This is a genomic window from Cytobacillus sp. FSL R5-0377 (assembly GCF_038004385.1).
In the GTDB taxonomy this organism is placed as follows: domain Bacteria; phylum Bacillota; class Bacilli; order Bacillales; family Cytobacillaceae; genus Cytobacillus.
This window is the reverse complement of sequence record NZ_JBBORA010000001.1, coordinates 4,435,069-4,665,754: the sequence shown is the minus strand read 5'-3', so window position 1 is coordinate 4,665,754 and position 230,686 is coordinate 4,435,069. Positions and strand designations below refer to the sequence as shown.

Here is a 230,686-nt window from a genome sequence, read left to right as displayed (position 1 = left end):
GACTCTAACAATAAAGTTAAGAATCTATTTTTCAATTTTCCAAACTCCCGTTGATAAGTGAATTTCTCCATTGCTTTTCCATCTCTGTTGGAGAAGAGAGCGTTGCTACCATCGGTAGGTTTATATTTTTCAATATGCGTCTTATATAGAAGTTGTAATAACTCGCCATTAAAAGGGAAAATACCTTGTCTTCTTCGTTTTTTTACGGTTCCTTTTCCCTTGATATCCTTTAGTTCGGGTCTGAAATTACGATTTTTTATTATTACTTGAAATCCATATAATCCGAATTCTCCTGATGGAGTAATACCAGTCCTAGCGATATTTACAACCTCGCCAGCACGTAAGCCCCCGAAACACTGAAATGCCACACCAAGAGCTATTCTAGGTGTATATGTATATGCAGTTTGTATGAAGGGGATAATTAACTCGCGAGGAAGGTCATGGATAAGAAATGTTTCTTCCTCATCATTTGGATAGTTCACGTTGATAAAAGGGCTTTCTGGCTTCCTTTTGACTTCTAAATCTTCATACGTGTATTCTTTGAAATCGAAATCATTTATTGTTATATGATTTAAAATATTTTTTTTGGCTAGGAAGTAGTATAAACGAGTAAGATTCCATTCACATCTTTTGACTGTTTCTTTTTTCACTGGAGCGTTATTTCGTCCCATTAATCCATAAACGTTCAAATAGTCCTCTCCCTGTTCAAAAAGAAGGTCTTTTACGCTTGATAACTTATACTTTGCGTGATTTTCTATAAACACAAAATTTAGGAAGTTCACAATAGAGTTAGCAATTTGTTCTTGTGTTTTAATACTAGGGATACCGCCTTTTTTTAATGGCAGATGAATAAATTCTGAAATAGGGTGGACAACACTTACTGCATATCCGTTTTTCTTCTGCTCCAACATAATCATCATCTTATCGACAGTATGATTTTTACCGTTAGGTAAAGTTTCTGTTGCTGATACTCTTTTACAGTAGTACCTATAAACCCCCAATCTTTTGTTTATTCCCACAACATTGCTATGGTTTTGACTGTTTGAAGCTTTATTCATTTATCTTCCCACCTGTAATATATTTTCTCCCATATCATTAAAGCTGTTCTCTTTATTTCGTATTGTTCTAAGTTGTTTAAAAACTTCATACGCCTTCTAAAACATGACCTGCTACAAAGTCTATATCCTCCTAAAAACAACTTAAAACTACTAACTTGAGTTTAATTGCTATTCGCCTACATAACCGTCTCCATCACGATCATCCATATATTGATATAACCAATGATCTTTTGTTATTGGCATTTTGAAGCCAGCTGCTTTAGCTTCTTTAATTGTTACCTGTCCATCACCATTTGTATCAATGCTAGAAATATCTTTATCGTCATTAGAAACATTAGAATTATTTGAGTTCGTTGATTTACTTTCAGTTAAACCTAGAGATTTATTGGTTTCATCAGGATTGCCATTGTCAAACTCATCAACAATCTTATTACCTTTTATAGTGTAAGTGTACTTATAATGAGAGGGAATTTGAGTTTCAGTATTTGGATATGTGATGGTTGCCTCAAAATCAGTAGCTCCACCAGCTTTACGAATAGCATCTTCCATGTAAGCTTGGTCGCCGTGTCTATTTAATGTACTATCTTGAGCTGTGATATTATAAGCATTGGATACACCGCCCATGCTGTCTGCGATAACATGCCCTTCATCTAAGTCACTTCTTTCTACTCCAGGCACTTTTGCTTCATCTTTGCAGTATCTTCCCGATGATGTGACCTGTTCAGTACGGTCATCTTGTAAAATAATTTTATCAGCAATAACTTTAACTAGTTGACCGTACTCGTTCGTAAATGCCCAATATTCTCGTACACCATAACCAATGTCTACCACAACATTAGCTTCACGATGTCCCGATAAATCACAAGCATCCACTTCGATTAATTTGTAGCCTTTGAACAGTTCATCTTTTGATTGAGTTGATGTATCTTCTACTACTGGTTCATCAACAGTTGCATTAACTGTTGTTACTTCTTGTGAATCTGTTTTTTTCTCAGTATTCGAAACATCTTCTATGTTTGTACAACCAACCATAAAGATGATCATTAAAGGGACGATTAAATAATTCATTTTCTTTTTCATTTTAAGACTCCTATAATAATTATTTTAAATTGTAGTAACCTAATAATAACATAGTATATTATAGTTTTGTTCACCATCTACTATTTTTGAACAAAAAAATAACCCCCCACAATCATTGATGTGAAAGGTTTTCAGATAATATATAGTAAGATTTTTATGTTTTGTTCAAAAAGTATCCTATCCCCTCCAAGAGAATCGGCAATAATATGTCCTTCATCTAATGTTTCGCTCTCAACACCTGGAACCTTTGCCTCATCGCGATAGTATCTGCCTGATGATAATACAGGTTCGCTGCTGTCATCTTGCAGGATGATTTCCTCAGCAATGACACGTACCAGCTGCCCGTATTCATTAGTAAATGCCCAATATTCACGGTCCCCGTACCCAATGTCGACGACAACATTAGGTTCACGATGTCCAGAAAGATCACCGCCATCAACTTCAATAAGTTTGTATCCTGAGAACAGGTCATTATTTGGCTGGGCTGCTGTTTCTTCCGGTGCCGTGGTGACAGTTTCTTCTTTTGCATTATTTTTATTTTCTTCGACAGCTGCTTCCTTATGTGACTCTGTTTCTGCGACCGTATTGGATGTATCTTCTGCGCTGGTACAGCCAGCCATAAGTGTTAATGTTAAAAGTAAGAATAAAATGTTCATATTCTTTTTCATTTTAGTATTCTCCTATCCTCAGTTAAGCTGTCTCAATAGTTGATGACAGCAAATCTGGCATTTACTCGTTCAATATTTATTATCCAATATAAATTGCTATGTAAAAAACGAAGAAAAAGACTAAGAACCCATTAAAAAACAAGAAAAATGACGTGTACCAGCATACACGTCATTTTTTATGCCATCTAAACTTATTAACGTAACCGGGTTATAACTTGCCGCATGATGCTTCCCTTTTTACAAATCAAAAATAATCCCCATAATCGAGTAAATAATCACCGTCGAAAATAGAACGGTCATATGGACAAGTGAAAAGATGAACAGAGACTTTGCCCACTTTTCAGGATCCATTCGTTTATAGCCATAGACACTGAGCGCAAGCCAGGCAATTCCGAGGAGCAGTGCCACAAGCATAAGACCCGTGCTTAAGGAGCCTAACAGGAAGCTGATCCCGATCAGAATAACTAAATAAACATTCGTCTGGATGTATGTCCTTTTGACGCCTTTAACAACAGGTAGCATTGGAACATTGGCCGCTTTATATTCATCATGCTTCCGGATGGCAATCGCATAAAAGTGAGGCATTTGCCAGATGATGGTGATGATGAACAGGCCAAGAATAGCAGGATGCGTGACATCCGGATGGATGGCAGCCCAGCCGATAAGCGGCGGCATCGCACCTGAAATACTTCCAACCTCTGTGTTATAAATCGTTCTTCTCTTGGTCCACATTGTGTAAGGGACCACATAAAAAAACAGCCCCAAAAATCCAAGTAAACCCGCTAACGGAGTTGTGAGGGCAAGAGCGAGGACTCCAAGCACAGACATGAAGGTTGCAAGCCATAGTACCTGCTTTGGCTTGATTTCCCCTGTGACAGTTGGTCTGCTTTGGGTCCGCTTCATGATCGAATCAATATCACGGTCATATAAATTATTAAAAGCCCCGGCTGCGCCCATTACAAGGCTTGAGCCAATAAAGGCAAGTATTATCTCGGGCAGCTTCTCCAGAAGGCCGAAGTCATACGTATATAAGGCCAGTGTTAATCCTGCAAACATCGGGATCAGGTTGGATTTAATAATCCCTGTTTTAACTGTCAGTGCGAGGATCTTTGATAAAGGCCGTCCCTGCATTTTCAGGGTCTCTTCCTCTTTCATGATCGTTTCTTCCCCTTTAAATTATTCTCTCTTTCCCATAAAGACAATTCTTATTATACACTTATTATAACAGGAGTTGATGCACAATGATTTCTGAAAAATCCCATGGCTGTCAGACTCCCTGCAAAACGAAAAGAGAACCATGCCTGACGCTTAGTCCTCCTTGTTGATTCTAACATTATTTGCATGGTAATGGGACTTACAATCGTGACATCTTTGTTTCAAATCGATTAGAAAATGCTTCTCCCAGGGGCTGACCCAATTTCCTCGCGTTCAGCCTTCTGGATATAGGATACTTTTTCAAAGGTATGGATGTACCGGTTTCACTTGTAATAGTCTATATCATTAACCGTATAGAAATGATTGTCGCATTTCCGTTTTGATTGAAGAGATACTACTCTTTTTTTCTTTCAATAATATAATTCCGCTTTCCTTTATTAACCGAGTATGTATCGGTGGTTCTTTCCATAATAAAGCTGAAGGTATTTACCTTTCTCCTGGCTATTCTTGATTCCAGCTTTTCTGCGCGATCATATCTCATTGAAACATCCTTTTCAGAAGCATTCAGTTTAAAACAAAGACCTCCACTCACATAAACGTTTGAGGTATTTGGGCCATCAGGCATGATAGCATCTATATGATGCAGCGCAAACCACACACAATCTTCATGCAATGGTGATGTATGAGGAAACCAATACATTTCCATTCCACCCGGAATTCGTACTGGTGCTGGTCTGCAGGGACCCAGTATGGATTTCGAACCGCTCGTTGCACCATTTAGATCAAAGCCATAATAATTTATGCTTTCGTCAATAATCTCAATCGGTTTCATCATTACCATAAACGTATAATCCCCTTCCAAAACCAAACTGCAGTAATCGCCATCATCGTTATAATGGGATCTGATTGATTTCGTTTCCGGAACGATTATATACTTCTTTACTATTAATGAATTCATTGTACTAATATCCTCCCTTTAACTTAACTATTTAAAAATTGTAAATTAAGGAGTATACTAGCTTATGAGCTGGGATACTCCATCTCACTGAGACTCTCAGGCTATCGTCCACCAAGACCCGCCTGAGGGTTTTTTATGCTTTCACATCGTGCTCACCTCCTTGAGTCTCCATCCGCTCAGCCAAGCTTATTACTCTTTGATTCCTCATGAGCGGAAATCTCGCCAGCATGGTTTCCTGATAGTTTCCAATTCTTTTAGAAGAATCAAAGGCAAAGAGTTTATCAAACCAGGTACTACGATATCCATATAGGCTCCATCCTTCCATTCGTCCTGTCTGCTTAATAGCATTCCTGCCAGAAAAGTGGCCACAAGCAAGCGCAGCTGTGAAATTGAGAGGAACTTTTAGTTAGCTTGCCGAGAAATAACCTTTATTCAAGTATAGGTCATATTTCCTGCCCGAAAATTATTATAGGCATGTTATCTGATTATTGTAAAATCTTATTTCATCCGCATACCGTACTATTTCTATATAGGACTTATTTTAGTATTAATGTCCGTTTTCTTACTATTGACAGTCACAGGTTCAGACACTATAATATGGCGGCATAATTTCAAAACCTATTTCAAGGCCCATATTTGTGATTCATGTCACAAAACATCCTTTGAAGATGCTTCATATTGATTATTGACAAAAAATTCAAACTACAAGGAAATTGATATTTTTTAAATTTCGAACATTTTGTGACAAATCTAAATAATGACTAACAACAATATAAAGTCCACATAAAAAAGGGTTGGAATTGGTATTATCCCCAATAGGTAGACTTGAAAAAAAGAGGACATGATATGATGTTCTTAATAGTCTACCAGGAGGGGATTTTTCTATGGCCAAAAAAGGACAAACATTTACTTCGTATACTGAGGAATTAAAGCGTGAAGTAGTTCGTTTGAAATTGGAGGAGGGCTGGTCCTACAGTCAGCTTCGTGAACGCTTTGGAATTAAAAGTGATGCCCAAATAGCGAATTGGGTAAAAAAAGTAAATAATAATGAATCCTTCGAAGATCAACGTGGACTTTGGAACAAAAAGAATTTTAACAGCTTAGAAGAAGAGAATGCATATTTGAAAGCGCAGGTCGAATACCTAAAAAAGCGCAATCCAAATCTACACGGGAAGGAGTGGTCTTGAAATCCGAAAGGTTTCAAATTATTGATGAAATAAGAAGAAAGTATCCACTTGCGTGGCTATTTAAGATTGGGGAAGTATCTAAAGCTGGATATTATAAATGGCGTGGAACCCGTTCAACGCGTACTTTACGTATGGAAGAAGATATTTTACTTAAAGAACATATATTAGCCATTCATAAACTACACCCTTACTTTGGATATAAGCGAGTGACGCGGGCTTTATCTAGAGAAGGAATTGTAATAAATCATAAGCGCGTTCGACGTTTAATGCGGGAATTAGGCATAAAATCAGTTATTCGGAAGAAAAGACCTTTCTATGGGCATAGAGGTTCAATTGTATTTCCAAATGTATTGAACAGGGAATTTTCAGCCGAGAATCGGTTTGAAAAACTCGTAACAGATATAACATACGTACGAATTGGAGAGGATTTCGCATATCTTTCTGCAGTTTTGGATTTATATAATAATGAGATTGTAGCTTGGAAATTATCTAAAAGAAATGACCTTGAATTAGTGTTAAATACATTAAAGCAATTAGAAGGCAAACCATTAAAAGAACAAGCACTAATACATTCCGATCAAGGATTTCAATACACAACTAAAGTGTATGAAAATCACCTAAAGAAGTTGAATATTCAAGGAAGTCATTCCAGAAGAGGAAATTGTCATGATAATGCATGTATTGAGTGTTTTTTCTCCCATTTAAAAACAGAGAAGTTATATTTAGTGCGTCCTAAAACGATTGAGCAAGCTTACTTAGCGATTGAGGAATATATTAATTTTTACAATAATGAACGATTCCAAGAAAAGTTTAACGGCCTTTCCCCAATTGAATATCGTGAAAAGGCCGCAGCTTAGTATACTCTTTTTTCATTGTCTACTTGACAGGGTTATGTGCAAATATTTTCGTTCCAAACCCTTTTTTCTTTCCTTTTCTGCAAAATTGAACAGGATATTGCTGTTAATTCACACTGCTTTAAATAAGTGAAAATAACTGCGTCAAAGCCCAAAAACGACGAAATTGAAATGAAGCTAATTCAGATTTTAAGAATTGGTATGCTGCTTAATCGGATATCCATGTGGTTGATAATGAAGCGGAACCTTTATCCACCCTCGTTTTAGCATATATGTCTTTAGAGTTCCACCGGACATAGCCCACTCAAGAAAGAATTCAATCAGCATTTTGCCTGCATGATGACGTACCTTAACTGCCTGTCTCTTTGCACCAAGCCGGGAGTATGTATTGAGATTAAATGCGAGTCCATTTGTTATTTCATCGTCTGATGATACAGCTCCTGAAAGAACAGTGTTAGACTTGGATTTCAGTTTAGAAGAAGTTATATTTGGCATGGAATTCCCTCCTCTTTTTTTAAAATATTCCTCATTATCGTTAGAAAAATGTATCGTCTTTACTTTCAGGCTGGATTGCACCGCAAATGTATAAAACTCACCAAAAAAGCACACCTTATGGTTGCTCTTATTCAATCGTGGGGTGGAAAATCATGGAGTGGTTTAGCCGCAGTCAGTCTGTCCAATTTAACATGTTCTCTGTAAATCACATTGCTGTTTTAAGCATCTTTGTGCTTGTTGCTGCAGCTATATTTCTAAACCGAAAGAAATTAAATAATCAAAAATGGAGAAGGTTTGAGATTGGGGCAGCTTTATCATTGATCCTGGTTGAAGGCTTGAATCAGGTATGGATGTACCTCAATGGAGTATGGAGCTTCGACCGCTCCCTGCCTTTGGAATTGTGTAACATTGCTCTTATTTTATGTATTTTTTTACTGATAACACGAAGAAGAATCTTCTATGAATTGATGTTCTTTATAGCTGTTTTGGGTGCTACACAAGCGATTATCACCCCAGCCCTGACATATGATTTTCCGCACTTCCGTTACTTCCGCTTCTTTTATGAGCATTTAATGGTAGTATGGGCTGCTTTATATTTTACCTGGGCAAAAGGCTATTATCCGTCATTCCGGTCGCTATGGAAGCTATTGATCTTTATTAATCTCCTTGTGCCAGTCATATTTTTCGTAAATAATCAGGCCGGCGGAAATTACTGGTTCCTGCGGCACAAGCCGAAAAGCCCGAGTTTATTTGACTTACTGGGTCCTTACCCGTGGTATATCTTTACTTTGGAATGTTTATTGATAGCCCTTAGCTCTATTACCTGGTTCGTTTTGCGAAAATGGGTGAAAAACGGGGAACACTCTCACCTGAATATCAGTCTTACTAAACAGGAAGATTAAATTTTAAAAAATGAAATGGGTGTTAAAGATGAGAACTTTCCTCCCTGTATATGCTCACGTCCTAACCGCATTTCTTACTGCATTTCCAGGAAGAAGATTAGAAAAAACAAGACCGGAAGCTTTTTATCGCCTTAATGGTCGGCGGTTTTATAAGGTCCCAGCTGCAAACGGAATATCTATATGAGAATAAATAAGAATCTGATTAGAATACCGATTGTTATTTAAATGATTAACTGCCTTAGCACATTCCCTTCACAGTAAAAAACCGCCCTTTTACAGACGGCAGAAAACAATCTTTAATCCTTATTCAGCTGCGTAAAAAGGGCTGGCACCTTACACTGCTGCACTTCAATTTTCTCCCAAACCTTTCCGGTTACATAAGGTTCTTCTTTAAGCCATTGGTTTAATTCTTCTCTTGATGGATACTCCACCACCATCATGGAGCCAATCATTTTTTCCTCTTCATCCAGGATGGCTGCAGCATATAAATGCTCCCCATCTTTACTTCTCTGCTCTACACCTTTTAAATGTTCCTCCCTTGCCTGTAATCTTCGTTCCAGGGCCTTTTCATCCTTGCCGTCATAAGCCGTAATAATAAATTGCATTTGTTTATCCCCCTTTAAATCGATATTGGAGCACCTTTTACTCTAGGTTTTCATATCCCAATACGGTGACTCTTGAAATGTATTGGAACAGCATGCGCTAAACGCTTCTGATAGGAAAGGTGACGCATACATTCATACGCAAAGCTCATATTAAAAATAATGGATAGGTAATGTTAATTCTACAGAAAGTTTCTGAAAAAGGAGAGGAAATCATGAAAAATGTTGCTGAAAATGTACATATTGGAGAATTAATAGCTGTTTCCAGCGTGTTTAAATTAAATACTTTTCAAATGATTAACTTAATGGAAGATGGCTTAGTGGAAGTATTCGACAGCAAGGAAGATTTTTTCGATAAATATGGAAATAAGGAAACATATGACGGGTTAGATTGGTGCGAGCTGAATAATGGGAGAATCTTTACTATGGATATAAGGCCTGAATAAATCCTTCCAACAGATTTCAGGAATGAATGCGCCGGATCCAGCATTCAATAGATGATAAGCCTGTGAATGATATTTAGTAACGATTACCAATTCAAAAAGAATTCTGTTTCCTCAGTGCAGGACGAGAATTCTTCCAAAAGGAAAAAAACGCCTATATGCGCAGGATAGATACCTCTTATCCTGCAAAAAGGGAATCAAGTTGTCTCAATCCCCAGCATAACTCGAACAAAAGAACTGTTTCATCTTCCCCCAGCCTCTTCTTTGCCTTCAAGAAAAGTATTTACATAATTAAACAAACCCAAGTTCAAACTATGTGAAAAGATATTATAGAATTCAAAGGTGATCGAATGAATCAAAGAGTAATTCAATCCGTGCACATATATATTCTGCAAATTATTTCTACAGGATTCCTGGTGCATGTGCTCATTCTGCCCATCCTGCTTTCCACAGCGAAACGGGATTCCTGGCTGAGCGTGCTTTTTAGTATCGTGCCTGTCGTTCTTTGGTGCTTAATTATTTTTTATATCTATAAGAAAATGAAGCCTCAAAATGACCTGATCACTTTAATGAAAAGAAAGCGATCACCTGCATGGATGTATTCTGTTATTTCATTTTTGTTCGGGATCTATTTCTTGTTTTCAGCCTTCATCACCCTAAAGTTCACTTTTATCTGGGCCAAAACAAATTACTCTTTTGAAGTCCCGAATTTTGTTATTGTTCTTCTGTTTTCCCTTGTCTGTTTTTATGCATCTGCCAAAGGAATTCGGACGATAAGCGCCATTGCCTTGATTATCCTGCCGTTTGTTTCTTTTTTTGGTTTCTTTGTCGGAGCAGGGAATATGCCAAATAAAAATTACGAGCTGCTCTTTCCGCTTTATGAGAATGGCATAGATGGTTTATTCAAAGGGATATTTTATTCTTGTGCAGGACTGTTTGACATCATAGCCATTTTATTTTTGACACCCTTTCTTAAAGATAAACTTAAGGTAAAGTGGATGATATTGGTTGGAGTCATCCTTGCCCTGTTAACATTTGGCCCGCTAATAGGGGCCATTTCGGAATTTGGTGTAGAGGAAGCGGCCAAAATGCGAAATCCGGCATATGAGCAATGGAGGCTATTACAGATTGGAGACCAATTTACCCGTCTTGATTTCCTGTCCATCTTTCAATGGCTTTCCGGTGCATTTGTCCGGGTCAGCCTGACACTATTTATTGCAAATAAATTATTATCATTCAAATTGAAAAGCAGATGGATCCTCCCAATCCTTTATCTGATCTTAATCGTAAGCGCTTCTGTTAATTGGGACGCAACCTCCTTTTATTATTTTTTACAGCAATATTTCTTCCCTATTAGCCTAATATTTCAGGTTTGCGCACTCCTGTTTGTCCTAATTCTAGTTAAGATAAGTGGTGATAAACATGAAAAAAATTCAGCCTAAAATAGCGGACCAATTAAGAGAATGGTTTAAGGATTCATCCGATTTGGTGATTAAGGAAAAAGCCTATGCGGATAGTCAGGGTGTACAATCCCTTGTTTTTCTGTACTGTTCCAATTTAGTGGATATAAAATATATGAATGATGTGATATTCCCGGCGATAAAAAATATCATGCTGGAGAACGGACAGCTGAACAAGCATGACTTGTTAAATGAATTAGAGGTAACCCAGCCCGAAGAGCAGGGCCAATTGAAAACCGAGGCCGAGCAAAAGCTCTTTTCAGGTGAACTGCTGATCCTTAATCCGGAGAATAATGAAATCTTCTTTTCATCCGTTTCCAATATTCCCAAAAGAAGTCCAGAGGAATCCAATATTGAGACCTCGATTAGAGGCCCAAGAGACGGATTGGTTGAAAGCCTTTCAAATAATATGGCGTTAATCAGGCAAAGGCTGAAATCATCCTCTCTTAAAAGTATTGAGTACTCGATAGGCGAAGTCAGCAGGACCAAAATGACCTTACTTTATATGGAGAATAAAATAGATTCTTGTGTACTTGAGGAAGCCAAAAAAAGACTGGGCAGCATCAAGCTGGACATAGTGGCAAGCAACTCCGAAATTGAAGAATTGTTATATGATAAAACATTTTCCCTGTTTCCCTTAATGGACAGCTCCGGCAGACCTGACTTTGCCGTGAATGCCTTAACACAAGGGAGTTTTGTCATTTTAGTGGACGGCAATCCGACGTGTCTGGTGGGCCCCATTACGTTTAGTCATTTGCTCTATTCTGCAGAAGATCTTCACGATAGTTTTTTTTATATAAGCATTATAAGGCTGTTAAGAATGGGGGCCTTCTTAACGACGATCTTTTTACCTGGTTTTTATATCGCATTGATCACTTTTCAGCTGGATCAAATTCCTTATCCTCTAATTGCAACCATATCTGTATCGAGAATAGGGCTGCCATTATCGGCACCTGTTGAGACGGTTATCATGCTTATTTTATTTGAGTTATTTAAAGAAGCTGGCGTACGTCTTCCAAAAGCAGTGGGACAGACTGTAGCAGTGCTGGGAGGATTATTTATAGGCGATGCGGCAATTCGGGCAGGATTGACCTCTCCTTCCTGTCTGGTCATTATCGCCATAACCGTCATTTCAGGCTATACGCTTATTAATCAAAACATTTCGGGCAATATTGTGATCCTCCGCTATTTCGTTTTAATCATCTCGTCCATTTTTGGAATGTATGGCTTTTTTATTTCCCTGTTTCTGATCCTGACATCGGTGGTATCCCTCGAGAGCTTTGGGCAGTCTTATGTATCATACTTGATCAAACCTAATTTAGGTGATCGAATCAGGTCTGCCATCAAACAGCCTTTCCAGCTTCTGACCAGAAAAAACCGGACCCATACTCTTCTCGGCAATGACAGGCAAAAGGAGTAAGGTATGAAGAAGATATTGTTGATGATTATGATCATTGGATTGCTTTTGGGATTGACAGGATGCTGGGGGAAGAAAGAAATACAGAGTCAGGTTTATGTAACAGGCATCGGCATCGATTTCGCCGATGATGAATTCACTGTTTATATCCAGGCGATGAATTTTGCCAATATAGCCAAGCAGGAAGGTGCTTCGTCTTTACAGGAATCAGTCCCCAATATCATTGGCGAGGCAAAAGGAAAAACCATACAATCAGCCATTAGCAAGTTTGAACAAAAAGCAGCTTATCCGCTCTATTTCGGCCATGTTGAAACCTTTGTACTAAGTGAAAATGCGATTAAGGAACAAATAAAAGCGGTTGTCGAGTTTATAGGACAGGATCATTTCCTGAGGTATACTTCAAATTTTTTTGGAACAAATCAATCCATAAAGGATCTTTTCAATAGTGACAGCTTTTTTAACTATCCATCGTTATATACGATCCTCCACAGCCCGGAGGAAGTGACGAAAAATAACTTTATCATCCCTGTTCAAAAGTACAATAAGTTCATCTCCACTTATTATGAGCCCATTGGAACCTTTATCGTTCCGGGAATAACTCTAAATGACTCACATTTTTCAGAAAAAGAGAAAAAAAAGCAAATTTCAACTATAATGGGTGGTTTTGTCATCTCCAGCCAGGAATATAAAGGATTGGCTACTAAAGGTGATTTGGCCGGCGTTAAATGGACCTCCAATCAGGCTGCAAGGATTCCTCTTTCTTTTTTTGACGAGAAAGTGAGCGTCGTGGTCAATAAACCTAAAAGGTTTGTTAAAGTTTTGGAAGGAAACAGACCCACTTATGAATTAATGATAAGAGGGAAAGCAGAATTGATTCAAAATGAGGATAATATTAGCATGGATAAAATTGAAGAAGAAATTAACAAAAAGGTAAAACGGGATATCCAGAAAACGCTGGAAAAAGGCGATGAACTGAATGCGGATTTGCTGAATATCAGTGAAGCTGCCTACCGGTATCATATGAAAACCTGGAAACCTTCTGAAATCCAATCGTTTGATCTTAATTCTGTTGAAAAGATTGAAGTTGACATCAAGATTGAGAAAAGTGTTAATTATAAGCGATAGGAATACTGTTGGCCTGCCTATAGGAATAGGCAGGCATTTATATTAATGAGTGTCCCATATCACTTTTTCTGACATATAATCATCGAGAATGTAAAAGGAGGCTTCGTTTCATCATCCTTATGCGGCTCCACCATTTCTGAGATTTCGATCAGGCCATATTCTCCAAATTCCTGTTTAATTGAATCGGAATCGTAGAAAAACATCTTTACTCCGTCCATGATTTCAAAATAGTCTTTGCCCAATCTCTTCCCCTTTCCATACATGGGGGCTTCCTTTGAAATCGATGTAAAAATCATATATCCGTTAGGCTTTAACTGATTATAGCAAGATTGAATGAACTTCTCTCTCTCACGCTCATTCAATAAGTGAATAAGGGCATAAGAAAAGATCCCATCATAAAGCTTGTCATCAAAAGGCATATCGGCTACGGACCCATGATAGATTGGCATTGTAAGTCCATTATCTCTTGCCAGCCCAATAGCTGTTTTGGAAATCTCAATTCCTGTAACATCTATACCATGGTCAATAAAAACCTTCGCATTTCTGCCATAACCAAAACCAGGAATTAAAATATCCTTCACATTCTTTTCAAGGAAAAAATCCTTTGTCAAAATGGCTGAGTCTGAAGGTTCAAATCCCCACATCGTCTGCTTCTCTATGAAACTTGATTCCCAGAATTCTGTCATCCTTTTGTCTCCTTCTGCAGGGTTTCTTTCTTAAGATATATAAGGCTTTGCTATTTCGTTCTTACGAAGCAAAGATATTAATCGTAATTATTACGATTTATAAATCATTTAATCACATATTCTTCATTCATGCAAGAACAGAAAACACAGGGACTGTCCAGCGTATCAAGGTGAATCGCCAGAACCATCCCTGTGTTTATGAAGCTTTCCCGGCACTAAGCCGTACCAGAAGCGGTTTCGAACCTTTTAGTACAATGAGCTTGATTTATATTAATCTAGATTTGTTTACGTATTAATTACAGTTGCATTATTGCACGGTCTTGAAGGAGCTATCATTTAGCATCTGCAACTATAATAAGGCTTTAACTATACGTTCCAGGTGCTGGAGCCTCAAGCCTTACCAAAGAAGTGTTTGTAAATTCTCTAATTTTTCATTTGAAGAATGTTCAAGACCAAAGCAATATTTCTCTTTGTAAGTTAATACTAAGGAATGCGAATGTCTCATCTACACTTTCCCTTCGGAATATCAATGGCAGCTGCTAAAGCCTCAAATTTAACAACTTTCCCAGCTGCTAGGGTTCTTGGAGGCAGTGACAATAGGCCAATTTAAAACACCAAAAATATTTTACCAGCTTCAGTCTTGAAAAATTCTCAAAAAGTTCCGCCCCAAAATCTTTTCTATATCTTCCGTCTTGTACCCTCTATCTGCCAATCCCTTAATCAATTGACCCAGGTTTCCATGCCCGTCAATCACGTCGAACGGTTTTCGCGGCATGCTGGCTAGATCCTCTGCAGACACATATTTGAAGAAATCATCACATAAATCGAGACCTAATCCAACATGATCAATGCCAGCCAGCTCAACCATATAATCAAGATGTTTAATCAACTGGTCCAGATTGCTGTTTTCGTCTTCTGCCGCAACAATGATGCTGACCGCGTTTATTCCGATAACACCGCCTTTGGAGGCAATAGCTTTTATTTGGTGATCCGTTAAATTGCGCATCGTATTTGTAAGAGCCCTTGCATTTGAATGGGAAGCCATAATAGGTTTTTTTGAAATTTCAATGACATCCCAAAAACCTTCATCATTCAAATGCGAAACATCAATCGTCATACCCAGTTGTTCGGCTTCTTCAATTAACTGGACACCAAAAGAGGATACGCCTCCTTTCCTGCCTTCCCGTATCGGGCTGAAATGGCTTCCATCACCGACTGCATTTCTTCTGCTCCACACCAAGCCCATGTTACGGACACCCAATTCATAGAATATCCTTAACAGGCTTAAGTCTGTCCCAATTGGCTCTGCACCCTCAAGAGAAAGCAGGAAACCGATTTTGCCTGATTTCTGGGCAAGCAGCATGTCTTCACTATTTTTGCAGATCATTAACTTATCTGGGGATTCCTGTACTTCTTCCAACAAAGCACTTACTTGATTCAAGGCTTTCCGCAGGGCCATTTCCGGCAAAAAACCGCTATCTATAAAAATAGCTGCAATAATGATATTCACACCGCCCTGCTTAAAGCGCGGCCAATAATCGGTTTCAATCACCTTCTTTTTTCCTCGTTCTCTTTGAATTGCCACGTCCATCAATAAGTCGAAGTGACCATCAATAATTAGACTGTGTTTTTTAATCTGATCTATATATGCTGCTGTTTCCATTCACTAGGCCTCCAAATATAAAATTACGGTCCAATCTGTCAATCATGAGTAAAAAGCTCTAGCAAGATTACTAGAGCTTTTACCATGTCAGCCAATCCTACACTAACTCATTCACTTCCATGCGGGCTAAATCTCCTGCCGCTTTTACGCGAATACGGGTTGCATTGCCAGGCATGTAGGCAAGCGGAACATCTTCTATATCTACAATGACCAGGCTATCAGGATCAGCACCAGCATTGATTGCTTCAGACATAGCCTTTTCTTTAGCAAGTTGAAGTGCCTTTTCTCTTCCGATTTCGGCAAGGGCATATACCTTTTCAATTTGTCCGCTGACTTGGGAGATGGCTGCTCCGATGGCATTTGCTACTCCTGAATGTTCAGGACGAATGACCTCTGATGCACCTTTCAATTCTTCCGGCAGCAAGATGCTTCCTCCGCCAACAAGGATTACCGGTACGGGTGCGGCACTTGTTTTCATTTTATCAATAGCTTCTTCCACAAGCTCGACCATCCTATCATAGACCTTATTCAATATTGTTTGATCAAGATGTGCTACCTTTGAAGAATCTCCAAGATTTACTTTGCCGAGTGCTACTGCAACATCAGTGGCGGTTAACGTGTCCCCTCCAAAAATAAGGCTTTTTTCCGGCAGCCGATATCCAACGCTATCAGGTCCCACTGTAAAGCTGCCATTTTCTTGAATTCGGATAATCGTTCCGCCGCCAAGTCCAATAGAGATCAGATCCGGCATCCGGAAATTCGTGCGGGCTCCTCCAATTTCAACAGCCAGGGAGGATTCCCTAGGGAAAGACTGAACCAGAACCCCGACATCAGACGTTGTACCGCCAACATCCACTACGATAGCATCCGAGGAATCACTTAAATACGATGCACCGCGCAGTGAATTCGTTGGGCCGCAAGCGATTGTGAAGATCGGATATTTCACCGCATACTCAACGGACATGAGGGTACCATCATTTTGTCCGAAAAAGACTTTAGCCTCAATGCCTTCATTTTTTAAAGCATCGATAAATCCGTCCGCTGCTGTTTTGGCAACATTGACAACGGCCGCATTCAGAATGGTTGCATTTTCCCTTTCAAGCAATCCTACTGATCCAATTTCTGATGATAAGGAAATGGAAATATCATCTCCCAGCACTTCTTTTAAGATTTCACTTGCCCTATGCTCATGGGCTTGCGAAACTGGAGAGAAGACAGAAGTGATCGCAATAGAATCGACTTTCCCTTTGATTTCCTCAGCGATTTGATATAAATGCTCTTCATCTAAAGAAACGATTTCGCGTCCATCAAATTCATGTCCTCCCCGGATCAGGTAAACATATTTTCCTAGTGCAGCACGAAGGTCATCAGGCACTCCAATCAGCGGCTTAACCGCGAGAGTTGCAGGAGCTCCAATTCGGATTGCAGCAATTTTATTCAGTCTTTTTCTCTCAACAATCGCGTTTGTGCAGTGTGTGGTTCCGAGCATCGCATATTTGATTTCTTCCCGCGGGACATTCGCATCCTTAATAATTTTTTTCATAGCTGTATAAATGCCTGTTGCCACATCTTCGGTTGTTGGTGATTTTGTTTCCGAAATGACATTATTATCCTGATCTAAAAGCACTGCATCTGTATGGGTTCCCCCGACGTCAATTCCAATGCGATAAACACCCATTATACCGTCACTCCTTTTTTGGCTAGTTCTTCAACAGGGACATATTCTACATCATATCCAAAATACTTTGGACCAACTGTTTCAATCCCCTTCTTAGTTCGCCACTTTGGATGGCAAGGCATTCCGATAATGACACATCTCGCACCGTATCTAATCCCCTCTGTTGTGATAGGTAATCCAGTTTCCGCATCAAGTACCGCAATCAGGTCAGGTGTGACACAAAGCAGGCGCTGATCCGTCTGGGCAAGAAGATGTTCATTCTGGAATCGAACCTCCAGAGTCTCGCCTTTATACTCATTGATTCCTTCGAAGGCTGCCACCCCTCTTGCAAAACCTGTTTCTGTCTTCCTATTAATATCGCTGACCTTGCCGCGGAACAGTTCAAACCCTTTCGCCTTTTTCAGGACTTCGCGTATAGGGTCTGCATTATTTTCCTTAGCAAGCCGGATCGCTTTGCCAATTTCCTCTTCCAGTTTTAAGATATTGCTAATTCCGCTTTCCTTAATATCTTTGCCGGTCATTGGATAGATGGCAATCATGGAAGAACCGCCCATTTCAATCGTTGCCGCCCGGGCTATCCTTTCTGTCCAGACATTATTGATTGTCGACAATAGCGTTGTGTTGCCTTTTTCATCTGCGATCACCATTGGAGTAGCAGAGATTCCATCCAAGTAGAATGTAACCATTTGCAGTTCAGGGAACGCTCGTCCCATCCCATCCACATCTACAACCGGAAGGCCAAGTTTGGCAGCAAGGGCCAAGGGCAGCATGGAATTTAAACCGCCTGCTTCAATGGGCATAGTTGCATAAATCTCTTGCCCTAAATACGATTCAAGGTTTTTGAATGCTGCAGCTGCCTCCTCACCGCTTGGGGCCTTCTCAAGCATAACGGTTGGCGCCCCCATCATGGCGGATGGAACAATTAATGCATCATCCGGCACCTCATCCGGATCTAAAAGTGTAATTTCCCCATATTCTTCAATCGCCTGCAGTGCCATGAGCTTTCCAATGTAAGGGTCTCCCCCTCCTCCTGTTCCAAGTAAGGCGGCACCTACTGCTATATCTTCAATCTCCTGCTTGCCTAATTTTCTCATTTTTTTAAACCTCCCAATATTCCAAAAATTTATGACGCAATATGTTCTTTAACCTCTTTATTGCCGGATATGGTTTTCACCGCTATTACACCGAGGTAATAGATGATAGCGCTTATTAACAGCGAATTAATGGATGGTATTCCAAGCGTTATAAAATAGCCGCCTGCAAATCCTGCAGCCCAGGCAAATAAAGTCACTGGATTTAATTTCTCCGGCTCTGATGGCAAGATGCCTTTTTCCCTGCTTTCATCAAGTGCTTTACGATAGGTTTTTAACACGAAGTAATCCACCACCATAATACCGGCTATAGGAGGAATCATGATTCCAAGAAGAACGAGGAAATCCACAAATCTGTCCAGGATGCCGAGAATGGATAATAGTGTTCCAATCGCACCAATGATAAGGGTAATGAGCCCGCGATTTACTTTTACCTTGAAGACGGAATCAATGATATTGGTAAATCCCAGTGAAGAAGAATATAGATTTAAGTTATTAATTTTCACGGTTGAAAAAACAACCACTGCAGCTCCAAGCCAGCCCGATGTTTGAAGCATAATGCTGACTACATCACTTGTTTTTGCTGCGTGGGCCATAAGAACCGCTATCATTCCGACACCAAGCTCGCCCACAAGGGTTCCGATTGTGGTCATCCAAAATACATCCTTGCCATTTCGGGCAAATCTGCTGAAGTCAGGTGTGATGACTGCACCAATCATGAAGCCTCCCGCAACCATTGTTGCACCTACCCCTATGGAAAGTCCTTCTCCGGGAGGAGGAGTACTCATAAGGTTAAAAATGGAGTGGTCATTTAATACCTGGTAGATTCCAACCCCTACTACCAATAGGAAAGCTGGTACGGCAATTTTCGCAGTCATGCTCAAAAGCTTAAATCCGAAAATAACCAATACGGTTACGCCTAATCCAGTAATTGCTGCTGCGGCAGCCAGGCTTAATTTGCCTTCTGTGGCCTGAACCAGGCCATTGGCAAAAACAGAGTTCTGCACACCAAACCAGCCAATTGTACAAATAGCGATAACAGCTCCAATTATGGTCGAACCGTATCTGCCGAATCCTGTCCAGCGGGATAATAGACTCGTAGATAGTCCTTCACGCGCCCCCGCATAGCCGATTAGAAAGCTTACGACCTGCAATATAACACTTCCGAGCATCATGGCCCAGAACGCCTGCCAAAAAGTCATTCCATATCCCAAAGCAGCACCAAGCATAAATTGAGAGAGTGTCGCCAGAGCACCAACACGGACAAGCATGATATCCCACATTGGCAAACGTGCTGACTTGGGGACTCTGGACAGAGAGTAATCGTCTCCTAACTTTGAATGATCTTCCATGAATTTCTACCTCCTGTTACATTTTTCACTCTTCTGCCTTGGCATTTAAGTAAAAAGCTTTGGGGACAAGTAAACTGTGAAATAATTAAGCTTTTACTTTTATGAGCTTTTAACACGCTCTTTAGATGGCGGTGTCATGTAAGTCAGGCGGCTTTGTTTAACGCCCATGACAATCAGATTTTCAAGTAGTCTCGTGGCAGCAAACACCGGATCGATGACCGGTACGTCATAGCCGTTCTTTTTTAAGCGTGCCTGCAGTTCGGCGGCAACACCCATAAAGCCTGTACAGCCTAAAATAAGTGCGTGTGCATAATCTTGCTCGATTGCTTTGATCATTTCCTCGTATAATTCTCTTTTTAGCCTATCTTTATCGTGAACTTCCAAAACCGGAATATTTACATAACGTACTGAAGCCAAATTTCCGTTTACACCTAAAGTCTTGCTGATATTCTCAATCATTGGGACAACATTTGGAAGCACGGTCACAACTGAAAAGGATTTTGCAAGAGAGCTTGCGAACAGCATAGAGGCTTCACATGCACCCACAACTGGAATATCCAAGATCTCTCTGGCAGGCTTGACGCCCGGATCTCCGAAGCAGTCGCTAATAACGCCTTGATAGCCTTCCTCTTCTGCCTCTTTTGCTTTTTCTAAGAAATTAGGCACGCATAAGGCCTCATCATATTCGCTTTCAACAGAGGCAGGCCCATAATCCAGACTTGTAACGCCCACTTGGGTTGTATCGGATGCATAGTATTTAACTTCCTCTTTAATTTCCTCATTAAAGATATCCGATGTAATAGGCATGATCACTTTGATCTTCATTCTTATACACTTCCTTTTTTAAAATTTTTCATTGTATTTATTATGGAAAGAGCGCAATCCTGTCAGGCCAATTCTCCTAAAGCCTTTACCCGAACTCTTAACACTTCTCCTTCCAGATAATCAAATGGGAATTCTTCCAATGAGACAAGCTCGATGCTCTCTTTTTTTGCACCCTTTTGCAGAAGCTGCTGAAAAAGCTGATCTTTTGCCTGTTCAATGACTTCCTGTTTAGTTATGCCATTTAACCAGAAAACTTTATCTAATTCTGCAGATAGAGGAGCAAAACATGCTCCAACAGCGTTGCAAATATGGTAGCCAGCCGGATGCAAAACCTTCTTATATCTGCCAAATAACCGATTAGCGAGAAGCGGACTTCCCCCTCCAACAAGAATGACAGGCAGATCCTCGACACTTGGCTGGAGCCGTGAGATGGTCTCCTTAATATCTTTTGTTACCACTTGAATAACTTTTCTGCAGTCTTCTTTTGATAAAAGGTCCAATCCTTTCAGCTGTAAAGTTTCATCCTGAAAAGAATCGGGAAATAGTTTAAGAAAGGAGTCGGTTAACGTCCATGTACGTCCTCCCCATGCCATCCCCTGCTGTTCGATATCATTAGCAATTGTATCCTTGATTTCCGCTAATTCGTTTTCAATTGTGATAAGACTTCCGCCTCCATATGGTAAAGAATGAATTTGCGGAACACGGACATTAACTTGAATATCAAAAATAGAAGAAGAACCTACAGAAACTTCGGGCTGTCCATTTATTATTTTTCCAATATCAATAGTACTTCCACCAACATCCACAACAATGCAGCTCTTTAAACCGCTTAAGATACTGGCGCCTCTAATACTATTGCTCACACCGGAACCAATCGTCAGGATGGGATATTCAAGAGCTTCATGTATTTCCATAAGTGATCCGTCATTCTGTGTCAGCCAATAGGGGCAATTTAATGACAGATTCTTAAATATCTTTGATAAGTCAGTCATGGCCTGCCTTAAGACTTTTGATAAAATGGCATTTAATAAGGCTGCATTTTCCCTTTCTATAAAACCGGTGCTTCCGATTTCATGTGACATCGTCACCGGTATTTCAGGATAATGTTCCTTTATGATTTTCCGTATTTCCTGTTCTTCCGTTTCATATAAAGGAGAATAAGCCCCCACAATACAAATGGATTCAAAGTTGTATTTTTCAATATCGCTGAGCAGCTTGTTTATTTGGCCAGAATTCGGATTTAATAAATCTTCCTTATTCCCCTTGTAATCACACAAACTCTTAAAGTCATACACTCCCCCTATATACTTCTTAAGATTCGAGGGCCATTGGATGGCAGGTCCAATTAAAGAAGGTATCCTGGTCATGCGGATCAGCGCGGTTTTTGCCAGATTGTTAGGGTAGTATAAGGCATTGAGCACATGAGTAGTCCCCAGGAATACACCCTCAATTTTGTCTGGCGGAATATTCGCTTCCTGTAAAGCTTCGCCTGCTGCTAATTCAATGCCGGTAATGATATTCTTTGTTGTTAACTGTTTCGACCAGGAAAGAAGCTTGCCGCCGTTCGTTATGATTACTGCATCTGTATTTGTACCGCCCACATCAATTCCAAGTTTCATAGCCTGAATCCTCCTGAAATGGTTTATAGGCACAGGCTAATCCGTAGCTGCTCGGACCAACTAACTCCAGCATGTCTTTTGTACGAAGAATATTAGGCGCAGGGACAGCGACTATGGTAATAGAAAGACCTGATTGAACTTCAGAAACATTGTAAGGAATTAAATTCTCCTGATTTAATACCAGGATAAGATCTGGTGCTGTACAAATGTATTGGCCATTTTTTATGGATATAAATTCATTCTTGAATTCTATTTCAATCCGTTGATCCGAAAATGCAGTTCGCCCTTCAACAATGAACTTTCCTACAAGCGAGCCTTTTTCAAACCAGCGGCTCACCTCTGTTACTGCTCCGCTAATGATTTGCTGAGGCTTCCCATAAATGGAGTTTTCAAACACATGTATCAAATTATCCATTTTAAGACCTGCTGATGATTCACTTTTAAGGACATTCCCCAGCCTGAATATTAAATTTAATGTTCCGGGAATCATAGACGTCTTCATTTTCCGACCTTTAGCTCCATATCCAATTAAATGGGCATGGCCACCATTTTTTACGGTGAACACCTTTGCCGTTTCTGCTGTGTAATGAGCATTATCCGCGTCATAAATAACCCTATTCGTGACGTGGGTTTGTAAAACCATCGGTGATAACGGAATCCCCGATAAATGGAAGGCAGTCATAAATAACTCCGGAAAGGCTCTTCCCATTCCATCCCCGTCAATGACGGGCAAATTCGCTTGGATTGCTATTACTAAAGGTATTAAAGAATTAACACCGCCTATTTCGATTGAAATAAGGGCTCCTACATTCTTGTTTATGACGGATTCATAAAGCTTTAAAGCCTGGACCCCTTCATGTCCGCCTGGAATATCCTCATTAAATAAAACAATGGATCCCATAATACCTGCTGCAGCCACCCATTCATCCCCAAGATCTGAAATGGTTTTGACCGCAATGACATCATCTTCTCTCATAATGGACATCAACAGATTTTCAGCTGTTTTTGTATCACCGCCCCCTCCGCAGGATAATAGCTTTGCCCCTAATGCTAAAATGGGAATATCATTCTTTCTAATCTGCCAAGACATATGATGTGCTGCCCCTTTCAAATTTTATTAATGCAAGAACTGTGCCAGAAAAGAGAAAACCCCTCAGGCTTGAGGAGCATAGGATTGTTAAGCTTTATGATTTTTTCGAGTGCAAAACTATTGAGAATGAGAAAGAAATAAAATCTAAAAATCATGATGATTTAAACGTTTTTCTCAAACTTTCTCATTTTTTCTCAGTTTTTTGATTTTTTATCATATTTTAAACCTTTTATTTCTGCTGAAGACTCATTTAATTTTCATCTTGTTAATCCTTCTATACAATGTAGGAAGGCTTATGTTCAACTGTTCAGCTACTTTCTTTTTGCCTGTTGTATCTCTGCCAAATTGATCTAATAGCTTTAGAATTTGCTCCTTTTCATCTGAATGTTTCTGTCTTCTGCCTGAAGCTACAGCCGGTATTTGCTTAAGAGCATTTTTGTTTACCTGGCCTTTATATAGTTCACTTAAATAGACAGGCAAGCTTTTAATCGTGACCAAATCACCGATCTCCAGCTGCATAAAGTGATGGACAACATTTTGGAGTTCCCGTATATTACCTGCCCAATGATATTGCAGCAGAATTTCAATGACATCTTTAGATAATCGCTTTGGTGATCGGAAGAGCTTTTGAGAAAATGATTTCAAGAAGTATTCGACAAGAATAGGAATATCTTCTTTTCTTTCTCTTAGGGGAGGTATGGTAATTGGAATTACATTTAGCCTGTAATATAAATCCTCCCTGAATTGCCCTTCGGAAACTAATTCTTCCAGATTTCGGTGAGTAGCTGTGATGATGCGTACATTTATTCCAGTAGTTTTCGTATCCCCTACCCGTTCTATTTTTCTTTCCTGAATCACTCTTAACAATTTAGCCTGGAGATGAAGAGATAAGTCGCCTATCTCATCCAGAAATATCGTTCCGCCATTGGCCATTTCAAATCTCCCTGGTTTATCTGCATTTGAACCTGTAAAAGCCCCTTTTACATGTCCGAAAAGCTCACTTTCCAGCAGCGATTCAGGTATGGCTGCACAATTAATGGCGATGAATGGGCCGTCTTTTCGATTGCTCGCCTGATGTATGGACTGGGCAAATACTTCCTTCCCAGTACCGCTCTCACCTCTAAGTAAAACGGAAGAATCACTTGGAGCTACTCTTTTTGCTATTTCAACCACTCTTTGAATGGCCTCGCTTGTCCCTTTAACATCATGAAAGGAGTACAGAAATTTTTTTTCTTCTTTTTTCATTGTTTTTAAAATCGGATTCAACTGGATAAGAATTGATTCTATTTGTCCAGCTGATAAAATAGGCTTTAATCGGGCCAGAAAGGGCTCTGACTTTCGTACGATCTTACTTGTATAGAGAGAGACATTCATTTCCTGCTGATTGGCTATTTTGGTTAACTTCAGCCAATCCGGAACCGAAATGATTTCTGAAATATGTTCACCTATTAATTCTGCCTGTGTTTTATTTAGCATGCTGCAAAGGCTATTACTGATGTTATGAATGGTTCCGTCCCTGCCAGCTATCAATATAGGCTCATGGATAAAATGAAAAATTCCATTTATCTCTCCTAAAAACTGATTATTCTCCTTTTTCATTTCATGATTTTCTAGTTTCGCACCTGCCCATTCACTGCATAAATCAAGCTGAAGCTCTAGAAAATCCCAATTATTTAAAAACCACTCCCTCTGTTCTTTTATGGGAGTAATTACTATTATTCCTGCTACTCTTTTTTGGATGAAAATGGGAGAAAATGCAGCAGTTTCAATTGAACAAAGATCTTTCGCAGAACAAGACATACATGTACTATGATCAGATTTCTGCTTTACTATCGTAGTGATTCCGGTCTTCATGATCTTAGAGGCAATCTGACATTTTAGATGCAAATCCTTCCATTCTCCTCCTGCCAGCAATACATCTGCGCTAACAGGGTATGACTGAAAAAACTTAGCGGCACCTGACTTTATTTCTGTCATTAATTCTTCCAGCATAGCTATCACCCCCAACTATCAAATAATTTATAATTCTATCATAACAAAGGCAATATTCTGATTTTAAAATATTCCCGGTATCAACAAAATTCCTTCCTTTCCCAATTCCCTGCTTTAGAGCTTCCATTTCAATCGTAACAATCTCGCTGTAATCAAATCACTTTTTGACAGTTCGCCAAAAGCAGTCGAATATCACTATGGATATTTTATAGTCATACAAAAAATAAAAGCATGAGCCCTTTAGAATACCGACTCAAGCCCAAATGCCAAATTAGATAGCTGTCTAACTTTTTGGGGTACTTCAGAATCTTCCATTTTGAAAAACTCTTATACTCAAACACACCATATAAATGTTAATAGAATCATTTACCCATCAGAGCCGATTTTTTTGTATAGGAAGAAAGAAATACACCCGCAAATACAAGGCCTCCCCCAATCATTTGAGAAACGGTAATGACTTCTCCCAGAAAAAAATAAGCCGCAATTGCTCCAAATACTGGTATCAAATTTAAAAAAATTGATGACTTGGAAGGTCCTATTAACACAACTGCACGATTCCATAACAAAAAGGAACACACGGAGGGGAAAATCCCTAGATAAAAGAGCGCAGCCCATTCTGCAGAATTAATTTTATCCACTGAAAGCAGCGGCAATTCTATTGCAGCAGCAGGGATCATCAGAATGAAGCCAATACTGAGACTATAGCCGAATATGGCAAAATCCCTGTAGCTGCTACCACAATCACCATAGGAGCAGAAACAATACCAGCTTGTACTGCGGCATCCCCAATTACAAGCGCTTCCACAATACTTACAGCAGAACCGATTGTTTTTGGAAGGCGAACCCCTGCTTCCCGCAATGCTTCGAACATCAACTCCATCATCAAAGCTTCCAGCACTGCTGGAAATGGAACATTCTCTCTTGCGGAGGCTATACTGATTAACAAATTTGCAGGAATTAACTGTGGATGATAGGTTGTCACAGCAACATATAAGGAGGGAAGCAACAGTGAAATATTAAATAAAAAATAGCGAATCCAGCGAATAAAAGTTACATATATAAACCGTTCATAATAATCCTCAGCAGCCTGCAATCCCGACCAGAAGGTCATAGGTACGATGAGAACAAATGGAGTATTGTCGACTAGAATTGCTACTTTTCCCTCTAATAAACTTCCGCAAACGATAAATCAGGGCGCTCGGTGTTTTGAATTTGAGGAAATGGAGAAAAGGGTAAATCTTCAATAAACTCCTCAATATACCCAGTTTCCATAACTCCATCAATTTTAATTGAACCCACTCTTTTTCGAACTTCCTCTATTACAGCTTCACTTGCAATTTTGTCAATATACGCAACTGCTACATCAGTTTTTGAATACTCTCCAATGGTAAAAGACTCTATTTTCAATTTTGGACTTCGAATTCGTCTTCTAAGCAAACTTGTATTTACCCGCAATGTTTCAGTAAACCCATCTCTAGGACCGCGTATAACCGTTTCAGAAGAAGGCTCTTCAATGGATCGTTTTTCAAATCCTTTTAAATCTGCAAGTAACCCTGTAGACTCCCCATCAACCAAAATAGCGACGTTTGCCTCTAAAATACCTGCAATTAACTCATTTACATTCATGGTAAATTTTATTTGTGCTACAGCAGCAAGCTGTTTTTGTATGGTTTTTTCAAATGTTAATCTTTCTTCATTTTCAGACAGGATGAAGCAATTTGACATTATCTCATCAAGAATTTTGGTGTCACATAAACCATCTACATAAACATATAGAACATTAACATTATTTTTAATAGGGACAACACGAAACACAATATCAGAACATTGTTGAGCCCCCTTTGCAAGGCATTATGATTTATTAATAAGATATTTTAGTGGGAAGTGTTAATGTGTTTAATTTCTATTTTATTTGGTGGGGTGAGTAATTAAGAAACTAATGAAAAAAGATTGGTTGATTTAAATCCAATGATGAAGAATTAAGTTATAAGGAGGATCTTTTAACCATTGAAGTGTCTGAAGAAAACAATCTTCCGGCATAGCCGCCTAAGATCGATGTTAGAATTAGTCTCTTTATACCATTTGGGTCTGCCCCAAAACCACTGATACAGCAGCTAAAACCACATATGCCATATCGGTTTATAACCCTGGGCAGAATATTCTCTTTATGTTTCTTGTTTTTTAATGTATGAGCCTCTTAGCCTGAGACAACACACCTATCACTAAACAATCCATACCGCTATTTGTATCTTTGTTATCATACAATACCTCAACCCTTTCGTTTTTTGTCTTGAAAATTTGACAAAAAAAACGGCCTCGGGGCGATAGAAAACAAATAAAGTAATATTCCATCGACCACAATGGCCGTATCTTTTATGCGTTCCCGCTACCTTCAATAGACTGCAAAAAAAATTAATAGAAAAAAAGAATTAAAGAATTACTGTAAAAGCTTAATTGCTTAGCAATTGACGCTCTATTTAACTAAATCCCTCCACTTTCTTTACTGCATAACAAGGCCGCCGTCTACATAAAGTGTCTGCCCTGTCATAAATCCGCTCCAATCTGAAGCTAAAAATAAGACCGGCCCCTCAATATCACTTGGTGAAGCAAGCCTTCTTAATGGTGTTTGGGAAATAATCATCTCCTTTACTTCCTCTTTTGTATCACGACTTGCATCTGTAGGATAGACTAATCCAGGCGCTACACAGTTGACTCTAATTCCAAAGGACCCAAGTTCCGCAGCCAAATTTCTACTATAACCCACAAGCGCACTTTTAGCAGTTGTATAGTCAGGGTATGGTACAATCGGCCGTTCTACTAAATTACTAACCATATTGATAATGCTTCCTTGAACTCGTTTTTTCATAGCTGGAATAACAGCCTGGCATAGGTAATGAGTAGAACGAAGTGTACCATCCATTTGCTCCTGATAATCCTCCCAAGTGAGTTGCCAAGCTAATTTTCGCTGATCTGGATTAAACGTATATGGTCTAAAAGCGTTATTTACGACTACATCAATTTTTCCTGCTTCTAATAAGATTTCATCAACCATATCCTTTACAGCTTGCTCCTGTGTTACATCAGCTTGTATGGCCCAGGAATCTCCACTAAGTTCAATACAAGCTGAAACAACCTCTTCAGCTGCTGTTTGGTTTTTTAAATAATTAATGACAACAGTAGCACCTTCTTTGGCAAAACCTTTTGCCAGGGATGCCCCGATTCCACGACTTGACCCTGTAACAAGCACAACTTTGTTTTGAAATTTCATTCCATATCTCCTATTATTTTTTCGGAATAAGCTCCTCTGTTACAATATTCTTCATGTTCAGTGGGTTTTCAACCAATCCTAATCTTCTATACGTATCTGCTGCCACTTGGAACATTTCCATGTCAAAAGTACCTAAGCCGCGTTCCTCAGTTGTTGTCGAAACACTTGATTTGTTCCGAAGCTTAATAATTTCCAGGTTGCTGGTTTCATTTTTCCCATCAATCGCATAGGCCGCCGCTAAAGAAGCTGCTTCATCCGGATTATGTATCATCCATTCCGCACTATTTCTATAACCAATGATAAAGCTTTTTAAAAGTTCCTTTTTCTTCTGATATGTTTCCTCTGTTACAACGAATACATCACTTGGAAAGTTTAGATAGTTCTTCACCTCCATGACATTCACTTCACCAAGGTCCTTCTACTGGCCTATAAATAAACCAGTATCTGTAGCAGCTGTTGCGTCCACTTGTCCTTGCATTAAAGGAGCAAAGTTTAAGATGCCTGTTTCAACAATCTTCACGTCTTCTTCTGTTAAGCCTGCTTCGTGTAATAAAACTAATAAATTTTGTCTTGTCCCACTTGACAGGCTGTAAACACCAATCGTTTTCCCTTTTAAGTCTTCCGGCTTCGTAATGTTTTTATCTTTTAATGAAACTATATTGAACACATTCTGAGGATAGATATTATATATAACTCTTGTTTTTATCTTTTAATGAAACTATATTGAACACATTCTGAGGATAGATATTATATATAACTCTTAGTTTTTCCCCTTTGTCTAAGGCAAAAAATAATGAGCCTGGATCAGTAAAAGCAATGTCGGCTTTTCCTGTTAAAATATTTTTAATGGCATCTCCCCCTCCTGCACCAGGAATAAAGGTCATGTTTAATCCTTGTTCTTTGAAAAACCCTTTCTTCTCCTCTACAAGCAGGTTTGTTTGTTCTGTAATCGGTTTGCTCCAGCTTGCTACTCGAATTGATTCCAGCGTTGCTTTCTCTTGTGTTGTACTAGTTGAATCTTGGTTACATGCTGTTAAGATTGTTAAAATTGCTATAATAAATGCCTTCATCATGGTCTTCATTTTCTATTCATTTTCTCCTTCTTTTTGGGCTTTATAAGCCATTTCTCTACCAGTCGCACACCTTCATAAAAAAACATCCCCAGCAGGGTGAGTAATATAAGGACAGCGAACATTAGGGGTGTATCCATCATCCCTTGTGATGCAATAATCATGGCTCCTAATCCTTCACTGCCTCCAATGAACTCCCCAACAACGGCTCCAACAACCGCTAATACTACCGCGACACGAAATCCAGCCAAAATACTAGGCAGCCCGGAGGGAAGTTTTAGATGAAGTAATGTCTGCCATCTTGTAGCATTTAAAACTCGAAATAATTCTTTTTTATTTGAATCAGTCTGCTGAATTGCCACGATAGTGTTTTCCAGCAGCGGAAAGAAGCAAATAAGTGCAGTTATGACTACTTTTGATGTCATCCCAAAGCCAAACCACAAGATAAATAACGGGGCAAGTGCAAGCTTTGGCACAGCCTGACTGGCAATGACATAGGGAAGAATGATTCTTCTTAAGAAATCAATTTCTCCCAAGATCATACCCGCTATTAAACCTATTAGACTTCCAAAGAAAAGTCCTAAAATAACTTCTAAGGATGTCCTATAAAGATGCGGCAAGAGATACCCGGACACCATTCCATCCCAAAGTACAGATAAGACGACTGAAGGAGCAGGTAAAATAAGCTCTGACATCGTACCTGCGATAAGCTCCCATAGGATCATTAGCAAGAGGAACAGTACGAATGAATAAAGTCTGTAGTTTTTCATCCTTCCCACCCATTCATGGCAGTCCGAATCTTTAAGCAATGCTCATTAAACGAGGAACTGTACCGATCAGAAGCTTGACGCGGCTTCGGCAGTGGTACGGTTAATTCTAAAATAATTTCTCCGTTCTTCATGACTGCAACCCGATCCGATAAATACACTGCCTCAGTTATATCATGAGTAATAAATAATACTGTCATTTTTTGATCATGACACAGTGATAATAAATCATCCTGCAGCTCTTCTCTTGTAATGGCATCAAGTGCAGCAAAAGGCTCGTCCAAAAATAACATTGAAGGATGATTAATCAAGGCTCGTGCTATAGCGACACGGCTTTGCTGGCCACCTGATAGTTCAGATGGATAATGGCCGTCATAATCCGTTAGCTTCATCATCCTTAATAATGTCTTGGCTCTCTCGCAATCTTCCGCTGTTGGCTTTCTTTTTAATGAAATGGGCAAAAGAATATTTTCAAGGACCGTCTTCCACTCCAGTAGTGTAGGTGCCTGAAAAACAAAGCCGATGTCAGATGAAGGTCCGGTTATTTTCTTATTTCCTAACGCAACAGCCCCCGTAGTGGGCTCAAGAAGTCCTGCTGCTACTTTCAATAAAGTTGTCTTCCCGCAGCCGCTTCGTCCTAATAGGCTGTGAAATTCTCCCTTTTTAATCTCCCACGATGTATCATTTATTATATTTTTTTCTCCATCATAACTATAGGTTACGTTGTCAATGATTAAAAAACTCATAGTATTATCTCCTAATCTACATAAGAGGCAAGATTTTCTGAATATTCCTCCGCAAGGTGTTCAATATCCACCATATTTACTAAGTCCAGTAAATTAAAACGTCCATCATGATGCCATGCTGCTTCTGGGGCTGTCATATTTCCCAGCCTTGTTATACGTGTTACTCCCACTCTTCCTAATAGCTCTGCGATTTCAAAGAGTTCTTTTGGTGACGCTGCAATTCCGGCCGTTTGCAGATACGATCTTGAGTTCTCGATATATGACGGGATATCAACTAACTCGTCCACTTCAACAACTCTGATGACTCGATTTAAACAGCTTGGTGTTAACTCATTTTCAGCTTTATCAAAAACGACCACCCAGGAATTATTTTGTTCACCAAGGATTTCTTTTTCTTGGTTAGTAAATAAACTGAACTCTTCCTTTTGTCTCCATTCAACAAGTTTTGCTGCTTCTTCTAATGAAAGACTTCTGCGAGGGTACCTCTTTTCAAAGCTTTCTAATTCATGGGCTAAATATCTGGCAAACTCTCTCGGTTCAATATTCCCGCCATTTTGCACATAAAAAACATGCGGAGAGTAACAGCCTTGTTGATCATACCGAATTACATCATATGCAGCATCCCGGACTGTTTTCCATACCTTACGAGAGTCAAGGCTAACCCTTGAAACAATACCAAAACTAATTTTATGACCAAATGGAAGGAAGCGGGTGGTAATTGGAACACGGCTTTTTATTGAATCCAGTGCTTGATTGCCGCCATAAGCAAGAACAATATCCGCATGCTGATATACACGCTTCTCCTTTTCTTCGTCACCGCCCTTCCACCAAATGACGGCTAAACAATCTGCAAGTTTTGGCTCAGCCTCGGCAATCATCTTTGCAAACCAGCCTGCAAATAAGGGTTCCGCCCTCGGCAGCTTGCCAATGGTGCCTGATTTTACGATTAAACTTGATATGAGGCTCCAAAGTGGAAGAGCAGGAACATTCCCAGACCAGACTTGAACCGTAATATTTGCTCCTACAGCCTTAGAAAATCCTTTTTTGACTCTTGGCTGAAAGTCGTCTAATAGCAAAGGGTTGCCAAAATCCTCCGCAATAAAACGCTGCAGATTTTGCTTGCGAAAGGTTTTTAGATAATTTGTTAACCCAAGCCTAATTATTTCCTCGTTATAACCTGTTACAATTGGCAATAATTCTTCTGCCTTTTGCCGATAGGGGTTAGATCGATCCAGCAATTGCTCAATAACTCTATCAATGATTTCAATAATTTCTGTCACAGACAAGGATTTAAGTACCGAGGCAGCTGAAGCTTTTACCACATTAATAACCTGATCAAGCTGCTGTTGTGATAATAGTGGAACTTGTACGTCTAGCTTCCTGTCATTTCCTTCAAAGGTTAAGGTTTTATATTCTGGCTCCCCCTTGAGAGTGCTTGGAAGATAGCCTGCGATTTCCATCATTGAAATGACCCCTTTGCTGCCTGTATGAATTCATCTACAGCCATTGAGCATCCTTTTGCCTCTGCTCCTTGTGCCCGCCCTAATAATATAAATCCTTCCTCTTTCTCTGCACCGAGGTCCTCCGTTAAAATCGTTGTGACTGAATTAAAGTTTGCTAGATCACAATGAACCAGCACTCCTTTTTCTCCCTTCACAACCTCTTCCCCTGTTAATGGGTTTATCAGCCTTGTTCGTATCCAATGTGGACCTGATTTTACTGATGGTACTGTACTATTCCCATGATCATAAAATTGCGTACTCAATTCAGTCATTCCATACATATTGATACATTCCGACTTATCAACCCCTAACAATGTCGAAAGCTGGGTATAAAACGTCTCTAAATCCAGCTCCTTTGATTTATTCTTAAAGCCACCAGTATCTAGAATTCTACTTCCAGCTGGAAGGCGGAAGTATCTCCCCTTTGCTTGCAGCTCATCAAACAAGTGAACAAAACTAAAGGATGCACCAAGAAGCGCTATTGGCTGACCCAATTCCTCAGCTTGCTCTAAGGCGAGCAATAAGGAATCAACCTTCAAGCCCTGTTCATCGACAAAATATTGGCTGTCATGTGTCCCATATTCCTTATATGCCAATGCTAGATAATGTGACAGAGAAGAATTGGGCATATTCTTTTCAGTGGGAAACAGGATACCCATTTTTATTTGTTTATGCTCCTTCATAAAACGAGCTTTAAAGTTTTTTAACATGGATTGATTGTATACCTCTAATGTTGGGTGGTAATGCTTCCCTCTAACCCCTTTCGTTGTTCCGCTTGTCATAAACACATCCTCTGCAAATTCCGTATCCTCACAGCTTAGGGTGAGCTCCTTGAATGCATTTATGGGCACCGCAGGGATATCCTTCCAACTTTTGACCATCCTAGGTGTTTTCCCTTTCTGACGACAATACATTTGAAAAGGTTTGTTATTCGAATATTGGTACCGAAATATATTTAATGCCAGGTCATTAAAGGCTTCATCAGAAAAATCTTCACTTCTCATAAAATGAAGAACACGGTCTACGATTTCATTTCTCATTTCGTCACCCTCTTTTTTGAAATTATGTAAAGCTGAACTAAGAGCTTACTATATTTATTTGCTGGCCCTTTACTTTAGGAAAACAAAAAGAGCACTCTGCAGGCGCAAAGTGCTCATAGTTCCCCTAATCACATTCCCTACGCTGGCATTATCCAACAGGTTATCACGGTCAGCAACGGAATAGTTGCAATCTCAGCCAGTTTCCACCAGCCCCCGATATGTATTCAAATATTTTTAACCACGTTTCTCACAAGAGATAATTATTTACCTTATCATTGGTCAAGATGTTATTCAAACTTATTAAACAAGTAGCATGATTTAATAAGAATAAATATTTTTCTTAAACGATGGATATTTTTCAGTATAGCATTGTTGAACAACATAAACCAATATGTTAGTATCCCGCCTTACTTATCTACCTAATTATATATATATCAATAATCATTGAATCATTCAACTAACATTATATAAAAAGGCACCAAGCAGGCATATTCTTATTCACTATTCACTTAATTTATACTGAAAAAATTAAGTAAAAAGACATGTTCCATTTTATTCTAAATTTTACAATAATAATAAGGGAAGAATTTCCTTTAGACGAAGACCTGTAATTTGAAAGGAGAGTATATGAAAAATAATTTATTTACAAAATTATTTCTTGGAACTGTCTTACTATTCATGACTGCCTGTACTTCTGCTACGCAAACTTCACCTGAGAAAAAGAATTCGGATAAAAGTGAGACTCATTGGTCTTACAATGGAGATACCGGTCCGGAACATTGGGGGAAAATCGATGCATTTTCTGCGTGCGCAGATGGTACAGAACAGTCACCAATCGACATTGAACAAACTAATGAACAGACCGATCAAGCATTAAGTGAAATTAAAATAAACTATAGCCCTACAGCTTTTACACTTATGAACAATGGCCATACTATACAAGCTAATGATACATCTGGCAGAAATAACATAATAGTAAATGATGAAGAGTATACACTGAAGCAAATGCACTTTCATAATCCCAGTGAACACCAGCTTAACGGAAATAAGTTTGAAATGGAGGGACATTTAGTTCATCAAAACAAAGAAGGACAGTTGGCTGTTCTTGGATTTCTTATTCATGCTGGAAATGAAAATAAAGTACTTGAAGAAGTCTGGGCCGCACTTCCAAAAGAGAAAACGGAAAAGGATGTTATTTTGGACAAGACTATAAACCTTGAAAACTTATTGCCAAAAGAGAGAAAACTCTTCAGCTATAGCGGGTCATTAACGACACCGCCTTGTTCTGAGGGAGTAAAATGGTTCGTCTTAGAGCAGCCGATTGAGCTGTCAAAAGAACAAATTAATGCATTTGGTTCTATTTTCCCTCATAATAGCAGGCCAATTCAGCCTCTCAATGAAAGAACAGTTTCTGAATTAGAGTGAAAAATTCACCTTGCACCAGTTAAAAACCAGTAACATAAAATTTCCTCAAATACTCCTCAGTCTGCCCATCGGACGAGAATTTTTGAATAATGGTGTTTTCGATAAAGCTAGTTGGCAGCTCCAGTCAATCCATCATTAAAAGAAAGGTGTTATAATATCAAAAAAGGCCATTATTTTATGAAAAGGATTGTTTCAATTGGATTGGATACCTGACAGAAAGTCGAGAACACCTATTTATAAGCAGCTTGCTTTTTATATTGAAAATGGGATTGCAGATGGCACTTTTCCCCCGGATAAGCCGCTTCCCTCTGAAAGAGGATTGGCCAAACAGTTTAACATCAACAGAAGCACGGTTGTTGCGGCATATGATGAACTGGAGTCCAATGGAATCATCGAACGGAATCAGGGAAGCGGTACAACGATCAGCAAGGATATTTGGGGGATGACAAAGAGAAGGATTCCAAGCTGGAACAGATACATTGAAGCGGGCTCCTTTTTGCCTAATTTCCCTGTTACAAAAAGAATCCATAGGGAACTAACTGGGACCAAGCTGATTAACTTAGCCAGCGGGGAACTGTCTCAAGACCTTTTTCCCTTATCGTCCCTAAGAGAAATTACATCCAGCAGATCCTTTATTGGCCCTTTGGGATATGACCATCCCCAAGGGAATGAAATTCTTAGAGAAACTCTTGCTGCCCATGTAAAAACATTTCGGGACATTGAGGCTGAATCTTCTTCTATCCTGATTACGTCAGGGGCACAGCAAGCCTTGCATCTTGTCATTCAATGTCTCCTGAAACCGGGTGATGCTGTAGCGATCCAGGATCCTTCTTATCACTATAGCCTCCCCATCTTTAAATCTGCCGGCATCAAAACCTATTACTTAAAAACAGATAAGGATGGAATTGATCCGGACGATATCACGGCATTATATAAAAAACACCAAATTAAAATGATCTTTTTAAATCCTATATACCAAAATCCAACGGGTACATTATTACCTGAAAACCAACGAAGAAAAGTCCTGGAACTCTCTTCTCAATATGGCATTCCCATTGTGGAGGATGATCCATATAGCTTAACCTCTTTCAAAGGTGAAAAAATGAAAACTCTTAAATCCCTTGATCAAAATGGAAATGTTCTATATATTAGCTCTCTGACAAAAATTGTTGCTTCAGGCCTAAGAATAGGCTGGATTATTGGGCCGAAACCGGTAATTGAAAGATTGTCAGATGCAAAACAGCAGGTCGATTTTGGACATGGAAGCTATTCTCAATGGATTGCCAATGATTTTATTGAATCCAGCAAATTTGAATCCCATATTAAGCATTTAGTGAAGCAATTAGATCATCGAAGCAAGCAGATTGATACAAGTCTGCAGACCTTTCTTCATGATCAAGTTGAATATAACGTCCCTGAAGGCGGTATACATCTATGGTGCAGAATCAAGAAGGATTTTAATGAAATTCAATTACTCGAAGAATCTATTAAGAGAGGCGTCATCTACGTTCCTGGCAACTCAATGGGAACTGAGAAAGGATTTGTCCGTTTTACATTTGCCAGGGAAAAAGAAGAAAACATTCATGAAGGAATTAAACGATTTGCTGAAGCCCTTGCATTCATATAGCAGCAATCAATTTTAAGGATGTCAGTCAGTTTATCGGCGGTTTAATACTGCAAAGACAAATCACGCATGGATTTTTTTACCCATGCGTGATTCTTTCTGGCCAATATTCAGCTGTATTTTTATTCATTTTTGTCTCTAAACTATCTCCCCTATACAGCCAAACGACTATGCTGGAGCTCCTCGGAAATCAGGCTATAGGCAACAACTTTTTTTCTGTATTGTTTTACCACATCAATTCGATCACTATAACTGTATACAATAATCCTGAGGTTTGTTTCCCCCCGCTTTACATCCATTATTACGGGCGTGCCGGCTTTCGGCGGCGATAAAAAATTTTGTTCGTTCCCAGGATGGATATAGTGCTTCTTGATAAAAATTCCTTCGTTAAATTGATCAATAAATTTTATTTTTTCCTTGCCTTCGAGAATCTTATCTCCAAAGGTAACGGTGACGTCCTCCTCTTTAAGCTTGGAATGTGTTTCAAATTTGCTGAGGAGCCAATTGACAGTACCCGTTGGCAGGCAGGTTATGACTATTTTTAATAAACTAACGAGTATAATTGGAATTAAAACAGCCCATGTCACTTCTCATCATCTCCCTTAGCTAATTAAGCCCGCCAAATATAGATTCCAAGTGAAGTGAGAGCAATAAATATAACCACCACATATATTAAAGTTAAATTTGCTGTATTTCTCTTAGCCGAATTTCCGTAGTCCTCGTCTGATTTGCCTGTCAGCACCAACGTAGAAACAACAGCAAGAATTAAGATCAATACCACTAAACCTAACATCACTTTCATTCAGCTCACCTCTTCTTACTTCTGGATCGTTATTTTACTTAACTAAATGATAACTTACTAAAAGTATAAAACAACCATCCACTACAGCATAATTTTCCCCATCCACTTTACCCCATCGTTAAATGAATGAGTTTGAAAACCAGCCATCTTGCAAGTAAGGAGCTATATGATTACCCCCAATCCTAAATCTAAAGGAAGCCGCTAAAGACACATACAAGAAAAAGGACAAGATATTCACATAGCAATATTGCTGCACCTAGTAGATTTCTGAAGGATCCTTATACCCGTCTGGCTAATGCAGTGGACGCTCTACCGGGATTCTACGTAAATTTCAGTAGTTTTTTCTAACTAGATCGTGGATGTAATCTACCCTGCTTTTTTAAAAGGCTAGAAAATTGACGTTAGTCTTTTCTAGCCTTTTTATTTATTAACTTATTCTTAATACCATTTTCCCATAAATTTTTTCCAAATACAATTTCGGCTTCAGCTATTTCTTCTAATGGATATATTAATAGTCTTTTTCCCAATTACCTTCACTCTGCATTCTGCTCTGATCTCAGAGGATTTCATTTTGAATAACTTTAATTGAAAGGGAAAAAGACATCATTATCGTCAAGAATTTTTCAATTTGCAGATTTCCGGTAAGTGGCTAAATTCTGTAAATCTTTATACAGAAACATTCTCGGCATATACAGGTTCCCGCCTTAACACTTGACCAGCGGTTACCCCTAAGTACTTCCCATTTTCTGCAGCCAGCTGTCCGTTAACAATTACATAGTTAATACCTGAGGGCTCTTGTAACGGATCCTCATAAGTAGCATTGTCACGAATGGTTAGTGGATCAAAAATAACAATATCAGCCGCAAATCCTTCTTTTAATAACCCTCTTTTCTTTAGGATAAAAAAGATGAAAGACATTGAAAGAATAGAAATAAAAGCATGGAAAGACAAATATCCTTTACTGAATAAGCTCATATCGACAGAAGAGGTTTTTTGGATCAATCCTAATCTGGAAAAGTTTCAAACTGGAATTAAAAAATCTCCCCTTACTCTAGAAACGGAAGCAATGAGCAAGGCTACACATATTGTGTGGGCGACGGGCGGAAGCATGGTTCCTGAAAAAATGATGGCACAATATTATCAAAAAGGGCTGGAATTAGCATCGGGGAAATAGAAGTAGATAACTTGACTATAATATAGGAAAACACCCCTTAGTCTGAAATCAAGCTAAGGGGTTAACTAATTAGTTTTAAAATAAAAAGGTCCTGCTTTACTGTTAATGCATCATCATCCTTTCAAAATAGGCATCACTTTATCAATTGCTTTTTGCAGTTTTTCACTATTTTCACTATACATCTGCCTAGCTTCTTTTACTTCGGTTCCAAGAGCAAACAGCTCTAAGTCTGCTTGGCATTTTTTCAGGGTCGAAAGAATTAGGGCTCTATCCTGAGGTGATGGGACTTGTAATTGATCGTCAAACAGGTCTACTGTTAACTCTCCATAAGAGTTAACTTGTCCCAGAAACACATTTTCGACCGTTACACCAAGCTTATCTAATTCAGTGTATAACCAGGCCCGGCTTCGTCCGATCGTGGCAAGCGGTTCATCCATTATAACACCATCCATAATGACAGTCTGAGGCTCTTTGATTGGAGCAATCGCCAAGTTTAGATCCTTTGGTGTTAATGGCTGATTTTCTTTCTTTAGCATGACGGACAAATCTCCAGTCGGCTCTAATACGGCGAATTCTACATCCGCCACTTGATAAACATCCTTCCTGCGAAGCAGCTCCAGTAACTCATCTGTCGTGTATCTTTCCTTTTTCATGTTATCTTCCATGATTTTTCCGTCTTTTATAAAGATAGTTCCTGTACCTTCTACAAAATCACGAAACTTTTTACTTTTTAAGGAAATTACACCAGAGATAAAGGGTATCGCTGCAAAGATAATAACTCCGATGATCCCGTGAAAAATGCTCCGTTCAAGCCCCATAGCAACCTCAGCACCTATACTCCCAATAGAAATACCAGTGACATATTCAAAGAAAGATAACTCTGATATTTGTTTCTTTCCTAACCATTTCGTAATAAAGAATAAAATTACAACAAATAAAATTGACCGTACGGCAATATCTAACCATGCAGGCACTGATTAACACCCCCAGCAAAAATAATATCTCTTAAAAACCTTTATACTGAAATTCTTCCCGTTCCATTTCACCTATTCGCTTTTTTAAATCCGTTACTACCTCATGGACACTCATCATGGTTTCATGGAGTGTACGCTTTGATTCAAAGTCTTGAGTCCTAAGTGCTAAGCTGGATAAATCGGCTTCTGCACCTTTAAGGCTGGCAAGAGTCTGCTTTACATTTGATGCAATCGTCATTTAACATCCTCCTTATCCTTTTGGCTTAAAAATAAGGGCTCCCAGCATTCCAAAAATAATGGCAGCTGAAATACCTGAACTGGTTACTTCAAACATTCCCGTGAGTACACCAACTATCCCGTGTTTTTCTGCTTCCTGCATAGCCCCATGCACAAGGGAATTGCCAAAGCTTGTAATAGGTACAGTAGCGCCTGCACCAGCAAAATCAATCAAGGGTTCATATAATCCAAATCCATCTAAAATAGCCCCTGCTACGACAAGAGAACTTAATGTATGTCCGGGTGTCAATTTAAACACATCAAACATAATCTGCCCAATGACACAAATCAAACCGCCTACGGTAAAAGCCCAAAAATAGGTCATATGGATGATTGCCCCCCATATTCAATGGATACTGCATGGGCGATACAAGGGATCGATTCGCTTTGCTGAAAAGAAAGTGGAGATAATAAGGCACCTGTGGCCACGACTAACATTCTTTTAAATTCTCCTTTCTTCATGCGATTTAATAAATGCCCATAAACGACGGTTGCTGAACAACCTGGACCACTTGCACCTGCCAGGACTGGCTGACCCTCCCGATAAATCATAAGACCGCAATCCTGGTATTGCTCTTCACTGATGGAAATTCCATGCTTTTTAAATAAATCAAGGGAAACTTCACGCCCTATTTGGCCAAGATCCCCGGTGACGATTAAATCATAATAAGATGGATCAATGTTTCTTTCCGTTAAATGCGCCTCAATGGTATCTACCGCAGCAGGAGCCATGGCCCCTCCCATATTAAATGGATCTGTTAAGCCCATATCAATTACACGGCCAATTGTTGCAGATGTAACACTTGGTCCTTCACCAGAATCACTTAAAAGGGCCGCGCCAGCACCTGTGACTGTCCATTGGGCAGTAGGAGGCTTTTGTCCGCCATATTCAGTTGGATAACGAAATTGCTTTTCAACTGCTGTATCATGACTGGAGGCTCCAGTCAGTATATATTTAGCTCCATTGGTATTAACGATATAAGCAGCTAATGCAAGCCCCTCCATTGAAGTAGAACAGGCACCAAACAAACCAAAATACGGTGCTCCAATTGTCCGGCTAGCGAAACTGGTTGGCGTTATTTGATTAATTAAATCACCGGCAAAGATAAATTGTACTTGATCCTTTTGGATTCCGCCTTTTTCCATCGCTTTCTGACAAGCTTCTTCAAAAAGGACTTTATGTGCTTTTTCATAGGAATCTTGTCCAAGCCATAAATCAGCATGAAGAGTATCAAAGTCATCCGGTATAGCTCCATTGGCTTCAAAGGGTCCCCCAATAGTTCCAGTCGAAATAATGACGGGCTTTTGTTCGAATATCCATGTACGATGGCCTGCAAGCATTATAAACCACCCCATCTGATTAAAATTGTCTTAATTAAGGCAATGACAAAGGCAGAAAAAACACCGAATAAAATAACCGAACCCGCCAATTTAAATATATTACCGCCTACGCCCAAGACAAATCCTTCGGTTCGATGTTCCATGGCAGGTGATATGACTGCATTGCCAAAACCAGTTACGGGTACCGCTGTCCCAGCTCCCCCAAATTGGGCAATTCGGTCATATACACCAAAACCAGTAAAAAGCATTGTAATAAAAATTAACGTTCCAACCGTCGGGTTGCCGGCCGTTTGCTCTGTAAAATCAAAATAATAAATGTAAAAATCCTGAATAAACTGGCCAATAAGACAGATGAGACCGCCTATTAGAAAGGCTTTTATACAATTTTTCACAACCGGCCTTTTGATTTCGCGCTGTTTTTGCAGTTCCTGGTATTCCTGCTGGACTGGTGAAAGCTGTTTCTTTTGATTATTTGACATGGCTTCATCCCCCACTTTACGTCTGTTCCTTAATAAGACTTTTAAGTTTTTTCAAATCCTTTTTTAAGTTTTTCTTATTCGTTTTGTTTTTTTGCAGTCTTTCTTCAATTTTTTGGAGTTCCCATAACATTTTTTTATCGGACGAAACGACAACCATGTGATTCGGATACATTTTTTCCAAGTCGGATGTTACGGTCTTCTCGATACTTTTTAAGCGAAAACGGTCGAAATTTTCTACCTTTATCGCCGCTAGAAGCTCCTTATCTGTATTCACAGCCCTAACATCCGTAATTTCGTCCTTAGTTATAATCTTTTCTTTAGCGTGGTTAGCGATAGATTGATCGATTGGCTTCCCTGTATGCACTTGCGAAACACTAGACTTTTTATTGTTATTATCCAATTGATTTTCATTACATCCAGAGCTTAGTCCGATAATGATTAGCAATAATATAAGAATTTTAAAATTAGCTATGTTGACTTTCATGAAAATCACCTCATTTTATCCATTCAAAATCGGGAAAAAGGTTGGCCGATATCCAACCAACCTTTTGTATCGTGTTAATGATTATTGTTTGTATTGAGGTTCTTCTTGTTCGATTTGCTGAACACGCGGTGAAATACTGTCCACTAAGGCTTGAGTTTGTTTAGCGGCATCTTGATACAGCTGCTTCGCTTGTTCATTATCTGTACTAAGAGCAAATGTTTCAAAGCTCGCCTGAGCACTTTTTAGTCCTGCCAGAGCTGTTTTAACGTCATTGATGACTGTCATGAATGGCACCTCCTTTGTTTTTTTAGGACCTTTTTAGAATGCTTTAAAAAACGATTTTTATGCTTAAAATTTTCCGGATAAAACCTACTTTGGCTAACCAAGCGAGAATTTATGTCAATTCTTTATTAGGGGTACTTTCCTACGCAAAATCGATACGTTTTGTAAGAGATCCACTTTTCACCCTTATGCATTCTTGATGAGATACTATGTCATAGCGATTTTTGTAAACCAATGCCATTCATTCTTCCTATTACTCTTGAAAGGGAGAGAATATAAATTCTCTCCCTTGTCTTGGTCTTAGCTGGCCATTTCTTTTTTCAATTTAAATCCCTGCTTTATCCTAACAAAATTTATTTAGGACTTATGTGTATGCCGTCACTCTCTCGCCAATCTGCGTATAGGATACGCTTTACACTATCATATCCATTGGCAGTTAATTGGTTATCTAACCACTGTTGATCAAACCCGAGTTCATGTAAATTATCCCATAGAATTTCCCCATCTATAATTAACGATGTTGGGAGGTCTGCTGGACTTTCCGGGAGATTGAAATCTTGTTTTTCTGGTTTTTGATACTTGGATTTTAATAATAAACTTATTTGTCCATTAGCTTCCAATATACCGTATTTGACTTCGCGAATTGAAAAGACATGATTTTGACGAAGTATACTCAATACTTGATTTACATCCAGTTTGTTCTTTTTAAGTAACTTTCTGTCCATAACACCATCTCGAATGATGATGTTAGGATTGCCTAATAAGAGAGAACGTGCCGATTTATTTTTTAGAGTCATAAACTCTATTCCCAGCATAAGAAACGTCCACAATCCGATTGCATATAAAAAATGTAAGACCCCTACCTGATCTTGATAAATGGTATTTCCTAATAAATCTCCAAGTACTAACACAAAAACTAAGTGAAACGGGGTTAACTGATTTATGGATGTTCTGCCTGTTATGATAATGATAAAAAATAAAGTTGCAAAACCAACGATGACTTTAATCGTCAGTAAACCAATATGAATTTCTTCCAAAGTTTTTCCTCCAGTTTACATTTTACTTAGCTGTATCTTGAGGTTTCGATAAAGAGGCTAGAGAACTGGCTGCCGATACCGCTGAATATCATACGGAAAGGTCCGAGGATCTAAAGGCAGGTATGCAGTTCTAATAAACGTATTTCCTTATGATATACATTTGTCATTTATATTTATTTAAAAAGCAATTCAAACTCTTTGAACTACCTGTTTTGTATTACCGTTTTTAGTAAATGAACCATCGAAACCCGTGTTCAGAGTTCTTAAACATGGGTTTTCGATTTTTCAAAGAACAAAAAACAGGATACATCAACTTATAATAATGGAGAAAGCAGGCGGGCACCCTGTTCAACAAACCGCATGGTCAGGGATCGCTGCATTAAGTCTTCAATTCTTAATGGTATAGAATCAGAAAGATCCCTCTCGAACTGCTCTGTAAGTTCCCTTGCCACATCAGCACTGTACACGACTTGACACACTTCATAATTCAGGCGAAAGCTTCTCATATCATAGTTTGCTGCGCCTACTTCTGCAATTTCTCCATCAATGATCATCAGTTTTGCATGTAACATTCCTTTATCGTACTGATAGATTTGGACCCCAGCTTCTATAAGCTCTCCGTAATAGGTTTGACTTGCAAAACCCACGATTTTTTTATCAATATGGCGGGGAACCAGTAATCTTACGCGTACACCACGAGCCACAGCTGTCTTTAATGCCATAATAATATCTGTTTCTGGTATAAAGTAAGGCGTTGATATATCAATGGTTTTGCTCGCTTGTGTTATCAATATAAAGAAAGCTTGGCGAATAAATGGTGTGGGAATTCCAGGGTTTCCTTCCAGCGTATGGATGTATGCCATATGCAATTCTCCTGTCTTTGATTGGGTATTGTCTGTTTTACCTTCTATAGGCCATAACTCAGATCCTAATTCGGCAGACCATCTTGAAAGATCTATGCTGCTGGCTGGATTGATTTCCTTTGATTTATATTTTTGGGTTTTGGTACTCTTTTTCGTTGCATCAGATTTCGCTTTTGACTTTATCCGTTCTGGTACAGCGATATTCCAATGAACGTCGAAGATAGCCTGCAAGTCTCCAGCTGCTTCGCCTTTAATTTGCAAATGAGTGTCCCTCCAGAATCCAACGTCCGGCCTTAATCCTGTATATTCATACCCAATGTTCATACCGCCAGCAAAGGATTCCTTACTGTCAATAGTGACAATCTTACAATGATCCCGATAATTCCAATTGGACAAAACCCAGGGAAATTTCAAAGGGAAAATTGTCCGGCATTCGATCCCTGCTTCCACCATCTGAAGAATTTTTTGTCGCGGAAATTTTTTACTCCCCCAAGCATCTCTAATAAAACGAACCCGCACTCCATTTACTGCTTTTTCTATCAGCAGTTCTGTAATACGATTACCAATTTGGTCGTTACGATAGATGAAATATTCCAGATCAATGGTTTTTTGGGCTTTTTGAAGGGATTCGATAAGCTGATCATATTTTGCGATTCCATTGTTTAGTACTTGGACTTTGCCGATTCGAAGCCCGCCTACAGAAAAATACCTTAAAGCATTGGCGATGATCGATGCAGAATCACTATATGTCTCAGGCAACTTATCAGACTTATTATCAGAAAAGGTCAATCTTTTACGATGAATAAGATTGGGATTTGATATGCTAAGATATAATAAGAAACCAATGACAGGCAAAACAAGGGCGATTACTATCCAATTCAAAGCTTTGGAAGGCCGCCGAACTTCCCAAATGGCTATGAATAAGATAAAGACCGTATTTAACAGGTATAGAAAGTAAATCCATTCCAACTAAAATTCCTCCTTAGTTTTTCCATTAACATGTACAAACCATGCAGCAAGTATACGTTTGGAATATGGAGGAATTGGTTAGGCAGATTTTTACACATAGTGGTGAGACATCCTAATAAAAATTTTTGTATTTTTTTGTCACAGGAAAATTAATTGTTAGAGATCATTACTTCCATCTAACTAAAATCTTAGATTACTCAGCTGCTGCCAACTCTTTTACTGTAATCATAAAAGATCCCCCCATTGGAAAAATACTTATCTTAGAATTTCTTATCTGCATCCAAGAGTTTGTTTATATACTTTATTGCATGCTGGAGAAAGCTAATTTTTTATTGTTCTATTAGAGATGGGTACTTTTTATTAGTTGGTAAGCAAACATCTAACAGGCCGGTTCTCAAAAAAGAGGGTTAGAGAGAAATAGCTATCATAATCAGTAAGTTTTATGTTGGTGGAGGCATAGCAGATATTTTTTCCTCCTCGAGCATAAACATCAGTATAGAGCAACAGGAAAGAGGGATAGCCATGTCCTTTATCGGATTTGAACTGATAGCCAAAAGAGCATGGACGATTTTGCCTGGCCACACTTTTTCGATGTCGATTTTATGGAACAAAAAAAAGATCCCTTCCTCCATCGGAAGAGATCTCTATCATGAACCTGGACTGATCCTCCCTGATAAAAGAATTGCAGCTACCGGGAGGATCCATCATCTGTCTGATCATACAATAAATCACTATGAACCCTTACAAACAGCACCTTGTAAGCTTATTTGCCGTCCTGATTTTCCCCTGGACGATCTTAAGATTGAACTTCTTGCACCGAAGAAAGGGATTAGGGAACCCATTCATCAAACGGCCGTTCTTTTCTTTTGGAGAAAGGAAAACAATCTGTTAAGAAAAACAGAGCTTCACCTGGATCCCCAATCAATTGAAAATAACCCTCCAGATCAATATTTTATCGACCTTTCTTTTTTACGAGGCAAAATATAGTTCTTAGCAATTTTTTCACCTTCGCTCCGAGCACTAAACTAATATCGGTGTTAAGAAATAAACAATTAAAAAGGCTGTCAATATCCGCATAATGATTCCCAATACAGCCGCTCCCATTGCCTCCTTTTCACTAAGGTCAGAATTAGCTGCCCATATAACCGGAACCTGACCAAAGATAGTTGACAAAGGCAAACCGGATGAAGCTAAAACAAATGATCCGATGACCAATCGCGGATCCAAAGAACCAGCAACTTCCGATAACTGAGCCATAGCCAGCGTCGGGCTAGCCAATATGGAGAGAATTCCGGTCTCAGGATGAATATTTAGAGTTAACAAAACGGCTGATAAGCCAGATTCGAATTTTGACCAAACACCAATATAGTCCAGAACACCTATAGCAGCGAACACGACAGCTGCTGCCGGAATAATCAAAAGGAATAAAAGCTCTGCTCCCTCCCTGGCTGCATTAAACAGAGTGGGTAAAAAGCCAGTCTTTGGCGTAAATTGAGGCAGTTTTGCAATTTGGACAGCTTTCGTATCCCTATAAATGGTTTTAGATAGCAGGAACGGGACAATAATGACAGGCATGAAAACAGCCAGCACAACTACGACAAAGGCATTGGCCCCTACTGCCGTTAAAGCAACCATGCCTAACATAAATGTAGCAAAGGACTGCTGGGATTGAACCATGGTGGCTACCGCTATCTTCTGCTCTGCTTTTGTTGCTCCCGAACGGATTAAAATTGGTCCGGCAATTTTTCCGGCAGCATTAATATCACCAAGAATATTATATATACTTGGAATGATAACAGCCGAATTCACTTTCATCAGCTTTGTAACAGGAATGAATATCCGAATTAGTGCATCTGTAAATCCCAGTCTCTCCAGTACCCGGCCTATAATGACACTGACAATAATGGAAACCCCTACCGTGCCGGTTAAGAATATCTCTACGATGACCGGGAAAACCTGGTCGACAATGGAAGTAAATAACCCGGCTAATGTACCTGGAGTGATTAACAAAACCAGCAGTGAGATAATGACTAAACCCAGACCTACCACTTCGATTTTTGTCCATTTTCGAGTTAAAGGAATCGGGACACTTTTCTCTTCTATTTCAAGATTCTTTTGTACTAAGGATTTAACTTCGCTCATCTACCTGCACTCCTTTTTTATACTGTATGGACAGCCGTTTTTTTCAATAGATAACCCGCAGCCATTTCTTCCGCATATTTCTTTAGATGAGGAGATCCCATTTCATTTAGGGATATGCTTGTCACACGTTCCCGAAAAACCACGACTTCAACATCAGGCAGCAGTCTGTCTAAGGCATAAGCTAAAGGTAAACCATTTTCAAGTATTTCTAACACATGGCAATTTCCGATCATAAAATTCACTCCTAACTCTTTAGCTGTTTCAATAAGTGGATGTCCATCATAAACCCGGCTAATGGAAGCGAGAACAGTGTCAGCCTCCGGGTGTTCCTGAATGGCTTGACGCAAATGGTCAGGGGAAAATCCTGTATGCGGGAAAATGTGTATAATATTGTTCACGGGACTTGTTTCTTCTCCATGAACAATTCTCCCGCGTGTCACTATACTTGTTTCTGACAGAGATGAACTATTTCGTATTTCCTTTTCCGTATGTAACAATTCCTCTTCATCTCTCAGACCCATAAAATTGTCCAGCCTTGTTAAGATTTCTCCCAGCGTTTTCACCTCAGGAAGTACTTTCCCCGCATAAAAAATATTTCCGTGTACTCCTCCATAAGAAACCTCTGTCCGGTATACCTGATGGCCGTGCAAAAAAGGAATGCCGGGATGCAGCCCATGGAAAGCTTCATGCAATTCAAATGCAGCGACATTATACAAATCCAGATAGTTTTTCAAGATTACTCCACCCGAATTAGCTGCTTCTGCTATCGGATGATGAGCAACAATGGCATCGACACCAGTAGCGCCGGCAAGTTCGATACATCCTTCTGTCATGGTCATAGCAACTGCTACTTTTTTCACTTCTTTTTTCATATCGCCATAAACGAGACCAGGCGTTTCAATGATCTCTTTTCCGGGAATGTTGGAAGATTTCATGATGACAAAAGGATGCTCACCTCTCGTAATGTCATTTAGAGATTTAATCACTCTTCCTCCTGTCAGCTCATCCAGCGCAATCAATACATCTTCTACTGTTTTCATAATGTTGCTGCCTCCTCTATTTTTTTATAAAAAAAACCGTCAGCACGAAACAAACAGACACTAGTCTGAAAGCTTGTACTGACGGTTTTTATGCACTCGTAAGAGTTCAATGGACCAGTCACCAGTATTTAGTTACCTGGAAATATAGGCATTTGTATCCCGATCCAGGGTAATGATCGTTCCTGAGAGTTCTGTAACGGGATCATAATCCTTTAATATGGAAAGTACCTTCATTCCATATTTTTCTTCCAGGACATTCCTTAAATGTTCCTTATAACTATCTATGATGGCAATGTCAGTCATTCGGGTTACAAAGCGATTAATCTCGTCCAAATGTTTAAGAGATGGAATTCTCTTATGATAGGCGAAAATTAATATCTTATCCCCCAAAAACTCGACTCTTTGACTTTTGACACCAATGTTAAACAAAAGAAGATTGATATTGTTATAGTCCTTGATAAGCTCCTGTTTAAATGGGCCAGCCGTCCAACTTATTCACTCACACCATCTTTTTGAAATTTCAGAATCCTTCGATAAATAGAATTTATCATAGTTAATTATATCTGTAAAGTGTTTATATTGAAATTATTTTACTAGTAATATCAACCTTCAGACACTAGTGCCTGAAGACAGTTTATTTCTCTCTGCTAATCAAGGTTTTTATTGTTATGCTTCATAAGCAGCTTCTCCCCTGATTACAACCATCTTTATACTTTCTAAATTACTCAGGCACTCCAGAGGATTTCCTTTAAGCAAAATCAGATTTGCGCTGTATCCCTCTTTAATTTGCCCAACGTCTCGTCCTAGAATTTTTCCGGCATTAACTGTGGCTGTTTTTAGCACCTTTTTCGCATCTGAAACAATCTCATTCATGGTGTACAATTCATCCAGCAGCGCCCCGTGAGGAGTGCATGGTGAACCCGCATCTGAACCGGCCCCAATTAAAATATTCCGGTTAAAATAGGTTTCAAATGCATTCCGGTGAACGCTGACGATTTCCTCTGCTTTATCTCGTGCATAAGATGGAATCCCTTCCTGTGTTGCAATTTGCTTATAGACGAACAAGGTTGGAATCCAGGCAGTATTCCGTGCTTCCATTAAGGCAGCCAGTTCATCATCCATGTAATGACCATGCTCAATTGTATCCACACCAGCAAGAATTGAATTAAGTATGCCATCACGTCCAATCGCATGGGACGCCACTTTGAGTCCAAAACGATGTGCCTCTTTACAGATGACTTCCTGCTCTTCCAGACTTAGCTCCGCATTGCCGACCTGTTCTCCTTCTATTCTTCCATAGACCCCGCCAGTTGCACTTACTTTAATGACTTCAGCACCCTTAAAAATTTGTTCGCGTACACCCTTTAAAGCCTCATCCTTCCCATCGACAAACCTTGCCCAGAACGGATCATGCCCGCCTGTCATGGTTAAGGTTTTTCCGCTCGCAATCACATCTGGACCTGAAATCAGCCCCCTCTTGATCCCTTTTGCTACATGCAGAGCAATGTCATCAATGGAACCAATATCCCTGACAGTCGTTATACCGTGCTTGAGATATGTTTGACAATTGGCAACAGCCCTTATAAGCATCTGCTCATAGCCTTCTGTTTCAGAGGTTTGAACTGGATTTAATGAGCCGTCCCACATCATGTGAATATGTAAATCTATTAAGCCTGGAGCTAGAAACCCTTCTTTTCCATCAATGACCTTTACGCCGGCTGGCAGTTTAGATTCACGAATAATTTCCTTGATCAAACCATCTTTTATCCAAAGTGCTAACCCCTTTTTACAATCCAATTCTTCCCCACACAATAGCTGCACATTCGATATCACAAACTCCATCACATGTTCCTCCTATCATTTTAAGGAAGAAGTGTGACACTTCTCCCTTTCAAGTTTGATATATATGTTAATAAAGCAGGGACTCCATATCACGCGGATATTCTGTGATTAATCGGCATCCATCAGATGTGATAAGAACAGTATCAGAGTGTCTGAAACCGCCAACTTCCGGTATATAAATCCCCGGTTCAATCGAGAATGCCATTCCTTCTTCAACCACATCATGATGGTCATAACGCAAAAAGGGCTGCTCATGTGCTGATACACCTATTCCATGTCCGGTACGGTGAATCGCATATTTTTCAAGTCCCGCCCTTTCAAACACTTCACGGGCAACTCCATCTACCTCTGAATATTTCACACCTGGCTTAATAAAATCAATCGCACGCTGCTGTGCTTCTATAGCAGCTTGAAATGCCTTTTCCTGTTCTGATGTTGGCTTCCCGACAATGATGGTTCTCTCTAATTCAGCACGATATCCATTTAGGCCAACCTGCCTGCTGTGAATAATGACATCTCCTGCTTCAATTTTTCTTGTGTTGGAAAAGACATGCGGCATAATGCTTCGTTTTAACCCGGAAGGCGACATCACTACAATATCAATAACCGAATCCGGATACTGTGCAGCAGTTGCTTTAAACAGTGCTGCATTTCCCGCTGCATCAATTTCCATTTCTGTTATAACCGCTCGAATTTGCGCTAATGACTTGCTTACTGCCAGGTTCACTAACTGTCCAGCCTGCTCCAGCATGTGAATTTCTTCTTCATCTTTAATAAATCGCATTTGATAAATGAATTGTCCGACATCAACTACCTGATAGCCTGATTCCTGAAGATAAACGAGAACCTCACCTGGAATGAAGGCTAGATCTACACCGATTTTTGAAGAGTCAGGACTTTGTTTTAGCAATGCACGTATATGCTCCATATGCGATGTCTCAGCCCTGCCAGCACAAGGATGTTCATAATAGACTAGGACATTATCTGCCTGTGAATGTTCCAGTGCATGTGTTTCTTCAAGACCAGGAACAATCATAGCTGTCTTGTCCCTTAAATGAAAGATAATGGGACGTGAATAAATTAAAGCCTTAAAATTCGTTAAATAAAATTGATGGTCAGGATTAAATACCAATACGGAAGATATTGCCTGTTCTTTCATATACTCTTTTAATCGATTGATTCGTTTCGTTGAATCCACGTTTACCAACTCCTTTTAAGTCCTATTAGCTTGTATGATCAGTAGTGATGTCTGTTGTGACGTTTTTATTTCTCGTTGCCAAACTGACTATAATGAGTGTTAAGACTGATAAAGGAAGGGCAAATAGGACACTATTCCAATCTAAAGGACGGTCAAGCCCTATTTCCCAAATCATCGTTGCAGAACCCCCTGCAATCATGGAGCTGATGACACCTGCTTTTGTCGCATTCTTCCATAATACAGTTGCAAGAATGGCCGGTGTTAAGGACGCTCCATACATCGTATAGGAATACATTTGGATGGCCAGTACGCTTGGGAAGAATTGCCCTAATACATATGCAAGGACCCCTAATACCACGACAATGGCACGGTTGTACCATAGAAGTTTACTTTCTGACAGCTTGCTTTTACTGGAGCGTTGGATTAAATCACTGACAATATTTCCTGATGCTGATAAAAGATAAGAGGTAGCTGTTGTGATAATGAAGGCAACGGCTGAACAAAGAATAAGCAATCCGATAATAAGGGGTACACCATCTATCGCAAGTGATAAAATGGCTGTATCAGGCTTGATTTCTGGAAAGAGTACGATTGAGGTAGTTGCTAAGATGATGGTTAAACTAATAACAAAAACACTGCCAACAAAAAAGCCGATAGTGGATTTCCGGGCTACGTTCGGATCTTTTGCTGCAGAGAATCGCTGATACATGTTCTGATCCCCCAGAACAAGTAAAAACAATGGCAGGAAGAAACCGAGAAGCTGAGGAAATGATAAGCCGCCATTCCAGGTTTTATTAATTTCAGGCAAAGATAGAGCTAATCCTTCAAATCCCCCAACAGCATTCAATGCAAAAGGAACCCCGAAAAGAAAGCCAATAATAATTAAAATGGCACTTAGTGCGTCAGTATAAGCAACTGAAAATAGCCCTCCGCTTACAGTTAAGAAGATAACTAATGCACACATAATGATGGCTCCTGTTTCCAGTGGAATGCCTGTAGTTAATTGCAGCACATATGCTCCACCTGTAAACTGGTAGGCTGTTATTCCGACAAAGGCAAAGATGATTATAATGGATGATATATAAAGAGCTGCTTTTCCAAAACGCCTTTCCAAAAGATCTGGAACTGTATAGATTTCAATCTTTCGAATCTTGGAAGCTATAAAATACAAGATGATAGTCCCAAAAATTCCCCCTGACAGATTAAAAATAGCGGCAAACGGTCCGTATTGGTATATAAAGCTCGCTCCGCCAACAACAGTTCCAGATCCAACAAACGTTGCCAGAAGGGTTCCCATGACGACGAATAGAGGCAGACTTCGGCCTGCGACCATAAAGTCATCGCTGTTTTTCACCGACTTTTTTGCGAAATACACACCAATCAACGCCATGAAAACAAGATAAATCACAACTGCAACTAAATAAATGTTCAATAAGCTCACTCCCTTTTCCTATTTTTATATAAGGCTGTGTGGCAGCTTAATGCAGATTTAAAATTGGAACAGTAATCTATGTCTCCTAATTAAAATTGGTATACAAGGGAGACTCAGCAACCGCAGAGCCCCGTTACAGTTAACAGAATCATGACGTTTGAATTGTGAAAGTTAACTGACCAAAACACCATTTTTCATCACAAGCTTATCACCCCGCAAACTATTTAAATCATTCAGAGGATCGCTGTCTGAAATCAGCAAATCTGCGAACTTTCCAGGTGAAATACTGCCTCGCTGAGCTTCGATTCCAAGACATTCAGCCGCAACACTCGTTGATGCTTTTATGACTTCCATTTCTGACATTCCGGCTTCATGCATAATCGCTAATTCATCATAATAATAGCGGGGCGGGGTTAATGGAGAGCCGCAATCAGTTCCCGTTGCAATCTTCACTCCGATTTGAACAGCTTCCTGCAGCATCGAGAAATGCGGCCCCACTACTTGCTTAGCTTTTTCAAGAGCATATGCAGGAATGTCCGGACTGCTTATAAGCTGTCTCATGACAGCCATTGTCGGCACTAAAAAGGTTCCCTGATTTTTCATGATTTCAAGAGCCTGCCGATCTGCGTAAATTCCATGCTCGATTGTGTCAATCCCAACCTCTAAACAATTCATGATCCCTTCAATTCCATCTGCATGGGCAGAAACCTTCTTGTTTTTCTTTAATGCCTCTTCTTTTGCTGCACTCAGTTCTTCTATTGTTAATTGAACTGAGCCGGGTTCTTCCCCTTTTGTATAAATACCGCCCGTTGCCATTACTTTCACGAGGTCTGCCCCTTCTTTCAGCACCCTTCTGGTATTCTTTCGAACTTCATCAGGCCCGTCCGATTCATAGCCTAAATAATAGACATGTCCCCCTGTCATACAGATAGGTGCACCAGATGCAATAATGGTAGGCCCTGAAAGCAAGCCGGAATCAATGACATTTCTTACATGCAATACAGTTCGATCCGGTGCACCCAAATCTCTTACAGTAGTGACGCCTAATTTCAGGGTATCCAATGCATGTTTATAGGCTTCCAAAGCGATTCTGTCATTTTCTTCATTTTTTATGACCGATTGCGGGTCTGCGCTGCCATTCCAGACGAGGTGCACATGGCAGTCGATCAGTCCGGGAAGTATATATTTTCCGGTACAATCAATGACTTCAAACCCTTCTGTATCATCTGGCTCCCCTTGCTGGACCTCCGTTATTCTTCCGTTTTCAACCTTGATATACGAATTTTCCATCACCTCATCATTTTGTCCGTCAATAATGCTGCCGCCTTTTAATATCCAATTCGTGTCTGTTGGCATTTTGAAGTCCTCCTATTGTTTGATTATTCAAAATCATAACAATAGAAAGATTATTTATCATTGTAACCTGCAAACAAAAAAGAGACAGCAATTTGTCCCTTAATAACAATTCTATTGGAATTGATTGGCTTTTTGTTTAATTCTGTATATGGAAAAGGCAAGCATCAGCATTGAATAATTGGACGGGTTTTGAATATCCATCTGCATTAATTCGGTTATTTTCTGCAATCTGTACTTTACCGTATTAGGATGCACGAATAATTCACTGCTTGATTTTTGCAGATTAAAAAAGTGTTTTAAATATGTATATAATGTTTCGGTAAAGGACGCATTCTTTTCCAGATCATAGGCAATCAATGGACCCAGTAATTCTTCATCAAAGTTTTGAAATAAATGATGGGATTGTAAATTATAAGCGATTTTTTCGATCCCCATCTCATCCCAAAACACTAATGGTGAATCATGAATCTGACCATGCAGCAGCCCCATTGATGATTGATCAAACATAGCCTTCAATTGGCTGCAATGCTTCACTTCTTCTATCGCACTTACGCCGATGAATATTCCTGGGGAGTCTCTCAGAATAGCCGCTAACCACTCTCTGTCTAATATTGAATCCATCACCCCGACAATTCTTCTGTTATAAATCCATAATCGGGAATTTGTTTCATCCTCTACTAAACTCTCTGAAAGCCTTTGAAGTTTTGACTGAAGTGCTTCAGGAGATGAGGACCGCACCTGGAAAGTACATCTTATTTTCTTTAGGTCCATATAAAAATCTGATAGATTTTTTTCGCCAGATTCTCCTTGAAAAATACTCTCCAGCATTTCTATATCCTTGCTTTTTTGATAGTGGAGCATTGTATTTTTATTATAGGCTGCTAAGCTTAAGGCACGTATTCCGTTCTTAATGACCTCTTCTGAAAACTTATCCGCTGTTCCATCTTGACAAATGATCAGGTAGCCAAGAAAGTTCATCTTAGAAAACAGCGGGGCTACCTTGAAATCCTGGCAAGAACCAGAATGGATTTTCACCGCTATATTTGATTCACGATTGGTAAATCGGGCCTTTAATACGTTCTCTTTATGCTGATTTATGATTAAATTAATCAAATGCTTTATCTCATCTCTGGTTTGCTTTTTCGTTTTCCAAAAAGCAATCAAGTCGAAATACGGGTCTAACACGCACACAACATTGTTTATATATTCTCCTATCACTTTTACAATGGAATTCAAATCCTTTTCCAGGAGAACAATTTCCATCAGCTTTTCATTTAACCTATGTAATTTCGAAGCCTGTTCATTTTCTTTCTTATTTACCAGCTGATTATATTTCTCGTGTATGATATAGTATGGGACCTCTTGGGGGATTTCAAAAAGCGGGAAAGAATGGGCATTGGAGTAGTCAATAAGTTCTTTTGGTATTGCTTTCAAAGCGGCTGTATGAAAACCAATAGCACTTATTCCGATTTCCTGCATCCATTCTAGATGGCTAACCATTTGATTCACATCTTTAAAAGCGTGAAATGTAGTCATAACAAAGCCTTTTTCTTTCATGCGGGAAGTTTTTTCAGTAAGCTCCATGCTTGTTAAGTAGGCAATCTCTTTATTCATATTTTGCCTGCCGCCGCCCACCAGCAAAATATTTTCCCCTTCTAACACATCTGCAAACTCGTTGACTGTAATCATTAAGAATCCCCCCTTTGAAAAAAAACTTATCTATCAATTTCTTATATGTATCCAATAGTTTGCTTATATTATAAAGGCAACTTCTGTTAAATAAAATGAATAAAACTAATGATTTAAACAAGTATGGGGTACATATTGGCTGTACCCCATTATTAAGACATTTACCGAATAAAATACCCCACAAGAACTGACCCGGCACTATACACCAAGAGCAAAGCCATTATGACATTAAACTGATTTCGATACTTCACCAGGAAGGATTGAAAAATAGAACCAAAAACACTCCAGCAAAAGGTACTTAGAAAACCTACAAAAGCAAGGAGGATGGAAAAGAAAATCAGGCTCGCATGGGAAGTGTGATACGGGAGGATGAAGGTGGATATAACGGTAACCCCATATAAAATCCCTTTTGGATTAATAAATTGCAAAAGCATCCCGATTAAAAAGCCGTTATGCTTCCCATCATTATGGTTTGGATCATCCGATTTACTGGTCATGATTTTAAATGCCAAAAACAGCATATACATAACTCCAATGATGGTCATGACCAATTCAACCTTTGGAATGTATTGATGCAGAAATAGATTAAAATAGCTGCAAAGGATCATAATGACAAAGAACCCTGCACCGACCCCTAAACAAAATTGGATCGTATTTCTTAAACCGAACCGGTTGGCGAATAGCATGGCCATAATATTGTTTGGGCCTGGTGTAAAGCTGGTCACAAACACATATAAGAAAAATGATAATAAAGACACAGCTGTTTTCCTCCTCCTCATGTATGCTATAATGTACAGAAAAGACAATATAGCGATTTACTACATATTGTATATTACGGACGTTATATTGTACAGATGAAAGGAATGCAGCAATGGAGGAAATTCATTTAATTCTTGCAAAAAATCTAAAAGCATATCGGGAAAATAAAAAATTAAGTTTAGAGAAGGTCGCCGAATTAACGGGAGTTAGCAAAACGATGATAGGCCAAATTGAACGGGGTGAATCAAGCCCTACCATTACAACGATCTGGAAGATTGCGAACGGTCTTAAGATCTCTTTTACCTCACTGATCAATAATCCCCAGCCGGAGACGCAGCTTGTTTTAAAGAAGGACATTCAGACATTATCAGAAGATTATGGCAGGTATCGGGTATATCCTTACTTTCCTTTCGAAAACGAGAAGCGATTTGAAGTGTATACTGTCGAAATTGACAAAGGAGGTTACCTTAGCGCTGAACCGCATATCGAGGGAACCGAAGAATTGATCGTGGTTTTTGATGGGGAAATAACCATCCGGGTTAATAACGATGAATTTACGTTAAAAAGCGGTGACTCCATCAGATTTAAAGCTGATCGGCCCCATACCTATCATAATTCAGGGAAATCAATGGCACGTGTCAGCATGATTTTATATTATCCGGCAGAATGATTGGCATTGCTATGATTGGTTGCGGTGAACTTGATTACATGCCCAAATTAACAATGACATTATAATTGTCGAATGTAAGGTCCAGCCATATTTCAAACTAAACCTCCGCTGTAAAATAAAAGAAATCAATAATCAATTTTTCAGTCCATTGACTCTCCTTATTTTTCTGGAATTTTGGTATATTAACAGATGAGAATATTTGGAAGGGGAGAAAAGAATGAATGAACTAGTGTTTAAACAGTTTGAGAAGACAAGAGGTTATTTTATTAATAAGATCGAGTCAATATCAAAGGATGTAGCAAGTATCCAGCCAGACGGGTTTAACAACACGATCCATTGGCATATTGGCCATGTATTAACGGTCTGTGAACAGTTTATGTTTGGCTTTCCCCGCAAAACGACCCATATCCCTGCAAACTACATTGAACTATTTGGGAACGGGACAAAGCCGGCTGATTGGAAAGGTGATATTCCTGAAGCAGATGAGATCATTATTCAGCTGAAGGATCAATTGGTCCGAATACAGCAAATTCCGGCAGAACGGTTAAATGAAAAGCTGGATAAACCATTTTTGGGACTTGAAACCTTTGGAGAATTAGCAGAATTTGCGTTGTTTCATGAGGCAAACCATTTGGGGCATATTCAAGCGATGGAACGGGTTATTCATCATACAGGAGTAAAGAACTAAAATAGGAAGATCAACTTTATTTAGTCTTAATAAAGGATGCCCATCGATACTACGAACAGTACCATTGGGCATCCTTACATATCTATATCTTGTCTCTCCTCCCGGAACATCTGTATTTTTCAACGACGAATATCATCTGTATATTATCATTAATAATTCAGTTTTATTTTTCAGTGGTAGAATACAACAGAAATAGAGCATGAGATCCACTCCCATGCTCATCTCTGCCTCAGGCACTCTTACCACCTGGCTGGCTGTGACCTCCAATTGTTTCAGGGTGATGATTGCAGCGTCCTGTGTCCTGCACTCCGTCTGGATGGAGAAAACAGCTTCAAGATATTCGTACATTTCTTTTAATTCAGTATCGAGTCTTCCACCAAGGCCAATAATCTTTTTATTGTGAGCCTGGCGTATGTGGCTGCTGTAACCGGGCCTACAGAAATTGCTTCATCTGTTCCTTCTCCGCCAACAGTCTTCGGGCAAACTTGACTGAAGCATCGGGTCTTCCATTAAGGCCCTTTTTAATTACCACACCTGCCTATATTGAGGAAACATAAACACAACACCTTATTTGAGAATCCAAACAAATTCATATGGCTGTAAAGTGACTTCACTATCCGTTTGTTCACCTGTAAGCAGGTTAGTGCCTATTAGGTCACATGAAAGTTTCACCGGTTCCGCTTTGACATTAACGGCAAACAGTATTTCTTCACCCGTTTCTTTATTGAAGCGTTTCAGTGCAAAGAGATCAGATCCCATGTCAACTACTTCCTGTTCGGCAAACGGTGAGAAGGCGGAATGTGCCTGGCGAATCTCAATCATGTTCTTCAGTCCGCCAAAAATGGATTGTCTGCGCGGACTAGTAGTCAATTCACGTGAAATAGTATTGAAATCGAATTTTTCCCTGTTAATCCGGCGATTGATTCCGGACTCCTCCACTCCGCGCTGGTCATTTTGCGATCCAAGCAGAGAATGATAATAGATCGCAGGGACGCCTATGAAGGAAAGGAGAATGGAATGTGCCGCAAGCATTTTCTGCACCTTCAGTTCATCCGTGAGATCTTCGCCTTTATTCACGAGTGCATCACTATAGTTAATATTTAATTCATAGACTGATTGACTGCCATCGCTATTATTTTTATAGGAGACACGGCCCCCATTTTCAACAACCTTATCGACCAGCAGCTGTTTCTCTTCTTCAGTCAGAATCCCTTCAGTCGGACGCATTCCGATTCCATCATGACTCGCCAGGAAATTAAAGTAGGTAGCTGTGTCGGTAACCTTTCCAATCGTCTTTGCCCATTCTGTCAGCTTGCCGGAATCATGTGTAGTCAACGTATACAGAACAAGCGGCGGCAATGAAAACTGGTAGACCATTTGAGCTTCATCTGTACCATCGCCAAAGTAGCTGATATTTTCCTTGTGCGGCACATTTGTCTCGGTAATAATCTGCGTTCCCGGCTTGAAATGATCCAGCAGTGTACGCCACATTTGGATAATTGTATGGGTCTGCGGCAGGTGCATGCAGCTTGTGCCGGATTCCTTCCATAAGAACCCAATGGCATCAAGGCGGATGCTTGTACCGCCTTTATATGCATACGTGAGCAGGATGTCCGTCATTTCCAGCAGCAGCGGGAAGTATGCGACATTCACATCCACCTGGTCTTCACTGAAGGTGGTCCAGGCTGTTTTTGTTCCATTCTTCCCCTCATATTCATGAAATAAAGGAGAAGTTCTCGGCCTTACGACACTCTTTGTATCGAACTCGGAATCAGAAGGAATGAAATATTGATTATATTCAGGGTCATCCTGAAGGTAGCGCTGGAACCATTCACTTGACTTAGAAATATGGTTCGCCACAAAATCGAACATCAGGCGATAATCCTTTGACAGACTTTCTATGTTGCTCCAATCCCCCAGCTCCGGATGGATTTTCCGGTAGTCGGTTACGGAGAAACCATCATCAGAGGTATAGGGGAACATTGGCAGCAAATGCACATCCGTAATAATCCCCTTAATGTATTCATTTAAAAATCGGTGCAGTGTATCAAGGGTTGGCTGCCCTTTTTCATAGATGCTGTCACCATAGGTGATCAAATAAACATTTTTTTCGGAGATAAGGTCATTTTGCTGCCAAGCAGCTTCAGACCACTTCCGGATAAGCTCTTTGGTCATCTCCATGTATCGTTCTTCATACTTATTACCGTAAATTTGTTTCAATTGGTGCTGAATTGTTTCAAAGAGAACGGCCGTCATCCTTATTCCCCCATTAATTTTAATGTCATATACCCTTTTGCCGGAACGGTGATTGAATGCAGATTAGTATCCAATCCTTCTTTTTCATACAGATCTGTTTCCACTGCTCGTGTAAAATGATCACTTGCGATTGAGCAGGTTTCATCCCTATCGGAAGGATTGAACATTCTGATTAACAAGCTATTATCCTCATACGCCCTCTTGCAGGTGCTGACAAAGATCCCATCATGATCCAGTTCAAACAAGGAAAAAACTTCTGGAGCCTCTTCAATCGGCTGAGGCAGCTCGAAACGCTCGAGTCTTTCCTCAAATGTGTTGTAGGATTGCAGCTGGTATGTGGCATAACGTCCACGATAGTTCTCGACTTCCTCAAACAATACCTTCTCAGAAAAAGCTTCATCAAGGAATACAATTCCATATTCAAACTCCATTTTCAGCTGCATTTGCGCATCAGGAGTATAGACTGTCTTGTTGTTAATCCCAGATGCACGCCCCGGACGCCAAGCCAGATTGTCACGGCCCAGCAGGCCAACACTCCTAAAAAGCGTCAAAGCCAGAGTTCCGGATTTTTTGATCAGTTCATACTCTTTGATTCCCTTCGTGAGTACGGCAAAAGTCGTTTCTTCGTCAGCAGCGACTGCAAAGTTTTCAATTGGATAGTAAGGAACCGGCGCCTCTGCAAAGCCACGTTCTTTCCAATGGGCCAGGTGGGCGTTCTCGGTCGGACGCTCCAGTACGCTGAACGCTTGATCCCCATAGGAAACCGCCGGATTTGCGACAGGTGTATCCAAAAGAACTCGCACACGATGGTCAGATACATGATTATCGATTTCATGGGTCACTCTGACCGTTTTCTCGCCTTTTCGAAGTTCAAAGGCACTGATAATCTTCAGAGCTGTGGTGGCCTTGCCCGTTTGTCTTTCCTCCAGATTTCCTGGAATGAGTGCTTCATGAACCACCATCATCTTTTCCGCCATTTCCGCTTTTTCAACACCAAGAAGGGATGCGTTGTCAATGATATGCTGCTCATCACCCTCGAATGGCGAAAAGTCATAAGAATCACCGGCATCGGCGACATTCTCGAACTTTAGAAAGTCTTTTAGTGCCATGCCTGATTCTTTATTCAGCAATTCAAGCCTGCCGTCATTCAAACGCAATGAATAGAATCCATTTTCAATCTGAGCATCTTGAGAAGGACTCATTCCCGGACTGCCACTTAGCCCTTCTTCAATCAATAAGGTTTTGTATCCCATTGGAGGGACGCCTTCCAGGTCAATTAATACAGCATTGCGGTAATATCCAGGCTGTTCTACTTCCTTCTCACCCTCAGCAGTGACAACAATCATCTTCCCGCCGCTGATGTATTCCTGCTCAGCCACAGAAACGAGAAGTTTATCGCCGTCTAAATCAGTAACAGCAAATTCCTTTTCTTTCGTGAAAATAACACTTTCTACTGGACCGGCATATGGCTTTGCCTGTGTATTAAAGACAATGTTCAGGTTATCTTTCCCAAGCTTTTTACTGATTGCCCGGGTCAGCTTCTTTTTCAAAATATTGATCAGTCCATCCGCAATTCGGCCAACCTTTGTAAGGCGCTGCATGATGTCTGAATTGGTATCATCCGAGTTGCAGCCGCCGATGCTGTCATGAGCATGAACATCAAATAGCTGCTTCCACATTTGATCTAGCCATCTCTGAGGATACTTCAAGCCAAGCGTCAGTCCGATCATGGCGAGCGGTTCAAGCGTGTGAAGGATTTTTTGTTCAACCTCATCATTTAGCTTTTTAATGTCATATCGCTGGGAGCGGATGGTATTATGAATGCGTGATTTTTGCGGTGCGATAAGCTCCCCTTCAATCACATTTTCGAAGCTCCCGTTTTCCCAGGCAGCCTTCATGAAACTTTCAAAATCAGAAAGAATGAACTCGTGTACCGGATCCATTTCATTCAGCTTTTCAATCGTTTTCGGGAAATGTTCCCTCACCAGCACCTGGTCCCCTCCTGCAGGCAGCAGCAAATGTCCGGTATTCCCATTCAGATCAGCCAATTTTTCAAGCATAGGCTGCAGGCGTTCTTCGTAATAGCTTTCATCCGCTGCAAGGAATTTTCCAGGGCCATAGCCGAAATACATATTATTCGCTTTGACCGTTTTCCCGTCCGGTGACTTCCAGGTGAAATTCAAGTCTTCTCCCAGCTGATCAGTATAAATCCCTCTCTGCAAAATACTGTTTTCTATTCCGAATCCGGTAAAAATGGAAGGCAAATACGCATTTTGCCCAAAGATGTCAGGCAGATAGCCTACCTCCATACTGTGTCCAAATTCATTGGCAATGCGCGTTCCATATAAAAGGTTGCGGATCATGGATTCCTTATGGACCAATAATGAATCGGTCTGCGTGTACCATGGTCCGATGAATAATCTTTTAGCCGTAACTAGCCTTAGAATCCTCTCTTTGTCTTCCGGATTGATTTGTAAATATTCCTCAATAACTGAAACCTGAGCATCAAATACATAGCCATGATAATCTTCATCATTTTCAAGTACTGTCATAAGGTGATCAAGATTCTCGGCAAGCAGGACGTTGGAATCCTCTATAGTGAAATACCACTCCCGGTCCCAGTGGGAATGCGGGACCACATATACATATTTTTGTTTTTTCATCAGACTAGCCTCCCTGCAGAATGGTGTATCGTTCTATGAAAGTGATGAAGGTGCCTGTATAAACAGACACCTTTTTCGTTTTTTTACTTAGCTGCTTCTTTTCGTTTGATAAGAGCGAAGCGTATGAAGATATTGCTTAGTGCGATGAATATGGCACCGGCAAGCAATCCGGCGAAATACGCCCAGAAATTTTCGACTAACGGCCAGCCCCAGACGGCAGGCAGCGGATACCATTGAACGGCTCCAAGTGCAACAGCAGTGATAACACCAACGATGGCTCCGATAATGTTAAGCGGAATGGTGATCAGCGGGTTGCGTAGCATGAACGGAATCGCTCCTTCACTAATCGCGATAAATCCCAGCAATAGTGATGTATTACCTGTGACACGAAGATTCTCATCGAAGACTCTTCTGCCAACAACATACTTATCGATAATCGTCGCAAGGCCTAAACCAATTGGCGGAATGACAATCGCCAGAACCCTTGCAGTCAGCGGGAAAATCTGATCTGCGGCAAGGCCAATCGCAATCGCACCTGCCGCTTTATTGATTGGTCCGCCAAGGTCAAATGCTGTCGCCGCTGCGATAACAGCGGAAAGGAATAAGGTGCCTGAGCCTTGTGCTGATTCAATATAATTTCTGATGGTTGTATTCAGGGCTCCAAAGACAGGATCCACAAAGTAAAAATTCAGGAAGAAAATCGTCAATACGCTGATAGCCGGAATGATCAGCATCGGTTTCATGGCCTGCAGGTTTTTGTGCAGTTTGATTTTTTCATTCAGGAATCTGGAAACATAACCGGCAACCAATCCAAGAATCAATGCTCCAAGGAAACCAGACGGGATTCCATCTTCTACTCCCCAGAACGTGTAGTGAAGGCCTGCTGCGAATGCTCCGCCAATAAGACCTGATACAAGTCCTGGACGTCCTGCCAGTGAATAAGCGACAAACGCTCCGAAGATCGGATACATGAACTTAAAGATCAGTCCCCCAAATTTATCAAGGTGATGCAGGATAACTAATAATTCATTCGAATGCTCAATATATTTTGCATCGTGGATCTCTCCAGACAAGCCAAATGGCATGGCTCCGAGCTTGGCAATCCCGATCATTAAACCAGCCGCAACAATGACAGGAATCATGTAAGAAATACCGGTCAGAATCGCCTGTGACATTTCAGACCATAACCCTTTTTTGTCATCTGAATCCATGCCGGAATCTCCATCTTCACCTGAAGCTTGTACCACACCATCCGGATTGTTCAATGCACGATTGATCATGTCCCCGGCGCTCTTTAAAGGTTCAGCAACCTTTGTTTGTACATAAGGCTTGCCATTGAATCGCTCCATTCCTCTTGGAGAGATATCAGTTGCGAAGATAACAGCATCCGCTTCAGAAATCAGGGCTTTTGTATGCTGGTCCTCAAGCCCATTGGCACCTTGCTTCTCGGTAATGACACGGATGCCTATTTCTCTTCCTGCCTTTTCCAAAGCCTCTGCAGCCATGTAAGTATGGGCAATGCCTGCTGCACAGGCCGTGATGGCCAGTACCGTTTTTGTATACTCTTCTGAATGTGCTTGCTTCTCCTCAACCTGGTCAATTGCTTCCAGGAATTGATCAGCATTATTTGCACTCATTAAACGCTGATAGTAGCTTTCATTCATTAAACGCGTACTTAACTCAGATAGAAGGCTTAAATGAGTAGATCCTGCTTCAGCGCTAGGAATCGCCAATAGGAACACAAGCTCAACTTCATTATTCGGGTCAATGCTTTCCCATTCATTCAGTTTATTTTTTAGACGGGCAACGGCAAAGGCAGCTTTTTTTACAGCTGCAGACTTACCGTGAGGAATCGCAAGCCCTTTTTCAAAGCCAGTAGGTGAAATCTGTTCCCTATCCATTACAGCCTGATAATACTCTTCTTTTGAGCTAAGGCAGCCATTTCGGTCAAGTGCGTCCACCAGATGGCGGATGACTTCTTCCTTGGTTCCCCACTCAACATCGAAAAAGAGCAGACTTTTGTCAGTCATGTTCTTTAATTCCATGTCTTTTCACTCCTCATCTATTTCTCTATGAATAGCGCTTTCAAATCAACTCAGTTTCAAGAAAGCCTTTTCTAAAATCGCTTACATTATAGTTTTAACATGAATCCGCTGCTTCTCTTTGTACATTCAGCGTACAAATGTACAACATTTAATAAATCTTAAAACATCAATGGGTATAGATTGCACTGTACGGTGTGATATAATCAGGAAAACAATGCAAAAGAGGAGCTCCAATGGGAAAAGTCACAGAACACTTCGCTCACGCCATTCCCTCACTTACACATGCCGAGAAGCACGTACTCTACTATATTGAATCCAGCCTGGAAAAAGCAAAGCACCTGCCCCTGACAGCAATGGCTGCGGAAAACAATGTCAGTACTACGACCATCGTACGAATGTGCCATAAGCTCGGCCTTGAGGGGTTCACGGAACTGAAGTATATACTTAGGGGAATGGATGATGAAAGTCTGCCAGCAGAAACGAATCCTCTGGCTCGCTACAGGCATGATTTGAATGAGACCCTGGAATCCATCCAGCTGGAAGAAATTGAGAAGACTGCTGAGCAAATGGTAAAATCAAGCCGCGTAATCATCGTGGCAGTCGGCCTTTCCAAAATGATGGGTGAATACTTCAGCAAGCTATTCATGCAAGTGAACAAGACGACTGTATATGTCTACGAATCACATATCATTGACATCCTGACGAACATGCTGGAACCAAAGGACATGGTTATCTTCATCTCATCGAGCGGAGAAACAAAGACGATAACCAAAGTCGCCGAAAAAGTTAAATATAAAACGATGCAGACGCTCTCTATCACAAATACACCGGACAGCACACTCTCGAACTTAACAGAATATTCTCTAAGCGCGAACGTCCAGCGGGTAACCTATGCCGGATACGACTTAACCGCCAGATCGACGCTTGTCATGCTGATTGACCTCCTGTTTGAGGTTTTCTTGAAAAAAGAGTTAATGGAAAAGAAGAAAAGAAAATGAAGCAGCAACGGAAAAAAGCAGCGGACCCTATCGGAAATACGATAAAGTCCCGCTGCTTTTTAATTTACAAATGAGGAACGATCATTTCGGCATTGCGATATGAGCTGCTGCACCCGGTGCCAAGAAAAGCATCCCAGCCTTAGCGCCCGCCGCGTTCCCCCAGGTTTATCCCAAGTCCCATATACAAAACGGCAATAAGCAGCATGATTGAAATCGGCAGGAGAATATCATTCCAGCCTGCACCAAAAAGGGCCACATCCATCATAGACTCGACTGCATACCCCATTGGGAACCAGCCAGCTGCAAAGGTGAATACCGGATTATCCATTACCCCTGGCGGCACATAGACACCGCTGATTATCGGGATAATCGGAATAACGGACGTATAAACCATATTAAACTTTTCCGGTGTTTTGGCCACACCCGCAAGAAGCATAGCCAGGCTGACACTGCTTAAAGTAAAGACAGCTGCGATCACCAGAATAATGGGAAGCGGGCCAATTTCAAAGTTCATGACATAATCAAATAGTAAAAACACTACCGTCATTTGGAAAAATCCAATGATAAAGCTATACAGCAAATGACCGGTATACAAATTAATTTTACTCACAGACGATAAGTTCAGGCGATTCCAGACCCCGCTGACTTTATCCGCATTAATGCCATTCACCTTAAAGCCAATCGTGAACATCGCTAAGAATAAAGTGAACCCGAACAGGAGCTGTGTCCCCATATCATGGCTCGATAATTCCCCGCCATCCAGGCTTTTTAATCCAACGGCCATAGGGGGATTTTCCATAAAGCGATCCACTGATTCTCTTAATTCAGCTTTTTCTTCTGTGCCCGCCAGAGCTTTAAGCTGCGCCTCTTCTGTAAAAACTTTATGAACCTCCTGCTCGATCAGATGAATGTTGGGCATATCTGAAGCTGTAATGACACGATAATCCTCTTCCATTACATGAATGGCCGCATCCCTTTTTCCCTCTCTTACCTGTTCGCGCGCCGTTGCTTCGTCCGAGATCTCATATTTCGTATCTGTATTTTTATTTAATAACGTGACCCACTTTTGTTCAATTTCCCCGGCATTTGGCCCGGAGGCAAAAATGCTGACAGAGGTTTTGGAACCCCATGCTGAATTTCCAAATATAAAGGTAGCCACAATACTGAGTCCAATAAATAACAGAATGAGAAGCGGTTTTCGTTTGTCCTTTAAGAATTGAGCGTAAAACACTGGATACATTAGCTTCGCCCCCTTTTTGGAAAAATTGACAAACTAATGGCAAAACAAATGATACATACAGCTGCAAGAAAAAGAATCGGGAACAGTAAATCATGGAATTCTGTATACTGAACCCATTCAATAATCGCTGTCTGAGTCAGGCCATTAGGTGTCCATTCACCGATTTTCTGGATCGGCTCCGGCAATCCATCAAGCGGGAAAAAGCTTCCGCCCAGAACACCACATCCCATAATGATCATCGTAGATACTCCGCTAGCTGAATTACTATCGTTCAAATGGAGTGTAAGGGCTGTTAATAGGGCTGACAATCCCCCGACCGTTAAGGCAAAGACTATCAGGATCAGCGTGACTCCAGCCCAAAAGGTGAAGGATTTACCCGGAAATACATCCAGCAGCAATTGAACAGCTGTCAGGGTGATGGCGAACTGCATAAGAGCCAGAAGAAAGGCCGAGACCGATTTTCCTAGTAAAAAGAATAGCGGGTGACGATCGGTTAAAATAATCCGATTGAATACCTGTTCCCGTTTCTCTGTTACTGTTTTTAAAGCGACTGTTTGGGCCATGAATAAAGCAAACAGCGTCCCAATGGCAATGGTAAAGTATTGGGCAAAGGTATAAGCGGAAGCGCCATCCACGCCTTCAACCACTTCCCTGCCGCCTTTCGGGAGTACCGGTTCTGCAGAGGTTTCAGCCTCTTGCTTCCCGAGAGCAAATTGCATATTAAGTGTATTGACAAAGTTCTGCATGATCTCCTGCAGTGAATTGACCTCTGTCGATTGTTCCTCAGCCTGAATATGAAAAGCCCCTTGGGACGCTTCCCCTAAAAACAGGTGGGATAACGTTGCGTACGTAAATCCTTCTGGAATTGAAACAAGGGCATCCAGTTCCCCGCTTTTCACTTGTTCGGCTGCTTCCTGTCGGGGTACGTCCTTCACCGTTACCCATTCCTTCAAATCCGAGCTATTCAGGAACTCCTGTAAAAGCTCAACAGGATCAAGACCCGATGCCGCTGCCAAAATGGCTTGTTTTTCTTCCGCAGGAATCCCCTTCTCTTCGACCGCAGCTGCAAACTGCTCCTTCCCCTTTTCAACATCATCCTCCTGAATGAACGAAACATCGATCTGAATGGCTTCTTCATCCTTCAAAAGGCCGGAAAAGGTAAAATTCAAGATGACAATAATAAGGACAGGAAGCAATAAGGCCAAAAGGATCTCTTTGCGGTCTCTCCAGAAAACCAGCAGATCTTTTTTAATAAAAGTACTCATGATTTCATCTCTCCTTAATCCCGTAACGTCTTCCCTGTCAGGTGCAGGAAAACGTCCTCCAGGCTAGGGATTTCCACTTGATAATTCATGATTTGCATGCCCTCCTGATCAGCAGCATGGACCAGGCTGCTTAACAAACTGTGATTCTTTTTCGCCAAAATGCGCAGACCCTCTTTCGTTTGTTCCACTTGAAGGACGTCCGGCAAGGCTTTAATTTTGTCTGTGAATACATCACTTCTTTTGCTGAGCTGAACCCTGATCGTATCTTCACTGGATAAAATACTGAGCAATTCTTCCTTGCTGCCTGTGGCGATAATTTTTCCATGGTCCATAATGTAGACCCGATTGCATAATTGCTCGACTTCCTCCATGTAATGGCTCGTGTACAGGACGGTCGTGCCATGAGTCTGGTTTAACTCCCGGACGGTCTCTAAAATATGGTTTCTCGACTGAGGATCAATGCCGACAGTCGGCTCATCAAGGATGAGAATTCTTGGATTATGCAGCAGGGCAGCGGCAATATTGATTCTTCGTTTCATGCCGCCTGAGAACGTTTTGATCAATTCCTTTTGGCGATCCTTTAAACCGACCATGTCCAGTACTTCCTGTATGCGGACCTCCAGGGTCTCCTTCTCCACCCGGTAGGCTTTACCGAAAAACTTCAGGTTTTCATATGCTGATAATTCCTCATAGAGGGCAATTTCCTGCGGTACCACCCCCAGCACTTTTCGAAGTTCTGAAGGGTTTTGAATCGTGCTTTTTCCATCAAGCTTCACATCCCCCGATGTCGGCCGGATGAGGGAGGACATCATGGAAATTGTGGTTGATTTGCCGGCTCCGTTCGGTCCAAGCAGACCGACTGATTCCCCCGCGTTCAGGTATAGGTTAATTTCATCCACTACTTTTTTATCTTTATAGATTTTCGTCAGTTTGACTGTTTCGAGCATGGTTTCGCACTCCTTTTGCTGAGTTGATACATTCAGGATATAAAAAAGGAAACAGCTTCACTACTGTCTCCCGTCACGAGTTATGTATTTCACCATTACTTTAATCATTTTAATTAAAATTTAAACAAGGTTATGGCGGATCGCATAGATGGCGAGCTGCGTCCGGTCTCTTAAATCTAATTTCGCTAGTATCTGGCTTGTGTTGTTTTTCACGGTGCCGACTGAAATGGCGAGCTGATCCGCAATTTCGTTATTGCTGAGACCTTCCCCGATGCATTTAAGGATAGCTCGCTCTCTTGGTGTTAGGGATGGATCAGGTTCCTTGCTGTCCTGCTGTTTCATTAGTTGGGGAACGACCTTTGCAGCAACCCCTTCTTCTATGGATAAGCCGCCCTTTTGTGCACTCCTGATTGAACGGAGCAGTGAGTCCGTGTCACCGTTTTTTAGGATGTAGCCGCTCACGCCAATCCGGAGTGCCTCCATGACATAATCATCGTCATCGAAGGTTGTCAGCATGAGGATTTTTGTCTGGGGCCAGCGGGATTGGATGATCTTCGCCGCTTTTAGTCCATCCATGACAGGCATGCGGATATCGAGGATGGCAATGTCGAATTGACTATTTTCACAGAGGGCGATGGCTTCTTTGCCGTTGTCTGTTTCTCCTGTTACTTTGAATGCTTCTTCGGTTTCGATCATCATTTTTAAGCCTTGTCTGACCATTACCTGGTCTTCGGCTAGGAGGATTCGAATCATGGCTGTCACCTCTATTCATAGAATGTCTTTGAATGTTTCCCGTTGACTTCCGCTCCACGCACTCGCTTTCCACGAGGCGGGCGCTGAGCCTCCTCGACACTTTGCGTCTGTGGGGTCTCAGCTGTCCCGCTGCTCCCGTTGGAGTCTCGCGCCTTACGCTTCAATCAACTCAGTGATAATACTTGATTAACCTCTTAAGAGCCTTTACGAGTGCGAAATTATTTTAATATATCCGTTAACTATGAAGTGTCCTTCGGTTTGGTACACTTTTAATCCGCCATTATGTTTCTCTAAACGCTGCCGCATCTGACTTAGTCCGAAGCCTTCGTGATAGGTATTTTTTCCGGTTACCGGGTTCCGTATTTCGAATCGGAAGATGCTGCCGCCTGGTGCTTCGAAGGTGATGTCTGCTTCTTTTGCATCACTATGCTTCATGATGTTGGTTAATGCTTCCTGGACGGATCTGTAGATCACAAAGGATTGTTCACCCGTCAGCGGAGCGGAAAAGGCCCCGTATTTGACAGAGAAATGGATGTGCATCATGTTTTCGAGCTCAAGCTTACGAATTAAACGCAGGATGCCTGGAAGGCCGCCGGTGTCGTTAGCTTTCAGGGATTTGACAGCCCTGCGTGTTTCATCAAGGCTTTCATTCGCCAGTTTCTTTAATGATTCCACTCGTTCCTGTTCCTGCTTAGAGGCTTGGAGCCGAAACATTTCCAGCTGCATGATGAGAGCTGTCAGCTTATGGCCAACCGAATCATGGATTTCATGGGCAATCAGCACCCGCTCCTCCTGCCTGGCCAGCTCCTCCTCTGAGACTGCTCGCCTCTTTACATCACGAAACTCACCCAAAATGGCCTCATACCTTGCGGCCAGATCGATTAGCTGGTTCTTCATTTTTTTATAATGGATGAGGGCTAGGAAGAAAAAAAGAATGTAAATAGCTATAAAAATTTGATGAGAAATATCAAGATTACTATATATAGCCGTGATTTCTAAACTCAGTACTCCAAGTATCCCATTCCCTATGCTGTACCGAAGCGGCAGGCGATAAAAGCCCTCGGCGATTAGCATGGATATAATAAGAATGAGAAAAGGGTTAAAGTCGTGATTGTAGGGAAATAGGATTGCTGCTGCTATGATCGTATTCGTGCATAGGATGAGCAATAATAAATTAAGCTTTTTTTGAAACATAGGAACGATAAAAAAGAGCAGGAAGTAAAGGGCTGCTCCCAATATGTATGCTGGTAATTGATTTACAGGAAGTTGTAGATAGGCGATGGCAAATGGCCACACAATTAAGTTTAGTAAGATCCATAGCCAGTAGGATTTCATGGTATGACCCCGTTTCTTGAGGGTTTACAACTGCTTATTTTATCATTTATTAACTAAATTAACCATTTTCTGTTTCCTACAAGCAAAAACAAAATCTATACGAATTCTTTTAAAACAAAAAAGAACACCGGATAAAACCGGGCTCTGATATAGTAATACTATTAATGGAATATAGTTGAGATGAAAATACTTACTTATCTTCGTCAAATTTAATTAATGAAACTTCATATTTTCCTTCAGCAAAATTGACCATTGCATGAACCCGGTTGTCTTTATTCCCTTCTCATATCCGAAAAGAAATATTTCTGACCCATATGTACGATCTGTGAACTCATGCTCATTGATTACAACGTCCCACGCTTTTTGCTCCTTAAAATAGAACTGCAGATTCTGTGGACTTTCCTACGATCTCTTCTTTTTCATCCATAGGCATATCATTACATTCCTGCAGAATTAGCGCTGCCAAAACCAGTAAAAGGACCCTCCTACCCCTTCGGACCGAAATTAATCAGCTCGCATGAGCGAATCCAGCCTCTTTCTTGTTTGGATTATATCATACCGTTTGCCTGCCAATCGATGGATCTTTTTAGAGGTTCCAGGAAGAAATCTGCCGACCATTGACTTGCGCGTTCTTTGGCTTCTCCCTTCCAGTTATACAATTGAGTCATACTATCCCTGATCGTTTCTGAGCGCTCACCATTTTCGATCAGCTTGTGTCTGATGTCAATTACCACATCAGGTATCTCATCCATAATACTTTCATTAATTTTTCCTACGCTTTCGGCAACATCAAGCAAATGAGAAGGAGAATCACTTAATTTCAAGTTCACTTACGTAATGCACATATCACGTGGCTATATCTTCTCCTACTTGTAATTTGTGCTTTAGCTTCCCCATACTTAAAAGACCCTAATAAAGTTAATAAACTTTATAGGGTCTTTGTTATTTTATGTGATATTTAGAATTTGAACATGACCTCTTCAATCTCTTGATTTCTTACTATTAAACTATCAACATCAATATCTTTCAATTTAATATCCTGATTGGTTACTGCGGTTTCCAAAATAAAGATAATATCTTTAGCAAACTTTTCTATAGTTTCATGCTTAAATAATTTTTTTGCATACTCCAATTCAAATTCAATGTTTTCTCCTATGTCTACATAGAGTGAAAAATCAAATTTAGATATTTTATGATGGTATTGAACAGGTGTTAACTTAATATCACCTATATAGCTGTTAAGCCCAGCATCATCTTGCAATGCCAGCATAGTAGAAAAGATAGGGTTTCTGCCATTTTCCCTCCTGATATCTAACATATCTAATAACATATCAAACTGAACGTCCTGGTTGTCGTATGCTTTGATTAGTTTGTCTTTCACCTCTAATAAGAATTTCTCAAAGGTCTTATTCTTTTCCGGAAAACTTCTCAATACAATCGTATTTGCAAACATACCAATCATATTTTGTGTATCAAAATGGCCTCTCCCGATAATTGGTAAACCAATTACAATTTCTTCCTGTGATGTGTATTTCGATAGCAGAATACTGTAAGCAGCAGATATTAACATATTCATTGTGATATCTGCATTGCAACAAAATTCTTCTAACCGCTTCTTCAGACCTAAACCCGTATTAAATGACAAACTATCACCTTCGAAATTCTGAAGTTCCGGTCTCGGGTAGTCTGTTGGAATATTTAATACTGGTAACTCTCCAGAAAGATCGCTTAACCAGTATTCCTTTTGCTTATTCGCTTCAGGAGACTGGAGGAATTTATTCTGCCAAACAGCAAAATCTTTATATTGAATGGTCTTATCCTGCAGTAACTTACCTTCGTACAAGTATGCTAGTTCCTCTAGCATAACATTCACTGAATGCCCATCTGATATGATATGGTGCATATCTGTAAGCAGAATATGGGTATCCCATGATAATTGAATCAATTTGACTCTAATCAAAGGGGCCGCGTGTAACTCAAAAGGCCGTATGAAATCCTCAAACCAATGTTCCAGACTAGAATTAAAGCTTTGTGGGCTCTCTCCTGCTTCTATTACTTCAACTTCAACCTTAACTTCATCTGTTATATGTTGTTTCGGTTCCCCATTAACTATTTTAAAAGATGTTCTGAGAGCTTCATTTCTACTTATAAGCTCATTTAAAGCTCTTTGTAACTCAGTGAGAGAAAGCTCTCCTTCTAAAAGTGTAGCCCTAGGCATGTTATAGGCTGTCCCAACACCTTCCATTTGCTGCAGAACGTACATTCTCTTCTGTGCAGATGAAAGATCGTAAAATCTTTTATTTTTCACAGGCTCTATCGAACTATAAGAATTTATGGGCGAGTCTTTTATAAACTTGCCCATTCCTGCAATGGTCGGATTTTTAAATGATTCTCTAAGCGGTATATTCACTCTAAATTCTTTATGAATATCGACTGTTACTTGCATTAATTTTAGTGAGTTACCGCCAAGTTCAAAGAATGATTCATTTAATGCTGTTTTATCCACCCCTAAATTCTTCTTCCAGATATCTGAAATTTTTAAATCGACCGGATCTGTTGGTTCAACATTTTGTACAGGAATTGATGTCATTTCAATTTGCCGTGAAAGACCATGTACATCAACCTTTCCATTCGGTTTTAGCGGTATTAAACTTACCCGGAAATACTTAGAAGGCCGCATATAATATGGCAGAGATTGAGAAAGAAACTCTTTGACACCGGTTCCGTCCTCTTCTTCTTTCAAAACCATGTAAGCGACAAGTTCTTGTTCCCTATTATCATCCTGTAACATCGGAACAACTACTGCATCTCTGACAGCAGGGTGTTGTTTGAGAACGGTTATGATTTCCTCAAGCTCTACTCGATACCCTTTAATTTTTAATTGGTTATCCATCCTGCCGAGGTATTCAATTTGACCATCATGAGTTAACCTTCCAGCATCCCCCGTCTTATAGAGACACTTCTGTTCTCCTTTTTTATTCAACTTAATAAATTTATTTGTATTTAACGAAGAATCATTGATGTATCCTTCGGTCACTCCGATACCAGCTATACATATCTCACCCTTTACTCCCAACGGCAACACATTTCCGATTTTATCAAGCACATAAATTTGAGTATTATCAATTGGCTGTCCAATAATTCCTTCAGCTGATTGATCTTTAGTGTGCTTAAAATTAATGATCCTTGCAACAGAACCTATTGTACTTTCTGTAGGGCCGTAATGGTTCATTATATGTGTATTCGGATAGAGATTGCTGAATTTCAGAACATCTCTTGAAGATAACTTCTCTCCACCTAAGACGACCATTTTTAAGTCTAATTCACTTTGATATTTATTAAGAGAATTACTATTTACCATGTGAGTAAATAGTGAAGGAGTAAGTTTAATATAGCTAATATTTCTATCGGCTAAATACTTTAAGAGATTGTCAGGGATGGAATACTCCTCTCTGGTCAGCAAGTGAAGTTCACTGCCATTCAGTAACGAGCTATAAAGACTTGTGTAGCCTAAATCAAATGCAAACGATGATAATAGTATGGTCTTATCTGTAAAAGACAATGACGCGACTCTTGAGAACCAGGTTATATAGTTAACAACACTTTTGTTCTTTATAGGTACTCCCTTTGGCACCCCGGTAGTACCAGAAGTATAAATCACATATAGATTGTGATCACTGGTACTTCGATTTGCCGGATTTGAACTATCATTTGTATATATGCTTTCATCTTCTAATTCCAAAACCTGATATTTACTATCTAACGAATTTAGCAAGTGAGACTGAGCCAATATCACTTGAGGTCGACTTTGGTCCAAAATAAGTGAAATGCGGTAATCCGGAAACTCTGGGTCAATTGGAAGATAGGCAGCACCCGTTTTAATAATGGCTAGTAACCCCACCATCAACTCAACAGATGGCTGAGCATAGAGGCCAATTACTTTGTCTGGGCCGAATCCTTTACTAATTAAGGTATGGGCTAGTTTATTAGCCTGTTTATTTAATTCACTATATGTTAGTTCACCTTCGCTAGTAACAAGGACTACACGAGAAGAATGTTTAATCGCTTGTTCTTCAAACAGCTGCTTCACCGTTTTTTCAGACGGAAAATTATATTCTGTATCATTAACCCTTTCTATGACATAGTTCTCTTCAGGTGTAACTAAATTAACCGCTCCTATTTTCTTTTTAGAGTCATCTGCTATTTGGTTTAAAATGATCAATAAATGATTAGCCATTCTTGATATACGGCTGGCAGCAAATAAGCCTTTATTGTATTCCAAGACAAATTGCAATTGCTTATCTTGTTCAGTTACCTTAAGCTCTAAATCAAATTTGCTTGACTTACTAGAAATATCAAATGGCTTAATTTCAAAATCTTTCACATCTGCTTGTGCGTTATCAACATTCTCAAACGCAAACATCACATCAAACAATGGATGATGGTTCAAACTTCTTAAAATATCTAAATCGTCAACTAACATCTCGAAAGGGTAATCCTGATTCTCTAAGGCCTCAACAGTAGATGCAGCAACCTTTTTAATAAATTCACCAAGCTGCAAGTTGTCCTTTGGGTTAGATCTAAGTGGCAAGGTATTTACAAACATGCCCACAACACTTTTCATTTCAGCCTGTGTCCTTCCAGCAACTGGAGTACCAACGACAATATCATCTTGACCGCTGTGTTTGGCTAAAAGAATAGTAAATGCAGAAAGTAAAATTGTGTATAAAGTTACTCCATTTTCTTTTGAGAACTGCTTAAGTCTCTTGCTTAAATCTGAATCTAAGCGGAAACTTATGCTATCTCCTATAGACAATGCTGACTCTGGTCTAGTAAAGTCTGTCGGCAGATCTAACAATGGTATATTACCTGAGAAGGTTTTAAGCCAGAAGTTTTTTTGTTTGTCAAAATAACCAGATTTAATTAGTTCATTTTGCCATGATGAAAAATCCTTATATTGAATATTTACAGGAGATAATTCATGATTTTCGTATAAGCTGGCAAATTCCCTTATCAGCACTGCAACTGAAAGTCCGTCTGCTATAATATGATGCATATCATATGCTAAAACGAATTTAGCAGATGACACCTTAATTAAGGCAACTCTAAATAAAGGGCAATCATTTAAATTAAATGGCCGTATAAAACTTTCAATAACCTCTGTGATATTCTCTTCATCGGAAACATAGTGTTCCATTGACCAGGAAACCTCATCATGAACTCTTTGTACAACTTCCCCGTTAACTTGATCAAATGAAGTTCTTAAGCTTTCATGACGTTTTATTAACATTTGGAAAGTCTTTTCTATATGAGATGCGTTTACATCCCCCTCAAGAACTACTGCCCCGGAGATATTATAGCTGATATTCTTATCAGCCAGCTGATCAACTATATACATTCTTTTCTGGGCAGGAGAGACTTCATAGTATGCTTTTTTATCCACTATTGTAATTGGCAGATATTTATTATCATCCTTTTTAGTTTTCTCAATAATTAGCGATAACTCTGCTATTGTAGGAGACTCAAACACATCTGCAAGAGGCAGTTCAACCCCAAATTCCATGTTGATCTTTGACACTAGTGTAATCGCACTGAGTGATTGTCCGCCAACTTCAAAGAAGTGATGATTGATGCCTATCCCTTTAATCCCAAGTATTTTCTCCCATATATCGAGTAACCTTTTTTGAATCTCATTAGTTGGTTTTTGAACCTGCTCAGCAAAGTCGACATCAACCTTCATAGCAGAAAGTGCTTTACGGTCAATCTTACTATTAGGACTTAAAGGGAACTTATCCATTTTTAAAAAGAATGAAGGGATCATATACTCAGGCACCTTTTTAGCAAGTAACGTCCTAATACTAGCCTTGTCAATATCGTTAGAAGACGTTACGTAAAACATGACAAGATACTTTTCCCCAGTATCACGCTCTTTAGCAACTACTACTGCTTCGGTAAATTGTTTATATTGACTAAGAGTTGCTTCAATTTCTCCAATATCAATTCGATGGCCTCGTATTTTTAATTGATCATCTTTTCTGCCCAATACTTGAATATTGCCATCAGGAAGAACTTTACCAATATCACCCGTTTTATATAATTTGGAACCATATCCAGTATGATAGGGATCTTCTATAAACTTATCCTGTGTCATTTGCGGTTTATTCAGGTAGCCTCTTGCTAATGGTATGCCCCCAATATGAATTTCGCCCTTTACTCCTGCTGGAACAGGCTTTAATTGATCGTTGAGAATATAAATTCTTCTGTTTGCCAGCGGTTTACCGACAGGGATAAATTTTAAGTCTCCACTCTTAATCCCGTTGCCAGATACTTTATATAGTGTACTTGTCATAGCCGTTTCTGCAGGTCCATAAGCATTTAAAAGGTTCACATGCTCTAACTTCAATTGCTCCCATAACTTAACTTTCTCTGCTGGCATTTGCTCACCGCCAACAACTACTATTTTTAAGTTACAGTCTGGAATCTCTTGTGGTCTGGAATGCCAGGCCTGTACAATTTCTGCCCAATAGGAGGTTGGTAGATTTATAACAGATAAATCCAGTTCAGCACACCTTTTTGAAAACTGGCTTGGTGTCCATAAATCTTTATCCCTGAATACCAAAGTACTTCCTGCAGCGAATGTGGAGAAAATTTGCTCCAAAGATATGTCGAAGCTTATAGATGAAAACTGAAGCACCCGGTCTTCTGGTACCAGATTAAATTGGTTTATTATATCAATTGAATGACTAACTACCGCTTCGTGAGGCATCATCACCCCTTTTGGCTTCCCAGATGAACCTGAAGTATAAATGATATAAGCCAGGTTATCAGGCTTCACTTCAGTGTTTGGCGTAAGTTTCGGTTCTAGTTCTAATGTGTCCCATTCTTTGTCAATCAATATAGTGTTGCCATCATGCACTGGCACCTTTTCCACAAGGGAGGATTGACTTAATAGAATCGGTACCTTTGCATCAGTTAGCATTAGATTCACTCTGTCACCAGGATAATCAGCATCAATCGGCAGAAATGCTCCCCCTGCCTTTAAAATAGCCAGTATACAAACAGCCATTTTCGGGGATCTTTCAAGGTAAATTCCGACCGGACTATCAGGACCGATACCTTCCCTTATCAATTTATGTGCCAGTTGATTTGATAAAGTATCCATTTCTTTGTAAGTAAGTACTTGATCGCCTTGTATCACCGCAGGCTCGTTATTTCTCTTTTTTACTTGATCTGCAAATAAATCATGAAAGCATGCATGAGGGTAATCTAAATGAGTTTGATTATTCTCTTTTAATAGAAATGATTTTTCATATTCAGAAAGCATGGTTATGTCATTCATTTTTATGTCATGCCCTCTCATCATCTCCCATAAAATATTGGTTAAATGCGTAATAAGTTGACGCGCCTCTTTTTCATTTAAGAACCTTGTATCATAAAGAAGTTTAAAATGTAATTCTGGCTGCAGGTTACAATATAGTACAATCGGATAGTCCATTTGCTCTTCCACTCGGACAGACTCTACTTGCAATTTGCCAATACCATCTTTTAAAGCCTCATCAAAGGGGTAATTCTCAACAATCACAATACTCTCATAAAGGTCGTATAGAGCAGAATTTCTTGGAACTTCACTCCATCTGCGAATGTCAGCAAGCGATGCATGCTCATATTGCCGCATCTCAACCAGTTTAAGCTGTAAATCTTTTAACCATGAAGTGAGACTCATGTTCTGATGGAGATTTGTACGGAATGGCAACGTGTTCATAAAGCACCCAATCATCTGATCTGACCTGTTCAGGTCAGCAGGCCTTCCTGATGATGTCACTCCAAAGACTACATCACTTTCATTCGAATATTGATTTAATAAAACGGCCCATGCTCCCTGGATCAAGGTACTTAGTGTTAACTTATGATCTTTAGCAAAACTCTGTAATTCCTCTTTCTTTTTACTTGATAAATTAAAAATAACGTCACCATATGTTGGACTGTTCGTTACTTCTGCTTTTTTTGTGAAAATATCACCAAAACGCAGCGGAGTTTTAAAACCTTTCAATTGTTCTTTCCAGAATATTTCCAGATTATGATCATCTTGCTTGCATAACCATTTTACATACTCTTTATATGGTACTGCATCACCCAAGTCAATTTCTGCACCTGCACAGTATGCATTATATAACTCTCCGATTTCCTTAAGAAGGATGCTATTGCACCAACCATCCAGCTGCAAATGATGATGAGTCCAAATGACCTCAAAAGCCTGATCCCCTTCTTGAATAACGGTTATTCTCATTAAAGGCGGGTTAGAAATATCAAAACCAGTTTGGCGATCTTTTTCTATATATTTTTCTAATAAATCTGAGCGTTCTGATTCAGTATACTGGCTCCAATTAAAGAACTTATAAGGCACATCCAAATCTTTGTGTACAACTTGGACAGGTTCTTCTAAATCTTCCCAATGATAGGACGCTCTAAGGCTTTCGTGGCGATTCAATAATGTTTGCCAAACCTCTTTAAAGACTTCAACATCTAAATCAGATTTAATTGAAAAAATCGTTTGTTCCACCGCGACAGAAGAATCCGGTGAATAGATATTATGGAATACCATGCTTTTCTGCACAGGGGATAATGACAAGATATCCTCAATAGAAGAGAACTTATCAAATAAGTAATCGAGTTGTTTTTGATTTATTGAGACTAATGGAAAATCGGTTGGAGTAAAATGAGTGTTATGAACACTTTTACAGAAATGAATGATTTCTCTCAATCGATTAATATATTCGTTAGCTAACGCATCAATTGTTTCTTTTTTATGGGTATTTTCACTATACTTCCAATCTATGCGCAGCTGTCCATTTACTATCATACAATCTATATCTATCAGATGACTTCTTAGTCCATTCAGATCACGCGCTATGCCAGAGTTCACATCACTAATCTTAAAGGTGTTTTGGTCTTTAAAAATCTGTCTTGATTGGCCGAGATAATTAAAACTAATTTGTGCCTTAGGCTTTAAAAGAATTTCACTGCGAATCTCTTCACTAGCTAAATATTGCAGTATCTCAAAGCCGACACCACTATTTGGTATATTTCTATACCTCTCTTTAGTTTGCATGATCAAGCCATCAGTCTGATTATTGGAATGTAAATCTCCCAGCACCATAGGATATACACAAGTGAACCAGCCAACTGTCCGAGAAGTATCATGTTCTTTAAGTAATGGAGTTCTGCCGTGCCCCTCCAAATCAACGAGTGTTTTCCCACTCCAATTCCCAAGTGTTTGAGACAAGCCGGAAAGAAGGATGTCATCAACTCTTGTATTAAACGAATCATGTATTTTATGAAGGAGATAATCAGTATCATTTGCAGTTAATGTATAAGAAAGAGTATTAGCCGATTTCTCATCGTTAGGTCCATTTTTGAAATCAATCGGAATAGGATCTAGAGAAGATGGGATTTGCTCCTTCCAATATTCAACTTCATTTTTCAACTTTGTTGAATTGGCAAACTCATAAAGTTTTTCAGACCATTCCTTAAAAGAGATGCTTTTCGCCGGCAGTTGAACTTCTCCTTTGACATCTAATTGACCGTATATATTATGCAAATCTTCTAAAATAATTCTCCAGGAATAACCATCTACTACTAAATGATGAGCAGTAATAAACAGCTTACCTTCTGTCTTACTGCCATAGTTAAAATAGGCTGCACGTATTAATGGGCCTTCAGTTATATTTAATCCACACTGCAATTCGTTAATAACTTCTTCCATGTTGACAGCTTGATTTTCCATGTCATATTCGTTGAATAGTATATGACTCTGGCCTTCAGCGTACCATTGTACCCACTTATTCTCTTTTTGCTGAAATCTAAGTCTGAAACTATCATGATATTCAGTAAGCTTTATTAGACTTAGCTTAAGTTTTTCAGGCTCTATATCTGCACCTGTTTCCAGCAATATAGATTGATTCCAATGGTGCCAGTTCCTTATATTTTGATTGAAAAACCACTTTTGAATCGGTGTTAAGGAGACCTCTCCCGATATAGCAGCTTGGACATCTTTTTCTTCTATTCCCACCCAATTTACAGCATTGGCTAATTCTGAAATAGTAGGATACTGAAACATTTTACTTACAGACATCTCTATTCCTTTTTGTATGCACCTGCCTGCTATTTGAATGCTTAAAATCGAATCTCCCCCTAGTTCAAAAAAGTTATCACTTGTACTGATTTCTTTTTGATCGATGCCAAGGACGGACGACCATATTTCCACCAGCTCTTTTTCTATATTAGTTATAGGAGGAGTAAATACTTTATTTATATCCATAGCAGGTTCGGGAAGATTTTTTCTATCAATTTTCCCGATTGATGTTAAAGGTATTTTGTCTATTTGAATAAAATAGTGTGGCACCATATATTCAGGTAATTTTTCTTTTAATTGTTCTTTTATTTCTTGTACATTAACTTCCTGATCTGACACAACGTAAGCACAAAGAACCTTATTCCCGTACTGGTTTTCCCAATCAATTACTGTCGCATCTATAATATTTTTCTGTATCAGGAGTGAATGAGTGATTTCCCCAAGTTCAATTCTGTAACCTCTAATTTTAACCTGCTGATCTTCCCTTCCAAGAAATTCAATCTCTCCTTCTGGCAGCCACCTTGCTATATCACCTGTCTTATACATTCTTTCATTGGGATAAAAAGGATCAGTATAGAAACTCTCTTCAGTCGTTTTTTCCAGGTTCAGATATCCTCTGGCAACACCAGATCCAGCAATATATAATTCCCCGGATACTCCGATAGGATTTAAGTTCCTGTCTTGGTCCATAACATAGCATCTAACATTAGATATAGGTTTACCTAATGTTACTTTTCCTGGTGTACACTTTTTACTTAAGGCATCAACTGTTGTCTCCGTTGGACCATAATTATTATATAAATCGTAACCCCTTTGAATTAATTCATCCTTTAAAGACTCTTCAAGTGCTTCACCACCTGAGATGACTGTCTTCAAGCTGGGGAGTTTTCGGTCATGGCACAATAAACCTTTGAGGACAGTTGGAATAAAGTTAATAATATGAATCTGATGCTTATTTACATATTCACAAAAACTATCTGTATTCTGTATTAAATCTCTTTCAGCAATATGTAATGTAGAGCCAAATAATAATGTTCCAAAAAAGTCTTCCACACTTGGATCAAACACATAATTTGTTAATTGCAAAAGGTTTTTACCCTTTCCCATTTCATACGTATTCCCAAACCACTCAACTACATTTATTACGTTTTTATGTTCGATCAATACTCCTTTTGGTTTTCCTGTAGTCCCTGAAGTGTAAAATACTGTGAATAAATCGGATCCGGTCAAATCTATAGTTGGACTTTCTGAGTACGAAGAATAGTTATTCTCATCATCTAAACACAATAAAGTATTATGGAAGTCTTCAAAAATATAATCATTGCCTTTTACAGAATCCGTATCTGTTAATAAAAAACGGCAATTAGTATCCAGAAGCATATGCTTTGTCCGATCCTCCGGATTTTGAGGATCTATAGGCATGTATGCAGCTCCAGACTTAATAATAGCCAGAATTCCTGCAATCATATTTATTGAAGGATTGGTCATTATTCCAATTATGTCACCTTTTGAGACTCCATTACTTAACAAAGTATGTGATAACTTATTTGTTAGATGATCTAATTCTGAATAGGTAAGAGATTGGTCCTTATATACCACTGCTGCTTGATCCGGTGTACGGTTCACCTGTTGTTTAAACATTTCAGTTACAGTTAAGGCTAAATTCGCAGGTTTTGAGGTATTATTAAAATTCTTCAAGATAACATTTTTTTCTTCCTTTGATACAGTTTCGATTTCATCTAATGGTTTATTTTGCAAAATTTGATCAGTGATTATTTTAAAACTATTAGATAAATTTTCAATGAAATCATCTTTAAACAGTTGCTCATTATAACTAAAAGTAACCTCAATATCTTCTAAAGAAATTACACTTATTGTTAATTCATAATTGGTCATTTCAAATGCTGAATACGAGTGAAATGAAATAGCAGATTCCTTATTTAAAACCTTTTGATCCAAAGGATAGTTTTCAAAAACAACAATAGAATCAAATAGTTCTGTACTATCATTTATCTGACTATATCTTTTAATATCTGGTAACGGTGTATGTCCGTATCTTTCCCAATCAAGAATCGTTTTGTTAACGGACTTAACTAAATCAGAAGAAGTGTCACCAGATTTCTTGGTCACCCGCAACGGTAAAGTATTAATGAATAGTCCCACCATATTTTCTATTCCTGAGAATGTTCCTGCTCTGCCTGATAATGTGGTCCCGAAAACAACATCATTCGTCCTGTTATTCTTTTGCAGAACCAATCCCCAGATTGTATAAATTAAGGATGCGAGTGTAACTTGATTTGTTTTCGAAAACTCTTCCAGCTTTTTTTTCGATAAATTAATGCTGATATGTCTATCACTGCGATTAACGTCTGTTCTAGCTCTTTTTTGTTCTAACATCGATGGGCTATCGAATCCATTCAGATACTCTTCCCAAAACACCTTCTGCTCATTTTTGTCCTGACTATTAATAAATTTAACAAAGTCTTTATACTTCTTTTTATTTGGAATATTTATTTCTGTTAAATTCGCCAGGCTCTCATAAGCCTGTAAAAATTCTTTAAGAATAATTCCATTACTCCAACCGTCATATAAAATATGATGATTACTTATAATCAACTCATAAACATCTTCTTCTAATTTACAAAGTGTGATCCGAAACGGTACATAGCGAAGGTCAAATTTCTTTTTCATATCCTCTTTTTTGACCGCTTGTACATTACTCCTATTATTTAATGGCTCTGTCTTCCTAAAATCATAGTAGGAAATTTTCGGCTCATGCTTTTTTAGCACGACTTGAATCGGCTCTTTGACTTTATCCCAGCGAAAAACTGTTCTTAATTGTTCATTTGTCTGAACCACTATATTCCATGCCTTTTTAAACATTTCTACATCAATGGATCCTTCAATTCTTAAAGATATTTGCTCAAAATATTCATCACTTTGGGGGTCTTTTAAATAATGAAACAATATCCCCTTTTGAATTGGGGTTAAACTTACTATGTCCTCTACATTTTGTTTATCCAATTTAGCCATTAGCAAGTTCCTCCTTTTGATTGTAAAAAGCTTCACTCCTAGAGTTGTCTGTTAACTCAATCACCTGGCCCCTTTCCATCTTTATTATTTGATCAGCGACATAGAAGTAACGATCGTCATGAGTTATGGCTATGATGCATTTACCTTCCTCTTTCAATTCAGGGAGTATCTCCATATAAAAAAGATGCCTGAATTCCGGATCTTGATCTGCTGCCCATTCATCAAATAGATAAATCGGTTTCTCGTCTAAATAGCTTATTAATAAAGCAAGTCTCTTTCTTTGGCCGGTGGATAATTTAGTTGTACTTAATGTTCCATTTTCTATTCTTACCTTTTGATCCATACGCAGCTTTTTTAAGTATTTTTCAATCTTCTGTCTTTTCTTTGAGCAATCTACTCCATACACTTTTTTAAACAAGTAATAGTCACTAAATATAGCAGAATATAATTCTCCTAACTCGTCACTGCCGATTTCCTTATCGTTCACGAGAATCTTTCCTTGATCCGGGACATATAAGCCTGTTAATAACTTTGCAAACGTCGATTTCCCACTGCCATTTCCACCTGTAATAAATGTGATTTCATTAGACTCAAATTCACAATTAAACGGCCCTACATGGAAAGAATCACGATTTTTTTTATCATACTGGTACCCGACTTCACTTACTTTTATATTGATTCTATTAGTGTTATCTACACCGAAAGGAGTGTTTGGATATTCCCTCTCCATTGAAGATAAATTGGTTTGAAATTCGTTTATTCTTTTCCAGCTTATTTGCATTTGAATGGCATTAGGTATTGCATGAAGGATACTGTTTATTGGTCCAGTCATATAAAGGAACACGAATACATAACTTTGTAAAAACTCACTTTGAATATGCTTAAACATTAAAGGAAAAAGAAATGTAACAGCACCAATTACCAAGACAAAAAGAAGCTCGCCGATTATGAAAACATTAGCAAATTTCAGTCCGCCTTTTATCCTTTTCTCTTTATATTCCTCACAACTTTCCTTCATATCGTCCTCAAATTCGTTGCGCTTTTTCTCTCCAATACTTAACTCTTTGTACCCGCCAATTAAATCATTAATGTATCTGAAAAATATGTTCTGAATGTTTCGGGTCCTCTCCCACAAATTGTTTGCTGACCGTCCTGCTATATAGTACATACCTGCGGCAATTAAGATTACCCCAATAGAAATAAGAAGGCCGTAAATATTTATAACCCCCAAATACACGAGACAGCATATAAGGGTAATGGAGTCAGTCAACCCTGTAATAATAGTAGGAGCATGATTGCTTATAGCTTCTGTATCATTATTTAAGGTAGTTTGTATCTTTTCAGTATTCATTCTTTCCATATTTTCATATGGAGTGTTGAGTATTCGATTTAATAATGTAACCCTCTTTTGATAAATAAGATTATTTGTAAGAGTAATTAATTGTGTACGTACAAGCTTCTGTGCAGAAACATATACAAGGATTCCAATAAAGAAATACAAAAATAAATCTAAATTGGAGTTATTGGAACGATTTAGGGCCTCATTAATGATAAATATTATCATCGCGTTCCCAAATCCACTTGTTACACTTAAGATGAATAAAGGGAAAAGGTTTTTGTTATTATTCTCCATTGGAAACACATAGATAAGAGATAAGTACAGACAGAATAAAACAATTGCTGTTAACACAGTCCATGCAGCAATCAACATTGTTATAGGCGCCCAAACTTTAACAAATCCCCAATCTATGTTTGTTAGAAACACAGAAGGAACATTATATATTCCATAAGCTAAGACTGCTGCTACCAGTATATTAATCAATGGCACAGCATATCGTTTAGCCTTGCTCTTTTGAAGAACCCTTTGTCCACGGATCAATTGAATAATTGTTCGAGATATAAAGAAAAGAGTTATACATATAAAAGGAATCAAGAATATAATCAGGGTAAAAGAAAATGCGTCGATGCTCTTATACATATCTTTAGAATTAGCCATTACTTCCCTGTTTAATATAATATCAAGTACCCCTCGCCCTATATCCTCGGTAATAGCAGTATTTAAATTGGCCATAACTGCAACACCAATTTTATCTTCCGGGCGAAAAATAACAAAAGAAGAATAGTTTGGATTGCTCCCTGAATGGGAAACCTCGCCTGAACCTATCTGATAAACTTCCCATCCACCTGAATATGATGAACCATCAGAAGATGGGGGGACTGACCGATTAGGTATGTGAGAATCGCGAACAGCCTCGTTAAAAGCTGAACCAGCTTCATGCTCCCCCATCTGCAATCTCAGCCACTGTTCCATATCATTTGCATTTGAAATAAAGTACCCCGCAGGAGTATTCCCCCTAAAAATAGGTGCTTTATATTCCATGGGTTTTAAAAATGCAAGTTTGTATCCCTTTGCCATACTTGAAGATGTTTCATTACTAAAAAGAAAAGTATTGTTCAAATCTAATGGAGCAAGTACATTTTCATCCATATATTGTTCATATGAAAGGCCAGTAACCTTTTGAATTACCAAACCTAGAATGTCATAATTAATACTGGCATATTCAAATTCCTCACCTGGAAATGCATTTAGCTCCTGTTTCATTACTCCTTTAACTGTATCTTCTAGTGCAGTATCACTTCCTGATTCAGGTATATTTTTAATTGTGTGAAACGGTATACCGCTTGTATGATGGAGAAGTTCTTCAATGGTTATATCAGCATTCACTTTTTTGTCGCCATTGTGAAACGCCATTTTAAACCAGGGTATATATTCATTCACATTTGAGTTCAGCCCTATTTTTCCTTCTTCAACAAGCTTGTAAATTGCAAGAGCTGTAAATGCTTTACTATTGGATCCAATTTCAAATAACGTTTCCTCTGTAACCGGCTTTTCGTCCTCTAGATCTGCATACCCAAAACCTTTTTTATAAACAGACTCGTTACCATTCACCACTACTACAGATAATCCAGGTATCTTTCCTTTGTTCATTTGCTCTTTAACAAATGACTCCAGCTTTTCTCCATCATCAAAGTTATCCGCCAGAACTTCATTTGATGGATTTATTTGGAATAGTAAAAGAATTACATATAACAAGATAACCAGCTTATGTGCCTTCATTACTTTTAGGTCACACCTTCCTATACTATTAATCAAATATTTCTTCCAGTTCTTCACTTGAAAGGTCTACCGTATCAAAATCAGAAGGGGTGAATTCAGTTTGATCACTTAAGCAACAATGTTTTATTAACTCTCTTAATTTCTCCATATAATCTTTAACAAGCTGTATAACAGTTGCAGATTTAAACGTTTTTCGGCCGTAAGTAAAAGAAAACATTAATTTGTTATCAACAATATAACTATTGATTTCAATTAAACTATCTAATTCGTTCATCTCACTTATATCTCTTCCGGAATTCTCTTCTGCTAATTGAAACAAATTATTAGAAAAAGAAGAGTTAAAATCACCAAGGTAATTAAAACGAATTAGTCTTGGTTGTTCATGTATGAATTCTTGAGTAATATATCTCAAAACTCCATAATGCAGTCCTTTGTTTGGAACATTCCGCATCTGTTCTTTAACATTTTTGATGTTTGAAGATAAAACCTCACCCTTAATATTTAGCGTAATCGGGTATAAGCTAGTAAACCAGCCAATTACATTTGATACATCTATTTCTTCAGAAATGTTTTCACGTCCATGGCCTTCTAGCTCTATCGTTACTTCATTGCTTTTGTAATATTTGCTTAAAACCATGGCAAGTGCAGTGATCATTAATTCGTCAGCCTTAGTACGATAAGTTTTATTTGCATTTGTTAATAGTTGTGAAGTTTCCTCTTCTGTTAAATTCTCTATTAAAGATTCACATTCTTTTAGCTGGTCCTGACCTGGTTCATAGTCGGAGAAGGATTGTGTTCTGGATTTCTGAATTACCTTGTTCCAATATTGCTTTTCTTCACTTGATATTTTCTTGCTCAAATCCTGTAGTACCGCAGCCCAGTCTTTTATCGATTTATTCAGAGAAGGAAGGTTTAGATTGTTTTTCTTCTCTTCTAGCTGGGAATAGGTTTGATTTAACTCTTCAAGTAATATTCGCCATGAAACCCCATCAATGGCCAGGTGATGTGATGTAATCAACAGCCTTCTTCCGTTTGTACCCATTTCAAAGAAACTTGCCTTCAATAAGAAATCGCTGTTTATATTTATACTCGCTTTTAACAGTTCTCCGGTTCTCTCAATCTCTTTCAGCTGTTTTACTGTGGAGTGTCCCGATAAATCATGCCTTTTCACCTTTATTTGTTTATTCCGGTGGCTCTCATTAAAATAAAGACAATGATCTTTATTTGAAAAATTCAAACAAAAAGAGTCGTGTCTCTGCACTACATATTGCAATGCCTTTATTAGTAATTCAGAATCTACATCATCAGATAGTTTAAGCAATAATGATTGTGTATAATGATTTTTGTTATAAAAATCCTGTGAGAAAAACCAATCTGCAGCAGGTAAACCTTTTAATGTACCCTCACCTGGCTGATTAATATTGTTTGAGCCATTGTGATTTAATTCTAGATATAAAATCATGTCAGCCATTACGGGATTCGCCAAAATATCTTTTGTCTTAATAGTAAATCCTTTTTCATTCAGTCTGGATACCAGCTGTATAGCCTTGATGGAATCCCCCCCAAGATAATAAAAATTATCTTGTATATCCACATCTGGTGTATTTAATACGTCAGAAACCACACTTAACAACTCTTCAGTTTTATTTGCATTGGAAATAGAACTCTTATCGAACTCAGGTTCTGGCAGTGCACTCCGGTCTATCTTTGCGTTAGTAGTTAAAGGTAGTTCTTCAAGCTGTATAAAATAAGAAGGCACCATATAATCTGGTAAGAAATCTCTCAATAAATTCATTATTTCCTTTGAAGCTATTTTTGCATCTCCTGTATAGTAGGCACATAAGTATTCCGAACCATTAACATATTGTTTCTTCACAACTACGGCTTCCTTAATACCAGGATAACGTTCAATACTCCTTTCAATCTCTGCTAATTCAATGCGAAATCCGCGAACCTTTATTTGGTCATCCACTCTTCTTATGTACTCCATCTTATCCACTTCTATAAACTTGCCTAAGTCACCTGTTCTATACATCAGCCCTTCAGATGAAAATGGATTATTTATAAATCTCTCTGATGTTAACTCAGGGTTATTTAAATAACCTTTCGCCACGCCCGCTCCTGCAATAAATATTTCTCCTGCCTCTCCGACGGGTACTGGGCTATGTTTGGAATCTAACAAATAGATTTGTACATTTTGAATAGGCTTCCCAATCGGTACGGTCAGTCTGTCATCCTGAACAGTATTAAATTGGTGTATCATACACCCAACAACGGTTTCTGTTGGACCATATTCATTGTAAATTATAGTCTTCCCCTTTGTTTTTTCCTGTAATCTATTCGCCAGTTTGACCGGGAAACTATCCCCCCCTACTATAATTTTGCGAATTGCAGTCATGTCTAAATCTGCATCTAACAGTATGGACAAATGAGAAGGAGTGAGTTTTATTATTGTTGCCTTTTGCTCCTTTATAATCTTATATAAGACATACTCATTTTTGTCTTGAGGGTATATAACGATTTGACTTCCTGAAATTAAGGGGGTAAAAATGGATGTTACTGTCAGATCAAAAGCAAGGGATGAATATAAAGGAAAAACTTCTTCTTCGCCTGCGCCTATATATTCTTTTTGAGCCCAAGTAATATAATTGACTAAGCCCTGTTGTGTTATCATCGCTCCTTTAGGTTTACCAGTTGACCCAGATGTATAAATAATGTATGCCAGGTCTGAATACCTTACATTTTTATCAAAGGCTACTGGAGTATTTTCGTATATCGCGGAAGATCTCAAGTCTATTATTTCCACCTGATCTGTAATCTCCGAATATTCCAAACTGATGTTCGATAATAATATGGACATATTTGCGTCCTTCATCATGTAATTAATTCTGTCCAAAGGATACTGAGGATCGATTGGTAAATAAACCCCTCCAGCTTTCAAGATACCTAATATTCCGATAATTGTTTCGAATGAGTGGGTCATTGCAACCCCAACTACTGTATTTGTGGTAACCCCCTTCCTGACTAAATAATTTGCAATCTGATTCGATTTTTTATCTAAATTTCGATAGGAGAGAGCGCTGCCTCCTAAAGTTATGGCAATCTTATTAGGTGTTCTCTCCACTTGATCTTTAAAAAGCTCTTGTATCGTTTTTTGTTTTGGATATTCAACCTGCGTATCATTGTACTGTTCAATTAATTGAGATTTCATTCTTTTTGACAATAGCTGTATATCATCTAATTTTTGATCTTCTCCTCCATCTAACATTTGTTCAATGAGAAACATCATACATTCGAAGATCATTTCTATCTGTGTGTCTTCAAATTTATGAGTCTTATAATCAAAATCTAAATTAAATTCATGCTCCGACCATTCACGAATAATGACCTGAAGGTCGTATATTTGTGTTCCATTGTAAAATTCTTCATTTGAAACTTTCGCTCCATCTAGTTCGGTAGGTAAATTCGTGTTGTAATAATTAATACAGGCAGAAAATAAATCCCCAAAATCCTTCTTTTTTAACTCAAGATCTTGTACGAGTAAATTATAGGGATACTTTTGATGAAAGTAACAGTTTGTTAGCTCGTTATTAATACCCTTTACAACATCTGCTGCAGTCATTTCTCCGTTCAAGATATACCGAAAAGGCATTGTACTCGTAAACATCCCAAATATATTTTTTTCCTTTTTGCCAGCCCTATTAAGTACTGGCATTCCAATCGTTAGGTCCTTGTGATTCGTAACCTTATATAAATACATATAATATAATGCTACAAAGAAAGAATATATTGAGACATCATGTTCACTAGTAAACCTTTTTACCCTTCTAGTAACATGACTTGAAATTTTAAAGGATTTTCTTTCCCCAACCGAACATTCTAATACAGTTTTTTCTGTACTAAAAGGAACAGGAGTGAATTTCTTCATCCAGTACTCTTTATTCTTAAAAAAACGTTTAGAAGATAAATAGTTTTCTTCCCTATTTAGGAAATAAGTATAAGTCTCTTTATTAGAAACAGGTACTGCTCCACCCTTAATAACCTCTTTATAAACGTTAAAGACTTCGGAAGCTAATATATTAATAGACCAGCCGTCAGAGATTATATGATGCACCTTAACCAAATAACCACTTTCGCCGGAATCAGTTAGTTTAAAAAATTTAAATCGGTACAAATCCTCTTCATAGAGATTAAAAGGAGTCTTTGCTTCTTCTCGAATCCATGCTTGCAGCTCCTCTTCATTGTTAAATTCATAAAGAGCTATATTCAGCCATCGATATTCACAAATATATTGCTTTACATCATTATTAGTTTCTGTAAAACGATGTCGGATACCAGAATTATTCTTTATAAACTCATTAATAGAATATTCTAATGAGGGAAAATCTACATTCCCAGCAATTCTAACAACCCCGCCAATATTATGCATGGGCTGACTTGGATTAACTTTTTCTATAAGCCATATTCTTTTCTGAGGATGAGAAAGTGGAAAGTACTCTAGTTTCTTCACGGAGTCACCCCTTCTTTGTTTTGGAAATAGTTAACTTCCTGGCCATATTGAATCATTTTCTTAATTAATTGATCATCAATTTTTCTCCATTCAAATCCAATGTTCTTTAATTGTTGATTCGTTTTATCAGATTTAATATGAAATACAGTTTCTTCTTCATGATTTACACGGGATAAATCCTCCCCAACGCTGTGTAGTTGTAAATTATAAATGTTAGCCGCATGCTGCTCATACCGTTCGTCATCATAGATATAATAAATAAACTCCTGAAGTGTCATTTTGCTGATTTCTATATTAAGACCTGGCATTGTTAATAAATCAGAAAAACTAACATGTTCAGGATTAGAAATGTGGTAGGTTTCATTTCTTAGTTCTTTCTTATTAAATAAGCATGTAATTGCTCTGCTCACATCATCAACACAGCTGAAATCAGTATCACGTTCCATTTCAGGAACAAACCCCAGCGCAATATAGGACCTTAACATTGTATAAATAGCATTCTGTTCAATATTCTCTTGGAACCTTCCACTTTCGGAATCAAACACGATATTCCCCACTCTAAAGATGTTTACGCATACTCCTTTTCTTCTAACTTCTGTCAAGACCTTTTCTGCTTCCAGTTTTGTATTTGGGTATGGATTAGATATAGATTGTCCTAAATCATGATCATATTCTGTAAACAATATATCCTTATAGCCATCAATATTCCCGGAGGCTACCGCTAAAGTAGAGATATGATTAAAATCCTTTTTTACATTCCGAAGAGAGAATTCGACTAAATTTTTAGTAGACTTAACATTCATGTTAAAGGAATCTTCATACTTACCGTAATGGCTAACGTTACCTGCAGAATGTATTATACATTCGACACTTTTACTGAGCTTTTCATATTCATGTGGATCCAGTCCTAAATTTTTCTTTACTAAATCACCAGCGTAAACAAACAACCTATGGCTGAAATCATTGTAGAACGCTTCCCCAAAATATGAAATAACTTTCATTTGTAACCGTTTATTAGCTCCTTCCACATTATTGCCTCTTACAATAAGGTGAACAGCAGCTCCTGTATGAATAAGAAGATCACGTAATAAATAGATACCAAGATATCCAGTACTGCCTGTCAATAAGATATTTTTATAGACTAGGTTTTCTACTGCATGTTCTTGCTGAATTGAAATCAGCTTCTTCTCATACTCTTTCTTTTTTTCAATATACTCTTCTTTATTTCCCTTAAGCATTTGATGTCGCTTTCCTCTATATGTCAAAAATTCAGCCAATTCCTTTTTGCTAAATTGTTTATCTTTTAAATGGTTAATGCTTTTTGCAAGCTCATATGCAGTAGGAAATTCAAATAAATGATTGATAGTTATATCAAACTCTTTCTGCAGCCGTGTTACAACATTTACAGCGGTTAAGGAATCCCCGCCTTTTTCAAAGAAATTATCGAAGTAGTCAATATTCACTAACCCAGTTACATCCTTAAACGTTTGTAACACAATTTCTTCTTTACTGAATTTTGATCTAGTCACAGAGGATATGTTAATTTCACTGATGCTTTTAGAAACGACATCTGAATCAACATTTTTCTCCTTGCCTAAAACACTATAGTGAGTCCTATCAAAAGGATAGGTAGGTAAAGGGATTCTTGTTCGCTTCTCAGAACCGAAGAGTCTCATCCAATCTATCTTAATACCATTCACGAATAATTTACCTAAATTTTGCAATAAAAAGGAGTCATCTGCCATTTTCATCTTTGAGTGACGTACAGTATTAATTATGAGAGGATGCAGCTCTTCAACTATATTTTGCATAAGCAAAGTGCTTAGTGTTCTTCCTGGGCCGACTTCAAGGTAAACATTTTCCTTTTCTTTCAATAAGACGCGAATGCCATCAGAAAAGAGGACTGTATGCCGCAAATGGTCAACCCAATATCTTGCGCTAGTCGCCTGTTGAACTGTAATCCAGTCACCAGTAACATTAGAAAGATAAGGTATTGCCGGACTATTTAATTCAACCCTCTCCACAAAATCAGCAAATTCGCTTAAGATAGGCTCCATCATAGGAGAATGAAAAGCATGTGAGGCTGGCAAATCTTTATATTCGCAGCCCATTTCACGTAATAGATTTTTAAAAATGCTCATTGTATCGAAATTCCCTGAAACTACACAAGATACTCTGCTATTAACTGCCGCAATAGCTAATCCTGGTGTCAATAAGGGCTTGATCTGATCCACGGAAGCTAAAACACTTACCATACTGCCCTGTGATAAACTTTGCATTAATGTTGCACGCTTGTGCACTAGCTTTAACGCGTCTTTTAAAGAAAGAACACCAGATAAGCAGGAAGCAACATATTCACCCAGACTGTGGCCAATCATTTTCTGGGGTTGTATTCCCCAATGCATTAACAATTTAGCTGTTGCATACTCAAAGCTAAACATAATTGGCTGAGTGTTTAATGTTTGATTTAATTCTTCACTGTCTATGGCTTTTTGGGCTGAAGGGTATAAGAATTTTTTAAAGTCAGTACCACTAATCTCTTGGAGAAGATGAAAACACCTATCTATTTCATTACGAAACACACTATATTGCTTATATAAATCCAACCCCATATTTATATATTGTGACCCCTGACCGGGAAACATAAAGACAGTTTGTGAGCCGTTCCCCTTAGAACTGCCATTCATAACTCTTAGCGGGTCAAGAGTTTCAAGTACTTCACTGGCATCTTTCGCATCTGATGCAACAACTGCTCTTTTATACTTTAATTTTTTTCTGCCATTTAAAAGTGTATAAGAAACATCAGCCAGATTGACGTCTTGGTTATTCTTTAAATATATTGCAAGACGTTTTGTCTGACTTTCGAGTGATTCTTTTGTTTGTGCAGACAGACAAAGGAGTTGATCCGTTTTAATCTCGAGTTCAGACTCTTTTTTCGGTGCCTCTTCAAGTACAATATGAGCATTAGTCCCCCCCATTCCAAATGAGCTTACTCCCGCCCTTAATGGAGAAGGGCTATTCCATTCTATTAATTCCGAATTAACATAGAATGGACTAGACTCAAAATTAATGTTTTTATTTGCTTTCTTGTAATTAATACTTGGTGGAATCATTTTATGCTTTATAGCTTGTACAGTCTTTAATACACCCGCTATACCCGCAGCATTATCCAGATGCCCTATATTAGCTTTAACTGATCCAAGCCCGCAAAAATCTTTTTCTTTAGAATTGAATGCAAGTTTTAGTGCTTCAACCTCTATCGGATCACCTAACTTAGTTCCTGTTCCATGAGCCTCTACATATGATATCGTTTCAGGTTCAACATCTGCCATTCTATGTGCAGCTTTAATAACATTTGCCTGTCCTTCTACACTAGGGGCTGTAAAACTGACCTTATCAGCCCCATCATTATTTATTGCAGACCCTTTAATCACTGCATGTATAGAGTCTCCATCATTAATAGCATCCTCCAGCCGCTTCAAGACAATGAATCCAGCCCCATTTCCGTTAACTGTACCATTTGCATCCTCATCAAACGGTCTGCATTGTCCATCTGGAGACAGAATCATTCCATCCTGATACATGTGCCCCCTTTTCTCGGGTAACGTTAGAGAGACACCACCTGCCAAAGATATATCACAATCTCCACTTAATAAAGCCTGGCAAGCCAAGTGAATTGCTACCAAAGAAGAAGAACATGCAGTTTGAACAGTATAGCTGGGTCCTTTCAAATTTAATTTGTGTGCAATCCTCGTACTAAAGAATTGAGATCCATTTAATAACTCTGCTTCCTTTAAATAATCTTTAGCATTATTAAAAACTGTACCCATCCAGTACAAATTCGTAGAAGCGCCTATATAAGTACCTATCAGGAACTGATGGTCGGCCGTTAAATACCCACTATGTTCCAATGCCTCCCATGCGCACTCGTGCAGTACTTTTAATTGCGGATCCATAACTTCTGCTTCGCGTGGTGAATATTCAAAAACATTTAAATCAAAGCTTTCAGTCCCTTCAATGGCTCCACCAGCCTTAACGTATCTAGGGTCCTTTATAGTCTCTTCACTTATCCCTGAGTGAAGTAATTCCTCATCGGTAAATTTAGAAACAGAAGCTTTCCCAGCCTTTAAATTTTCCCAGAAAACATCAACATTTTCAGCTTCCGGAAACCTGCACGACATACCTATAATGGCAATTTCCAGGCCAGTTTGATCATTATTGGTTTGTATCATCTTCCCCCCCCTTTCTTTGCCTTCTTTCCAATAATCTATTTCGGGCATTCATTCTGCCCTGCTCTCTATTCTTTATTTCATTCTGTGCATTAACATCAAATACATCATCTTTGTTTAACTCATTAGCAAGTGTGTGAATAGTGGTAAATCGGAATAATGTCACTACACTAATTTCTTTATTTAACTTTTTGTTTAGCTTTTCCGCAACCTGCACTATGGTTAAAGAATTTCCCCCTATTTCAAAAAAATGATCATTTACGCCAACTTCGGACAAGTTCAATACTTCTTTCCATATATCCGCAATCTCTTTTTCTAAGTTTGTTGCAGGTGCTTCATATGGTGTACCGGAAAAAAGGTACTCATTGTCCTCTAATTGCATTAAAAAGTTAATATCTACCTTATCGCTGCTTGTTAAAGGAATCCTTTCTAGCCTCACAAAGTGGGAAGGAATCATGTATTCCGGCAAATTTCTCATGAGATGCTGCCTTAGTTCCGTACTGGTCAATTTACGGTGAGATGTTAAATAAGCACATAGATATTCTTTATCTTCTCCACTTCTCTTAACCACCGCTACAGCATCGGTAATGTCCTCGTGCTGAAGAAGTTCGTCCTTAATTTCTTCTGAGTTCAGTCGCACTCCATTTAAATTCACCTGGTGATCTGCTCTTCCTATATAATCAACTTCTCCATTCGGCAGCCATCTTGCTAAATCTCCTGTTCTATACATCCTTGTATAGCCTTCAGAGCCAAATGGATTACATACGAATCTTTCTTGAGTTAAAGCTTCATTATTAAGATACCCTCTCCCTACCCCTTCACCCGCTATACATAACTCGCCAGTGACTCCAATTGGGACAGGCTTTAAATTTTGATCTAAGAGGTAAACCTTATAATTATTTAGCGGCCTTCCAATCGGTATAGAACTATAATAGCTGCCTTCACAAATATGGTAAGTTGTATTAATCGTTGTTTCTGTTGGCCCATAAAAGTTTACGACCATTTCAACATCAGATGTCTTCACCAAAGCATTATAAAGACTCTTCGATAATACCTCCCCACCTAAAAAGATAAATCGAAACTTATGCATTTTATCCATTTTGCTCATTAACATTTTTAAATGTGTTGGTGCAATATCCAATACCTTAATATTATTGCTGACTATATATTCCCAGATCTTATCAGGATCAAAGGTATGTTCCACTTTAGGAATATATAATGTACCACCTGTTGTTAATGGAAGGAAAATTTGTTGGACTGAAGCATCAAATGTAAATTTAGCTAGTAATATATGATGTAATCCGCTTTCTACATTAAAAGTATCTCTTAATCCAACTAACTGATTTACTACATTTTTGTGTTCGATCATCACGCCTTTTGGTTTGCCAGTTGTACCAGACGTATATATAACATAGGCTAAATCTTCAGGCTGGTTTATGTTTTCAATATAGCGGGAGAGTTCTTCTTTATAGGTAGTATGATTTAACAGCACAGTTCTAACTCTATCATCAAATTTATGTTCATTTTCCTGGTCTGTTAACACTATACTGCACTGACTATCTTTAATAAGATAATTGATTCTCTGTTGAGGGAATTTTGGGTCTATAGGCAGGTATGCACCTCCAGCTTTTAAAATACCAAGCATCCCGACTGCCATATTTACAGAAGGTTCAGCCATTATCCCGACTACAGTATTCCGTTTAACTCCAGTTTTCCTCAAAAAACGTGATAACTGATTTGACCTCTTGTCTAATTCCTCATAACTAACAATGGAATTGTTATCCACAAGACTAGCCTCTGTATTACAAATGATAGCCTGAGAGATAAATAAATCTTGTATAGTTGTTCCTTCTTTAGCAAATGTTTTTGTATGATTAAAATCTGCTAATAATTGCTCTGTTTCCTCACGAGATAATATCTCAACATCCTTTATTGAGCTCTCAGTGTTATCAGAAATAAAAGATAGTATTTGCAAGTAATGCTGTGCCATTCTCTTTAGTGTTTCTTTTTTAAAAAGTTGTTTAGCATATTTAAATTTCAGTTCTACCTTATTTTTTTGAACAAAGGTGTCTATTGAGATGTCAAACTGCGTCATATTACTTTCAAATGGATATTTGTAATAGGTTAATTCCTCATTTTCGCTTATAATATTTTCATTTTCTTCTATATTTTGAAGAGAGAACATTATATCAAAAAGAGGATTTCTTTCTGAATTACGTTCAACATCTATTTGGTCCACTAATTCCTCAAATGGATAATCTTCATGGTCAAGGCTTTCAACTACACAATTATTTACTTCTTCTAAAAATTCTCTGACGCTTTTTTCAGGATTAGGAAAATTCCTCATTACTATAGTGTTTACAAACATGCCAACAGCATTGTCCAAACCGGTATGAAATCTGCCGGAAGAAGGAGTGCCAATGGAAATATCATCTTGTCCTGTGTATTTATTTAGTAATATATTTAATGCAGTTAACATTAAAGTGTAAAGCGTACTGCCGTTTTCAGCTGCCGTTCCTCTTAATTTAGCTGCCAAATGCGGTTCCAGAGTTAGGGTCATTTGATCAGAATATATATTCTGTTCTGTATTTCTGGGGTAATCAGTATTTAATTCAAGACGAGCACCTCCGTCTATGAACTTGTTCAACCAATATTCTTCAGTGCTTTTAAAATTTTCAGAATTAAAAAAGTTTTCCTGCCATACTGCATAATCTTTATAGTGGATATTATTTTCTTCCAGTTTTTTATTGTTATATAAATTTATAAAATCATCCATGATTATATCCATGGATATGCCGTCAAAAATAATATGATGGAAGTCTGTCAATAACAAATGTTTGTTGTTTTCTATTTTTACTAACTTCACTCTGAATAACGGGGGTGTGTATAAATTAAATGGATTCATGAAACTTTTTAATTCTTCTTCTATATCACTATCTAGATTTTCAATAAATTCGACTTTTACTTGCATTTCTGGGTGAACCTTCTGAACTAAATCATTATTGACAAAAGAGAAGGAAGTTCGAAGTGATTCATGCCTTCGGACTAGTTCTTGAAATACGTTATCAATACGCACGTAATCAAGTGGACCGTCCAGCATAGTCGCTGCAGGCAAGTTATAAGCTACAGATTCTTTATTTATTTGCCACATAATGAATTGTCTTTTCTGCTGGGAAGTTGCAGGATAATACTCCCTTGATTCCACAGGCTGGATAGCAGCACTAACATTCTTTTGCTGTTTATTTACTAATGTTGCAAGTTCCTTGATCGTCGGGTGTTTAAATAAGTCGCTTATCTGTAACCCTGCATTAAATGAATGATTTACCTTTAAAATAATGGCAGCTGCTTTTAAAGAATGTCCTCCAATTTCAAAAAAGTCATCGTTTATTCCTATAGGATTGATATTCAATGTTTCTTCCCATAATTTAACGATGTACTTTTCTGCTTCTGTCTCAGGTGCAACATAATTAAAGTCTGAAGTGGGGAGATATTCCAATTTTGTCAGTGCTTTTCGATCAATCTTTTTATTTTGATTTAAAGGAAACTTTTCTAATTGAATAAAGTTATTTGGGATCATGAATTCAGGAAGCAGATCCAGTAAAAACTTTCTCAATTCAGAAGCTGGGATTTTAAAATCCGATGAAAAAAATGCAGATAATGTTTTAGATCCAACTTCATCGGCAAGTGCAATCACCACTGCTTCATCAACATTTTGATGTTTTAACAATGCATTTTCAATTTCTCCTATCTCAACCCGATAACCTCTGACTTTTGTGAGATTATCTTTTCTGCCTATAAACTCAATATTGCCATCTGGCATCCATCGAGCTAAATCGCCAGTTCTATAAACTTTATTACTGTTACTGAATGGTACATTAATAAACTTCTCGTCAGAAAGGCCTGGGTCATTGATGTATCCTTTTGATACTCCCGCTCCACCTATACATAATTCCCCTACAACCCCAATAGGTACCATGTTCATATTGTGATCAACTATATACAATTCTGTGTTATCTAAGGGCTTACCTATAGGAATACTTTCCCCTTTAGTAAAATCATGATCATTTATACGATAGAAGGATGCTAAATCCGTACATTCAGTAGGTCCATACGTATTTATCACTTCACAATTCAAGGCTGTAGAATCCATCAACGGTTTTATTTTTTTATTATTTATTGGCTCCCCACCGAGAAATATATACTTAAGTGCAGTCAATCTGTGGAAATCCGAACCCTCGTTATATGAAACAAGAGGATAAAAACCACTCGGTGTACTATTAAATACGGTAATTTTCCTGGAGTATATATAATCGGACATTTTGTTATAGTCATACACACCTGATTCATAAATATGTAATTTACCTCCGATAATTAAAGGGGCAAATATATTTTTATGGGCTGTGTCGAAACTTATTGGAGCTACTAATAAAACATGATCTGTACAATCCAGTTTAAATTCATTCGTGTACCAATTCACCAAATTTACAAATGAATTCCTTTTAACCATCACACCCTTAGGCTCACCGGTACTTCCTGATGTATATAAGACATACATTAAACTCTCAGGTGATACCTCTAAATTAGGGTTTTCATGTGATTCATCACATTCCATAAAATGATCCATGTTAACAGTAGTCTGATCCGATATAATGTCTAACGAAATTTTATTATCTTTCAGTATGTAATGTATATTAGTATTCTGCAGTAAATACTTAATGCGTTCTTTAGGGTAGCTCGGGTCTAAGGGCATGTAAGCAGCACCGGCTTTTAATATTCCTAATGCAGCTACTGGTAATTCTAAAGAACGATCAATCATCAGTGCCACTACATCACCTTCTGTAACACCGTTCTTTATTAAATGCTTAGCCAGCTTATTGGCCTTACTATTCATTTCCTGATAAGTTAGCTCTTGGCTTTGATAAACGACAGCTGTGTCATCTGGTGTTCTTAAAACTTGTTTTTCAAATAATTCAACAACAGAAGACCCTTTAGGGTAAGGCTTAGATGAGTTATTAAAGTCATGCTCAATTAAGCGGCGTTCTTCATTAGATACAATTTCTATGTTTTGAAGCTTCTGATTTGGATCTTGAATCACTCTAGTAAAAAAACGATTCATCTGTTCCATTAAACGCTGTACAAACTCATCTGTATGCTTGTTATAGGTAACGTTGCAATGTATCCCGCTTTCATCCCAACAAAATTGGAATACGGCATCTGCGTACTCCTTATAACTGGAAACAGGTGCATTGATGTTTGATAGCTGGACAATTGTGCGGGGTCTGAAGATAGATCCTTCTTCTGTGCCGCTGCCATGTAATTTTTCTAAGGTATATTTGGATATTTGCTGGTTTTTATTGGATAATACCACATCTTCTTTAACTGAAAGGAGGAACTCTTTAAAACTCATGTTTTCTTTTATGCAGCTTTTAATTATAAGCGGATTGTCTTGATATGCGGCGCCTGCAGGAGATTTTATTACCGGCGTTCCAATTGAGATATCACTTGAACGTGTATATACAGAAAGGAGGTATTTTACACCAGTTATTAAAATAAGATATAACCCATACTCAGATTGATTACTCATAGCACACAATCCAGATGAGGTTTCATCTGGTAATTTATACGTAAGATACCCTTTTGAACGAATATTTCTACTTGAGTCAAATTGAGCAAAACTGCTTATTTCCAAACCCTTCGAAAATTTTGCAGCCCAATAATTCTCTTCTTCCGTTTTAAAACTATTCGTAGTAACCATAATATACCCCTCTTCTTAACAATGTTTTGTTCATCTTATTTACTATTTCCTTATAATGTTCGCTAATGAAGAAATGGTCACCTGGATATTTTAATACCTCCGTGTCATGATGAGTATAGTCAGACCACTTACTCATTTCTTGATCAGACATATTTTCATCACAACCATACATTACAGTGATTCCACTATTTAATTTCTTTATTTCGGAATTACAAACATACTCCTCTATCAACTTAAAATCAGCTCGAAGAATAGGAATAAAAATCTCCATTAACTGTTCATTATTAATAACCTCTAAAGGTGTGCCGTTAAATTTGTATAATTCTTCTTTGAACTCTTGATCAGGCAACTGATGAATTTTTTTTGTCCGGATTTTATTTGGCGGTTTAATACCTGACATGAACAAATGAACAGGTGGCTTATATCCTTTCTCCAATAGGCAGACACATACCTCATAGGCAATTAACCCACCCATACTATGACCAAAGAAAGCATAATCCCTTTCTTTTATCACAGGAATTATCTGTTCACATATATCCTTCACAGCTTCATTAAAATTGGAATAACACTTTTCATTGAACCTTTTTCCTCGCCCTGCATAGTGTATCGGCTGTAAATCAATGTTGGGTGAAAGGTGTTTTTTCCAGTTATAAAAGACCGCCTCAGATCCCCCTGCATACGGGAAACAAAATAAAACTACTTTACTCAAATTTATAACCCCTTCGTTTTAGTGTTTAATTACACCATGTTCGTTAGATTAAATGTAATCTAGCATTCTATTGTTTATCTTTTAATTTATTCCAAAAAGGTATGTGCCCTTGAATATCATCTATAACAGAGGAGAAACCAGGTGCAAATGATAAAAAGAATCCTGTACAGTGATGAGCGTTACGGTAATCGGGATCTTCCAGTAATATCATGTGAGCCTTCTTAATATTGTAGTGTGGAACAGCGGGAAACAAATGATGAACTAAGTGGTATGAATTTCTATGAGGATGTAGTAATAAACGTTCGAGCCAATTTCCAAAGGAGTTTCTGGATGCAAAGATTTCTTTATCAGATTCAAGCCCTGCATGCTCAGCCATTTCAGCCCAATATTTCAAAATTTGAAAAGTAGTTATAAAAGGGACAAACCAGTATAAAATTAACTCTTGCCAAAAACCAAAGTAAATAGAACTCGCTAGAATTACACACCAAAACGAAATTCTAACAATTTGATCTATAAGCGGTTCACCTTTTGAATATGCTGTAACCTTTATCATGCCTATTAAATAATTAGGAACGTGAACCAAAAAAACCGGCTTAACACAGTGACTTATAAAAAAAGAAATTTTATTCTTTGAAGGATTATCTAAGCCTACAATTTTGTATCTTTGTTTGTCAGGATCTATTTCACTCCATAAAAACCTGTGATGATTCATATGACTGCTGCAATAAGCCTTATAAGAAATGAATATAGGGTAAGCAGCAAAAATACTAGCCACCCATTTATTTAGTTTTTGATTTTTAAAAAGCATTCGATGACTCGCTTCGTGCATCATTATATCGAGCCCTCGCATTCTGCTGCCTATGATAAGAATTGCCAACAAATACACCCAAATATTAGTGATGTATTGGTGGAGGGTAATGACTGAAGAAATAATTAACCAGTCAAGACCAATCGCAAAAAAGTTATACCAGTTATTCTTTTGTTGAAGTTCAAAAATCCTTAAAGTGATATCCTTAGTAAAACGGTGCTTCTCCAAGCCTTGATGAGGAATTCCATCTAAAACTCCAGCCTCTTTATTCAATTTTCTGACTCCTTTTTATATATTTTTACATTTCTAATGCATTTATATTTCACTAGGATTCAAGCTTGACAATCTTAAACTCCAAGATTCTTGATAAGAATCATAAAAAAGGGGGATTCGTCAATGACTAATCCCTTCTTCTGAATTTATATTACTTAAAATAAAGCTATCTCATTTATTTAGCAATTTGCTGAAAAAGGTCATCAATTTCTTTTACTATTGGATAGACACTTTGATCAATATTAGACAATATATGTGTTTGAATTTTAGATTTCATATTAACTGATGAATGCATTCTGACTCCAGGATCGAAGCCTAATACAAAATATTTCAATACATCATTTTGCTCCATAGAAATCCATACTCCATAACCATAAAAGATATTGTCATTACTGTTCACATGAGGTGTTAATAAGATTTTTCTATATTTCTCACTTAAGATTTTGTCATTCAAAAGCCCATTCCAGAATTTTTCTAAGTCGTTAACTGTAGAAAAAGCTCCACCATCGGGTCCACCTTTTACCGGAACAGAGTATATATTCGTTTTCCAGCCATCTTTATCATCTATGTACCCCAGCGCGACTCTATCTGGCAGTTGATCCATTCTGAAAAAACCAGAGTCTGTCATTCCACAAGGTTTGAAAATATGGTTCTCTACATATTCAGTAAAAGCCATTCCTGTAGTCTGTTCAACTATGAGTCCCAAAATAATATAACCCGAGTTACTATATGAGAACTTTGTTCCAGGGATGAACTTCATTTTTTCATTTTGAAATAGTGGTACGAAATCAACAGGTGATTGAACAGAATACATAGGCTTCTCGTTCCATATGCCTTCATAATCATCTGTGACTTCTTCATCAAAATAATCCGGTGCCCCAGATGTGTGAGTTAACAAATGATGAATTGTAATGTCCTCACTAAAGTTAGGGAATTGTATATCTAAACAATCCTTTAAACGTGTTTGAAAATCCAGCACACCTTTTTCTGCAAGCTGACAAATCGCTATAGACGTAAATATTTTACATCCTGATGCCATACCAAACCTTGTGTCCACATTGTTAGGAATACCCTCGCTGCGATTAGCTTGTCCATATCCTTCCTTTAGAAGAGTGTCTTGGTCATCCCGAACTAAGACAGCTCCTGAGAATTCTACCTCAGTATTCGAAACAATACGTCGCAGTTCATCGGTTTTGTTCATCCCCCATTCCCCTCCATTCATTTTTTGTAATATATGCAAAATAATGTTAACGCAAATTTCTCTCTAATATCAACAAAATTTAGAAAATTTTATCAATACCATTAAAAATGGTTATTTGTGCTTATATAGTTATAAAATTGTAGAAATAGTTAAAGAAAAGGTAAAGATTATTCAAAGTAAATTTTATGTTGCAATTTCTTGACATCATTTCTTACAAAATATAGGCTGTATATGTATTTGTTAAAAAATTCAAAATTTTTGTGAGGTCTATATGGATTTAACAAATGAGAATGCAGAGGTTTATATTTTTAAAATAGGTCCCTTATTAACACCGGATGATATGCAAAAACAATTAGAGCAATTGCCATTATCTGAACAAAATAGAATAAATAAATATCATCACCAGGCAGACCGGCAAAGATCCTTGGCTGCTCAGGTTTTTATTCGAAAGAAACTAAAAAGGGCACTAAATTGTAACCTTGTAAATATTAAAAGATCTAGTAATGGCCGACCTTATTTGTGTCCATCCACCCATACATTTTCAGGAGATTTTAACCTTTCTCACTCTGAAGACAAGATCATATGCGGCTTTTCCTCAAATGGTAAGATTGGTGTAGACATCGAATCTATCAAGCCATTAGACCTGTCTATTATTGATTTCTGTTTCACACAAGAAGAGAGGAAGTATTTTAACAGCCTGCAAGATCAAGAACGCCTTTTGTTTTTTTATAAAATCTGGACACTGAAGGAAGCTTATGTGAAGGCTATAGGGACAGGTATTACAGATTCTTTTTCACACTTTGGTTTTGATATGGATATGTGGAGATTAGGTGCAGTGGAATTGAAAGTTCATAGGGAAGATGCTTCGGGATATCATTTTAAAATTATAGAACATTCGAATTACGCAGCTGCAATTTGCAGTGAACAGCCGTATACAAAAATTAGATTTATTGATGATAATCCATTAAATAGCATAGTGGATTTATCCTAACTAAATACAATGCATAATACCCATAAAGCCAATAAATCACAAAATCATATACAAAGTGAGGGATAATGATGAATGCAGATGCTGAACTTCTAAGATCTTTTTGTAATAATGAATACGATACTTTAAAGGAAGTTATTGTTTGTGAACCTAAAAATATAAACATAAATAGTTTAATAAATGAGACTCAAAAGCATTACATTTCTATAGGAGTAGATGTCCAACAGGCTCGTATTCAATTCGATCATTTCACAAAGATACTAAGGTCTAATGGTATAGATACGCTTGAATTACCAACTAAAAGACTATTGAACGAACAAGTCTTCACCAGGGATATTGGCTTTACTATAGGAAATATGCTATTAGTTGGCAAGATGGCAAGTGAAGTAAGAAGAGAAGAGACATCAGTACTACAAAATTTTTTATCGAGCAACGGCATCCCTTATTACAATATATTTAATCAGTCTATTGAAGGCGGGGATGTGATTATTGATAATGAAATTGTATATGTAGGAATCAGTCAGCGAACAGATTGGAGTTCATATCTTGAACTTAAACATTTTTTAAATGAACACACAGTAACCCCCCTCCCCTTCTCACATCAATATTTACATCTGGATTGCGTATTTAATATCTTGTCGAAAAATCTAGCTTTAATCTATTCACCTGCCTTCTCAAGGCAAGAAATAAATCTCCTATCTGAAAAATATGATCTAATTGAAGTTGATCAAGAAGAGCAATTTTCTCTCGGCACCAATATCTTATCTTTAGGTAACCGCAGAATTGTGAGTTTGCCAAATAACAAAAAAGTAAATAACCAACTAAAACTCCACAGGTATGAAGTCATTGAAGTTGAATTTGATGAAATCATTAAATCTGGTGGTTCTTTCCGTTGCTGTACATTACCAATAAGAAGAGAAATGTCGTCCTAACTTCTCTATTTTGGAATACATAAGGGATTTTTATCCTATTAAACTCAGATAAATTTAGAGAGTTACCGAAGAAGATAGTAACACTCTTCCTTTTTTCATTTTTTTATAAATTTCCCACATCCTTTTGATTCTAAAAAATAGCGTCGGCCCTGTGGGCTGACGCTGAAAGCAATATTGTAATGTATTTCCTACAGAACTCCTAAAATACTCCCCATGCAGCCATTAACAATATCACTTCTAAACGGCTTTTTTTTCTTTCCTTTTTTAAGCAATTCCAGGTAATGATCAGCGTCATGTTACTGTAATGTTTTCTTTATAATGTCAATAATAAAATGTGAATGCTTTTTGTAAAAATCCCATGCTAACTTAACTGCTTGGATTTAATAGAAAGGATTCCTGTTTAAACTGGCCTATCAATTAACAGGTTATACCTCTGATGCAGAGGATGTTGTACATGATGTTTTTTAAAGTTATATGATGTCCCAAAGGAGAAGCTGAGTGATCCTAAAGCCTAACTTTGTAAAATGGTCACGAATCGGTGTTATGATATACAAAAATCGGCTCGCATAAAACGGGAGCAATATTTTGAGGAATGGCTGCCTGAACTGCTGTTTCATTCAAGTACTTGCGATAATACTGAACTGCAGATTCAGTGGACTTTTCAACTATCTCTTCTTTTTCTTCCTTAGACATATCATTACACCCCTGCAAAATTAATGCTGCCAAAACCAGTACCAGGATTCTCCTTTAATGCGCAATTGAACCACCATTTGCCAACACAATCTATAAAGTATAATATGAGGAAAGAAATTATAGCAAAAGAAAGAACTCTTGATCATTTCAAACAAAGTCACAAATCCCTTTGAAAAGGTAAAGTTTTATTAAGTAGAACTTCTTAACAGGAGGGAAAAGATGAAAATTTATGTGGATGCAGATGCTTGTCCGGTGAAAGAAGTTATTATTTCTGAAGCAAGGACTTTTGAAATTCCGGTTATCCTTGTTACAAGCTTTTCTCATTTTTCTAATGCAAAACAGCCATCCGGAGTGGAAACTATTTATGTTGATTCTGGAGCAGAAGCTGCAGATTATCGAATTGTGAAGTTAGTGGAAAAAGGAGATATTATCGTCACGCAAGATTATGGTCTTGCTTCACTAGGATTAGCAAAAGGAGTGATCGTACTTCACCATAAAGGATTTAGATATACAAATGAAAATATTGACCAATTATTACAAACACGTTATTTAAGTGCAATGGCTAGAAAAGGCGGACAGCGAACAAAGGGACCAAAGCCTTTTACAGCAGAAGACCGGGAGCAATTTAGGGATCTTTTTAGACAGGTTATTTCTATTAAAAGTTAGGCTAAACTCAGAGATTCAGAAAGGAGATAAATATTTTGAAGTATATAAAATCGCAAATGCAACAACTAATTAAGGAAAATAAAGAATTGCATACACGCTTTAAAGAACTGAAGGTTGAGCATGGTCTTGAAAAAAACAATGCCCTAAAGGCCTTGTACCATTCAGAAGTTACGGATGGTGGAAAGTATCAGGCAGCTTACCAAGCACTTGAGCAGCCCAAGAAGTAATCACTTATATCTTATTTAGACTACTAAAAATTCCTCAAAAAAGAGGAGCTGTCCCTTCTTGAAATAACGTATTAACTTAACGCAACCGGCGTCAGGCCCTTTATACTTTGATAAATATCAACATTACCATATATTAACATATATAGTTTATCTGTCCAATTTGGTAAATGTTATTTCTGCTCAAATTTGATAACTCCCCCCACCAAAGCGCATCTAAAGGAAAATGGGGGATTTGTTCATGCACTTTTGATTCCATGGCTGCCTCAATCTCATTTTGCCTCTAAGCTATTCCTATTCAAATCGTTGTACACCTTTTTCCCACTACATTTCGGTAAAAATCTTCAGCAGAAAACAAAAAACACTTAAAAGTCCTTAGCCCTATGGGATATAGAGCTAAGGCTGCCTAAGGCTTTTTTATTATTTCCACTGTCTGCTTGACATGGGCAGATCACAAGAAAATGCATTACTAAACTGAGAGACAGGCGCTCATTACAGATCCTTTTTCTTAAAAAACAATTGTTTTATTTTCATGAACAATAATCCGGTCTTCTAAATGCCATTTAACCGCTCTGGCAAGAACACTTCGTTCAATAGAACGTCCGCTCTTTTTTAGATCATCTATATGATCCCGGTGGTCGACACGCTTGATATCTTGTTCAATGATTGGTCCTTCGTCAAGATCGTTTGTAACATAATGAGACGTTGCCCCAATTATTTTTACTCCGCGCTGATGGGCTCGATCATATGGCCTCGCACCAACAAATGCAGGAAGGAAAGAGTGATGAATATTAATGATCTTGAATGGATGAGCCTCTACAAAAACCGGCGTCAAAATCTGCATATATCTGGCTAAGATGATTAAGTCAATATCAAATTCTTTTAAAAGCTGCAGCTGTCTTTCTTCCACTTCCTCTCTATTTTCTTTGCTTGCTGGTATGTAAAAGAATGGAATATGCAAGGATTCTGCAATTTGTCTTGCTTCCTCGTGATTACTCACAATAAGAGCGATGTCGGTAAGCAAATCACCACTTTGCCATTCCCATAACAGCTCACGTAAACAATGAAGTTCTTTTGATACGAAAATAGCTGTCTTCTTCAATTCATAAACAAATGCTAATTTCCATTCCATTGAAAATGTTTCTGCGATTTCCTTAAATTGACTCTTCAACTCTTCTTCCTTCGACTGTAAACCAGGACATTCAAACTCGATTCGGATAAAAAAGGTGCCACCCTCTGGATTTGTCGAATATTGACTTGATTCGATAATATTAGCATCATACTGGAACAGAAACTGGGAAACAGCAGCCACAATACCCGGTTGATCAGGACAATTGATAAGCAGCCGCCCCCTGTTTTTTTGACTTTCTCTAAATACTTGAAGTTGATCTTGAATAGATGAAATCATATGAATCTCCTTTTTTAATTTTATTTACTATAATAGACTTATTGTTCTGGATTTAAAAGCATATTTTTTATAAAGTTATTTATTTGGGTTTATGGAATAGTTTAACATTGAGGAATGCTGAAACTTGGTGCCAGCCCTTTCAATGGAATGGACAGACAGGCACTTCTTCGAGTGAAATGTATACGAGAAAGAGCTGCTCGAATAAGCGGCATCGTTTTTATTTTACTTACATATGTTTTTTACTATTGGCCGTTGTCACTGGCTATGTAAGAAATTTTTGTAAATAAACAATTTAAAAAGTTGCCTGTCCCCAAGTATAGTAATGCCTATATAATTAGGGGACAGGCACACACCTTTATCATGATGTAAGATGTGTATGAAAAGAGCCTGCACTCAACTCGTCTCAGTGATTTATAAATTCTAAAAAATTCGTACACATTCTTATACCTGCTGGGCTTATTAGTTATTCTCTAATGCTGGAACTTATAGGTGATTTTTTTGGAAATGCATCTTAAGACAGCAAGCTCTTAGTCAAGAAATTTCCATCATACAGACGCATGTCAAAAACGGTTCCCTTAATTTTTCACCGAAAGCAAAAAAGTTCTATCAAGCAACGTGCCCCAGATATAATATATATAAAATCCCAAGTTTAAAATGAAATACATCTGTTTTTCAAAAAGTTTCCTTTGATTTTCTGCTATATAATTTGTTAAAATGCGGTACTTTAACTCCAAAGCTGTTTATAGTTAGTTAAAAAATAAACTCTTCCTAAGCCAACACTCATGTTAAGTAAAAAGAAGTTTGTGTAATAATTCTTGAACACCTCTCCTCTTTGTCACAAAAACTCTCCTTTACTCGTTTTATTTTTGGAGCCTTTGCTTTGTATCAGCATTTGGCCGAATAAGATTGGAAGTGAAATGATGCAGGAAATGTACATGCAATATAAAGGATTGCTGTTTAAACTGGCCTATCAATTGACAGGTTCTGCCTCTGATGCAGAGGATGTTGTACATGATGTTTTTTTGAAAATATATGATGTGCCAAAGGAGAAGCTGACGGATCCTAAAGCCTATCTTTGTAAAATGGTCACAAATCGGTGTTATGATATACAAAAATCGGCCCGCAAAAAGCGGGAGCAATATTATGGGGAATGGCTGCCGGAACCGCTGTTTCATTCGAATACTGGTGATGATTCCATCGAATCGGTTGAACGTGGTGATTTATTGTCTTATGCCATGATCGTACTGCTTGAACGGCTTACGCCAGCGGAGCGTGTTGTTTTTGTCCTGTGTGAAGCACTGGGCTTTGATTATAGGGAAATTGCAGAGCTCATCGAAAAAAGCGAGGCGAATTGCCGTAAACTATTCAGTCGTGCCCGTGCAAAAATGGGGATTTCCTCTGAAGAGCTTGATCATACGGAAACAGCCCCTAATGAACTGGTTACGGACTTTCTGGCAGCACTCAAACAAGGGAACATGAAGCGAATGGTATCCATGCTTGATCCTAATGTAATATTGGTCTCTGATGGCGGAGGAAAAGCAAAAGCTGCTATATTTCCTATTAAAACAAGTGATCATGTTGCCCGCTTTCTCATGGGAACTGTACACAAAGCATCAAGAGATGAAAGAGCAATGCCAATTGAAATCAGCATAATCAATGAACAGCCTGCTTTTATTCAGCGTTCTGATGATGGGATTCAGACGGTGGGCATCATTCATACTGAGGGAAATAGGATTCGGAATATATACATTGTCCGAAACCCGGACAAATTGAAGCCTACAGAGGTTTAATTCTTGAGACCGATAAGATGATTTCTTCCATCTTACCGGTCTTTCGTATTATAAGGTTAGCCAGAATGCTAAATATTTCTGGTTGACCTTTTTTTATTGGGTCTTATTATATCAGTAGCCAGGGTAGAACGTAACTGCTCGTGGGGCTTAGACCCCGTCAGCTAAACGGTTCGCCCCCTACTTGTAGAAACATGATTGAGGCTGGTTGGGACTTTGATCTCGTATAACAAGCGAAGCTGTGACACTGCAAGGAGAAATTAGGGGTACTGGTAAATTACATGTTTAGGAGGAGGATTTAGAATGAATCCAGTCGTTGGTCTGGATATTTCAAAAGGGGAAAGTCAAGTTCAAGCATTTTTAGATAAAGGCAAACCATTCAGAAAGAGTTTTAAAGTATCTCATACAGTTGAAGGGCTAAGTTATCTTGTATCGTTTCTGGAGGATGTGAAAAAAGAGTCTGGTAAGAAGCCTTCAATCATTCTAGAAGCTACTGGGCACTATCAAACTCCTGTTGTTCATTATTTGGAAGAACGAGGTTATTTATTGATTATTATCAACCCGTTGATTTCATACAAGGCAAGAGGCTCAAGTTTAAGAAAAGTAAAGACAGATGCTGTAGATGCCTATCTTCTTTGTGAGTTATTCTACAAAGAGGAGTTAGAGCCTTATAAAAAGAGAGGTGTTCAATTATTAAACCTTCGAAATCTTACAAGACAGCATGAAAATATTACTGGAGTAACAATTCAAACGAAGCTTCAATTTCAAGCTGTTCTTGAACAAGTGTTTCCAGAATATAAGGGGGTTTTTGGAGATTTATATTCGGTGGTATCACTCTTAACGCTTTCAGAGTTCCCCTCTTCCGAGGATATTATTAAAGCAAGTGAAGAAACAATTACAGATAAGATACATGAATTATGTAAAAGTCGATCAATTAGGTGGGCAAAAGAAAGTGCGATTAAACTTAAGGCTGCGGCAGCTCGTAACCCTTTTGAAAAGACAGTCTACCAGAGTCATATTTTAAGCCTTGGTATGTATATTAATATGATTCTTCAATACAAAGAGCACCTATCAAAGTTGGAGTCGGAGATAGATGCCCTCGCTAAAGAAATTGAAGAATATAATATTATCAAATCTATCCCTGGTATCGGGGAAAAAATCGCTGCAACGATTATTTCAGAAATTGGAGAGATAGATCGATTTACTAATCCTAAAAAGCTGGTAGCTTTCGCTGGAGTTGATCCAAGTGTATTCGAATCTGGTAAGTTTACAGCCACAAAGAATCGAATTACAAAACGAGGGTCAAGTAGGCTTCGTCACGCCTTATATATGGCTGTTCGTTGTGCGATTCGTGATTGCCGTAAAAAGAAAACAACGGATGAAATCATCCCTCGCAACAAGAAAATGCGAGAGTTTTACGACAAGAAACGTGGCGAAGGAAAACCCTTTAAAGTAACTGTAATTGCATGCGTAAATAAACTCTTACATTGGATATTTGCCCTTTTAAAGAACAGAACCACTTTCCAAGATTTAGCTTAGAACCAAAAATAAACTAAATAACACAAAACCTTCCAAAACCAGAATAACGGAAGGTTATTTGGCATGCACATTTTTAGTATAGCATGAGATATTTTAAGTTTTTATTGAAAAATATTGACAAACTATTAGCTGGTTTTTTGTATGTTTAAGGTGAATGAGCTTTTCGTTGTTCTGCCACTCACAGTCCTGCTTTAGTTAATCCAAAAGCAGCGTCAGCAGAACCCGGCACATTTTTGAAAGCTATGCTGATACGGTTCCAGGCATTGATTGCCATTATGGAAAAGGTAAGATCAGATAATTCTTTTTCAGAAAGATGTTCACGAACACTGTCATAAACTTCATCAGGAACACCGTGTTCAGGCAGCTTAGTCAAAATCTCAGTCCATTCCAGCGCTGCTCGTTCGCGAGGGCTAAATAAAGTGGATTCGCGCCAAATCGGTATATGATAAAGACGAAGCTCACCCTCGCCATGAATCTTTGCCTGCTTGATATGCATATCCACACAAAAGGCACATCCATTCATTTGTGAAGCTCTAATGTGAACGAGGTGTAGAATTTTCTCCTCAATGGAACTTTCCTTCTCAGCATTAGTCAGTGCCATCATCTTATTGAGGAATTCTGGTGAATGTTGCATGTAATTAATTCGTTGTGTCATTTTGGTTACCCCTTTTCTTTTATGAATTAGCAATGATTCTTGATCTAACGTTGAAATGTTTACTGTTTTTTAGCACTATCTTGGTTGAATCACCCTCCCTTGGCTGTGTTCATAAATAAAACGATGCAGGGGTTCTTTTTGTGACGCTTATAATTAAATTAGTTTATATCTTAAGTAAACGATTGGTTAAAGAGAGTTGGTGTAAGTATAGGGGCACCATAAAATAAGGGAAAAAAATAAGATTGAGGAACTATCAAGATGTTAATCCATCTGGTTACCCGATTTTAAATACCGGGTAACCGATAAAGAAATAACAAATTCGAGGATATTCTATTAATATGCTTTCTTGTTTATTCTCCAATTTTTACTTGTTCATTCGGTGATCTACTAAGGTCGGAACATTTCCCTGCTTTTAAGATGAAGCTGTTTGATTCATCCGGAAATCTTTCTTTTAACTCACTTCCAATTTTCATCACATTATCAAGCTGAATGCCTGTTCTGATTCCCATTTCCTCAAATCCGTGAACCAGATCTTCAGTAGCAATATTTCCGCTTGCATTTGGTGCATAGGGACACCCACCAAGACCTGCAGCAGAACTATCAAAATCCTTGATCCCTGTTTCCAGTCCGGCAACTGCATTAGCAAATGCCATACCTCTAGTATTATGCAGGTGCAGCGAAAAATGAAAATCTGGGAACTGAGACTTTAGTGTTGAAACAACGGTTTTTATTTTCACCGGATTTGCCATCCCGGTTGTATCCGCTAATGAGATATCCTTAATACCCAGTTCTTCGTATCGCCTGCAAATTTCAAGATGCCTCTCAATTGGGACATTTCCTTCATAAGGACATCCGAATGCAACAGAGATGGATCCGCCAATTTGAACAAGTGAGTCTTCAGCAGATTTGACGAGACTTTCAAACGCCTTCATTGCTTCAAAGGTTGTGGTATTGGCATTGCTTAAACTATGAGAGTCTGTAGCAGACAGCATTAACTTCACTTTGTCAACATTGGCCGCTATGGCTCTTTCCATCCCTTTTACGTTTGGTACGAGAGCTCTTAATTTAACTCCTTGGACTCGTTTAATTTTAGTTAAAACGGCACTCGCATCGCTTAATTGCGGAATTGCCTTCGGGTGTACAAATGAAGTTACCTCGATTTGCCTAAAGCCGCAATCAATTAATCTATTTATATATTCAACTTTTTCTTCTGTCGGAATGACTTCTGACAAACTTTGAAACCCATCTCTAGGACATACTTCTGTAATGGTCACTTCATTTGGATATGACATTGTATAACCATTTCTCCTTTTTCTCTTTTATTAAATAACCTTCTTTTCTTTAAGTTCTCGAACTCTGTTTTCATCCAATTCTAAAATGCCCTTGAGAATTTCCTCTGTATGTTCCCCTAAATCAGGTGCAATCCGATAGACTGATCCAGGAGTCTCAGAAAACTTAGGAACAATACCTGGCATTTTGATTTTCCCTAAACGAGGATGGGCAACTTCGATAATATTTTCGCGTTCCTTTATATGCTCATCATTAAAAATATCCTCAATAGATTGGATTGGGCTTACTGGAACTCCATGCTCATCGAGCAGTACCTGCAGTTCTTTTCGGGTCATGGTCTTTACCCAATCGGCAACAATTCCATTCGTTTCTTCAAATCGTTTAAGGCGCTCTGAATTTGTAAAATATCTCTCATCTTCGAGCATATCCTCCCGTCCCATTGCTTTAGCGAGACGATTAAATGTACGGTCCGAACTTGTTACGAGCACGACCCAGTGGCCATCCTTAGTTTGAAAGGTTCCGGCAGGACTTGAATGTCCGCTTAATCCAGGTGATCTTTCTTTTATAACTCCATTTTGATCATAATCAGCGACAAGGAATTCCATCATTCTAAACATCGCTTCATAAAGTCCTATATCTGCATATTGCCCCGTACCGCTTTCTTGACTGTCACGGTAATACAACGCTGTAGTTGTAGCAAAAGCTACGTAAATGCCTGTAATATAGTCTAATAATGAAAATGAGGGACTGATTGGAGGGCGATCAGGATACCCATGAAGATACGTAAATCCGCTATAAGCGGTTGCTGGTGTGCCAAACCCTGCTTTACTTGAGTTTGGACCAGTCTGTCCAAATCCTGTTACTCGAATCATGACTAATTCAGGATTTACTTTTTTAAGCTGCTCATATCCTAAATTCCATTTTTCAAGGGTTTTTGGCCTGAAGTTTTCAATAATAACATCTGATTTCATTGCCAATTCTTTTAAGATTTGCTGACCCTCTTCTGTATGCAAATCTAAAGTAATGGATTTTTTATTTCTTGCAAGACCAGGCCAGCGAAGTGGTTCATCCCCATGGAATGGGCCCATTTGGCGAAGAGAATCTCCCTTGCCGGGCATTTCCACTTTTATTACTTCTGCACCAAAATCCCCTAGCAAAGTTGCCCCAAAAGGAGCTGCAATCATAGTTGAGAGATCTAATATTCTGATGCCCGCTAACGGACCATTTGAGTTTATACTCATAGAAAAACTCCTTTAAGAATGTAATTTATAGGGAGACTAATGGAGTTTGTTGACTCTATTAGTCTCACCATCCCGTTTAAACAACTAATTCCTGATCCATTTCTGCCCTTTTTTTGCTTTTTATAAGCCTAAATTGATTGGCCGCAACCAGTGCAAATAATGAGATCCCGATAATATCTGTTAATAAACCACTTTTAATTAGGCATAATGCTGAAACTGCCATAATGACTTGCTCTAGAATCGTCATTCGGAGCAGCAAATATTTTTCCATTACAGATCCCACACATAAAACTCCAATCAAGGCTGTTATTAATGAAGGCAAGAGCTCCAATAGGGTTGAATCTGGTGACCATAACAAGCTGGGAGAATAAATAAACATGTAAGGAATAATAAACCCGACGATCGCAAGCTTTAATGCTGAGAATCCTGTCTTATTCGGGTCACTGCCTGCTATTCCTGCAGCAGCAAACGCTCCTATTGCGACAGGCGGCGTGACTGTAGAAAGAATTCCATAATAGAAGACAAACATATGGGCATAAATTGGCTCAATTCCCAAAGAAACTATGGCCGGAGCCGCAATGGCACTAGTCAAAATATAATTAGCTGTTGTAGGAAGCTCCATCCCAATTAATATGGCAAGGATCATCGTAAGGATTAAAGTGGTAACTAAATATCCGCCGCTCATTTTTAAGACGGCTGCTCCCATTGCCAAAATAGCACCGGAAAGGGATGATACACCGATAACAATCCCTATAACTGCACAAGCTGCGGCTACCGGAATCGCATTCAACGCACCCGATTGTAAAGCTTCTATTAATTTCTTTAGATTAATTCGGGTGCTTTTCCTGAATGAACTAAACACTATGGCCAACACAATTCCCCATACCCCGGCATACAAAGCGTCATATCCTTCAATTAAGAGATACACCAGCCCAACGATCGGGAAAAATAAATGCCCCTGCTCTTTCATGACATCCTTTAATCTTGGAAGCTCACTTTTTTCCAGCCCTTTTAAGCCAATCTTAGAAGATCTTAAATGAAGAATGACTAAGATACCTGAAAAATAAAGGATCGCTGGGATTAGCGCGTACCCAAGAATATGAACAAACGGTATTCCCAGGCTATCAGCCATTATAAAAGCGGCCGCGCCCATAACTGGCGGCATGATTTGTCCGCCTGCTGATGCTGCTGCTTCCACTCCGCCTGCAAAATGAGGTTTAAACCCGATCTTTTTCATCAAAGGAATCGTAAAAGTACCAGTGGTCACGACATTTGCAGAGGTGCTGCCGCTAATTGTTCCCATAAACGCACTTGAGATGACAGATACCTTAGCAGGGCCCCCTTTTGTGTGTCCTGCAATCGCCATGGAAACATCATTGAATAACTTTGACATTCCTGTTACTGATAGAAACGCGCCGAATAAGATAAAAAGGAAAATATACGTGGCAGAAACACCTAAAATCTGCCCATAAATGCCTTCACTTGTTAAGTAGAGATGCTGAACAATACGATCCAGTGAAAACCCGCTATGCCTTAGGGGCCCAGGAATCATAGGTCCCATAAAGATGTAGGCGATAAATATAAACGCAATAATAGGCAGTGCCTTCCCAATTGCCCTTCTGGCAGCTTCAATGACCATAAGGATATTGACTATCCCTATATAAGTATCAAGGGGGTTATGAAGCCCTCCTGTACTAATGTATTGAGGGTATCTCCAAACGAGATAAAGAGTACTGCCTGTGGCCAATAAGAGTAAAACCATATCAAAGAAAGTGATTCTGTGTTTAGGAGAGTTCTTGGTTGCAGGGAATAAAAGGAAGACTAAGGTTAGAATAAAGCTTAAGTGAATACTGCGCTGGATTAATGGAGCGAACGTGCCAAATGCTGCTGTATAAAGCTGAAAAAGAGATAACAATATGGTCAATATAGTGATGGAGACTTTCCACTTTCCAGTGAATTTCCTTCTCTTGCCAGTTAACGTTTGAACTGTCTTTTCCGTATTTCCTTTTTGCATTTACTGCACCTCCGATCACTTAATCGCGCCAACTTCCTTCAAATACTTCTCAGCTCCTGGATGCAGATCCACTACCATTCCGTTTGCAGCCGTTTCTGTATTCATCTGCTTAAAATATTGGTGGGCACTAATTAAGTCTTCTTTATTTTCATATAATTGTTTCATTACACTATAAACGACCTCTTCATCTACTCCATCATGTGCGACAAGAACAGATGCACCTGCAACGGTTGGAATCTCTTCCTCTTGATTTTCATACGTACCTGCAGGAATTGCAGCTGGTCCAAAGTCAGGGTATGCTTCAACCATCTTGTCAATAGCTTCCTGGCTCATAGGCAATAATTTAACATCACCTGTACGAAGCAGTTCCGATACTTGAGCACTTCCTACCCCAGTTCCATAAATGTGAACGTCAACCTGGCCAGTTTGTAAACCATCAGTAGCCTCCTGTCTAGTGCCATGGACGGCTTTATAATCATCTGGCGTAATACCATATTGTTCTAACAGCTGATTCGTATTAATCTCAATGCCGCTTGCAGCAGGTCCTACCGCTACCTTTTTACCTTTAATATCTTCAATGCTATCAATGCCGGCATCCTTTCTCACTAAAATATGAAACTCATTAAAATAGATGGAGGTAAGGCCTCTCATATTTTCTATTTTCCGCCCCTCAAAAGCTCCCGTACCTGTAGTGGCTTCTCTTAAAGTCCCAGACTGGACTAAGGCTAATTCTACTTCTTTCGTTCCTAGGAAATTTGCATTTTCAGCGGAACCACCTGTTGCTTGTGCGCTTCCAACAAACCCATCAACATGATCAGAAATAATGGTTGAAATAGCACTTCCTAGAGGAAAGAAATTTCCTCCCATACTAGCAGTGCCAATTCTTAAAAACTTTTCTCCAGATCCATTCGCTTCAGAAGAAGATGAACAGGCAGATAGGAAAAGTGACATGACTACTACAAGGACAAGACCAATAAGTGAGCTTTTTTTCATTAATTATGTACCTCCTAATGTTAATTATTTATTAATAATCCATCCAAAGGACGGTAATTGATTCCATCTCCATCTGATGATTTCGAATATTCAAAATTCCCAAGGAAGACTTCCCTCTCATTTGGATAATCTCTTCTCCAATGAGATCCTCTGCTTTCCTTTCTCTCGAGTGCCCCTTTGATGGTCAGCTTACCCACTGTAACCATATTGGATAATTCCTGATAGGAAACAACTTCCTTGAAGTTTCGAACAGCGATATTATCCAGGCTGGATTCTACTTTACAAAGCGATTTAAGTCCTGATCGAAGTGCCGATTCTTCCCTAACTACCGACGCACATCTCCACATGATGGTTCTCACTAATTCTTTCATTTCAGATAGGGGCACGTCGCCATTAGGATGAAGCTTTAATTCTTCCAATTTGCTGGTCAGATCCTGCGGGTTTATTTTTTCATGCTGGGTAACTGCTGCATATTCAGCTGCCGATTTACCTGCAATTCTCCCAAAAACAACAGTGTCAGCTATAGAGCTTCCGGAAAGTCTATTAGCACCATGTGTGCCTGTTGCAGCCTCTCCAGCTGCATAGAGGCCTGGTATGCTGCTCTCGCAATTAGTATTAATTTTTACCCCGCCTAAAAAGTAATGAGTGGTCGGTGAAACGATCACCATATCTTTCTTAGGGTTTACACCTTTTTTCTTAAGCTGGTTACAGAAATGAGTATACTTTGAATCCAGTACTTCTTCCGGAATGCCAGTGCAATCAAAATACACTCCCCCTTCGATTCCATAGCCCCTCTCTACTTCCTGAAATATAGCCTGGGCCATTTTATCCCTCGTCGCCGCCTTATCACCGCCTTCTACATACTTGTGAATAAATAATTCCTTATCCTTATTTCTTAATACTGCACCATCACCAAAAAGCGGGTTGGATGCAGGCATCTTCATAGGCTTAATCATCTGGGTAGGGTAAAATTGGACAAATTCCATATCCTTTAAGACAGCACCGGCTTCATAGGCAAGGGCATAGGAATCGCCGGTAATCCCAACCGTATTATTATTATGAGCGAACATGCCTCCTGCTCCTCCATTTGCTAAGATAATAGCTTTACAGGAGATCTCTATGAATTCGCTTTCATTTACATCAATGGCAATTGCTCCAGCAATCCTGCCATTTGCTGTAAGTAAATGAGTTACAGCTGTTTGTTCCAAAACTCTTATGCGCCTCTTGTTCACACTTTCGGATAAAGGTTTCATAAACGATAAGCCTCTAGCTAAATAGGAGTATCCATCCCATATTGTTGGGACAGAACGGGGATGAGAATGTCCTGGCGGCTGTCTTTTTACATACTGGCTATTTGTTTTAAAAAATTCCATGCCGCAGCTCTCCAGCCATTTTATCGTTCCCCCAGATAGAGAGGCCAATGTTCTCGTTAATTCCTTTTGATTTATGCCTTTTCCAGAGCGAATTAAATCATTAAAATAAGTTTCTTCAGAATCAGGGTTGCCCTCTTCTGGGACAACAACGGAAAAAGCGGATCCCGAAACGATTGTATTTCCGCTTCTTCCAGCCTTTTGTTTGCAAATAATCGTAATATCTGAACAGTGATTCGCAGCTTCAAGTGCAGCAATCAGCCCTGTAGAGCCTCCGCCTATAATGAGAACATCTGTAACTAGCTTCTTTCGTTCCATTCTCTCCCCCCTATGAATGTGGATATTAAAGCAGCTTATTCTTTAATTTGCCTTTCATAAATCCCATTTCTCTTGAAATCTTTTCACTTGCATCCAGAATGTCATGAATAAACTGTTCAACCTTTATTTCTGTAAATCTTACTAGAGGACCAGAGATCGTAATGCCTGCAATAACTTCTCCCGTGTAGTCCCTAATGGGTGCAGATATAGAGGCAGTTCCTTCCAGCCGCTCACTGAAGCTTGCGGCATAACCTTTTTCTCTAATATCAAAAAGCTCCAGTTTTAGATTATTTAAAGCAGATTCTTCCATTAATTCTTTTTGCTCTTTTAGTACATGTGTGATTATTTCGGGATCTGAAAAAGCCAATAATAGTTTACCTGATGCCCCTGCATGTAATGGAAGCAGTTTTCCTACTTCAGATACTTTTCTTAGTGCTTGATTTCCATCAATCCGGTCAACACAGACCCGGTTCGTTCCATGAACAATATTAATATTGACCGTTTCCTGTGTTTTTTCAGAAAGTCCCTTCATTATTGGCTTGGCAACATCAACCAGCTCCAAAGAACTTTGTACCACATTGCCAAGTGATAATATGCGAATCCCAAGCCTGTATTCATGCGTATACGGGTTTTTTTCCACCATCCCTTTTGCCTCTAAGGAAGCCAATAATCTGAAAACAGTTGATTTGGTTAAGCCCGTTTTTTGGCTTAACTCAGGAACGGTTAAAGCGGGATTCTCCATTGTAAAGCTGGTAAGGATATCAATGGCTCTTTCTACAGAACGGACTGTTTCACTCATTTTCTATTTCTCCTCTATTGTTCAAAATGGAAAGGTGTATAGGATTTCAATCCATTGTACGAAATTGATTATAAATATTTTATATATTCAAACCGCTATACGGATTACAAATCCAAATTTATTTGATTTCATCGTAAAGGAGTTCAAGAAGACTGTCAATAAAAAATTCTGAAAAATCTAATAGATATCTGCACAAACCTTGATATATCAATATTTGTAGAATGTATATTTTTCTAAATAATTTAAATAATCAAATATTATGTGTTGACTAACCGTTTTTCTATCCCGTAGAATGAACTTGCATTCCATTATACGGTTTGATTTGTTTTTATATTACAAAGGAGGGTTTATAATGGGTCAAACACTAATCGAGAAAATTGTTTCAGCACATGCTGATCAGCCCGTTTTCCAAAATGATATTGCGATCGTTGATGTCGATGCTGTAATGGCCTCAGACACCACAGCTCCCTTAACCATTAAGGGTTTTCGCGAAATGGGAGGATCGAAAGTCTGGGATTCCTCAAAAGTGGTTTTCGTCATTGATCATGCAGCACCGGCTCCAAATGAGCGGATTGCCAATCTACATAGTTTTATGCGTGATTTTGCCAAAGAACAAGGAATTACCCTATATGATGCCGGCAGCGGGATCTGTCACCAGCTAATGGTAGAGAACGGCCACGTAAAGCCCGGACAATTGGTGCTTGGAGCAGATTCTCACACATGCACCTATGGAGCTCTAGGGGCTTTTGCTACAGGAGTTGGCTCTACAGATCTTGCGGCAGTTTTACTGACGGGAAAGACATGGATTAAAGTACCTGAGACGATTAAAATTGAATTATCAGGGAAACTGCAGCCTGGAGTATCCGCTAAAGATTTAATTCTATTTTTGGTAGGACAGCTAGGAATTGACGGGGCCACTTATAAAGCCATTGAATTTACAGGGGAAGCTTTAACGAATCTAAGCCTGGACAGCCGTCTTACGGTTGCTAATATGGCAATCGAAATGGGAGCAAAGGCTGGGTTTGTTGATACCGAAGGATTGAACCTTCCATATGAATACAACGATATTAAGCCGGACAATGACGCCATTTATGAAAAAATCTATTCTTTTAATCTTTCAGAACTTGAACCTCAGATTTCCATTCCACACTCACCAGATAATGTAAAATCCATCTCAGAAGTTGAAGGAATTGCCATACAGCAAGCGTTTCTCGGAAGCTGCACAAATGGCCGGTTAGAAGATTTACATGCAGCGGCAAATATTCTAAACGGAAAAACCATTCATCCAGAAGTCCGTTTTATGATAGCTGCCGCTTCAAAAGAAGTTTACTTGAAAGCGCTTCAAGACGGGACTGCAGAAATACTGACACGATCTGGAGCAACCTTCCTTCCATCGGGATGCGGCCCTTGTGTAGGCACTCATCTTGGAGTGCCAGGAAATGAAGAAGGAATTATTTCCTCCACGAATCGAAATTTCAGGGGCAGAATGGGAAATCGACATTCCAATGTGTACCTTAGTTCGCCAGCCACTGTGGCTGCATCTGCTCTTTATGGAAAAATAACCAACCCTCTATCCCTCATAAAGGAGGCAATCCAATGATCCTGAATGGAATAGCCCATGTGTATGGAAATGACATTGATACAGACAGAATTATCGCCGGCAAATATACAAAGACACTAAATATGCAGGAACTGGCCGATCATGTATTTGAAGATTTGGATCCTGATTTCCGAACTAAGTTTCAATCCGGTGATATGTTGGTTGCAGGAACAAACTTTGGATGCGGATCTTCCCGGGAGCAAGCTCCATTGGCTTTAAAAAAAGCAGGTGTTTCAGTTGTGATTGCCAGATCATTTGCACGAATATTTTATCGCAATGCTATTAATATTGGTCTGCCAATCGTTGAAATCAAAGATCATACGATTAATGATAAGGATCATCTGCACGTTGATTTAAGAACAGGAGAAGTTCACAACCGTACAAAGTCAATAATCTATAAGGGGGCGGATATGCCTACTGTCATGATAGATATCATTAGGGATGGGGGATTAGTAGAGTACTTAAAGAAAAGAGGAACCTATCAGTTATCCTAATAGGTTTTTAAAAAGTGGTGGAGTAAAATGAAAATTGTTTTAATCGTTTGTATATCTGGAATCTATATGTCCATGATTATGGGAACTCGGCCAACGGTTTCTCTTTTTGCGCATGATATGGGTGCAGGCATAAATACCATTGGGCTCATCACCAGTTTATTTTCGTTGTTCCCTCTTCTATTCGCAATACTCCTAGGAAGACTAATAGACCAGTTAAATTCCAAAAAAACACTGCTTGCTGGAGGTTACCTTGGCATTATAGGCATACTCTTGCCAGGGTTATTTCCTAATTTTTTTGGGCTGATCGTATCACAGCTCATCGCTGGCTCCGCTCAAACAATCTTCATTTTAGCTGCCCAGGATTATGTAGGAAGAATATCTACCAAAAGAAACAGAAATCAATATGTTTCTTGGTTCAGCTTTGGTGTTGCTATTGGAACCTTAATAGGCCCCTTATTGAGCGGTATCCTGTCAGACTACTTTAGATTCTCCATTACCTTTTATGCCATGGCATTTATTGGATTTATGGGCTGCATTCTAGTCCATTTCGTTCCAAATCAAGAACCCGCCACGTTAAAAAAAGGAGAAAAAGCACCTGAGAACGGGCGCCAGTCTTTTGTGGATTTGCTGAATATTCCCGGTCTAAGACTGGCGTTGCTTTTTAGCACCTTAATCTTATTTTCAAAGGATCTATATTTAACCTTCTTTCCCATTCTTGGTGTGCAGTTTGGCTACAGCCATTTAACGATCGGCTTTCTTCTTTCGATAAACGGAATTGCGAGTGTAATCATTCGTTTTTATCTAAATCCATTAACTAACCGATATGGAACAGTTTCTGTATTTATAGGTTCTATGTTTGTTACTTGCGTTTCCTATGTTGCTTTGCCCTTTTTCCCTCAAATCATCATTGCAGGAATAATAGCATTCATACTGGGAATTGGACTAGGTATTGGCCAGCCGCTTTCCATTTCACTCACCATTCAAAACGCTCTAAATGGACGTGTGGCAGAAGCATTGGGGATTCGCTTGACTGTCAATCGATTAACCCAAGTTTTTACCCCTATCTTTTTAGGTGCCTTAGCAAATATCATTGGCTTAATAAATATTTTTATTGTCAGCTCAGCAGTCATCGCTTTAGGAACTGGCATAGCTCATAACAAAAGAAATAAAGCAACAGTCACAGGCACAAAGCAAAAGCCAATGTAAAATAAAAAAAAGGAAAAATCCATTTATGAGGACTTTTCCTTTTTTTATGGAATTATTGCAGTTTCTAAAGTTTATTGAGCTTTTAAATTATCAGAAGTAATAAGTTCTGGCTGGTTATTAATCTCTGTAAAGTGATCGGGTGCAACTCTTGCTTTAACTTTCATAGCTATCATATATACAATCCCGGCAGCAACAATTGATTGAACGGCAGGCAATCCAAATGAATATACGTATTGCGTGTAGTATCCAACCAAAGTTCCTACTGCTAATGCGATGGTTGCCATCCAGTTCCATCCGTTATTGTCGACCCACTGCTGTTTTCTGATAAAAAAGAAGTCAGCCATCATGATACCAGCTATGGCTGGATAGATTAAAGCAGTCATATATAAGAAGTCCATAAAATAATCAAGGATTCCCGCCAAGGCAATGCCTATGGAAACTATCGTACCAGCTAATGTAAGAAGTGCTCTTCCTTTATTAGAATTGACATTCAGCATGTTAGCTAAAGCCAATCCCATACTATAATTATTTACTAATTGACTCGTCCAGGTTGCTAACCATAAAATGAGAAAGCCCCAGATGGGAAAACCTAAATTCATCATAACATTGACAATATCAGCATCGCCCACTCCTATGGACATAATGGCTCCAACATAGAATAGCGGGAAACCTACTGCAATGATGCCTAATGGAATGAGTACGTTGTCTTTTACTTTCGGTTTTGCATAGCGGGTATAATCGGAGGCAATAACCCATTGAGAAACATTAATACCGATGACTAAACTAACGGCAGCAAGAAAAGTCATTTGCGGTTCAGGGTTCCAGGAAGAGATCTTTTCCCAGCCGATATTTTTTAAAGCATAGAAGATACCGCCCGCAATTAATAGAAGGCCAGCAGGGACAGCTAAGTAATCAGTCCATTTCATAGATGAATAGCCAATAATGGACGGAAGTGCAAATAGCAGACCAGCTACGATTGTAACAAGCGCCCAAAGGAACCACTGCGTCTTATAGTCAATTCCAAACATTGCTGAAATGGCATTTCCGGCAACTGCTGTCTGCAAAGCCCACCAGCCCATTGAAACGATAAAGATAGTCAATCCAACGATAAACCGTGCCTGTGTTGAACCAAAGCTAGTTCTGGCAATTACGGAAGAAGACCGGCCAGTTTTTGCCCCTATATAGCCTGCGAGCGCATTACCGATCCATTGGAAGACAAAAAGAGCTGCTGCCAGGATCCAGAATAGTTTTCCGAGTCCAAAACTGGCTGTTAACGTGGCACCTACCATTAACACCGGAATGGTAAATTCCAATCCCCCAAATATAACTGCAGGTGATATCCAATGCTGCCTCTCACTCATTGGCACAGATGCAAGAGCTTCATCTTTTCCACTGCTTTTCCTTAGAGATACATCTTCCATTTTTATTCAACTCCTATTAATTTATATCGGAATATTCTGTAAAATTTCTTTATAATAAAGACCTTGCAAATAGCAAGGTCTCTATGGTGAATAATGCTAGCCAACCAGCACCCAGACAATTTCACAATCTTCTTCACTGTCATTATAGGCAATATGCTCCTGCCCAGCGGGAATATAAGTTGCCTCCCCACTTGTTACCCGATAAGTTTTTCCATTGGTTTCTGTTACAATGGAACCTTTTACGATAATGGAATACTCATTCTCTGTATGGTTAGAAACACCAGTCAGAGGAACTCGACTTCCTGGTGGTATAACAATTGTACCCACTTTCAAGTCACCAGCCAGCGCTTTTTGTGAGAATACCGTTTTAAGTGGAACAGCCGCATTTGGATCGGCCTTAATACCTTCTATATTTAATACCTCCACTTTATTTCCCCCTCCGCTGACGATCTTCTGTTATACCTTCAACTTCATATGTTTTCTCATTTACTATGATCCCATAGCTTTCATTTGCCTGCGCAGCAGTGATATAGCCATTTTTCACATCTAAGGCTACTTTATCTGCAGGGCGTTTATATGGGTCTCCATAGCCGCCGCCTGTAGCGGTTACCAATTTAACGACATCACCTTTATTCAGCGGATACCTAGGATAAATTCCAAAAGGACCATCGACTTCTCCATTGGCTTTTTCAATATACACCTCATTTGAGGAACCATCCTGGCCATCCTTCATTCCCCATGGAACAAACTTATTGCGTCCAAATGTTACAGACACCATTTGGTTGTCACTTAATGCTTTATAAGAACGAATGACACCAGAACCGCCTATATATTCCCCTGCTCCGGCACCATCTGTATGAAGGCTGTACTCGTCAACCATTACTCCATACCTGGTTTCCGCCACTTCCACCGGGACATTATAGGTCTCTCCATCACCAATACAGAATTGTCCCCTGGCACCATCCTGACCTTCAGAAGCACCCCAGCCTCCAACTGATGGTTCAACAATTAAGAAAGGTTCATTTGTATCCTGATGCTGCCCTGATAAGACAACTGAACAAACAGATAATAAATGTCCCGCATTAAGCCTATGAGGAACAACCGGAGCAAGGGCTTTCCATATCAAATCTGCTCCCGCAAGCATACTCTCCCAATAGATTGACACAGGGGCAGGACGTTCTGCGGAAAGAACCGACCCCTTATCTGTAATAACTTCTAATGGGCGGAAAACTCCATCATTTGCATCCTGCGAAGGATTCGTAATCGCCAGGAAAATCGTTCGAACAGCAGAGACCAGTGCAGTATAAGAACAGTTAACAGGACCTGGAACCTGAGGGTGACTGCCTCTAAAATCAGCAACGAATTGATCATCGGTTATAGTTACTTCCACTTTAATCTTGAAAGGGCCATTTCCGAAACCATCATCATCAATAAACCCTTCTGCGTTAAAAGTGCCTTTTGGCAATTTGCTTAGCTCCTGACGTGCAAGCTGTTCACCATGATCAAGCAGATAATCTACTGAAGATAAAAATAATTCTTTCCCATGCTTTTCACATAATTCCTTGACTCGTTTTTCACCCGTTTTCAGTGCGGCAACCTGTGCCCACATATCCCCTAAGGATAGTTCCGGAAAACGCACATTCGCTTCTATGATATCGACAATCGCCTGGTTTATTTCACCTTCATTAAAAAGCTTTACACTCGGAAATTGTAAGCCTTCCTGAAAAATGTCTGTAGCATCATTACTGAAGGAGCCTGGATCTTTTCCCCCTACCTCTGTCCAATGGGCTTTATTGGCCGAAAAAGCAACAATTTCTCCATCAAAGAATATCGGCATGACCAATCCAACATCCGAAAGGTGTGAACCGCCACCGCCGTATGAGTCATTAATGATAATGATATCGCCCTCTTTTAACTTTCCGTCCCCAAACTTTTTGAGTGTTTGTTTAACCATGTCAGACAGCATCCCGATAAATCCGGTTACACCATTACCTTGTGTCAATAACTGCCCCTTTGCATCGGTCAGGCCGCTGGCGTAATCCAATACCTCGTAAATAATCGGGCTCATTGAGGTTTTAGCAAGGGCAATAAACATCTCATCTCCAATAGCAACCAGTGAGTCTTTCACAATCTCAAGTGTAAATGGATCAACTTTACTCCGAACAACCTGTGTCATTTATTCCACCCCTGTTTCAATGATTAAATTCCCATACTCATCTACAGTTAAGGATTGATCAGGATAAATTACTGTAGATGCAGACGGTTCCTCTACAATGGCAGGTCCAGAAATCTTCATGCCTTTACCAAATAAGCTGCGGTAGTAAACCTTCGTTTCCACCCATCCGCTGTCCTCGAAATAGACTGGACGAATTTCTTTGTAAGCCTCTTGTGCATCGCTGCTTGCAGAAGTTAACCTTTTTAGTTCAGGCTTCAATACCTTCCCGAATGCTGTTAGGTGCAGGTTGACAATTTCTGTTGGAGTCCCTTCAAGCTTAAAGGTGTAATGCTGTTCGTGCAGGTCTCCAAAGCGTTCAACTACCTCTGTAATGGTTTCTTCAGACCATTCCCCATTCGGAACAGGAACCTTTACAGTATGTTCTTGACCCAGATAGCGGATATCCGCAAATCTTGTGAATAACACATCTTCTTCTGAAACTCCCTCTTCTTGATATTGCTTGAGTGCTTGAGTCTCAATTGAATTCCATTCTTTATTTAGCTCACTAGGATCTAATTGGTTTAATCTTCTAATGTATGTCTGGATATAATCATGCCTTAAGTCAGTCATGAGCATGCCCCATGCCGAAAATACAGAGGACGCAACTGGAACAATAACCTTCTTAACACCAAGCTCCTTAGCCAATGCCGGTGCATGCATCGATCCTCCACCGCCAAAAGCCACCAGTGAGAATTCACGAGGGTTATGGCCCTTTCGAACCGAAATAAGCTTCAAGGCATTTAGCATATTGGAGTTTGCAATTCGAATAATGCCTAATGCAGCTTCTTCAACAGACATGCCGAAATGATCGGCAACCTTCTCTTTAATGGCAGCCTTCACTTTATCTAAATCTACTTCATAATCAAAGTTTTCTGGAGAAAGTCTTCCCGTAATCAGGTTCGCATCAGTGGTTGTCGGCTCTGTGCCACCTTGGCCATAGGCCACTGGTCCTGGCAAAGCTCCTGCAGATTGAGGACCCACCTTTAATGAACCTGCTCCATCTATCCATGCGATCGAACCGCCGCCATTTCCAATCTCAACGATATCAACTACCGGCACCTTGATTGGATAGCCCGCACTGCGCTCATTTTTTTCAATGAAATAATCAGTAGAAACCTTAACCTCTCCCTGATTAATCAGGGAACACTTTGCTGTAGTCCCGCCGATATCAAAGGCAATAATATTTTTCTCATCCAGGATTTCACCAAGTACAGCAGCACCATAAATCCCAGCTACAGGACCGGACTCTACCATATTAATTGGCGTTTGCTTTGCACTATTGAAGGTCGTTGTACCGCCATTAGACTGCATAATGTAATTTTGGCTATCAGTCTCGTTTTCTATTAATTTATTATGTAATCGGTTCACATAGGAGGCAGCAATGGGCTTTACATAGGAATTAAGAACCGTCGTACTAGTTCGCTCATATTCCCGCCATTCTTTTGTTACCTCATGTGATGCCGTGACAGCCACTTCCGGCCACAGCTCTTTAATCAAATTGACAGTCTCAATTTCATGAACCGGATTTACATAGGAATGTAAATAGGCAACTGCGATCGCTTCCACTTCTTGTTCCTTAAAATAGTCAATAATCTCTTTTAATTGTTCCTTATTTAACGATGACAGCACTTCTCCTTTATAGTTTAAGCGCTCTTCTACTTCCTGACGTAAGTACCGCTCAACAAATGGAACCGGCTTTTGATACCTGACATTAAATAAATCCGGACGATTTCCACGCGCAATTTCTAGTACATCCCTGAAGCCTTTAGTTGTAATCAGACCTGTCTTTACACCTTTTCGTTCAGTAAGAGCATTAATAATAACAGTAGTGCCATGAATAAAAGTCTGGATAGCCCTTTGGTCTATCCCGCTTTTCTCAATAACATCGATAACCCCCTTTTCAAAATTGGGAGGTGTGGTATGGCTTTTGGCAACCCCAATCTCACCATCTTCATTGACATAAACCAGGTCAGTAAAAGTTCCGCCAATATCAGTAGCTACACGCATGATACTCCACCTTTCTGTATTAATAGATTTATTGATAATGGCCAATTAAAAAATAACTGGCGTTAAAACACAAAGTAATTTTGATTCTTCACCTATCGGATTTTCAACTGTATGCGGGTAAGTGGATGGGAAATGAATGGAATCACCTTCGCGGATCACGTATTCCTTTCCATCTACATGAAAAATAACAAGGCCTTTTAACACGTAATAATATTCCTCGCCAGCGTGGCCAAACTGCTGGGTCTGTTTTTGATTGGGTGCTAATGTTACCAGGAGCGGTTCCAGGCTTCTCCCTGAAAAATCACCATTCAATCGAACATAGGTAAATTCCGACCCCTTGATAGTAAATGGCTTGTGCTCGCTTGCCTTCACCATAAAATTCTGATTGGGTTTCTCATCTTCGAAAAACTCAGAAATTTTAACATTCAGTGCATCCGCTATTTTTTTCAATGAAGTAATAGCTAGTGAGGTTGCTCCTCTCTCCACTTGAGAAAGAAAGCTGATTGATAAATCAGTGCGTTCACTTAATTCTTTTAAGGTATAGCCATTCTGAAGCCTTAAATCTTTAATTTTCTTATAAATTTCTTCCATAATGAACTCCTTTGAAGCAGTACTGAAAAATTATAGTGTAGGTATAATGTAATTTAAGTATTACTGTAATTAAGAGTATAATAGCATATAAGTTTTTGAATTGAAAGAAAATTTTTAATATATATTTAGCGGTGAAAATTCTAAATTTGAAAACGAGAGATGCGCCTCTTTATTAAGAAGACCTTCGCAAAGGCTTTTTTAGGGCAATGTACGATATCAAATAAAAAAGAACCGATCTCCTGATCGGTTCTTCGTAATTTCTTAATTAATTGACGAACTGCCCTTCCGCTCAAAATGCCAATGTAATCTATATTCGCAAATCTCCCTGGTCCAATTATATAAAATCTCTTCATCTTCCTTATGAACATCGAAAGCCAATTTAAAAATTCCATCTTCGAAACTAGTCAGCCCCTTTGAACTGCCGCTCCATTTACTCATAGGCATTCGGCTGATTAAACTGCTTACACTTGTTTGATCATAATCCCATAATTTCTTAGATGCTTTGTCCGAAAAATCAATTCGCTTCCGGTGTTCTTTCTCCATTAAATAGTGATGGAAAAACGGTGCAGCTTCTTCTGGAGTAAAAGAATCATACCAGTGATCTTGCCCTCTCTCGAGCATTGCCAGCAGTACAACCATTTTATAGCTTTTTGCCATTCCAGTTCTTTCAACCTCTATGAACCAGTCCTTATATCGGTTGTACACTCTTTTCTCACTTTCATCTAACTCTTCTGCCCATGCCAGGAAGCCGTGAAAAGATTTAAATTCCTGCTTATATTGGACAGAGTCTGCCGCACCTTTTAGATGCAATTCCAAATAAGTCGGTCTTCTGCCTAATTCGAGTTTTAATTCCTGGTATTCTTGAAGAAGCTTTTCCTTACGCGGCTGCTTCTTCTTTGTCATTTCTTGCAGAAGATTAATGACTTGAACATCCAAATTCATTTCACATAATTCCGGAAGCATCGGTTCCAGTGTTCTGTTTGATCCTTTTTCTGAAGTATCAAATAAGCTTAACTTAATATCTGCATTTCGGTAATTACCAATCAAATCGATTACAACGCAATGGCTCTTTGAGTCATGAAGACGAAGCCCACGGCCGATTTGCTGGGTAAACACGGTTAATGATTCTGTAGGACGCACAAATAATAGGGTATCTACAGCTGGAATATCTACTCCCTCATTGAATAGGTCCACTGTGAAAATGACATCTAATTCTCCGACTGCTAATTTTTGAATGGCATCCTGCCTGCCTATATTAATTTGTTTTGAGTGAAGAGCAACTGTTTTAAAACCTTTACTATTAAAATAGGTTGAAAGAAAATTGGCTTGTCTTATAGATGAACAAAATCCAATTGTTCTTGTCTGCTTCTTGTCCAGCCAGGCTTGTAATATCTTCTCAGCCATATCATCCCGCAATTGAAGCTGCAGCAATTCCTCTTCATTATAACGGTTCCCTAGCCAGGTGATTTGACTATAATCAGTATCATCATATACACCATAATATTTAAATGGAGCAAGCCATTTACGTTCGATTGCATCCAAAAAATCGAGACGGAAAGCGACGTTCCCATCACAAATGGCATAGACATCTTTGTTATCGTTTCGATCGGGAGTCGCAGTTATCCCCAATAAAAAATCAGGTCTAAAATAACTGAGGACTCGTTGGTATGAGTCAGCTGCAGCATGATGAAATTCATCTACGATAATTAAATCAAATTCATCCGGCTCAAAAGCCTTTAAATGGCGCTGCATACTGAGCGTATAAATGGAAGCAAATATTGTATCTGCATTTTCTTCTTTTTGCTTTCCATTGTATATCCCACCTGTTCGTTCAGACATTATTTGATAAAACGAATTTCTTGCCTGATGAAGGATTTCTTCTAAATGGGCAATAAATAGTACCTTTTTAAATTTCTGTGCAAAGAAGCCCGCTAAATAGGTCTTCCCAAGTCCCGTTGCCATTACAACCAATGCCTTGTTATAATCTTCCTCTAGTGTTTTATTTAATTCTTCCAGTGCATCTAACTGAGCAAATCGAGGCTTGATCTCTCCATAAGCTTCTTGTTCTTCTCGAACTACCACTTTTGTCTGCAGTTCTATCTCTCTTTCCGAAGGGAGCATTAAGTCTTTTTCTTCCATCTCTGACCACTTTGCTGATAAATTAGGGTGCTTTTGATGATAGGAGGCATAATTTAGACGATAATTCTCTAGTGTTTGTTTATTTAATGGTAGAGTTTGATCAGCATAAAAAAGATGTAAAAACTGTTCAAGTGCCTCATTATAATTTTCAGATTCATCACTGACGGACAGATTCCACTCCACGCCGTTACTGAGGGCAGATTTTGAAAGATTGGAAGAACCCACTATAAAGCAATCATGTGAATCATTTTGAAATAGATAAGCTTTAGGATGAAAAGATGTCCCATTACTTCTCCAAATACGGATTTCAATCTTCTCATGAATGCATAATAAAGCAGCAAGTGCTTCTGGCTGTGTAATATATAAATAATCACCTGTGCAAATTTTTATATCAGCGCCACGTTCTGCAGCTTTTTTCAAGTGATTCGCAAGAAAGCTAACCCCTGACCTCATTGTGAAAGATGTCAGAATACAAATAGAAGAAGCAGACTCAATCTGCTTCAACAAATGTGTTCCCAACTGATTGGTGATTAACTGGACGTTACTCATCTTCAACCTCAATTAAAAAAATCTTCTCTTTGAACCCTCCGCGCTTTTCTGCTTTTTGTTTACGGACTTCCTCTACCTCTTCAATTGATGCACCATGGTACTCAGCTAGGGCATGGATGATTTCCAGCACGTCGGCTAGTTCTTCGATGGCATCCTCATTGTTATTAGTTTCTACGTACTCTTGCAGCTCTTCGAAGCCTTTTTTCTTTAACTCTTTTATGTATTCGTTATCATCTAGTATTCTTGTTGAAAATTTCTTTCCGGTTTTTTCGATTATTTCTGGGATTTGGTCACGGACTAGTTTGTTGTAAGTTGGCATGTAATAACCTCCATTTATTAGTATGTTTTTCTACTTATTCATGAATTAATGTTAAATTCTTCATTTAATATACTTATTAAAATTTTTGCTGTCTCTTTGTCTAGTTGTAAAGACTGACTTATTTTCCCTTTAAACTCTCTAATGTTTGATCCATATGTGTCTAGCTGAAAATATTTATTTCCTTTGTTATCAAAAAAAGTAGAAAATGAACAATCTACATTTTGATGTATTAGGTTTCTTGACTTGTTTATCTTAAATAATTCATCCCCTATAATTCTAGCCATAAAACCACCTCAATTTTTAAATAAATTATTATCACTAATAACTATTATAAAACGATTTATACAAAATGAAAATTTCATTAAATAATATTCACTACTAACCCCTAAAGTTAATATTTCATAAAACAGTTAGTTCTAATATCATACAAATATTACAATATTTTTCTATTTTTATATAGTAATGTGATAAAATAATATGTATGTAAAAATTAATTTATTAAATAATTCGGTGGGTGTTACTATTGATTAACAATTGGCATGTACCTAGAAATAAAAGAAAATTGTATCCAATTGTTCCTTCACTTTCAGCTTTTTCATTACAAAACTTAGGCGACATTTGGGTAAAAGACATAAACCGACAATTGGATTTTGAAGATATTTTAGAAGAAAAGGGGTTAAAAAGAAAAGGGACCAGAAGGGATCAAAGAGGTGGCGGTGCAAGAACATATGAAGCATGGGTTTACTCATTAGGTCTTATTTTTGAAGAGACAGACAGCAAGAAGACACTTTTAACAATGGTGGGTGAAGCGTTGGTAAATGGGGAACCTCCTGTACCCCTAATAACAAAGCAGCTCATGCAATTTCAATATCCATCCCCTTATTCCCTGCGTAGACGTGTACAAATAAATGAGAGATTTAAAATTCGTCCATTTCGTTTCTTACTTCGGCTACTTTTAGATGCACGATTATCACTTTGTGCTGATAATATTAAACCGGTACTAACTAAATCTGAAATTGGTTGTATTGTTTCCATTGATGGTGAAAATGAAACTGACAAATGTTACGAGAACATTGTCCAACGAATATTACAATTCAGAGAAACTGGATATGATGCATTACCAGATGGCTTTGAACAAAACGTGCCTAGTACTAATACCGGTATTCGAAACAGAGAAGCAACAATAAAAGCGTTAGAAGATAATGCTAACACCTTTATCAATTATTTAGAATACACACAGCTCGTTGTAAGAGACGATCCTAGAAAACCTATTTACATTCCTGTAAATCGTATTGACCAGGCCAGAGCAATAGTTAATGACGGAACCACAATAAAGGTCCTGAATAAACAAAATAAATACTGGAAAGAAAATTTCCAAAGAAATTATGGACTCTTACAAAGTAAAAGTCGTGATAATCGTAGATTTGATGATAATAAAATTACAGAGAATATCATTATTGAAAGAATGGTTAGGAATGAATTTTTACATGTAGCAAGAGAAACTCCTATTTCTTATATTACTGAAGAAATAATGGGAACCGTTTCCACACATACTGGTATACCGTTGAAACAAGTTCAAAATGTCCTAGATCAATTCCGGGTTGATACTTTTAGTTTATTTGAAACGAATTATGTTGATATGGCATTTAGCGGCAGAGAGTTCGCTTCAGAGTTTGAGCTAGCCACACTCGATGTTTTTCGAGAACTCGGTTTCCTCTCAGAGCACGTTGGTACAAAACCTAGAAATCCTGATATTTTTATAGAATCACAAAGTGGATATTCTGGGATTATTGATAACAAAGCATACCACGTATTTTCTATTACTCATGAATATGAGCTTAAGATGATAAATTCTTATCTTCCAATATTCCAAAAGAATAACCCTAATTTAAGCTTTTTTATGTACATTTCTGGCGGATTTGGTAAAAACTTTGATAGTCAAGTGCAAAAAATTGCTTCAACTACAGGAATAAACGGCTGTGGTATTAAAGCAGCAGATTTTATGAAAATACTTCGTAAACATCAAATCAAACCTATTGATCACCTAAGACTAAAAGATCTTTTTGAATGTAATCGACTGATTAGTGCTTCAGATTTAGTTTACCTTTGATTTATATTTAAAAATCATTGAAGTTGACTTTAAGCACCACTTACTAAAAACAATATTAGATAATTATTTGAGTAATAATATGCCATTTACAATGTAATATAGTGCATAAAATGAAAGATTATTCTTAGGCATCCTCATTGTCGAATACTGATAAAAACGATAAAATAAGAGTAATGAATGGATAAAACAATTTTTAACATAATGTTTCTCCAAAGAAAGTAGAAGGTGAACATCAAAATGAAATTTCGTAAAGGCGAATTATTCTGTGGTCCAGGCGGCTTATCGTATGGAGCAAGTAAACCAAAGGTAAGAAATGACATGGGCGAAGAATTTTTCGTTGAACATACCTGGGCAAACGATATTGATGAAAATACATGCCGAACCTTTGTCCATAATATTTGTCCTGACAAACCAGAGAGTGTAATTTGTGAGGATGTTCGAGAACTTGATATATCTAAATTGCCTCCTATTGATGCATTTTCTTTTGGATTTCCATGTAATGATTTCAGCAACGTGGGTGAAAAGAAAGGTTTCAGTGGAAAATACGGTCCTCTATATATGTATGGAGTCAACGTATTAAACCAATTTAGTCCTCAATGGTTTTTAGCAGAAAATGTTGGTGGTTTAGAAAGTGCCAATGAAGGCAGTGCATTCTTGCAAATCCTAAATGATCTGGAAGAAGCTGGAGAACATGGATACGTACTTACTCCTCATTTATATAAATTTGAACAGTATGGAGTTCCTCAGGCGCGCCATCGGATAATAATTGTAGGTATTCGAAAAGATTTAGATGTAGAGTTTAAAATTCCGGCCCCTACTCATGAAGCTCAAACAACATGGGTAACATCCAAAAGGGCTTTAGAAAGTCCGCCGATTCCTGAAAATGCTTTTAACCATGATTTTACTCGTCATCAAGAAAAAGTAGTGGAAATGCTTTCTTATATCCCTCAAGGTGGGAATGCATGGTCAGAAGAAATTCCTCAAGATTTAAGACTAAATGTTAAAGGAGCAAAATTAAGTAATATTTACAAACGTCTTCATCCTGCTTTTCCTTCCTATACAGTAACGGGGTCAGGTGGAGGCGGTACACATATGTATCATTACAACGAGCCCCGTGCACTTACGAACCGTGAGCGTGCAAGACTCCAAACCTTCCCTGATCATTTTGAATTCTTAGGTGGAAAAGAATCGGTACGCAAACAAATCGGGATGGCTGTTCCTCCATTAGGTGCACAAGTTATAGTAGAAGCTGTTTTAAAGTCTTTTGCAAAAATCCCTTATGCATTTATAGAACCAAAATGGAAAGGCGAAGTGCAAAAAGTGTTGGAAAACAACATAAAGAAACGTAAAGAAAAGGCAGCCGGAAAACAGCTGGATATGGATAAAGAGCTTCAGGAACTTACAAAATAAATGTAATTAGAAACTACAAATAAAAATACTTATAAGACCGATACAAGAAACCCAATAAGCTTATCCTTAGCATTCTCTAAAATATTTTCCCTTTTAATTGAACTGCACCCCACGGTGCAGTTTTTTATTAAGTTTAGACTTTCAGATAAATCCAAATCACACATATATCAAAATATTCGGTGTAACTATCGTCCATGCTGGGTAAAATTCCAATATAAACTCAAAACCGGACGTGATTTCATGCCTGAAAAAATAACAAAAGAACAGCGATCTAATAACATGAGAGCCATCAAATCTCAGTCTATGCTGGAAAATGCCATCACAAAGGCTCTCTGGAGGCACGGCTTTCGGTTCCGTAAAAATGCGAAAATGTTCGGCAAACCGGATATCTCCATAAAGAAATATAAAGTCGTCATCTTTATAGACTCTTGTTTCTGGCACTGCTGTCCGATTCACGGGAATATGCCCAAGTCCAATCAGGAGTATTGGACAAAAAAACTGGCTCGCAACGTGAGCCGGGATCAGGAAGTAAATCAGTTTTATCATGAAAACGGATGGAAAGTGATGCGCATCTGGGAGCATGAGTTCAAGCAAAACTTTGATGTTGCAGTTGATTCCATCGCGGAATTTATTAGAACCAATTCAGCTTTAAAGGAAAAACACCCTGAATCTTTATCAGAAGATTAGGGTGTTTTCTGTTAAATTAAGTTTTTCAGTTCCTGGGAGCAGGTTTCTTTAAACTGAATCCAGCAAGCTTCCTGTTTCGCCCACTGTGTCACGTTCCGCTCTCCAGCAGATTCTTTCAGATAGAACAAAGTCTTATCTGCAATGGTGCGTACGATATCATCCCATTTCTCTGATAGCGCCTGTTCTTCCCATACACCAACCATATCAATTTGCTCTCCGTATAGGTGGTGAAGCATTGCCACTGTATAATAAATGACGTTTGCCTTGTAGCCTCTCAGCTTCATTTCATCAACGATTTCTTTGACGCGCTGATTAATGATGGCTCTCGCAATTAATTTTTGATAGACGGATAGAGTAATCTTATCCTGTGTGCTGCCGCTCCAGAAGGTCTTGTTCAGGTCCATGAACTTCTTGAATGCTTCCTCGCCGCCCTTACTTGAAACGTGAGGATAGCCTTCCCAAGACATGAAGTATTTAGCCAAATCGACTTTTGTAAGGACCTTATCTTTCGGGTACTGCTTTTTGAAATCTGTCTGTTCTTTTCCGCGCTTGCGGCGGTTGATGTCCACCATATACTGGCCTCTGGCACGCTCGAAGTACCATTTGCTTTCTGGCCTTCTTCCGTCTTTTGCCGGAATCCAGATATTGCGCGAGAATTTCTCCAGATCAGACATGAATCGTGTATTGGCCAAAAGATCAGATTTATTGATCTTGTTTTGCGTATTGGCATATTGTGAAATGCGGGAGATCATTTCATCTTCCAGCAGGTGCTGATCCTTCGAAACGAATTCATTAACTTGAAGGATTGTCAGTTTTGCCTGGACGTAGACATCCTTTAGGCTGATTCCTTCCTTATAAGCCTTGTGAATGGAAGCCGTTGTCTGGCCGCCATTGACAATTTGCCAGCCGCTGAGGCCTTTGATTTTATATTGATTCACTCCATCTTTTACAGTCTCAAATTCACCTGTACGCGCCACGGTTGATATCCCGTTGTTATAGGCCACAAACATCTTGCGCTGGAATGGATCATTTAGCGTATCGCGAATGCCTTTGTTGGTTCCGCCCCTTGCCTGAAGGAAAGAACGAACATTTCGCTCGACCAGCTTTTGGCCCCATTCATCATAAGCTTTAGCAAGCAATTCAGCTGAAATATAGCCAACATAGCAGTCAAATTCCTTTACTCCGCTAGATGGATCCGGGACAAACATCATCTCGAATGTTTCACCGTAGTCTCTCTCAAAATCAATGTAATCGGTCTCGACAGCCTGCTCGGAAGTGATCAGCTGCTGGACTCGGTCAATATCCCAAACCTGGACGTTCACCGTTTCGATGCCTGGAATTGTCATCTCTACCGGCTTATTTGAAGAATAATACAGGTTTGTCACTACAAAGATATTGATCTCATTAATTTTCTCCATCTCTTCATCTATGACTTTAGCAAGATCATAAGCTTCTAATGAATGGTCAATGGTCTGAAGAAGAGACTTTGCATTTGTGACAAAGCGCTTTACCCGATTGGCAATTTCCGTGACAGCAGTCATATTGATAGTAAGCAGATCTTCTTCGTTCTGCTCAAAATTGTAATCGGCCACATACAGGTCTAAAACTTGGTTCTCATCATCATAAGAATATGCATTCACAGCAATATTTTTTGCCGTATCTTTATAAGGGGGAATAAGGATTTCCGGATCGTCAGGCCTGTCCATAAAGGAAATCATTTTCTCCAGGAATGGAACCTGATAGCTGCCCGTTTTTATTGCTTTTTCTTCTAGCTCCTCCATGAAATCGAGGAGAAATTCTTTTCTTTGTCTAGTTTCTATCATCTTTTACCCTTCCACTCTAAACATTTGATATATGGTTTCCGGATCTTTCTCATATTCCGTACAATGAGTCAGATCAATATTATAGCTAACATGGGAAATTCCCTTTGGCAGATGCTCTTTTAACAGTCGAGGAAAATCTTCCCCAGCTTCGTAAACCTCTGTTTTTTCCACAAAAAACAATGTATCTCCATATTCTTCTTCCCTAAAGCCGAGATCAGTCATTAAATCGCTGTATATAAGTGCAATTCGTTCAGATCGCTTTGCAAGCTTGGCACGGACCTGTCCGGCCAGTTCCTGAAGACTCATGCCATGTGTCCGGCTTTGTTCAAGAAAGCAGACATATAGATAAATTGAAGAAACGGCTTCACTTAACTTAAGCTGGTTCTCATTTGATATCTTAATGGTTTTGGATAACTTATCAATCACTGTTTTAATTTCAAGCCCGCACCTGGAACCTTTGAAGTCAATCCGCCCCTTGGTCGGCCCTTCCCATTGCTCAATAATGAGAGGGGGCTGGCCTGGGTGCTTGTCCAGCCATTCATTGATAAACCATAACTCACCGAATAGCCCCCGCTGCTGTTCATCAGAAAGCCGTTTAAATCCGCCTCGCTGAAAGAAAGTCCTCCATCTGTCAAGCACCTTATATACAGTAGAAAATAGCGAATCTTCCTTTTCAGCAATTAAATGTTCAGCAAGATTCTGGAGGACAACATCAAAAATTTCAGGGCTTTGTTCATCCTCTTGACGAATTACAAGAAAATAATGCTCTTTTAAGAGAAAGAGCTTTTCAAAGTATTCCACTTTGACAGACATGCCCCGCCATTTTGGAAGGGCTCTTTCCTGGCTGTCGTCCCATGCTTCCGTTCCGAGATCAATGTACAGCTGACGGTGATGATTTGCAGGATCAATTCCTGCAAACATAACAGGGCTCTCGTATGTCAGGACATTCAGCTTATATACCTCACTATCGTCCTGATTTTTAAGCTCTTGGATCATTTGTTCAAACTCTATTTTTAGGTTCAACACAGCTACTCTCCTTAAATAAAGTTATTCAAACCGTTTTATTAGTCTGATAGACACTTGTATCGTCTATTTCGGTGCCCGGAAAAGAAAAGGCGATTCCAATTGGCACTAATTTTGACGAGAATTCAACATCCAGACTGCTAAAGATTGGGACTTCTGGATGCAGCGGATAAATCAGCATTAAACCTTTTTCTTTGTCACGCATTCTGCGTTTTTCTGTACGGTCTTTGATTCCTTTAATTTCTTCATAATCAAGGTCCATGTATTCATGGTTTGGAGACACAATGGCCCCAATGTCCCTGATTTGATGCTTGCTCTCCGGCGCTTTTACTTTCTTACCAAGAGGGGCTGCAGATTTCAAACGGATCTTTCCTAATTCAACAGGGTAATCTGATAAACCAGAAGATGCTGAAGGATTCCCTTCTACTATTGCAACTGTCCAATCCGTCAGCTCACCCTCATGATTAGCGCGATCAATATAATCAGCAATCAAAACTGAATTTACAATATTGCTGTCGGCAGTCTGATAATCTGAAAGAAATTCTTTAATTATGTCTGATTTGACATCAGAAGCCGTATAAAAGTTTGTTTTTCTATAGGCAGTCTTTTCTAAGGGAAGCTTATTTGCCAGCTTTACCGCGGCTTCCATATTCCCTTTTAGAATTTCTTCACTTGGATCAAATAGCCTGGTCTGCTGAAGAGTGCCTGCATAAATGACATTAGTCGATACTGCGTTTCTCATTTTCAGCGGACTGGTAAGCATCATTGTTGGATGACTCAGCATCTTTACAGCATATTCAGAAGGAGTTTTTTTCAAGGCAGCAAGCCTGTCGAATTCCTGGCGCAGCTGAATCATCGCAATGGCCAGATGTTCAAAATTCGAAGCAATCTCATCTGATGTATAGATGCGGCACAGATCCATATACCCCTTCCTGTAACCAAACCAGCGCCCCATCTGCATGAGCGTGTCATACATAAGCGTGTTCCGGAAGTAATAGGTGATGCTTAAGCCTTCCAGTGTTAGACCGCGGGATAATTTGTCTCCGCCTACGGCTATTACATTCAGGCCATCTTCTTTATATTGGTGGTAATCCAAAGCATCCCGGCTATTACCATTAATTTCGAAAACCTGAATGGTCTCACAGCATTTTCTCAGTTCTTCATACACTTCATTCCAGCTGAATTCTGGGTGGTTTTCATTTGGCCAATCCCTGCTAGTAGTTAGGATATCATTTTCATAAAGCTCCTGAAGCTCCGCAATCACACTGCTTTCAGGATTATACTGAAGCTGTTTTGAAATGGCATCGAAGGTACGCGAGACCTCATCTTTTACGCTTGATTGAACGTCCTTGAAACGTGATGTATGAATTAGCATGGAATTATGCTTCTTTCTTTGCCCTCTCATATTGCGGATGGCAATCACAAGAAGGAACTCCAGCATGGCTTCACGCATTTGCGGAGGCACTTCCTCAAATTTATCTGCATCGGATTTCTTTTTAATCGTCGTAAATACTTCAAGATCTTCCTGCCGCAGATGGCGGATCAGACTAGGGCGAGTGTCTTCTGCATCTTCCTCCACATTGAAATATTCTTCAGGACCGCAATATTCCTTAGGTTTTGGCAGACCGACGAGGAAATCTTTTGGATACAAGTCATCCCCTTCCTGGTCTGTCCTTCCTTCTTTGCTGATCAGAAGATTGGCAAACGGTGTTGCCGTGTAGCCCACAAAAGCTTTTCGATTAAACACTTCAAGTATCTGCCGGATTAGACGGTTAATTGTTTTCGGGTCTTCATTTTTATCAGGATTGGAAGTGTCAACGGACGCCTGGTCTGCCTCGTCATCAACAATTAAGACGGGGATATCCAGATTATATAAATTACGGTGTGTAATCAGCTGATCCCGGAGAGATTCCAAGACGGTTTTGTTCTTCTTCACAACCATTAAAGTTGGCGAGTTCAGGTTGCTCGTTCCTCTTTGGCTGGACTTGATATCATTTTCTTCTGTTGTCCAGGATGAAATGATATGATCAGCCGTATTAGCGTATATCTGGGCAACTCCGATTGGGTTCCCATCTTTGTCCGTCCGGTTGCCGATGACCTCTTCATTCAGGCGAATCTGCGTCTGAGCTCTTAAGTCATTATGAATGCCTGACAGAACAATAATCAGCTTGTATCCGACATCATAAGCTTTATTGATCAAGCCTGTGAAGTTGGCTGTTTTACCAGACTGAACATAACCCAATACAAGGCCGCGCTTATCAAATGGCTCCATGGAGTTTGGATTTCCTATCGATGCCATAATTTGATTGGTTGTTTCATCAATAGCCGTCACCGCTTCCAGCGGCCAGTTTTTCGCCTCTGTCAAATAACGCCGGTACCTGGTCCAGAAAAATCCGCTCGCAGCCATTTTGGGCTCAAACCAGCTTTTTTCTTTGGAATTCCTCATCACATAATCTTTGGGTACTTCCAAGCCAATTTTATATTTCATGAACATTTCAAGAGACCACTTCTGAAATTGAGCATCGTCAATAGGACCATACCCTGATGCCAGAACTCTCGCTAATTCAAGTGCCTTTTCTGCAGCTTCCTCTTGGTTTTCAGACATCGCTTTTAACATATAATAATTATTCGTAAAAGCCTGTTCAAAAACACTCTTATTATCAATTGCTGACAATCAAATTCGCCTCCGTTGTGATTGCTTTTATGGTTGCCCGGTTCAGGCCGTCAAAGGCCGGCTGCGTTAAGAGAATGTTAAACAGCTGCTCTTCATTTTCAGTCACATTCAGATTCAGCATGGAAGAAGCAAATTGGATAACCAGCTCTTTCTGGCTGTCAGGCACATCCTGCACTTCTTCTTCCGGGACCTTTGGAGAATCTATAATATTGCTTGGGGATCCAAGCTGAACAAATTTAAGATACAAGTTTAATAGCTTTGCATTTTCATCATCCAGGTTCTTTAGAAGTTCAGACAAAATTGGATGATTTCTGTTTAAAATAAATTGCGGGCCATCTTCGCTCCCGGACTGTTCCCATGTATTCAGGCTGCCTTTTATGGAAGGATTCCTAGGACCTGGCTGGGTGCGGAAATAGAATATATCTCTAGAGACTTTGCGCGCAATGGAAGAAATGGCTTCCAATCTTCTTTTTGCATCTTCCGGCAGGTTAATGCCTGACTTTTTGATATCCACCTGCCAGTCTGAGTCCGCTGCATTCGGAAGGTCTATGCGCACCCTGGCAAGCTGTGAAGCTGCATCTTTAGGAAACAGCCCCATCCAATCACCAAAATAAAGAAGGCGATTCTCCCGGTAAATATATAACCCCTGGTGATCACGCCAGCCTTTATAGCCGCCAGCCTTTTTGTATTCCGGCTCTGTTAAATGAGAAGCATGCGGCAATATAAAGTACTGAACTTTAATTCGATTTTCATTGATCCTAAGTATCTGCATTTCGCCTTCCATGGTATTTGGATGATAACGCATGAAAGGATCCCATGGCACAATTTCCTTTCCGTTAATGAACATCTCGACTTCGCTCTTTTCAAGGATAGAATGGAATACGAATTCGAGATGCCTATTAATCCTGGCCACTTTATTATAGAAGCTGGTTTCTTTCAGCTTGCGCTTTCCTCCATACCCCATAAAGCGATCAAGCTTATCAATGCAGACAATTGTTCCGCTTTCGGATTCAATGTCACCCATCTTAGTCCTGACATCTGCAGGAATTTTGGTATACAGCTGCCACTCATTGCATTCAGATACATGATCCAGGTCCCAGCATCTCTCGTTATAAACTCCATCTTTTTTGGACAGAACACTTAACCGTTTCCCAAGCGAAAAGGATGCAGTTTTTAAACCCATCCCAAAACGTCCGAGTTCATTAGCTCCCCTTTTTGCTCTCGGATCTTTAGATCCAATATTCATGGCTGTCTGGAGCATCTCTTCATCCATGCCAGTGCCATTATCCGAAATCGTTATTATCCCATCACTTTCTCCATAGGCAAAATTAATATGTATTTTAACTGCCCTGGCATCCAGGCTATTATCAACTAAATCAGCAATCGCTGTACTTGCATTATATCCAATCGAACGTAGCGCTTGAATAACAGGCGCCGCAGAAGGTCTAGTCAGTACGGTTTCCATTCGAATAACTCCGTTTCATTACTAGGTTTGTAACAATTATAACAAAAATTTAATATATAAATAGGTAGAGATGGGGATTTACTTATATTTACAGAGTGTAAATAGATTTAAAGACAAAACTTAAGAAAATGGAATTCCACATTATATAAATTAAGATATCAAATAACCCTATCAAAAAATAAAAGCTGGAGAGCTCATGTTCACCATGCTGGGAGTCATAGCTGAATTTGAACGTGATCTGATAGCCTATAGAACGGCAGAAGGACGTGAAAGGGCAAAAACCAAAACCCAAGGAAAACACATGGGGCGTGTTGGAAAGGCAGAAAAGGACGTGAAGAAGGCATTGACTCTATTCAGAACGGGAATCAAATGGGCTAAGTGTTAATGATATTGTTAAGATGACGGGCATTCCACGTTCAACCATATATGCTAAAGCAAAAGAACAAGATTTAATTGAACCCATCCCTAGACATTACCATGGTAATTTTTACTTATTAAAAAATTGAGGGAAAGTGTGGTAATAAGGTACAATCTAACGGAACAACAAAACTTTTTAGTAGGAGAGGGATAACTAGATGAGCGTAACTAGAAAAGAGCTAAATGAACTTACTAATGAATATGACGACTTTGCTATTAATTTCATTAAAAACCTCAATACACAATTGACTAATGTTCGTTCTACGACAGGAAAGGATAAAAAATTAGAATTATTAATGGAATACTATACTTTTATGGAGTATCTTGCACAACAACCGGACATGGCAAATTCATCTCAATGGTCAATCATTCATTATACAAAAACAATGGGGGATTTATATTCTATTTATACTTTATTACGAGATGGTATGATTTACCAATCATTAGAAGTATTGCGAAGTATGACCGACACAGCCTTTTCTGCAAAATATATTAGCTTAGACCCAACAAAAAGAGGCACTCTCTTTGTTGACCATGTATATATAGAGCAATATTTCCTTGCTTCAGACGCAGATAAACATCAGTTTGAAGCTAATTATAACACGCATAAAGGTAAGTATAAAATTAATGAATCACAAGGATTCTCTAATGGATGGTATCACCAAGAAATGAAGGACCTCATTACGAACGATCATATATATAACACTGATTCTGCATTTAGAGGGAAAAACCCCAGTATTAAGCTAATGGCTCAAATCGGTGGTCTTATTGATTTGTACCATAGTGTATATTCATTAGGTTCGGGGTTCACACATGGTGGTTCTCACCTACGCCCATTCTTAAGTAGAATACCAGAATACAATCCACAGGTAACTCAATTTGTAATTGGCATGACTTTAAAAGTATTAACAGTGGTAGTCGACTCCATCATCAATGCCGAGAATATCAATACCCATGCTTACGAGGAACTCCATCAACTAACAAGCTTGAATATAGCAAAGAAATTGCTTTAAATGTAATATTATTGTTTAAATTATCATAAAAGGATGAACCAAAATAGATTCATCCTTTTTACCACCCATTTGGTATATAGTATACCAGTTAGCCTGTACAAAAATTAAGAGGGGTAATAAACTTCCCTCTTTGATAGAAAGAGAGAACTTCAGCACTAAGACAAATCCACCCGCCTTTTTATAATAAAGAATGTGTCCAATTAAATAGCCAGCTTTTCCAAAAATCACAATGAAATTTTATCATATGATTAGGACCAAAGAGTCTAAGTGTTCTTCTGGACCAAATAATCAAAGGCGACGCTTTATAATTAATTTCTAACCATCTTCCAATTGTCTTGACAACATTTATACCAACACGAGAAAAAATTTAACACTAATAGCAAAAAAATGTTGTAGACAGGCTCTGTAAAAATGGATGGATTAAAAATCCATTTCTTTGTTTATTAATTAGGATTAGTTCAAAGGACTAAATTTCTTTTATTCCCGAAATTCATTAGTCCTGAATCAAAGCAACAATAGGTGGATAGGCTTTTCCGACTTCATTAATTGGTATTGCATAACCTATTCCAAGATTAAGATTTTGCTGCATTTCCTTGATTAACTCCTGAATTGCTTTTACCGGATCAAGACTACCAACAAAAATTGCACCAGTTGCTTGTGCTTGTTGAACACTCCTTAAAAATGCCGATAATGAGCCATGCTTGGCATTTACTATTCCTATCAACTCTCCATCCTTATTAAAAAGAGGACCACCAGAATTACCATGATTAACTGATGAGTCAATCCTGATTAAATCATAACCTTTATCGGTCGGTGAAAAACCGGCAATATGAGCAAATAACGCTGTTATCTCCATAATTTTAGATGGGAACCCTACCACAAATGCTTCGTTACCAATTTTAATATTATCAGAGTTTCGAATGACAACTCCTTTACCCAACGACATGGTAAACTCAAGAACTGCGATATCTAATACTGGATCATTAAAAATAATATTTCCCGATTGAAAATTCCCTGAACCTGAGAATCTCACACCATTAATCAAATCTGGAAAAATGCAATGAGAACAAGTTACTACCTTTTTTCCATTTTCAATTAAAACTCCAGTTCCAGATGATACAATTTGCCGGTTCTGGTCAAGAACCAAAACGTTCACTATTGAATCTTTTACTAGCTCAAATTGAGATGAAAAGTCCATTACTTTACCCCCTATTAATTATGATAGCTTAGCTCCTTTAAAACCTTTCTTGACAAAAATGTCAATAACAAAGACCTTTTTAGAAATAAAGCATTACTCATTCCTTAGTAGATTACCATAGTACACTCAAATAAATAAAAATAATTTCTTAGTCTTTATTGTAAAATAACTTTATGAATAGGCTTTTCTATAAGTAATATCCTCTCAAGTCAACTTTGCTTGCTCAATATCTAACCTTCGCATTCATGTCATCTTAATAAGTAAAACTATCTCAAAGAGACTTGTTTAAGGACCATAATAAACAGCCCAACAAAATTTTGTTAAAGATAGAGGCCTATCCCCAGACACATTAAATCAATAAATTTCAATTCAAAAAACCGCACAGTATTCTCACTGTGCGGATGGCGCTCTCTTATTTCAAGAAAACCATGTGTAATGGGGATAACTGTTGAATCTATTACAGCTGCTTCATTTTATTATTTATAAATTATTTAGAAACCGCCCCAGCCTCAACCAGCAAATCCACAAGATGTACAGCTCTTACACTCTTCTCAAGCCCTTCCCTTTGGATGCCTAATTTCATCTGCAGCAGGCATCCTGGATTTGAAGTTACAATAATTGATGCATTTGTGTCTTTCGCATTTTTCATTTTAATATCTAATATTTCCATGGAATCCTCATAGTTAACAATATTGTAGATGCCAGCGGATCCACAGCACCGTTCTTTGTCTTTCATTTCGCGGAACCCTTTGCTTTTTACTTGCTTTAATAAAGATAATGGCTCATCTTTTACCTTTTGAACATTGATCATATGACAGGATGGCTGAAAGGTTATGGTTCCATTCACTTCCTTTGTAAAGCTCAAACCATCTAATTCAGAAAGCACCTGTGAAATATCTCTTACTTTATTAGAAAAAGCTTGTGCACGGCTTTCCCACTCGATGTCTCCCTTGAATAGTTCACCATATTCCAAAAGGGTGGCACCGCATCCACCAGCATTGTTAACAATATAGTCTGCTTTTTCCATTTCAAATGCCTCTATATTTCTTTTGGCAAGATCTTTAGCGTCCGCTATTTTTCCGGCATGTGCATGAAGCGCTCCACAGCACGTCTGATTAGCAGGAATAAGTACGTCAGCTCCTGCCTTGGTCAGCAGGTCGATTGTGTTCTTATTCGTCTCATAGAAGATGGCATCCATTACACAGCCGGTAATAAATCCAACAGTAACTTTCCTGGAACCAATGGCTTTGAAGAGGTGGGCCCTGTTTTTCCGTTCTGCGGGAGATGGAAGATCAGGGAGAACGGACTCAAATTTCCCCAGATGAAGCGGGGCCAATTGGGTTATTCCTGTTCTTTGTGCCATTTTTTGCAGCCTGGACTTTTGATAAAACCATGAAAGATTACCGATTGTATTCATCCATCTCCTTGATGGAAATATTTGATTAAAAATCAATGATTCACTTATTTTTTGCGCTCTCGTTTTTTGCTCTGCAAATTCTAGAACTTCTTTTGCTCCTTCTAAAATCTTCCCATACTGTACGCTGGTGGGACAGGCTGTTTCGCAGGCGCGGCATCCCAGGCATTTTTCGATGGGTTCCCGTAAATCCTCTGCCTTGATTTTGTCTTCTGCCAGCATTTTGACAAGATTTATGCGGCCGCGCGGCGAATGCACCTCGCTCTTCATCGTTTCGTAAGTGGGGCAAACCGGCAGGCAATATCCGCATTGGACACAATTAAACGTCTCATTATAATGTAATCTGTCTTTTAGACCGGCTCCCGCACTCATTCCCTAAGCACCAGCTTCTGGCCTTCTTCAGGAAAGATTTTACCGGGATTTAAAATATTATTCGGGTCCCATATTTGTTTAATTCGTTTCATCATATCAAGTCCGGCTGCACCCAATTCCATTTCCATAAAAGGGGCTTTCAATGTTCCAATTCCATGTTCACCCGAGAGTGTCCCTCCCAGTTCAACAGCAGCTCTAAAGATTTCTTCTACTGCTTTTTCAACCCGTATCATTTCCTCTGTATCCCTTTTATCACAGATAATATTTGGATGAAGGTTTCCGTCACCCGCATGTCCAAACACGACTAGATGAATATCATATTTCTCGCGGATTTCTTTTAGTTTTTGGAACATATCGGGAATCTTGCTGCGGGGCACTGTTGCATCTTCAGATACTTTCGTCGGTTTAATTTTGACAATAGCGGGGGATACCAGCTTCCTTGCTCTCCAGTAACTCTGTGCTTCATCCTGATTTTCGGCTATTTTCACTTTCACAGATTCAAAATCTGTAAAAATCTCTTCTATTTTTTTCATTTCTTCTTCAATCGCCAGAGGGTGGCCATCAAGTTCTATTAAGAGGATGGCTTCTGCATCAATAGGGAGCCCCAGCGGCTGATAGTTCTCCACAGCTATTATGGAAGTCTGATCCATTATTTCCATTTTGGCCGGAAGGATGCCGGAAGTTAATATTTTTGAAATCGCTTGTCCTGACTGGACAAGATCATCAAAGACAGCCATCATGGTTTTTGATGCTGGGGGCTTTGGCACTAATTTCAGTGTCGCTTCCGTAATGATCCCAAGTGTTCCTTCCGATCCAACAATCAATTTCGTTAAGTCATATCCAGTTACATTCTTAATTGTTTTTCCGCCTGTTTTGATGATTTCTCCTTCAGGTGTTATCACTTCCAAACCAATAACATAATCCTTCGTTACCCCATATTTTAAGCCCCTTGGCCCGCCGGAGTTTTCCGCTAAATTCCCTCCAATTGTTGATACATGGGCACTGCTTGGATCAGGGGGGTACATGAGTCCAAACTTTTCTGCTTCCTGATTGATGTTCGCTGTCAGTACACCTGGTGATACGACTGCTACCAAATCATCCGGATAAATTTTTAAATCACCATTCCATTGGGACATGTCTAAAACCATGCCCCCCTTAACAGGGAGAGGACCTCCGCTTAAAGAAGTCCCCTGTCCTCTTGGGTATACCGGGAAATTAAATGTATTGGCCAATTTCAAAAGTGAAGAAATCTCTTCCTTATTTTTCACCTGGATGACCAGTTCAGGAAGATAGCTGCCGAATGAAGCATCATAACTATAACTATAGCGATCAGCTAAACTCGTTAAAATTTGGTCTGAAGGTATTATGCTTCTTATTTCCTCCATTAATAATTCCATTCTGATGGCCCCTTTGATTATCCAATATTCAATGAGACAAACTTCTCTTCCAGATACTCCATCAATCCATACTTGCCGCCTTCCCTTCCTACACCGCTTTCCTTCATTCCTCCGAACGGGGCTTGTGCTGTTGTCGGCATCGCATCATTAATGCCAATAATGCCATATTCGAGAGATTCCATTACCCGGAAGGCGCGATTTAAATCTGAAGTGAAGCAGTAAGATGCAAGTCCGTATTCTGGATGATTTGCCCGTTCGATTGCTTCTTCTTCCGTTTCGAAGGTGAAAATCGGCACCACTGGGCCAAATGTTTCTTCTCTTGCAATCTTCATCGACTCATTTGCATGCTGAATAACAGTAGGCTGATAGAATACACCTTTAGCATCCATATCTGCCAGTGATCCGCCGCAAATGACCACACCGCCTTTTTCTTTGGCATCCTCCACATGTTCAACAACTTTATCAAGGCTTTCTTCATTAATTAGTGGACCAATATCTGTATCATCATCCATGCCATTCCCGATTTGCAGACGATTTACCTTTTCTGCAAACAAGCGGGTAAATTCCTCTGCGGCTTCCTTCTGAACATAAATCCGGTTTGTGCATACACACGTTTGTCCTGCATTCCTGAACTTGCTTGCAACCGCTGCTTCTGCGGCTTTCTCTAAATCAGCATCTTCAAATACGATAAAAGGGGCATGACCGCCTAATTCCATTGAAACTTTTTTGACCGTATTTGATGCGTCTCTCATCAGCTTTTTCCCAACTGCCGTTGAACCTGTGAAAGTCAGTTTCCGCACCTGCTTGCTGTCTAATAACGTTTGGGCAATCTCATTAGAAGGTCCAATAATCAGATTGGCTACTCCTTTTGGGAGACCAGACTCATGAATGGCTTCAAAAATTTTCACTGCCGTTAAAGGAGTAGCTGAAGCTGGTTTTAGGATGACAGGACACCCGGCAGCTAACGCTGGTGCAATCTTGCGGGTAACCATGGCGGCTGGAAAGTTCCATGGCGTAATCGCGCCCGTCACTCCAACCGGCTCCTGCAGTACCAGTATGCGCTTATCCCGGCTGGACGCTGGAATTGTCTCTCCATAAATACGCTTCGCTTCCTCTGCATACCAATCCATATAGGAGATCGCCAGTTTGACTTCACCAAGGGATTCTTTCAGGGGTTTCCCCATCTCTTTCGTAATGGTTACTGCCAGATCTTCTTCTCTGTCTCTTAGACAATCGGCAATTTTTCTAAGATATTGCGATTTTTCAACTGCGCTTGTTTTCTTCCAGTCTTGAAAGGCAGCGGATGCGGCCTGGATTGCTTCCTCCGCTTCTTCCTTTCCTCCATAAGCGACCGTACCGAATTTTTCTAAAGTAGCAGGATTATACACAGTTATCGATTTATTTTTAATGGAAGATTTCCATTCACCATTAATATATAGCATGACCGTTCTCCTTTTTTGCTAGCTGCTGCAATCCTTTTTTTAGTACAGAAACTGCCTGGTCTAGTTCCTCTTTTGATACCGTTACAGGCGGGATAAACCGTAAAACATTCTTCTCAGTGCCGCAGGTTAAAAGAATGACTCCGTGTTCTAAAGCAAAATTCTTCAGCCAATTTACTGTACTGGCATCCGGGCAGCCTTTTTCATCAGTGAACTCAATGCCGATCATCAGGCCCAGACCTCTAACATCGCCAATTACAGAATATTCTGACTGTAAATCATATAATTGCTGCTTTAGATATCCCCCTAAAGTTTGGGCATTATCTATACCTTCCCGTTTTAAAATTTCAATGGAAGCCAGGGCAGCCGCACAGGAGACAGGGTTTCCGCCATAAGTGCCTCCATGTGTTCCCGGCTCCCATTTCTCCATAATTTCTTTCTTGGCAATGATGGCACTTAAAGGGAAGCCTGAAGCAATTCCCTTTCCTAAGGTAAGAATGTCCGGCTCAACTCCAAAATGTTCATAAGCAAACATTTTTCCTGTTCTTCCGAATCCGGTTTGAACTTCATCAAAAATAAGTAATATCCCATGCTGATCACATATTTCCCTTATTTGTTTCAAAAATTCTTTCGGAGGTACAATATACCCGCCCTCTCCCTGTACAGGTTCAAGGATAATGGCTGCTACCTGGGATGGAGCAACTTGATACTGGAATACTTCATTGATGCTTTGAATACACCGTTTCGTCTCTTCTTCATAACTTAACCCGGTTCTAAAAGGATATGGATATTCACAAGCATATACGCTTGGAAGAAGGCCTTCATAATCCTGACGATAAGCTGAGCTTGAGAAAGTAATCGATGTGGCTGCAAGTGTCCGTCCATGGAATCCCCGTTTGAATGATAGGATGGCTGGACGCTTTGTCGCTTTTTTCGCTAATTTGATTGCTCCCTCATTCGCTTCTGCTCCGCTATTTGAAAAGTACACCATTTTCTGTGTTCCAGTTAATTCATTTAGTTCCTCCGCTAATTGAATATAGGATGGATAGTAAGCCACATTATGGCCAACATGAATCATGGTATCCAGCTGCCGCTTAACCGCTTCAATTACATCGGGATGGCAGTGTCCAACATTATTTACTCCTACACCACTGGCAAAATCGAGATATTTTTTTCCGTTCTCATCCTCTATGGTTGAGCCAAATGCTTTCGTTACACCTATCCTCGTTACTCTGTTGGCAGCCGGGGGCAAAACACGGTCGCCTCTTTCTGCTAAACTTTTATTCTCATAAATCATAATGACTCCTCACTCTCTTCACGATAATCTCGTTTCCATAGCTCAATGTATTCTTCTGCATTTTTTTCCAGGTCATGTCTTTCATTCTCTGTTAGTTCACGCACAATTTTGGCAGGAACTCCAACAGCCAAGCTACCTTTTGGGATCACTTTCCCTGGAGGAACTAATGCACCCGCTCCCACTTGTGCTCCTTTTTCAATGACCGCTCCATCTAAGATAATAGAACCGATGCCAATCAATGCTCCATCCTCGACCGTACAGGCATGTAAAATGGCACCATGCCCGACCGTTACCATTCTCCCTATCATTAATGGAGCCTCTGGTGTCACATGACAGATACACCCGTCCTGAATATTGCTTCCTTCACCAATTTCGATAAAATTATCATCATCTGCCCGTAAGACTGATTGAGGCCATACACTCACATTTTTGGCTATTCTGACGTCTCCTATCACTTGTGCCGAGCCGTGTATCATGGTTTCGGCATGAATGGATGGAACACGTCCTTTTAAAGGTTTAATCATGCATATCCTTCTCCTTACTGAGTAGCAGGATTTAAATGTTATTTAGCTGCGAGCCCTAATTCTCTTAAAATCTCTTCCTTATGTTCTCCCAATACAGGTGCAGCTTTTGCAACCTTTCCAGGTGTTTTTGATAGTTTGACAGGAATTCCTAAAGCTTTTATTTTCCCGGCAACTGGATGCACAACCTCTTCTATCATTCTTCTGGATAGTGTGTGCTGGTCATTTAAAGATTCAGGATAGGTATTGATCGGGCCAGCAGGAATCCCTGCTTTCTCGAATTTTTTTAGCCAATAATGTCTGGGATTCAGACTCGTTTTTTCTTCTATTAGTCTGACAAATTCATTTAAATGCTGAATTCTGGAGGCATCATCAACAAATCGGTCATCCGATAGGAATTCAGGTCTGCCGATGATCTGGCAGAACACGGGCCAATGATGCGGTGTATCTGCACCAACAGTAAAATAACCATCACTGGCACGAAATGCCTGGTAAGGAGCAGACAAGCGATGTCCGCTTCCAGTAGGTGCAGGTGTTTCTCCCGTAAACCAATATTGAGTGCTTTCCCAAACCGACAATGCGATTCCCGTATCATATAAAGATGCGTCAATATACTGCCCCTCATTGGAATGAACCCTGGCATACAATGCGGATAAGATACCATAGACAGAAAACAGGCCAGAACCCAAATCGATAATCGGAAGGCCGCATTTCACCGGGTTGCCATTCCGTTCACCTGTCACACTCATAATTCCGGTCATTCCCTGTGCGATTAAGTCATAACCGCCACGGGATGAATATGGGCCATACTGGCCAAATCCGGAAATAGAGCAATAGATGAGTTTCGAATTTATCTGATTGAGTGTTTCATAGTCAACTCCCAGACGCTTTACAACCCCGGGGCGGAAATTTTCTATCAAAATATCTGCAGTTTCAATTAACTTGTAAAATACCTTCTGATCTTTACTGCTTTTTAAATCAAGCGTTATGCTGCGCTTGTTGCGATTTATCGCCATAAACGCACCGCTCTCCCCTTCCTTATAAGGGGACCATCTTCTGGTACTCTCACCTTTTGGCGGTTCCACTTTTATAACATCAGCGCCCATATCGGCCAGCAGCATACCGCAATATGGTCCTGCCATGACCTGGCTCAAGTCAATTACTCTAATGCCTTCCAATGCACCCATTCAAATCATCTCCTGTCTCAAAGTCTATTTAAGGCTTTATCTTCAATTAAATAGAGTTCCTGATTGTCCAGAATAAGTCTGCCGTCAATTTCTACCCGGGGATCCTTCACGACCATATCGTAATGCCCTTTGGCCTTAACAGTTCCCCCAATATATGCATTCGTACCTAAAGCAATATGGATGGTTCCAAAAACGCCTTCATCACTCAGCATGCTGTTTTCCAATTCACATTCCGGATTCATGCCTATGCCAAACTCACCGGCAAAATAAATATTTCCTTCTTCATCATTCTTCTCCATTAATATTTTCCTGAATTGCTCCGCTTCTCTGCCTCCCGTAATCGAAACGGCCTTTCCTTCCTTAAATACCACTTCAACCGGAGTCTCCATTAAACCAACTCCCGGAATACTTCCATCCACCACTAAAATACCTTCAGCGGTTCCTTCAACCGGGGCAATGCTGGATTCGATACAGTGCGCTGCCGAAACATCCGTGCTATTTGCAAACCCTGTTAAGGCTCTTCCTGACCTGCCTTTGATGGAGAATCTCAAATCTGTGCCAAGGGATGTCGTAATGCGGACAGATTCTCCATCTGTCAATATGTCTGCCAGTTTCTCAACTTGAGGTCTTAGTGCAGCAAAGTCAGCACGCAGCCCCTTGCTTAATAAAATGTCTTCATGTGCTTCAGGTAAGATTAATACGCGGGCCCCGGCCTTTTGCGCATCATGGCGTGCTTTTGTATGGGCAATGTTATAGGTTGTCGGTGCGATGATCACATCTGCCTCTTTCATAGCCGCTGCCACTGCATCCGGCAATGCATCTCCATGCCCTTTCCTTGGCGGCATTGAGATTGTGATGGGCTCTGCGTCGAGTGAACAAACAACAGATGCCAGAACTTTTGTGATTCCATCCGTTAAAAAATCTGTTAAGATGACAACCTTTTCCCCGCTCTTAACACCTGCCAGAACTTTTACTAGTGCAGTAGCAGCCGGGTACATTAGTGCTTCTTTCATTTTTAAAACAACTCCCTGATTCAATTTTTATAACTAACTATATCCCTTTAAATACTGGCGGCTTTTTGTTAAAGAACGATTCAATCGCATGCTTGTGATCCCATGTATCCTGGCATTCAATAAACGCATCCAATTCCTGTTTCATTGCTTCCTGCCACTCTGCATCCATGGTCTTCTGAATCGTGTTCTTCGCATGTCTGACTGCGATTGGAGCACGGGAAGCAATCAGCTGTGCCCATTCCTGCGCTTCTGCCAGCAGCTTGTCATGTGATACCACTCTGCTGGCCAGCCCTCTTTGAAATGCTTCCTCAGCTGTTATGGTTCTGCCTGTCAATATCACTTCTTTGGCATATGCTTCACCCAGCAGTCTTACTAACCTGGTTGGCCCGACAACCAGTCCAACCTTTACCCCTGCTGCACATAGCTTCGCACGTTCCGACATGATCCGGATATCACAGGCTAAGGCAAGCTCGAACCCTCCGCCAAACGCATAGCCATTAACTGCGGCAATGACAGGCTGGGGCATTTCATTGACAATATCGTAAATTCTGCAATCTTCTTCTAAGAAGTGCCTGACGGATTCAGGTGTCAGCTCTCCTTCTTCGTTTAAATCGGCTCCTGCGCAAAATGCCCGATCCCCTTCTCCAGTAAGGACAATAACCCTGACATCCGAAGAGGTTTTAAGCTCCTCCATATAAGGAACAAACTCCTGCCGAAACTCTTTCGTCAAAATATTCATTGGCGGGTTTTTAATGGTAATGGTGCAAATAAAATCTGATATCTCAGCATGAATTTTTTCCAAATTTTTCATCACCCTTCTATGATTCCTGTTCAAGCTCTGCAGAGATTCTTATTTCTTTACTGGGTATATCCTCCAGGCGTCCATCTATGCCTTTGCTTCGTTGATACTTATCCCACAAAATAACGGCTACCGGGCATAATATTGAAGTCGTAATAGTAGAAATTGAAATTTGGATTGTTGCCAAATTGGCAATCTCCTGAAAACTTTGAGCCTTTTCCACCGTCATCAATCCTGCACCCGCTGCCACTGATGCTGCTGCTGCGATCGCAGCAGGTGTACCCACTGCGTTCCCTGCTGTTGATGCTTCTGCAACAGGGCCAATTGTGCTCTTTTCTCCAAACATCCTATAAACCAGGATTCCGGTTAATGCTGTAAATATGACTGTGGCAAACCCGAGAGCCAGACCGCCCCAAACAGCTTCAGCATTAAAGAAACTCATGAAGTTCATTCCTGCGCCAAGACAGAAAGCAAAGAATGGTACAAGGAGCGTTTCACCAGGCTTTAAAAACTCCCGTATGTCTTCATCCAGATTTCCTAAAAGCATTCCTAAAGCAATTGGCAGCAAGACCGCGATGAATGCGATTAAAGGAAAATTAACGCCAACCATCCCTAAAGCCAGCATGGTGAAAAAAGGACCATCATTCAGAGTCAGGACGGAAATCGCTCCAACATCTGACCGATTCCCATACTGTCCTGTCAGCACTGCATACATTCCTTCATTCCCATTGGTCATGGCGGCAATAATAGCCAGAGTAGATAATCCCAGCAGACCGTTCATTGGGTCAAAAAATACCCCAAATAAAATACCGAATGCAATCCCGGTCAAACACTTGCTTCCAGTTAATAGAATTCCTTTCTTTAAGGCCTTTCCGCCTACCCGCAAATTCATCTGGCTGCCTGCACAGAATAAGAACAGGCCAATGAGAGTCAGGGTTCCAGTTTTAAAAAGTGCTTCCGAGAACCCACCAATTCTCATAAACTCATAAATTCCTTCTTCCACCGGCGATACCCCTAAACTCTTAAGGAAATTCATTACAATTGGAATGTGGAGCTGATCAATCGTATTAAATAAAGCACCAAGCATCAGAGGGATGACCATCAGACCTCCAGGCACTTTTTCAATTGTTTGCTTTATCCTCATATAAATCACCGCCATATCTATTATTTGATATCCTTTTACATCAATGATTTTTAATTCTGATTCTCTGACTAGTATTTTTATTTCGATCATTTACGATTTCGATTTTTTCTACGGTAATCGAATATACATGAGTTTTTCAAACACCACATAGATGAATCCAATCATCCCTATGGATACTAATGTCGCAGTATACCAGCGAACTTCCTTGTAATATAGCATGCCAATGAGTAAAAAGATTAAGGTAGAAAATAGAAAGCCGATAAAAGGTATTAACAAAAAGATATAAACAACTGTAAATAGCAGATACAGTATTCCTCTTTTAACTTCCAGAATGGAGGCAGAACCTGTTTCCCCTTCCTCCTCTTTATTCTTTCTGATCGTTTGAATAAGCTGCCAGATTGATAGACCTATCAAACTATAGCCGAGGAGCGTGGGAAATGAACGGGATGAATTTAAAAAGTGTTCTCCTGGCGGGAAATCATAACTGCCTATTACGAAAAAGAGTCCAATCGCAAAAACAATTCCCGCCAAAAGATAATCTTTATTTATTCTCATCTTTTCTCCTTTCTATCACTCTTTTGGCCGGCTAATTCCTACTTCCTCAGGTGACCGTTTTCCAACACCAATTTCCCAAAGCAGCCAGCTTGTTTTTTCGGTGATTTCTTTTGTATATTCCTGACTATCCTCAATATCTGTGAGAACAATCGCCCTTTTCTTTGCAAAAGCCTGAAATTCTTTACTGTTGATTGCTTTGTTGTATGCATCTCTAATTTTAGTGACAATTTCTTCAGGTGTTCCGTGCTTTACAGCTGGCCCCCACCAGGTTCCTTCCGGTACATATTTTTCCAAATCAGAAACAAAGTCAGTGACCGGCGGGATTGATTCAATTCCATCTACTTCAAACGCTTTATTATCCATAACAGCCAGTGAACGTAAATCACCTGCCCGAAGCAGATCTACTACCTCATTTACACCGCTGATTGAAAAATCAACCTCACCTTTCATCGCAGCCATGGCAGCATTTGAACCGGAATCGTATGTGATAATTTCGGCATCTCCACCCACAACACTATTCACAATCTCCAGAGTGAGGTGCCATGGGTCCCCAATCGCTGCTACACCAACCTTTGCATTTCCATCTTTCAATAGCTGAATCACATCATCAAATGTCTTCAGGTCAGATTTATCTTTGACTGTAAAATTGGCAATTCCCATTGCACCAATTCCTATTTGCTCGAAATCCTTGTATGTTAAATCTGTCATGCCCATTGTTGGAAAGACGCGGACCAGATCTGTTTGAAATAGGATGGTATGTCCGTCAGACTCTTGTTCGTTAACATATTCAAGGGCTAATGCACTGGAGGCTCCAGGCATATTTCTTACCGCAATGGATTCTCCTAATTCTTCCTGTAGGATTGGCTGCAGGGTCCGGGCCATCGTATCAGTACCGCCTCCCTCACCAAAACCGACTATAATTTCAATAGGCTGAGAAGGGTAATCATTGGCTGCTTCCTTGCTGTTTCCAGATGCCTTTTGAGTTGACTGGCTGCCTGCACAGGCACCTAATATCAGAACCACTGAAAATAGAATCAGACACATCATTTTTATTTTCATACGTTTGCCCCCTTAGGCTTTATTTTCCCCCACAAGTGTTTTAAGTGTTTTGTCAGGAATCCATTTTGATTTAAAAGCAGAAATACAATACAGACCAGCAGGAAAAGACTAATTGGCCGCGTGAAGAATGGCCCGAATGAATAATCCGCACTAACCATGGCCCTCCGGAAATTCTGTTCCGCCATTAAACCAAGGATTAACCCTAACACTAGAGGAGGGGCAGCGAGCCCAACTTTACGCATAAGAAAACCGATGATCCCAAAAAGAAACATAATTCCAATATCAAATGGCCTGTTGTTTACTGCAAATGTCCCTACCACACTAAATACTGTTACAATCAGCAAAACTATACTTCTGGGAACAGATAGGATTTTCTGAAAAAAATAAGAGAAAAATAATCCAAATACCAGCATGAACGCAGCAGATATTGTTAAAATGATGAAAAACTGATTTAATATATCAGGGTTTTGTGTAAGCAAAAGTGGACCCGGCTGCAATCCGTGGAGCAAAAGCCCTCCTATAATTACTGCCGTAACTGCATCACCAGGGATGCCAAGTATTAACATGGGTATATATGTACCTGGCACACAAGCGTTATTCGCTGTTTCTGCAGCAACGATTCCTTCTGGATTTCCCTTTCCAAAGGTCTCAGGCTTCTTACTTCTTCGGCGGGCCACATCGTAGGAAACCCAGGCTGCAACATCTGCTCCAACACCTGGAATCGCTCCAATAGATGCTCCAATTATTGAAGATCTTCCGCCGGCTGGCAAAAACTTCAGCAACATCTTCCACGGGGGAATAATAGATTGGAATTTATCCGCCTTTAAAGGCTTCTTTAGCTGCATAATAGAGTCGATTACCTCAGCTATTCCGAATACCCCAATTAATACGGCAATTAGGCTAAAACCGTCCATGAGAGCGCTTTCTCCAAAAGTAAAACGCTGGGCACCAGTGATTTTATCCATTCCTACAGTGGCTAAAGCTAATCCTAATATCCCGGAAATAAGCCCTTTCGATAGTGATGAAGCCGTTAGGTTTGCACTAAGAATAATTCCAAACATGGCAAGCAGAAAATACTCCCATGATCCGAAATTCATACTTATATCCAAAAGAAGCGGAGCCCCTATTAGAAATAAAACAGCTGCCAGAATAGTACCTAGAAAAGATTGAAAGGTGGCAAGTCCTCTTGCCAGGCCTCCCTCCCCCCGCTGAGCCATTGGATAACCATCCATAGCCGTTGCAGCGGAGGCAGGCGTACCTGGAATATTTAAGAAGATCGCTGGCGTGGATCCGCCATAGGTTCCTCCTATATGAACAGACACAATTAAAACCATTGCTTCTATCCATTCCATCCCCCAGGTAAATGAAATCAGCAAGGATACTCCCATGGTAGTAGTCAGACCCGGAAGTGCACCTACTGCCATCCCCGCAACTGTGCCAATAAGAAACAAAAGCATGATTTTAAATGTAAAGAAACTGGCCAGCGATTCGCCGATTAAACTTATTTCTCCCAAATAAACCTCCTCCCCCTAATCTATATAGAGTTCTCCGTCTTTCATAAGGATTTTCCCATCCACTTTGATAGTCGGTTTTCGAATCACTAAATCACAATGCCCAGGGGCTCTGATACTGCTTCCAAATGTGATTCCATTGCCAATTCCAATATGCATCGTTCCGAACTCTGCCTCGTCCTCCAGCTGGCCTCCTCTGCCAATTTTCGCTTTTGGATTCATGCCGATACCCATTTCCACTGCACAATATACATTGGGATGATTATAACTTTCCAGCGTTTGCTTAAGCATTTCAGCATCTTCTTTTCCTTCGATGGAGACGATTTTCCCTTCTCTAAAGACGACTTTAACCTGATCTTCACAAGCCCTGCCCGGCACAATCGCCCCATCAATGTACATGACTCCTTCTGTAGTTCCTTCTATTGGTGCCACAGCTGTTTCAATGCAAGGAGGGGGAGAAATACTTCCAGGCTCATGACAAATCCCGGTTTGAGGTACGGCATGCCGTCCGGTTATAGACATGGAAATTTCCGTGCCTAAACGGGTAGTGATGCTTAATCGTTCTCCTTCTTCAAGAATGGCGGATACTTTATCGATTATTTTCTTCTGGGCAAAATAATCGATATCCAGTGAACCATCTAAGAAAACCTCTTCATTAGCATCAGGCATAAATATTAATCTGGCACCTGCATTACTGGCTTCTTTTCTGGCAGTAGAATGATTAATAGAGAAAGTTGTCGGGGCAACGATGGCATCAGCGGCTTTCATTGCCTCTGCAATGATTCTTGGCGGTTCATCCCCATGCCTTGTAGTGGGATTCATGATTGTCATCACCACTTTTGCTCCCATGCCTTCACCAACTAGTGCAAAAACCTCCCCAATTTCTGTTGTATTTGTATCCGTTAGAATCAATAGGCTTTCTCCAGACTTTACATTTAAACAGGTCTTCAATAATGTCTGAACGGATTTCACCATAAACATTTTATTTATGATTTTCATTGCACTCCCCCTCGTTTTTTCCTTCAACTAGTTAGAATGCAAGTACCGTGCCAAGTTGTGATTTTTCTATATTTTTCATTTACACTCCCTGTTTATAAAGGATTTACAGGACAACTTCTATTTTGCTGTAAATATCACTAAGGTCCATTGTTCGCAATTTGCAAAAAAAACATAGAAGATCTGTCCAAAATATAAAAAAAAGACAAATCTGCTATGTTTCTAAACTAATCGCAATTTGCGAACTATAATTGCATTTTGCGATTAATCTCGTATTTATTAATTTTCCTGTAAAGCGTTGCTACATTTATACCTAATTCATCTGCTGCTTGTTTTTTTCCATTTAGAGTATCACCATATCTCTTTAATACATCCTTTATCATTCTTTCTTCCATTTCTGCTAGAGTAATATTTTCTTTATCATCGTTCAGGGGATTTTGATGACGGATTCTTGGAGGCAGGTTTTCTACTCTAATCCAGTGGTCTGTTGCCATGTTTATGGCATATTCAACCGCATTTTGGAGTTCACGTATATTACCTGGCCAATTATACGAACACAGCCTATTCTCCGCATCAGGAGTGAAACCTCTCACTTTTTTTCCAGTAATTTTGTCATAGTGCTGTACAAAATGCTGAAGCAGGACGGGAATATCACCCTCTCTTTCCCTCAGTGGCGGAATATGCAGCGGAATAACGCTTAACCTAAAAAATAAATCCTGCCTGAATTCCCCATCAGCTACCATCTTTTCTAAGTTTTTATGGGTTGCTGCAACCACTCTTATATCAATATCAATAGAAGTATTAGATCCAATTCGTTCAATTTTTCTTTCTTCCAGCACTCTCAACAGCTTCACTTGTAAATGCAATGGCATATCACCTATTTCATCCAGAAAAATGGTGCCTCCTTGTGCCATTTCAAATTTTCCAGGCTTTCCATTTTTCCTTGCACCCGTAAAGGCACCCTCGCTATACCCAAACAATTCACTTTCCAGTAAATGTTCAGGAATGGCGGCACAATTTATGGCCCGAAATGGTTTATTAAATCTTTTGCTTTCTTGATGCAGTGCTCTCGCAAAAAGTTCCTTCCCCGTTCCACTCTCCCCCAGGAAAATGACTGTAGAATCGGTTGCCGCAACTTTTTTGGCTGCAGCCTTTGTTTGCAATATAGCATGGCTTTTCCCTACTATAATATCGAATGTAGAATCATCTACCTCTGATGTGATAGAATAGGCAAACTTTTGAACTTCAGCTAGATCTTTGAGCGTAATCGCACATCCAATAATTTGGCTGTTATGGATCAATGGATTAGCACTGATGATGACTTGAATCACTTTTCCATTTACAACAAGAGAACATTCCTTATCTGAGTATCCTTGTCCGGTAGAAAATACTTTTGTAATCGGCAGATTTTGAATAACTTCTGAAATATTTGAAGTTAATACACTCTGTTTTTTTATATTTAGTATTTTTTCTGCGGAACGGTTCATCTCTAATATAAATCCTTTTTGATCAACAGCAATGATGCCCTCGTACATGGATTGAATCGTCACTTGCAGCATTTGTGAGGTTGATAAATATTTCTTTAAGAGTGATGTTCCATTTATTTTGCTGCTGATTAAATCCGCCATTTTATCGAGATAATTTGATAAAATACGGTGCTTCTCTTTAAATTCATTTTTTTGTTTTTCAGAGAATGCAGTTAAACTGATAACCCCGACAATCTCGCCCTCATGTGTTAATGGATATGAAACATCTGATTTTTCAGGGCAATTTTGATGAAGGATACAGCTTTTACATACGTCATGGAAACCTGGCTCTAAATTGTAAACAGGCTGATTTGTTTTTAAGACTTCTTCAATGATGTGTCCCCGAACCGGCTCACCTACAACTGCATGCGTGCCCCCGCCTGTAGCCGTAACAACAACTTTATTTTTATCGTAAATAATCACCTCTAAAGACAATACAGACTTAATGGCTTCTGCGACTAAATTCACTTCTTCTTGAATTTCAAAAAGGATTGATTTACCCATTTATATCCTCCTAATACATTAGTTCCTCCTAATGAGCAGGAAAGTTTATCTGTCTCTCAGAATTGCTTCATGATATATCATTCGATTCGAAAATTGAAAAACCTCTGGAAAATTCTGAATATTCATGACACTAGTGGTTTTTTATATAACTTTTTTACTAGGAAAATTTCGATATTTTAAGTTAATTATGTATAGCATATTGATTAGCATATTGACGGACACTTTACAAAATGGGTTAGATTGATCCTGTTGGTCCAGATCCTGTTCAATATCCTTAAGTCAAAAAGAGATTGGCTCCGATGTCAATTTCGATTGTTTATTAACTCAATATTTTTCCAAGCAAAATAAGCAACTTACTGTTTAAGTTGCTTAGAAACATACTATTTTAACGCATAGACTCCGGCTGGGGGCACAGTTTCCGCAAGATCTTAGACTAATAACAGTTGTCCTGCTTCTCCCACTCCCCTTTATACCATTAAGAGAAATAGCTGCCAAATCCCATCCCATGATAAAATACTACTATACTATCTAGTAAAGGAATGAATCCCTATTAATCTCCCTGATAAGGTAAAAAACCTGCCCGCAACTCCAGGCGTCTATCTGATGAAGGATTCCCAGGGTCAAACTCTGTATGTGGGGAAGGCGAAGAATCTTAAGAATCGTGTCCAGTCTTATTTCCGGAACTCTACCAATCATTCACCAAAGATAAAAAAGCTGGTCAAACATTTAAGGGATTTTGACTATATCCAGACAGATACCGAATTCGAGGCTTTTATGCTTGAATGCCAATTAATTAAAAGCATAAAGCCGCTCTATAATCGAATGATGAAGAGTCCGCAGTCATTCATTTATATCTCGATTGGTCTTATCGGCAATCACCGTAAGATTGATATTGTCTTTGAACCCAATGAAAATGACGGCAAGGTTTATCTTGGCCCTTTTACAAGCCGAAGAAATGTGGAAAGAGCTATCCGTGCGTTAAAGGATTGCTTTAAGCTGAATTGCAGCAATCCTAATGGAACAAACTCAGCCTGCCTGAATTATTCCTTAGGCTCATGCCTTGGCCGGTGTCTTGGAGGGCCTGCGGAACAAGAGTACAATGACATTTTGAACAGGTTTATCGGTTTTCTGAAGGGCACGGACATGAGTATCCTAGAGGACATGAATCAAATGATGCTGAATGCCTCTGAAAACTTTGAGTTTGAAGCGGCGTCCGCCTATCGGGATCATATACAGGCAGTAGGCTCCCTGCTAAATAAAGAAAAAGTGCTCGAATTCACGGAAGAAAACCATAATATCGCAGCGATTGAAAGTTTATCAGATTCAACCTTTAAACTTTTCCTTATTAAAAGGACAGATATTCTGTTCAGCAAGAGCTATGCAGTAGGAAATATCGAGGAGAAAATAAAAACGGACATTTTAGCTCATTTTAAAAATAATGAAGCACAGGCCGCTGGAGAGATTAGCAGACATGAAATCGATGCAGCACATATTATTTACCGTTATTTACACAGCGGCAGCTGCTCTTATCTCATAATACCGGAAAACTGGCTGGTTTCTGAGAATCATGCAGCCCTGGATCAGGCATTAAATAATTTACTCAATGACCTTCAACACATAGAGCCCCCTATTCATCATGAATAAGGGGCTTTTTACAATCCGATCTAGCAGGCAAAGGAGACTAATCAAACTGATCAGTTCACATACTCATTCGCAAACGCATCATCCACCCTGAAAAGGACAGTATATGGATGGATATCACTAATATAATACGCAGGCTCTCCCCTGTGTTCCGCTGCATCAATGATCTCTGGTATATCAAAATTCCGCAGCTTTCCCCTGAGCCTTTCAATGGATTTGGTGAAGGTGCTCTTTTTAACCTCCCCATCACTTCCGGTTCTTCCAAAGAAATCCCGCATGGTGATTCTTGTACATGGATTCTCCCTGCTGGAAGACAGCATAAAATGTCTGATCATATTCGCCTCTGTTGGGGTAATGATGGGATCCTGCCCATTTAATAGGAGAATATTTTCCCGGTCATTAAAGTACAGAACCAGCTCATCAGCTTCACTGTTTCCAAAGATGTTTTCACACTCTTCCTTTGAGCAGGTTTCAGTATTGTTTTTTGTGATTTTGTAGAAGGCGTGGTTATGCAGGTAGGATTCGTTGGCTGTTAATGCTTCAGCTAACGGGGACAGCTCTGCTTTAGGAAGCTTATCCGGATATGGAAGTTTTTCCATCATCTCATAGGTTTCGTTCGCAACATGCAGCCCGCTGTTGGCCAAATAAATATGGGCATGGAATTCCTGCTGCTGATTGAGGCTGCAGCTTGGGTCACCGATCAGGTGCTTGCTTAAGGCCTGCTGGAAATAGCGGACAGCCGAACCGTACTTGCCATGCTTATAAGCGAGGCAGCCGAGACGGTAATACGCAATTGGCAGCTTTTGTTCCACTCTAATCGCTTTTAAGAGTGATTCCACCGCATCCCCATCATCCTTGAAGTGATTCATTTTTAAATAGGAACCATATTTAATAAGTGTGGATACAAGCAGTCTCTTCGTTTGCTTAAGGGCGTCATCGTAGTAAGGGCCATTATTTTTGGCCAGATTGGTAAGCTTTTTAAACATTGTTTCATAGAGGATCACCAGCTGCATGTAATAGCCGTAATCGCCTTTTTCGCCGTTTTCATGCATATCATGCTCCAGTTCTTCCAGCGCATCAAGGGTTAAGTCTTTTATCTTTAACGTTCTCATTTTTACACCCCAATCTATTCAAAACGTACCATTTTACACCTTTCACTATATAGAAATCAGCCGCCAGTTTCGCGCGAATATTGTCGAATGAATTGTGAAGATTTTGTAACAGTTCTATGTCTTGCTTCTCCAAACTGACAAGATGAGCTCCTTGAAAAACACGAACAAATGTTTTATAATTTAGTTCAATGAACGGAGGGATACTTTATGTACGTGACAGTCTCAGACTTTATTAAAGAGTGGAACAAAGAAGCACAGCTGACTCAAAACGTTTTAGAAGGTTTAACAGATGAATCCTTAAAACAGCAGGTTTACCCGGAAGGACGCACATTAGGAAGAATTGCGTGGCATTTAACAGCAAGTATTCCGGATTATTTAGCTCACTTCGGAGTAGAAGTGCCGAAGAAAGAAGATGAAGAAAATGTGCCCGCTTCGGCAAAAGAAATTGCGGATACATTCAAAAGGCTGAGTGAGGAAGCGGCTCAGGCTATCCAGCAGCAATGGACAGAGGACACATTGAGCCAGACACAGAACGCATTTGGCAGAGAAGAAACCAATGCACAAATTTTAATGGGCTTAATTAAACACATTGTGCATCATAGGGGGCAATTGACGATCCTTATCCGCCAGGCAGGGTTAAAGCCTTTTGGGGTTTATGGCCCGCCGAAAGAGGATTGGGTTCATTTAGGTGTGGACACTCCCCCCCTATAAAACGTTCAGCTTGTCGAGCGATTTTCTTAGCATAATGAATCTTCAGGATGTACATAGGAAGAAGTCTGCTTGAATAATCAGAACACTTGATGAATAGAATGTATTAGTATATTATTTAAATAAGAACACAACATAAAAATAAAGACTCGGGTGCTGTCACACCCAAGTCTCCATCTTAGCTACTCCGCAGTATAAGTTTGCGGTGGCTGAGGTCGCGATATGAAATGACTAGTTCCACGACCCGACGGCCAAATCAGGGTGGGCTAGTCGTTTTTATTTTTGCCTGATTGTGCTGCGACAATAATAGTGACGACTAGAGTAGCGAAAGCAATCATAACACTTAGATCATCATTCGTTACGTACACGACAGCACCCCCTTCCTGACCTCGGGGGTAGCCACCGCTCCCATACCCTGCCTTGTAGCTATTCTATATTATACCATAATTGGAACTTATGTTCTAATAGTGCCAAATGACCAAAAATGTTTTATAAAATATCTCAAAAAACACTGATCATAATTGAACTCTTATGTCCCTTATTATCTTCAGCAAAATAACCCCTATTCTGACACCTGGTATAAGAGGGAAAGTGAAAAACGCTCGGAGATTGCCGAGCGTTTTTTAGTTTTTAGATAAGCAGTTTTAGACATCATTCAGAGTTTTCAGGCTCTCCGAACATCTAACTATCAATTGACCTATTGGCTACCGGGGGTTCATTAAGCCAGTCTTTCCTCACCAATAACTTAAACCCTTGCTCTGAATAGCTTTCTACCTGTTGAATTAATTCCTTTAGTCTTTTCACGTGACTTTTTTTATAACTGGAAACCACAGCAGTTTGCAGATTGCCGATTCCGATTGGATTCAAGAACATAATTAAGTTAGCCATTAGTTTATCTGAAAACGGTGATTTATTCACCTTATTAACGTGAGCTTCCAGTCCGGTGGTTGTCGGGACACCGTTTTCTCTATATATTTCGGATAAAACATCGACATGATGATACGCCAATTTGGTTCCATCCTCCAAAAAACTCTTGGTATCTCCATCCTTTGCAACATCCGAAAAAGCAGTACATAATGCTAAGCCAACATTATTACATTGAACTGAACCAAACATACTTGCTAATTCTACAGCATTAAGCGGCCTCTGCTGGGTTGATGCCACTTTAAATAACCTGCTTTCTCTGCCTTCAGCCTGTTGGTATGAAAAAGACTTGTTTTGCAGCAGGCCTTTTTGCTCCAGCAGATTTAAAATAGAAATGTCAATTTGCATTAACCTATTGAGTATTTCTTTATAGAAATTCTTAACTTCTGGGACGATTAAGTCTGTATATTGAAAAGAAAGGACACCCATTCCATTACTGGTTATATGCTTAATTATTTCTATCATTAATTGATCAGAAAATATCTTTTCTGAGGGGCTATGTAAATCATTTTCACTAAAAAACGGTGTAGCATTTAATCCATTATCAGCCAGGAATTTTGAAGCCTCTTTTTCCTGAAATGTTGAAAGTGTTTTAATCTCATTTAAAACTTCCTTCAAATCAGGATCTTCAGCAGTTTCAATCAGATTTCCCAAAAAAATATTGACCATATTCGAACTTGAATGTAAGTACCAAAGAAAACCTAATTCGGTTAAATTCATTTAAATGCCCCTTCACAAATTTTTTCTTTTCTTAGTTTGTAATTGAAACTGGTAATTATTCATGACATTGCCTACTATTTAAGCCTTTACAATAGTAATGGCACCCCTGTTTAAAAGGGTTCGATATTTTTTTTCCTTATTATCTTCATTAAAATAAGACCCACACTGACACCTGGAATTACACACAAAATGGGCAGCCAAATTGGCCCTAATAATACTCCAAAAAGCTTAAAAGTAGAGGAATATATACACCCCACTGTAACAAAGTAGGCAGAAGATACAAACGGCAGAAAAGAATAACTGTTCTTCCCTCCACCCGCATCCTTATAGGAATCCCACATAGCAAAAAAATACAAACAAGGGTAAAACATCAGCCACAAATAATCAGTTTCTGCAATTGCCTTTTCAATATCTCCATGAAAACTTAAAATAATGACCCCGTTGAAATTCGCCTGCACATTTATAAGGAACTCTAAAAATACTATAACTATTCCCTTTATTAATTTTCCATTTAAAAATTGTCCAAAACCGGGCAGTGCAATACTCCATAATAGCCTTTCTATAGATGTTGCCATTCTATTCTAGCCCCTTACCATATCTCTTTTGTATGTGTCCTTTTAAAGAGCAGCAGCCTGTTGCCATCTATTAATTGACGGAAGTTTACATTTACTATTACTCAGCACCACATTTATTATGTAAGGACTCTTTTCCAACTAAACTCCCATTTGGGAGAAAAAAAGCTGCCGTATTGGCAGCTTGGTTTCAATCACTCATGATTAAGTTTAAACGTCAGTAATAAATTCTTTATATTATACCGAATAAGTGCGGTTAAATTTGACAGAATAGATCAGCACATAAATAACAATAATGGCGGCAAACAGATTCAGCACGATCAGTGAATGGTTCAAACTGAAAAACTGAGTAAGCACTCCTACTCCAATTACGGGAACGATAAATCCTGAGTAGGCACACAAATAAAAAACCGAAATGACTCGCGTACGTTCTTTTGGCTCCGGCAGCTGTCCGGTGAGTCGCAAGGCAATTTGAAAAGCCCACCCGCCCCCGATAGACTGGATGAAAATGCCTGACCAGAGCAGCGGCAAACTTGATGTTAAACCAGAAGAAACAATAACCCATGACCCTATTGCAAGAAGCAGGATGCCGAATCTCATACGTGTAATGGGGTGACTTGGCCAAGGAATGAACTGAGCCAATGCTGCACCACTGAGAAGCGCAAAAATGATTAATCCTGACACAGATAGGTTCGACGTATGAATGACATTCTTTGCAAAATTAGGAATAAGAGCAAACGCGATTCCTTGGATTGTGAAAACTGTGAAGATAGGCACTCCGGCCATTGAGAAAAATGGAGAACGAATATTGCTTGGCACACCAAGTGATATCTTAGTTTTTCCAGGCATATGTCCTTTGGGAACAGTGTCTTTAGGAACTGTTTCCAGCACGATTAATGAGATGATGAGCAGAGCAAGCAGAATCCAAAAGGGCAGCTGGAGTGGCATGTAATGTATATGTTGGACGAGCAAACCCGCTATAGCTGGTCCCAGACCGAAACCAATAAGAATCGTTACACCTGATAATTTAAGAGCTGCACTTATTTGACCGGGAGAAGTTTGCTTTATTAGAAAAGCAGCAGCTGTACCTGTAAAGGCTCCGTATGCGATTCCTTCCAATGACCTGGCGACATAGAGCATCCAGGAATGATTGCCAGCCAGAAAGATCAATGTAGATGCGATGGAGATCCATATACTGATGCGAACTACCCTTTTAAGTCCCCAAGTGCTGCCTATTTCTCCCGCGATTAACAGGGTCGGCAACAAGAAAGCCGCATAAATGGCAAACAAGATTGTGATTTGCAGACTGTTCAGCCGGTAAGCTTCACTATATAAAGGGAATAACGGGGTGATAAAGGTAGCCCCGCAAGACATCAATAATGAAACCAATAGCACTCTTTTCACTGAGGAAATCCCCACTTTCAATTATGAATTTACTTACTAGAAGGTAAGTTTGAATCGTAGTCTTTCCAAATTTATTAATTCTGCTGGCACTTATTTAAATCCAGCAAAAGCTTCTTATATCACAATTGAAATTCACCCTCCCTAACACTTACTTACTAAAAGGTAAGTAAACTTCCTTAAAAAAACCGTTTCTACGGTTTTCTTAAGAATCGATTTAACTGATTTACTACTTCTGCTAATACATTATCTCCCAGAACACGTCTGTATAATAATGCGCCTTTTACACTTGATAATAATGTTGCCGCCACTTGATTGACATCATCAGAGCTATTTATGACATTTGCCGCTTGTGCCTCCGCAACTAATTCCTTCATTACTCTGAGCTCCAGCCTGCTGACTTCTTTAAGCTTTTCTTGTACTGCAGTTGGCAATGATTCATAATCCGTCTGCAGTGAAGAAATAGGACAAATTTCAATACATTCAAATCTTTGAGCCTGCTGCTCGATGAACTGCTTCAGTTTCTCTTCAGCGGGAGCCGGCGAATTTTTAATTAACGTCAAAGATTCCTGCAGTTTCAATAAAATACGCTCAGTAACTGCGACCCCTAAATCCTCCTTTTTCTCAAAGTGATAGTGGATGCTTGCTTTGGTCACGCCAAGCTGTTTAGAAATGTCATCATAGCTGAAGGCTACAAACCCTTTTTGCTGTATCAATTTAAGTGCTAAGTCTACAATCTGTTTTTTTCTATTTTCCATACTCCGATAGTAACTTACTAATAGGTAAGTGTCAATATGGAAGGCCAGAGTTAAAATCATCGCAATATGAAAAATATCATTTACTCCATACGCATACGGTTTTTTTCCTTTTTCCTATCATTTAAAGATGGTGACTAATACCATGCCTTAATAAAAATGTTAAAGTGCATACAATTTTTGATAGTAATAATAATAAGTAGTAATACATGTTGGGGAGTACATTTTTTATGGTAATGGAAAAAAGTAATATGAGACCTGCAGACGTAGTGAAGAGAGCCAAAAAGTCATCTGATTTTAAAGAGATTCAAAAAAACCTTTCCGGAATCAAGATTTTCATTTTATACTTCACTTCACTAATCGATCACAAGACGATGGAGCATATATTTCTTCCATATATTAATGAGTGCGAAAAAAAAACTGACCAGGCTTTTGATATGAATCAATTTAAAATTAGCCTGCCGCTTGAAGATGTTATTAGCACGAAAGAAGCAAAAGAGATCGAAGAAAAAATACATCAGGGTTATATCTTAATAAAAATTGAGAATACAACTGAAGATTATTTATTAGTGAATGTAAGCAATTTATCTAAAGGCATAAGAGAATCTAACGAAACTGAGAATGAATTTAATGTTATCGGCCCAAAACTGGGTTTTGTTGAGAGTCTTGATACGAACATTCTTTTACTTCGCACAAAGGTAAAATCTCCTTTATTAACAACTAAAGAGATCGAGCTGGGCACGCTGTCAAAAACAAGAGTAATGATGGTTTATTTAGATGGCATTACAAATGAACAGCATATAAAATTTGTTAAGAAAAGGCTCTCTGAAATAGATTTTGATATTATTTGGGATACTTCTGCTTTAATCCAGCTAATCAAGGAAAATTCTTATACGCCTTTTCCGCTTTACTTTTCTTCAGAGAGGCTGGATCGAATATCATATTCACTCACTTCAGGCCAGGTCGTTATCTTTAGTGATGGTTCACCATACGCAGTATCAGGACCTACTACCATATTTGATTTTTTTCTCTCATCCGAAGATTATTATTATAACTGGATCATCGGGTCTTTCTTCCGTTTTACACGAATACTTGCAATCATCTTTTCAATCTTCTCTACCGCCATTTATGTTGCGGTTATGACGTTTCATTATGAGGTGGTGCCTGCAGATTTACTGGGCCCGCTAATAGAGTCCAGAGCAAACGTTCCATTTCCGCCGCTGCTGGAGGTTCTTTTTTTAGAATTGACCATTGAATTATTAAGAGAGGCAGGAGCCCGATTGCCTACTAAAGTAGGACAGACATTGGGCATTGTTGGCGGTATTGTCATCGGACAGGCTGCTGTTATGGCAGCACTGACAAGTAATATCTTATTAATTATTGTCGCTTTATCAGCTTTAGCTTCATTCACAACACCAACTATCGTTATGTCCAATACCATTCGAATTTTAAGATTTCCCTTTATCATCCTATCTTCATTCCTGGGCGGGCTGGGTATTATGATAGGTTTTGCCGTGCTGCTATGTCATTTGTTTAAATTAAAATCGTTTGACACTCCTTACATGGTCCCTTTGCATCCTTTCCGCAGCAATAGTCTTATGGATAGTATCATAAGGCCGCCTTATACTAAATTAAACAAAAGGCCGGAATATTTGAGACCTAAAGATAAAATTAAATATTCACCAAAAGAGAGTAACAAAAAGAAGGAAGATATTAATGACGAATAACACATTTATTAAAATGGGAATTGTTGCTCTAATTCTAATCCTGACTGGATGTGTGCCTCACAATATTATTAATGAAGTCTCTCTGATGCATAATGTAGGATATGACAAAGAAGATGAGATGCTAAAGGCAAGTGTTGTTTATCCAAATTATGCCGAAAGTGACAATCCTGCTTTAATCACAGCTGCTGCTAAAAATCCATCCAGTCTGCAGGAAGAACTTAGCCATAAGTCTCAATTTCCATTTGAAATAGGTCAAGTACGAGTAATGATATTTGGGGATCAACTAAGCAGAGATGGTTTAGCTTCTATATTAGACCCCATTTGTAAGGATCCAAAAATCGGCATAGTAAGAATTGTTATTACAGATGGAACTCCAGATTTAATACTAAGTAAAACACTTAATGAAAGTCCGCTATTCTTAATGGATTTGATTGATAAAAGTATTGAAAATGAAGGAATTCCTGAGTCTAACTCCCATGTAATGTATGACCAGTTTTTTGGAAGTGGAATTGATATGTCCTTTCCAAATCTGACAGTTGATTCTAAAGGTAAAATTAAAGTCGATGGTATGGGGATTTTTAAAGGTGAAAAATTAGCATTTAGGATTTCCGAAAAAGAAACCTTCTTATTAAAATTAATGACTGATAAAAACAAAAGGGGAGTATACAGTTTTGACCTGAAAATGCATGGACACAAAGCTAATATTGGGGTCAGAACGAACTATGGAAAACACAAGGTGAAATTCATCAAGGAAAACTTCGGGGAACAAGTTAGAATAAGCCTTAATTTAGATGTAGAACTTGATGCTTTGCCTGAATGGATCAATTTAGAAGATGAAAAGGATCTTAAATTATTTAAAAACGCCGTACAGAAATCAATTTCAAACGATGCTGAAATACTACTTAGGGATTTTCAGACAAATGGTGTAGATCCTTTAGGTTTAGGAAGAGTGTATATAGCACATCACAGAAATTATTCTGAACAGAGCTTTTACGATAGGATATATCCTAATATGAAATATGAAGTAATTACAAAAATTACAGTCAGGCAAACTGGGGTGGGAAATTAGTGACCGTAAAAGTAGAAAAACAATTTCAAGTTTCGGCTTTTTTCACATTTTTTCTCATTCATTCTTCACAAACTGGAATTGGTATCCTAAATTTTCAAAGCCAGGTTATTAAACATGCTGAGCAGGACGCCTGGATTTCTTTAATTATAACCTGGGTTACCACCCAAATCATACTCTATATTATTTTTAAGCTATTAGGCGGGGGAACTAATGATTTAGTAGCTATTCATCAGTATTGCTTTGGAAAAGCGGTTGGCGGCATAATGTCTGTCCTTGCATTGGTTTATTTCTGGCTGGCTTCTTTGACGGTCCTCCGTGCCTATATTGAGGTCATCCAAATATGGGTGTATCCTTCCATAAAAACATGGCAGCTATGCTTCGTTTTCGGACTCACATTTTATTATATTATCTCAAGCGGCTTCCGCAGTTTAACCGGCTTTAGTTTCTGGGGAGTTATATTGCCTTTTTTCTTGTTCTTTTTAATCTACTTCCCATTGATGCATGCGAATTATATTTACCTGCTCCCCGCCTTCAGTCATTCCCTCAGTGAGCTATTTTTATCTTCTAAAGGGTATGCCCTGCTTTTTCTTGGTTTCGAGTGGATCCTGATGTACTATCCCTTCCTTAGGAGTTCAAATAACAGAGATATTTCAAAATGGGCGTATCTTGGCAATATATATACTCTCATTGTGTACCTAATTATAACAATAATATCATTCTTATACTTTAATCAAGAGGTATTACAGCATTTACCTTGGCCCACTCTAATGATGGTTAAGATCGTTAAATTCTCTTTCCTGGAAAGATTTGAATATGTATTCATCTTTATTTGGCTGTTAGTGATCATATCCCCTATATGTATTTCTTTGTGGGCATGTACAAGAATCGTAAAAAGGACTTTCTCAATTCCTCCTAAAGCGACTTTGCTAGTCTTACTGTTTGCACAGATGATTGTTTCTGTATACCTTCAGGAATTTAAGAGTATTGATTATCTGGCCAATTTTACTTCTAATGCGGGAATTGGGTTTGTATATGTTTATCTGCCGCTCCTTCTCACTATAAAATGGATTAAAAGCCAATTTATGAAGAATCGGTTAGACAAAGGTTTATGAAAAGTAAAAAAAGAGTGCCTATCTTGTTGAAAGATAGGCACTCTTTGAGTAATTCCGGAGACTAATTAACCAACTACGTTTGAAATAACTTCGATATTACCTTGAGTTGCTTTGGCATAAGGACACACCTTATGAGCTTCCGCAACGACTTCTTCTGCCACACTGGTTTCTACGCCCTTTACAGTGATATCCATTGTAATGGCCAGTACATAGCCATTATTCGCATCCTTGCCAAGTGTAACATGTGAAGCAATATTGATCCCTTCTGTTTTAATGTTCTTTTTCCTAAGGACAGTCCCCATGGCTCCCTGGAAGCATGCGGCAAACCCTGCAGCAAACAGCTGCTCCGGATTGGTTCCGGCTCCGTCCCCTCCTAATTCCTTTGGATATCTCAAGTCTACATTCAGATTATTATCGTCAGATACCGCTTTGCCATCTCTGCCGCCTTGAACATTTACAGTAGCCGTGTACAATTTCTTTTCTATTTTCATCATTTTAGAACTCCCCTTTTATAATGGATTAGTAATTTTTGCTGCGATATTACCACGAGTAGCTTTCGCATTAAGGGAAAACTTTATGAGCATCAACGACTATTTCTGCCAAGTTAGTTTTGGACTTTCTCTTTGTCCGAAGGCGGATTTTTTACTTATTAGAAGGTAAGGTAATTTTAAAAAGAGCATCCTCGTTTATAAATTATGGCACTATCTGTTGAAATTATTATTTTTCAGTTGCTACATTCCCCATCGCAATAGAAATTCTATTCCAGCTGTTGATTTGATTAATGGTTAGAACAAGGTCAATATATTGCTTCTCATCATAATGTTCACGTACCCGCTGATAAAGCTCATCTGGCACACGTTTTGTCGGGATTAGAGTTATGTGCTCTGTTAATTCAAGAGCTGCCTTTTCTGCTTCAGTGTAAAACGTGCACTCTTTCCATGCACTAATGCAATATAAACGCTGTTCTGTTTCTCCCATTTTTCTCGCATCAGCTGTATGCATGTTAATGCAATAGGCACAGCCATTTATTTGAGAAGCCCGAATTTTAATAAGCTCACGAAGTTTACGGTCTAATCCTGTTGTTTTCGTATACTTCTCCATTTCCATCATTATTTTCATTGCCTCTGGTGCTAAATTGTAATAATCAATTCGTTGTTCCAATCTCAATTCCTCCTTAAGCTGATTCAATATATAATTGAACCGCATTTTGAAATTCAAATCATGGATAACATCAATCGGCGATTGATATACTCTATAATAAATTGTATACTTTATTATGTCAAACCACTTTTCTTGTTAATTAGTGCCAATTGAATATGTTTGACAATGGTGTAGAAAATTCTTAAGATAAATTAATCTCATTTATGAAGAGGTGTGAGTCATGCAATATAGTATTGGGGTTGAATACGCACTTCATTGTCTTGTATATCTAATTGATAATACAGAGGATTCTTCCATCGGAATAAAGGAACTTTCCACCTTTCAGGGGATTTCCGAAACCTACCTATCAAAGATATTCAGTAAATTATCTAAGAAAGGGATTGTTAGTTCAGTTCCTGGAGTTAAGGGTGGCTATAAACTCGCTAAATCTCCAGAAGAGATATCTTTTTGGGATGTAATTGAAGCAGTTGAAGGTCCAAAGCCTATTTTTCAATGTAAAAACATTAAAGATAATGGTTATTTGTATAGAGAAAATATCTGCTCCCCAGGTACATCCTGTACCATCAATTTAGTTATGCTCTCAGCAGAAGAAAAAATGCGTGATTTCCTGCGGAGCAAAACACTTTCCTGGTTAAATGAAGAACTGGATCGTGTCTTGCCAAATCAAACGCGTGAAGAAACCCGAAAATATTTTTCAAAGAGCAGCATGTAGTACTAAATTAAAAGGCAATATCAGTCTATATCACACACTTTTAGACAACAAAATCACACAGAAAAACGCAGAGGTTACAGCTAAACTCTGCGTTTTTTCGATTATTCAATGATCTTCTCTTCCATTTACTTACCTATCTTAGTTGAAAATCTTGAGAATTGAAGGTTAAACTAGATTCCCATCGAATACATAACTGAACAACCATTATGGATGGCAAGGGTATACACTTAAATGCCAGAGCTCATTGGCTGGCCCTCCTCAATAAAAAATTTAAATTAAAAGTAAGATGAAAGAATGGAAAAATTCAGAATTGCATTATTGCACATTATTTAGGAGGATTAAACAAATGAAAGATTTACAAGGATGGAAAGACAAATATCCTTTACTAAACAAACTAATATCGACAGAAGAGGTTTTTTGGATCAATCCTAATCTAGAGAAATTTCAATCTGGAATTAAAAAATCTCCCCTTACTCTAGAAGATGTAAAGGATGCAGAGGAAAGGCTGAATCGTTTTGCACCCTTTATCTCTAAAGCTTTTCCTGAAACAAAAGAATCCCATGGTATTATAGAATCTCCTCTAGTGAGAATACCTTCAATGAAAAAATCCTTAGAACAGAATTATCAGCAGCCTATTCCGGGAGAATTATTATTAAAATGCGATAGTCACCTTCCTATATCCGGATCTATTAAAGCAAGAGGCGGGATTTATGAAATTCTCAAGCATGCAGAAAAATTAGCTATTCAACATCAATTGTTAACCCTTGAAGATGATTATTCGATTTTAGATAGTGAAAAATTTCGGACATTTTTCTCACAATACTCAATCGCAGTAGGCTCGACTGGAAACTTAGGACTTAGTATTGGCATCATAAGTGCAAAGTTAGGTTTTAATGTTTCTGTACATATGTCGGCTGATGCAAAACAGTGGAAAAAAGATTTGCTGAGAAGCAAAAAGGTCAAAGTTATTGAATATGAAGCTGACTATAGTAAAGCGGTAGAAGAAGGCCGATCCCAAGCATATAGTGACCCAGCATGTTATTTTGTAGATGATGAAAATTCTCACGACCTATTTTTAGGTTATGCAGTGGCTGCATCTCGATTAAAGAAGCAATTAGAAGAGTTAGGGGTAATAATTGATAAAAATCATCCTTTGTTTGTTTACCTTCCATGTGGAGTAGGCGGCGGTCCAGGAGGCGTAGCTTTCGGTTTAAAATTATTGTTCCAGGACGATGTTCACTGTTTTTTTGCAGAACCTACCCACTCACCATGCATGCTGCTCGGCTTAATGACTGGTCTTCATGATAAAGTTTCTGTCCAAGATATTGGCATTGATAATCTTACAGACGCTGATGGGCTTGCTGTAGGAAGACCATCAGGGTTTGTTGGTAAAACTATTGAGCCGTTTTTAGGTGGAAATTATACTGTTAGTGATGAGCTGCTTTATAAGTTATTAAAGGAACTAGCTGATACAGAGGGTATCCAGTTAGAACCTTCTGCACTAGCCGGACTGATTGGACCAAGTAAATTATTTAACGAAGGCAGAGATTATTTAAAGATGAATGGTTTGACGGAAGCAATGAATAAGGGTACACATATTGTTTGGGCGACTGGTGGCAGCATGGTTCCTGAAGAAATGATGGCACAATATTATCAAAAAGGCTTGGAATTAGCGTCGGAGAAATAGAAGTAATATAGACATTGGAATCCGGAACTGCCGGACAGCCAGTGGGACATAAACAAGCAATAACCGGCATATAATGGATTGTAACTGGGAGAACCTTAAACCTCTCCTTAGTCCTGGTGAATTTCAGCCAGAGGGCGACAAAAGGTGAATCTTGGTGCATGGGTGGGCGAGTTACTAATGATCCACCCTTTTTTAATTCTCATGGATATTCTCTCTTAACCTATTGTGACACTTTTAGAAATCAGAAGGATATTTACTTAGATAGAAAAGGAGATCCGCAAGATGCACGGATCTCCTTTTAAATTAATAGCTCAAATTTAACGCATAAAAAGCTGCAGCAACATTGCTTGTTGGAATAATAGCTAATGCTGCCGGATACCCTGAATTCATCCCGTTACAGTCACAATCACGCCATCCATATTGTTGCCTGAAATCTCATATTGGCGATCCTCCGGTACATTAATCGTGCCTGTCTTGGATAAAGGGTAATAAGTAATCGTGTATGTTTCTCCATCAATTTCAGCAGAGATTTGCTTTTCTTCTTTTAAATACTCTAAGTATTCTTCTAAAACGTGATTCTTTTCCTTCATAATTGCACTATGAGGCAGGCCGACATAGCGGATATGCCAAGGTTCATATTGTATTCCTGTTATGTCTGTCTTGTCCTTTGGATAGCGCAGGATGAACCCGTATTTCCATGCATTTTCTTCAATCCACTTGCCTTCAGGTGCATGCGCCATTTTTATTTGCGTGGAACCTACATCAAGCGATAACCCTACATTATGCTCGCTATATCCGGCTGGCAGCGCATAATCAGAACCCATCTCCTGATACAGCATACTTTGCTCGTCAAACCCACGAAAGCCGCTGGTGATGGAGAAATTGCGGACCCCTTCTTTTTTAGCGGCAGCGATCATCTTAGAAAATTCCCGTTCCACAGCCTCTGACAAAAGAGTGTCTCTGTTTAGCACAGTATAGTCCCTTGTCCCTTCATAGGCCTCAGACAGATTGATGATGTCTGATTTCACACTTTGCGGGTGAACCGGATATTGATCATTCACTAAAAGCAGATTTCCTTGATAGATTTGTTCTTCCTCTATTTCTTTTTTATAATCATTAGTAGAGCTGCTATCTCCTATTTTCTTTTGGATCTTAACGTCTGGTTCAAAAAATGAGTCCAGGTTTACGAATGTCAACCCTATGAATACGACTAGTAAAAAACCCCACATCTTCATTTTACAGCTTCCTCCCTATTCTTCCTTGATTTAAGAATAGGAAAAACTATTTAAATAAAGAGTAGGGTAAAGTTTAAATTTTTCTTAAGTCCTAACTAATCTTCATTACTTGGTTCACTTTCTAGTGGCAGACGGACTTCAAAAATAGTCCGAATGACGTTACTTTCTGCGGTAATAGTACCATTATGCTGCTCTACTATATTCTTCGCTATGAACAATCCCAGACCAGTGCTGTCTTCCTGATGGGTACGTGCTTTATCACCGGTATAAAACATATCAAATAGATGTGGAAGCTCATCCGGAGGAATGCTGTCCCCGTAATTCACCACTTGAACGGCCACTTCATCCCCATCAATGGTTCCGTTAATATCGACATACTGGCCTTCATACCCATAGCGAATCGCATTGGTTAGAAGATTTTCAAATACACGCGCGATCAGTTCTCCATCAGCCAAAATGGGCAGATGAGGGATGCAATCAATACGGGCAGTCAAATGATTCTTTTTGAAGGCAGGATACAATTCTTCCTTCAATTGATTAAGCAGGTCCGTTAAATTAAAACTCTTTTTTTCAACTGGGAGCATGCCATAATTCATTCTCGTCATTTCGAATAATTCATCAATCAGTTTTTCCAGACGCTGTGATTTCGTATAGGCAATGGTCATAAAGTGCCGGACTTGTTCTTCAGTCAAGGTATTGTCCTTTAGGATTAAATCTAAATAACCCAGCACAGAAGTAAGCGGAGTCCTAAGATCATGCGCCAGATTTACGACCAATTGATCCTTGCTGCTTTCGGAAAAATCTCCTCTTTCAACCGCTTGTCTCAGTTTTTCACTTGCCAGGTTAATGTCATTGGCAATATCCCGAAATTCATCATTGGACTCTATGTGAACATGATGCGAAAAGTCCCCCCTGGAGAGATGATGAATTCCGGTTGAGATTTCGTTAAAATAGATGGAATACCGCTTTGTCAGCAGGTAAAAAAATAGAAACGAAAGCGGGATAAACAATAGTAAAAAGACGTTAATGTCGCCAATTTGTGCTATCAATAGACGATAGTATTGCAGCCTGTCCCCATACTGGACATTCTCGTGATAGTATAATTGCAATGCTTTAAAGACAATAAACGTGATAAGTCCGGAAAAAGCCATACTTAAACTAAATAGCAGAATCATCTTTGACCGAAAGCTTCGCACCAGTTTACCCATTGAACGAATACCCGACTCCCCACACGGTTTTGATCCATTTGTGGTTCTGTCTGTCTCCTTCAAGCTTTTTCCTTAGCGTACGAATATGTACCATCACAGTATTGCCGCTTTCAAAATAAGCTTCTCCCCACACCTGCTGAAAAATATTTTCCACACTGTACACCTTCTTTGGATGACTGGCCAGTAAATATAAAATGTCAAACTCTTTCGGTGTAAGGTCGATGGATTCGCCATAGAGGGTTACTGAGCGCTGATCAGGTGTAATCACTAACCCGCCATATTCCAGATAGTTTTTAGGGTCTGCTTTCGGCTGATTCAGCTGTTTAAAACGCCGAAGCTGCGCATTTACACGGGCAACCAATTCGATCGGGGTGAATGGTTTCGTCATATAATCATCTGCTCCAATGACCAGCCCCTGTACTTTATCGAAATCAGATGTTTTGGCACTTAAAAAGATGATGGGCATATTATGCTTCTCACGAATGCGGCGCGTTACCTCATACCCATCCATCTTCGGCATCATGATATCCAAAATCAGCAAATCAACCGGCTGCGTCTCAACAACCCGGACCGCTTCCACGCCATCTGAAACCTTAATCACACGATACCCTTCTTTTTCTAAATGAATGGCAACCAGATCCGCAATGTCCTCCTCATCATCCGCAATTAAAATTGATATATCTTTCATCTTTCCACTCCTAAAAAATGATCATACTTCAAGTAAATCATGACCTATTCATTTTCTATTATTTCCTATTTTTTTTCAAAGAAATAGTCATATTATGATAGCCATAAAACTCAAACACCTGAAGCAGCAGTAAGAAGAGGCCCCCTAAAAATTCATTTTACTAAGTGTACCTGTTTTTTTTTAATGAAATGGTTTTAAATCAAAATAAAAATGCCTATCTTTTTTCAAGATAGACACTCCATATGTGAATACTTTAGAATGATTACCCAACAACATTTGTTACAACTTCGATATTCCCCTCAGTTGCTCTTGCATAAGGGCAAACCTTGTGTGCTTCCGCAACGATTTCTTCTGCCACGCTGGTTTCAACGCCCTTTACGGTGACATCCATGGCAAGGGCAAGAACAAAGCCATCGTCCGCATCCTTTCCAAGCGTAACTTTTGAATCAATATTAATGCCGTCAGCTTTAACTTTCTTTTTCCTCATAACCGTGCCCATGGCTCCCTCGAAGCAAGCAGCAAAGCCTGCAGCGAATAGCTGCTCCGGATTGGTTCCTTTTCCATCCCCGCCTAACTCCTTTGGATACCCCAAATCTACATTCAGATTATTATCATCAGATACCGCTTTTCCTTCCCTGCCGCCTTGAACATTTACAGTAGCCGTGTACACTTTCTTTTCTATCTTCATCATTTTGACAAGTCCCCTTTGCGTGATAGATTAGTTTTCATTCGTTTAGTGCTCCTGGTACTAACTTATAGTAACTATTCGCTGTTCCAATCTATTCCCCGTTAAGGAGTCATTAAACAAAGAATTGAACATCATAGAGACGTACAAAGGCATTAAGAGAAGTACAACAGACCTAGAAAGTTCTGTAAATAATGTAATTTAGAAATACAAAAGGAGCAGATTAGCCTGCCCCTTTCTCAAAAAAAGTTCTCCAAAACATTATTTAAGCTTTACTTCCGGCACCAGCTCTAATGCCCCTTGGCGGCCTCAACAGAAATGCCCCTTACTCCTATCGCTTTATATTCACTGTTGTGACTTCGAACTTATCGTACCTATGCCGCGCAAACGAGTACTCAAAAGGAACTCCATTATCCAGGAATCCCACATGCTCTACCTCAAGGATTGGATCATCTGCCTTGCATTCCAAATATTCCTGATCCAATTCATCCGATTTGCAGGCTCTGATTTTCCGATGTGAACCTGCAATGGTCAGTCCTAACTTCTCCTTAATATGCTGATAGATGGAACTATAAAGGACATCATCCGTAATACCGGTAATCAGCGTTGTCGGCATGTAGGTTTTTTCAAGTACATAAGGCTCTTCTTCCACAAACCTTAAACGGATTAAATAGTATACCGGGGTTTTCCTGTCAATTGCCAGATGGGAGGCAACTTCCTCGCTCGGAAACTGAACCTCAAACTTAATCACTTCACTCGTCACTTTTTTATTTTTCAGCAGGCCTGTCAGCCCGGCCGCTTCATTACCTACTACATTCACACGGCCATTTTGGATGGCTGACTTTACAATGAAAGTCCCATGTCCTCTCTTTCGGTATAGAAGACCTTCAAGTACTAAAATATCAAGTGCACGCTTCATCGTCATCCGGCTGCAGCCGAATTCCTTCGCAAGCGTTATCTCATCAGGAATCGGTTCATCAACTGAATACTTTCCGCTGCTGATTCTCTCCCTGACTTCCGCAGAAATAGATTCATATTTGGTCATAACTGATCCACCCTAAATAAATATATTGGTCTTACCTTAACATTATAAATAGAATATATACTAATTTGGCTAATTACCCAAAAAAGATGGTCATATGACCATCTTCTTTAGAAACCATTATGTTCAGATACAGTCTTAAACCATTGACCGCTTTTTTTAATCGTCCGTTCTCCGTCTTTAGCCAAATTAACGGATACAAATCCGTAGCGATTTTTATAGGCGTTTGTCCATGACCAATTGTCCATGAATGTCCAAAGATGATACCCTTTCACATTCGAACCTTCCTGATGAGCTTTATGGACCCATTTTAAGTGTTCCCGAATAAACTCAATCCGATAATCATCCTGAATGACGCCGCTCTCATCGCGGAATTTTTCTTCCCCTTCTACCCCCATGCCATTTTCAGAGATAAAGCATTCAATATTTCCATAGTTGTCTTTCAAATTGACAAGGATATCATATACCCCCTTCTCATAAATTTCCCAGCCGCGATGAGGATTCATTTTGCGCCCTGGCATGACGTAGTTATCAAAGAATCTCTCCGGCATGAAAGGCGCATCCGGATTTGGAAGGTTCTCTTTTGCTTTCACACGTCTCGGCTGATAATAATTCACACCCAGTATGTCGACTGTATTGTCTTTAATCAGCTCTAAATCCCCATTTTCCACTGCAGGCATAAATCCTTCTTCCTTTAAGATCTGAACAAGCTCCTCAGGAAACTCACCTTTTACAGAAGGGTCAAGGAAGGAACGGTTGAAAAATGCATCCGCAAGAACAGAGGCTTTAACATCAGCCAGGTTCCGGCTTCTTGGATAGGAAGGAGTCAAATTCAGGATGATGCCGATCTTTCCGCCTTGATTCAGCTCCTTATAGACCTTAATGGCTTTGGCACTTGATAAAATGGTATGATAGGCTACCTGAACAGCTTTCCCAAAATTGATTTCATTTGGATAATGAAAATCGTAAAGATATCCGCCCTCAACTGGAACAATCGGCTCGTTATGGGTAAACCACTTCTTCACCCGGTCTCCAAATAGCTCGAAGCAGGTTTTCGCATATACCTCATAAGCATCTACTACGTCTCTGTTCTCCCAGCCCCCCAGCTTCTGCAATTCCATCGGCATATCGAAATGAAATAAATTAACGAAAGGCTCGATGCCATTTCCAAGCAATTCATCGATTACACGGTTATAAAACTCAACGGCTTTTGGATTGATTTCCCCTGTTCCATTGGGAATGAGCCTTGCCCATGAAATTGACAGCCGAAAGGAGTTGTGGCCGATTTCCTTCATTAATTTAATATCTTCTTTGTATTTATAGTAAAACTGCGAGGTGTTCTCCGGCCCTACTCCATCAAAAAAGCGGTTGGGTTCGATTTCATACCAATGGTCCCAAATATTCTTGCCTTTTCCATCTATATCTGCTGCACCTTCCGTTTGAGTGGCTGAAGCAGAAGACCCCCACCAGAACCCCTCAGGGAAACTGTATTTGATTTCATTATTGCTGTTCATGCTGGTCATATGAAACTCTCCTATTCTATTCATTTATTTATTTTAAAGTATCATTTTGTATAAATTGTTGGTTATTATGATAATTGCAGTAATGGGTGCTCAAGCATTCTGCAGGGTATCACCTGTCCCGCTGCTCCCCCAGAGTCTCGAATCTTCCGCTGCAATGAACTCTGTAAATAAAATTCAACTAGCAAGAACCGCTGCAAAAACAGCCTTTAATAAAGAAGAGCAGTAGAACCGGTCCAGCAGATGGTTATGCTGCTTTTTCCGTTACACCTGCCCTTTTCATTTATTTTTCAATTATGCAGCCTTGCTTTCTTCTTCCTCTTTTTTCGTATTTATTCGATCAATGGCTTTCAGGAATGGGAACCAGATTGAAAATACAATTGCCATATTCACGAGCTGAAGGATTCCTCCAGCCAAGGAATTTGTGGCCATGATGCCATTGATAAAAACCGGAACTGTCCATGGAACCGAAACGCCTGTTGGCGGCGGCACAAGACCAGAGGCCGTGGCAAAATAGGAAACTAACGTAACCACCATTGGCGCTAAAATCCACGGGACGATAATGACAGGGTTCATCACAATTGGCAAACCAAAGATGATCGGTTCATTTACATTGAATAAACCAGGTCCAAGACCAAGCTTTCCGACCTGCTTCATTTGCCTGCTCTTCATAAAGAACAGAATGGCCAGAACAACGGCAAGTGTCATGCCTGTACCACCCATGCCAACTGTATAGATCTCAATAAAAGGCTTTGAAATAATATGAGGAACAGGCTCACCTTTTGTATATGCCTCAAGGTTTTCAATCATTAATGTATTCCAGATCGGGTCCATCACCGAGTTGATGATGATTTGGCCGTGCAAACCGAAGAACCAAAGGATTTGAATAAAGAAGATGGCGATCAGCGTCGGGATAATTCCGCTTCCCAAGCCAACAAGCGGTGCCTGGATGGCTTTGTAGATAACATCATGCATATTCGTGCTGAAGCCCAGAGTAACAACGATATTGATCCCTAAAAACACAGTTAACGTTAAAACAGCCGGAATAAGGGCAGCAAATGACTTCGCAACTGCCGGCGGGACACCCGGAGGCATTTTAATGGTAATATTCTTTTGGACAATCCCTCTGTAAATCTCTGCAGAAAGAAAGGCCGTTATCATTCCAAGGAACATTCCCTTTGCACCCAGGCGATCTACGGGAATAACTCCCTGTATCGCTTCTCCGGTCTCAGGCTGAAGCACAAACGGCGTCAGCAGCAGGAAGGATACTAAAGCAATGGCTCCCCCAAATATCGCTTCCACATCGTAGCTTTTTGACAGATAATACCCTATGCCAAACACAACAAAGATGGACATGATGCCCATTGTAGCCGATGAAGCGTTTCCAAACATCCCCCGGAATGTGTTAAGTGCTTCATCGCTCATCAGCTTATCCAGGAATGGCAAATTGGTTAATACGACAAAGATGGACCCAAAAATCGTCAATGGAAATGCCAGCATAAACGCATCACGAAGAACAGCTAAATATCGGTTGTTATTTAACCGGCCAGCAATTGGCACCAGGAATTTGCTCAGCTTTTCAAACATCACTTTCCCTCCAATACCTATTAAAATCAGATACTTTTTTTCTTGAATAATTCAATTAATTCTTTTACTAATTCTTTCATGGTCAGCGTGGACATTAAATGATCCTCCGCATGCATCAATAACAATGCAAAATCAACTTTTTCACCAGAAGCTTCTTTTTGGACCATCTTAAAATGGATACCGTGCGCCTGCTTTAAGTCCTCTTCCGCCTGAAGCAAGAGACTGTCTGCCTTCTCAACCCTATCCTCACGATACTCCCTCAGTGCTTGCAGTATTTTACTTCTTGCATTCCCGCTATGAAGGATGAGCATGAAATTCACTTGCTCTGCATTAAGGTTTTCTAACTCAGCTAGTTCCATTACTTATCCCCCATCAGCTTGCAAGCTTGTTCATACGCTTTTTGGCCATCTGCCATTCCATAGGCCATCATATCGATGACATCCACCTTTATGCCATATTGATTCGCTTCCTTCTGAAATTCCTCTTTAAGAAAACTCATTTGCGGGCCAATCAGCACAACATCAGCCTCCGGCATCTCCCTTTTGGCCTGATCCTGACCGACTGCCCAGATTTTCGCTTCCTCACCAATCGATTTTGCGTGCGCTTCCATTTTCGTTACTAAAAGGCTTGTTGACATTCCTGAGCTGCAGGCTAGTAGAATTTTTTTCATGACTATCAAACTCCTTAAAAAATTTTAGTAGATTAGTTAAATGAACCGCTTACAGTTCCAATTATAAACAAATTATTTTAAATGTCTATACATTTAAAATAAAAATACGAACATTTATTTCGATCATTTCAAAGAGGAGTTTCCAAACAGTACCTTTTTCACCTCCTTTACTCGAGCACGCTTCTGACTTCTTGGAATATTTTTGGTTCCACTGCATCCTTCGTCCGCCAGTTGATTCACTTCAGCGACTCCCAATACTTTGATCTAATCTTATAGTCTTCTTTTATATTAGAGATTCCTCCAATTGTCTCAGTCCCATCTTTGTATTGCGCATACAAAAATTGTATACAGCTACATTCCCTATGAAAGCGATTGCGAACGAGCTGATATGGAAGTAAAGTTAGGGTAATTGTTCAACATCTACGTCAAGGGGGTTAAGTAATGAATACGAAGGTGAAGAAGTCTTCAAGCGGGTGGGAGTTTTTCCAGGGGCTTGGAAAGACATTTATGCTTCCTGTTGCACTTTTAGCATTTATGGGATTGCTTTTAGGTATCGGCAGTTCGTTTACAAGTCCTGCAACCATCGAAAATTTACCTTTTCTGGATCATAGCGTGATTCAGGTTGTCTTACGCTTTATGTCAATGGTTGGCGGTTTTGCTTTTACTTATTTGCCGCTTTTATTTGCTGTAGCGATTCCGCTTGGATTAGTCCGCTCTGAAAAAGGGGTCGCCGCTTTTTCAGGTCTTATTGGTTATATCATGATGCATTTATCGATTAATTTTTACTTAACAGAAACAGACCAGCTTGCCGCTGCAGATGTGATGAGACAAGAAGGTCAAGGGATGGTCCTTGGCATTCAGAGTCTCGAGATGGGTGTTTTAGGCGGGATTATCGCGGGTATTCTTGTTTATTTGCTGCATCAGCGCTTCCATACGATTAAGCTGCCAAATGCCTTTGCCTTCTTTGGAGGGGTCAGATTCGTTCCTATCATTACTTCTATTGTCATGTCAGTCGCAGGTATACTCATTCCAATGATTTGGCCATTGTTTACCATGATTATAAATGGAATAGGGTCAATGATAAGCAGTGCCGGAGTGTTCGGTCCATTCCTATTTGGCGCCGGCGAACGATTGCTTCTTCCATTTGGATTACATCATATTTTAGTAGCCATGATTCGTTTTACAGAAGCTGGGGGAACCATGGTGGTAAATGGTGAGACTGTTTCAGGAGCGCTCAATATCTTCTATGCCCAGCTGCAAAGCGGAGAGCCTATCAGTTCTTCAGCAACAGCCTTCCTATCACAAGGGAAAATGCCGACCTTTATGTTTGGTCTTCCAGCGGTTGCTTTAGCCATTTATCACACAGCAAAACCAGAGAATCGCCAAAAGATTAAGGGGCTGCTAATCTCAGGAGTCATTGCTACTTTTGTAACGGGGATTACCGAGCCAATTGAGTTTCTGTTCCTGTTTCTTGCACCAGCCCTATATGGAATCCATGTGGTATTAACTGGACTAGGATTTATGGTAATGGCCCTTCTTAATGTAAAAATCGGGAATACCGATGGCGGAATTTTGGACTTCTTTATTTTTGGAATCCTGCAAGGAGCTGAATCAAAATGGTATTTGGTTGCAGCAGTGGGATTGGTTTGGTTTGCGATTTATTATTCCGTTTTCCGTTATGCCATTGTCAAATTCAACTTAAAGACTCCAGGCAGAGAAGATCAAACAGAAACTGAAGGATCGGCTGCACCAGAAGGCATCGACGGAAAAACGAGCAGCCAGGCAAAAGAATTATTATATGCCTTAGGTGGTGCAGAAAATATTATTTCGCTTGATAACTGTATTACCAGATTACGGCTTGTGGTTGATGATATTCAAAAAATCAATGAACCGGCATTGAAGAAGAATGGTGCACTTGGCGTGATTAAATTAGATGCCCATAATCTTCAAGTGGTCATTGGCCCACAAGTAAATCATGTTCGAGTTGAGATAGATAAGCTTATAGACATTCATGAAGTGAAAAGTGGATGAGAAATCTCTCATCCCTTTTTTCATCTTACGCAGCTTTGAAAACAACTAGAGAAAAGAGGTTTATTATGAAACGTCATTTTGATCAATCTATCAGTCGAATCGGGACCTACTGCACCCAGTGGGATTATATGGAGGATCGATTTGGTTCAAGTGATTTACTGCCTTTTAGCATCTCAGATATGGACTTTAAAAGCCCTCCAGAGATAATTGAGGCGATACAAAAACGCACCAGCCATGGCATTTTTGGGTATACAAGATGGAACCATGAAGACTATAAATCTTCCATTGCCGGCTGGTATAAAAGAAGGTTCGATAACGAAATACCAATAGATTGGGTAGTCTATAGTCCGAGTGTCATTTATTCGATTGCAAGACTGATCGAGATTTTAACATCTGAAAGCGATCAAGTGGTTATGCAGGTGCCTGCCTACGATGCTTTTTTTCATGTCATTCACCAGTCGAAACGGGAGCTGATTCCTAACCCGCTTTTATACCAGAATGGAAAATATGAAATTGATTTTGAGGATTTGGAAAAAAAGCTGCGTCATCCAAAAGCAAAAATCTTATTGCTCTGCAATCCCCATAACCCGACCGGGAGGGTGTGGACAGAGCAGGAGCTGAAGAAAATCACCGACCTTTGTGCCAAATACCAGGTAAAGATCATTTCTGATGATATTCATATGGATATTACCTTTCAAGACCACCGGTTTATTCCTATTACCAGTGTGGCAGATGATCTGCAAAATATCTATATCTGTACGTCTGCCAGTAAAACCTTTAATACACCCGGCTTGGGCGGCTCCTATCTATTGATTCCGAACGAAAAGACGAGAGAAAGCTATATGAAGCTTTTAAAATATCGGGATGGCGTTTCAAGCGCCTCAATTTTTGGAGAAATTTCCGTTATCGAAGGCTATCGTCATGGTGATCAGTGGGTTGATGAACTATGTTCCTACCTGTATAATAATATGAAATTAGTGAAGGAGTTCATCGATCAAGAACTGCCATCCATTCAATTTCGTATCCCTGAATCCACATATTTAGCATGGATGGACTGCACTGAACTTGGGAAAACCAATCAAGAGCTCCAGCAGGCCCTTGTTAAAGCGGGAAAGGTCGGAATCATGTCTGGCGCAGTCTATGGTGAGGAAAGAGGAATCTTTTTACGAATGAATGTTGGCTGCCCTCAATCTAAAGTCATAGAAGGTTTAGAGAGACTAAAACGCGCGGTTCTATCTCTTACACCATAACTGATAAGAACTCTTGATCCATGGCTGTGAAAAGGTGATATCATGCAATCGTTTATGAAACGGCTAGCCCAGCATCGGGATCAATTAAGTCAGCTTGAAAAGCAGGTACTGGATTATATCATACGCTATCCTAAGAAGATTATTAATTTAAAACTCGAAGAGGCAGCAAAGGAAATGTATGTTTCGACTGCTACCATCAGCCGAACCTGTAAAAAACTCGGCTTTCAGGGCTTTCAGGACTTTAAACTCCAGCTGCATTTAAACATTAGGGATAATGATCAAGGTGAAAGCCAGGGAATTTCAGAATCCTTATCATTCCATGTTAAACGCTATGAAAAAGATATACAGGAAGTATTAAATAGAATTGATGAAGAGAAGCTGAATAAAGCTGCTTCGCTGATTAAGCAGGCAAGACATGTAGAATGGTTCGGTATGGGCCATTCCTATTCTGTTTGCTGGGATGCTTCCAAAAAACTGCTGATGCTAGGCAAGAGCAGCACGGCTAGAATGGATTGGGATGATTTGCGGAGTGCCGCCCTCAACGTAAGAACGGATGACCTTGCTATTTTTGTCTCCTATAGCGGAGAAACCTTGCATATTTTAGAGTATGCACACATTCTAAAAGAGCGCGGCATCACAATGCTATCCATTGTCGGAACCCCATCAAACGGTTTAGTAGAACTATCGGATTTTGTTTTTTACACCCCTATTGAACATTGCTACCTTGATGACATTGATATGTGCTCCCGGGCACCCTTTCAACTTTTCCTGGATCTATTGCTTGTAGAATATCGGAATTTGAGCAGTGGCTCCCCATAAATAATAAAGCCTCCCTATACGGGAGGCTTCAGCTTGTAGACAAAGTCTGCTTTGCAGACCACGTCTACAAGCTTTTTTTGTATAATTAGATTGAAAAGATTTTTTGTGGGGGATTCAAATGTTATCAAAACACGTAGAAGATGGAAGAAATCAAATAGAAATGGTCGCTCTTGACCAATTAGTGCCTGAAGATCACCTGGTTAGAAAGATCGAACAAGCTATTAATTTTGAATTCATTTATGACCTAGTAAAAGATAAGTATAGCTTAGACAATGGGAGACCTAGTATTGACCCTGTTGTCCTTGTTAAAATGGTGTTCATTCAATATCTATTTGGCATACGCTCGATGCGTCAAACAATTAAAGAGATTGAGACCAACGTAGCCTATCGTTGGTTTATTGGGTATGGGTTCACAGAGAAAGTTCCTCATTTTTCAACCTTCGGTAAAAACTACGCACGACGCTTTCACAATACGGACCTTTTTGAACAAATCTTCTATCGTATCTTAAAAGAAGCCATGACAAAGGGATTGGTCGACCCATCAGTTGCTTTTATTGATTCTACCCATGTAAAAGCGAATGCGAATAAAAAGAAGTTTGAGAAGAAAATAGCTCGTGTTGAAACAAGAAGTTACCAAGCTCAGCTAGATGAAGAAATTAATATCGACCGTGAGGAACACGGAAAAAAGCCCTTCCCCCCACAGAATAAAGAAGAGTCAAAAGAAATAAAGGTCAGTACAACAGATCCTGAAAGTGGCTATTATGTAAAAGATGAACGGGAGAAATTATTTGCTTATTCATTTCATACAGCATGTGATTCTCGTGGGTTTATCTTAGGTTCTCTTGTCACTGGTGGAAATGTTCATGATAGTCGCATGTTAGACCAACTCGTCACTCAAGTCAGGGATAAAGTTGGAAAGCCTGAATCTATCGCAGTTGATGCTGGATATAAGACACCCCACATAGCAAAATTCCTTATGGATCAAGAGATTAGACCCGTTATGCCCTACACTCGTCCGAGAACAAAAGACGGATATCTTAAAAAGTACGACTACGTATATGATGAACATTTTGATTGCTATATTTGTCCTGAAGGACAAATCCTTCCTTACCGCACAACGACTAGAGATGGCTACAAACAGTACACTTCAAATCCACAAAAGTGTAAAGAATGCCCTCTTTTAGAACGTTGTACTCAAAGCCAAAATCACACTAAAATGATTCATCGGCATTTATGGCAGGGTTACATAGATGAAGTGGAACATCTGAGACATACCGAACTGAATAAAACGTTATATGCAAAGCGCAAAGAAACGATCGAACGTGTCTTTGCGGATGCAAAAGAAAAGCATGGCATGCGTTGGACGACCCTAAGAGGGCTTAAAAAAGTTTCAATGCAGGCGATGCTTACTTTCGCTGCTATGAACCTTAAGAAACTGGCAAATTGGACATGGCGAGGACCATGTCCAGCTTAATTATTGAGGTATGCCAACTGAAAAATATGATAAAACCCCAGTTTCACAAAATGAAACTGGGGTTTGTATACGGTCTGAAGCCTCCCTATACGGAAGGCTTCTTTAGTGTCAAAAATTCTTTTGTATGATCCCCTCTCATCCTTATACAGGACAACTTGTACTGTTCTTAATGCAACGGTTGAAAAAAAGCACTATAAGCTTTTCGCGGATTCTCGAACCACTCGGCTGCTTCGTCTGCAATCTTTTGATCTTCTGCGCCTGATAACAGGGTTCGAACAACATGCTCAGGCAGTGCCTGCGTCATTGCATTGGTCCATGCTGTTACTTCTTTTACAAATGGTTTTGTACGATTCCAATATTCCTCCCCAAGCTGGTTGTCCCATTTAGAATTTTTATTCTGGATTATAGTTTCGTATAATTGTTCAGCACAGTAAGAAGACAGATTACAGCCTTGGCCAGTAATCGGATCATTCAGAAAGACACTATCTCCACAGCCAACTATTAGTTTATTTTTCATCGTTGCATAAGGCTTTCTAATTACAGGCTTAATGGCAACCTTAAGGAAGGCATTTTCATCGGAAAGAGCAAAGCGATCCTGATCGATTCGTTCATGGATATCTTTGAAATATTGCTTTGTTACATTCCTCATTTGATTTGTAAATTCTTTTTCGTGCTTAATTTCTTTAAATACATCTAACTCCCTGTCTGGGATGGCCATAATGAACAATATCGTAACTGGCCCGTGTTCTGTGATTGCAGGAATTTCAAACATTTCACCTATTTCAGGCAGAACTGTTACGCTTACACCGAGAGGAACAACTGGCTTTATCCCTGTAAAATAACCAACGATGCATTTTCGCTGAGGCACTTGGAAAGGAGAAAGCTCCTCTTCAATAGGAAATGGAAAGATAGGGCCCGATTTTCCTGTACAATCAATGATTAAATCAAATTCATTTGCCAAACTTTCTGCCTGATCTTTATTAACTCTTAAAAGCCGAGTAGATACACCCTTGTTTTCAAGATCATCCAAGCATTGGGAGAAGTAAAGACGCTGGTCAACAGATAACGCTGGCTCTTGTAGCTTTCCAACAAATAACTTTTGATCACCTATCGTCATATGGATACTATTAATAAGCGTTTTTTCATCCCACTTTGGCATGTTAAAACGGTTTTCCCGGGTTCTTGTTGGACCAAAGTGCACTTGGGTAGACATAATTCGTCCATTTTGAATCTTTTCCGAAGAGTTTGAGTGAATAATAGTTACATCAAATTCTTCTTTAAGAGAATAAGCCAGTTGTAAACCTGCTGTACCACTGCCTATAATACATATTTTCCTGCTCATGATTCTCTCCCCTTTGTATTTTCGTATCCTTCCGACGGTCAGCAAAATTCTTAATTTTCCAACTTTTACAGTCTAAATAAAACATAGAGTGTTGTAAATGCGTCAATTTATTTAATTTTCTATTACTTAATGCTAAGAAATAGCGGAGATCTTATAAATTGTGAAAATGATGATGAGGCTATCGCTTAGATAAAAAAACGGAAAAGGTCATAAACACCTCCTCCGTTTTTTGTATGAATATAGTATGGAACTTTGCTAACCTACCTGCCCTGTAGTGCCATGATATTACCTGTGTTAGTTTAATAGCTTCAAGGGGTCATTTCTCCCAGCAGATAAGTAATAATATCTTTATTTTTGCATTGCAGAGAACTTGGAATATCTTCACGAATTGATTTCAATGCAAAATAATGGGTGTTCTCATTGTCTTGAAAAAGGTTATATCGCAAAATATTCTTTTCACTTGCAACTGTACTTACAATCTGTTCAAAGAATTGTCCATAAGCAAATAGATCCTCTGAAGCTAAATGAAAGATGCCCTTTAGTTTATTTTCAATGATGAACCGTAATTGTCTTGCTAACACGACATCCAAAAGATTGCTGCATATTAAATTTCTATACACATCAATCATTTTGTCTTGTTTTAAACTTTCTCTAATTAAGTTCAATCTTGGAGAATCCTTACCCCATATCGCAGGGATTCGGATAATAATCAATTGCTCACCTAAAACTTCGTTTAGCATATTCTCACATTCAATTTTGAATTTCCCATAATCTGTTTCAGAAATCGGTATATCCTTTTCTGTATGCGGTTTTGAAAAGTCACCATCAAAAACATTTGTGGTAGAAAAGAAATACAAACTGCTGCCGATACTCCTTAACTCCATAGCCAATTCTTTGTGAAACTGGAGTTGGTCAACGAAATCCCCTCTTATGCAAGAAATCACTGCGTCAGGCTTAATTGATCGTATAATTTGTCTCATCTTATCGATTTGTTGGACTTCCAATTGGAATTCCTTACTTTCGGTAAGGCTTGTAAATGAAGAAGAATATGTTCCATACAGGTCAAATCCCTCTTTAAGTTCATCAGCTAAAGCTTTTCCTACTAGACCGCTTGCACCAAGAATTAGAACCTTTTCCATTGTCATTTCCCCTTTATCGAACCTTTTTTATCATAAGCAGACAATATTAGAAAAAATTTTTTAACGGCGGAGTAATTTCATTTCGGAAACAGTCTCCATTGCCCTTCGGAGACCACTTCGACCTCTCCTTCGATCACCTTGAGGGCGGTTTGATCATCAATTGCATATGCCTGCCCCTTCATCCCGGCGGCCCATCTCTCTGCATTAGCCATCGTGTTATACGGCAGCATTTCGTGATCCAAATGCGGGAACATTGCAAAATCGACAAGTCCCAGCGTTTCATCACCACCGTTGGGTGGATTCCAGCCAACGAAGAAGTCCCCGATGTTTGGTGCCATCACCATGCTCCCGGCACTCATTCCCACATAGACTGCGTGCAGCGACGGCAAAAGGTCTGCGAGCCCTGACTTCCTCATCCAATGGCAAAGGTAGAGGGCGTCGCCGCCCGACACCAGCAGGGCGTCTGTCTCCCGGATCAGCGGCACCCAGCGGTCTTCGCCGATGCTTGGCAGCGCTGTGAGCTCCAATACGCCGACAGACTTCCAGTCCAGGGCGACCATCGGATTCTCTTCTTTTCCGCTAATAAACTCCCATGCTTTGACACCGGGACCGACCAAGGGGTGTCCATACATCGCGGTAGGTATGCACAGGGCGTTGGAGTCGGCGATTGGCTTCCCCAGCATGTCAACCAGCGCGTCATGTATGCTTTTGTTATTAATGCCTGCAGATGTAAGCAGTAATTTCATCCTCACAACTCCTTGTCATTACAAGCTGCTATTTTTTTGAATCTCGTAATTCCTTTTCAGCAAACCTGCTGCTTAATACCCAATCCGCAATAAGAAATGTATTAACCTTAAAATATACTTTAGGAATTATTATTACTACTTCTTCAGTAATAGTTTAAATTCCTTGTTTACCAACCTGCTCCTGCCATGGCACCCGCGGGAGCTCCCGTCCTCAATCACCGTCATTAAGAGAGCATCCAGAGTTACTTCAATTGAAAAGGCATTGGTATTAATCAATCGGAGTGATATGGCATACATGACTCCACTAAAGGAAGCAGCCACTCCGGCCGTTACTCTGGCAATCAGTTTATAGGGTAGAGCTTGATACCCTAAGGCTTCTGACGATCTTCCTTCCGGAACATGCTTTTAGCGCTCGCCTGTGGACGATTCTGTAAATAGCTTCAGCGCGACAATAACAATGCCCAAACTCACAAGTTTAATATTATAGAAGGAAGTACGGTCTTTGAATACGCCAGGCACACTGAAGGTAAAACCGGCTCCCCCAGTGTGTTAGACCCCGCTTAAAATAAAGCTAGTAAAAACGAGCAAAAATAACCCCGCCCAAACTGAAGTGGCGGGGGTAAGTAATCTATTAACTTGATCAATTAATCGTTTCTAGTGATTTTCCCAATCATATCAGCTTCCAATGCAAACCAGATAGTCTTCCCATCACAGGTTGCAATGCCATGGGGTTCAGCATTAGCTGTTACAATCGGATATTCCGCAATCACCCCATCGGCTGTAAGTCTCCCAATCTTATTTGCGCCCCATTCTGTAAACCATAAATCGTTTCCTGCCCCTGCTGTGATGGCATGCGGCTTTGCGTTTGGGGTTGAAATTTTATATTCCGTTATTTCTCCACCAGCAGTAATTCGCCCAATTTTATTGCCGATAATCTCGACAAACCAGAGGGCTCCATCGTTCCCTTTTGTTATTCCAACCGGCCCGGAAGCAGGGGTGGGAATGGCAAATTCCGTCACGTCCCCATTTTCCGTAATTCTTCCGATAGCGTTATTTTGGTTTTCTGTGAACCACAGAGCGCTATCAGACCCCATCGTGATAAATGCAGGGTACGAACCTGGAACCGGAAGGTCATATTCATGGATAGAACCATCATCCTTAATCCGCCCAATACGATTTCCATTCATTTCGGTAAACCAGATATCACCATTCGGCCCTTCCGTAATCCCATAGGGTGCTGAATCTGGCTGGGGCAAGGGATATTCCTCGATAGAGCCTTCTTTCGTTATTCTCCCGATGTTGTTTGCCCCATTCTCGGTAAACCAGACCTCTCCTTTTGATGACACCATTACACACATGACTTTTGCATCCGGCGTCGGCAGCGGGTATTCAGTTATTTCCCCATCCAATCCGATGCAGCTGATCATATTGGCTTTATGCTGTGTAAACCAGACCTCTCCCTTTTCTGAAACAGCGATTCCATATGGGCCTGTATTTGTGCGGCCAGGTTTTATCTCCTGTAATTTAAATTCCATCCTTTTACCTCCGAACCACTATAATTTCCCCAAAAAACAAAAGCCTCCTATCTCACTTTCCGAGACAGGAGGCAGTGCGGCACAACCTTGGACTTAAATAGGCTCTTCGAAACAAAGCCGTTCTTCAAGTCAAAAAGCACACACATTCAATCCTGTCTCAGAAAAATCATCGATAAATAAAGCCCATTCCCACACGGTGTGGAACTTGAACGGGAGGCTGTACTATCGGTTTTCACTAAGTGCAGGATTAAAGGATCATGTGCTTTTCTTCACCCTTTCAGCATTGAATAATCTCACTGTATGACATTTACTGGAGGATGTCAAATGGTGCTTGACTGATAGAGCTTAAGTTGACAGAATAGTAAGAAATATGGCAGCAGTCTTCTTTTAATGAACCATTTTAATATATAATAGAGTGTTGGATATTACAGAAAGGTTGAGACAACATGAAAAAGGTTTTTGCAAATTACAAGCTAACCATCTTCCTGCTCCTCTCCATCCTCATCGGCGGAGTTGCCGGAGTGGTTTTTGGCCCCAAGACTGCGGTTGTGAAGCCGTTTGGGGATTTATTCTTGAATTTATTGTTTATGATCATAGTGCCGCTCGTCTTTTTTAGCATCGCTTCCAGCCTTGCAAATATGGGCGGTATGAAAAGACTTGGGAAGATTATGGCCGGGATTTTCACCGTGTTTTTTATTACGGCTGTCATTTCTGCCATCCTGGGCTTCATCGGGATTTCGATTGTGGATCCGCTGAAGAATACAGATGTCGCTGCAATTAAGAGCATTATGGCGGAAGCTACTATCGATCCTGAAGCGGAAGAAATCACATTCCTGGGCCAGCTGGTTCAGGCGTTCACGGTTCCTGATTTCCAAATGCTGTTCTCAAAGAGCAACATGCTGCAGCTGATTGTATTCTCGATTTTATTTGGATTGGCCACAGCGATGTCAGGTGAAAAAGGCAGACCGATTGCCAATCTCCTTTCATCCGGTTCAGCCGTGATGATGAAGTTTGTTGGATTTGTCATGTACTATGCGCCAATCGGTCTTGGCTGTTACTTCGCTACCATCATTGGTGAGCTTGGCCCGCAGATTCTGGGCGGATATGTCCGTGTGTTTGTGCTTTATCTGGTATTGACTCTTATTTACTTCTTTGTTTTCTTTACGCTATACGCCTTTGCGGCTGGCGGTAAAGATGGCGTCAAGGTGTTCTGGAAAAATGCGATCACTCCTTCTGTCAGTGCGATTGCCACATGCTCGAGTGCAGCATGTATCCCAATTAACCTGGCCGCTGTCCGAAAAATGGGTGTACCCCAGGACATTGCGGAGACGATGATCCCGCTTGGAGCGAACACACATAAGGATGGTTCTGTTATTGGCGGAGTCTTTAAGATCGTCTTCCTGTTCAGCTTGTTCGGAAAAGACATGTCGAGCATGACAAGCATCATTACGATCCTTGTTATTTCGTTCCTGGTTGGAGCTGTTATGGGTGCCATTCCAGGCGGCGGGATGATAGGCGAAATGCTGATCCTGAGTGTGTTCGGCTTCCCTCCTGAGGTGCTGCCGGTTATCGCTGTTATATCTACGGTCATTGATGCACCGGCTACCCTCCTGAATTCAGCCGGCAATACGGTTTCGGCCATGATGGTCAGCCGGATTGTTGAAGGGAAGAATTGGCTGAAGGAATCATTGCTAATTAAACAAGCCTAAAGAAAGGACGTGTGGAAATTTCCACACGTCTTATTTTCTTGTTATACCTTTTAATTGCGGATGCTTAAGGTTCCCCATAAAAGCAAGCATTAACCCACCTATTTTATCTTCGATTTATGTTTTCCTTTAATAAAATCAACGGCTTCTCTCGTTTTATCCAAATGCGTCACAGTCTCTTCATACTCCTGGGATGCTGCGCGCATAAAAAGAATATTAATTACATGCAGCTGAGCCATCCGTGAGGAAGTGGCACCGCTGAGGAAGGTTGCTTCTTTTGTTGTAGAAGTATAGAGGCGGATATCAGCTCGATCAGATACAATGGACGATCCATATTTGGTTAAGCTTATGGTTGTGGCCCCTTTTTGATTGGCAAGCGCAAGAAGCTTGGCGACTTCAATTGTTTGACCTGAGAAAGAAATGCCTACTACTACTACTACATCATCTTCGCTTGCATTCGCAGTCACTGTTGCCGCAAAATGCAAATCGGAAAAGGAATTCATACTGTCGCCTTATATATAAAGCTGTTCCAATATCTTGGCCGCGAAAATCTGAATCTACAAGGAGGACCTAAATCCTGCCTCTCTTTATTCATGTTTACATTTATTTTCTCCTACCAGGCTTTAGCCAGAATAAAACCTATTACATTTCCGTTTTTGTCCAGGGCAACAGAGGAAGCGATGTGTATAACTTTTTCATTTTCGAAACTTTTTTGCAGCAGCAATTTCTCTCTCATCGGGAAGTCCTTCCCCAGTTCATTATTCCAAAGCCGCAAAGTTCATCTGCACTCTCCTTACTGGGAGGAATGATCTGCACAGGTCTGTCCCCTAATTATTCTTAAAATTATCTATAAAACTTTTATCAATTTCTGCACCAGCATTTATCAAACTTGCAATAACCGAACCAGCGACAGGCGGTAAATCAGGCAAAATAATTGCCGGCTTTTTGTTTTGAAATTGAAGACTTTCTTTTATATTAGGAATAAACCATTCTGCACTTTTATAGTTTCCCCCTGCTAATACGATGGAGAGCTCTTTATTTCTAGCTTGATTCTTAAACAATTTGAGGATAAGTCTGCGAATGTTTTTCCCCATCTCGATGCCAGCTTGCTTTAAAATCTCTTGCGAAACGAGATCCCCGCCTTTTGCAGCTTCAACAACCAATCTGCTTAGCGACGCTATCGTCTCTCTGGCTTTTGTGAAGTCATAGATAACTGGAATCAGCTCTGGCACCCTCTTCACTTTTAAGGTATTGATAATAGCAGATGTTAAATCCGTTTTTTCCCCGAAGCCATCATACTCGTCAAAAATGGCTTTTAGCGCATGTTTTCCAATTGAGAAGCCGCTTCCTGAGTCGTCAAGCAAAAATCCCCATCCACCGACTCTTGTCCGCTCACCTTCATCATTAATTCCGAAAGTAATCGAACCTGTACCGCTGATATTGACAACACCGGGCTGTCCCAGTGTTCCCGAATACAGGGCATTAACAGCATCATTATCGACTTTAAAAAGGCAATCAGCCGGAAGGTATTTTTTATATAAATGCCCCATTTTTCTCTTATCCTCTTCACGATCAACTCCAGACATCCCTGCAAAAAAACTACCTAAACCGGCAAACTTTTCAGGTGCACGCTGCTGCAAATCCCGCAGTAACCTGCTTAGCTCTTTTTCTACAAATTCAAAACCAAGACTATTAGGATTAGTGGGTCCGACAGCTGCTTCTGCATGAACCCTTCCTTTTTCGTCACAGATAACACCTTTAGTCTTTGTCCCGCCGCCGTCAATACCTAGTACATACATGTAAAACACTCCTCATAATATTGAAATTTTGATTATTATCTGTTTAAACTAAAATTTAATTTTAGCTATTACAGAGAACCTCCATAAAGTATGTAACATGCTTTTGTTTTAAAAATTATTGATATAGGTCTATAGCAAATTTATATATTGTATGGTGTAGTGGAATACATTCAATTTTTTCTTTATTTTTACAAAAATAGATTGTATTATCTTTGAAGCGTAGGAAGTGTCTATCCGCTGACTTCTCATCCCTTAGCTTTACTCCTATTCCATTAGATTGTGCACATCCAAAGTTCCAAAAAACGTTTAACTAAATCTTCCTTTCCCTTCTATTAAAAATACTTACCGTGAGATTACCTCAAAAAAAAGAAATAGGCGAGTAAAATAGAATAAGAGCCGGATTATCAGGAAAAAAAGCATCCTTTAATCCGGCCCCTTTTATTATTTCAAAGTAATTAGCGCATTATATAACCCTCTATTTTTGCTGGAAACAGAAATTCCAGAACCGCCCTTTTCCTGAATAATTTCCATAACTACCTTTGATTTAACCTTTGCTGCATCAATTGTATATACTTTTTCGGATCCAGGTCCAAGGGTATCTTGGCAAGCAGGCTTATCATTAATTGAAAGCGATTCTTTTGTTTCAGAGTCTTTATCATACGCATTTAGTTTAAATGTCCGGCTGTTTTCTTCGCTGCTATTCTTTATTTTTACCAGTAGCTTTTCTTTTCCTTTTGCTGGAATACTGCAGCGAGATACATTCCTTTTTGCCATCTAATCTCCTCCTTTTCTAGTATTAATCTTCTTTTTTGAGGTTTTTAAGAGCATCCAGGATTGCCTGACGATTGTTGTTTCCATCTTGGCCCATTTGCATTATTGTATTTTTCAAGCTTGCAATTAATGCATCATCATTAGAAGAGCCTTGATTTCCTCTTAAAGCTTCAAGTAATGCGATTTGTGATAGTGCGATAGCCATGAACGAAGCATTATTATCACAATAGCCGATCATTACGTTATGCCCTGTATTTGCGATAATTCTGTTATTATCAAAGCTATTATTTGCTTCTGCTTCCGCTTCCGCCTCTGCTTCTGCTTCTGCCTCTGCCTCTGCCTCTGCTTCTGCTTCTGCTTCCGCCTCTGCTTCTGCCTCTGCTTCTGCTTCCGCCTCTGCTTCTGCTTCTGCTTCCGCTTCCGCCTCCGCCTCCGCTTCTGCCTCTGCTTCTGCTTCCGCCTCTGCTTCTGCTTCTGCTTCCGCTTCCGCCTCCGCTTCTGCTTCCGCCTCTGCCTCCGCTTCTGCTTCTGCTTCCGCCTCTGCTTCCGCCTCTGCCTCTGCTTCTGCTTCTGCCTCTGCTTCTGCCTCTGCTTCCGCCTCTGCTTCTGCTTCTGCTTCCGCCTCTGCTTCTGCCTCTGCCTCTGCCTCTGCCTCCGCTTCTGCCTCCGCTTCCGCTTCTGCTTCTGCCTCTGCTTCCGCTTCCGCCTCTGCTTCTGCCTCTGCTTCCGCCTCTGCCTCTGCCTCCGCTTCTGCCTCTGCCTCTGCTTCTGCTTCTGCCTCTGCTTCCGCTTCCGCCTCTGCTTCCGCCTCTGCCTCTGCCTCCGCTTCTGCCTCTGCCTCTGCTTCTGCTTCCGCCTCTGCTTCTGCCTCTGCTTCTGCCTCCGCTTCCGCTTCTGCCTCTGCTTCCGCTTCCGCCTCTGCCTCTGCTTCCGCCTCTGCTTCTGCTTCCGCCTCTGCTTCTGCCTCTGCTTCTGCTTCCGCCTCTGCTTCTGCTTCCGCCTCTGCTTCTGCTTCCGCCTCTGCTTCTGCTTCCGCCTCTGCTTCTGCTTCCGCCTCTGCTTCTGCTTCCGCCTCTGCCTCTGCTTCTGCTTCCGCTTCCGCTTCTGCCTCTGCTTCTGCCTCCGCTTCTGCTTCCGCTTCCGCTTCTGCCTCTGCTTCCGCCTCTGCTTCTGCCTCTGCTTCCGCTTCTGCCTCCGCTTCTGCCTCCGCTTCTGCTTCTGCTTCCGCTTCTGCCTCTGCTTCTGCCTCCGCTTCTGCCTCCGCTTCTGCCTCTGCCTCTGCCTCTGCTTCTGCTTCTGCCTCTGCTTCTGCTTCCGCCTCTGCTTCTGCTTCCGCCTCTGCTTCTGCCTCTGCTTCCGCTTCTGCCTCTGCCTCTGCCTCCGCTTCTGCTTCTGCTTCCGCCTCTGCTTCTGCTTCTGCCTCTGCTTCTGCTTCTGCCTCTGCCTCTGCCTCCGCTTCCGCCTCCGCTTCTGCCTCTGCTTCCGCTTCCGCCTCTGCTTCCGCTTCTGCCTCTGCTTCCGCTTCTGCCTCTGCCTCCGCTTCTGCCTCTGCCTCTGCTTCTGCTTCTGCCTCTGCCTCTGCTTCTGCTTCCGCCTCTGCTTCCGCCTCTGCTTCCGCCTCTGCCTCCGCTTCTGCTTCCGCCTCTGCTTCCGCTTCCGCTTCCGCCTCTGCTTCCGCTTCCGCTTCTGCCTCTGCCTCTGCTTCTGCTTCCGCTTCTGCTTCCGCTTCTGCCTCCGCTTCCGCTTCTGCTTCCGCTTCCGCTTCTGCTTCCGCTTCTGCCTCTGCTTCCGCCTCTGCTTCCGCCTCTGCTTCTGCCTCTGCTTCCGCTTCTGCTTCTGCTTCTGCTTCTGCTTCCGCCTCTGCTTCCGCTTCCGCTTCTGCCTCTGCTTCCGCTTCTGCCTCTGCTTCCGCTTCCGCTTCTGCCTCTGCTTCTGCTTCCGCTTCTGCTTCCGCTTCTGCCTCTGCTTCTGCTTCCGCTTCTGCCTCTGAATCTGAATCTGAATCAGCTTCCGCCTCTGCTTCTGCTTCTGCCTCTGCCTCTGCTTCTGCCTCTGAATCTGAATCTGAATCAGCTTCCGCCTCTGCCTCTGCCTCTGCTTCTGCTTCCGCCTCTGAATCTGAATCAGCTTCTGCCTCTGCTTCTGCTTCTGCCTCTGCCTCTGCCTCTGCTTCTGCCTCTGAATCTGAATCTGAATCAGCTTCCGCCTCTGCTTCCGCCTCTGCTTCCGCCTCTGCCTCTGCCTCTGCTTCTGCTTCTGCTTCTGAGACTGATACTCCAACTCCTACTCCAACCCCAGCGCTTGCTTCTGCATCTGAGTCTGCATCTGCTTCCGTTTCTGTTTCAACCTCTGCTTCTGCCTCAGAATCAGCTTCTGCTCCTGCATCTGCTTCTGCTTCCGCTTCCGCCTCTGCTTCCGCTTCTGCCTCTGCTTCTACATCAACTTCTGCTTCTGCCTCAGAATCTGAATCCGAATCCGAATCTGCTTCCGCCTCCGCTTCTGCCTCTGAATCAGCTTCTGCTTCTGCTTCTGCCTCAGCATTTGCTTCTGCAGCAGCTATCGCATTGGCATCAGCGTCGGCTATTGCATTAGAATCAGAATCTGATGCCAATCCGGTATTTACATCTATATCTCCAATGTCAAAGCCTAGGTCAGATAATCTCTCAAGATATTCATCTCTTATGCTTTGATAATCCGATTCTGAAATTCCACTATTGTTCTCAAGTGCCTGTAGTTTCTCAAGCAATCTTTGGATTTTTTTCAATTTGCTTTTTTTCTTCTGCCAACCCATCTTTTCCTCCTTTCTGATTATATAAAATGCTCCTGAACCGTTAATTTCTAGGAAAATAATCTATGACTCATGCGCAGGAACGCGATAAATAATCAGTCTTTTTTTGTTGGTTTTCTTACCTTTGACTTGTCGGCATTTTACACTCGTCTGATTAATTTCTTACTTTTTTCTACTTAACTTCGATTTCTCAAATAGTTTCATAACAGTTTGTAATGATCTATTCTTCTTCAGTCGAAGGCTCAGACTCAATTTCTGCAATTTGAGCTTGTAGCTTTTCTACTTTTGACTGCAGTTTGCCTCTGATTTTTTCATTTTCTTCTGTGGCCTCAATTGTGTTTAAATCTTCAAGCAGCTCCTGTACCTTGTCCTTTTTTCTATTAAGCCTTTTATCACGCATGTGATTCACTCCCTTCAAGAAACTTAATATATTATAGTTAGAATACATATTTTGTTGTGGGGCTTTTCCTCAGTATCAGCCATTATTATTAAAAATGGGTTTACCTAATTTACAAAAAAGTTAAATGAAATTGTTCAGTCCATATTCTCCCTTGCGCACAAAAAAATGACGTGTAGTTAAGCACACGTCATTTTTTACCTAATTTAACTTTATTTTTTGTTATATCCCTTATCTCCATATGGCTGGAGCTCCGCCAGCCACTTTTCCTCCAATTTCCCCAGGGCTTCCTTCTCGTTAAAATACGGATCGTCTTTCTTTTTCAGCTTCTCAAGAATGCTGATTTCAAAAGCACCTTTCCCATACTGATTCCAATCCTCCTGCAGCTCCCGATTCGGCATATAGACGTTTGATTCAAGGGAAAATCTAACACCGTTCAAGCTTTTTAAATTGTTTGTGCTGCCGATGAAGATCTTGTTGTTCACTGTATTCTTTATTTGATAAACCCCAGCTTCAATGGGCGTTTCTTTAAACTGCTGCTTTAATTCTCTTTTGCGTTCCATGGTAATCCCCCGTTTTTCTATTTTTTAAGCCAATACTCGCTGCCATCGGGCTTTCTGTCTAAGAATCCATAATCAATTAAATACCTTCTGATCAAAGCATAATCCTCATAAATGGCCATTAGTGCCTGATTTAACTCTTTCTCGCCATAAGTTTGATCAGGCTTCAGCCTGCCAGCAATTTCCCGCAATACAATCAGCCTTTGCTTCTCTCTTGGCGGAAACTTTGCAAGAGGCATACCAGGACCCTCAGCGAAGTATTTCTTGAGAACCTTCACCTGTTCTTCCTCTGTAATGTTATAGCGGTCATCCACCATCGTGGCACTTTTATGGACAGGCAGGAAAGCTGGTGCGTGCTCATCCTTTTCTTTCAGCAATTCCATGATCGCGAGAAAAGTCTTCGCCTGACGCTCCTTTTCCTTTAAGGCAAAACGGTGATGGCGAATGGTCGAAGTGCTCCCCATGTCCAGTTCCTTTTGGATATCCTTATCGCTTTTCCCCTGGTAAAAAAGCTGCAAAAGACTTTTTTGATGATCCGTAAGCCCTGTAAGCTTCTTATCCATAGAAAGCAGATAGTCAAATACTGAAATATGCTCCGTTTCAATATGAATGCGCATATAGCGTTCCGCTTCGTAAAATCGATCCTTGTATGGGTAGACGATTCCTTTTTCCGTCTTTTCCCCGCATAACAGGCAAGTGTATGCCTCTTTTTCTTCGGTGAAGCCCTGCTTTAGCTCCTCCAAGGAAGCCTCCCAAAATTGATTTGATAATTCCATTAATTAAACCACATCCTAATCTATATAAACAAATTTAATATTTGTTTGCTTCATGTTAAACATAATATACTATCGTTTGATTATAGTCAATGAACTATAAACAAATTATTATTTTGTTTTATTAATCTTAAACAAACTAGGCATCTGTTTATTAAAAAAGGTCAAATAAAAAGACCTTCAACGGAGAAGATCTTTTTTATTTTAGAATTCCCAATATTTAGTTGTATGTTATTTATTTTCAAAGTCCCTATAATGTATGATCTCAGATAGAATTTTGCATCCGCTTGCTTTCTTAAGCTCAGCTCTTGCTTCTTCCCTGTTGTCATACTCAAACATTTGGATCCGGTCCTGTAAAAATAGTGTTAATATCCACATATCGAATTCCTCCCTGGAGATATGATTCGTTAAAGATGTGCATGAGCCGCATCGTCCTGAGTGCATGCAGAGAAAAAGGAGTTTAATAGCTTTTTAATAAAGGTTTTTATTTTAAAAACAAATTAAAAGCAACCGTGATCAGCCATCCAAGGGCTATCGTTAGAGAAATATATGTACCGACATACAGCAATATCTCTGTCATGGTTCCTCCCCCAATGATTGGACTTATTTCTTATAGGTGGATTTTATTCTCGCTGCTAAGAATTGACCAGTTTTCATCTCCCCTCCTTCTAAAATAATGTCATTATAACAAGCCATAATTAAAAAAATGTCGAACAATCAGAGCTTTATCAATTTGTAAATAGAGTGTTATCTTTCTTTAATAAAGGGACTTTTTTGTTTTATAAATGCAAAATAATGAATGAATTTCTCATCAGGAAAATGCCAATCCCCATTCAATAAAGCCCGGGGTCCGTTTTTGGCGTTTTCTGATGGTTGTTTTTAACTAAATACGTTACTGATATTACCTTATTTTTTGGGGACAATACTTTTGAGGTGGCTGATGTGATTAAAAAGGTTTTAATATGTATTTTCGTTTTTCAACTAATTTCAACAACTGGTATTGCCCAAACAGAGCAGCAAATACAAATATTCAATATAAATAAAGGGAAGGTAATAAAAGTTTTACAAATGAACCCTGAAGTACAACAAGAAACAGAGAAATTTCTTGAGGGCATAACAGGTGTCTATGTTAAATACAATCCTATTCCTAATAAAGGATTTATGATAAGAATTCCTTTAGAGCCTAATAGAAAGGTAAGAAACAAATGGTTTGATGGCCTTGTAGATGAAGTTACTATTATACTTTCTGGTCAAGAAAATCCATATTTAATGGTTTTTGATGATGAAAACAGACCGTATTTTTTTACCTTTGAAGGAAATATAGAAGAATTCCTGGGAATATTGAACTTTAAATTGTAGACTTTACGAAAAATAGCTTTTTGATTTTAACTGAGGATTTGTTATAAATTGGGGTCCCTGGATGATTTCTTCATAGTTAATAGGCTGCATTTATTATAAATGCAGCCTTCGGGGTGCAAAATCACCAAACATATAAATTATAAAGAACTTGCTTTTTCTTGGAAAAGACCGGATCAATTAGAGAATATAAGGAACAATTAAAATGAATTAGCCTGAGTTCATGTACGCTTTAAATCAATCAATGAGGATCTAAGGAAGTTGATTTTAGAACATCTAATGATATACAGCCCAGCCACTGCTGCAGACGAATCTGTTAAAAATAAGATTGAAGTATTAATCTCAAACAGATTAAACCACAATATGATAGACTGTATTTTAATTATGAATTTTCTGTATATTTAACATAGTGGTGCACCTTCCCCTTGGCAGTAAGGTTATCTTGTAGTAAAAAAATGCAGGATATTTCATGTTACGAGGCAGCTTCAGATTTTAAGGTATGCCGTTTCACCTGAATATATTCTCCTGTAGTTTTATTCATTACTTGGGACACTTCTTTGGTATGTGTGATCTCAAGCCAATCATTTTGTATATCAGCCACTAATTTTACCTCCACATCATTTTTTCCATATTTTAAACCACTAAAAGATAATTTTGTCATCATCACACATTCCTTTCTTTTTTATATGTTTACTGCAGGAAAAATAGTAAACTTTTATAAATACCTCTTCCTCTATTATATCTACTGGGAAAAAGCTAGTCTTCCACTAAAGAAGAGGATTTGCTGCCGAAAGGTAATAACTAAATCAAAACCTGGGAGGGATATTACTAAGTCCTGAAGAAATGGTTCAATATCACTTGGCCAGACAAACTATATGCAAATTGGCCTGGGCTGGATCATGAAGAAACGGAGCGGTATTGTGAAAAGTCAGAGGCATGGTTAAGTGCGTATAACGGGAAAAATATTATTATGGTTACACATTTCGTTCCTTTTCCTAGATTTGTTAAATGAAAGGACGACCATAGCCGGGATTTTTTCAATGCTACGATGAGCAGTTCATACTTCGGTGAATTAGCAATGAAATTTGGTGTGAAAAAATATATATTTGGCCATATTCATACACGAGATCATGAACAGGAAAAAGGAATGGAAATCATCTGCACCCCATTAGGATACTATCCACACGAATGGGACTGTGAGTCAGCAGAGGTAAAGGTAACATTCCTTCTTAATTTAAATGCGGTAAAGTACAAATTTACCCTAATCGTAACCTAGCTTTCTCTTGTGAACCACCTGTAATATACTCTTGAAATATAATAAGTAATCCATACAGTAGCAAAAGTCCAATACCAAGTCCATCTTTTATACACAATCAACCGTGTATACTTTAAAGCGTAAAGCTCTAAAAGAGTAATAATGCCTGTGTGCCAAAAGTAATGAAAAGCTTTATACAAATAATTTTTTTTATCAGGATAATACAGATTGAATAAAACGCATAAAGCAGGATAGACAAAATACTCAAAGGTAAAGCTTGATTTGGTGGATCTTCTAAAGAACATTCTGTAAGGATACCTAATAAGTCTATATTCTGTAACCATTAATCCAAATAGCCAAGTAATAACTTGTTTAAATAAAAAGGCTATATTTGCTTCCCTAAGGCGATTCCTTGGTACGTATTTAATCAGTACCAGCACCATAATAACCCAGGAAGCCGTTTCAATAAATTTTTCTTTCCTATGTCTCAAAACACTCACCTTTTTTCGATAATAATATCTTTGGTATTCCTGCAGTCTGAGACTTAACAGAAAACAATGAAAGAAATCTTTTTACTTCAATCCACAAACTCATTGGACTGCCGCAATACCTATTGCATAATGTTTGAACAGTATGTCCTTTACTAACTCAGATTGTTGTTCTTCGCAATTAACGATAAGAATTATTTCTGAATGCTTCCCTTTTAATAGCCTCTTCTTTTTCTTCAAAATGACTTCAGTATATATTCTAATAGAAAAACCTACTGCAAAACCGATGAACGCAGCGATAAGTCCCCAATATATTGGTCCCCATGCTAATTTGAATCCAATGCTGGCCCCAATGACACCAAAGGCTGTTGCAAGCGCTATGCCTATATCAATGAGAGACGTGCCATCTGAGCGATGAAGTGAGTCAAAAACCCTGCGTGCCTCTATACGATTACAAAGAGGAAGAGCATAAATATCTTCCTTTCGTATCCCGTTTTTCTCAAGTGTAGAAATCGCCAATTCTAAAAAGGAGTTACTTTCAAAAGTTGAAAATAACTGCATTTTATTCACGCCACCTTTTTGTCTTTTCAATATTTGGAGACCCTTTGACTGATAATGTTCTGTTAAATACCTTCTTAGTTCCTCTTCGTAAAGTTTATTATTTTCGACTGTATTTATGTAGGAGTCATACGTTGCAAAGCCATAGTGGGATGGAAGAAATAGGAGCCATTCCGGATTTAAAACAGAGGTCGCCTCCTGGATTTTCCCAAGAAACAAGAGAGACACTGCCTGCTGTGCATGCGAAAGATAAAAGAAGACCACAACCCAGAATATAAGAAAAAATGCTGTCAAAATTCTATGTATATAGAGCTGTCCAAGTCCTGGTACAAATAATGACCACATAATGGGCATAAGTGGGCTTCTTTTATCAAGATAATTAATTTCCACTGGTCCTAAACTAAATGTATTGATTCTATGTCCTTCATTTTTGGCTAATATATATACTTTGTTCATATCTACAGTGGTTCGATAGCTGTCCCATATAGCAAAAAAGTAGACAGGAATATACATAAGCAGCCATCTGGTATCCAAAATTTCCTTCGCCATATCAATATGGCCTTGAAATGAGTAAACCATAGCTAAGTTGACATTCGCTTTAATATTAATGAGGACTTCCCAAATAAATAAGACATAACCCCTAAGAAATTTTGACAAAAGCAAATGTCCAAATCCAGGGAACGCAGCTGACCACCAGCCGATGATATAAGGATTTCTCAAATGAATTTGAGAGGTGCCCCAAACGCTCACATGAGCTTTGTAATACCTTGCGGTGTTATCATTTTCAAAATTATCCATTGCCCAGCATCCTGTATGATGATTAATTTAAGATAGCTTCCCACAATTTACTCACATTATACGGTGAAGCAGCTCTCGCACAATAAGAAAGGGAGCTGCTAGAGCAGCCCCCTATGTTTACCCCTTCGTGTCCAAGCATTAATCTATCACCAATAACCGGAACCCTTTATCCCTTCCTATTCATCCATCCATGAAAGGAAGCGACCAATCCAATAAACAGGCAATAGCCTATAAAGGTATAAAGATGATCCCAGTTTTCAGCATGAACGAACATTCCGAAACTCTCTGCCATTTTTTCTCCGGCTGCCATCGCTAGACTTATGATCAAAACAAACATTCCCCGAAACCAGCCCTTCACGATTTCCATTATCTTTAATAAAGGAATCATAAAGATTGGCAGGACGGCCAGGGTAAATACAATATTGATCGTAAATATGTCTGAGAATGGCCGCGTTGGGAAAGCGTACATCCCTTTCCCGGTAAAATATAAATCTAAATATGTTCCTAACAGTGATGCCAGCAGCATGGCCGGCATATAGCTTTTAATTCCAGACCGCCTTTTTGGCAAGGGCTGCGAGCTCAAGCCTTTCAAGTGTTTTACAGTATGCATTGCGGATCTCCCCATTTATTAAATCATCTAATTCCACAAAATAATCCAATACATGATCACTTACATACCAGTCGCCTGGCTCTGCTTCAGGCTGGCTGACGTTTTTCCAGGCAATTTCAAGGCTTGGGCTGAAAATCCTTCTTCCCCCTGGCCGGAGCTGGCACGACTTCAGCTGAAACTGATATTGCTCGCCTGGCAGCCCTTCATGGACATCATTGAAAATATGCGGCCAATAATCCTTCCTTGAGCCGGTATGCGGATGGGCATTTGCCCACTGTTCCGTTAATGCAAGCCCCTCTTTGTCCTTAAACAGAACATCGTACAGTCTTTTTCCTAATGTAATTCGTTCGTGCAGCGATTCAAAATGATTTAAGGTCTGTCCTTTCAACTGGATGGCCCCCTTTTTTTCATAAGGAAAAAGGATGTGATTGAAGGACAGGAGCTCCTGCAGCTTAAATTCAAGTTTTTGAAATACCTGAAGTTTATATTGAGGGTTTTGAATGACTCTTTTTTCTAAATAGCTCTGTTCATTGATGATAAGGGCAATGGTGAGTACATAGGGATCAGGCTTCCTCCAAAAACAGCTCCAGACTGTTTCCATAAAAACGGAGATATTAATGGATGAAAACAGGTGAAACAAGGGCTTGTTCCGCTTCAGGCTTTCCCTGTATATCAAAAATTGCGGATAGGCATCTTGAAAAATGAGCCAGTTCCCTCTTTCCAAAAAAGCAAAAAAGGTTTCCTTTTCACGATGTGATAATAAACGGGATAAGAGCTCCCCTTTTAAATCAGTCATATTCCAGCCGCCATTGCGTGAAACCATATGGCCCAAAAAGGCCCAATGGATTTCAGGATGCTGCCGGTAAAAATCAAGATAGGCTTTTGTCCGGGTGACGTTATTCACGTTCCATTTTATGGTCTCCCTTTTTACCTGGTCCAGGATCTCCTTTTCTTCATCTGAAAGGTTGATATGTTTTTTTACTGCTGCCTTTTTCTTTAATTCTTCCTTTAACCAGCCCATTGTGTGTTTCTTTTTAAAAAAGATAGGCATCCCTCCTCCATGAATTCTCTCACCGTGATATGAATATGTATTTATAGGAATAGATTAACCGGAGAGGAATGTGCATGAAATGACCAATACCGCTGCTGGCATGAAACGACTTATCGCCGCATTAAGAAAAAAGCAGTCCCCCGATGGTTCATGGAAATATCCTTTTGAGACCGGCATTGTAACAGACGCTTATATGATCATTTTATTAAGGACATTGGAGATACATGATGAAAAATTAATTCGGGGGCTGGCTTCAAGAATTCTGAGCATGCAGGAAGATAATGGCTCCTGGAAGCTTTTCCATGATGAGCCGGCTGGAAATGCAAATGCTACGCTGGAGGCTTATTATGGACTGCTGTCTTCAGGATATATCGGGAAGGAAGATAAAAGAATGCAGGCAGCCAGGAAGTTTATACGGGAGCATGGCGGAATGGAGAAAGCCAATATTTTTACCAAAATCATGCTATCCATTACGGGGCAGTACCCATGGCCTGATAACTTTCCGCTTCTCGTTGAAATTATGCTTTTGCCCCTGTCCTTCCCTTTCAACTTTTATCAATTTTCGGTGTATGGGCGTGTGAATCTGGCCCCCATTCTGATTCTTTCTGAAAAGAAATTCAGCATCAGAGCAAAAAACAGCCCTGACCTTTCAGACCTGCTGTTAACAAGAGCCCAGTGGGACATTCTGCCGGAATACCGATCGTTTTTATCCCTCATCAAAGATGGCATTGAAGGGCTTTTAGGGCTTCCTGAACATCTTCACTCATTGGCAATGGACCGGGCAAAGGAATATATGCTCCAGCGAATAGAGCCGGATGGGACCTTCTATAGTTATTTCAGCTCTACCTTTTTAATGATTTTTGCGCTTCTTTCTATTGGTTATTCCAAGGATGAGCCTGTTATCAGGAATGCAGTTGAGGGGCTGAAATCGTTTCAGGCAGATATAGACGCCCACCCTCATATGCAGTACACAGACGCCAGTGTTTGGAACACATCTCTAATCAGCACTGCTCTTCAATTAGCAGGTGTCACGCCAGATGACCCGGCAGTAAAGAGGGCAAACTCTTATTTGCTGAAGCGCCAGCATACTAAGTATGGGGACTGGGCCATTCATAACCCCCATGGACAGCCTGGCGGATGGGGATTTTCCGATGTCAACACGCTTAATCCTGATGTCGATGATACCACTGCTTCATTACGGGCAATCGCCGGAGGTGCCGAGAAAAGTTCCGAATACCAGAGTGCCTGGGACCGCGGCATTCAGTGGCTCTTATCCATGCAGAATGATGATGGCGGATGGCCTTCGTTTGAGCGAAATACCGAAAATCCATGGCTCGATTTCCTTCCAATTGAAAAGGGTGAATACATGTTTGGCGACCCAACCTCAGCAGATTTGACCGGGAGGACACTTGAATTTTTGGGGAATTATACGAATCTCCCAGCTGACGACCCGCTGATGAAAAATGCAGTTAACTGGCTGTTTGATCATCAGGAACAAGATGGTTCCTGGTATGGCAGATGGGGCATTTGCTATATTTATGGCACATGGGCCTCAGTAACAGGGCTTTCAGCAACAGGCTACTCCAGCCATCCTTCTGTCAGGAAGGCTATAGACTGGCTGAAAAAAATACAAAACGAGGATGGCGGCTGGGGGGAATCGTGCCTGAGCGACAGCCAGAAGTCATACGTACCTTTGAATAAAAGTACCCTCACCGACACGGCATGGGCGGTGGATGCCCTCATTGCAGCTGAAAATCAGCCAACTGAACAGATTCAAAGGGGAATTCAGTATTTGCTTAGCAATATTGAAAAAAAAGATTGGACGACAGACTATCCAAAAGGGCAGGCTATGGCCGGAAGTTTTTACATTCATTATCATAGCTACCGATATATCTTTCCGCTGATTGCTTTGGCTCATTATCAGAGGAAGTTTGGTCAGTAACCGCCCGCTGAAATTAAAACACTCAGAGTTATAGACTCTGAGTGTTTTAAAATTAGTTAATAAATATTTGATAATCCTCAACATAGAAAGAAACATTGCCGCAATTCGGGCAGACAGCAGCTTTCGTCTTTGCGGAGACATTTTTAAAAAGCCCTTTACGCTTTTGACTAATTTTAATTCCAGCCAAGTCAGATTCAACAGTTGCTCTGCAATCTGCTATCATTTCAGTTTGACACTGATTGCACATTCTTTTCATTTTTAGCCCCCCATTTTATACAGTTTAGAGCAAAACTATTTTTTGCAACTCCGCACAATCTATATTTATATTTCACCGTATATTATGAATATCCCTTTCCTCTTTTCCATTTAAAGTTTTTGAATCTAAAAAAAATGCTATCCTTTCCATAACATGACAAAAAGAATAGCGATTTTATTGTTCAGTCCCTCTTGAGAAATTATTACTGTGCTTTCTTCAGAGGAACCGATTCAGCTTGTTTTTGTATCTCTTTCGTCTCCCTGGACAATGATTTATACAGTGAAACGCTAATAATGCCCAGTATGATGGTAAAAGGTAGAGCGGTGACCAGGGAGGCCGTTTGCAGCCCTTTTAATCCGCTGCTCGCAATTAATACGGCGGTAATGCCAGCCATTAAGACTCCCCAAATCACTTTAACCATGTTAGATGGATTCAAATCTCCATCTGAGGTCATCATCCCCAGAACGAAAACAGCCGAGTCCGCTGAAGTAACAAGGAAAATAACAATAAGGACAAGCATAATCACTGACATTAGTGAGTATAATGGAAATTCTTTCAGCAGAACGAAAATGGCAGTTGTCACATCTTTTGAAACGGCTTCTGATATGGCGGTACCCTGGAATAAATCCATGTACAATCCGGTTCCTCCGAAAATGGCCATCCATACAAAACCGATAGCTGGAGGGACAATCATGACGCCTATAACAAATTCCCTGATCGTTCTTCCCTTTGAAATCCTGGCAACAAAGGAACCGACGAATGGAGACCAGGCAATCACCCATGCCCAATAAAAAATGGTCCAATCCTGAACCCACGCATCACCAGTGTACGGGGTCAAATAGAAGCTCATTTCAACAAAATGCTGGATGTAATCGCCAATGGCCAGAACAAAGCTTTCAAATATGAATACAGTAGGGCCGCTGAACAGGAAGATCACCATTAAAGCAATAACCAAAAACATGTTAGTATTACTCAGAATCTTAATGCCTTTATCAATACCGGTTGTCGCTGAAACAAGATAAAGGACTAGCATGATGCCTACAATGCCGATTTGCATCAGCGGATTGTTCGGGATTGAGAAGACATAGTTCAAGCCGCCATTAATCTGCAGGACGCCCATTCCCATCGAAGTCGCAATCCCTGTTACTGTCGCAATAACCGCCAGTATATTCACTGCTGTCTTAAGCCTTTTTCTTTTTTGGGGCTGATTGGCGCTTAATACTTCACCTACAAGCACCTTTCTTTTATGACGGTATTGGTAATAAGCAAGAGCCAGTCCGACTACGGCAAAGACAGACCATTGATGGATGCCCCAGTTAAAAAAGGAATAGCGCATAGCTACCCGTGCGGCTTCTGCCGATTGCGGCTCTACTCCTGGAAGCGGCGGCGTGGAAAAGTGAGAAAGCGGCTCTGCTACACCCCAGAAGACAATTCCTACCCCGAAACCTGCGCTGAACAGCATGCTGATCCAGGCAAATAAGGAGTATTCCGCTTTTTCTCCCTCCGGCCCAAGTTTTATGTTTCCAAATTTACTAAAAGCAAGGTATAAACAAAAGAAAACAAAAAGAGCTACACTGAATAAATAAAGCCATCCAAATGATTTACTTGTAAAGTTAAAAACGAGAGAAGCATTTTTAGCAAGGCTATCAGGTGAAAAAGCTCCCCAAATCGTAAAAAGTCCGACTATGATCGCTGAGATTTTAAAGACTGGATTGTTATATGAAGCTCGGTCCCCGTTTTTCTTCAAAATAAAATCCTCCTTATTAATCTATCCTTTATTTGACACTGGTACCTGTGTGCCTGCGAGTTTGATAGAGTTTTTCCATTAAAGCCTGTCCGCACCTCAGAGGCTTAGGAATGGTGTTGAATGACATAAAGTATGACTTCAGCTATCTAATAAGAAAGGAAGACCCCCGGAGCATCCGGATGGTTCTTCCTCACCCCTATTCAGGCAGCCTGACAGCTGTCTTGTATTATGAAATTAATAAACTGTTAAGCGTTTGCTAATTTAAAGCAGACTACTTTCGGTTCTGTCATCTCCTGGATGGAAAATTTGATTCCTTCCCTGCCTAACCCGGAATTTTTCACACCGCCAAATGGCATCGCATCAATTCGGTAATCGCTGCTGTCATTGATCATGATTCCGCCTACATCCATTTGGGCAATGGCTTTATGTGCTTTTTCAATATCCTTTGTAAATATTCCGGCCTGCAAGCCATAATTTATGTCATTCGATTTATTGATTGCTTCGTCAAGAGACGATACTTTGTATAAAAGTACAACCGGACCAAAAATTTCTTCTTTTGCAATGGTGCAATTCTCCGGTACATTTGCGAGAACAGCAGGCGAGTAGAATGCCCCGCTTCTCTTCCCGCCTGTTAAGACGGCTGCTCCTTTTTCAACAGCTTCATTAACCATCTTTTCCACACGAACAGCCTCTTTTTCCGTAATGAGCGGCCCCATATCTGTCTGTTCTGATTGCTTATCCCCTACGCGATATTGATTGGTCCTGGCAACGAATGCCTGCTGAAAAGCCTCATATACGGAATCCTGGATGTACACTCTCTGAACACCGAGGCAATTTTGCCCTGCTGCCCAAAACGCTCCGGAAACCGTTGATTCCACAGCTTCTTCCAAATCAGCATCCTCAAGGACAATGACAGGCGAATTAGATCCCAGCTCCATGCTAATCTTTTTCAATCCCGCTTTCCGGGTAATTTGTTCCCCGGCATCCAGTCCTCCCGTAAAGGTAATCATGCGCACGGCAGGATGGGTCACAAGCGCATCCCCAATTTCGCTTCCATGCCCCGTGATGACGGATAACACTTTAGGAGGCAGTCCAGCCTTTTCAAAGGCTTCAGCGATTAAAAGAGCGCTGAGGGGAGTCACAGTAGCAGGCTTTACGATAATCGCATTCCCGGAAGCAATCGCAGGACCGACTTTATGTGCTACGAGATTTAATGGATCATTAAATGGTGTAATGGCGCCTATAATTCCAATCGGGAAACGGCGGTAGTATCCCAGGCGGTTTTCACTCCCGGGCATCTGGTCAAACGGAATGGTTTCTCCATGAATTCTTCTTGCTTCTTCTGCACTGATCCGGAAGGTTTGAATGGCTCTTTCCACTTCTTTAGAAGCTTCCCGGATGGTTTTGCTTCCTTCCCTTGCAATCGTTCGGGCGCATTTTTCTTTTTTGGCTTCAATGTAGTCTGCAGCCCGATTAATAATCGCCATGCGCTGGTGAACCGGCAGGGAAGCCGCAATTTTCGCTCCCTTTTTCGCTTCTTCAATACAATTCAGCATATCTTCCTTCGAAGCTGCAGGTACCGTATCAATAATGCTGTTATCCTGCGGATCACGAACTTCAATTAATCTTTCGCCTGCCGTCCATTCGCCTGCGAGAAACATTCTTTGTCCGGTTAATTGAGTGGTCATGCTTATTACCGCCTTTCCGTATTAGATTGAAACAAGCTGCCTTTGCCGATGAATGGAAATTAAGTCAATCAATAAGGAGAATCCTGTCTCTATTTTCCCAGCTCCTGCACCACTTAAGGTGACTGTGCCCAATAGATCGCATTGATACGTAACGGCATTGACAGCTCCTCCAATGAAAGCCAAAGGATCTGCAGCATCCAGCTTCTCAGGAGCGATCGAGGCAACCACCTTTCCGTTTTCTTTTTTGGCTTTTGCAATGAGCTTCCAGGTCTTCCCTTCCGCCTTCGCCTTTTCAATATCGTTCAGCCTGATGCCTGTAATGCCCTGGCATTCCACTTCCCCGACTGATAAAGGCGCGTTCATGACATGGTTTGCGAGAATGACAATTTTATATCTGGCATCATAGCCCTCTACATCGCTGACAGGGTCTGCCTCCGCATAGCCGAGCTCTTGCGCCTCTTTTAAAGCCGCTTCATACGAAACGCCCTCCTGTTCCATTTTGGTCAGAATGTAGTTGGTTGTCCCGTTCAATATGCCGCGGATTTCCGTAATGTCATTCCCGGCCAGAGTAGCTGCCGGCATTCGTAATGCTGGTGTGCCACTCATGACCGTGCCCTCAAATCCCCATTGGACGTTATGCTTTTGTGCCAGCTGGGACAGCTCCTGGTACGCAAGGGCAACGGGACCTTTATTGGTCATCACCACATTTTTTCCTTTTTCAAAAGCAGCCTTGCAGTGGTCTATGGCAGGCTGACCGGTTTTGACATCTGTATAGGAAACCTCGACAACCGTATCTGCATTCGTTTCCCGGATTGTTCGGATGCTGTCCCATCCCCTGATCAGCCCCGGTGTTTCCGGATAATTTTCCAAACTTCCGGTTTCCTGCACTACTTGCAAAACGGTATCGATATCCAGGCCGCCCGGATGGTAGATCGACCCTTTCATCAAATCGGAAATAGCCACGATTTCAGCTTCAAATCCTTCGTTCTGTTTCAGGTTCTGCTTTTTATCACGGAGAATTTCCGCCAAGCCCTGGCCAACAACCCCAAATCCTATAAACGCCAATTTATGTGCCAAGCATTTCCACCTCCACATTCTGGTCTCCTCGTATTTTCGGTTTCTTTTTTAAAAATAGGCCTGCTGTTTGTGCCAAAATGGCTGTCCCAATCGGCAAACAGGCTTCATCCAAATCAAAAATCGGAGTATGAAGATCGCGCTGTCCTCCCTCTCTTGATGCACAACCAAGGAAAAACATCGATCCCGGTATTTTTTCAGTCACATAGCCAAAATCTTCTCCGCCAAGTCCAAATGGGCGCCTTGTAATTCCCATGCCTGGATACGTCTGTTTAATGGCGTCGGTTATCCATTCATTGACGGCAGGATGATTTTTTAAAGCCGGCTCCCCTCTTTGGATGCTCAGGGAAAAGGTACCTCCCAGATGCCCCACAATAGAAAGCGCTTTCTTTATTTCAGATGCCAATAAATCACGGACTTCCGGTGTATAGCTCCGAATGGTGCCTTGAATAACTGCCTCAGTTGGGATGATATTGCTTGCTGTACCTGCATGGATTTGGCCTATGCTGATAACGGCAGCATCCAGCGCTGAGACTCTCCTTGCCGTAATTCCATACAGCGCCTGCATAACCGGCCCAAGCATCCAAATAGGATCTGTGCCAAGCTCCGGATAAGCTCCATGGCCTCCTGTGCCATGAATTTTCACTTCAAAAACGTCCACATTAGCCATGCTGTAGCCATCGCTGATTTGGACTTCCCCGACTGGAAGCCACGGGCAGACATGAAGGGCAAGGGCCGCATCAGCCTGGTCATAAGCCCCTGCAGCGATCATATATGGTGAACCGGAAAGTCCATGATCGTCCGTACTTTCCTCAGCCGGCTGGAAAATGAATTTAACCGTCCCTTTCAATTCACCCTTTTTAAATTGGTCAGAAAGGATGGAAGCTGCTCCGAGTAGAATGGAGGTGTGTGCATCGTGTCCGCATGCATGCATCACACCCTCTGTTTTGGATGCATAGCCTGTTCTATTTTCCTCCGTAATCGGCAAGGCATCCATATCTGCCCTTAAGGCAATGACTGGACCATCCCCCGAGGTCAAAGTGCCTGCCACTCCTGTTTCAAGGCCAACTCCTGTTTCTACTTCGATTCCGCCTATTTCCTTTAGCACATCCGCAACAAAGCGGGAGGTCCCGAACTCCTGAAAGCTGAGTTCGGGATGCTGATGAAGATGACGGCGCCATTCTGCGAGACGGCCAGCCAGTTTATTCGCTTGCTCAAACGTAGGATGATGATCTGACATCCTCTCTCACCTCAATTGGAACTAGTAATCTACTTTACTTGCAAAACACTTTCTGCATGGCTGAATGCCTGCTCAAAGTCTGCAATGATATCCTCAATTTCTTCAATCCCGCAGGAGACGCGGATTAATCCTTCCGGAATGCCGACAGCAGCACGCTCCTCAGGGGTACATTCCACATGGCTTGTTGTTCGGGCCGGCCCTACTGTTGTTTCAACAGCACCTAAGTTTGCAGCGCGGTTAGCGAATTGCAATTTTGGCAGCAGGTCACGGACAGTATCGACTCCGCCTTTAACAGCAAAGCTGAGCATCCCGCCAAAATCCTTCATTTGCTTTTTGGCAATATGATGGTTTGGATGTGTTTCTAGTCCCGGGTAATAAACCGATTCCACCATATCTTTTGTCTGCAGGTATTTGGCGAGCGCCATCGCATTTTTACATTGCTGGCGGACGCGGAGGTGAAGCGTTTTCATTCCGCGGATCATCAAATAAGCTGCCATCGGATCCATTGTGGCGCCGTTGATTTCGCGATAATGATAGATTTTTTCTACTAAATCATGAGGCCCGCAAACGACTCCGCCAAGTGCATCGGCATGCCCGCCAAGGAATTTTGTAGCACTGTGGATAACCAGATCGACACCAAGTTTAATAGGGTTCTGATTCATTGGCGTTGCAAACGTATTATCGACAATGACGATCGCACCGGCTTCGTGTCCTGCTTTTGCCATCCGTTCGATATCCGTGATTTTAACCGTTGGATTCGTCGGTGTTTCCAAGTAAAGAATTTTACAGCCTTTTGCCACTTCTTCCTCAATCTGCTCGTGATTCCCCGTTTCGCAAAGTACCACATCGATTTGCTGGCGCGGCAGGAATTCTGTGAAAATCTTGTTCGTTCCGCCATAAGTGTCCTTCATGGATACAATGCGGTCTCCCGGCACCAAAAATGTCGATAATGTATTGCTGATGGCAGCCATGCCTGTCGAGAAGCTTGTTGCTGCTTCGGCACCTTCGAGGATTTTTACTTTATCTTCAAATGACTGGACCGTTGGATTTGTATTTCTTCCGTAAATATGGCCTTTTTTCTTTCCAATCGCTACATCATACCACTCATCCATGTCATCATAGCCATATGCCACACTGAGTACGACCGGCACCTGGGTAGCTCCATGCACCAAATATTCCTTTTCCCCAGCCCATACCGCTTTTGTACCTGCCTGAACGTTTTCTTTTACCATACGATCACTCCTTATCTATTTTTTAATGCCAATTCTTTGTTCTCAATCTTCAAGCCGATGTCCCGCTTGACCAGCTCACTATAGGCAAACAGGGCAATAACAGTATCCTGGACTCCAGTACCGGTTAAATCACAAACCGTAATCTCCTCGTCATTGATCCGGCCGCTTACCTTTCCGGATGTTAATTGACCCAGTTCAATAACCTGCGATTCATTCGTTAATACTCCTTTGTCCAGGGCATGATGCAATTCTCCAAGTCTGGCACATTGCTTTTTTGCATCGCAGACAAGCTTATTCGCACGAGCTAGGACTTCTGCTTCCAGCTCCTGTTTATGTTCAGCATCTGATCCCATAGCCGTAATATGAAGTCCGGGATGAAGCCATTCCGCTTTGATCACCGGTTCTGCTGCCGGCGTCGTCGTAATGACCGTATCACTATTTCGGACTAAATATTCGGGACTCTCGGCGACTTGGACCTCAACCCCTAATTCAGCGGACATGTCACTTGCATACTTTCTGGAACGATCATCTGACCTGGAATAGACCAGAATCTTTTTAAAATCACGCACCAGATTGAGCGCCCTTACCTGAAACCTCGCCTGACTTCCTGCTCCTATCACGCCAACCGTTTCAATGTTCTTTCTGGTTAGATACTTTGCAGCAATCGCTCCCGCTGCAGCGGTCCGCACCTCGGTCAAATAGCCATTATCCAAAAGGATTGCCTGCGGGATGCCTGTTTGAGTGCTGATCAAAAGCATCAGTCCATTTCCGCTTGGAAGTCCCAGCTTATAATTATTGAAAAATCCGGAAGATACTTTGATCGCAAACATGTCCTCACCTTTGACATAAGCGGTTTTGACATCCACTTCGCCATTTTGGCCGTGCAGGTCCACCCGCATAATCGGCGGCATGACAGCTTCACCCTCTGCAAGCTTCGTAAAACCTGCTTCCACAATGCTGATTGCTTCTTTGTTCAGCTGCACATGCTGTTTCAGTTCCTGTTCTGTAAAAATGAGCATCTCTCGGCTTCACCCCTTTAAATTTTTGAAAGTGATGCTTCTTTAATAAATAAGTCCCTTGAGAGCTCTGCGAATGTTTCGCATCCCGTTTCGGTTACCCTGAAGGATTCACTTGCTTCGAATCCGTATTGATCAAGCCAGATGCCCGGGATTAAATGGAATGTCATATTCGGCTGAAGAATCGTTTTGTCTCCTTTGCGGATGCTTGCTGTGTGCTCGCCCCAATCTGGAGGATAGTTCAGACCCATCGAATATCCCAGGCGCGATTCTTTGATAATTCCGCTTTTTTCAATCGATTTTTTCCATGCTTCCTCAATTTCCTCGCAGGCAATCCCTGGCTTAATCATATCCAGACATTCGTTCAACCCTTCGACAACCACCTCGGAAAGAACTTTGATTTCTTCTGATGGCTGGCCGATATGGACGGTTCTGGCTAGTGGGGAATGATAGCGTTTATAGCATCCGGCCAATTCCAGAATCACAAGCTCGCCTGATTTATATCGCCGGTCCGTCCAGGTTAAGTGCGGTGTGGAAGTTCTTTCTCCGGATGGGAGAAGAGGCATGATTGCCGGGTAATCCCCTCCGAATTCTTCTGTGCCTGTGATTTGTGTATGAAAGATTTTTGCTGCCACATCACATTCCCGTACACCTTCATTCACCAGCTCAATTCCTGCTGCCATTGTGCTCTCCACAATTTTGGCTGCTTTTTTCATATACTCGATCTCTGTATCGGACTTTATAATGCGTACCCAGTTGACCAAGAGGGATGCATCCTGGAAACGGGCATTGGGAAGTCCCTTTTTCAGCTGCTCATAGCACTTTGCCGTGAAATAATAGTTATCCATCTCAACCCCAATGGAACGATTTTGCTGTCCGATTTGCTTTAAAATTTCGGCCACAAAATCCATTGGATGCTTAGTGTCAGATTGTACATAATCATCAGGGTACGGGATGATATTCTCATGATAGAGCCAGGTCGTTACCTTCGCTCCATTTGCGTCCTGCCCCCTGCCAATCCAGATCGGCTGATCCTCATCAATAATGATGACAAGCATTTGATGCACGTAGAAGGACCATCCGTCGTAGCCGGATAAATAATTCATATTGGCGGGGTCGGTAATAAGCAATACCTCGATCCCTTCTGCTGCCATTTTTTCTTTCGTCTTCAAGATTCTTGTTTTATACTCTGCTGTTCCAAATGACATGGTGGCTCTCCTTCCTACCAAACCGGGTAAAATTAACTTATTTCGTTTGTAGGTTCATTATAGGGTCAGCACAGAAAAACTATCATCCGCAAAATTGTATGAAGATTCAATTTTTATTTCAGTCAAATTATTGAAAGGTTATAAATTTTCAAAATATAATCAAAAAAACTGCGGAAACCCTTTCTGGATTTTCCGCAGTCTTTATAATATTTAATATTGTCTTGCCATTTCGGCATGTTCTCCTATTTTCCAAATCTTAATGCTCAGGTCCAAAAGAAATAAATCATCGGGATCAATAAGGGAAAGACCCGTTAAAGATTCTATCTTCCTTAGCCGGTACAGAAGGGACTGCCGGTGAAGATTGAGTGATCTTGCTGTCTGGCTTACATTCCCGTGAAATTGATTATAGGCGATGAACGTGCCAATCAGATCCATATGCCGCTGCTCGTCATATTGTACAAGTGGTTCAATCGTTGACATGATTATTTCTTCCAATTCTTTATTGCCGGCCAAATTTAATAGAACCCTGTCAACTCTTGTCTGCTCATACAGCATCCGATGGCCGGGACCCTTTTTCCTCCGCCCGATGCTTAATGCAGTGCCTGCATGGCGAAAGCTTTCCCCAAATCCTGAAATGCCTTCAAACGCATTGCCGATTCCCCAGGATATGACTACTTCAGGAAGCAGATTTCCGAGGCGCCGTTCCACCAGATCAAGAAAATTTGTAGCGTTTTCATTTTCCTTTATCCCAGGTATTTCCAGGAATAGTACAAGCTGGTCCCCCTGGTAGGTCATCAGCAAGTCCTTTTTAAGAGACTGTGCAGCATAGTAGATTTCCTCTTCGATATATTGAATCATGCTTACAAGCCAATGTTCATAGGAATCATAGTCCTGCTTGCGTTTTTGGAATAATAGTTCCATATTTTCCGGATACCCGACAATACACACATATGGGAGCTTAAGATTATAACCCAGCAGCTTTGCCCTTGTATCGGCTTGCTCAAGTGATAGGAATTCGCCCTTGGACAGCTCATGGACAAAATCGCTGCGCAGGCGCATTTTGGTCTCTTCAATGGCATTTCTCCTTGAAAGCCAAAGAGCAATCGTTGTGGCCGTATGCTCTAACACGTTAACCCGAAAAAGAGTGAGAAAGGATTCGATTGATTCGGATTTTGGGACCAATACAAAAATATATCCTTGTGGATTGTCGGCTACCTGGAGCACCGGAATTTGATAAACCATGCGGTTTTCTACTTGAATCATTTGGAACTTCTGAAACATAGGGTCCCCTTTTAAAAGAGTGTTCTCTTCCCTTGTTGGCAAAATTCCCTGCAGGACAAACTTTTTCCATTCCTTTATAAAGGATTGCGTATGGATGCTTTTTTCTTGGAGGGTTCCAGATCGGTCTGTAATAACGATGGGATACCCGATATGTTTTTCCACGAATTTAGAGATTTCCTTCAGATTGGTATCTTTTAAGATTAGCTGGAGAAGCTCCTGCTGAACCTTCTCTGATTTTTTTCGCTCTTTATATTCGATGTCATTGATCTCTTTCATGACCAATTCGATAATACTGGAAAAACGGATTTCCCATGGAAGTTCAATAATAATAAAATTATTCTTTTCAGCCAGTTCAACCACTTCACTTGGTATGTCGAAAATGTATCTTCCCAGCGCGACCATCAGGGCCGAAGCATCGGAATCGATAACATCCTGTACAAACCTTTTGAACGTTTCAACATCTGTACCGCAGCCGATCCCTGTTGTCAATACCGCTTCATTTTTTCGGACAAAGTTTTCGACGGGCATTTCGATGACTGAAACCCATTGAATATGCCGTTTTTCAGCATATTCTTTACCGGTAACAACCTTAGCACCATTAAGTATCTGGTTTTGAAGTACATCACTAACTGTTAATCTCATGTTGGCTCCCCTCTGAACACCTTAAGATTAAAATGATAGAAGACTTTAATTATAGGTAACCATATTCAGAAAGAGACGTCCACTAAAAATTTCACACTTTTCTAATTATTACTTTATTACTATAATATTTTAAGTATATTTCCATATTGACAGTTAAAGGAAAATCTGACCTTCAAGATGATTCACTCACGATGAATAATCTTGAATGATCTGCTGAATGACAGAAAGATCCACATTATGCCCGCTAATGATGACAGCAACATCCCCCTCCTGCCGGGGAATTTTCCCGCCTAAAACCGCTGCTACTCCGGTTGCTGCCGCTCCCTCCATAATCATTCTGTGCTTATCCATCATAAAAGCCATGCTGTAGGCAATCTCTTCTTCAGGAATCAGATAAACATTATCCATGTATTCTTGAACCATTCGGAAGGTGTAGCTGTTATCAAGACCGATTCCGCCCAGCAAGCTGTCAGCAAGAGTCTCACTCTCCTCAAGCACTACCGGTTTTCCTGCTTTTAAACTCTCATACATGACAGCCGATTTTTCCATGCAAACGCCGGAAACCCTTATCTCACTATCATTTGATTTTACTGCGAGTCCAACCCCTGAAAGAAGCCCGCCGCCTGAAAGGGGAACAATCACATCCGTTACATTCGGAAGCTCCTCCAGTATTTCCAGCCCAATCGTTCCCTGTCCGGCAATCACATGGGGATCATCGAACGGCTGAATCACCGTCAGCCCTTCCGTCCTCTCCAATTCAAAGCATCGTTCCCCGGCGGCATCCTGGCTGTCACCGTAGATTTCGATTTTGGCTCCCAGCCTTTTTAAAGAATCAACCTTCGCTTTTGGAACACGGTTTGATATACATACAACGGCCTCAATACCAAGTTTTTTTGCTACATATGCAACAGCCATACCATGGTTCCCTGTCGAATAGGTAGCAACTCCCCGTTCTCTCGCTTCAGGACTCAAACTCAAAATTTTATTCGCCGCCCCTCTGACCTTAAAGGCGCCAATTTCATGCACATTCTCCAGCTTCAAAAATACCCTGCGGCCCAATTTCTCAGACAGGATAGCCGATTGAATCAGTGGAGTCTTATAGACCAGCGAAGAAATCCGTTTCTTTGCTTCCCAAATATCACGAATGGAAAAATCTGTTCTTCCCTTTACTGAACTTGAGATCATTTTGTTCCCCTCCATAAAAGAATTGCTTGGTTCTAATAGTAGTTCGATATTTCAGAAAATTCAATTGTCCAAAGTGCTAATAAAGAGGGGGATTTTTTCATACAGTTTTGACTTGGCGGAAATATTGTTCCTTTTTTATACCATTTGATATAGTGTGACGTTTCTCTATGCCAATTCTCTTTAACGACCATTTTCTTCGCTTTGTGCTTTTTAGAAGTTAATCAACTACAATAGCGACGATTTTTCTTCTCCTCTACACAAAATGGTCGTTAATCAGGGGATTTAACGACCATTTTAACAATGCTCTATGATTTTTGGAGTTATTCATCTCCATTAACGAAGATTTCCCTTCTCCTCTACACAAAATGGTCGTTAATCAGAGACTTTTACGACCCTTTTTACTATGCTCCGTGATTTTCGGGCGTTAATCATCTTCATTAACGACGATTTTCCTTCTGTACTAAAAAAATTGGTCGTTAATCAAAAACTTTAACGTCCATTTTTACTCTATTAACAACAATATTACTTCTTCACTCCTCATTATGGCCGCCAATCTTCAGTCACCATCATCTTCTAATCTAGCTAATTAAATTCCCCCTCAGCCACGGACGGGCCCGGTAGAAGCCAATCGGGATTTGGATAAGGCTCGTTTTTCCCTGTGTTTCCAAATTGTAAATTACATCACTTATCTTCGCATCAAACCCGAGGAGCGGATGTCCGCCCATCCCTAGCGCTGTCGCTGCAATAAGTAATCGCTGCATAAGCATTCCAGCTTCCATTTGCTGAATGCGATAGCCTCTACAGCCCAATTCTGCTTTATGGTAAGCTTTATCCCCTGCTATATGAAAGCATAGCGGGACTTGAAACAGATTCACATTGCCTGCAGGCATTCCGGTTTGCAGCGCAAGCCGATGGTCTCCGGGACTAATCTCCCTAAGCGAATGGGCATCGCTGTCATAATAATAGGCTCCATCCGGGATTCCCTCAACATGATTCAAACACATATATATAGTTACGCGTGACGCGCGCTTTTCAATTGCCATATCTAAGTCGTTTCGATATAGGTACGATTCGGCCGCCTCCTGAAGCAGGGCAGCAAGCTGCTCCCGGCTAACCCTCCCTGAAGCGAAATCCATATCCGGTGAAAATCGCTCCCGGCAGACCGACGCCAAATCATACGATATCCTGTTTACAGGAGGAAGAGTCACAGGCCGTCCCTCACTGTGTGACTCTGGAGGCATGATTTGACTAAACGAATTAGTGGATTCCTGCATGGACGCTTTATTGATGCTGGTTAACATCTGGTAATCTTTTATCTTCTTAGATCTGACTAAGTTTTTAGTCCGAATCGGGGTTATTTCCTCGCATAATT

The 230,686-nt window shown here is 39.8% G+C and carries 182 protein-coding genes and 6 pseudogenes (2 of these 188 running past the window's edge); 42 read left to right on the top strand and 146 right to left on the bottom strand.

What is annotated here, in order from left to right:
* The 6 genes and pseudogenes from NSQ49_RS23580 to NSQ49_RS23555 form a co-directional block, all read right to left on the bottom strand.
* A protein-coding gene (locus NSQ49_RS23580; protein ID WP_251284991.1) for a hypothetical protein crosses the window boundary here: on the bottom strand, positions 1–1,058 show its 5' portion. 304 nt of this gene lie to the left of the window's left edge; the window shows 1,058 of its 1,362 coding nt (coding positions 1–1,058); the start codon lies at positions 1,056–1,058; its stop codon lies beyond the left edge, outside the window.
* A gap of 168 nt (positions 1,059–1,226) precedes the next feature.
* On the bottom strand, positions 1,227–2,138 hold the full coding sequence (locus NSQ49_RS23575) for a DNA/RNA non-specific endonuclease (RefSeq protein WP_251284992.1): 912 nt from the start codon (positions 2,136–2,138) through the stop codon (positions 1,227–1,229).
* A 182-nt stretch (positions 2,139–2,320) separates the two neighbouring features.
* Positions 2,321–2,806, bottom strand: a pseudogene (locus tag NSQ49_RS23570) (DNA/RNA non-specific endonuclease); the annotation flags it as partial.
* Positions 2,807–3,043: 237 nt separating this feature from the next.
* Positions 3,044–3,961, bottom strand: coding sequence for a heme o synthase (cyoE, locus tag NSQ49_RS23565; protein ID WP_159871106.1), 918 nt, complete (start codon positions 3,959–3,961; stop codon positions 3,044–3,046).
* Positions 3,962–4,355: 394 nt separating this feature from the next.
* On the bottom strand, positions 4,356–4,919 hold the full coding sequence (locus NSQ49_RS23560) for a competence protein ComK (protein ID WP_251284993.1): 564 nt from the start codon (positions 4,917–4,919) through the stop codon (positions 4,356–4,358).
* 133 nt (positions 4,920–5,052) lie between these two features.
* Positions 5,053–5,244, bottom strand: a complete 192-nt coding sequence (locus tag NSQ49_RS23555) for a hypothetical protein (RefSeq protein ID WP_159871097.1) — start codon at positions 5,242–5,244, stop codon at positions 5,053–5,055.
* A 559-nt stretch (positions 5,245–5,803) separates the two neighbouring features.
* On the opposite strand from NSQ49_RS23555, the gene NSQ49_RS23550 reads away from it, so the two are divergent.
* Positions 5,804–6,963, top strand: a protein-coding gene (locus NSQ49_RS23550; RefSeq protein ID WP_445662633.1) for an IS3 family transposase whose coding sequence is annotated in 2 segments (ribosomal slippage) — positions 5,804–6,062 and positions 6,062–6,963 — 1,161 coding nt in all. Because the reading frame shifts where the segments join, the coding sequence is not laid out codon by codon here.
* Between the two features lie 186 nt (positions 6,964–7,149).
* Here the strand turns inward: NSQ49_RS23550 and NSQ49_RS23545 are convergent.
* The gene (locus tag NSQ49_RS23545) at positions 7,150–7,455 is read right to left on the bottom strand and encodes a hypothetical protein (protein WP_159871094.1); all 306 of its coding nucleotides are present in this window, start codon (positions 7,453–7,455) and stop codon (positions 7,150–7,152) included.
* Between the two features lie 152 nt (positions 7,456–7,607).
* Between NSQ49_RS23545 and NSQ49_RS23540 the strand changes: the two genes are divergently transcribed.
* Positions 7,608–8,357, top strand: a complete 750-nt coding sequence (locus NSQ49_RS23540; RefSeq protein WP_251284177.1) for a YwaF family protein — start codon at positions 7,608–7,610, stop codon at positions 8,355–8,357.
* Positions 8,358–8,653: 296 nt separating this feature from the next.
* Here the strand turns inward: NSQ49_RS23540 and NSQ49_RS23535 are convergent, their stop codons facing one another.
* Positions 8,654–8,962, bottom strand: coding sequence for a YciI family protein (locus tag NSQ49_RS23535; RefSeq protein ID WP_251284176.1), 309 nt, complete (start codon positions 8,960–8,962; stop codon positions 8,654–8,656).
* 212 nt (positions 8,963–9,174) lie between these two features.
* Here NSQ49_RS23535 and NSQ49_RS23530 point away from each other — a divergent pair, with 212 nt between their 5' ends.
* The 4 genes from NSQ49_RS23530 to NSQ49_RS23515 all read left to right on the top strand — a co-directional run bounded on the left by NSQ49_RS23530 (position 9,175) and on the right by NSQ49_RS23515 (position 13,404).
* Positions 9,175–9,405: a hypothetical protein gene (locus NSQ49_RS23530; RefSeq protein ID WP_159871085.1), complete on the top strand. Its 231-nt coding sequence runs from the start codon at positions 9,175–9,177 to the stop codon at positions 9,403–9,405.
* A 347-nt stretch (positions 9,406–9,752) separates the two neighbouring features.
* Positions 9,753–10,844, top strand: coding sequence for a GerAB/ArcD/ProY family transporter (locus tag NSQ49_RS23525; protein WP_159871082.1), 1,092 nt, complete (start codon positions 9,753–9,755; stop codon positions 10,842–10,844).
* The gene (locus NSQ49_RS23520) at positions 10,825–12,282 is read left to right on the top strand and encodes a spore germination protein (RefSeq protein ID WP_251284175.1); all 1,458 of its coding nucleotides are present in this window, start codon (positions 10,825–10,827) and stop codon (positions 12,280–12,282) included. Before NSQ49_RS23525 ends, NSQ49_RS23520 begins: the two co-directional genes overlap by 20 nt.
* A gap of 3 nt (positions 12,283–12,285) precedes the next feature.
* Entirely contained in the window at positions 12,286–13,404 is a 1,119-nt protein-coding gene (locus NSQ49_RS23515) for a Ger(x)C family spore germination protein (RefSeq protein ID WP_251284174.1), read from the top strand.
* 59 nt (positions 13,405–13,463) lie between these two features.
* Here the strand turns inward: NSQ49_RS23515 and NSQ49_RS23510 are convergent, their stop codons facing one another.
* The 18 genes and pseudogenes from NSQ49_RS23510 to NSQ49_RS23430 all read right to left on the bottom strand — a co-directional run bounded on the left by NSQ49_RS23510 (position 13,464) and on the right by NSQ49_RS23430 (position 33,793).
* On the bottom strand, positions 13,464–14,090 hold the full coding sequence (locus NSQ49_RS23510) for a class I SAM-dependent methyltransferase (RefSeq protein ID WP_251284173.1): 627 nt from the start codon (positions 14,088–14,090) through the stop codon (positions 13,464–13,466).
* Between the two features lie 634 nt (positions 14,091–14,724).
* Positions 14,725–15,753 carry a dipeptidase gene (locus NSQ49_RS23505; protein ID WP_251284171.1) on the bottom strand — a complete coding sequence of 343 codons (1,029 nt, stop codon included), beginning with the start codon at positions 15,751–15,753 and terminating at the stop codon, positions 14,725–14,727.
* 97 nt (positions 15,754–15,850) lie between these two features.
* Complete coding sequence (locus NSQ49_RS23500; RefSeq protein WP_159344988.1) at positions 15,851–17,431, bottom strand: hydantoinase/oxoprolinase N-terminal domain-containing protein; 1,581 nt, start codon at positions 17,429–17,431, stop codon at positions 15,851–15,853.
* A complete protein-coding gene (locus NSQ49_RS23495; protein WP_251284170.1) occupies positions 17,431–18,525 on the bottom strand; it encodes a DUF917 domain-containing protein in 1,095 nt (364 codons plus the stop codon). The genes NSQ49_RS23500 and NSQ49_RS23495 overlap by 1 nt, the downstream gene beginning before the upstream one ends.
* Positions 18,526–18,554: 29 nt before the next feature.
* A complete protein-coding gene (locus NSQ49_RS23490; RefSeq protein ID WP_251284169.1) occupies positions 18,555–19,874 on the bottom strand; it encodes a purine-cytosine permease family protein in 1,320 nt (439 codons plus the stop codon).
* Positions 19,875–19,973: 99 nt separating this feature from the next.
* Complete coding sequence (locus tag NSQ49_RS23485) at positions 19,974–20,699, bottom strand: aspartate/glutamate racemase family protein (protein WP_251284168.1); 726 nt, start codon at positions 20,697–20,699, stop codon at positions 19,974–19,976.
* A gap of 62 nt (positions 20,700–20,761) precedes the next feature.
* Positions 20,762–22,318: a hydantoinase/oxoprolinase family protein gene (locus NSQ49_RS23480; RefSeq protein WP_251284167.1), complete on the bottom strand. Its 1,557-nt coding sequence runs from the start codon at positions 22,316–22,318 to the stop codon at positions 20,762–20,764.
* Positions 22,302–23,408 carry a DUF917 domain-containing protein gene (locus NSQ49_RS23475; protein WP_251284166.1) on the bottom strand — a complete coding sequence of 369 codons (1,107 nt, stop codon included), beginning with the start codon at positions 23,406–23,408 and terminating at the stop codon, positions 22,302–22,304. Before NSQ49_RS23475 ends, NSQ49_RS23480 begins: the two co-directional genes overlap by 17 nt.
* A gap of 246 nt (positions 23,409–23,654) precedes the next feature.
* Entirely contained in the window at positions 23,655–25,400 is a 1,746-nt protein-coding gene (locus NSQ49_RS23470; RefSeq protein WP_251284165.1) for a sigma-54 interaction domain-containing protein, read from the bottom strand.
* 362 nt (positions 25,401–25,762) lie between these two features.
* Positions 25,763–26,077, bottom strand: a complete 315-nt coding sequence (locus NSQ49_RS26750; RefSeq protein ID WP_251284164.1) for a DMT family transporter — start codon at positions 26,075–26,077, stop codon at positions 25,763–25,765.
* 29 nt (positions 26,078–26,106) lie between these two features.
* A pseudogene (locus tag NSQ49_RS23465) lies at positions 26,107–27,248 on the bottom strand (spore germination protein); the annotation flags it as partial.
* A 652-nt stretch (positions 27,249–27,900) separates the two neighbouring features.
* Positions 27,901–28,668 carry an SDR family oxidoreductase gene (locus NSQ49_RS23460; RefSeq protein ID WP_251284163.1) on the bottom strand — a complete coding sequence of 256 codons (768 nt, stop codon included), beginning with the start codon at positions 28,666–28,668 and terminating at the stop codon, positions 27,901–27,903.
* Between the two features lie 13 nt (positions 28,669–28,681).
* Positions 28,682–29,335: pseudogene (locus tag NSQ49_RS23455) on the bottom strand (ABC transporter substrate-binding protein).
* Positions 29,336–29,351: 16 nt separating this feature from the next.
* Entirely contained in the window at positions 29,352–29,750 is a 399-nt protein-coding gene (locus NSQ49_RS23450; protein ID WP_341071444.1) for an ABC transporter substrate-binding protein, read from the bottom strand.
* Positions 29,747–30,508 (bottom strand): ABC transporter permease, encoded by a 762-nt coding sequence (locus NSQ49_RS23445; RefSeq protein ID WP_251284161.1) that lies wholly within the window; start codon positions 30,506–30,508, stop codon positions 29,747–29,749. Before NSQ49_RS23445 ends, NSQ49_RS23450 begins: the two co-directional genes overlap by 4 nt.
* A complete protein-coding gene (locus tag NSQ49_RS23440) occupies positions 30,505–31,251 on the bottom strand; it encodes an ABC transporter ATP-binding protein (RefSeq protein WP_251284160.1) in 747 nt (248 codons plus the stop codon). Before NSQ49_RS23440 ends, NSQ49_RS23445 begins: the two co-directional genes overlap by 4 nt.
* Before the next feature lie 11 nt (positions 31,252–31,262).
* Complete coding sequence (locus tag NSQ49_RS23435) at positions 31,263–32,714, bottom strand: acyl-CoA reductase (RefSeq protein WP_251284159.1); 1,452 nt, start codon at positions 32,712–32,714, stop codon at positions 31,263–31,265.
* Positions 32,711–33,793, bottom strand: a complete 1,083-nt coding sequence (locus tag NSQ49_RS23430) for a LuxE/PaaK family acyltransferase (RefSeq protein WP_251284158.1) — start codon at positions 33,791–33,793, stop codon at positions 32,711–32,713. Before NSQ49_RS23430 ends, NSQ49_RS23435 begins: the two co-directional genes overlap by 4 nt.
* 627 nt (positions 33,794–34,420) lie before the next feature.
* On the opposite strand from NSQ49_RS23430, the gene NSQ49_RS23425 reads away from it, so the two are divergent.
* The gene (locus NSQ49_RS23425; RefSeq protein ID WP_251284157.1) at positions 34,421–35,218 is read left to right on the top strand and encodes a carbonic anhydrase; all 798 of its coding nucleotides are present in this window, start codon (positions 34,421–34,423) and stop codon (positions 35,216–35,218) included.
* 196 nt (positions 35,219–35,414) lie between these two features.
* Positions 35,415–36,845 carry a MocR-like pyridoxine biosynthesis transcription factor PdxR gene (gene pdxR / locus NSQ49_RS23420; RefSeq protein WP_251284156.1) on the top strand — a complete coding sequence of 477 codons (1,431 nt, stop codon included), beginning with the start codon at positions 35,415–35,417 and terminating at the stop codon, positions 36,843–36,845.
* 149 nt (positions 36,846–36,994) lie between these two features.
* Here pdxR and NSQ49_RS23415 read toward each other — a convergent pair whose 3' ends face one another.
* The 3 genes from NSQ49_RS23415 to NSQ49_RS23405 all read right to left on the bottom strand — a co-directional run bounded on the left by NSQ49_RS23415 (position 36,995) and on the right by NSQ49_RS23405 (position 38,171).
* Complete coding sequence (locus NSQ49_RS23415; protein ID WP_251284155.1) at positions 36,995–37,429, bottom strand: YfmQ family protein; 435 nt, start codon at positions 37,427–37,429, stop codon at positions 36,995–36,997.
* A 23-nt stretch (positions 37,430–37,452) separates the two neighbouring features.
* Entirely contained in the window at positions 37,453–37,644 is a 192-nt protein-coding gene (locus NSQ49_RS23410) for a hypothetical protein (protein WP_251284154.1), read from the bottom strand.
* Positions 37,645–38,045: 401 nt separating this feature from the next.
* Positions 38,046–38,171, bottom strand: a complete 126-nt coding sequence (locus tag NSQ49_RS23405; RefSeq protein WP_261391754.1) for a hypothetical protein — start codon at positions 38,169–38,171, stop codon at positions 38,046–38,048.
* Positions 38,172–38,551: 380 nt separating this feature from the next.
* Here NSQ49_RS23405 and NSQ49_RS23400 point away from each other — a divergent pair.
* Positions 38,552–38,701: pseudogene (locus tag NSQ49_RS23400) on the top strand (D-serine ammonia-lyase); the annotation flags it as partial.
* Between the two features lie 230 nt (positions 38,702–38,931).
* Here the strand turns inward: NSQ49_RS23400 and NSQ49_RS23395 are convergent.
* The 9 genes from NSQ49_RS23395 to NSQ49_RS23355 form a co-directional block, all read right to left on the bottom strand.
* On the bottom strand, positions 38,932–39,792 hold the full coding sequence (locus NSQ49_RS23395) for a DUF421 domain-containing protein (RefSeq protein ID WP_251284152.1): 861 nt from the start codon (positions 39,790–39,792) through the stop codon (positions 38,932–38,934).
* 31 nt (positions 39,793–39,823) lie between these two features.
* Complete coding sequence (locus NSQ49_RS23390) at positions 39,824–40,030, bottom strand: DUF1657 domain-containing protein (RefSeq protein WP_061791255.1); 207 nt, start codon at positions 40,028–40,030, stop codon at positions 39,824–39,826.
* 12 nt (positions 40,031–40,042) lie between these two features.
* The gene (gene spoVAE, locus NSQ49_RS23385) at positions 40,043–40,393 is read right to left on the bottom strand and encodes a stage V sporulation protein AE (RefSeq protein ID WP_019382211.1); all 351 of its coding nucleotides are present in this window, start codon (positions 40,391–40,393) and stop codon (positions 40,043–40,045) included.
* Complete coding sequence (gene spoVAD / locus NSQ49_RS23380; protein WP_159864454.1) at positions 40,390–41,409, bottom strand: stage V sporulation protein AD; 1,020 nt, start codon at positions 41,407–41,409, stop codon at positions 40,390–40,392. Before spoVAD ends, spoVAE begins: the two co-directional genes overlap by 4 nt.
* Entirely contained in the window at positions 41,409–41,888 is a 480-nt protein-coding gene (spoVAC, locus tag NSQ49_RS23375; RefSeq protein WP_019382213.1) for a stage V sporulation protein AC, read from the bottom strand. The genes spoVAD and spoVAC overlap by 1 nt, the downstream gene beginning before the upstream one ends.
* 16 nt (positions 41,889–41,904) lie before the next feature.
* Positions 41,905–42,372, bottom strand: coding sequence for a YhcN/YlaJ family sporulation lipoprotein (locus NSQ49_RS23370; RefSeq protein ID WP_061791253.1), 468 nt, complete (start codon positions 42,370–42,372; stop codon positions 41,905–41,907).
* Positions 42,373–42,453: 81 nt separating this feature from the next.
* On the bottom strand, positions 42,454–42,657 hold the full coding sequence (locus NSQ49_RS23365) for a DUF1657 domain-containing protein (protein ID WP_061791252.1): 204 nt from the start codon (positions 42,655–42,657) through the stop codon (positions 42,454–42,456).
* A 350-nt stretch (positions 42,658–43,007) separates the two neighbouring features.
* Positions 43,008–43,691 carry a DUF421 domain-containing protein gene (locus NSQ49_RS23360; protein ID WP_251284151.1) on the bottom strand — a complete coding sequence of 228 codons (684 nt, stop codon included), beginning with the start codon at positions 43,689–43,691 and terminating at the stop codon, positions 43,008–43,010.
* 314 nt (positions 43,692–44,005) lie between these two features.
* Positions 44,006–45,523, bottom strand: a complete 1,518-nt coding sequence (locus NSQ49_RS23355; protein WP_174751801.1) for a phospholipase D-like domain-containing protein — start codon at positions 45,521–45,523, stop codon at positions 44,006–44,008.
* A 522-nt stretch (positions 45,524–46,045) separates the two neighbouring features.
* On the opposite strand from NSQ49_RS23355, the gene NSQ49_RS23350 reads away from it, so the two are divergent.
* The gene (locus NSQ49_RS23350) at positions 46,046–46,510 is read left to right on the top strand and encodes a hypothetical protein (RefSeq protein ID WP_251284150.1); all 465 of its coding nucleotides are present in this window, start codon (positions 46,046–46,048) and stop codon (positions 46,508–46,510) included.
* A gap of 33 nt (positions 46,511–46,543) precedes the next feature.
* Here the strand turns inward: NSQ49_RS23350 and NSQ49_RS23345 are convergent, their stop codons facing one another.
* The 9 genes from NSQ49_RS23345 to NSQ49_RS23305 form a co-directional block, all read right to left on the bottom strand.
* Complete coding sequence (locus NSQ49_RS23345; protein ID WP_251284149.1) at positions 46,544–47,665, bottom strand: hypothetical protein; 1,122 nt, start codon at positions 47,663–47,665, stop codon at positions 46,544–46,546.
* Between the two features lie 17 nt (positions 47,666–47,682).
* A complete protein-coding gene (locus tag NSQ49_RS23340) occupies positions 47,683–48,705 on the bottom strand; it encodes a Nif3-like dinuclear metal center hexameric protein (RefSeq protein WP_251284148.1) in 1,023 nt (340 codons plus the stop codon).
* Between the two features lie 132 nt (positions 48,706–48,837).
* On the bottom strand, positions 48,838–49,095 hold the full coding sequence (locus NSQ49_RS23335; protein ID WP_445662637.1) for a DUF2294 domain-containing protein: 258 nt from the start codon (positions 49,093–49,095) through the stop codon (positions 48,838–48,840).
* A gap of 276 nt (positions 49,096–49,371) precedes the next feature.
* Positions 49,372–50,547: a metal-dependent hydrolase family protein gene (locus tag NSQ49_RS23330; RefSeq protein ID WP_159864475.1), complete on the bottom strand. Its 1,176-nt coding sequence runs from the start codon at positions 50,545–50,547 to the stop codon at positions 49,372–49,374.
* A gap of 67 nt (positions 50,548–50,614) precedes the next feature.
* The gene (locus tag NSQ49_RS23325; protein ID WP_251284146.1) at positions 50,615–51,745 is read right to left on the bottom strand and encodes a M24 family metallopeptidase; all 1,131 of its coding nucleotides are present in this window, start codon (positions 51,743–51,745) and stop codon (positions 50,615–50,617) included.
* 25 nt (positions 51,746–51,770) lie between these two features.
* A complete protein-coding gene (locus NSQ49_RS23320; protein ID WP_251284145.1) occupies positions 51,771–53,186 on the bottom strand; it encodes a sodium:solute symporter family protein in 1,416 nt (471 codons plus the stop codon).
* Positions 53,187–53,348: 162 nt separating this feature from the next.
* Positions 53,349–54,533, bottom strand: a complete 1,185-nt coding sequence (locus NSQ49_RS23315; RefSeq protein WP_159864484.1) for a metal-dependent hydrolase family protein — start codon at positions 54,531–54,533, stop codon at positions 53,349–53,351.
* Positions 54,534–54,644: 111 nt separating this feature from the next.
* A complete protein-coding gene (locus NSQ49_RS23310; RefSeq protein WP_251284144.1) occupies positions 54,645–56,222 on the bottom strand; it encodes a helix-turn-helix domain-containing protein in 1,578 nt (525 codons plus the stop codon).
* A 161-nt stretch (positions 56,223–56,383) separates the two neighbouring features.
* Complete coding sequence (locus NSQ49_RS23305) at positions 56,384–56,980, bottom strand: LysE family transporter (RefSeq protein WP_159864487.1); 597 nt, start codon at positions 56,978–56,980, stop codon at positions 56,384–56,386.
* Between the two features lie 113 nt (positions 56,981–57,093).
* Here NSQ49_RS23305 and NSQ49_RS23300 point away from each other — a divergent pair, with 113 nt between their 5' ends.
* Entirely contained in the window at positions 57,094–57,651 is a 558-nt protein-coding gene (locus NSQ49_RS23300) for a helix-turn-helix domain-containing protein (protein ID WP_159864490.1), read from the top strand.
* Between the two features lie 217 nt (positions 57,652–57,868).
* Entirely contained in the window at positions 57,869–58,339 is a 471-nt protein-coding gene (locus NSQ49_RS23295) for a DinB family protein (RefSeq protein ID WP_159864493.1), read from the top strand.
* Between the two features lie 567 nt (positions 58,340–58,906).
* On the opposite strand, the gene NSQ49_RS23290 is transcribed toward NSQ49_RS23295, so the two are convergent.
* From NSQ49_RS23290 to NSQ49_RS23280, 3 genes are all read right to left on the bottom strand, one after another.
* Positions 58,907–60,595 (bottom strand): alpha-amylase family glycosyl hydrolase, encoded by a 1,689-nt coding sequence (locus tag NSQ49_RS23290; protein ID WP_251284142.1) that lies wholly within the window; start codon positions 60,593–60,595, stop codon positions 58,907–58,909.
* A gap of 2 nt (positions 60,596–60,597) precedes the next feature.
* A complete protein-coding gene (locus NSQ49_RS23285) occupies positions 60,598–63,258 on the bottom strand; it encodes a glycoside hydrolase family 38 N-terminal domain-containing protein (protein ID WP_251284141.1) in 2,661 nt (886 codons plus the stop codon).
* Between the two features lie 83 nt (positions 63,259–63,341).
* On the bottom strand, positions 63,342–65,303 hold the full coding sequence (locus NSQ49_RS23280; RefSeq protein ID WP_251284140.1) for a fructose-specific PTS transporter subunit EIIC: 1,962 nt from the start codon (positions 65,301–65,303) through the stop codon (positions 63,342–63,344).
* A gap of 233 nt (positions 65,304–65,536) precedes the next feature.
* On the opposite strand from NSQ49_RS23280, the gene NSQ49_RS23275 reads away from it, so the two are divergent.
* Positions 65,537–66,301: a MurR/RpiR family transcriptional regulator gene (locus NSQ49_RS23275; protein WP_251284139.1), complete on the top strand. Its 765-nt coding sequence runs from the start codon at positions 65,537–65,539 to the stop codon at positions 66,299–66,301.
* A 139-nt stretch (positions 66,302–66,440) separates the two neighbouring features.
* Here the strand turns inward: NSQ49_RS23275 and NSQ49_RS23270 are convergent, their stop codons facing one another.
* From NSQ49_RS23270 to NSQ49_RS23205, 14 genes are all read right to left on the bottom strand, one after another.
* Entirely contained in the window at positions 66,441–67,541 is a 1,101-nt protein-coding gene (locus NSQ49_RS23270) for an ABC transporter permease (RefSeq protein ID WP_251284138.1), read from the bottom strand.
* Positions 67,541–68,806 (bottom strand): ABC transporter permease, encoded by a 1,266-nt coding sequence (locus NSQ49_RS23265; protein WP_251284137.1) that lies wholly within the window; start codon positions 68,804–68,806, stop codon positions 67,541–67,543. The genes NSQ49_RS23270 and NSQ49_RS23265 overlap by 1 nt, the downstream gene beginning before the upstream one ends.
* A 14-nt stretch (positions 68,807–68,820) precedes the next feature.
* Positions 68,821–69,753: an ABC transporter ATP-binding protein gene (locus NSQ49_RS23260; RefSeq protein ID WP_251284136.1), complete on the bottom strand. Its 933-nt coding sequence runs from the start codon at positions 69,751–69,753 to the stop codon at positions 68,821–68,823.
* Between the two features lie 120 nt (positions 69,754–69,873).
* A complete protein-coding gene (locus NSQ49_RS23255; protein WP_251284135.1) occupies positions 69,874–70,506 on the bottom strand; it encodes a response regulator in 633 nt (210 codons plus the stop codon).
* Positions 70,507–70,710: 204 nt separating this feature from the next.
* On the bottom strand, positions 70,711–71,841 hold the full coding sequence (locus tag NSQ49_RS23250; protein ID WP_251284134.1) for a sensor histidine kinase: 1,131 nt from the start codon (positions 71,839–71,841) through the stop codon (positions 70,711–70,713).
* A gap of 548 nt (positions 71,842–72,389) precedes the next feature.
* Positions 72,390–72,671 carry a hypothetical protein gene (locus tag NSQ49_RS23245; protein WP_251284133.1) on the bottom strand — a complete coding sequence of 94 codons (282 nt, stop codon included), beginning with the start codon at positions 72,669–72,671 and terminating at the stop codon, positions 72,390–72,392.
* A 128-nt stretch (positions 72,672–72,799) separates the two neighbouring features.
* Positions 72,800–85,006 (bottom strand): amino acid adenylation domain-containing protein, encoded by a 12,207-nt coding sequence (locus tag NSQ49_RS23240; protein WP_251284132.1) that lies wholly within the window; start codon positions 85,004–85,006, stop codon positions 72,800–72,802.
* On the bottom strand, positions 84,999–88,160 hold the full coding sequence (locus NSQ49_RS23235; RefSeq protein WP_341071422.1) for a cyclic peptide export ABC transporter: 3,162 nt from the start codon (positions 88,158–88,160) through the stop codon (positions 84,999–85,001). Before NSQ49_RS23235 ends, NSQ49_RS23240 begins: the two co-directional genes overlap by 8 nt.
* Complete coding sequence (locus NSQ49_RS23230) at positions 88,153–92,634, bottom strand: amino acid adenylation domain-containing protein (protein WP_251284130.1); 4,482 nt, start codon at positions 92,632–92,634, stop codon at positions 88,153–88,155. The genes NSQ49_RS23235 and NSQ49_RS23230 overlap by 8 nt, the downstream gene beginning before the upstream one ends.
* The gene (locus NSQ49_RS23225; protein WP_341071419.1) at positions 92,631–96,866 is read right to left on the bottom strand and encodes a beta-ketoacyl synthase N-terminal-like domain-containing protein; all 4,236 of its coding nucleotides are present in this window, start codon (positions 96,864–96,866) and stop codon (positions 92,631–92,633) included. The genes NSQ49_RS23230 and NSQ49_RS23225 overlap by 4 nt, the downstream gene beginning before the upstream one ends.
* The gene (locus NSQ49_RS23220; RefSeq protein WP_251284128.1) at positions 96,850–102,618 is read right to left on the bottom strand and encodes a non-ribosomal peptide synthetase; all 5,769 of its coding nucleotides are present in this window, start codon (positions 102,616–102,618) and stop codon (positions 96,850–96,852) included. The genes NSQ49_RS23225 and NSQ49_RS23220 overlap by 17 nt, the downstream gene beginning before the upstream one ends.
* The gene (locus NSQ49_RS23215) at positions 102,602–103,327 is read right to left on the bottom strand and encodes a thioesterase II family protein (protein ID WP_251284127.1); all 726 of its coding nucleotides are present in this window, start codon (positions 103,325–103,327) and stop codon (positions 102,602–102,604) included. The genes NSQ49_RS23220 and NSQ49_RS23215 overlap by 17 nt, the downstream gene beginning before the upstream one ends.
* Positions 103,328–103,394: 67 nt before the next feature.
* Complete coding sequence (locus NSQ49_RS23210) at positions 103,395–104,408, bottom strand: fatty acid desaturase family protein (protein ID WP_236566207.1); 1,014 nt, start codon at positions 104,406–104,408, stop codon at positions 103,395–103,397.
* A gap of 175 nt (positions 104,409–104,583) precedes the next feature.
* Positions 104,584–105,609: a serine hydrolase domain-containing protein gene (locus NSQ49_RS23205; protein WP_251284126.1), complete on the bottom strand. Its 1,026-nt coding sequence runs from the start codon at positions 105,607–105,609 to the stop codon at positions 104,584–104,586.
* A gap of 271 nt (positions 105,610–105,880) precedes the next feature.
* Between NSQ49_RS23205 and NSQ49_RS23200 the strand changes: the two genes are divergently transcribed.
* Entirely contained in the window at positions 105,881–106,600 is a 720-nt protein-coding gene (locus tag NSQ49_RS23200) for a 4'-phosphopantetheinyl transferase family protein (protein ID WP_251284125.1), read from the top strand.
* A gap of 65 nt (positions 106,601–106,665) precedes the next feature.
* Entirely contained in the window at positions 106,666–107,529 is an 864-nt protein-coding gene (locus NSQ49_RS23195) for a dimethylarginine dimethylaminohydrolase family protein (protein ID WP_251284124.1), read from the top strand.
* Between the two features lie 528 nt (positions 107,530–108,057).
* On the opposite strand, the gene NSQ49_RS23190 is transcribed toward NSQ49_RS23195, so the two are convergent.
* Positions 108,058–108,222 carry a hypothetical protein gene (locus NSQ49_RS23190; RefSeq protein ID WP_251284123.1) on the bottom strand — a complete coding sequence of 55 codons (165 nt, stop codon included), beginning with the start codon at positions 108,220–108,222 and terminating at the stop codon, positions 108,058–108,060.
* Positions 108,223–108,441: 219 nt separating this feature from the next.
* On the opposite strand from NSQ49_RS23190, the gene NSQ49_RS23185 reads away from it, so the two are divergent.
* On the top strand, positions 108,442–108,888 hold the full coding sequence (locus NSQ49_RS23185) for a YaiI/YqxD family protein (RefSeq protein WP_159864551.1): 447 nt from the start codon (positions 108,442–108,444) through the stop codon (positions 108,886–108,888).
* A 35-nt stretch (positions 108,889–108,923) separates the two neighbouring features.
* Positions 108,924–109,115 (top strand): hypothetical protein, encoded by a 192-nt coding sequence (locus tag NSQ49_RS23180; protein ID WP_159864554.1) that lies wholly within the window; start codon positions 108,924–108,926, stop codon positions 109,113–109,115.
* Positions 109,116–109,620: 505 nt separating this feature from the next.
* Here the strand turns inward: NSQ49_RS23180 and purU are convergent.
* On the bottom strand, positions 109,621–110,520 hold the full coding sequence (gene purU, locus NSQ49_RS23175; protein ID WP_251284122.1) for a formyltetrahydrofolate deformylase: 900 nt from the start codon (positions 110,518–110,520) through the stop codon (positions 109,621–109,623).
* 920 nt (positions 110,521–111,440) lie between these two features.
* Here purU and sigJ point away from each other — a divergent pair.
* On the top strand, positions 111,441–112,310 hold the full coding sequence (gene sigJ, locus NSQ49_RS23170; protein WP_251284178.1) for an RNA polymerase sigma factor SigJ: 870 nt from the start codon (positions 111,441–111,443) through the stop codon (positions 112,308–112,310).
* 300 nt (positions 112,311–112,610) lie between these two features.
* Entirely contained in the window at positions 112,611–113,846 is a 1,236-nt protein-coding gene (locus tag NSQ49_RS23165) for an IS110 family transposase (RefSeq protein ID WP_251171169.1), read from the top strand.
* A 178-nt stretch (positions 113,847–114,024) separates the two neighbouring features.
* Here NSQ49_RS23165 and NSQ49_RS23160 read toward each other — a convergent pair whose 3' ends face one another.
* The 7 genes from NSQ49_RS23160 to NSQ49_RS23130 all read right to left on the bottom strand — a co-directional run bounded on the left by NSQ49_RS23160 (position 114,025) and on the right by NSQ49_RS23130 (position 122,526).
* Complete coding sequence (locus NSQ49_RS23160; protein WP_251284402.1) at positions 114,025–114,501, bottom strand: carboxymuconolactone decarboxylase family protein; 477 nt, start codon at positions 114,499–114,501, stop codon at positions 114,025–114,027.
* Between the two features lie 350 nt (positions 114,502–114,851).
* A complete protein-coding gene (locus NSQ49_RS23155; protein WP_159864563.1) occupies positions 114,852–115,793 on the bottom strand; it encodes a hydroxymethylglutaryl-CoA lyase in 942 nt (313 codons plus the stop codon).
* A 30-nt stretch (positions 115,794–115,823) separates the two neighbouring features.
* Positions 115,824–117,032: a CaiB/BaiF CoA transferase family protein gene (locus NSQ49_RS23150; RefSeq protein ID WP_251284401.1), complete on the bottom strand. Its 1,209-nt coding sequence runs from the start codon at positions 117,030–117,032 to the stop codon at positions 115,824–115,826.
* Between the two features lie 76 nt (positions 117,033–117,108).
* On the bottom strand, positions 117,109–119,046 hold the full coding sequence (locus NSQ49_RS23145; protein ID WP_251284400.1) for a TRAP transporter permease: 1,938 nt from the start codon (positions 119,044–119,046) through the stop codon (positions 117,109–117,111).
* A gap of 15 nt (positions 119,047–119,061) precedes the next feature.
* On the bottom strand, positions 119,062–120,039 hold the full coding sequence (locus NSQ49_RS23140; RefSeq protein WP_251284399.1) for a TAXI family TRAP transporter solute-binding subunit: 978 nt from the start codon (positions 120,037–120,039) through the stop codon (positions 119,062–119,064).
* Between the two features lie 20 nt (positions 120,040–120,059).
* On the bottom strand, positions 120,060–121,727 hold the full coding sequence (locus NSQ49_RS23135) for an L-aspartate oxidase (RefSeq protein WP_251284398.1): 1,668 nt from the start codon (positions 121,725–121,727) through the stop codon (positions 120,060–120,062).
* A 25-nt stretch (positions 121,728–121,752) separates the two neighbouring features.
* Positions 121,753–122,526 carry an IclR family transcriptional regulator gene (locus NSQ49_RS23130; RefSeq protein ID WP_159864578.1) on the bottom strand — a complete coding sequence of 258 codons (774 nt, stop codon included), beginning with the start codon at positions 122,524–122,526 and terminating at the stop codon, positions 121,753–121,755.
* 352 nt (positions 122,527–122,878) lie between these two features.
* Here NSQ49_RS23130 and NSQ49_RS23125 point away from each other — a divergent pair, with 352 nt between their 5' ends.
* The 3 genes from NSQ49_RS23125 to NSQ49_RS23115 are packed head-to-tail and all read left to right on the top strand — an operon-like array spanning position 122,879 to position 125,826.
* A complete protein-coding gene (locus NSQ49_RS23125) occupies positions 122,879–124,126 on the top strand; it encodes a 3-isopropylmalate dehydratase large subunit (RefSeq protein ID WP_251284397.1) in 1,248 nt (415 codons plus the stop codon).
* Complete coding sequence (locus tag NSQ49_RS23120; RefSeq protein ID WP_159864584.1) at positions 124,123–124,620, top strand: 3-isopropylmalate dehydratase small subunit; 498 nt, start codon at positions 124,123–124,125, stop codon at positions 124,618–124,620. Before NSQ49_RS23125 ends, NSQ49_RS23120 begins: the two co-directional genes overlap by 4 nt.
* 27 nt (positions 124,621–124,647) lie before the next feature.
* Complete coding sequence (locus NSQ49_RS23115) at positions 124,648–125,826, top strand: MFS transporter (RefSeq protein WP_251284396.1); 1,179 nt, start codon at positions 124,648–124,650, stop codon at positions 125,824–125,826.
* Between the two features lie 71 nt (positions 125,827–125,897).
* Here NSQ49_RS23115 and NSQ49_RS23110 read toward each other — a convergent pair whose 3' ends face one another.
* From NSQ49_RS23110 to NSQ49_RS23075, 8 genes are all read right to left on the bottom strand, one after another.
* Positions 125,898–127,247 carry a purine-cytosine permease family protein gene (locus NSQ49_RS23110; protein ID WP_251284395.1) on the bottom strand — a complete coding sequence of 450 codons (1,350 nt, stop codon included), beginning with the start codon at positions 127,245–127,247 and terminating at the stop codon, positions 125,898–125,900.
* Between the two features lie 96 nt (positions 127,248–127,343).
* Positions 127,344–127,673 carry a cupin domain-containing protein gene (locus NSQ49_RS23105; RefSeq protein WP_341071407.1) on the bottom strand — a complete coding sequence of 110 codons (330 nt, stop codon included), beginning with the start codon at positions 127,671–127,673 and terminating at the stop codon, positions 127,344–127,346.
* A 1-nt stretch (position 127,674) separates the two neighbouring features.
* Complete coding sequence (locus NSQ49_RS23100) at positions 127,675–129,423, bottom strand: hydantoinase B/oxoprolinase family protein (RefSeq protein ID WP_251284393.1); 1,749 nt, start codon at positions 129,421–129,423, stop codon at positions 127,675–127,677.
* Positions 129,424–131,469 (bottom strand): hydantoinase/oxoprolinase family protein, encoded by a 2,046-nt coding sequence (locus NSQ49_RS23095; RefSeq protein WP_251284392.1) that lies wholly within the window; start codon positions 131,467–131,469, stop codon positions 129,424–129,426. It abuts the gene before it with no gap.
* 45 nt (positions 131,470–131,514) lie between these two features.
* Positions 131,515–132,060, bottom strand: a complete 546-nt coding sequence (locus NSQ49_RS23090) for a helix-turn-helix domain-containing protein (protein ID WP_251284391.1) — start codon at positions 132,058–132,060, stop codon at positions 131,515–131,517.
* A gap of 261 nt (positions 132,061–132,321) precedes the next feature.
* Positions 132,322–134,748, bottom strand: a complete 2,427-nt coding sequence (locus NSQ49_RS23085) for a DEAD/DEAH box helicase family protein (protein WP_251284390.1) — start codon at positions 134,746–134,748, stop codon at positions 132,322–132,324.
* Entirely contained in the window at positions 134,741–135,067 is a 327-nt protein-coding gene (locus NSQ49_RS23080; protein WP_251284389.1) for a nucleoside triphosphate pyrophosphohydrolase, read from the bottom strand. Before NSQ49_RS23080 ends, NSQ49_RS23085 begins: the two co-directional genes overlap by 8 nt.
* A gap of 38 nt (positions 135,068–135,105) precedes the next feature.
* Positions 135,106–135,351, bottom strand: a complete 246-nt coding sequence (locus NSQ49_RS23075; RefSeq protein ID WP_251284388.1) for a hypothetical protein — start codon at positions 135,349–135,351, stop codon at positions 135,106–135,108.
* Between the two features lie 239 nt (positions 135,352–135,590).
* Here NSQ49_RS23075 and NSQ49_RS23070 point away from each other — a divergent pair, with 239 nt between their 5' ends.
* From NSQ49_RS23070 to NSQ49_RS23060, 3 genes are all read left to right on the top strand, one after another.
* Positions 135,591–137,177 carry an AlwI family type II restriction endonuclease gene (locus NSQ49_RS23070; protein ID WP_251284387.1) on the top strand — a complete coding sequence of 529 codons (1,587 nt, stop codon included), beginning with the start codon at positions 135,591–135,593 and terminating at the stop codon, positions 137,175–137,177.
* A gap of 237 nt (positions 137,178–137,414) precedes the next feature.
* The gene (locus NSQ49_RS23065) at positions 137,415–138,587 is read left to right on the top strand and encodes a DNA cytosine methyltransferase (protein WP_251284386.1); all 1,173 of its coding nucleotides are present in this window, start codon (positions 137,415–137,417) and stop codon (positions 138,585–138,587) included.
* Positions 138,588–138,827: 240 nt separating this feature from the next.
* Positions 138,828–139,274, top strand: a complete 447-nt coding sequence (locus NSQ49_RS23060) for a very short patch repair endonuclease (RefSeq protein WP_251284385.1) — start codon at positions 138,828–138,830, stop codon at positions 139,272–139,274.
* A gap of 11 nt (positions 139,275–139,285) precedes the next feature.
* Here NSQ49_RS23060 and NSQ49_RS23055 read toward each other — a convergent pair whose 3' ends face one another.
* The 4 genes from NSQ49_RS23055 to NSQ49_RS23040 are packed head-to-tail and all read right to left on the bottom strand — an operon-like array spanning position 139,286 to position 146,259.
* Complete coding sequence (locus NSQ49_RS23055) at positions 139,286–141,097, bottom strand: AIPR family protein (RefSeq protein WP_251284384.1); 1,812 nt, start codon at positions 141,095–141,097, stop codon at positions 139,286–139,288.
* 3 nt (positions 141,098–141,100) lie between these two features.
* On the bottom strand, positions 141,101–142,123 hold the full coding sequence (locus tag NSQ49_RS23050; protein ID WP_251284383.1) for a PD-(D/E)XK motif protein: 1,023 nt from the start codon (positions 142,121–142,123) through the stop codon (positions 141,101–141,103).
* 25 nt (positions 142,124–142,148) lie between these two features.
* Positions 142,149–144,794 carry a Z1 domain-containing protein gene (locus NSQ49_RS23045; RefSeq protein WP_251284382.1) on the bottom strand — a complete coding sequence of 882 codons (2,646 nt, stop codon included), beginning with the start codon at positions 144,792–144,794 and terminating at the stop codon, positions 142,149–142,151.
* Positions 144,781–146,259 (bottom strand): ATP-binding protein, encoded by a 1,479-nt coding sequence (locus NSQ49_RS23040; RefSeq protein WP_251284381.1) that lies wholly within the window; start codon positions 146,257–146,259, stop codon positions 144,781–144,783. Before NSQ49_RS23040 ends, NSQ49_RS23045 begins: the two co-directional genes overlap by 14 nt.
* Positions 146,260–146,443: 184 nt before the next feature.
* Here NSQ49_RS23040 and NSQ49_RS23035 point away from each other — a divergent pair.
* Positions 146,444–146,765, top strand: a pseudogene (locus NSQ49_RS23035) (recombinase family protein); the annotation flags it as partial.
* A gap of 69 nt (positions 146,766–146,834) precedes the next feature.
* Complete coding sequence (locus tag NSQ49_RS23030; protein WP_251284380.1) at positions 146,835–147,689, top strand: DUF5677 domain-containing protein; 855 nt, start codon at positions 146,835–146,837, stop codon at positions 147,687–147,689.
* Positions 147,690–148,182: 493 nt separating this feature from the next.
* On the opposite strand, the gene NSQ49_RS23025 is transcribed toward NSQ49_RS23030, so the two are convergent.
* From NSQ49_RS23025 to NSQ49_RS22955, 15 genes are all read right to left on the bottom strand, one after another.
* A complete protein-coding gene (locus NSQ49_RS23025) occupies positions 148,183–148,887 on the bottom strand; it encodes a S1 family peptidase (protein ID WP_159864638.1) in 705 nt (234 codons plus the stop codon).
* Positions 148,888–149,374: 487 nt separating this feature from the next.
* The gene (locus tag NSQ49_RS23020) at positions 149,375–150,673 is read right to left on the bottom strand and encodes a (Fe-S)-binding protein (protein ID WP_251284379.1); all 1,299 of its coding nucleotides are present in this window, start codon (positions 150,671–150,673) and stop codon (positions 149,375–149,377) included.
* On the bottom strand, positions 150,670–152,070 hold the full coding sequence (locus NSQ49_RS23015; RefSeq protein WP_251284378.1) for an FAD-binding oxidoreductase: 1,401 nt from the start codon (positions 152,068–152,070) through the stop codon (positions 150,670–150,672). The genes NSQ49_RS23020 and NSQ49_RS23015 overlap by 4 nt, the downstream gene beginning before the upstream one ends.
* A 17-nt stretch (positions 152,071–152,087) precedes the next feature.
* Complete coding sequence (locus NSQ49_RS23010; protein WP_251284377.1) at positions 152,088–153,512, bottom strand: NAD-dependent succinate-semialdehyde dehydrogenase; 1,425 nt, start codon at positions 153,510–153,512, stop codon at positions 152,088–152,090.
* Entirely contained in the window at positions 153,499–154,806 is a 1,308-nt protein-coding gene (locus NSQ49_RS23005) for an aspartate aminotransferase family protein (RefSeq protein WP_251284376.1), read from the bottom strand. Before NSQ49_RS23005 ends, NSQ49_RS23010 begins: the two co-directional genes overlap by 14 nt.
* Positions 154,803–155,330, bottom strand: a complete 528-nt coding sequence (locus tag NSQ49_RS23000; protein WP_251284375.1) for a gamma carbonic anhydrase family protein — start codon at positions 155,328–155,330, stop codon at positions 154,803–154,805. Before NSQ49_RS23000 ends, NSQ49_RS23005 begins: the two co-directional genes overlap by 4 nt.
* 38 nt (positions 155,331–155,368) lie before the next feature.
* Entirely contained in the window at positions 155,369–156,514 is a 1,146-nt protein-coding gene (locus tag NSQ49_RS22995; RefSeq protein WP_251284374.1) for a CaiB/BaiF CoA transferase family protein, read from the bottom strand.
* A gap of 17 nt (positions 156,515–156,531) precedes the next feature.
* Positions 156,532–157,527 carry an aminopeptidase gene (locus tag NSQ49_RS22990; RefSeq protein ID WP_251284373.1) on the bottom strand — a complete coding sequence of 332 codons (996 nt, stop codon included), beginning with the start codon at positions 157,525–157,527 and terminating at the stop codon, positions 156,532–156,534.
* Between the two features lie 37 nt (positions 157,528–157,564).
* Positions 157,565–158,329, bottom strand: a complete 765-nt coding sequence (locus tag NSQ49_RS22985) for an enoyl-CoA hydratase/isomerase family protein (protein ID WP_159864662.1) — start codon at positions 158,327–158,329, stop codon at positions 157,565–157,567.
* Between the two features lie 16 nt (positions 158,330–158,345).
* Complete coding sequence (locus NSQ49_RS22980) at positions 158,346–159,470, bottom strand: 2-keto-3-deoxygluconate permease (RefSeq protein WP_159864665.1); 1,125 nt, start codon at positions 159,468–159,470, stop codon at positions 158,346–158,348.
* Positions 159,471–159,578: 108 nt separating this feature from the next.
* On the bottom strand, positions 159,579–160,025 hold the full coding sequence (locus NSQ49_RS22975; RefSeq protein ID WP_251284371.1) for a tripartite tricarboxylate transporter TctB family protein: 447 nt from the start codon (positions 160,023–160,025) through the stop codon (positions 159,579–159,581).
* A 15-nt stretch (positions 160,026–160,040) separates the two neighbouring features.
* Complete coding sequence (locus tag NSQ49_RS22970; protein ID WP_251284370.1) at positions 160,041–161,084, bottom strand: Bug family tripartite tricarboxylate transporter substrate binding protein; 1,044 nt, start codon at positions 161,082–161,084, stop codon at positions 160,041–160,043.
* Positions 161,081–162,598, bottom strand: a complete 1,518-nt coding sequence (locus NSQ49_RS22965) for a tripartite tricarboxylate transporter permease (RefSeq protein ID WP_251284369.1) — start codon at positions 162,596–162,598, stop codon at positions 161,081–161,083. Before NSQ49_RS22965 ends, NSQ49_RS22970 begins: the two co-directional genes overlap by 4 nt.
* 15 nt (positions 162,599–162,613) lie before the next feature.
* Positions 162,614–163,594 (bottom strand): aminopeptidase, encoded by a 981-nt coding sequence (locus NSQ49_RS22960; RefSeq protein ID WP_251284368.1) that lies wholly within the window; start codon positions 163,592–163,594, stop codon positions 162,614–162,616.
* A 242-nt stretch (positions 163,595–163,836) separates the two neighbouring features.
* The gene (locus NSQ49_RS22955; protein ID WP_251284367.1) at positions 163,837–165,621 is read right to left on the bottom strand and encodes a sigma-54 interaction domain-containing protein; all 1,785 of its coding nucleotides are present in this window, start codon (positions 165,619–165,621) and stop codon (positions 163,837–163,839) included.
* Between the two features lie 603 nt (positions 165,622–166,224).
* Between NSQ49_RS22955 and NSQ49_RS22950 the strand changes: the two genes are divergently transcribed.
* The gene (locus tag NSQ49_RS22950) at positions 166,225–167,265 is read left to right on the top strand and encodes a GIY-YIG nuclease family protein (protein WP_251284366.1); all 1,041 of its coding nucleotides are present in this window, start codon (positions 166,225–166,227) and stop codon (positions 167,263–167,265) included.
* Between the two features lie 50 nt (positions 167,266–167,315).
* On the opposite strand, the gene NSQ49_RS22945 is transcribed toward NSQ49_RS22950, so the two are convergent.
* Positions 167,316–168,374 (bottom strand): tetratricopeptide repeat protein, encoded by a 1,059-nt coding sequence (locus NSQ49_RS22945; RefSeq protein ID WP_251284365.1) that lies wholly within the window; start codon positions 168,372–168,374, stop codon positions 167,316–167,318.
* Between the two features lie 207 nt (positions 168,375–168,581).
* Here NSQ49_RS22945 and NSQ49_RS22940 point away from each other — a divergent pair, with 207 nt between their 5' ends.
* Positions 168,582–169,085, top strand: a complete 504-nt coding sequence (locus NSQ49_RS22940; RefSeq protein ID WP_251284364.1) for a DinB family protein — start codon at positions 168,582–168,584, stop codon at positions 169,083–169,085.
* 263 nt (positions 169,086–169,348) lie between these two features.
* On the opposite strand, the gene NSQ49_RS22935 is transcribed toward NSQ49_RS22940, so the two are convergent.
* The 5 genes from NSQ49_RS22935 to NSQ49_RS22915 all read right to left on the bottom strand — a co-directional run bounded on the left by NSQ49_RS22935 (position 169,349) and on the right by NSQ49_RS22915 (position 173,457).
* Complete coding sequence (locus NSQ49_RS22935) at positions 169,349–169,450, bottom strand: putative holin-like toxin (protein WP_222500437.1); 102 nt, start codon at positions 169,448–169,450, stop codon at positions 169,349–169,351.
* Between the two features lie 313 nt (positions 169,451–169,763).
* A complete protein-coding gene (locus tag NSQ49_RS22930) occupies positions 169,764–170,726 on the bottom strand; it encodes a DUF3231 family protein (RefSeq protein WP_251284363.1) in 963 nt (320 codons plus the stop codon).
* Between the two features lie 110 nt (positions 170,727–170,836).
* Positions 170,837–171,301, bottom strand: a complete 465-nt coding sequence (locus NSQ49_RS22925; protein WP_251284362.1) for a hypothetical protein — start codon at positions 171,299–171,301, stop codon at positions 170,837–170,839.
* Positions 171,302–171,535: 234 nt separating this feature from the next.
* Entirely contained in the window at positions 171,536–172,702 is a 1,167-nt protein-coding gene (locus NSQ49_RS22920) for an MFS transporter (protein WP_251284361.1), read from the bottom strand.
* A gap of 191 nt (positions 172,703–172,893) precedes the next feature.
* Positions 172,894–173,457: a TetR/AcrR family transcriptional regulator gene (locus tag NSQ49_RS22915; RefSeq protein WP_341071391.1), complete on the bottom strand. Its 564-nt coding sequence runs from the start codon at positions 173,455–173,457 to the stop codon at positions 172,894–172,896.
* Positions 173,458–173,684: 227 nt separating this feature from the next.
* Here NSQ49_RS22915 and NSQ49_RS22910 point away from each other — a divergent pair, with 227 nt between their 5' ends.
* The 3 genes from NSQ49_RS22910 to NSQ49_RS22900 are packed head-to-tail and all read left to right on the top strand — an operon-like array spanning position 173,685 to position 177,362.
* Entirely contained in the window at positions 173,685–175,181 is a 1,497-nt protein-coding gene (locus NSQ49_RS22910; protein ID WP_251284359.1) for a spore germination protein, read from the top strand.
* Entirely contained in the window at positions 175,171–176,250 is a 1,080-nt protein-coding gene (locus NSQ49_RS22905) for a Ger(x)C family spore germination protein (RefSeq protein WP_251284358.1), read from the top strand. The genes NSQ49_RS22910 and NSQ49_RS22905 overlap by 11 nt, the downstream gene beginning before the upstream one ends.
* On the top strand, positions 176,250–177,362 hold the full coding sequence (locus NSQ49_RS22900) for a GerAB/ArcD/ProY family transporter (protein ID WP_251284357.1): 1,113 nt from the start codon (positions 176,250–176,252) through the stop codon (positions 177,360–177,362). The genes NSQ49_RS22905 and NSQ49_RS22900 overlap by 1 nt, the downstream gene beginning before the upstream one ends.
* 65 nt (positions 177,363–177,427) lie before the next feature.
* Here the strand turns inward: NSQ49_RS22900 and NSQ49_RS22895 are convergent, their stop codons facing one another.
* Together NSQ49_RS22895 and NSQ49_RS22890 are read right to left on the bottom strand one after the other, a co-directional pair.
* Complete coding sequence (locus NSQ49_RS22895) at positions 177,428–177,856, bottom strand: organic hydroperoxide resistance protein (protein ID WP_285870509.1); 429 nt, start codon at positions 177,854–177,856, stop codon at positions 177,428–177,430.
* A gap of 223 nt (positions 177,857–178,079) precedes the next feature.
* Entirely contained in the window at positions 178,080–178,523 is a 444-nt protein-coding gene (locus tag NSQ49_RS22890) for a carboxymuconolactone decarboxylase family protein (RefSeq protein WP_159864738.1), read from the bottom strand.
* 220 nt (positions 178,524–178,743) lie between these two features.
* Between NSQ49_RS22890 and NSQ49_RS22885 the strand changes: the two genes are divergently transcribed.
* Positions 178,744–179,235 carry an RrF2 family transcriptional regulator gene (locus NSQ49_RS22885; RefSeq protein ID WP_251284356.1) on the top strand — a complete coding sequence of 164 codons (492 nt, stop codon included), beginning with the start codon at positions 178,744–178,746 and terminating at the stop codon, positions 179,233–179,235.
* A gap of 346 nt (positions 179,236–179,581) precedes the next feature.
* Positions 179,582–180,922, top strand: coding sequence for a D-serine ammonia-lyase (locus tag NSQ49_RS22880; protein ID WP_251284355.1), 1,341 nt, complete (start codon positions 179,582–179,584; stop codon positions 180,920–180,922).
* Between the two features lie 386 nt (positions 180,923–181,308).
* Here NSQ49_RS22880 and vanY read toward each other — a convergent pair whose 3' ends face one another.
* The 9 genes from vanY to NSQ49_RS22835 all read right to left on the bottom strand — a co-directional run bounded on the left by vanY (position 181,309) and on the right by NSQ49_RS22835 (position 189,557).
* Positions 181,309–182,157, bottom strand: coding sequence for a VanY-A/VanY-F/VanY-M family D-Ala-D-Ala carboxypeptidase (vanY, locus tag NSQ49_RS22875; protein WP_251284354.1), 849 nt, complete (start codon positions 182,155–182,157; stop codon positions 181,309–181,311).
* A gap of 95 nt (positions 182,158–182,252) precedes the next feature.
* Entirely contained in the window at positions 182,253–183,365 is a 1,113-nt protein-coding gene (locus NSQ49_RS22870) for a sensor histidine kinase (protein WP_251284353.1), read from the bottom strand.
* On the bottom strand, positions 183,358–184,053 hold the full coding sequence (gene vanR, locus NSQ49_RS22865) for a vancomycin resistance response regulator transcription factor, VanR-F/VanR-M family (protein WP_251284352.1): 696 nt from the start codon (positions 184,051–184,053) through the stop codon (positions 183,358–183,360). The genes NSQ49_RS22870 and vanR overlap by 8 nt, the downstream gene beginning before the upstream one ends.
* 262 nt (positions 184,054–184,315) lie before the next feature.
* Entirely contained in the window at positions 184,316–184,744 is a 429-nt protein-coding gene (locus NSQ49_RS22860) for an organic hydroperoxide resistance protein (protein ID WP_159864756.1), read from the bottom strand.
* Between the two features lie 325 nt (positions 184,745–185,069).
* Complete coding sequence (locus NSQ49_RS22855; RefSeq protein ID WP_159864759.1) at positions 185,070–185,783, bottom strand: GntR family transcriptional regulator; 714 nt, start codon at positions 185,781–185,783, stop codon at positions 185,070–185,072.
* Positions 185,784–185,890: 107 nt separating this feature from the next.
* Positions 185,891–187,294, bottom strand: a complete 1,404-nt coding sequence (locus NSQ49_RS22850; RefSeq protein WP_159864844.1) for a glycoside hydrolase family 1 protein — start codon at positions 187,292–187,294, stop codon at positions 185,891–185,893.
* A gap of 300 nt (positions 187,295–187,594) precedes the next feature.
* Positions 187,595–188,887: a PTS cellobiose transporter subunit IIC gene (gene celB / locus NSQ49_RS22845; RefSeq protein WP_159864762.1), complete on the bottom strand. Its 1,293-nt coding sequence runs from the start codon at positions 188,885–188,887 to the stop codon at positions 187,595–187,597.
* A gap of 26 nt (positions 188,888–188,913) precedes the next feature.
* On the bottom strand, positions 188,914–189,246 hold the full coding sequence (locus tag NSQ49_RS22840; protein WP_159864765.1) for a PTS lactose/cellobiose transporter subunit IIA: 333 nt from the start codon (positions 189,244–189,246) through the stop codon (positions 188,914–188,916).
* Positions 189,246–189,557, bottom strand: coding sequence for a PTS sugar transporter subunit IIB (locus tag NSQ49_RS22835; protein WP_159864768.1), 312 nt, complete (start codon positions 189,555–189,557; stop codon positions 189,246–189,248). The genes NSQ49_RS22840 and NSQ49_RS22835 overlap by 1 nt, the downstream gene beginning before the upstream one ends.
* A 441-nt stretch (positions 189,558–189,998) precedes the next feature.
* Between NSQ49_RS22835 and malX the strand changes: the two genes are divergently transcribed.
* The 4 genes from malX to NSQ49_RS22815 all read left to right on the top strand — a co-directional run bounded on the left by malX (position 189,999) and on the right by NSQ49_RS22815 (position 195,131).
* Complete coding sequence (malX, locus tag NSQ49_RS22830) at positions 189,999–191,588, top strand: maltose/glucose-specific PTS transporter subunit IIBC (protein ID WP_251284351.1); 1,590 nt, start codon at positions 189,999–190,001, stop codon at positions 191,586–191,588.
* 65 nt (positions 191,589–191,653) lie between these two features.
* The gene (locus tag NSQ49_RS22825) at positions 191,654–192,838 is read left to right on the top strand and encodes a MalY/PatB family protein (RefSeq protein ID WP_251284350.1); all 1,185 of its coding nucleotides are present in this window, start codon (positions 191,654–191,656) and stop codon (positions 192,836–192,838) included.
* Positions 192,839–192,880: 42 nt separating this feature from the next.
* The gene (locus tag NSQ49_RS22820; protein WP_251284349.1) at positions 192,881–193,657 is read left to right on the top strand and encodes a MurR/RpiR family transcriptional regulator; all 777 of its coding nucleotides are present in this window, start codon (positions 192,881–192,883) and stop codon (positions 193,655–193,657) included.
* Between the two features lie 118 nt (positions 193,658–193,775).
* Positions 193,776–195,131, top strand: a complete 1,356-nt coding sequence (locus NSQ49_RS22815; protein ID WP_251285007.1) for an IS1182 family transposase — start codon at positions 193,776–193,778, stop codon at positions 195,129–195,131.
* A 166-nt stretch (positions 195,132–195,297) separates the two neighbouring features.
* On the opposite strand, the gene NSQ49_RS22810 is transcribed toward NSQ49_RS22815, so the two are convergent.
* The 4 genes from NSQ49_RS22810 to NSQ49_RS22795 form a co-directional block, all read right to left on the bottom strand.
* Positions 195,298–196,473, bottom strand: coding sequence for a styrene monooxygenase/indole monooxygenase family protein (locus tag NSQ49_RS22810; RefSeq protein ID WP_251284222.1), 1,176 nt, complete (start codon positions 196,471–196,473; stop codon positions 195,298–195,300).
* A gap of 308 nt (positions 196,474–196,781) precedes the next feature.
* A complete protein-coding gene (locus NSQ49_RS22805) occupies positions 196,782–197,612 on the bottom strand; it encodes a sugar nucleotide-binding protein (protein WP_251284221.1) in 831 nt (276 codons plus the stop codon).
* A gap of 77 nt (positions 197,613–197,689) precedes the next feature.
* Entirely contained in the window at positions 197,690–198,358 is a 669-nt protein-coding gene (locus tag NSQ49_RS22800; protein WP_251284220.1) for a Type 1 glutamine amidotransferase-like domain-containing protein, read from the bottom strand.
* Between the two features lie 644 nt (positions 198,359–199,002).
* The gene (locus NSQ49_RS22795; RefSeq protein ID WP_251284218.1) at positions 199,003–199,893 is read right to left on the bottom strand and encodes a Vgb family protein; all 891 of its coding nucleotides are present in this window, start codon (positions 199,891–199,893) and stop codon (positions 199,003–199,005) included.
* Between the two features lie 446 nt (positions 199,894–200,339).
* On the opposite strand from NSQ49_RS22795, the gene NSQ49_RS22790 reads away from it, so the two are divergent.
* Positions 200,340–201,602, top strand: a complete 1,263-nt coding sequence (locus NSQ49_RS22790) for a dicarboxylate/amino acid:cation symporter (RefSeq protein ID WP_251284217.1) — start codon at positions 200,340–200,342, stop codon at positions 201,600–201,602.
* 98 nt (positions 201,603–201,700) lie between these two features.
* On the opposite strand, the gene NSQ49_RS22785 is transcribed toward NSQ49_RS22790, so the two are convergent.
* From NSQ49_RS22785 to NSQ49_RS22745, 9 genes are all read right to left on the bottom strand, one after another.
* Positions 201,701–202,102, bottom strand: coding sequence for a MurR/RpiR family transcriptional regulator (locus NSQ49_RS22785; RefSeq protein ID WP_311315936.1), 402 nt, complete (start codon positions 202,100–202,102; stop codon positions 201,701–201,703).
* Between the two features lie 110 nt (positions 202,103–202,212).
* Positions 202,213–202,335, bottom strand: coding sequence for a hypothetical protein (locus tag NSQ49_RS22780; protein WP_285870363.1), 123 nt, complete (start codon positions 202,333–202,335; stop codon positions 202,213–202,215).
* Positions 202,336–202,426: 91 nt separating this feature from the next.
* Entirely contained in the window at positions 202,427–203,398 is a 972-nt protein-coding gene (locus tag NSQ49_RS22775; protein ID WP_251284216.1) for a BadF/BadG/BcrA/BcrD ATPase family protein, read from the bottom strand.
* Positions 203,399–203,839: 441 nt separating this feature from the next.
* Positions 203,840–204,172 (bottom strand): hypothetical protein, encoded by a 333-nt coding sequence (locus tag NSQ49_RS22770; RefSeq protein ID WP_159864832.1) that lies wholly within the window; start codon positions 204,170–204,172, stop codon positions 203,840–203,842.
* 22 nt (positions 204,173–204,194) lie between these two features.
* Positions 204,195–206,960, bottom strand: coding sequence for a hypothetical protein (locus NSQ49_RS22765; protein WP_251284215.1), 2,766 nt, complete (start codon positions 206,958–206,960; stop codon positions 204,195–204,197).
* Between the two features lie 217 nt (positions 206,961–207,177).
* Positions 207,178–207,357 carry a hypothetical protein gene (locus NSQ49_RS22760; RefSeq protein ID WP_159863024.1) on the bottom strand — a complete coding sequence of 60 codons (180 nt, stop codon included), beginning with the start codon at positions 207,355–207,357 and terminating at the stop codon, positions 207,178–207,180.
* A gap of 209 nt (positions 207,358–207,566) precedes the next feature.
* Positions 207,567–207,917: a GIY-YIG nuclease family protein gene (locus tag NSQ49_RS22755; RefSeq protein ID WP_159863023.1), complete on the bottom strand. Its 351-nt coding sequence runs from the start codon at positions 207,915–207,917 to the stop codon at positions 207,567–207,569.
* A 17-nt stretch (positions 207,918–207,934) separates the two neighbouring features.
* A complete protein-coding gene (locus NSQ49_RS22750) occupies positions 207,935–208,690 on the bottom strand; it encodes a DUF2087 domain-containing protein (RefSeq protein WP_159863022.1) in 756 nt (251 codons plus the stop codon).
* A 228-nt stretch (positions 208,691–208,918) separates the two neighbouring features.
* Positions 208,919–209,065: a hypothetical protein gene (locus tag NSQ49_RS22745; protein ID WP_201306485.1), complete on the bottom strand. Its 147-nt coding sequence runs from the start codon at positions 209,063–209,065 to the stop codon at positions 208,919–208,921.
* 564 nt (positions 209,066–209,629) lie between these two features.
* Here NSQ49_RS22745 and NSQ49_RS22740 point away from each other — a divergent pair.
* A complete protein-coding gene (locus tag NSQ49_RS22740; RefSeq protein WP_159863021.1) occupies positions 209,630–210,046 on the top strand; it encodes a hypothetical protein in 417 nt (138 codons plus the stop codon).
* 469 nt (positions 210,047–210,515) lie between these two features.
* On the opposite strand, the gene NSQ49_RS22735 is transcribed toward NSQ49_RS22740, so the two are convergent.
* Complete coding sequence (locus tag NSQ49_RS22735) at positions 210,516–210,704, bottom strand: hypothetical protein (RefSeq protein ID WP_159863043.1); 189 nt, start codon at positions 210,702–210,704, stop codon at positions 210,516–210,518.
* Positions 210,705–211,121: 417 nt separating this feature from the next.
* Here NSQ49_RS22735 and NSQ49_RS22730 point away from each other — a divergent pair, with 417 nt between their 5' ends.
* Positions 211,122–211,319 carry a hypothetical protein gene (locus NSQ49_RS22730; protein ID WP_159863020.1) on the top strand — a complete coding sequence of 66 codons (198 nt, stop codon included), beginning with the start codon at positions 211,122–211,124 and terminating at the stop codon, positions 211,317–211,319.
* Here the strand turns inward: NSQ49_RS22730 and NSQ49_RS22725 are convergent.
* The 4 genes and pseudogenes from NSQ49_RS22725 to NSQ49_RS22710 form a co-directional block, all read right to left on the bottom strand.
* Positions 211,316–211,741 carry a CBO0543 family protein gene (locus NSQ49_RS22725; RefSeq protein WP_285870378.1) on the bottom strand — a complete coding sequence of 142 codons (426 nt, stop codon included), beginning with the start codon at positions 211,739–211,741 and terminating at the stop codon, positions 211,316–211,318. The genes NSQ49_RS22730 and NSQ49_RS22725 overlap by 4 nt on opposite strands.
* Before the next feature lie 621 nt (positions 211,742–212,362).
* Positions 212,363–213,142: pseudogene (locus NSQ49_RS22720) on the bottom strand (hypothetical protein); the annotation flags it as partial.
* 166 nt (positions 213,143–213,308) lie between these two features.
* Positions 213,309–213,710, bottom strand: coding sequence for a CBO0543 family protein (locus NSQ49_RS22715; RefSeq protein ID WP_341071373.1), 402 nt, complete (start codon positions 213,708–213,710; stop codon positions 213,309–213,311).
* Positions 213,685–214,803: a DUF2515 family protein gene (locus NSQ49_RS22710; RefSeq protein WP_341071372.1), complete on the bottom strand. Its 1,119-nt coding sequence runs from the start codon at positions 214,801–214,803 to the stop codon at positions 213,685–213,687. The genes NSQ49_RS22715 and NSQ49_RS22710 overlap by 26 nt, the downstream gene beginning before the upstream one ends.
* A gap of 79 nt (positions 214,804–214,882) precedes the next feature.
* Between NSQ49_RS22710 and shc the strand changes: the two genes are divergently transcribed.
* Positions 214,883–216,745 carry a squalene--hopene cyclase gene (gene shc, locus NSQ49_RS22705; protein ID WP_341071370.1) on the top strand — a complete coding sequence of 621 codons (1,863 nt, stop codon included), beginning with the start codon at positions 214,883–214,885 and terminating at the stop codon, positions 216,743–216,745.
* 52 nt (positions 216,746–216,797) lie between these two features.
* Here shc and NSQ49_RS22700 read toward each other — a convergent pair whose 3' ends face one another.
* The 11 genes from NSQ49_RS22700 to NSQ49_RS22650 form a co-directional block, all read right to left on the bottom strand.
* Positions 216,798–217,001 carry a nucleic acid-binding protein gene (locus NSQ49_RS22700; protein WP_159863016.1) on the bottom strand — a complete coding sequence of 68 codons (204 nt, stop codon included), beginning with the start codon at positions 216,999–217,001 and terminating at the stop codon, positions 216,798–216,800.
* A gap of 202 nt (positions 217,002–217,203) precedes the next feature.
* The gene (locus NSQ49_RS22695) at positions 217,204–218,748 is read right to left on the bottom strand and encodes a BCCT family transporter (protein ID WP_251284210.1); all 1,545 of its coding nucleotides are present in this window, start codon (positions 218,746–218,748) and stop codon (positions 217,204–217,206) included.
* A 245-nt stretch (positions 218,749–218,993) separates the two neighbouring features.
* Positions 218,994–220,436 (bottom strand): aldehyde dehydrogenase family protein, encoded by a 1,443-nt coding sequence (locus NSQ49_RS22690; protein ID WP_251284209.1) that lies wholly within the window; start codon positions 220,434–220,436, stop codon positions 218,994–218,996.
* Between the two features lie 21 nt (positions 220,437–220,457).
* Positions 220,458–221,513 (bottom strand): homoserine dehydrogenase, encoded by a 1,056-nt coding sequence (locus NSQ49_RS22685; RefSeq protein ID WP_251284208.1) that lies wholly within the window; start codon positions 221,511–221,513, stop codon positions 220,458–220,460.
* Complete coding sequence (locus NSQ49_RS22680; RefSeq protein ID WP_251284207.1) at positions 221,503–222,750, bottom strand: M20 metallopeptidase family protein; 1,248 nt, start codon at positions 222,748–222,750, stop codon at positions 221,503–221,505. The genes NSQ49_RS22685 and NSQ49_RS22680 overlap by 11 nt, the downstream gene beginning before the upstream one ends.
* A 29-nt stretch (positions 222,751–222,779) precedes the next feature.
* Positions 222,780–223,982 (bottom strand): cystathionine gamma-synthase family protein, encoded by a 1,203-nt coding sequence (locus NSQ49_RS22675; RefSeq protein WP_251284206.1) that lies wholly within the window; start codon positions 223,980–223,982, stop codon positions 222,780–222,782.
* A gap of 11 nt (positions 223,983–223,993) precedes the next feature.
* The gene (locus NSQ49_RS22670) at positions 223,994–225,001 is read right to left on the bottom strand and encodes a cyclodeaminase (RefSeq protein ID WP_251284205.1); all 1,008 of its coding nucleotides are present in this window, start codon (positions 224,999–225,001) and stop codon (positions 223,994–223,996) included.
* Positions 225,002–225,018: 17 nt separating this feature from the next.
* The gene (locus NSQ49_RS22665; protein ID WP_251284204.1) at positions 225,019–226,206 is read right to left on the bottom strand and encodes a M24 family metallopeptidase; all 1,188 of its coding nucleotides are present in this window, start codon (positions 226,204–226,206) and stop codon (positions 225,019–225,021) included.
* A 210-nt stretch (positions 226,207–226,416) separates the two neighbouring features.
* Positions 226,417–228,129 carry a PucR family transcriptional regulator gene (locus NSQ49_RS22660; RefSeq protein ID WP_251284203.1) on the bottom strand — a complete coding sequence of 571 codons (1,713 nt, stop codon included), beginning with the start codon at positions 228,127–228,129 and terminating at the stop codon, positions 226,417–226,419.
* 186 nt (positions 228,130–228,315) lie between these two features.
* Positions 228,316–229,314: a hydroxyectoine utilization dehydratase EutB gene (eutB, locus tag NSQ49_RS22655; protein ID WP_251284202.1), complete on the bottom strand. Its 999-nt coding sequence runs from the start codon at positions 229,312–229,314 to the stop codon at positions 228,316–228,318.
* A 578-nt stretch (positions 229,315–229,892) separates the two neighbouring features.
* Positions 229,893–230,686, bottom strand: the 3' portion of a protein-coding gene (locus NSQ49_RS22650; protein ID WP_251284201.1) for a SagB family peptide dehydrogenase. 775 nt of this gene lie beyond the right edge of the window; only the last 794 of its 1,569 coding nucleotides appear in the window; the start codon falls outside the window, past its right edge; the stop codon is at positions 229,893–229,895.

Excerpts from the sequence above, each read along its gene's own strand:
- NSQ49_RS23575 (WP_251284992.1), bottom strand. The coding sequence starts at position 2,138 with ATGAAAAAGAAAATGAATTATTTAATCGTCCCTTTAATGATCATCTTT.
- cyoE (WP_159871106.1), bottom strand. The coding sequence starts at position 3,961 with ATGAAAGAGGAAGAGACCCTGAAAATGCAGGGACGGCCTTTATCAAAG.
- NSQ49_RS23560 (WP_251284993.1), bottom strand. The coding sequence starts at position 4,919 with ATGAATTCATTAATAGTAAAGAAGTATATAATCGTTCCGGAAACGAAA.
- NSQ49_RS23555 (WP_159871097.1), bottom strand. The coding sequence starts at position 5,244 with ATGGAAGGATGGAGCCTATATGGATATCGTAGTACCTGGTTTGATAAA.
- NSQ49_RS23545 (WP_159871094.1), bottom strand. The coding sequence starts at position 7,455 with ATGCCAAATATAACTTCTTCTAAACTGAAATCCAAGTCTAACACTGTT.
- NSQ49_RS23540 (WP_251284177.1), top strand. The coding sequence starts at position 7,608 with ATGGAGTGGTTTAGCCGCAGTCAGTCTGTCCAATTTAACATGTTCTCT.
- NSQ49_RS23535 (WP_251284176.1), bottom strand. The coding sequence starts at position 8,962 with ATGCAATTTATTATTACGGCTTATGACGGCAAGGATGAAAAGGCCCTG.
- NSQ49_RS23530 (WP_159871085.1), top strand. The coding sequence starts at position 9,175 with ATGAAAAATGTTGCTGAAAATGTACATATTGGAGAATTAATAGCTGTT.
- NSQ49_RS23525 (WP_159871082.1), top strand. The coding sequence starts at position 9,753 with ATGAATCAAAGAGTAATTCAATCCGTGCACATATATATTCTGCAAATT.
- NSQ49_RS23520 (WP_251284175.1), top strand. The coding sequence starts at position 10,825 with ATGAAAAAAATTCAGCCTAAAATAGCGGACCAATTAAGAGAATGGTTT.
- NSQ49_RS23515 (WP_251284174.1), top strand. The coding sequence starts at position 12,286 with ATGAAGAAGATATTGTTGATGATTATGATCATTGGATTGCTTTTGGGA.
- NSQ49_RS23510 (WP_251284173.1), bottom strand. The coding sequence starts at position 14,090 with ATGACAGAATTCTGGGAATCAAGTTTCATAGAGAAGCAGACGATGTGG.
- NSQ49_RS23505 (WP_251284171.1), bottom strand. The coding sequence starts at position 15,753 with ATGGAAACAGCAGCATATATAGATCAGATTAAAAAACACAGTCTAATT.
- NSQ49_RS23500 (WP_159344988.1), bottom strand. The coding sequence starts at position 17,431 with ATGGGTGTTTATCGCATTGGAATTGACGTCGGGGGAACCCATACAGAT.
- NSQ49_RS23495 (WP_251284170.1), bottom strand. The coding sequence starts at position 18,525 with ATGAGAAAATTAGGCAAGCAGGAGATTGAAGATATAGCAGTAGGTGCC.
- NSQ49_RS23490 (WP_251284169.1), bottom strand. The coding sequence starts at position 19,874 with ATGGAAGATCATTCAAAGTTAGGAGACGATTACTCTCTGTCCAGAGTC.
- NSQ49_RS23485 (WP_251284168.1), bottom strand. The coding sequence starts at position 20,699 with ATGAAGATCAAAGTGATCATGCCTATTACATCGGATATCTTTAATGAG.
- NSQ49_RS23480 (WP_251284167.1), bottom strand. The coding sequence starts at position 22,318 with ATGAAACTTGGAATTGATGTGGGCGGTACAAATACAGATGCAGTAATC.
- NSQ49_RS23475 (WP_251284166.1), bottom strand. The coding sequence starts at position 23,408 with ATGTCTTGGCAGATTAGAAAGAATGATATTCCCATTTTAGCATTAGGG.
- NSQ49_RS23470 (WP_251284165.1), bottom strand. The coding sequence starts at position 25,400 with ATGCTGGAAGAATTAATGACAGAAATAAAGTCAGGTGCCGCTAAGTTT.
- NSQ49_RS26750 (WP_251284164.1), bottom strand. The coding sequence starts at position 26,077 with ATGATCCCTGCTGCTGCAATAGAATTGCCGCTGCTTTCAGTGGATAAA.
- NSQ49_RS23460 (WP_251284163.1), bottom strand. The coding sequence starts at position 28,668 with ATGAAATTTCAAAACAAAGTTGTGCTTGTTACAGGGTCAAGTCGTGGA.
- NSQ49_RS23450 (WP_341071444.1), bottom strand. The coding sequence starts at position 29,750 with ATGAAGACCATGATGAAGGCATTTATTATAGCAATTTTAACAATCTTA.
- NSQ49_RS23445 (WP_251284161.1), bottom strand. The coding sequence starts at position 30,508 with ATGAAAAACTACAGACTTTATTCATTCGTACTGTTCCTCTTGCTAATG.
- NSQ49_RS23440 (WP_251284160.1), bottom strand. The coding sequence starts at position 31,251 with ATGAGTTTTTTAATCATTGACAACGTAACCTATAGTTATGATGGAGAA.
- NSQ49_RS23435 (WP_251284159.1), bottom strand. The coding sequence starts at position 32,714 with ATGATGGAAATCGCAGGCTATCTTCCAAGCACTCTCAAGGGGGAGCCA.
- NSQ49_RS23430 (WP_251284158.1), bottom strand. The coding sequence starts at position 33,793 with ATGAGAAATGAAATCGTAGACCGTGTTCTTCATTTTATGAGAAGTGAA.
- NSQ49_RS23425 (WP_251284157.1), top strand. The coding sequence starts at position 34,421 with ATGAAAAATAATTTATTTACAAAATTATTTCTTGGAACTGTCTTACTA.
- NSQ49_RS23410 (WP_251284154.1), bottom strand. The coding sequence starts at position 37,644 with ATGAAAGTGATGTTAGGTTTAGTGGTATTGATCTTAATTCTTGCTGTT.
- NSQ49_RS23390 (WP_061791255.1), bottom strand. The coding sequence starts at position 40,030 with ATGACGATTGCATCAAATGTAAAGCAGACTCTTGCCAGCCTTAAAGGT.
- spoVAE (WP_019382211.1), bottom strand. The coding sequence starts at position 40,393 with ATGACCTATTTTTGGGCTTTTACCGTAGGCGGTTTGATTTGTGTCATT.
- spoVAD (WP_159864454.1), bottom strand. The coding sequence starts at position 41,409 with ATGCTTGCAGGCCATCGTACATGGATATTCGAACAAAAGCCCGTCATT.
- spoVAC (WP_019382213.1), bottom strand. The coding sequence starts at position 41,888 with ATGTCAAATAATCAAAAGAAACAGCTTTCACCAGTCCAGCAGGAATAC.
- NSQ49_RS23370 (WP_061791253.1), bottom strand. The coding sequence starts at position 42,372 with ATGAAAGTCAACATAGCTAATTTTAAAATTCTTATATTATTGCTAATC.
- NSQ49_RS23365 (WP_061791252.1), bottom strand. The coding sequence starts at position 42,657 with ATGACAGTCATCAATGACGTTAAAACAGCTCTGGCAGGACTAAAAAGT.
- NSQ49_RS23350 (WP_251284150.1), top strand. The coding sequence starts at position 46,046 with ATGTCCTTTATCGGATTTGAACTGATAGCCAAAAGAGCATGGACGATT.
- NSQ49_RS23345 (WP_251284149.1), bottom strand. The coding sequence starts at position 47,665 with ATGAGCGAAGTTAAATCCTTAGTACAAAAGAATCTTGAAATAGAAGAG.
- NSQ49_RS23340 (WP_251284148.1), bottom strand. The coding sequence starts at position 48,705 with ATGAAAACAGTAGAAGATGTATTGATTGCGCTGGATGAGCTGACAGGA.
- NSQ49_RS23330 (WP_159864475.1), bottom strand. The coding sequence starts at position 50,547 with ATGGAGTTTGTGATATCGAATGTGCAGCTATTGTGTGGGGAAGAATTG.
- NSQ49_RS23315 (WP_159864484.1), bottom strand. The coding sequence starts at position 54,533 with ATGCCAACAGACACGAATTGGATATTAAAAGGCGGCAGCATTATTGAC.
- NSQ49_RS23310 (WP_251284144.1), bottom strand. The coding sequence starts at position 56,222 with ATGATTACAGTCAACGAGTTTGCAGATGTGTTAGAAGGGGAAAATATT.
- NSQ49_RS23300 (WP_159864490.1), top strand. The coding sequence starts at position 57,094 with ATGGAGGAAATTCATTTAATTCTTGCAAAAAATCTAAAAGCATATCGG.
- NSQ49_RS23295 (WP_159864493.1), top strand. The coding sequence starts at position 57,869 with ATGAATGAACTAGTGTTTAAACAGTTTGAGAAGACAAGAGGTTATTTT.
- NSQ49_RS23290 (WP_251284142.1), bottom strand. The coding sequence starts at position 60,595 with ATGACGGCCGTTCTCTTTGAAACAATTCAGCACCAATTGAAACAAATT.
- NSQ49_RS23285 (WP_251284141.1), bottom strand. The coding sequence starts at position 63,258 with ATGAAAAAACAAAAATATGTATATGTGGTCCCGCATTCCCACTGGGAC.
- NSQ49_RS23280 (WP_251284140.1), bottom strand. The coding sequence starts at position 65,303 with ATGGAATTAAAGAACATGACTGACAAAAGTCTGCTCTTTTTCGATGTT.
- NSQ49_RS23275 (WP_251284139.1), top strand. The coding sequence starts at position 65,537 with ATGGGAAAAGTCACAGAACACTTCGCTCACGCCATTCCCTCACTTACA.
- NSQ49_RS23270 (WP_251284138.1), bottom strand. The coding sequence starts at position 67,541 with ATGTATCCAGTGTTTTACGCTCAATTCTTAAAGGACAAACGAAAACCG.
- NSQ49_RS23265 (WP_251284137.1), bottom strand. The coding sequence starts at position 68,806 with ATGAGTACTTTTATTAAAAAAGATCTGCTGGTTTTCTGGAGAGACCGC.
- NSQ49_RS23260 (WP_251284136.1), bottom strand. The coding sequence starts at position 69,753 with ATGCTCGAAACAGTCAAACTGACGAAAATCTATAAAGATAAAAAAGTA.
- NSQ49_RS23255 (WP_251284135.1), bottom strand. The coding sequence starts at position 70,506 with ATGATTCGAATCCTCCTAGCCGAAGACCAGGTAATGGTCAGACAAGGC.
- NSQ49_RS23250 (WP_251284134.1), bottom strand. The coding sequence starts at position 71,841 with ATGAAATCCTACTGGCTATGGATCTTACTAAACTTAATTGTGTGGCCA.
- NSQ49_RS23240 (WP_251284132.1), bottom strand. The coding sequence starts at position 85,006 with ATGGCTAAATTGGATAAACAAAATGTAGAGGACATAGTAAGTTTAACC.
- NSQ49_RS23225 (WP_341071419.1), bottom strand. The coding sequence starts at position 96,866 with ATGATACAAACCAATAATGATCAAACTGGCCTGGAAATTGCCATTATA.
- NSQ49_RS23220 (WP_251284128.1), bottom strand. The coding sequence starts at position 102,618 with ATGGTTACTACGAATAGTTTTAAAACGGAAGAAGAGAATTATTGGGCT.
- NSQ49_RS23205 (WP_251284126.1), bottom strand. The coding sequence starts at position 105,609 with ATGAACAAAACCGATGAACTGCGACGTATTGTTTCGAATACTGAGGTA.
- NSQ49_RS23200 (WP_251284125.1), top strand. The coding sequence starts at position 105,881 with ATGGATTTAACAAATGAGAATGCAGAGGTTTATATTTTTAAAATAGGT.
- NSQ49_RS23195 (WP_251284124.1), top strand. The coding sequence starts at position 106,666 with ATGATGAATGCAGATGCTGAACTTCTAAGATCTTTTTGTAATAATGAA.
- NSQ49_RS23190 (WP_251284123.1), bottom strand. The coding sequence starts at position 108,222 with ATGTCTAAGGAAGAAAAAGAAGAGATAGTTGAAAAGTCCACTGAATCT.
- NSQ49_RS23185 (WP_159864551.1), top strand. The coding sequence starts at position 108,442 with ATGAAAATTTATGTGGATGCAGATGCTTGTCCGGTGAAAGAAGTTATT.
- purU (WP_251284122.1), bottom strand. The coding sequence starts at position 110,520 with ATGATTTCATCTATTCAAGATCAACTTCAAGTATTTAGAGAAAGTCAA.
- sigJ (WP_251284178.1), top strand. The coding sequence starts at position 111,441 with ATGCAGGAAATGTACATGCAATATAAAGGATTGCTGTTTAAACTGGCC.
- NSQ49_RS23165 (WP_251171169.1), top strand. The coding sequence starts at position 112,611 with ATGAATCCAGTCGTTGGTCTGGATATTTCAAAAGGGGAAAGTCAAGTT.
- NSQ49_RS23160 (WP_251284402.1), bottom strand. The coding sequence starts at position 114,501 with ATGACACAACGAATTAATTACATGCAACATTCACCAGAATTCCTCAAT.
- NSQ49_RS23155 (WP_159864563.1), bottom strand. The coding sequence starts at position 115,793 with ATGTCATATCCAAATGAAGTGACCATTACAGAAGTATGTCCTAGAGAT.
- NSQ49_RS23150 (WP_251284401.1), bottom strand. The coding sequence starts at position 117,032 with ATGAGTATAAACTCAAATGGTCCGTTAGCGGGCATCAGAATATTAGAT.
- NSQ49_RS23145 (WP_251284400.1), bottom strand. The coding sequence starts at position 119,046 with ATGCAAAAAGGAAATACGGAAAAGACAGTTCAAACGTTAACTGGCAAG.
- NSQ49_RS23140 (WP_251284399.1), bottom strand. The coding sequence starts at position 120,039 with ATGAAAAAAAGCTCACTTATTGGTCTTGTCCTTGTAGTAGTCATGTCA.
- NSQ49_RS23135 (WP_251284398.1), bottom strand. The coding sequence starts at position 121,727 with ATGGAACGAAAGAAGCTAGTTACAGATGTTCTCATTATAGGCGGAGGC.
- NSQ49_RS23130 (WP_159864578.1), bottom strand. The coding sequence starts at position 122,526 with ATGAGTGAAACAGTCCGTTCTGTAGAAAGAGCCATTGATATCCTTACC.
- NSQ49_RS23125 (WP_251284397.1), top strand. The coding sequence starts at position 122,879 with ATGGGTCAAACACTAATCGAGAAAATTGTTTCAGCACATGCTGATCAG.
- NSQ49_RS23120 (WP_159864584.1), top strand. The coding sequence starts at position 124,123 with ATGATCCTGAATGGAATAGCCCATGTGTATGGAAATGACATTGATACA.
- NSQ49_RS23115 (WP_251284396.1), top strand. The coding sequence starts at position 124,648 with ATGAAAATTGTTTTAATCGTTTGTATATCTGGAATCTATATGTCCATG.
- NSQ49_RS23110 (WP_251284395.1), bottom strand. The coding sequence starts at position 127,247 with ATGGAAGATGTATCTCTAAGGAAAAGCAGTGGAAAAGATGAAGCTCTT.
- NSQ49_RS23100 (WP_251284393.1), bottom strand. The coding sequence starts at position 129,423 with ATGACACAGGTTGTTCGGAGTAAAGTTGATCCATTTACACTTGAGATT.
- NSQ49_RS23095 (WP_251284392.1), bottom strand. The coding sequence starts at position 131,469 with ATGCGTGTAGCTACTGATATTGGCGGAACTTTTACTGACCTGGTTTAT.
- NSQ49_RS23090 (WP_251284391.1), bottom strand. The coding sequence starts at position 132,060 with ATGGAAGAAATTTATAAGAAAATTAAAGATTTAAGGCTTCAGAATGGC.
- NSQ49_RS23085 (WP_251284390.1), bottom strand. The coding sequence starts at position 134,748 with ATGAGTAACGTCCAGTTAATCACCAATCAGTTGGGAACACATTTGTTG.
- NSQ49_RS23080 (WP_251284389.1), bottom strand. The coding sequence starts at position 135,067 with ATGCCAACTTACAACAAACTAGTCCGTGACCAAATCCCAGAAATAATC.
- NSQ49_RS23075 (WP_251284388.1), bottom strand. The coding sequence starts at position 135,351 with ATGGCTAGAATTATAGGGGATGAATTATTTAAGATAAACAAGTCAAGA.
- NSQ49_RS23065 (WP_251284386.1), top strand. The coding sequence starts at position 137,415 with ATGAAATTTCGTAAAGGCGAATTATTCTGTGGTCCAGGCGGCTTATCG.
- NSQ49_RS23060 (WP_251284385.1), top strand. The coding sequence starts at position 138,828 with ATGCCTGAAAAAATAACAAAAGAACAGCGATCTAATAACATGAGAGCC.
- NSQ49_RS23055 (WP_251284384.1), bottom strand. The coding sequence starts at position 141,097 with ATGATAGAAACTAGACAAAGAAAAGAATTTCTCCTCGATTTCATGGAG.
- NSQ49_RS23040 (WP_251284381.1), bottom strand. The coding sequence starts at position 146,259 with ATGGAAACCGTACTGACTAGACCTTCTGCGGCGCCTGTTATTCAAGCG.
- NSQ49_RS23030 (WP_251284380.1), top strand. The coding sequence starts at position 146,835 with ATGAGCGTAACTAGAAAAGAGCTAAATGAACTTACTAATGAATATGAC.
- NSQ49_RS23025 (WP_159864638.1), bottom strand. The coding sequence starts at position 148,887 with ATGGACTTTTCATCTCAATTTGAGCTAGTAAAAGATTCAATAGTGAAC.
- NSQ49_RS23020 (WP_251284379.1), bottom strand. The coding sequence starts at position 150,673 with ATGAGTGCGGGAGCCGGTCTAAAAGACAGATTACATTATAATGAGACG.
- NSQ49_RS23015 (WP_251284378.1), bottom strand. The coding sequence starts at position 152,070 with ATGGAATTATTAATGGAGGAAATAAGAAGCATAATACCTTCAGACCAA.
- NSQ49_RS23010 (WP_251284377.1), bottom strand. The coding sequence starts at position 153,512 with ATGCTATATATTAATGGTGAATGGAAATCTTCCATTAAAAATAAATCG.
- NSQ49_RS23005 (WP_251284376.1), bottom strand. The coding sequence starts at position 154,806 with ATGATTTATGAGAATAAAAGTTTAGCAGAAAGAGGCGACCGTGTTTTG.
- NSQ49_RS23000 (WP_251284375.1), bottom strand. The coding sequence starts at position 155,330 with ATGATTAAACCTTTAAAAGGACGTGTTCCATCCATTCATGCCGAAACC.
- NSQ49_RS22995 (WP_251284374.1), bottom strand. The coding sequence starts at position 156,514 with ATGGGTGCATTGGAAGGCATTAGAGTAATTGACTTGAGCCAGGTCATG.
- NSQ49_RS22990 (WP_251284373.1), bottom strand. The coding sequence starts at position 157,527 with ATGAAAGAAGCACTAATGTACCCGGCTGCTACTGCACTAGTAAAAGTT.
- NSQ49_RS22980 (WP_159864665.1), bottom strand. The coding sequence starts at position 159,470 with ATGAGGATAAAGCAAACAATTGAAAAAGTGCCTGGAGGTCTGATGGTC.
- NSQ49_RS22975 (WP_251284371.1), bottom strand. The coding sequence starts at position 160,025 with ATGAGAATAAATAAAGATTATCTTTTGGCGGGAATTGTTTTTGCGATT.
- NSQ49_RS22970 (WP_251284370.1), bottom strand. The coding sequence starts at position 161,084 with ATGAAAATAAAAATGATGTGTCTGATTCTATTTTCAGTGGTTCTGATA.
- NSQ49_RS22960 (WP_251284368.1), bottom strand. The coding sequence starts at position 163,594 with ATGAAAATCATAAATAAAATGTTTATGGTGAAATCCGTTCAGACATTA.
- NSQ49_RS22955 (WP_251284367.1), bottom strand. The coding sequence starts at position 165,621 with ATGGGTAAATCAATCCTTTTTGAAATTCAAGAAGAAGTGAATTTAGTC.
- NSQ49_RS22950 (WP_251284366.1), top strand. The coding sequence starts at position 166,225 with ATGAAGGATTCCCAGGGTCAAACTCTGTATGTGGGGAAGGCGAAGAAT.
- NSQ49_RS22945 (WP_251284365.1), bottom strand. The coding sequence starts at position 168,374 with ATGAGAACGTTAAAGATAAAAGACTTAACCCTTGATGCGCTGGAAGAA.
- NSQ49_RS22940 (WP_251284364.1), top strand. The coding sequence starts at position 168,582 with ATGTACGTGACAGTCTCAGACTTTATTAAAGAGTGGAACAAAGAAGCA.
- NSQ49_RS22930 (WP_251284363.1), bottom strand. The coding sequence starts at position 170,726 with ATGAATTTAACCGAATTAGGTTTTCTTTGGTACTTACATTCAAGTTCG.
- NSQ49_RS22925 (WP_251284362.1), bottom strand. The coding sequence starts at position 171,301 with ATGGCAACATCTATAGAAAGGCTATTATGGAGTATTGCACTGCCCGGT.
- NSQ49_RS22915 (WP_341071391.1), bottom strand. The coding sequence starts at position 173,457 with ATGGAAAATAGAAAAAAACAGATTGTAGACTTAGCACTTAAATTGATA.
- NSQ49_RS22910 (WP_251284359.1), top strand. The coding sequence starts at position 173,685 with ATGGTAATGGAAAAAAGTAATATGAGACCTGCAGACGTAGTGAAGAGA.
- NSQ49_RS22905 (WP_251284358.1), top strand. The coding sequence starts at position 175,171 with ATGACGAATAACACATTTATTAAAATGGGAATTGTTGCTCTAATTCTA.
- NSQ49_RS22895 (WP_285870509.1), bottom strand. The coding sequence starts at position 177,856 with ATGATGAAAATAGAAAAGAAATTGTACACGGCTACTGTAAATGTTCAA.
- NSQ49_RS22885 (WP_251284356.1), top strand. The coding sequence starts at position 178,744 with ATGCAATATAGTATTGGGGTTGAATACGCACTTCATTGTCTTGTATAT.
- NSQ49_RS22880 (WP_251284355.1), top strand. The coding sequence starts at position 179,582 with ATGAAAGATTTACAAGGATGGAAAGACAAATATCCTTTACTAAACAAA.
- vanY (WP_251284354.1), bottom strand. The coding sequence starts at position 182,157 with ATGAAGATGTGGGGTTTTTTACTAGTCGTATTCATAGGGTTGACATTC.
- NSQ49_RS22870 (WP_251284353.1), bottom strand. The coding sequence starts at position 183,365 with ATGGGTAAACTGGTGCGAAGCTTTCGGTCAAAGATGATTCTGCTATTT.
- vanR (WP_251284352.1), bottom strand. The coding sequence starts at position 184,053 with ATGAAAGATATATCAATTTTAATTGCGGATGATGAGGAGGACATTGCG.
- NSQ49_RS22860 (WP_159864756.1), bottom strand. The coding sequence starts at position 184,744 with ATGATGAAGATAGAAAAGAAAGTGTACACGGCTACTGTAAATGTTCAA.
- NSQ49_RS22855 (WP_159864759.1), bottom strand. The coding sequence starts at position 185,783 with ATGACCAAATATGAATCTATTTCTGCGGAAGTCAGGGAGAGAATCAGC.
- NSQ49_RS22850 (WP_159864844.1), bottom strand. The coding sequence starts at position 187,294 with ATGAACAGCAATAATGAAATCAAATACAGTTTCCCTGAGGGGTTCTGG.
- celB (WP_159864762.1), bottom strand. The coding sequence starts at position 188,887 with ATGTTTGAAAAGCTGAGCAAATTCCTGGTGCCAATTGCTGGCCGGTTA.
- NSQ49_RS22840 (WP_159864765.1), bottom strand. The coding sequence starts at position 189,246 with ATGGAACTAGCTGAGTTAGAAAACCTTAATGCAGAGCAAGTGAATTTC.
- NSQ49_RS22835 (WP_159864768.1), bottom strand. The coding sequence starts at position 189,557 with ATGAAAAAAATTCTACTAGCCTGCAGCTCAGGAATGTCAACAAGCCTT.
- malX (WP_251284351.1), top strand. The coding sequence starts at position 189,999 with ATGAATACGAAGGTGAAGAAGTCTTCAAGCGGGTGGGAGTTTTTCCAG.
- NSQ49_RS22825 (WP_251284350.1), top strand. The coding sequence starts at position 191,654 with ATGAAACGTCATTTTGATCAATCTATCAGTCGAATCGGGACCTACTGC.
- NSQ49_RS22820 (WP_251284349.1), top strand. The coding sequence starts at position 192,881 with ATGCAATCGTTTATGAAACGGCTAGCCCAGCATCGGGATCAATTAAGT.
- NSQ49_RS22815 (WP_251285007.1), top strand. The coding sequence starts at position 193,776 with ATGTTATCAAAACACGTAGAAGATGGAAGAAATCAAATAGAAATGGTC.
- NSQ49_RS22810 (WP_251284222.1), bottom strand. The coding sequence starts at position 196,473 with ATGAGCAGGAAAATATGTATTATAGGCAGTGGTACAGCAGGTTTACAA.
- NSQ49_RS22805 (WP_251284221.1), bottom strand. The coding sequence starts at position 197,612 with ATGGAAAAGGTTCTAATTCTTGGTGCAAGCGGTCTAGTAGGAAAAGCT.
- NSQ49_RS22800 (WP_251284220.1), bottom strand. The coding sequence starts at position 198,358 with ATGAAATTACTGCTTACATCTGCAGGCATTAATAACAAAAGCATACAT.
- NSQ49_RS22795 (WP_251284218.1), bottom strand. The coding sequence starts at position 199,893 with ATGGAATTTAAATTACAGGAGATAAAACCTGGCCGCACAAATACAGGC.
- NSQ49_RS22790 (WP_251284217.1), top strand. The coding sequence starts at position 200,340 with ATGAAAAAGGTTTTTGCAAATTACAAGCTAACCATCTTCCTGCTCCTC.
- NSQ49_RS22785 (WP_311315936.1), bottom strand. The coding sequence starts at position 202,102 with ATGAATTCCTTTTCCGATTTGCATTTTGCGGCAACAGTGACTGCGAAT.
- NSQ49_RS22780 (WP_285870363.1), bottom strand. The coding sequence starts at position 202,335 with ATGAGAGAGAAATTGCTGCTGCAAAAAAGTTTCGAAAATGAAAAAGTT.
- NSQ49_RS22775 (WP_251284216.1), bottom strand. The coding sequence starts at position 203,398 with ATGTATGTACTAGGTATTGACGGCGGCGGGACAAAGACTAAAGGTGTT.
- NSQ49_RS22770 (WP_159864832.1), bottom strand. The coding sequence starts at position 204,172 with ATGGCAAAAAGGAATGTATCTCGCTGCAGTATTCCAGCAAAAGGAAAA.
- NSQ49_RS22765 (WP_251284215.1), bottom strand. The coding sequence starts at position 206,960 with ATGGGTTGGCAGAAGAAAAAAAGCAAATTGAAAAAAATCCAAAGATTG.
- NSQ49_RS22760 (WP_159863024.1), bottom strand. The coding sequence starts at position 207,357 with ATGCGTGATAAAAGGCTTAATAGAAAAAAGGACAAGGTACAGGAGCTG.
- NSQ49_RS22755 (WP_159863023.1), bottom strand. The coding sequence starts at position 207,917 with ATGGAACGCAAAAGAGAATTAAAGCAGCAGTTTAAAGAAACGCCCATT.
- NSQ49_RS22750 (WP_159863022.1), bottom strand. The coding sequence starts at position 208,690 with ATGGAATTATCAAATCAATTTTGGGAGGCTTCCTTGGAGGAGCTAAAG.
- NSQ49_RS22745 (WP_201306485.1), bottom strand. The coding sequence starts at position 209,065 with ATGTGGATATTAACACTATTTTTACAGGACCGGATCCAAATGTTTGAG.
- NSQ49_RS22735 (WP_159863043.1), bottom strand. The coding sequence starts at position 210,704 with ATGACAAAATTATCTTTTAGTGGTTTAAAATATGGAAAAAATGATGTG.
- NSQ49_RS22730 (WP_159863020.1), top strand. The coding sequence starts at position 211,122 with ATGAAATTTGGTGTGAAAAAATATATATTTGGCCATATTCATACACGA.
- NSQ49_RS22725 (WP_285870378.1), bottom strand. The coding sequence starts at position 211,741 with ATGGTGCTGGTACTGATTAAATACGTACCAAGGAATCGCCTTAGGGAA.
- NSQ49_RS22710 (WP_341071372.1), bottom strand. The coding sequence starts at position 214,803 with ATGCCTATCTTTTTTAAAAAGAAACACACAATGGGCTGGTTAAAGGAA.
- shc (WP_341071370.1), top strand. The coding sequence starts at position 214,883 with ATGACCAATACCGCTGCTGGCATGAAACGACTTATCGCCGCATTAAGA.
- NSQ49_RS22700 (WP_159863016.1), bottom strand. The coding sequence starts at position 217,001 with ATGAAAAGAATGTGCAATCAGTGTCAAACTGAAATGATAGCAGATTGC.
- NSQ49_RS22690 (WP_251284209.1), bottom strand. The coding sequence starts at position 220,436 with ATGACCACTCAATTAACCGGACAAAGAATGTTTCTCGCAGGCGAATGG.
- NSQ49_RS22680 (WP_251284207.1), bottom strand. The coding sequence starts at position 222,750 with ATGTCAGATCATCATCCTACGTTTGAGCAAGCGAATAAACTGGCTGGC.
- NSQ49_RS22675 (WP_251284206.1), bottom strand. The coding sequence starts at position 223,982 with ATGGTAAAAGAAAACGTTCAGGCAGGTACAAAAGCGGTATGGGCTGGG.
- NSQ49_RS22670 (WP_251284205.1), bottom strand. The coding sequence starts at position 225,001 with ATGCTCATTTTTACAGAACAGGAACTGAAACAGCATGTGCAGCTGAAC.
- NSQ49_RS22665 (WP_251284204.1), bottom strand. The coding sequence starts at position 226,206 with ATGTCATTTGGAACAGCAGAGTATAAAACAAGAATCTTGAAGACGAAA.
- NSQ49_RS22660 (WP_251284203.1), bottom strand. The coding sequence starts at position 228,129 with ATGAGATTAACAGTTAGTGATGTACTTCAAAACCAGATACTTAATGGT.
- eutB (WP_251284202.1), bottom strand. The coding sequence starts at position 229,314 with ATGATCTCAAGTTCAGTAAAGGGAAGAACAGATTTTTCCATTCGTGAT.